This window comes from Pseudomonas sp. S2_A10, assembly GCF_054668465.1.
Window position 1 is genome coordinate 3,073,804 of sequence record NZ_CP162773.1, and the last position, 227,702, is coordinate 3,301,505.

General features: G+C 59.9%; 210 protein-coding genes, 2 tRNA genes and 4 pseudogenes (2 of these 216 only partly in view). 136 read left to right on the forward strand and 80 right to left on the reverse strand.

Annotated features, from left to right (window positions below; all coding sequences use genetic code 11):
• The 8 genes and pseudogenes from AB4N41_RS13765 to AB4N41_RS13800 all read right to left on the reverse strand — a co-directional run.
• On the reverse strand, positions 1-1,456 hold the 5' end (the start) of the coding sequence (locus AB4N41_RS13765; protein WP_252877494.1) for a membrane-targeted effector domain-containing toxin. 4,268 nt of this gene lie to the left of the window's left edge; only the first 1,456 of its 5,724 coding nucleotides appear in the window; the start codon lies at positions 1,454-1,456; the stop codon falls past the left edge of the window.
• Between the two features lie 129 nt (positions 1,457-1,585).
• A complete protein-coding gene (gene nagE, locus AB4N41_RS13770) occupies positions 1,586-3,301 on the reverse strand; it encodes an N-acetylglucosamine-specific PTS transporter subunit IIBC (protein WP_252877495.1) in 1,716 nt (571 codons plus the stop codon).
• A gap of 23 nt (positions 3,302-3,324) precedes the next feature.
• Positions 3,325-5,838: a phosphoenolpyruvate--protein phosphotransferase gene (ptsP, locus tag AB4N41_RS13775; RefSeq protein WP_252877496.1), complete on the reverse strand. Its 2,514-nt coding sequence runs from the start codon at positions 5,836-5,838 to the stop codon at positions 3,325-3,327.
• A gap of 152 nt (positions 5,839-5,990) precedes the next feature.
• The gene (locus tag AB4N41_RS13780) at positions 5,991-7,001 is read right to left on the reverse strand and encodes an SIS domain-containing protein (protein ID WP_071174481.1); all 1,011 of its coding nucleotides are present in this window, start codon (positions 6,999-7,001) and stop codon (positions 5,991-5,993) included.
• Positions 7,002-7,016: 15 nt separating this feature from the next.
• Positions 7,017-8,099: pseudogene (gene nagA / locus AB4N41_RS13785) on the reverse strand (N-acetylglucosamine-6-phosphate deacetylase); the annotation flags it as partial.
• A gap of 40 nt (positions 8,100-8,139) precedes the next feature.
• Positions 8,140-8,871, reverse strand: coding sequence for a GntR family transcriptional regulator (locus tag AB4N41_RS13790; RefSeq protein WP_056783114.1), 732 nt, complete (start codon positions 8,869-8,871; stop codon positions 8,140-8,142).
• 282 nt (positions 8,872-9,153) lie between these two features.
• Positions 9,154-9,669 (reverse strand): L,D-transpeptidase family protein, encoded by a 516-nt coding sequence (locus AB4N41_RS13795; protein WP_016771549.1) that lies wholly within the window; start codon positions 9,667-9,669, stop codon positions 9,154-9,156.
• A gap of 76 nt (positions 9,670-9,745) precedes the next feature.
• The gene (locus tag AB4N41_RS13800; RefSeq protein WP_016771548.1) at positions 9,746-10,297 is read right to left on the reverse strand and encodes an NUDIX hydrolase; all 552 of its coding nucleotides are present in this window, start codon (positions 10,295-10,297) and stop codon (positions 9,746-9,748) included.
• A 147-nt stretch (positions 10,298-10,444) separates the two neighbouring features.
• On the opposite strand from AB4N41_RS13800, the pseudogene AB4N41_RS13805 reads away from it, so the two are divergent.
• The 5 genes and pseudogenes from AB4N41_RS13805 to purT all read left to right on the forward strand — a co-directional run bounded on the left by AB4N41_RS13805 (position 10,445) and on the right by purT (position 13,722).
• A pseudogene (locus AB4N41_RS13805) lies at positions 10,445-11,043 on the forward strand (CoA pyrophosphatase).
• 38 nt (positions 11,044-11,081) lie between these two features.
• Positions 11,082-11,606: a gamma carbonic anhydrase family protein gene (locus tag AB4N41_RS13810; protein ID WP_016771546.1), complete on the forward strand. Its 525-nt coding sequence runs from the start codon at positions 11,082-11,084 to the stop codon at positions 11,604-11,606.
• Positions 11,603-11,818 (forward strand): DUF1289 domain-containing protein, encoded by a 216-nt coding sequence (locus tag AB4N41_RS13815; RefSeq protein ID WP_039759143.1) that lies wholly within the window; start codon positions 11,603-11,605, stop codon positions 11,816-11,818. Before AB4N41_RS13810 ends, AB4N41_RS13815 begins: the two co-directional genes overlap by 4 nt.
• A gap of 154 nt (positions 11,819-11,972) precedes the next feature.
• A complete protein-coding gene (locus AB4N41_RS13820; protein WP_016771544.1) occupies positions 11,973-12,440 on the forward strand; it encodes a VUT family protein in 468 nt (155 codons plus the stop codon).
• A 100-nt stretch (positions 12,441-12,540) separates the two neighbouring features.
• Positions 12,541-13,722, forward strand: coding sequence for a formate-dependent phosphoribosylglycinamide formyltransferase (gene purT / locus AB4N41_RS13825; protein ID WP_024011715.1), 1,182 nt, complete (start codon positions 12,541-12,543; stop codon positions 13,720-13,722).
• Positions 13,723-13,846: 124 nt separating this feature from the next.
• Here the strand turns inward: purT and AB4N41_RS13830 are convergent, their stop codons facing one another.
• The 3 genes from AB4N41_RS13830 to AB4N41_RS13840 all read right to left on the reverse strand — a co-directional run bounded on the left by AB4N41_RS13830 (position 13,847) and on the right by AB4N41_RS13840 (position 17,505).
• A complete protein-coding gene (locus AB4N41_RS13830) occupies positions 13,847-15,163 on the reverse strand; it encodes an MFS transporter (protein WP_041478199.1) in 1,317 nt (438 codons plus the stop codon).
• Between the two features lie 275 nt (positions 15,164-15,438).
• Positions 15,439-16,680 carry a CNNM domain-containing protein gene (locus tag AB4N41_RS13835; protein WP_150742858.1) on the reverse strand — a complete coding sequence of 414 codons (1,242 nt, stop codon included), beginning with the start codon at positions 16,678-16,680 and terminating at the stop codon, positions 15,439-15,441.
• Positions 16,681-16,692: 12 nt separating this feature from the next.
• Complete coding sequence (locus AB4N41_RS13840; protein ID WP_016771539.1) at positions 16,693-17,505, reverse strand: cytochrome C assembly family protein; 813 nt, start codon at positions 17,503-17,505, stop codon at positions 16,693-16,695.
• Positions 17,506-17,715: 210 nt separating this feature from the next.
• Between AB4N41_RS13840 and ffh the strand changes: the two genes are divergently transcribed.
• The 12 genes from ffh (at position 17,716) to AB4N41_RS13900 (ending at position 28,894) form a co-directional block, all read left to right on the forward strand.
• Positions 17,716-19,092, forward strand: coding sequence for a signal recognition particle protein (gene ffh, locus AB4N41_RS13845; RefSeq protein WP_007967791.1), 1,377 nt, complete (start codon positions 17,716-17,718; stop codon positions 19,090-19,092).
• A gap of 261 nt (positions 19,093-19,353) precedes the next feature.
• On the forward strand, positions 19,354-19,605 hold the full coding sequence (gene rpsP / locus AB4N41_RS13850) for a 30S ribosomal protein S16 (RefSeq protein WP_003185073.1): 252 nt from the start codon (positions 19,354-19,356) through the stop codon (positions 19,603-19,605).
• 5 nt (positions 19,606-19,610) lie between these two features.
• Positions 19,611-20,147, forward strand: coding sequence for a ribosome maturation factor RimM (rimM, locus tag AB4N41_RS13855; RefSeq protein WP_016771538.1), 537 nt, complete (start codon positions 19,611-19,613; stop codon positions 20,145-20,147).
• A gap of 43 nt (positions 20,148-20,190) precedes the next feature.
• Complete coding sequence (gene trmD, locus AB4N41_RS13860) at positions 20,191-20,901, forward strand: tRNA (guanosine(37)-N1)-methyltransferase TrmD (protein ID WP_231507574.1); 711 nt, start codon at positions 20,191-20,193, stop codon at positions 20,899-20,901.
• A 45-nt stretch (positions 20,902-20,946) separates the two neighbouring features.
• The gene (gene rplS, locus AB4N41_RS13865; protein WP_041478196.1) at positions 20,947-21,297 is read left to right on the forward strand and encodes a 50S ribosomal protein L19; all 351 of its coding nucleotides are present in this window, start codon (positions 20,947-20,949) and stop codon (positions 21,295-21,297) included.
• Between the two features lie 187 nt (positions 21,298-21,484).
• Positions 21,485-22,381 (forward strand): site-specific tyrosine recombinase XerD, encoded by an 897-nt coding sequence (gene xerD / locus AB4N41_RS13870; protein ID WP_016771535.1) that lies wholly within the window; start codon positions 21,485-21,487, stop codon positions 22,379-22,381.
• Between the two features lie 366 nt (positions 22,382-22,747).
• Positions 22,748-23,479 (forward strand): bifunctional protein-disulfide isomerase/oxidoreductase DsbC, encoded by a 732-nt coding sequence (gene dsbC / locus AB4N41_RS13875; protein WP_252877498.1) that lies wholly within the window; start codon positions 22,748-22,750, stop codon positions 23,477-23,479.
• Positions 23,480-23,610: 131 nt separating this feature from the next.
• Positions 23,611-24,915, forward strand: a complete 1,305-nt coding sequence (locus AB4N41_RS13880; RefSeq protein WP_024011722.1) for a homoserine dehydrogenase — start codon at positions 23,611-23,613, stop codon at positions 24,913-24,915.
• Between the two features lie 106 nt (positions 24,916-25,021).
• Positions 25,022-26,431 (forward strand): threonine synthase, encoded by a 1,410-nt coding sequence (thrC, locus tag AB4N41_RS13885; protein WP_024011723.1) that lies wholly within the window; start codon positions 25,022-25,024, stop codon positions 26,429-26,431.
• Between the two features lie 120 nt (positions 26,432-26,551).
• Positions 26,552-27,925, forward strand: a complete 1,374-nt coding sequence (locus AB4N41_RS13890; RefSeq protein ID WP_460137835.1) for a transporter substrate-binding domain-containing protein — start codon at positions 26,552-26,554, stop codon at positions 27,923-27,925.
• Positions 27,926-28,042: 117 nt separating this feature from the next.
• Complete coding sequence (locus AB4N41_RS13895) at positions 28,043-28,450, forward strand: response regulator (RefSeq protein ID WP_041478191.1); 408 nt, start codon at positions 28,043-28,045, stop codon at positions 28,448-28,450.
• Between the two features lie 162 nt (positions 28,451-28,612).
• The gene (locus AB4N41_RS13900) at positions 28,613-28,894 is read left to right on the forward strand and encodes a DUF3509 domain-containing protein (RefSeq protein WP_016771530.1); all 282 of its coding nucleotides are present in this window, start codon (positions 28,613-28,615) and stop codon (positions 28,892-28,894) included.
• 220 nt (positions 28,895-29,114) lie between these two features.
• On the opposite strand, the gene AB4N41_RS13905 is transcribed toward AB4N41_RS13900, so the two are convergent.
• Positions 29,115-30,314 (reverse strand): CaiB/BaiF CoA transferase family protein, encoded by a 1,200-nt coding sequence (locus tag AB4N41_RS13905; RefSeq protein ID WP_041478190.1) that lies wholly within the window; start codon positions 30,312-30,314, stop codon positions 29,115-29,117.
• A gap of 146 nt (positions 30,315-30,460) precedes the next feature.
• Between AB4N41_RS13905 and AB4N41_RS13910 the strand changes: the two genes are divergently transcribed.
• The 3 genes from AB4N41_RS13910 (at position 30,461) to AB4N41_RS13920 (ending at position 34,086) form a co-directional block, all read left to right on the forward strand.
• Positions 30,461-31,003, forward strand: a complete 543-nt coding sequence (locus AB4N41_RS13910) for a YaeQ family protein (protein WP_007908961.1) — start codon at positions 30,461-30,463, stop codon at positions 31,001-31,003.
• A gap of 54 nt (positions 31,004-31,057) precedes the next feature.
• Positions 31,058-32,767 carry a single-stranded-DNA-specific exonuclease RecJ gene (gene recJ / locus AB4N41_RS13915; RefSeq protein WP_016771527.1) on the forward strand — a complete coding sequence of 570 codons (1,710 nt, stop codon included), beginning with the start codon at positions 31,058-31,060 and terminating at the stop codon, positions 32,765-32,767.
• 212 nt (positions 32,768-32,979) lie between these two features.
• A complete protein-coding gene (locus tag AB4N41_RS13920; protein ID WP_252877500.1) occupies positions 32,980-34,086 on the forward strand; it encodes an NADH:flavin oxidoreductase/NADH oxidase in 1,107 nt (368 codons plus the stop codon).
• Between the two features lie 178 nt (positions 34,087-34,264).
• Here the strand turns inward: AB4N41_RS13920 and AB4N41_RS13925 are convergent, their stop codons facing one another.
• A complete protein-coding gene (locus AB4N41_RS13925; RefSeq protein WP_056783133.1) occupies positions 34,265-35,893 on the reverse strand; it encodes a glucan biosynthesis protein D in 1,629 nt (542 codons plus the stop codon).
• Between the two features lie 403 nt (positions 35,894-36,296).
• Between AB4N41_RS13925 and AB4N41_RS13930 the strand changes: the two genes are divergently transcribed.
• Together AB4N41_RS13930 and AB4N41_RS13935 are read left to right on the forward strand one after the other, a co-directional pair.
• Positions 36,297-36,482 (forward strand): hypothetical protein, encoded by a 186-nt coding sequence (locus tag AB4N41_RS13930; RefSeq protein ID WP_041478186.1) that lies wholly within the window; start codon positions 36,297-36,299, stop codon positions 36,480-36,482.
• A gap of 179 nt (positions 36,483-36,661) precedes the next feature.
• Positions 36,662-37,384 (forward strand): tellurite resistance TerB family protein, encoded by a 723-nt coding sequence (locus tag AB4N41_RS13935; RefSeq protein WP_095180453.1) that lies wholly within the window; start codon positions 36,662-36,664, stop codon positions 37,382-37,384.
• A gap of 124 nt (positions 37,385-37,508) precedes the next feature.
• On the opposite strand, the gene AB4N41_RS13940 is transcribed toward AB4N41_RS13935, so the two are convergent.
• The 10 genes and pseudogenes from AB4N41_RS13940 to AB4N41_RS13985 form a co-directional block, all read right to left on the reverse strand.
• Positions 37,509-37,853: a hypothetical protein gene (locus AB4N41_RS13940; protein ID WP_071174496.1), complete on the reverse strand. Its 345-nt coding sequence runs from the start codon at positions 37,851-37,853 to the stop codon at positions 37,509-37,511.
• A gap of 185 nt (positions 37,854-38,038) precedes the next feature.
• Positions 38,039-38,248: a barstar family protein gene (locus AB4N41_RS13945; RefSeq protein ID WP_241089686.1), complete on the reverse strand. Its 210-nt coding sequence runs from the start codon at positions 38,246-38,248 to the stop codon at positions 38,039-38,041.
• A gap of 178 nt (positions 38,249-38,426) precedes the next feature.
• Positions 38,427-39,611 carry a hypothetical protein gene (locus tag AB4N41_RS13950; RefSeq protein WP_460137837.1) on the reverse strand — a complete coding sequence of 395 codons (1,185 nt, stop codon included), beginning with the start codon at positions 39,609-39,611 and terminating at the stop codon, positions 38,427-38,429.
• 39 nt (positions 39,612-39,650) lie between these two features.
• Entirely contained in the window at positions 39,651-39,941 is a 291-nt protein-coding gene (locus tag AB4N41_RS13955) for a hypothetical protein (protein WP_041478181.1), read from the reverse strand.
• Positions 39,941-41,568 (reverse strand): annotated as a pseudogene (locus tag AB4N41_RS13960) (RHS repeat-associated core domain-containing protein); the annotation flags it as partial. The pseudogene AB4N41_RS13960 and the gene AB4N41_RS13955, both read right to left, overlap by 1 nt.
• 22 nt (positions 41,569-41,590) lie before the next feature.
• Positions 41,591-41,893 (reverse strand): hypothetical protein, encoded by a 303-nt coding sequence (locus AB4N41_RS13965; RefSeq protein ID WP_041478175.1) that lies wholly within the window; start codon positions 41,891-41,893, stop codon positions 41,591-41,593.
• Positions 41,894-41,896: 3 nt separating this feature from the next.
• On the reverse strand, positions 41,897-46,552 hold the full coding sequence (locus AB4N41_RS13970; protein WP_353956564.1) for an RHS repeat-associated core domain-containing protein: 4,656 nt from the start codon (positions 46,550-46,552) through the stop codon (positions 41,897-41,899).
• Positions 46,552-47,289, reverse strand: coding sequence for a DUF4123 domain-containing protein (locus AB4N41_RS13975; protein WP_252877502.1), 738 nt, complete (start codon positions 47,287-47,289; stop codon positions 46,552-46,554). The genes AB4N41_RS13970 and AB4N41_RS13975 overlap by 1 nt, the downstream gene beginning before the upstream one ends.
• The gene (locus tag AB4N41_RS13980) at positions 47,279-49,321 is read right to left on the reverse strand and encodes a type VI secretion system Vgr family protein (RefSeq protein WP_252877503.1); all 2,043 of its coding nucleotides are present in this window, start codon (positions 49,319-49,321) and stop codon (positions 47,279-47,281) included. Before AB4N41_RS13980 ends, AB4N41_RS13975 begins: the two co-directional genes overlap by 11 nt.
• 134 nt (positions 49,322-49,455) lie before the next feature.
• The gene (locus AB4N41_RS13985) at positions 49,456-49,971 is read right to left on the reverse strand and encodes an Hcp family type VI secretion system effector (protein ID WP_007949952.1); all 516 of its coding nucleotides are present in this window, start codon (positions 49,969-49,971) and stop codon (positions 49,456-49,458) included.
• 438 nt (positions 49,972-50,409) lie between these two features.
• On the opposite strand from AB4N41_RS13985, the gene AB4N41_RS13990 reads away from it, so the two are divergent.
• The 13 genes and pseudogenes from AB4N41_RS13990 to AB4N41_RS14050 all read left to right on the forward strand — a co-directional run bounded on the left by AB4N41_RS13990 (position 50,410) and on the right by AB4N41_RS14050 (position 65,502).
• Positions 50,410-52,032, forward strand: coding sequence for a methyl-accepting chemotaxis protein (locus AB4N41_RS13990; RefSeq protein ID WP_252877504.1), 1,623 nt, complete (start codon positions 50,410-50,412; stop codon positions 52,030-52,032).
• Positions 52,032-52,568, forward strand: a complete 537-nt coding sequence (locus AB4N41_RS13995; RefSeq protein WP_073476119.1) for a chemotaxis protein CheW — start codon at positions 52,032-52,034, stop codon at positions 52,566-52,568. Before AB4N41_RS13990 ends, AB4N41_RS13995 begins: the two co-directional genes overlap by 1 nt.
• A complete protein-coding gene (locus tag AB4N41_RS14000) occupies positions 52,565-53,839 on the forward strand; it encodes a CheR family methyltransferase (protein ID WP_252877505.1) in 1,275 nt (424 codons plus the stop codon). Before AB4N41_RS13995 ends, AB4N41_RS14000 begins: the two co-directional genes overlap by 4 nt.
• On the forward strand, positions 53,836-54,519 hold the full coding sequence (locus tag AB4N41_RS14005) for a chemotaxis protein CheW (protein ID WP_252877506.1): 684 nt from the start codon (positions 53,836-53,838) through the stop codon (positions 54,517-54,519). The genes AB4N41_RS14000 and AB4N41_RS14005 overlap by 4 nt, the downstream gene beginning before the upstream one ends.
• Positions 54,516-56,771 (forward strand): annotated as a pseudogene (locus AB4N41_RS14010) (response regulator); the annotation flags it as partial. The gene AB4N41_RS14005 and the pseudogene AB4N41_RS14010, both read left to right, overlap by 4 nt.
• Before the next feature lie 10 nt (positions 56,772-56,781).
• Positions 56,782-57,792 (forward strand): chemotaxis response regulator protein-glutamate methylesterase, encoded by a 1,011-nt coding sequence (cheB, locus tag AB4N41_RS14015; RefSeq protein ID WP_095180462.1) that lies wholly within the window; start codon positions 56,782-56,784, stop codon positions 57,790-57,792.
• Between the two features lie 48 nt (positions 57,793-57,840).
• Entirely contained in the window at positions 57,841-58,842 is a 1,002-nt protein-coding gene (locus AB4N41_RS14020) for a response regulator (RefSeq protein ID WP_041478162.1), read from the forward strand.
• 307 nt (positions 58,843-59,149) lie between these two features.
• Positions 59,150-60,245, forward strand: a protein-coding gene (gene prfB, locus AB4N41_RS14025; RefSeq protein WP_099758102.1) for a peptide chain release factor 2 whose coding sequence is annotated in 2 segments (ribosomal slippage) — positions 59,150-59,221 and positions 59,223-60,245 — 1,095 coding nt in all. Because the reading frame shifts where the segments join, the coding sequence is not laid out codon by codon here.
• A 79-nt stretch (positions 60,246-60,324) separates the two neighbouring features.
• The gene (lysS, locus tag AB4N41_RS14030) at positions 60,325-61,827 is read left to right on the forward strand and encodes a lysine--tRNA ligase (protein WP_024011743.1); all 1,503 of its coding nucleotides are present in this window, start codon (positions 60,325-60,327) and stop codon (positions 61,825-61,827) included.
• Positions 61,828-61,932: 105 nt separating this feature from the next.
• Positions 61,933-62,646, forward strand: a complete 714-nt coding sequence (locus AB4N41_RS14035) for a TetR/AcrR family transcriptional regulator (RefSeq protein WP_016771505.1) — start codon at positions 61,933-61,935, stop codon at positions 62,644-62,646.
• Between the two features lie 221 nt (positions 62,647-62,867).
• Positions 62,868-64,118, forward strand: a complete 1,251-nt coding sequence (locus AB4N41_RS14040) for a flavohemoglobin expression-modulating QEGLA motif protein (RefSeq protein WP_166554750.1) — start codon at positions 62,868-62,870, stop codon at positions 64,116-64,118.
• A 152-nt stretch (positions 64,119-64,270) separates the two neighbouring features.
• Entirely contained in the window at positions 64,271-65,176 is a 906-nt protein-coding gene (locus tag AB4N41_RS14045; protein WP_252868859.1) for an alpha/beta hydrolase, read from the forward strand.
• Positions 65,173-65,502, forward strand: a complete 330-nt coding sequence (locus AB4N41_RS14050) for a hypothetical protein (RefSeq protein WP_095180465.1) — start codon at positions 65,173-65,175, stop codon at positions 65,500-65,502. Before AB4N41_RS14045 ends, AB4N41_RS14050 begins: the two co-directional genes overlap by 4 nt.
• 239 nt (positions 65,503-65,741) lie before the next feature.
• On the opposite strand, the gene AB4N41_RS14055 is transcribed toward AB4N41_RS14050, so the two are convergent.
• The 4 genes from AB4N41_RS14055 to AB4N41_RS14070 form a co-directional block, all read right to left on the reverse strand.
• Positions 65,742-67,985, reverse strand: coding sequence for a metallopeptidase domain-containing protein (locus AB4N41_RS14055; protein WP_252877508.1), 2,244 nt, complete (start codon positions 67,983-67,985; stop codon positions 65,742-65,744).
• A 199-nt stretch (positions 67,986-68,184) separates the two neighbouring features.
• Positions 68,185-68,973: an OmpA family protein gene (locus AB4N41_RS14060; RefSeq protein WP_024011746.1), complete on the reverse strand. Its 789-nt coding sequence runs from the start codon at positions 68,971-68,973 to the stop codon at positions 68,185-68,187.
• A 55-nt stretch (positions 68,974-69,028) separates the two neighbouring features.
• The gene (locus tag AB4N41_RS14065) at positions 69,029-69,433 is read right to left on the reverse strand and encodes a DUF4398 domain-containing protein (RefSeq protein ID WP_024011747.1); all 405 of its coding nucleotides are present in this window, start codon (positions 69,431-69,433) and stop codon (positions 69,029-69,031) included.
• Positions 69,434-69,811: 378 nt separating this feature from the next.
• Positions 69,812-70,156, reverse strand: coding sequence for a hypothetical protein (locus AB4N41_RS14070; protein ID WP_016771500.1), 345 nt, complete (start codon positions 70,154-70,156; stop codon positions 69,812-69,814).
• A 213-nt stretch (positions 70,157-70,369) separates the two neighbouring features.
• On the opposite strand from AB4N41_RS14070, the gene ppc reads away from it, so the two are divergent.
• The 7 genes from ppc to AB4N41_RS14105 all read left to right on the forward strand — a co-directional run bounded on the left by ppc (position 70,370) and on the right by AB4N41_RS14105 (position 77,708).
• Positions 70,370-73,000 (forward strand): phosphoenolpyruvate carboxylase, encoded by a 2,631-nt coding sequence (ppc, locus tag AB4N41_RS14075; RefSeq protein ID WP_252877509.1) that lies wholly within the window; start codon positions 70,370-70,372, stop codon positions 72,998-73,000.
• Positions 73,001-73,300: 300 nt separating this feature from the next.
• Entirely contained in the window at positions 73,301-73,951 is a 651-nt protein-coding gene (adk, locus tag AB4N41_RS14080) for an adenylate kinase (protein ID WP_076566076.1), read from the forward strand.
• Between the two features lie 94 nt (positions 73,952-74,045).
• On the forward strand, positions 74,046-74,720 hold the full coding sequence (tsaB, locus tag AB4N41_RS14085; RefSeq protein ID WP_095180471.1) for a tRNA (adenosine(37)-N6)-threonylcarbamoyltransferase complex dimerization subunit type 1 TsaB: 675 nt from the start codon (positions 74,046-74,048) through the stop codon (positions 74,718-74,720).
• A 257-nt stretch (positions 74,721-74,977) separates the two neighbouring features.
• The gene (locus AB4N41_RS14090) at positions 74,978-75,286 is read left to right on the forward strand and encodes a hypothetical protein (protein ID WP_016771497.1); all 309 of its coding nucleotides are present in this window, start codon (positions 74,978-74,980) and stop codon (positions 75,284-75,286) included.
• Positions 75,286-76,146 (forward strand): DUF72 domain-containing protein, encoded by an 861-nt coding sequence (locus tag AB4N41_RS14095; RefSeq protein ID WP_236168075.1) that lies wholly within the window; start codon positions 75,286-75,288, stop codon positions 76,144-76,146. Before AB4N41_RS14090 ends, AB4N41_RS14095 begins: the two co-directional genes overlap by 1 nt.
• Before the next feature lie 30 nt (positions 76,147-76,176).
• Positions 76,177-77,013 carry an isocitrate lyase/PEP mutase family protein gene (locus AB4N41_RS14100; protein ID WP_252877511.1) on the forward strand — a complete coding sequence of 279 codons (837 nt, stop codon included), beginning with the start codon at positions 76,177-76,179 and terminating at the stop codon, positions 77,011-77,013.
• A 2-nt stretch (positions 77,014-77,015) separates the two neighbouring features.
• Positions 77,016-77,708: an extensin-like domain-containing protein gene (locus AB4N41_RS14105; protein WP_252877512.1), complete on the forward strand. Its 693-nt coding sequence runs from the start codon at positions 77,016-77,018 to the stop codon at positions 77,706-77,708.
• Between the two features lie 3 nt (positions 77,709-77,711).
• Here AB4N41_RS14105 and AB4N41_RS14110 read toward each other — a convergent pair whose 3' ends face one another.
• Complete coding sequence (locus tag AB4N41_RS14110) at positions 77,712-78,332, reverse strand: hypothetical protein (RefSeq protein ID WP_056783179.1); 621 nt, start codon at positions 78,330-78,332, stop codon at positions 77,712-77,714.
• Between the two features lie 92 nt (positions 78,333-78,424).
• On the opposite strand from AB4N41_RS14110, the gene AB4N41_RS14115 reads away from it, so the two are divergent.
• Positions 78,425-79,213 (forward strand): class I SAM-dependent methyltransferase, encoded by a 789-nt coding sequence (locus AB4N41_RS14115; RefSeq protein WP_406228373.1) that lies wholly within the window; start codon positions 78,425-78,427, stop codon positions 79,211-79,213.
• Positions 79,214-79,321: 108 nt separating this feature from the next.
• On the opposite strand, the gene AB4N41_RS14120 is transcribed toward AB4N41_RS14115, so the two are convergent.
• Positions 79,322-79,957 (reverse strand): TetR/AcrR family transcriptional regulator, encoded by a 636-nt coding sequence (locus tag AB4N41_RS14120; RefSeq protein ID WP_024011757.1) that lies wholly within the window; start codon positions 79,955-79,957, stop codon positions 79,322-79,324.
• Between the two features lie 94 nt (positions 79,958-80,051).
• Here AB4N41_RS14120 and AB4N41_RS14125 point away from each other — a divergent pair, with 94 nt between their 5' ends.
• The 3 genes from AB4N41_RS14125 to AB4N41_RS14135 all read left to right on the forward strand — a co-directional run bounded on the left by AB4N41_RS14125 (position 80,052) and on the right by AB4N41_RS14135 (position 86,165).
• Positions 80,052-81,152 (forward strand): efflux RND transporter periplasmic adaptor subunit, encoded by a 1,101-nt coding sequence (locus AB4N41_RS14125; RefSeq protein ID WP_252877513.1) that lies wholly within the window; start codon positions 80,052-80,054, stop codon positions 81,150-81,152.
• Positions 81,153-81,158: 6 nt separating this feature from the next.
• Positions 81,159-84,227: an efflux RND transporter permease subunit gene (locus AB4N41_RS14130; protein WP_041478146.1), complete on the forward strand. Its 3,069-nt coding sequence runs from the start codon at positions 81,159-81,161 to the stop codon at positions 84,225-84,227.
• A gap of 573 nt (positions 84,228-84,800) precedes the next feature.
• Positions 84,801-86,165 (forward strand): Fic family protein, encoded by a 1,365-nt coding sequence (locus tag AB4N41_RS14135; RefSeq protein ID WP_252877514.1) that lies wholly within the window; start codon positions 84,801-84,803, stop codon positions 86,163-86,165.
• Between the two features lie 22 nt (positions 86,166-86,187).
• Here the strand turns inward: AB4N41_RS14135 and AB4N41_RS14140 are convergent, their stop codons facing one another.
• The 3 genes from AB4N41_RS14140 to plsB form a co-directional block, all read right to left on the reverse strand.
• Complete coding sequence (locus AB4N41_RS14140; protein WP_460137839.1) at positions 86,188-86,877, reverse strand: DUF4197 domain-containing protein; 690 nt, start codon at positions 86,875-86,877, stop codon at positions 86,188-86,190.
• Positions 86,878-86,900: 23 nt separating this feature from the next.
• Positions 86,901-87,299: a YbaY family lipoprotein gene (locus AB4N41_RS14145; protein ID WP_252877515.1), complete on the reverse strand. Its 399-nt coding sequence runs from the start codon at positions 87,297-87,299 to the stop codon at positions 86,901-86,903.
• A 118-nt stretch (positions 87,300-87,417) separates the two neighbouring features.
• Entirely contained in the window at positions 87,418-89,919 is a 2,502-nt protein-coding gene (plsB, locus tag AB4N41_RS14150) for a glycerol-3-phosphate 1-O-acyltransferase PlsB (RefSeq protein ID WP_252877516.1), read from the reverse strand.
• Positions 89,920-90,155: 236 nt separating this feature from the next.
• Here plsB and AB4N41_RS14155 point away from each other — a divergent pair, with 236 nt between their 5' ends.
• Entirely contained in the window at positions 90,156-90,365 is a 210-nt protein-coding gene (locus AB4N41_RS14155) for a cold-shock protein (RefSeq protein ID WP_016771489.1), read from the forward strand.
• A 137-nt stretch (positions 90,366-90,502) separates the two neighbouring features.
• On the opposite strand, the gene AB4N41_RS14160 is transcribed toward AB4N41_RS14155, so the two are convergent.
• The 4 genes from AB4N41_RS14160 to AB4N41_RS14175 all read right to left on the reverse strand — a co-directional run bounded on the left by AB4N41_RS14160 (position 90,503) and on the right by AB4N41_RS14175 (position 95,750).
• On the reverse strand, positions 90,503-90,880 hold the full coding sequence (locus AB4N41_RS14160; protein WP_056783189.1) for a hypothetical protein: 378 nt from the start codon (positions 90,878-90,880) through the stop codon (positions 90,503-90,505).
• 75 nt (positions 90,881-90,955) lie between these two features.
• A complete protein-coding gene (locus AB4N41_RS14165) occupies positions 90,956-91,765 on the reverse strand; it encodes a putative RNA methyltransferase (protein ID WP_056783191.1) in 810 nt (269 codons plus the stop codon).
• Positions 91,765-92,916: a succinyl-diaminopimelate desuccinylase gene (dapE, locus tag AB4N41_RS14170; RefSeq protein ID WP_252877517.1), complete on the reverse strand. Its 1,152-nt coding sequence runs from the start codon at positions 92,914-92,916 to the stop codon at positions 91,765-91,767. The genes AB4N41_RS14165 and dapE overlap by 1 nt, the downstream gene beginning before the upstream one ends.
• 242 nt (positions 92,917-93,158) lie before the next feature.
• Positions 93,159-95,750, reverse strand: coding sequence for a glycosyltransferase (locus tag AB4N41_RS14175; RefSeq protein ID WP_110645889.1), 2,592 nt, complete (start codon positions 95,748-95,750; stop codon positions 93,159-93,161).
• A 214-nt stretch (positions 95,751-95,964) separates the two neighbouring features.
• On the opposite strand from AB4N41_RS14175, the gene tcdA reads away from it, so the two are divergent.
• On the forward strand, positions 95,965-96,783 hold the full coding sequence (gene tcdA, locus AB4N41_RS14180; RefSeq protein ID WP_252877518.1) for a tRNA cyclic N6-threonylcarbamoyladenosine(37) synthase TcdA: 819 nt from the start codon (positions 95,965-95,967) through the stop codon (positions 96,781-96,783).
• 88 nt (positions 96,784-96,871) lie between these two features.
• On the opposite strand, the gene AB4N41_RS14185 is transcribed toward tcdA, so the two are convergent.
• The 4 genes from AB4N41_RS14185 to AB4N41_RS14200 form a co-directional block, all read right to left on the reverse strand.
• A complete protein-coding gene (locus AB4N41_RS14185; RefSeq protein WP_252877519.1) occupies positions 96,872-97,276 on the reverse strand; it encodes a SufE family protein in 405 nt (134 codons plus the stop codon).
• Complete coding sequence (locus AB4N41_RS14190; protein WP_056783198.1) at positions 97,273-98,478, reverse strand: aminotransferase class V-fold PLP-dependent enzyme; 1,206 nt, start codon at positions 98,476-98,478, stop codon at positions 97,273-97,275. The genes AB4N41_RS14185 and AB4N41_RS14190 overlap by 4 nt, the downstream gene beginning before the upstream one ends.
• Positions 98,479-98,609: 131 nt before the next feature.
• The gene (dapD, locus tag AB4N41_RS14195) at positions 98,610-99,644 is read right to left on the reverse strand and encodes a 2,3,4,5-tetrahydropyridine-2,6-dicarboxylate N-succinyltransferase (protein WP_041478134.1); all 1,035 of its coding nucleotides are present in this window, start codon (positions 99,642-99,644) and stop codon (positions 98,610-98,612) included.
• A gap of 31 nt (positions 99,645-99,675) precedes the next feature.
• Entirely contained in the window at positions 99,676-99,984 is a 309-nt protein-coding gene (locus AB4N41_RS14200) for an arsenate reductase (RefSeq protein ID WP_050977860.1), read from the reverse strand.
• Between the two features lie 345 nt (positions 99,985-100,329).
• Between AB4N41_RS14200 and AB4N41_RS14205 the strand changes: the two genes are divergently transcribed.
• Positions 100,330-101,961: a Na+/H+ antiporter gene (locus tag AB4N41_RS14205; protein ID WP_252877520.1), complete on the forward strand. Its 1,632-nt coding sequence runs from the start codon at positions 100,330-100,332 to the stop codon at positions 101,959-101,961.
• Positions 101,962-102,006: 45 nt separating this feature from the next.
• Here AB4N41_RS14205 and dapC read toward each other — a convergent pair whose 3' ends face one another.
• The 3 genes from dapC to map all read right to left on the reverse strand — a co-directional run bounded on the left by dapC (position 102,007) and on the right by map (position 106,953).
• The gene (gene dapC, locus AB4N41_RS14210; protein ID WP_252877521.1) at positions 102,007-103,206 is read right to left on the reverse strand and encodes a succinyldiaminopimelate transaminase; all 1,200 of its coding nucleotides are present in this window, start codon (positions 103,204-103,206) and stop codon (positions 102,007-102,009) included.
• A gap of 221 nt (positions 103,207-103,427) precedes the next feature.
• Positions 103,428-106,130: a [protein-PII] uridylyltransferase gene (locus AB4N41_RS14215; protein WP_016771478.1), complete on the reverse strand. Its 2,703-nt coding sequence runs from the start codon at positions 106,128-106,130 to the stop codon at positions 103,428-103,430.
• Between the two features lie 40 nt (positions 106,131-106,170).
• Entirely contained in the window at positions 106,171-106,953 is a 783-nt protein-coding gene (gene map / locus AB4N41_RS14220) for a type I methionyl aminopeptidase (RefSeq protein ID WP_024011828.1), read from the reverse strand.
• A 373-nt stretch (positions 106,954-107,326) separates the two neighbouring features.
• Here map and rpsB point away from each other — a divergent pair, with 373 nt between their 5' ends.
• The 23 genes from rpsB to ispD all read left to right on the forward strand — a co-directional run bounded on the left by rpsB (position 107,327) and on the right by ispD (position 133,444).
• Entirely contained in the window at positions 107,327-108,064 is a 738-nt protein-coding gene (rpsB, locus tag AB4N41_RS14225; RefSeq protein ID WP_003222119.1) for a 30S ribosomal protein S2, read from the forward strand.
• A gap of 191 nt (positions 108,065-108,255) precedes the next feature.
• The gene (gene tsf, locus AB4N41_RS14230) at positions 108,256-109,119 is read left to right on the forward strand and encodes a translation elongation factor Ts (protein ID WP_095180487.1); all 864 of its coding nucleotides are present in this window, start codon (positions 108,256-108,258) and stop codon (positions 109,117-109,119) included.
• 209 nt (positions 109,120-109,328) lie between these two features.
• On the forward strand, positions 109,329-110,072 hold the full coding sequence (pyrH, locus tag AB4N41_RS14235) for a UMP kinase (protein WP_003222124.1): 744 nt from the start codon (positions 109,329-109,331) through the stop codon (positions 110,070-110,072).
• On the forward strand, positions 110,069-110,626 hold the full coding sequence (frr, locus tag AB4N41_RS14240; RefSeq protein ID WP_252877522.1) for a ribosome recycling factor: 558 nt from the start codon (positions 110,069-110,071) through the stop codon (positions 110,624-110,626). The genes pyrH and frr overlap by 4 nt, the downstream gene beginning before the upstream one ends.
• Positions 110,627-110,640: 14 nt before the next feature.
• On the forward strand, positions 110,641-111,396 hold the full coding sequence (gene uppS, locus AB4N41_RS14245; RefSeq protein ID WP_016771475.1) for a polyprenyl diphosphate synthase: 756 nt from the start codon (positions 110,641-110,643) through the stop codon (positions 111,394-111,396).
• Complete coding sequence (locus AB4N41_RS14250) at positions 111,396-112,202, forward strand: phosphatidate cytidylyltransferase (RefSeq protein WP_016771474.1); 807 nt, start codon at positions 111,396-111,398, stop codon at positions 112,200-112,202. The genes uppS and AB4N41_RS14250 overlap by 1 nt, the downstream gene beginning before the upstream one ends.
• Positions 112,199-113,389: a 1-deoxy-D-xylulose-5-phosphate reductoisomerase gene (gene ispC / locus AB4N41_RS14255; RefSeq protein ID WP_252877523.1), complete on the forward strand. Its 1,191-nt coding sequence runs from the start codon at positions 112,199-112,201 to the stop codon at positions 113,387-113,389. The genes AB4N41_RS14250 and ispC overlap by 4 nt, the downstream gene beginning before the upstream one ends.
• Positions 113,390-113,443: 54 nt before the next feature.
• Positions 113,444-114,796, forward strand: coding sequence for a sigma E protease regulator RseP (rseP, locus tag AB4N41_RS14260; protein ID WP_056783211.1), 1,353 nt, complete (start codon positions 113,444-113,446; stop codon positions 114,794-114,796).
• A 74-nt stretch (positions 114,797-114,870) separates the two neighbouring features.
• Positions 114,871-117,246, forward strand: coding sequence for an outer membrane protein assembly factor BamA (gene bamA / locus AB4N41_RS14265; protein WP_041478127.1), 2,376 nt, complete (start codon positions 114,871-114,873; stop codon positions 117,244-117,246).
• Positions 117,247-117,291: 45 nt separating this feature from the next.
• Positions 117,292-117,795 carry an OmpH/Skp family outer membrane protein gene (locus AB4N41_RS14270; RefSeq protein WP_003222140.1) on the forward strand — a complete coding sequence of 168 codons (504 nt, stop codon included), beginning with the start codon at positions 117,292-117,294 and terminating at the stop codon, positions 117,793-117,795.
• 3 nt (positions 117,796-117,798) lie between these two features.
• Positions 117,799-118,854: a UDP-3-O-(3-hydroxymyristoyl)glucosamine N-acyltransferase gene (lpxD, locus tag AB4N41_RS14275; RefSeq protein ID WP_056783213.1), complete on the forward strand. Its 1,056-nt coding sequence runs from the start codon at positions 117,799-117,801 to the stop codon at positions 118,852-118,854.
• A gap of 106 nt (positions 118,855-118,960) precedes the next feature.
• A complete protein-coding gene (gene fabZ / locus AB4N41_RS14280; RefSeq protein ID WP_016771469.1) occupies positions 118,961-119,401 on the forward strand; it encodes a 3-hydroxyacyl-ACP dehydratase FabZ in 441 nt (146 codons plus the stop codon).
• A complete protein-coding gene (gene lpxA / locus AB4N41_RS14285; RefSeq protein ID WP_016771468.1) occupies positions 119,398-120,174 on the forward strand; it encodes an acyl-ACP--UDP-N-acetylglucosamine O-acyltransferase in 777 nt (258 codons plus the stop codon). The genes fabZ and lpxA overlap by 4 nt, the downstream gene beginning before the upstream one ends.
• Positions 120,175-120,176: 2 nt before the next feature.
• Positions 120,177-121,307, forward strand: coding sequence for a lipid-A-disaccharide synthase (gene lpxB / locus AB4N41_RS14290; protein WP_435405987.1), 1,131 nt, complete (start codon positions 120,177-120,179; stop codon positions 121,305-121,307).
• Between the two features lie 11 nt (positions 121,308-121,318).
• Entirely contained in the window at positions 121,319-121,945 is a 627-nt protein-coding gene (gene rnhB / locus AB4N41_RS14295) for a ribonuclease HII (RefSeq protein WP_016771466.1), read from the forward strand.
• 76 nt (positions 121,946-122,021) lie between these two features.
• A complete protein-coding gene (gene dnaE / locus AB4N41_RS14300) occupies positions 122,022-125,543 on the forward strand; it encodes a DNA polymerase III subunit alpha (protein WP_056783220.1) in 3,522 nt (1,173 codons plus the stop codon).
• Between the two features lie 139 nt (positions 125,544-125,682).
• Positions 125,683-126,630 (forward strand): acetyl-CoA carboxylase carboxyltransferase subunit alpha, encoded by a 948-nt coding sequence (locus AB4N41_RS14305; RefSeq protein WP_016771465.1) that lies wholly within the window; start codon positions 125,683-125,685, stop codon positions 126,628-126,630.
• Positions 126,631-126,762: 132 nt separating this feature from the next.
• Complete coding sequence (gene tilS, locus AB4N41_RS14310; RefSeq protein ID WP_252877524.1) at positions 126,763-128,091, forward strand: tRNA lysidine(34) synthetase TilS; 1,329 nt, start codon at positions 126,763-126,765, stop codon at positions 128,089-128,091.
• A gap of 274 nt (positions 128,092-128,365) precedes the next feature.
• Complete coding sequence (locus AB4N41_RS14315) at positions 128,366-129,997, forward strand: CTP synthase (protein WP_076566135.1); 1,632 nt, start codon at positions 128,366-128,368, stop codon at positions 129,995-129,997.
• Between the two features lie 4 nt (positions 129,998-130,001).
• On the forward strand, positions 130,002-130,847 hold the full coding sequence (kdsA, locus tag AB4N41_RS14320; RefSeq protein WP_007954807.1) for a 3-deoxy-8-phosphooctulonate synthase: 846 nt from the start codon (positions 130,002-130,004) through the stop codon (positions 130,845-130,847).
• Between the two features lie 155 nt (positions 130,848-131,002).
• A complete protein-coding gene (eno, locus tag AB4N41_RS14325; protein WP_041478121.1) occupies positions 131,003-132,292 on the forward strand; it encodes a phosphopyruvate hydratase in 1,290 nt (429 codons plus the stop codon).
• Between the two features lie 169 nt (positions 132,293-132,461).
• Positions 132,462-132,740 (forward strand): cell division protein FtsB, encoded by a 279-nt coding sequence (ftsB, locus tag AB4N41_RS14330; protein WP_016771460.1) that lies wholly within the window; start codon positions 132,462-132,464, stop codon positions 132,738-132,740.
• The gene (ispD, locus tag AB4N41_RS14335; RefSeq protein ID WP_150636327.1) at positions 132,737-133,444 is read left to right on the forward strand and encodes a 2-C-methyl-D-erythritol 4-phosphate cytidylyltransferase; all 708 of its coding nucleotides are present in this window, start codon (positions 132,737-132,739) and stop codon (positions 133,442-133,444) included. The genes ftsB and ispD overlap by 4 nt, the downstream gene beginning before the upstream one ends.
• 132 nt (positions 133,445-133,576) lie before the next feature.
• Here ispD and AB4N41_RS14340 read toward each other — a convergent pair whose 3' ends face one another.
• Positions 133,577-134,473: a LysR family transcriptional regulator gene (locus AB4N41_RS14340; RefSeq protein ID WP_056783227.1), complete on the reverse strand. Its 897-nt coding sequence runs from the start codon at positions 134,471-134,473 to the stop codon at positions 133,577-133,579.
• Between the two features lie 116 nt (positions 134,474-134,589).
• On the opposite strand from AB4N41_RS14340, the gene AB4N41_RS14345 reads away from it, so the two are divergent.
• From AB4N41_RS14345 to rpoS, 8 genes are all read left to right on the forward strand, one after another.
• A complete protein-coding gene (locus AB4N41_RS14345; protein WP_007908835.1) occupies positions 134,590-135,702 on the forward strand; it encodes an S-(hydroxymethyl)glutathione dehydrogenase/class III alcohol dehydrogenase in 1,113 nt (370 codons plus the stop codon).
• Positions 135,703-135,790: 88 nt separating this feature from the next.
• Positions 135,791-136,636, forward strand: coding sequence for an S-formylglutathione hydrolase (gene fghA / locus AB4N41_RS14350; RefSeq protein ID WP_252877525.1), 846 nt, complete (start codon positions 135,791-135,793; stop codon positions 136,634-136,636).
• A gap of 43 nt (positions 136,637-136,679) precedes the next feature.
• Complete coding sequence (gene ispF, locus AB4N41_RS14355) at positions 136,680-137,153, forward strand: 2-C-methyl-D-erythritol 2,4-cyclodiphosphate synthase (RefSeq protein ID WP_016771456.1); 474 nt, start codon at positions 136,680-136,682, stop codon at positions 137,151-137,153.
• Positions 137,150-138,208: a tRNA pseudouridine(13) synthase TruD gene (truD, locus tag AB4N41_RS14360; RefSeq protein ID WP_252877526.1), complete on the forward strand. Its 1,059-nt coding sequence runs from the start codon at positions 137,150-137,152 to the stop codon at positions 138,206-138,208. Before ispF ends, truD begins: the two co-directional genes overlap by 4 nt.
• Positions 138,196-138,945 carry a 5'/3'-nucleotidase SurE gene (gene surE, locus AB4N41_RS14365; protein ID WP_024011837.1) on the forward strand — a complete coding sequence of 250 codons (750 nt, stop codon included), beginning with the start codon at positions 138,196-138,198 and terminating at the stop codon, positions 138,943-138,945. Before truD ends, surE begins: the two co-directional genes overlap by 13 nt.
• 38 nt (positions 138,946-138,983) lie before the next feature.
• A complete protein-coding gene (locus AB4N41_RS14370; RefSeq protein ID WP_160768345.1) occupies positions 138,984-139,619 on the forward strand; it encodes a protein-L-isoaspartate(D-aspartate) O-methyltransferase in 636 nt (211 codons plus the stop codon).
• 211 nt (positions 139,620-139,830) lie between these two features.
• Positions 139,831-140,700, forward strand: a complete 870-nt coding sequence (locus AB4N41_RS14375; RefSeq protein WP_041478115.1) for a peptidoglycan DD-metalloendopeptidase family protein — start codon at positions 139,831-139,833, stop codon at positions 140,698-140,700.
• Positions 140,701-140,806: 106 nt separating this feature from the next.
• Complete coding sequence (rpoS, locus tag AB4N41_RS14380; RefSeq protein WP_016771451.1) at positions 140,807-141,814, forward strand: RNA polymerase sigma factor RpoS; 1,008 nt, start codon at positions 140,807-140,809, stop codon at positions 141,812-141,814.
• A gap of 528 nt (positions 141,815-142,342) precedes the next feature.
• Here rpoS and fdxA read toward each other — a convergent pair.
• Both fdxA and mutS read right to left on the reverse strand, forming a co-directional pair.
• Positions 142,343-142,666, reverse strand: a complete 324-nt coding sequence (fdxA, locus tag AB4N41_RS14385; RefSeq protein ID WP_217879413.1) for a ferredoxin FdxA — start codon at positions 142,664-142,666, stop codon at positions 142,343-142,345.
• 163 nt (positions 142,667-142,829) lie between these two features.
• Positions 142,830-145,412 carry a DNA mismatch repair protein MutS gene (mutS, locus tag AB4N41_RS14390; RefSeq protein ID WP_460137840.1) on the reverse strand — a complete coding sequence of 861 codons (2,583 nt, stop codon included), beginning with the start codon at positions 145,410-145,412 and terminating at the stop codon, positions 142,830-142,832.
• Between the two features lie 202 nt (positions 145,413-145,614).
• Between mutS and AB4N41_RS14395 the strand changes: the two genes are divergently transcribed.
• The 40 genes from AB4N41_RS14395 (at position 145,615) to recX (ending at position 178,066) form a co-directional block, all read left to right on the forward strand.
• Complete coding sequence (locus tag AB4N41_RS14395; protein ID WP_056783238.1) at positions 145,615-146,358, forward strand: LexA family transcriptional regulator; 744 nt, start codon at positions 145,615-145,617, stop codon at positions 146,356-146,358.
• Positions 146,359-146,884: 526 nt separating this feature from the next.
• Positions 146,885-147,223 (forward strand): phage holin family protein, encoded by a 339-nt coding sequence (locus AB4N41_RS14400; RefSeq protein ID WP_056783240.1) that lies wholly within the window; start codon positions 146,885-146,887, stop codon positions 147,221-147,223.
• Positions 147,224-147,294: 71 nt separating this feature from the next.
• Complete coding sequence (locus AB4N41_RS14405) at positions 147,295-147,816, forward strand: hypothetical protein (protein WP_252877576.1); 522 nt, start codon at positions 147,295-147,297, stop codon at positions 147,814-147,816.
• A gap of 3 nt (positions 147,817-147,819) precedes the next feature.
• Positions 147,820-148,428, forward strand: a complete 609-nt coding sequence (locus AB4N41_RS14410; RefSeq protein ID WP_252877577.1) for a phage baseplate assembly protein V — start codon at positions 147,820-147,822, stop codon at positions 148,426-148,428.
• A 14-nt stretch (positions 148,429-148,442) separates the two neighbouring features.
• The gene (locus AB4N41_RS14415) at positions 148,443-148,775 is read left to right on the forward strand and encodes a phage baseplate protein (protein WP_236168058.1); all 333 of its coding nucleotides are present in this window, start codon (positions 148,443-148,445) and stop codon (positions 148,773-148,775) included.
• Positions 148,772-149,767, forward strand: a complete 996-nt coding sequence (locus AB4N41_RS14420; RefSeq protein WP_236168057.1) for a baseplate J/gp47 family protein — start codon at positions 148,772-148,774, stop codon at positions 149,765-149,767. Before AB4N41_RS14415 ends, AB4N41_RS14420 begins: the two co-directional genes overlap by 4 nt.
• Positions 149,764-150,399, forward strand: coding sequence for a phage tail protein I (locus tag AB4N41_RS14425; protein ID WP_460137841.1), 636 nt, complete (start codon positions 149,764-149,766; stop codon positions 150,397-150,399). The genes AB4N41_RS14420 and AB4N41_RS14425 overlap by 4 nt, the downstream gene beginning before the upstream one ends.
• Positions 150,400-153,147, forward strand: a complete 2,748-nt coding sequence (locus tag AB4N41_RS14430) for a phage tail-collar fiber domain-containing protein (RefSeq protein ID WP_252877578.1) — start codon at positions 150,400-150,402, stop codon at positions 153,145-153,147.
• A gap of 10 nt (positions 153,148-153,157) precedes the next feature.
• On the forward strand, positions 153,158-153,349 hold the full coding sequence (locus AB4N41_RS14435; protein ID WP_095180500.1) for a hypothetical protein: 192 nt from the start codon (positions 153,158-153,160) through the stop codon (positions 153,347-153,349).
• Positions 153,350-153,466: 117 nt separating this feature from the next.
• The gene (locus tag AB4N41_RS14440; protein ID WP_252877579.1) at positions 153,467-153,652 is read left to right on the forward strand and encodes a hypothetical protein; all 186 of its coding nucleotides are present in this window, start codon (positions 153,467-153,469) and stop codon (positions 153,650-153,652) included.
• 2 nt (positions 153,653-153,654) lie between these two features.
• Positions 153,655-154,821, forward strand: a complete 1,167-nt coding sequence (locus tag AB4N41_RS14445; protein ID WP_110645911.1) for a phage tail sheath protein — start codon at positions 153,655-153,657, stop codon at positions 154,819-154,821.
• Entirely contained in the window at positions 154,821-155,327 is a 507-nt protein-coding gene (locus AB4N41_RS14450) for a phage major tail tube protein (RefSeq protein WP_039762530.1), read from the forward strand. Before AB4N41_RS14445 ends, AB4N41_RS14450 begins: the two co-directional genes overlap by 1 nt.
• A 152-nt stretch (positions 155,328-155,479) precedes the next feature.
• Entirely contained in the window at positions 155,480-156,061 is a 582-nt protein-coding gene (locus AB4N41_RS14455) for a phage tail assembly protein (protein WP_217852603.1), read from the forward strand.
• Between the two features lie 128 nt (positions 156,062-156,189).
• Entirely contained in the window at positions 156,190-158,451 is a 2,262-nt protein-coding gene (locus tag AB4N41_RS14460; RefSeq protein ID WP_252877580.1) for a phage tail tape measure protein, read from the forward strand.
• Positions 158,451-158,834, forward strand: coding sequence for a phage tail protein (locus tag AB4N41_RS14465; protein WP_041478101.1), 384 nt, complete (start codon positions 158,451-158,453; stop codon positions 158,832-158,834). The genes AB4N41_RS14460 and AB4N41_RS14465 overlap by 1 nt, the downstream gene beginning before the upstream one ends.
• Positions 158,827-159,039 (forward strand): tail protein X, encoded by a 213-nt coding sequence (locus AB4N41_RS14470; protein WP_095180504.1) that lies wholly within the window; start codon positions 158,827-158,829, stop codon positions 159,037-159,039. The genes AB4N41_RS14465 and AB4N41_RS14470 overlap by 8 nt, the downstream gene beginning before the upstream one ends.
• Before the next feature lie 9 nt (positions 159,040-159,048).
• Entirely contained in the window at positions 159,049-160,071 is a 1,023-nt protein-coding gene (locus tag AB4N41_RS14475) for a phage late control D family protein (protein WP_252877581.1), read from the forward strand.
• A 157-nt stretch (positions 160,072-160,228) separates the two neighbouring features.
• Positions 160,229-160,813: a phage tail terminator protein gene (locus AB4N41_RS14480; RefSeq protein ID WP_252877582.1), complete on the forward strand. Its 585-nt coding sequence runs from the start codon at positions 160,229-160,231 to the stop codon at positions 160,811-160,813.
• Entirely contained in the window at positions 160,810-160,992 is a 183-nt protein-coding gene (locus tag AB4N41_RS14485; protein WP_024011856.1) for a DUF2635 domain-containing protein, read from the forward strand. Before AB4N41_RS14480 ends, AB4N41_RS14485 begins: the two co-directional genes overlap by 4 nt.
• Positions 160,992-162,488 carry a phage tail sheath subtilisin-like domain-containing protein gene (locus tag AB4N41_RS14490; RefSeq protein WP_071174557.1) on the forward strand — a complete coding sequence of 499 codons (1,497 nt, stop codon included), beginning with the start codon at positions 160,992-160,994 and terminating at the stop codon, positions 162,486-162,488. Before AB4N41_RS14485 ends, AB4N41_RS14490 begins: the two co-directional genes overlap by 1 nt.
• A gap of 67 nt (positions 162,489-162,555) precedes the next feature.
• Positions 162,556-162,903, forward strand: a complete 348-nt coding sequence (locus AB4N41_RS14495; RefSeq protein ID WP_007908779.1) for a phage tail tube protein — start codon at positions 162,556-162,558, stop codon at positions 162,901-162,903.
• Complete coding sequence (locus AB4N41_RS14500) at positions 162,900-163,196, forward strand: phage tail assembly protein (RefSeq protein ID WP_024011858.1); 297 nt, start codon at positions 162,900-162,902, stop codon at positions 163,194-163,196. The genes AB4N41_RS14495 and AB4N41_RS14500 overlap by 4 nt, the downstream gene beginning before the upstream one ends.
• A 130-nt stretch (positions 163,197-163,326) precedes the next feature.
• Entirely contained in the window at positions 163,327-165,216 is a 1,890-nt protein-coding gene (locus tag AB4N41_RS14505) for a phage tail tape measure protein (RefSeq protein ID WP_252877583.1), read from the forward strand.
• Positions 165,213-166,451, forward strand: coding sequence for a DNA circularization protein (locus tag AB4N41_RS14510; protein ID WP_095180509.1), 1,239 nt, complete (start codon positions 165,213-165,215; stop codon positions 166,449-166,451). The genes AB4N41_RS14505 and AB4N41_RS14510 overlap by 4 nt, the downstream gene beginning before the upstream one ends.
• A gap of 3 nt (positions 166,452-166,454) precedes the next feature.
• Complete coding sequence (locus tag AB4N41_RS14515; RefSeq protein WP_252877584.1) at positions 166,455-167,504, forward strand: phage baseplate assembly protein; 1,050 nt, start codon at positions 166,455-166,457, stop codon at positions 167,502-167,504.
• Positions 167,505-167,654: 150 nt separating this feature from the next.
• Positions 167,655-168,164, forward strand: coding sequence for a phage baseplate assembly protein V (locus AB4N41_RS14520; RefSeq protein WP_252877585.1), 510 nt, complete (start codon positions 167,655-167,657; stop codon positions 168,162-168,164).
• Entirely contained in the window at positions 168,164-168,562 is a 399-nt protein-coding gene (locus tag AB4N41_RS14525) for a phage GP46 family protein (RefSeq protein WP_041478092.1), read from the forward strand. Before AB4N41_RS14520 ends, AB4N41_RS14525 begins: the two co-directional genes overlap by 1 nt.
• Complete coding sequence (locus tag AB4N41_RS14530) at positions 168,552-169,598, forward strand: baseplate J/gp47 family protein (RefSeq protein WP_056783281.1); 1,047 nt, start codon at positions 168,552-168,554, stop codon at positions 169,596-169,598. Before AB4N41_RS14525 ends, AB4N41_RS14530 begins: the two co-directional genes overlap by 11 nt.
• Positions 169,586-170,185, forward strand: a complete 600-nt coding sequence (locus tag AB4N41_RS14535) for a YmfQ family protein (protein ID WP_252877586.1) — start codon at positions 169,586-169,588, stop codon at positions 170,183-170,185. Before AB4N41_RS14530 ends, AB4N41_RS14535 begins: the two co-directional genes overlap by 13 nt.
• A 13-nt stretch (positions 170,186-170,198) precedes the next feature.
• Positions 170,199-171,350: a phage tail protein gene (locus tag AB4N41_RS14540; RefSeq protein ID WP_252877587.1), complete on the forward strand. Its 1,152-nt coding sequence runs from the start codon at positions 170,199-170,201 to the stop codon at positions 171,348-171,350.
• A complete protein-coding gene (locus tag AB4N41_RS14545) occupies positions 171,347-171,862 on the forward strand; it encodes a phage tail protein (RefSeq protein WP_095180513.1) in 516 nt (171 codons plus the stop codon). The genes AB4N41_RS14540 and AB4N41_RS14545 overlap by 4 nt, the downstream gene beginning before the upstream one ends.
• Before the next feature lie 124 nt (positions 171,863-171,986).
• Entirely contained in the window at positions 171,987-172,880 is an 894-nt protein-coding gene (locus AB4N41_RS14550; protein ID WP_095180514.1) for a gp53-like domain-containing protein, read from the forward strand.
• The gene (locus AB4N41_RS14555) at positions 172,881-173,327 is read left to right on the forward strand and encodes a phage tail assembly chaperone (protein ID WP_095180515.1); all 447 of its coding nucleotides are present in this window, start codon (positions 172,881-172,883) and stop codon (positions 173,325-173,327) included. It begins immediately after the preceding gene.
• Positions 173,328-173,344: 17 nt separating this feature from the next.
• The gene (locus tag AB4N41_RS14560) at positions 173,345-174,547 is read left to right on the forward strand and encodes a carbohydrate-binding protein CenC (RefSeq protein ID WP_095180516.1); all 1,203 of its coding nucleotides are present in this window, start codon (positions 173,345-173,347) and stop codon (positions 174,545-174,547) included.
• 11 nt (positions 174,548-174,558) lie between these two features.
• Positions 174,559-174,777, forward strand: a complete 219-nt coding sequence (locus AB4N41_RS14565) for a hypothetical protein (RefSeq protein WP_252868889.1) — start codon at positions 174,559-174,561, stop codon at positions 174,775-174,777.
• A 36-nt stretch (positions 174,778-174,813) separates the two neighbouring features.
• Positions 174,814-175,380, forward strand: coding sequence for a glycoside hydrolase family 19 protein (locus AB4N41_RS14570; RefSeq protein ID WP_095180518.1), 567 nt, complete (start codon positions 174,814-174,816; stop codon positions 175,378-175,380).
• The gene (locus tag AB4N41_RS14575) at positions 175,359-175,877 is read left to right on the forward strand and encodes a lysis system i-spanin subunit Rz (protein ID WP_252877588.1); all 519 of its coding nucleotides are present in this window, start codon (positions 175,359-175,361) and stop codon (positions 175,875-175,877) included. The genes AB4N41_RS14570 and AB4N41_RS14575 overlap by 22 nt, the downstream gene beginning before the upstream one ends.
• Before the next feature lie 67 nt (positions 175,878-175,944).
• Positions 175,945-176,445 (forward strand): CinA family protein, encoded by a 501-nt coding sequence (locus AB4N41_RS14580; RefSeq protein ID WP_041478216.1) that lies wholly within the window; start codon positions 175,945-175,947, stop codon positions 176,443-176,445.
• An 83-nt stretch (positions 176,446-176,528) separates the two neighbouring features.
• Positions 176,529-177,587: a recombinase RecA gene (recA, locus tag AB4N41_RS14585; RefSeq protein ID WP_024011876.1), complete on the forward strand. Its 1,059-nt coding sequence runs from the start codon at positions 176,529-176,531 to the stop codon at positions 177,585-177,587.
• An 8-nt stretch (positions 177,588-177,595) separates the two neighbouring features.
• Positions 177,596-178,066 (forward strand): recombination regulator RecX, encoded by a 471-nt coding sequence (gene recX / locus AB4N41_RS14590; RefSeq protein ID WP_252877589.1) that lies wholly within the window; start codon positions 177,596-177,598, stop codon positions 178,064-178,066.
• A 59-nt stretch (positions 178,067-178,125) separates the two neighbouring features.
• On the opposite strand, the gene AB4N41_RS14595 is transcribed toward recX, so the two are convergent.
• The gene (locus tag AB4N41_RS14595; RefSeq protein ID WP_252877590.1) at positions 178,126-179,241 is read right to left on the reverse strand and encodes an LOG family protein; all 1,116 of its coding nucleotides are present in this window, start codon (positions 179,239-179,241) and stop codon (positions 178,126-178,128) included.
• A 341-nt stretch (positions 179,242-179,582) separates the two neighbouring features.
• Here AB4N41_RS14595 and AB4N41_RS14600 point away from each other — a divergent pair, with 341 nt between their 5' ends.
• A complete protein-coding gene (locus AB4N41_RS14600; RefSeq protein ID WP_016770569.1) occupies positions 179,583-179,780 on the forward strand; it encodes a hypothetical protein in 198 nt (65 codons plus the stop codon).
• On the opposite strand, the gene AB4N41_RS14605 is transcribed toward AB4N41_RS14600, so the two are convergent.
• A complete protein-coding gene (locus AB4N41_RS14605) occupies positions 179,781-180,206 on the reverse strand; it encodes a PA3611 family quorum-sensing-regulated virulence factor (protein WP_007908738.1) in 426 nt (141 codons plus the stop codon).
• Between the two features lie 189 nt (positions 180,207-180,395).
• On the opposite strand from AB4N41_RS14605, the gene AB4N41_RS14610 reads away from it, so the two are divergent.
• The 3 genes from AB4N41_RS14610 (at position 180,396) to AB4N41_RS14620 (ending at position 182,453) form a co-directional block, all read left to right on the forward strand.
• Positions 180,396-181,142: a tRNA-uridine aminocarboxypropyltransferase gene (locus AB4N41_RS14610; RefSeq protein WP_236168039.1), complete on the forward strand. Its 747-nt coding sequence runs from the start codon at positions 180,396-180,398 to the stop codon at positions 181,140-181,142.
• Between the two features lie 223 nt (positions 181,143-181,365).
• Entirely contained in the window at positions 181,366-182,016 is a 651-nt protein-coding gene (gene erdR, locus AB4N41_RS14615; protein ID WP_016771412.1) for a response regulator transcription factor ErdR, read from the forward strand.
• 74 nt (positions 182,017-182,090) lie between these two features.
• A complete protein-coding gene (locus AB4N41_RS14620; RefSeq protein ID WP_016771411.1) occupies positions 182,091-182,453 on the forward strand; it encodes a diacylglycerol kinase in 363 nt (120 codons plus the stop codon).
• On the opposite strand, the gene AB4N41_RS14625 is transcribed toward AB4N41_RS14620, so the two are convergent.
• Positions 182,450-183,376 carry a LysR family transcriptional regulator gene (locus tag AB4N41_RS14625; RefSeq protein WP_024011881.1) on the reverse strand — a complete coding sequence of 309 codons (927 nt, stop codon included), beginning with the start codon at positions 183,374-183,376 and terminating at the stop codon, positions 182,450-182,452. The two genes, AB4N41_RS14620 and AB4N41_RS14625, sit on opposite strands and share 4 nt — an antisense overlap.
• 132 nt (positions 183,377-183,508) lie before the next feature.
• Here AB4N41_RS14625 and fpr point away from each other — a divergent pair, with 132 nt between their 5' ends.
• Entirely contained in the window at positions 183,509-184,288 is a 780-nt protein-coding gene (fpr, locus tag AB4N41_RS14630) for a ferredoxin-NADP reductase (protein ID WP_007908723.1), read from the forward strand.
• A gap of 173 nt (positions 184,289-184,461) precedes the next feature.
• Here fpr and tsaA read toward each other — a convergent pair whose 3' ends face one another.
• From tsaA to rimO, 6 genes are all read right to left on the reverse strand, one after another.
• Positions 184,462-185,160, reverse strand: coding sequence for a tRNA (N6-threonylcarbamoyladenosine(37)-N6)-methyltransferase TrmO (tsaA, locus tag AB4N41_RS14635; protein ID WP_252877591.1), 699 nt, complete (start codon positions 185,158-185,160; stop codon positions 184,462-184,464).
• A gap of 167 nt (positions 185,161-185,327) precedes the next feature.
• Entirely contained in the window at positions 185,328-186,098 is a 771-nt protein-coding gene (locus AB4N41_RS14640; RefSeq protein WP_236168037.1) for an SDR family oxidoreductase, read from the reverse strand.
• A gap of 129 nt (positions 186,099-186,227) precedes the next feature.
• Positions 186,228-186,698, reverse strand: a complete 471-nt coding sequence (locus tag AB4N41_RS14645) for a YehS family protein (RefSeq protein WP_056783315.1) — start codon at positions 186,696-186,698, stop codon at positions 186,228-186,230.
• 70 nt (positions 186,699-186,768) lie between these two features.
• On the reverse strand, positions 186,769-187,479 hold the full coding sequence (locus tag AB4N41_RS14650) for an rRNA pseudouridine synthase (protein WP_056783317.1): 711 nt from the start codon (positions 187,477-187,479) through the stop codon (positions 186,769-186,771).
• A 189-nt stretch (positions 187,480-187,668) separates the two neighbouring features.
• A complete protein-coding gene (locus AB4N41_RS14655) occupies positions 187,669-188,142 on the reverse strand; it encodes an acetyltransferase (protein ID WP_252877592.1) in 474 nt (157 codons plus the stop codon).
• Between the two features lie 321 nt (positions 188,143-188,463).
• Entirely contained in the window at positions 188,464-189,801 is a 1,338-nt protein-coding gene (gene rimO / locus AB4N41_RS14660) for a 30S ribosomal protein S12 methylthiotransferase RimO (protein WP_041478077.1), read from the reverse strand.
• 349 nt (positions 189,802-190,150) lie between these two features.
• Here rimO and AB4N41_RS14665 point away from each other — a divergent pair, with 349 nt between their 5' ends.
• Positions 190,151-191,992, forward strand: a complete 1,842-nt coding sequence (locus AB4N41_RS14665) for a potassium transporter Kup (RefSeq protein WP_370695135.1) — start codon at positions 190,151-190,153, stop codon at positions 191,990-191,992.
• 198 nt (positions 191,993-192,190) lie between these two features.
• Here the strand turns inward: AB4N41_RS14665 and AB4N41_RS14670 are convergent, their stop codons facing one another.
• The 5 genes from AB4N41_RS14670 to AB4N41_RS14690 all read right to left on the reverse strand — a co-directional run bounded on the left by AB4N41_RS14670 (position 192,191) and on the right by AB4N41_RS14690 (position 197,807).
• Positions 192,191-192,505, reverse strand: a complete 315-nt coding sequence (locus AB4N41_RS14670) for a DUF3077 domain-containing protein (protein WP_252877593.1) — start codon at positions 192,503-192,505, stop codon at positions 192,191-192,193.
• Between the two features lie 717 nt (positions 192,506-193,222).
• The gene (locus tag AB4N41_RS14675) at positions 193,223-194,518 is read right to left on the reverse strand and encodes a virulence factor family protein (protein ID WP_252877594.1); all 1,296 of its coding nucleotides are present in this window, start codon (positions 194,516-194,518) and stop codon (positions 193,223-193,225) included.
• Positions 194,518-197,157 (reverse strand): bifunctional lysylphosphatidylglycerol flippase/synthetase MprF, encoded by a 2,640-nt coding sequence (mprF, locus tag AB4N41_RS14680; protein ID WP_252877595.1) that lies wholly within the window; start codon positions 197,155-197,157, stop codon positions 194,518-194,520. The genes AB4N41_RS14675 and mprF overlap by 1 nt, the downstream gene beginning before the upstream one ends.
• 279 nt (positions 197,158-197,436) lie before the next feature.
• Positions 197,437-197,513: transfer RNA gene (locus AB4N41_RS14685), tRNA-Met, on the reverse strand.
• Positions 197,514-197,730: 217 nt separating this feature from the next.
• Positions 197,731-197,807 (reverse strand) — tRNA-Met (locus AB4N41_RS14690).
• 279 nt (positions 197,808-198,086) lie between these two features.
• Between AB4N41_RS14690 and dinB the strand changes: the two genes are divergently transcribed.
• Positions 198,087-199,148, forward strand: coding sequence for a DNA polymerase IV (gene dinB / locus AB4N41_RS14695; RefSeq protein ID WP_252877596.1), 1,062 nt, complete (start codon positions 198,087-198,089; stop codon positions 199,146-199,148).
• A 126-nt stretch (positions 199,149-199,274) separates the two neighbouring features.
• Here the strand turns inward: dinB and AB4N41_RS14700 are convergent, their stop codons facing one another.
• The 4 genes from AB4N41_RS14700 to AB4N41_RS14715 all read right to left on the reverse strand — a co-directional run bounded on the left by AB4N41_RS14700 (position 199,275) and on the right by AB4N41_RS14715 (position 204,047).
• Positions 199,275-200,228 (reverse strand): hypothetical protein, encoded by a 954-nt coding sequence (locus AB4N41_RS14700; protein ID WP_041478072.1) that lies wholly within the window; start codon positions 200,226-200,228, stop codon positions 199,275-199,277.
• Positions 200,229-200,245: 17 nt separating this feature from the next.
• Entirely contained in the window at positions 200,246-201,961 is a 1,716-nt protein-coding gene (locus AB4N41_RS14705) for a proline--tRNA ligase (protein ID WP_041478071.1), read from the reverse strand.
• A 129-nt stretch (positions 201,962-202,090) separates the two neighbouring features.
• Positions 202,091-203,650, reverse strand: coding sequence for an AmpG family muropeptide MFS transporter (locus AB4N41_RS14710; protein ID WP_076566230.1), 1,560 nt, complete (start codon positions 203,648-203,650; stop codon positions 202,091-202,093).
• Between the two features lie 43 nt (positions 203,651-203,693).
• Positions 203,694-204,047, reverse strand: a complete 354-nt coding sequence (locus tag AB4N41_RS14715; RefSeq protein WP_083352143.1) for an MGMT family protein — start codon at positions 204,045-204,047, stop codon at positions 203,694-203,696.
• 165 nt (positions 204,048-204,212) lie between these two features.
• On the opposite strand from AB4N41_RS14715, the gene AB4N41_RS14720 reads away from it, so the two are divergent.
• Positions 204,213-205,220, forward strand: a complete 1,008-nt coding sequence (locus AB4N41_RS14720) for a DUF481 domain-containing protein (protein ID WP_024011896.1) — start codon at positions 204,213-204,215, stop codon at positions 205,218-205,220.
• 119 nt (positions 205,221-205,339) lie between these two features.
• Here AB4N41_RS14720 and AB4N41_RS14725 read toward each other — a convergent pair whose 3' ends face one another.
• Positions 205,340-205,549, reverse strand: a complete 210-nt coding sequence (locus tag AB4N41_RS14725; RefSeq protein WP_002554837.1) for a cold-shock protein — start codon at positions 205,547-205,549, stop codon at positions 205,340-205,342.
• A 355-nt stretch (positions 205,550-205,904) separates the two neighbouring features.
• On the opposite strand from AB4N41_RS14725, the gene dcd reads away from it, so the two are divergent.
• A complete protein-coding gene (gene dcd, locus AB4N41_RS14730) occupies positions 205,905-206,471 on the forward strand; it encodes a dCTP deaminase (RefSeq protein WP_007940589.1) in 567 nt (188 codons plus the stop codon).
• A 107-nt stretch (positions 206,472-206,578) separates the two neighbouring features.
• Entirely contained in the window at positions 206,579-206,788 is a 210-nt protein-coding gene (locus AB4N41_RS14735) for a hypothetical protein (protein WP_016771389.1), read from the forward strand.
• A gap of 44 nt (positions 206,789-206,832) precedes the next feature.
• On the opposite strand, the gene pdeM is transcribed toward AB4N41_RS14735, so the two are convergent.
• From pdeM to AB4N41_RS14785, 10 genes are all read right to left on the reverse strand, one after another.
• Entirely contained in the window at positions 206,833-207,486 is a 654-nt protein-coding gene (gene pdeM, locus AB4N41_RS14740; protein ID WP_370695115.1) for a ligase-associated DNA damage response endonuclease PdeM, read from the reverse strand.
• Entirely contained in the window at positions 207,483-209,972 is a 2,490-nt protein-coding gene (locus AB4N41_RS14745; protein ID WP_252877597.1) for a ligase-associated DNA damage response DEXH box helicase, read from the reverse strand. Before AB4N41_RS14745 ends, pdeM begins: the two co-directional genes overlap by 4 nt.
• 193 nt (positions 209,973-210,165) lie before the next feature.
• The gene (locus AB4N41_RS14750) at positions 210,166-210,930 is read right to left on the reverse strand and encodes an ABC transporter ATP-binding protein (RefSeq protein WP_041478066.1); all 765 of its coding nucleotides are present in this window, start codon (positions 210,928-210,930) and stop codon (positions 210,166-210,168) included.
• 12 nt (positions 210,931-210,942) lie between these two features.
• A complete protein-coding gene (locus AB4N41_RS14755; RefSeq protein ID WP_252877598.1) occupies positions 210,943-212,061 on the reverse strand; it encodes a succinylglutamate desuccinylase/aspartoacylase family protein in 1,119 nt (372 codons plus the stop codon).
• A 25-nt stretch (positions 212,062-212,086) separates the two neighbouring features.
• Positions 212,087-212,797, reverse strand: coding sequence for an ABC transporter permease (locus AB4N41_RS14760; RefSeq protein WP_039762607.1), 711 nt, complete (start codon positions 212,795-212,797; stop codon positions 212,087-212,089).
• Positions 212,794-213,522: an ABC transporter permease gene (locus tag AB4N41_RS14765; RefSeq protein ID WP_016771383.1), complete on the reverse strand. Its 729-nt coding sequence runs from the start codon at positions 213,520-213,522 to the stop codon at positions 212,794-212,796. The genes AB4N41_RS14760 and AB4N41_RS14765 overlap by 4 nt, the downstream gene beginning before the upstream one ends.
• Positions 213,523-213,578: 56 nt before the next feature.
• Positions 213,579-214,361, reverse strand: coding sequence for a transporter substrate-binding domain-containing protein (locus AB4N41_RS14770; protein WP_041478063.1), 783 nt, complete (start codon positions 214,359-214,361; stop codon positions 213,579-213,581).
• A gap of 370 nt (positions 214,362-214,731) precedes the next feature.
• Positions 214,732-216,420 carry an ATP-dependent DNA ligase gene (locus AB4N41_RS14775; RefSeq protein WP_252877599.1) on the reverse strand — a complete coding sequence of 563 codons (1,689 nt, stop codon included), beginning with the start codon at positions 216,418-216,420 and terminating at the stop codon, positions 214,732-214,734.
• Positions 216,417-217,451, reverse strand: a complete 1,035-nt coding sequence (locus AB4N41_RS14780) for a ligase-associated DNA damage response exonuclease (RefSeq protein WP_252877600.1) — start codon at positions 217,449-217,451, stop codon at positions 216,417-216,419. The genes AB4N41_RS14775 and AB4N41_RS14780 overlap by 4 nt, the downstream gene beginning before the upstream one ends.
• A gap of 746 nt (positions 217,452-218,197) precedes the next feature.
• Positions 218,198-220,648, reverse strand: a complete 2,451-nt coding sequence (locus AB4N41_RS14785) for a penicillin acylase family protein (protein WP_460137842.1) — start codon at positions 220,646-220,648, stop codon at positions 218,198-218,200.
• 201 nt (positions 220,649-220,849) lie between these two features.
• Here AB4N41_RS14785 and AB4N41_RS14790 point away from each other — a divergent pair, with 201 nt between their 5' ends.
• Positions 220,850-221,407 (forward strand): cysteine hydrolase family protein, encoded by a 558-nt coding sequence (locus AB4N41_RS14790; protein ID WP_252877602.1) that lies wholly within the window; start codon positions 220,850-220,852, stop codon positions 221,405-221,407.
• A 146-nt stretch (positions 221,408-221,553) separates the two neighbouring features.
• On the opposite strand, the gene AB4N41_RS14795 is transcribed toward AB4N41_RS14790, so the two are convergent.
• From AB4N41_RS14795 to AB4N41_RS14810, 4 genes are all read right to left on the reverse strand, one after another.
• Complete coding sequence (locus AB4N41_RS14795; protein WP_122662111.1) at positions 221,554-221,769, reverse strand: SEC-C metal-binding domain-containing protein; 216 nt, start codon at positions 221,767-221,769, stop codon at positions 221,554-221,556.
• Positions 221,770-221,774: 5 nt separating this feature from the next.
• Positions 221,775-222,260, reverse strand: a complete 486-nt coding sequence (locus tag AB4N41_RS14800) for an LEA/WHy family protein (RefSeq protein WP_095180539.1) — start codon at positions 222,258-222,260, stop codon at positions 221,775-221,777.
• A gap of 103 nt (positions 222,261-222,363) precedes the next feature.
• Positions 222,364-222,840 (reverse strand): YchJ family protein, encoded by a 477-nt coding sequence (locus AB4N41_RS14805; protein ID WP_095180540.1) that lies wholly within the window; start codon positions 222,838-222,840, stop codon positions 222,364-222,366.
• 4 nt (positions 222,841-222,844) lie between these two features.
• The gene (locus tag AB4N41_RS14810) at positions 222,845-223,342 is read right to left on the reverse strand and encodes a DUF6231 family protein (RefSeq protein ID WP_071174595.1); all 498 of its coding nucleotides are present in this window, start codon (positions 223,340-223,342) and stop codon (positions 222,845-222,847) included.
• A gap of 199 nt (positions 223,343-223,541) precedes the next feature.
• On the opposite strand from AB4N41_RS14810, the gene AB4N41_RS14815 reads away from it, so the two are divergent.
• From AB4N41_RS14815 to AB4N41_RS14830, 4 genes are all read left to right on the forward strand, one after another.
• Positions 223,542-224,237 carry an OmpA family protein gene (locus AB4N41_RS14815; RefSeq protein ID WP_024011908.1) on the forward strand — a complete coding sequence of 232 codons (696 nt, stop codon included), beginning with the start codon at positions 223,542-223,544 and terminating at the stop codon, positions 224,235-224,237.
• A gap of 90 nt (positions 224,238-224,327) precedes the next feature.
• Positions 224,328-225,050 carry an OmpA family protein gene (locus AB4N41_RS14820; RefSeq protein ID WP_150636395.1) on the forward strand — a complete coding sequence of 241 codons (723 nt, stop codon included), beginning with the start codon at positions 224,328-224,330 and terminating at the stop codon, positions 225,048-225,050.
• A gap of 160 nt (positions 225,051-225,210) precedes the next feature.
• Positions 225,211-225,492, forward strand: coding sequence for a DUF1145 domain-containing protein (locus AB4N41_RS14825; RefSeq protein ID WP_016771375.1), 282 nt, complete (start codon positions 225,211-225,213; stop codon positions 225,490-225,492).
• Positions 225,485-226,243, forward strand: a complete 759-nt coding sequence (locus tag AB4N41_RS14830; protein WP_073475903.1) for a collagen-like triple helix repeat-containing protein — start codon at positions 225,485-225,487, stop codon at positions 226,241-226,243. Before AB4N41_RS14825 ends, AB4N41_RS14830 begins: the two co-directional genes overlap by 8 nt.
• Before the next feature lie 126 nt (positions 226,244-226,369).
• Here the strand turns inward: AB4N41_RS14830 and AB4N41_RS14835 are convergent, their stop codons facing one another.
• A complete protein-coding gene (locus AB4N41_RS14835) occupies positions 226,370-226,834 on the reverse strand; it encodes a CopD family protein (RefSeq protein WP_016771373.1) in 465 nt (154 codons plus the stop codon).
• Positions 226,835-226,931: 97 nt separating this feature from the next.
• Here AB4N41_RS14835 and dinG point away from each other — a divergent pair, with 97 nt between their 5' ends.
• Positions 226,932-227,702 carry the 5' end (the start) of an ATP-dependent DNA helicase DinG gene (gene dinG, locus AB4N41_RS14840; protein WP_150636400.1) on the forward strand. The gene runs 1,374 nt beyond the window's last position, so only the first 771 of its 2,145 coding nucleotides appear in the window; its start codon is at positions 226,932-226,934; its stop codon lies off the right edge, out of view.

Below are 227,702 nucleotides of genomic sequence, written 5' to 3' on the forward strand. Positions count from 1 at the left end.
CGATCGCAGGTTTGATCGCGGATCTCGCCTGCATCTGCGTTTGCAAGCGTGCGAAGTCGACGCGCGGTTCCAGCTCCAGTGCCTGCTTGATCACCCAGGCGGGCGTCACGTCCGCGTACTCGTCGGATAACGGCAGGTCGTTGTAAGTCAGCCGGGTGTGGCTGAGAAACGCCGAGCCTGGTAACTCATCGCCGGTGTGCGGGCCGCGCAAGGTCAGCTCGAGCAAATTGCTCTTGTGCACATAAGCGCCGAATCCGGGGACCTGCCGATCCGTAATGATCTGCAGCTTGTCCGGTTCCAGGTCGTCGATTTGCAGATCATCACTCAGCCGTTCCAGCCATTGGTGGCGGGCCACGGCCATCAGGCTGACCGCCGGACCCATCAGGTCAAGCAGGTTTTGCCGAGCCTGATTGTAGTTGCCCAGGTGCAACGCCAGCTCGGCCCGCTTGGCGGCGTCGGCGCTGCGGTACCAGTCCGGGGCGCTGTTGCGCAAATGCCGCTCGAACAGGGTTTGTGCCTGTAGTGCCAGGCGCGGGGTGAGTTCCGGCAGCGCAGCGCCGATGGCGCGCTCCAGCTCGGCGATCAGTACAGCGGCATCCTGCTGCGGATTGGCGGCGAAACTCAATGCATGTTCGATATCCAGGGTGCGCTTTTCGATCAAGGCATCGTAGATGTGTTCGAACAGCGGTTTGCTGTCGATGGGCGCCAGCTGCAATGGCCAGATTCCCGCTGTACCGACATCGTGGTAGCGGCTGGGCAGCAGCTGCATCAATTCGCCACGGCTAATGCTGTGCTGCATGGTCTTGAGCAGATGGGCGTCGAGATCAGCCAGGGAATTGAACAACTCCAGGCCCCTGGCGGGTGTGAACAACACGACGAAGCCAGCGTTCTGGTCGGTCAACAGATCGCTGACTTTCGGGGTGTCTTTTTGCGTCACAAGAAAAGCCCCGGCCAGCTCGACAGTGGTTTGCTGATAAGTGAACTGCAACGCATACATGGCCGGACGCAACAGCGGGCCGAGTGCCAGTTTCTGTATCAGCTCGCCGGCCTGTGGGTGCAGCAGGCGATCGGTGACGGCCTGTTGCGCTTCGTACTCAAGCGCAGTGAAGCCGGCGTCGTATTTGAGGAAGGTTTTTGCCGCTTTGCCGTTGATCTCGTCACGCAGATCCATGTTGATCAGTTGCGTGTTGAGGCGCACCTTCAGCGTGGCGATCAGTTGCTTGCCTGCCTCGCTCTGCAGGTCGGTGGTTGCCAGCGCCTGATAGAGCGCGCGGCTGCGTTGCAGGTAGCCGTCGCGATAGGTTTTCAGCTGCTCTTCGAGGCGTTTGAGATGAGCCTGCTCGGTGCTCGGTTTGTGCTCGGGCAACAGCGGGGTTTCGGTGTTGAAGAGAAGACGACCGATCTGGTTGAGATCGTTTTTGAGCTCATCGGGTGTGGGTGCGTTGGGGGTGCTCATGGGCACGATTTCCATGCTGGGGATGAAGGGCCAGCATGGCGAGCAGGGCGTGGAGGAGGGTGGTATTCATGTATCGTGCGCGTGCCGTATTTTCGGCGCCCGCTCCAGCCCTCCCGCCACCCGCGCAGATCAAACCTGCGCGCGGATCTCCCCGCGACTCAGCAACGCCTCGATCGCGCCACTCAAACTCGCGGCCTTGTCCCCCACCAGCAAATGCCAGACGCCACCGTCCAACCGGCTGACACCCAGGCAGCCGAGCGCTTTGAGCTGCGCCTCGGACGGCGCCTTGGCATCGGCCAGTTGCAGGCGAATACGGGTCATGGCGATGCAATCGAGTTGCAGCACATTGTCGCGACCGCCCAGCGCATTCAGCCATTGCTGCGCCTCGTTGCGGGTAAGCGCGACAGTCGTCGGCTCATCGGCAACTACTACGGTTTCTGCCAAAGTTGTACGGCCCAGGGCAGGCATGGCCAAGCGAATCTCATCGGCAATGCTGTCAGCCAACGGCCCGACCACGACCTGCAAACTGCCGCCCTTGCCCGGGCGCACCACCGCCATTGCGCCCAGCGCTTTCAGATCGGCATCCGAGGCCTTGTTGCGGTCGACCATCTCCAGGCGCAGTCGGGTCGTGCAGGCGCCGACGGTGAGCAGATTCTCGGCGCCGCCCAAGGCTTTGATATACGCACTGGCGCGTTCGGTTTCCGAGAGCACGGCTTTTTCGGCGCTGGCGACGTCTTCGCGCCCCGGCGTCTTCAGGTTGAAACGACGGATACAGAAGTCGAAAACCAGGTAATAAATAACCGCGTAAGCCAGCCCGACCGGCATCACCAGCCAACCATTGGTCGACTTGCCCCAGCCGAGAATCATGTCGATGAAACCACCGGAAAAAGTGAAGCCCAGATGAATGTTCAGGGCGTTGGTGATCGCCATCGACAGCCCGGTCAGCAGCGCGTGCAGAAGGAACAGCAACGGCGCGAGAAACATGAAGGCGAATTCGATCGGCTCGGTCACACCGGTCAGAAACGAGGTCAGCGCCATCGACAGGAAGATCCCGCCCATCACCTTGCGCCGCTCCGGCAACGCGTTGCGATACATCGCCAGGCACGCGGCGGGCAGGCCGAAGATCATCATCGGGAACATGCCGGTCATGAACTGCCCACCCTTCGGATCGCCGGCGAAATAACGCGACAGATCGCCGGTCACCAATGCCCCAGTGGTCGGGTCGGTGAAGTTGCCGAAGACGAACCACGCCATGTTGTTGAGGATGTGGTGCAGGCCAGTGACGATAAGCAGGCGGTTGAACACGCCGAAGACGAAGGCGCCGATGCTGCCGCTTTCCATCATCAGCGCGCCGAACGCATTGATGCCCTGCTGGATCGGCGGCCAGATATAGCCGAACAGCACGCCCAGCGCCACCGCTGCAAAACCGGTGACAATCGGCACGAAACGCCGGCCACCGAAGAACGCCAGATACTCCGGCAGCTTGATGTCCTTGAAGCGGTTGTACAGCGCACCGGCCATCAGGCCGCTGACGATCCCGGCGAGCATGCCCATGTTGATGCTCGCATCGAGCACCTTGAGCGTGGAGATCATCACCAGATAACCGATCACCCCGGCCAGACCGGCGGTGCCGTTGTTGTCTTTGGCGAAACCGACGGCGATGCCGATGGCAAAGATCATCGCCAGGTTGGCGAAGATCACTTGCCCGGCATCGTGAATGATCGCGATGTTCAACAGGTCCGTATCGCCCAGGCGCAGCAGCAGGCCGGCAATCGGCAGGATCGCGATCGGCAGCATCAGCGCGCGGCCCAGGCGTTGCAGGCCTTCGATGAAGAGTTGGTACATGGCGTTTGTCCTTTTTGTTTTTGTTAGCGCAGAGGCCAATGTTGATGACAGGCGTGGCGAACGGCGGCGGCGCTGGACAGCTTGAGCAAGTCGCGGCTCAGGCGCTGACATTCGGCTTCATGCAGCTGACGCACGCGTTCCTTGATTTCACCGATCTGCACCGGGCTCACCGACAGTTCAGTGACGCCCAGGCCGATCAGCACCGGCGTGGCCAACGGGTCGGAGGCGAGGGCGCCGCAGACGCCGACCCAGCGCTTGTGTACCGCCGCACCCTCGCAGGTCATGGCGATCAGGCGCAGCAACGCCGGGTGCAGGGCATCGACCCGCGCCGCCAGCCCGGCGTGATCGCGGTCCATGGCCAGGGTGTATTGCGACAGATCGTTGGTGCCGATCGAGAGGAAGTCGGCGTGTTCGGCCAGTTGCTCGGCTTGCAGCGCGGCGGCGGGGACTTCGATCATCACGCCGATTTCCGGGCGCTCGGTAATCCCCAGCTCCAGACACAAGGCATCGACGCGCTGGCGGATGTGCAGCAGCTCGTCGACCTCGGTGACCATCGGCAACAGAATCCGGCAACGCGGCAACGGCTTGACCTGCAACAGCGCGCGCAGTTGCTGATCGAGAATTTCCGGGCGCGCCTGCGCCAGACGAATGCCGCGCAATCCGAGCACCGGGTTGGCCTCGGCGGGCAGTGGCAGGTAGTCGAGTTGCTTGTCGCCACCGACGTCGATGGTGCGGATGATCACCGACTTGTCGCCCATGGCATCGATCACCGCTTGATAGGCGCTGCGCTGTTCTTCGACGTCGGGTGCCGTCTGGCGATCGACGAAGAGAAACTCGGTGCGCAACAGGCCTACACCATCAGCACCGTTGGTAAATGCGTCTGCCGCTTCGCTGCTTGAGGCGACGTTGGCGACCACTTCGATGTGCACGCCATTGCGCGTTTCAGCGGGTAAATGGGCTTTGGCCTGTTGGCTTTCGCGACGCTGCCGGCGCTCGATCTGCGCCTGTTGAACTTCGCTCAGGCGCTCGGCGTTTGGCGTCAATTCGAGGCGCCCGTCGTCAGCGTCGAGCACCACGGCTTGATCTTGCGGCTGCTCAAGCAATTGCGCGCCCAAAGCGACGATGCACGGCAGACCTTTGCCGCGCGCCAGAATCGCTACGTGGGAAGTCGCGCCGCCCTCGGCCATGCACAACCCGGCGACGCCTTGCGCGCTGAGTTGCAGCAGATCCGACGGCGTCAGTTCATGGGCGGCAACGATGGCGCCGGCCGGAACCTGGTATCCCCAGGCCTCGCCAAGCAGAGCGCGCAGGACGCGTTGCTTGAGGTCGCGCAAATCGTTGGCACGTTCGGCCAGCAGCGGACTGCCGGTGCCTTGCAGCATGTCGCACTGCGTGTCGATCGACTGACTCCAGGCGTGCGTCGCTGCGGTGCCTTGCGCGATGAATTGCTGCGCGGCGTCGAGCAGGGCCGGGTCTTCAAGCAGCGCCATGTGTGCGGCGAAGATCGCTTCTTCGTCGGCGTTCCTGTGCTTTTTCGCTTGGGCGAGGGTGGCAGCGATTTCGCTGCGCACCGCGTTCAATGCCGCTTCAAGAATCGGCTGCTGTTGCACCGGATCGTGGTTGCCCGCATCCGCCGGCAAGGTGATCGCGTTCAAGCGAAACAGCGGCCCGGCGACCAGCCCCGGCGCCGCGCAGACACCGTGCAACACGCCAGCCTCGGCCGGGCGTTTCAGCGCGGCTGTGGTGGTCGGCGCTTGCGCGTGATGATCGTCCGGCAGCGCCGTGGCCAATGCGCTGAGCAGAGCTTGCAATGCGGCATCGGCGTCCGGTCCCTGACAACTGACCTGCACCTCATCCTGCTCACCAATCGCCAGCCCCATCAAACCGATCAGGCTGTTGCACGGCGCCGATTTACCGTTGAAGTGCAGCTGTGAATGGCTGCTGAAACCCTGGGCGGTCTGACGGATCAGCGCAGCGGGGCGCGCATGCAAGCCGCCGCGATGAGCGACCCGCACTTGGCCACGAACCTCAGGCCCGCCGCTTGTATCGGTATTCGCCGCCACCACATTGCGCGCGATGATGTGCAGCAGCGGCTCGCCGACTTTCACTGTTTTGAGGGTGATCGGCCGCACCTGAAAATCCGCGCTGTTGGTCAGGATCAACAGGCTGACCAGGCTTTTGCAGTGCTGGCCGACCTTGTCCAGGTCATAGCGCAGCAGCGGCTGACCGAGGCTGACGCGATCGCTTTCCTTGACCAGCATGGCGAAACCTTCACCGTTCAATTCAACGGTGTCGAGGCCCAGATGCAGGAGGATTTCCGCACCGTTGTCGGCGCGCACGGTCACCGCATGGCTGCTGCGCGCGACGTGGATGACCACGCCGGCGCAGGGCGAATACAGCGTGTCGTTGAGCGGGTCGATGGCGATGCCGTCGCCCATCGCGCCACTGGCGAACACCGCGTCCGGGACGTTGGCGAGCGTCAGCACCGGGCCGCTGAGCGGGGCGCTGAGGGTCAGCTCTTTATTGTTGTCGGGCATGGCTGGGTCTCATCAGTTGAATCTCGGTTCGATGTCCCCTGTAGGAGCTGCCGAAGGCTGCGATCTTTTGATCTTGTTTTTTCGCTACGTGAAAAAAACAAAAGATCGCAGCCTTCGGCAGCTCCTACAGGGAGTACATCCGTCAACGGCTATCAGTGCGTGCGGGTCACTTTGCTCAAATGGCGCGGCTGATCCGGGTCCATGCCCCGCGCTACGGCCAGGCCTGCGGCCATCACGTAAAAGCTCTGGATCGCCAGAATCGGGTCGAGGGCCGGGTGTTCGGCGCGTGTCAAGGTCAGGTCGCGTTCGTTCACGTCATCTGGCGCGGCGAGCAAGACCCGGGCGCCGCGTTGACGCATCTCTGCCGCGAGGCTCAGCAGGCCGGCCTGCTCGGCGCCGCGCGGGGCGAAAACCAGCAGCGGATAGTGTTCGTCGATCAGTGCCATCGGGCCGTGACGGACTTCGGCGCTGCTGAACGCTTCGGCCTGAATCGCCGAGGTTTCCTTGAACTTCAGCGCGGCTTCCTGAGCAATCGCGAAACCGGCGCCACGGCCGATCACCATCAGGCGCTCGCAATCGCGCAGCGCTTCGATGGCGACGCTCCAGTCCTGTTTTGCCGCTTCGCGCAGGCCTTCTGGCAGCGCATCGTGGGCTTGCAGCAATTCGCTGTCCTCTTTCCAGTGCGCGATCAAACGCGCGCTGGCGCTGAGGGTGGCGATAAAGCTTTTGGTCGCAGCGACGCTGCTTTCAGTCCCGGCAAGCAGCGGCAGGCTGAATTCACAAGCTGCCTCCAGGGGCGAATCGGCGGCATTGACCATCGACACACTTAGCGCGCCACGCTTGCGCAACAGGCGCAGGCTGTTGACCAGATCCGGGCTCTGCCCCGACTGCGAAAACGCAAAGGCGACCTGACCGCTGACTTTCAGCGGCGCCTGCTGCATGGTCACCACCGACATCGGCAACGAGGCCACCGGCACGCCCAGTTGCTGCATGGTCAGGTAGGCGAAGTAGCTCGCTGCGTGGTCGGAGCTGCCACGGGCGACGGTCATCGCCACTTGCGGCGGCTGCCGGCGCAGGCGCCCGGCGATCTCGATCATCGGCGCGTCGAGCTGTTGCAGTTGGGCTTGCACGGCCTCGAACGAGGACAGCGCCTCTTCAAGCATTTTGAAGTCAATGTCTTCTCCTTCGACCATGACGGCGGTCAGTGTGAGTGAACGATCAAGCCGCACGCAGTCGGCCCAGGCGCCGGGGGCAAGGCGCCCGCGTTCGGTGATGCCGAGGTAGTCGGCGGGAAATTGCGACAGACGCTGCGAGGCTTCGGCGATCGGCAAACCGATCTTGACCAGATTGCGCAGGGCCTGATCCATGGTCAGGGTGCTGCCGGCCAGCGTGCCGTCGGGCAGACGCACGCCGCCCAGGCATTTGGTCACGGTGTGGCTGCCGAGCTTGTATTCACCGTCGGGCATGCCGGCGGCGGCGGTCGAATCGGTGACGCAGTACAGGCACGGAATCGAGCGCAGGGCCACGCGGATGGCGCCGGGGTGCACGTGCAGCAGATCGGGAATCAGCTCGGCGTATTTGGCGTGCGCCAGTGCCGCGCCGACGATGCCCGGCTCGCGGTGATGCAGCGGGCTCATGGCGTTATAGAGATGGGTGAAACTGCTGGCACCGGCAGCCAGCGCGGCGACGCCTTCCTCGTAGCTGCCGAGGGTGTGGCCGATCTGCATGCGGATGCCACGGCTGCTCAGCTCGCGAATCAATGCATCGTGACCGGCGATTTCCGGGGCAATGGTGATGACGTGGATCGGCGCCAGCGCCAGATATTCTTCGACTTCTGCCATCAACGCGGTGTGGGCGAAGTTCGGTTGAGCGCCGAGTTTTCCCGGGTTGATGTACGGGCCTTCAAGGTGCACTCCGAGAACACGCGCGGCGCCTTTCGGACGCTGTTCACAGAATTGTCCTACCTCTTTCAGGACATTTGAGATCTCCGCGCTCGGCGCAGTCATGGTGGTGGCCAACAGCGAGGTGGTGCCGAAACGCACGTGGGTTTTGCTGATGGTTTCGAAGGCTTCGGCGCCTTCCATAATGTCTTTGCCACCGCCGCCGTGCACATGCAGGTCGATGAAACCCGGCAGCAGATAGGGCAGATCGTTAGCCGCCGGATCGCAAGGCACGCCTTCGATCGACACGATCTTGCCTTGTTCGTGAATCAGCCGGCCGCGAACCCAGCCGCTGGCGGTGAGGATGTTGTCTTCGGACATTTTCGTTCTCGCTTGGGGCCGCGCTCAGCGACGCGGCTCTTTATCTACGAAGCTCTGCAACAAAGTCGTAGTAGTCGTTGCGGCAATAGGTGTCGGTGACTTCGATCGGCGTGTTGTCTTCCAGATAGCCGACCCGGGTCATCAGCAGCATGGCGGTGCCGGGGGCGATGCCGACCAGTGCGGCGAATTCGTCCGAGGCGTTGATCGCCTGAATGTGCTGCAGGGCGCGGACGATCGGTTTGCCGATGCCGTCGAGGTATTCGTAAAGCGAATCGCCCACCGCTTGCGGCCTGGGCATGATCGACGCGGGCAGGGTGCTCATCTCGATCGCCATGACCGTGTCATCGGCTTTGCGCAGGCGCTTCATGCGCGCCACCTTGTCGTTCGGCGACAGACTGAGGCGGATCAGTTCTTCGTGGGTTGGCAGGGTGATCTCCCGCTCCAGCCATTTCGAACTCGGCACGAAACCTTTCAGGCGCAGCATTTCGCTGAAGCCGGAAAGACGCGACAGTGGTTGTTCCAGGCGTGGGGTGATGAACGTGCCCGAGCCTTGCAGGCGGCGGATCAGGCCTTGCTCGAGCAAGACCTCTAAAGCCTTGCGTGCGGTGACCCGGGAGATGCCGAGCTGGTCGCTGAGGTTGCGCTCGGACGGCATCGCCTGTTCGGCCTTCCACTGCCCGGCATGAATCGCCGCTTCCAGATTGCGCGCCAGTTGCAAGTACAGCGGCGTCGGCTGGGAATCGTCGGGACGTAGGGGCTGGAGGTCGTTCATGTAGGTCGTTTCCGTCGCGAGTATAGGATTGTTGTGGCTCGCTTGTGCGACGGAAGCTAATACCACTTGAATACCATGTCAACGCGATGAACTGGCATCTGACCCAATGGATTGGCGGTTTTCAGGGGGCAGTGTTTAAAGTGGTATTAGTGATGGCCTATAAAAAGCAAAAGATCGCAGCCTGCGACAGCTTCTACAGTTGAGAGTGGTATCACCCCTGTAGGCGCCGTCGCAGGCTGCGATCTTTTGAATTATTTTTTTGCGGGTGACCAGCGGTCGAGGTTACGGGCGAATCTCGATCATCGTGCCGTCCGGTACCAGATTCCACACTTCACGCATATCGACGTTGCGCATGGCGATACAGCCATCGGTCCAGTCGAGGGTATGGAACAACTGCTCCGGGTTGTCTGCCGAGTCCGGAGTGCCGTGGATCATGATCATGCCGCCAGGCTCGACGCCTTCACGACGCGCGCGGGCGGCATCGCTGATGTTCGGGTAGGAAATGTGCATCGACAGGTTGAATTTCTCGCTGGTCTTGCGCCAGTCGATCCAATAGAAACCTTCGGGTGTGCGTTTGTCACCCTCGATCAGTTTCGGGCCTTTCTTCGCGCCCTTGCCCAAGGAAATGCGATAGGTCTTCAGCGGCTTGCCGTCGGCAATCAACTGCAGTTGATGGGCTGATTTGAGTACCAGGACTTTTTCGATCAGTGGAGTGTTCGAGGGCGTCACGGTGGTCACGAATGACGCTTGCGAAACGCTGACGAACGACAGGCACAACAGGGCAAGCAACCAACGCATTGAAACGATTCCCCAAGAATGACGCAGACACATATTGATAGATGCAGGTGTGGTTATCGGCAGGGTGCCGCGAAGCTCAAGTGATCGCAGGTTGCACCAGTGGCGGAATCGACTCCGAACGCACCGGGTAAACCTCGCTGCGCCGATCAGCGAAGAAGCATTCTAAGGTGCGCCCGACCGTGCGGAAAGCCAGCTCGTCCCAGGGAATGTCGGCTTCTTCGAACAGCTGCACTTCAAGGCTTTCCGGCCCGGCCGCGTATTGCAGATCGGCCAGTTCGGCGCGGAAGAACACATGCACCTGGCTGATGTGCGGCACGTCGATCAGCGTGTAAATGCTCAGGTTGCGCACCCGGGCGCAGGCTTCTTCGGCGGTTTCACGGATGGCGGCCTGCTCGATGGTCTCGCCGTTTTCCATGAAGCCGGCAGGTAGCGTCCAGTAACCGAGACGCGGCTCGATGGCGCGGCGGCAGAGCAGCACTTTCGTCCCCCAGGTCGGTACGCACCCGGCGACGATATTGGGATTCTGGTAGTGAATGGTCTGACAGCTGTCGCAGACAAATCGCAGCCGCGAGTCGCCTTCGGGAATGCGCTGGGTGACCGGGTTACCGCAGTGGCTGCAAAATTTCATGCTCGGGTTCCTGAATGCTGCGCCTATCTTGGCGTGCAGCGGGGCCGGTCGGCAAGTTGTCGTTTCGCGACACGACGGGTTTCGGGGGCTTGGGCGCTCGCTTTGATTGGTGCATGATGCGGAGCAAGGCACCGATCGAGAACACTCATGCTGGACGAGCTACTGCATAGGGTAAGCAACCACACACCGCGCACGCTGGAGACCGACGCACGTTTCCCCGAAGCCGCCGTGCTGGTGCCGATCACCCGCAGTGACGAACCGGAACTGGTCCTGACCCTGCGTGCCAGCGGGCTTTCGACCCACGGCGGCGAGGTCGCCTTCCTGGTGGACGCCGCGACCCGGAAGACCCGGACCTGATCTTCACCGCGCTGCGCGAAGCCGAAGAAGAAATCGGCCTGCCGCCGGGTCTGGTCGAAGTCATCGGCCCGCTGAGTCCGCTGATTTCCCTGCACGGCATCAAGGTAACGCCGTATGTCGGGGTGATTCCCGACTTTGTCGAATACCAGCCCAACGATGCCGAGATCGCCGCCGTCTTCAGCGTACCGCTGGAATTCTTCCGCAAGGACCCGCGTGAGCATACCCATCGCATCGACTATCAGGGCCGCAGCTGGTACGTGCCGAGCTATCGCTTCGGCGAGTACAAGATCTGGGGCCTGACGGCGATCATGATCGTCGAGTTGATCAACCTGCTCTATGACGCCAAAATCAGCCTGCACCGACCGCCGAAAAGTTTTATCGATACCTGAGCCGTCGTTCGAACGGCCGTGAGCCCGAGGAAAACAAAATGAAATACCGCCTGGGCGACGCCCGTGTCGAAACCCATCCGCAGAGCTGGGTCGCGCCCAATGCCGTACTGGTGGGCAAGGTCCGCCTGGAAGAGGGCGCCAACGTCTGGTTCAACGCTGTGTTGCGCGGCGACAACGAACTGATCCTCATCGGCAAGAACAGCAATGTGCAGGACGGCACGGTGATGCACACCGACATGGGCTATCCACTGACCATCGGTACCGGCGTGACCATCGGCCACAACGCCATGCTCCACGGCTGCACGGTCGGCGATTACAGCCTGATCGGTATCAACGCGGTGATTCTCAACGGCGCGAAGATCGGCAAGAACTGCATCATCGGCGCCAATTCCCTGATCGGCGAAGGCAAGGAAATTCCCGACGGTTCGCTGGTGATGGGCTCGCCGGGCAAGGTCGTGCGTGAACTGACCGAGGCGCAAAAGAAGATGCTCGAAGCCAGCGCCGCGCACTATGTGCATAACTCGCAGCGTTACGCCCGCGATCTGGTCGAGCAGGAACAATGACGACTGTTGAACGACCAGTCGCCTCGCCGTGCGTGAATATCTGCGCGCTGGACGAAGATGACGTTTGTACCGGGTGCCAGCGCACGGTCGCGGAGATCACCCGCTGGGGCCGCATGAACAATGACGAGCGCCGCGTGGTGCTGGGGTTGTGTCATGAACGGGCGAAGGCGAGTGGATTGGTCTGGATGATTCCCGCGAAGTCAGGCGTCTGAACCACCGCTTTCGCGAGCAGGCTCGCTCCCACCTTGAAAATGCGTTCCACTGTGGGAGCGAGCCTGCTCGCGAAGACGTCGGGCCTGTGACCGCACCTATTGGCGCAATACCAGCGCTCAAGTAACCTGTGCGCCAAATCGACAGGCCGCCTCCATGATCTTCCTCATCGCCTACATCAGCAGCGTCGTGCTGATCAACTTCGCCTTTTCCACCGCACCGCACCTGGACATCATCTGGTCGGCCTGGGGCGGGCTGGTGTTCGTGCTGCGCGACATGGTGCAAACGCGCTTCGGTCATGGCGCGATCGTGGCGATGCTGGCGGCGCTGGTGCTTTCCTACATTACCTCCGACCCTTCCATCGCGCTCGCCAGCGCCACGGCGTTCGCGGTCTCCGAGTGCATCGACTGGCTGGTGTTCAGCATCACCAAGCGGCCATTGCGCGATCGTCTGTGGATCAGTTCGGCGCTGAGCATTCCGCTGGATACCTTCATCTTTTTCGGCATGATCGACGCCTTGACGCCGCCGGTGATCATCACCGCGCTGGCCTCGAAGTTCGCCGGCGTCACCGCCGTCTGGCTGATCATGGCCTGGCGTGATCGCAAACAGGCTGTCGCCAGCTGAAGCCAAACCCTCGGGTTCATGTAAAATGCCGCGCTTTCTCCCCATGGAAAGCACACCTGCGTGGCTTTCCTCGATGATCCGCTTCCTTTGAGGACCTGAGATGACCCGTATCGGAACTCCATTGTCGCCAACCGCGACCCGCGTATTGCTGTGTGGCTGTGGTGAGTTGGGCAAGGAAGTGGTAATCGAACTGCAGCGCCTGGGCGTTGAAGTGATTGCCGTCGACCGCTACGCCAACGCGCCGGCAATGCAAGTCGCCCATCGCAGCCACGTGATCAACATGCTCGACGGCGCCGCCCTGCGTGCAGTCATCGAAGCCGAGAAGCCGCACTTCATCGTGCCGGAAATCGAAGCCATCGCCACCGCCACGCTGGTCGAGCTGGAAGCCGAAGGCTTCACCGTGATTCCGACCGCGCGTGCGGCGCAACTGACCATGAACCGCGAAGGTATTCGTCGTCTGGCTGCCGAAGAGCTGGACCTGCCGACCTCGCCGTACCACTTTGCCGACACCTTCGAGGACTACAGCAAAGCCGTTCAGGACCTGGGTTTCCCCTGCGTGGTCAAGCCGGTAATGAGTTCCTCGGGCAAGGGTCAGAGCCTGCTGCGCAGCGCCGATGATGTGCAAAAAGCCTGGGATTACGCGCAAGAGGGCGGTCGCGCCGGCAAAGGTCGGGTGATCATCGAAGGCTTCATCGATTTCGATTACGAAATCACCCTGCTGACCGTGCGCCACATTGGCGGCACCACGTTCTGTGCACCGGTCGGTCACCGTCAGGAGAAGGGCGACTATCAGGAATCCTGGCAGCCGCAGGCCATGAGCCCGATTGCTCTGGCTGAATCCGAGCGCGTTGCCAAAGCTGTGACGGAAGCGCTGGGTGGCCGTGGTCTGTTCGGTGTCGAGCTGTTCATCAAAGGTGATCAGGTGTGGTTCAGCGAAGTTTCGCCACGTCCGCATGACACCGGGCTGGTGACGCTGATCTCTCAGGACCTGTCGCAGTTTGCCCTGCATGCCCGCGCCATTCTCGGCCTGCCGGTACCGCTGATCCGTCAGTTTGGCCCGTCGGCGTCGGCAGTGATTCTGGTGGAAGGCCAGTCGACCCAGACCGCATTCGCCAATCTGGGCGCTGCGTTGAGCGAGCCGGATACCGCGCTGCGTCTGTTCGGCAAGCCGGAAGTGAACGGTCAGCGCCGCATGGGCGTGGCGCTGGCGCGGGATGAGTCGATCGAGGCTGCTCGCGCCAAGGCGACCCGTGCGTCGCAGGCGGTTGTTGTCGAGCTGTAAACCGGGTCGCGGCATCCATTCGCGAGCAGGCTCGCTCCCACATGGGATTGGGTGAACAGAGAATCTGTGACCAATCCCAAAACCCTGTGGGAGCGAGCCTGCTCGCGAAGCTCTTGATCTTCTGTCAGGCAACCTGATTCAGATCGTTATTGCGCGTCTCCTTCAAACACAACACCGCAATCAGGCTCAACACCGCCGCCGCCGACACATACCCGCCGACATAGCTCAACCCGCCCATCGCCACCAGTTTCTGCGCAAAGAACGGCGCCGCCGAGGCCCCGACGATGCCGCCCAGGTTGTACGCCGCTGAAGCGCCGGTATAACGCACGTGGGTCGGAAACAGCTCAGGCAACAGCGCGCCCATCGGTGCGAATGTCACGCCCATCAAAAACAACTCGATGCACAGAAACAGCGCCACGCCCCAGGTCGAGCCCTGCGTCAGCAATGGCTCCATCAGGAACCCGGACAGAATCGCCAGCACGCCACCGATAATCAGCACCGGTTTGCGCCCGTAACGGTCGCTGGCCCAAGCGGATAATGGTGTCGCTGCAGCCATGAACAACACGGCAAAGCACAGCAGGCCGAGGAACGTTTCGCGGCTATAACCCAGCGTGGCCACGCCGTAGCTCAGGGAAAACACCGTCGAGATATAGAACAGCGCATAGCACACCACCATCGCCGCCGCACCGAGCAGGGTCGGCGCCCAGTATTGGCTGAACAACTCGACCAGCGGCACTTTCACTCGCTCCTGACGGGCGATCGCATTGGCGAACACTGGCGTTTCATGCAATTTGAGGCGCACATACAGGCCGACCATCACCAGCGCCGCGCTGAGCAGAAACGGAATACGCCAGCCCCAACTGCGGAACTGTTCGTCATCCAGGGTCATGGCCAAGGTCAGGAACAGGCCGTTGGCCGCAAGAAAACCAATCGATGGCCCGAGCTGCGGGAACATGCCGAACCACGCGCGTTTGCCCTTCGGCGCGTTCTCCGTAGCCAGTAGCGCCGCACCGCCCCATTCGCCGCCAAGGCCCAGGCCCTGACCGAAACGCAGCACGCACAGCAGAATCGGCGCCCAGGCACCAATGCTGTCGTAGCCCGGCAACACGCCAATCAAGGTGGTGCACACGCCCATCAATAGCAGCGAGGCGACCAGCGTCGACTTGCGCCCGATGCGGTCGCCGAAGTGGCCAAACAGTGCCGAACCCAGTGGTCGGGCGAGGAAGGCAATGCCGAAAGTGAGAAAAGCGGAAAGCATCTGCGCCGTGCCGGAGGTCTGCGGAAAGAACACCGGACCGATCACCAGCGCCGCAGCAGTGGCATAAACGTAGAAGTCGTAGAACTCGATGGCGGTGCCGATGAAGCTTGCCGTGGCCACGCGGGTGGCGGAATTGGTCGGCTGGGCAGGCGCGGTTTCGCTGTAAGCGGTATGGGTCGTCATGCGGTGATCCCTGACAGTCATGAGCTCCAGTGGAGCGAATTATTATGGTCGAACACCCAGGGATGTGGGGTAGGGCGCGAGCGCTGTTTCGAGTAGGAACAGTCGTCGGTTTGCAGCGGAAACAGTCAGGATCCGGGCAGTGCCGGGTAGGCACAGGGATCGACGGCGCTTGGGTAAGCGCCTCGATTATAGGAAGGGGGCTAACGATCAAACAAGCGCAAAAGATCGCAGGGTAGGAGCTGCCGAAGGCTGCGATCTTTTGATCTTTTGATCTTTTATCTGGCGGGCACCAAAGCAGGAGCAGAAGAGGTATGCCAGATCAACACCTTGCTCACCCGGTTCTCCTCGGTCTCGAGGATTTCCAGTCGATAACGCCCGATCTTCAGGCACACCGCGCTTTCCGGAATGGTTTCCAGCGCTTCGGTGACCAGACCGTTCAGGGTCTTCGGCCCGTCGCTCGGCAGATGCCAGCCCAGGCACTTGTTCAGGTCGCGGATCGACGCGGCGCCATCGATCACCATGCGACCGTCGGCCTGGGGATGAATGTGCGGGTTGTCGAGGCTGTGCTCGCTTTCGAATTCGCCGACGATCTCTTCGAGAATGTCTTCAAGGGTGACGATACCCAGCACTTCACCGTACTCGTCCACGACCATGCCGAGGCGGCGTTGCTGCTTGTGGAAGTTCAGCAGTTGCAATTGCAGCGGCGTGCTTTCCGGGACGAAGTAGGGCTCGTAGCTGGCGGCCAGCAGCGCCTCGCGGGTCAATCCGCCGTTGCTCAGCAAATGGCCGATCTGGCGAGTGTTGAGCACCGCTTCGACCTGATTGATGTCACTGTGAAACACCGGCAGACGCGTGCGCTTGTTCTCGCGCAGTTGCTCGATGATCTCTTCGATCGAATCGTCGAGGTTGATGCCGTCGACGTCACTGCGCGGCACCAGAATGTCGTTGACCGTGATGTTGTCCAGCGCATGAATGCCCGACACCGGGTGGGCGCGGACCGGATGTTCGGGATCATCATCGTGATCGGCCGGCAACTCGTCCTCGCTCTGTTGCACCACCTGAGCCTTGCGCGTGAACGGGCTCAGCAGCAAAGCGCTGACCCGGCTGAACAGCCACGCGAACGGGTAGACGATTTTCATCGGCACCGCCAGCAGGGCATTGCCGAACGCCAGCACGGCGTCGGGATAGCGCCTGGCCACGGTGCGCGGGAAATAATCGGCGAACACCAACAGGATGCCACCGGCGCCCAGGCAGGCCGCCCACGGGCCATTTTCTTCGCAGAGAAAAATCGCCAGCAGCGTCGCGAGGATCACCGCGAGGGCGCGGCACAGGGTGTTGCAGAGGATCAGGCTGTCGAGCGGGAAGCTCAGCTTCGCCAGCGGCTTGTCGCTGGCGCGCGAGGCGATCCGTTGCGCGAGCAAGTGCTGCTGCGCGATTTCGACGGCGGTAAACAGCCCTGACCATAAGATCAGCAGGACAAATACCGCGAGCATCGGCCCTATGGGCAAACCGTCCATTTATGCCGCCCGTCAGATGTGCAGTATGTATTCACGAACCAGTTTGCTGCCGAAGTACGCCAGCATCAGCAGGCAGAAACCGGCGAGGGTCCAGCGAATCGCCTTGTGGCCGCGCCAGCCCAGTCGGTTGCGACCCCACAGCAGCACGCTGAAGACGATCCATGCCAGACAGGCCAGCAGGGTCTTGTGCACCAGATGCTGGGCGAACAGATTCTCAACGAACAGCCAACCGGAAATCAGCGACAGCGACAGCAGCGTCCAGCCGGCCCAGAGAAAGCCGAACAGCAGGCTTTCCATGGTTTGCAGGGGCGGGAAGTTCTTGATCAGTCCGGACGGGTGCTTGTGCTTGAGCTGATGGTCCTGAACCAGCAGCAGCAACGCCTGGAACACGGCGATGGTGAACATGCCGTAGGCGAGGATCGACAATAGAATGTGCGCGAGAATGCCCGGCTCTTCGTCGATGATCTGCACTGTGCCGGTCGGCGCGAACTGCGCCAGCAATACCGTGATCGCACCGAGCGGGAACAGCAGCACCAGCAGGTTTTCCACCGGGATCCGCGAACAGGCCAGCAGAGTCAGGGCAATCACCGCAGCGGCAATCAGGCTGGACGCGCTGAAGAAGTCCAGACCGAGGCCGATCGGGGTCAGCAGGTGCGTTAGCAGGCTGGCGCCGTGGGCGAGCACGGCGAATACGCCGAGGCTGACCAGCAGGCGCTTGTTCGCCTTGGCGCCGGTGGCCAGGCGGGTACTTTGATAGACGGTCGCAGCGGCATAGAGCAGGGCGGCGGCGAGGGTGGTCAGCAAACTGGGTGACAAGGGGAGCATAAATCCTGTTAGGCGAGCCCGAAAGGCGCTGAGTTTGGCATAGAACCGGCACGGCACGAAAGACTCCGCAAGCTGACGGCGAGGTGTCCGCCGGCCGCAGTCTTCGCTATAATCCGCGACCTGCCCACGCCGCAGGCTCGCCGAGCACATGTTGATTCCGGTCTGGGCCGCCATTATCCCGGTTCGTACAGGGCCTGAAAGGATCGCGCAATGTTTGAAAACTTAACCGACCGTCTCTCGCAGACGCTGCGCCATGTCACCGGCAAGGCCAAGCTGACCGAGGACAATATCAAAGACACCCTGCGTGAAGTGCGCATGGCGTTGCTCGAAGCTGACGTCGCACTGCCGGTGGTCAAGGACTTCGTCAATTCGGTCAAGGAGCGCGCTGTCGGCACCGAGGTGTCGCGCAGCCTGACGCCGGGCCAGGCGTTCGTGAAGATCGTCCAGGCCGAACTCGAAAGCCTGATGGGCGCGGCCAACGAAGACCTCAACCTGAGTGCCGTTCCGCCAGCCGTGATTCTGATGGCCGGTCTGCAGGGCGCGGGTAAAACCACCACTGCCGGCAAGCTGGCGCGCTTCCTTAAAGAGCGCAAGAAGAAGTCGGTCATGGTCGTGTCTGCGGACATTTACCGTCCGGCCGCGATCAAGCAACTGGAAACCCTGGCCAACGACATTGGCGTGACATTCTTCCCGTCCGATCTGAGCCAGAAGCCGGTCGACATCGCCAATGCGGCTATTAAAGAAGCCAAACTGAAATTCATCGACGTGGTCATCGTCGACACCGCCGGTCGTCTGCACATCGACGAAGAGATGATGGGCGAGATCAAGGCGCTGCACGCCGCGATCAACCCGGTCGAAACCCTGTTCGTGGTCGACGCCATGACCGGTCAGGACGCCGCCAACACGGCCAAGGCCTTCGGCGATGCGCTGCCGCTGACCGGCGTAATCCTGACCAAAGTCGACGGCGACGCCCGTGGTGGTGCAGCGCTGTCGGTGCGCGCCATCACCGGCAAGCCGATCAAGTTCATCGGTATGGGCGAGAAGAGCGAAGCGCTCGATCCGTTCCATCCTGAGCGTATCGCCTCGCGCATCCTCGGCATGGGCGACGTGCTCAGCCTGATCGAACAAGCTGAAGCGACGCTGGACAAGGACAAGGCCGACAAACTGGCCAAGAAGCTGAAAAAGGGCAAGGGCTTCGACCTCGAAGACTTCCGCGATCAGCTGCAACAGATGAAGAACATGGGCGGCCTCGGCGGGCTCATGGACAAACTGCCGAGCATCGGCGGCGTCAACCTGTCGCAGATGGGCAATGCCCAGAACGCCGCAGAGAAGCAGTTCAAGCAGATGGAAGCCATCATCAATTCCATGACCCCGGCCGAGCGCCGCGACCCTGAGCTGATCAGCGGTTCGCGCAAGCGTCGGATCGCCATGGGTTCCGGCACGCAGGTGCAGGACATCGGCCGCTTGATCAAGCAACACAAGCAGATGCAGAAGATGATGAAGAAATTCACCGCCAAGGGCGGTATGGCGAAAATGATGCGCGGCATGGGCGGTATGTTGCCCGGCGGCGGCATGCCGAAAATGTGAGACAGGACACCAAGACTTCGCCGGTCGTCGCACCGGCGCAGACCCTGCAAGGACGCAGGATCAACAGCAAACCCGCACTCGGCGGGAGCTGACTGGCCGTTTTCATCGACGGCTCTCTATGCAAATCTGCACGGCATGCCATGGGCGCCGGAAAAAGTCATTTGCAAAAGTCCGGATATTCCTTAGAATATGCGGCCTTTCGGGCACCCATGCCCGCTGTGCATTTAGATTTGCAGCACCGACTACAGGAACGATGTTCACATGCTAACAATCCGTCTTGCCCTTGGCGGCTCCAAAAAGCGCCCGTTTTACCACCTGACCGTAACCGACTCGCGTAACCCGCGTGACGGCTCCCACAAAGAACAGGTTGGTTTCTTCAACCCTGTTGCCCGTGGTCAGGAAATCCGTCTGTCCGTGAACCAAGAGCGCGTTGCCTACTGGCTGAGCGTTGGTGCACAACCTTCTGAGCGCGTTGCTCAGTTGTTGAAGGAATCTGCCAAGGCTGCGGCCTGAGCAATATGAACGCGACGCCAGCCCCTGCCGATGATTTGATCGTTATTGGCAAAATTTATTCTGTTCATGGCGTTCGCGGCGAAGTGAAGGTTTATTCCTTTACTGATCCGACTGAAAACCTGTTGCAGTACAAAACCTGGACGCTCAAGCGCGAAGGCAATGTCAAACAGGTCGAGCTGGTCAGTGGACGCGGGAGCGACAAGTTCCTGGTCGCCAAGCTCAAGGGTCTCGATGATCGTGAAGAAGCTCGTCTTCTGGCCGGTTATGAGATCTGCGTGCCGCGCAACCTGTTCGCTGAATTGACCGAAGGCGAGTACTACTGGTACCAGCTGGAAGGTCTCAAGGTCATCGACACCCTCGGGCAACTGCTCGGGAAAATCGATCATCTTCTGGAAACCGGCGCCAATGATGTAATGGTCGTCAAGCCTTGCGCTGGCAGCCTGGATGATCGCGAACGCCTGTTGCCGTATACGGAGCAATGCGTGTTGGCCGTCGACCTGGAAGCGGGCGAGATGAAGGTGGATTGGGACGCGGACTTCTGACGTGGCTAACTTGCGCGTAGAAGTGATCAGTTTGTTTCCCGAGATGTTTTCCGCCATTGGCGATTACGGCATCACCAGTCGTGCGGTCAAACAGGGGCTCTTGCAGCTGACCTGTTGGAATCCGCGAGATTACACGACGGATCGGCATCACACTGTGGACGATCGCCCGTTTGGCGGTGGTCCGGGCATGGTGATGAAGATCAAGCCCCTGGAAGATGCGCTGGCTCAGGCCAAGGCAGCAGCCGGGGAGGCGGCGAAGGTGATTTACCTGTCCCCCCAAGGCCGTCAACTGACTCAGTCGGCGGTACGCGAGCTGGCACAATCGGATGCATTGATCCTGATTGCCGGCCGCTACGAAGGCATTGACGAGCGCTTTATTGAGGCTCATGTCGATGAAGAGTGGTCGATTGGCGACTATGTACTGTCTGGCGGCGAGCTGCCGGCCATGGTCCTGATCGATGCGGTTACACGACTGCTGCCTGGAGCTTTAGGGCATGCGGATTCCGCTGAGGAAGATTCCTTTACGGATGGTCTGCTGGATTGCCCGCACTACACCCGACCGGAGGTGTATGCGGATCAGCGTGTTCCCGACGTGTTGCTGAGTGGCAATCACGCGCATATCCGGCGTTGGCGTTTACAGCAGTCCCTTGGTCGGACCTATGAACGACGCGCCGATCTTCTGGAAAGCCGCTCGCTTTCTGGAGAAGAGAAGAAGCTGCTCGAGGAATACATCCGCGAGCGGGACGATAGTTAACAACGTATCGATGGTAGATCGAACGATTTACCTTAGGAGCACAGCATGACCAACAAAATCATCCTTGCACTCGAAGCAGAGCAGATGAGCAAAGAAATCCCTACCTTCGCCCCAGGCGACACTATTGTCGTTCAGGTGAAAGTGAAGGAAGGCGATCGTTCCCGTCTGCAAGCGTTCGAAGGCGTTGTAATCGCCAAGCGTAACCGCGGCGTGAACAGTGCGTTCACCGTTCGTAAAATCTCCAACGGTGTTGGCGTAGAACGTACTTTCCAGACCTACTCCCCGCAGATCGACAGCATGGCTGTTAAACGTCGCGGTGACGTACGTAAAGCCAAGCTGTACTACCTGCGCGACCTGTCGGGTAAAGCAGCCCGCATCAAGGAAAAACTGGCTTAAGCCCAGCTTCCGATGCAGAAAAAAGCAGCCTACGGGCTGCTTTTTTGTTGCCTGCGATTTACCGGATCAATCTGACACGCCTCATTCAATGAAGCTGCCTGTTTCTTGATCTGGCCGGCTATGAAAGACTAGCGCGCCTTTATTCTCTATTTGCACGCAGCTTGAAAAAGCCCTGCCCTGAGCACCCATGCCTGCCATCGACCATCCGCTGATTGATCAATTCCTCGACGCTTTATGGCTGGAGAAAGGCCTGTCCGACAACACCCGCGACGCCTATCGCAGCGACCTCGCGCTGTTCAACGGCTGGTTGCAGGAGAAAAATCTCGAGCTGATCAATGCCGGTCGCGAATTGATCCTCGATCACCTGGCGTGGCGGCTGGAGCAAAACTACAAGCCACGCTCCACCGCGAGATTTCTCTCCGGGGTGCGTGGCTTTTATCGCTATCTGCTGCGGGAAAAGCTGATCAGCGTCGACCCGACGTTGCGCGTCGACATGCCGCAACTGGGCCGGCCGTTGCCCAAATCGCTATCGGAAGCCGATGTCGAAGCGCTGCTCAAGGCACCGGACCTGAGTGACGCCATCGGCCAGCGTGACCGCGCGATGCTGGAAGTGCTGTATGCCTGTGGCCTGCGCGTGACCGAACTGATCAGCCTGACACTGGAGCAGGTCAACCTGCGCCAAGGCGTATTGCGGGTGATGGGCAAGGGCAGCAAGGAGCGTCTGGTGCCGATGGGCGAGGAGGCGATTGTCTGGGTCGAGCGCTATATGCGTGATGGTCGTGGCGAGTTGCTCGGTGGCCGCCCCAGCGATGTGCTGTTCCCCAGCCAGCGCGGCGAGCAGATGACCCGGCAGACGTTCTGGCATCGGATCAAGCATCAGGCCAAGGTCGCCGGGATCAGCAAATCGCTGTCGCCGCACACCTTGCGTCACGCGTTCGCTACGCACCTGCTCAACCATGGCGCGGACTTGCGCGTGGTGCAGATGCTGCTCGGGCACAGCGACCTCTCTACGACGCAGATCTATACCCATGTCGCCCGCGCCCGATTGCAGGATCTGCACGCCAAACACCACCCACGCGGCTGACACATCCCATAATGTTGAAATACTGACCTGTGGCGAGGGGATTTATCCCCGTTCGGCTGCGCAGCAGTCGCAAACCCGGCTGGCTCGATTTTGACTGAAAGATCGCGGTGGATGGTTTAGGGCTGCTTCGCAACCCGGCGGGGATAAATCCCCTCGCCACAATAATGTGTGTCAGCCACATGTGGTTGTGGGTCAACTGTACAAGCATGAAGATGTGTCAGTTGCACATGAGTGTGTGGCGACAGGCGCATTCGGCCCTCGCGGCCTTATGTGTTAGGCTTTGCCGGTTTGCACGATGGACGGTTATGACCCGGTGTTTCGCACGGGCGTTCTGATCGTTTCATTGGCCCGCCCTCAGGAGTACTCATGCGTCTGACCCAGATTTTCGCCGCCGCCGCTGTCGCGCTGGTGAGCACCTTTGCCGTCGCCGACGACGCGGCCGACAAAGCCATTCGTCAAAGCCTGGAAAAACTCGAACTCGAGGTTCCAGTCGAAAGCATCAGTGCCAGCCCGTTGCCTGGCATGTACGAAGTCAAACTCAAAGGCAGCCGCGTGCTGTACGCCAGTGCCGATGGCCAGTACATCGTGCAGGGCAACCTGTATCAGCTCGCGAATGGCAAACCGGTCAACCTGACCGAGAAGACCGAACGCCTGGGCATTTCCAAACTGATCAATGCCATCCCGGTGGCCGAAACCGTGGTCTACCCGGCCGTGGGCGAGACCAAATCGCACATCACCGTGTTCACCGACACCACCTGTCCGTACTGCCACAAACTGCATGCCGAAGTGCCCGAGCTGAACAATCGCGGCATCGAAGTGCGCTACGTGGCGTTCCCGCGCCAGGGCCTGAATTCGCCGGGTGACGAGCAGCTGCAAGCAGTGTGGTGCTCGAAAGACAAGAAAGCTGCCATGGACAAAATGGTCGATGGCAAGGAAATCAAAGCCGCCAAGTGCGATAACCCGGTTTCCAAACAGTTCGCGCTAGGTCAGTCGATCGGCGTGAACGGTACACCGGCCATCGTTTTGGCCGACGGGCAGGTCATTCCGGGCTACCAGCCGGCGCCACAAGTCGCCAAACTGGCGCTGGGCGCGAAGTAATTCGCATCGTCACGGGCAACCGTTGATGATCGTGGTCCGGCAGCTACAGCGCCGGGCCATCAACAGAGAGCCGCGAGCACGCGGTTGTTTTCCGGCCGACCCTGTGTCGGCCGTTTCATGGGGAGTTCACAGTGAATCCGGTCAAAGTAGGCATCTGTGGGTTAGGGACCGTCGGTGGCGGTACCTTCAACGTACTTCAGCGCAACGCCGAGGAAATTGCTCGTCGTGCCGGGCGTGGAATCGAAGTGGCGCAAATTGCCACGCGCACGCCAAAGCCTCAGTTCCAGACGACCGGTATTGCGATTACCAACGATGTCTTCGAAGTGGCCACGAACCCTGAGATCGACATCGTCATAGAGCTGATGGGCGGCTACACCGTTGCCCGCGAGCTGGTACTCAAGGCCATCGAGAATGGCAAGCATGTGGTCACCGCGAACAAGGCGCTGATAGCCGTTCACGGTAATGAGATTTTCGCCAAGGCACGCGAGAAAGGCGTGATCGTGGCATTCGAAGCGGCCGTGGCCGGTGGCATTCCGGTGATCAAGGCGATCCGCGAAGGCCTGTCCGCCAACCGCATCAACTGGGTTGCCGGGATCATCAACGGCACCGGCAACTTCATCCTCACCGAAATGCGCGAGAAGGGCCGTACGTTCGAAGACGTGCTCGCCGAAGCGCAAGCGCTGGGTTACGCCGAAGCCGATCCGACCTTCGACGTCGAAGGCATCGATGCCGCGCACAAGCTGACCATTCTGGCGTCTATCGCCTTCGGTATTCCGCTGCAATTCGACAAGGCGTACACCGAAGGCATCACCAAACTGACCACTGCCGACGTCAACTACGCCGAAGCGCTGGGCTATCGCATCAAGCACTTGGGTGTGGCGCGCAGCACTGACGCCGGCATCGAGTTGCGCGTGCACCCGACGCTGATTCCGGCCGATCGCCTGATCGCCAACGTCAACGGCGTGATGAACGCCGTCATGGTCAACGGTGACGCCGCCGGTTCGACTCTCTTCTATGGCGCCGGCGCTGGCATGGAGCCGACCGCTTCGTCGGTGATCGCCGACCTGGTCGACGTGGTTCGCGCGATGACTTCCGACCCGGAAAACCGTGTGCCGCACCTGGCCTTCCAGCCGGACTCGCTGTCGGCGCATCCGATCCTGCCGATCGAAGCCTGCGAAAGCGCTTACTACCTGCGAATCCACGCCAAGGACCACCCGGGCGTACTGGCTCAGGTGGCGAGCATCCTGTCGGAGCGCGGCATCAATATCGAATCGATCATGCAGAAGGAAGTCGAAGAGCATGACGGCCTGGTGCCGATGATCCTGCTGACCCACCGCGTGGTCGAGCAACGCATCAATGATGCGATCACCGCGCTGGAAGCACTGGCTGGCGTCGACGGCCCGGTTGTACGGATCCGTGTCGAACATTTGAACTAAAAGCAGCGGCAAGCTTCGAGCTGCAAGCGGCAAGAGAGAAGCAGTCTGGCTTTTACTTGCGCCTTGCAGCTTGCAGCTTGCAGCTCAAACCGAAGGTTTGAAAAAAATGCGATATATCAGTACTCGCGGCCAGGCCCCGGCCCTGAATTTCGAAGAGGTCCTGCTGGCCGGTCTGGCGACCGATGGCGGTCTGTACGTCCCGGAAAACCTGCCACGTTTCACTCAGGAAGAGATCGCTTCCTGGGCTGGCCTGCCGTATCACGAACTGGCCTTCCGGGTGATGCGCCCGTTTGTCACCGGCAGCATCCCGGATGCCGATTTCAAGAAGATCCTCGAAGAAACCTACGGCGTGTTCGCGCACAGCGCCGTGGCGCCATTGCGTCAGTTGAACGGTAATGAATGGGTGCTGGAGCTGTTCCATGGCCCGACCCTGGCGTTCAAGGACTTCGCCCTGCAACTGCTCGGTCGTCTGCTCGACTACGTGCTGGAAAAGCGCGGCGAGCGCGTGGTGATTGTCGGTGCCACCTCTGGAGACACCGGTTCTGCGGCCATCGAAGGCTGCAAGCACTGTGAAAACGTCGACATCTTCATCCTGCACCCGCATCAGCGTGTATCGGAAGTGCAGCGTCGGCAGATGACAACGATCTTCGGCGAGAACATCCACAACATCGCCATCGAAGGCAACTTCGATGACTGCCAGGAAATGGTCAAGAACAGCTTCGCCGACCAGAGCTTCCTCAAAGGCACGCGTCTGGTGGCGGTGAACTCGATCAACTGGGCGCGGATCATGGCCCAGATCGTTTACTACTTCCATGCGTCCCTGCAGTTGGGCGGTCCGGCGCGTTCGGTGTCGTTCTCGGTACCGACCGGCAACTTCGGCGACATCTTCGCCGGCTACCTGGCGCGCAACATGGGCCTGCCGATCAATCAGTTGATCGTGGCGACCAACCGCAACGACATCCTGCACCGCTTCATGAGCGGCAACCAGTACGTCAAGGAAACCCTGCACGCAACGCTGTCGCCGTCGATGGACATCATGGTGTCGTCGAACTTCGAGCGCCTGCTGTTCGACCTGCACGGGCGTAACGGTGCGGCGATTGCCGGCCTGATGGACTCGTTCAAAAAGGACGGCAGTTTCAGCGTCGAACAAGAACGCTGGACCGAAGCACGCAAGCTGTTCGATTCGCTGGCGGTGGACGATGCGCAGACCTGCGAAACCATCGCCGACGTCTACGAGCAAACCGGTGAAGTCCTCGACCCGCACACTGCCATCGGTGTGAAAGCTGCGCGCGAATGCCGTCGCAGTCTGGATATCCCGATGGTAATTCTGGGCACTGCCCATCCGGTCAAGTTTCCTGAGGCAGTGGAGAAAGCGGGTGTAGGAAAAGCGCTCGAACTACCTGCACATCTTTCTGATTTGTTTGAGCGAAACGAGCGTTGCACGGTTCTGCCAAACGACCTGAAAGCCGTGCAAGCCTTTGTCAGCCAGCATGGCAACCGCGGCAAGCCACTCTAAGCCAGTAAAAGCTGTCACATTTTGAAGCCCGTCTCCTGACGGGCTTTTTTGTTTCTGCTGCCACACTGCTCGGGTTTTCACCCACGAAGGACGGGTGAGTCGATCACGAAGGAAATGGCAATGCTGTTTTACAGAGGTTTGAAACCGGCACTGGGCTGGTTGTTTTTGTTGGCGGTGCTGGGATGGATGCACAGCGGCGTGGCAGCGCAGATGGCACTCGATCAGGCCAATGCGTCGGGCACTGTGCCGGTTGTCGAACTGGATGCGCACGAGCGGCAATGGATCCGTGACAACCCCAGAGTAACGGTGGCATCGGTGCAATATCCGCTGTACCTGTTTCAGGACGAACACGGCCAGTGGAGCGGTCTGAACAACGATGTGCTCAAGCGGGTCAGCGCAATGACCGGACTGCAATTCGAGCACCAGGAATCGTTCTCTACCGACCATATGCTCGATCGCCTGCAAAGCGGGGTCGCGGACATCAGTACGACGTTGGCCATGAGCGATGAACGCAAGGCCTTTCTCGATTTCAGTCATGCTTTCGGAGGTGCTGGCTGGGTGTTTGTCGGACATGCCAATGCCCCGAGGGTGGAGTCTTTCGAGCAACTGGCGAAGCGCGTTCTGGTGCTGCCCGCCCGTCATGCCCTGGAGGATGCGATTCGGCGCGATTATCCGTCGATTGAAATACGCTCGGTGAAAACCTACGCCGAAGCGCGGGCGCTGGTCGAGAGTGGGGAAGCCTACGCAACCATCGAAAACGAAATCGGCGCGCAGCTCTATCCGTTGGGCATGCTCAAGGTCGGTGCTCTGGTAGAGGGCAAGTGGGAAGCCGATCATCTGGCTGTACGAAAAGGCATGCCGCAACTACTGAGTATTCTTAACAAGGCGCTGGAAGCTTTCCCTGCTGCGGAGTTGCGGGCGATTCGTCTCAAGTGGCTGGCAGGCGTTTCGCCGCCGCCCGTGCCCTCCGTGTGGAAGCGCCTGGTCGAGTGGGCATGCTGGGCGATGGGGGGAATCGGCGTTTTCGGAATGCTGTCGCTGGTGTGGAACCGGCGCCTGGCGGCCGTGATCAAGCTGCGCTACGCTGCGGAAAAGGAGTTGGGCGATCAACTGGCCTTTCAGCATGCCCTGATCGATTCGATGCCGGATCCGGTGTTTGTCCGTGATCTGCACGGGCGTTTGATCATCTGCAATCGCAGTTACGAAGAGGCGCTGTCGGTGCGCCAGGACCAGATGCAGGGACGCTTGCTGATCGAAGTCGATGCGTTTCCGGAAACCACCGCGCGGATGCTCCACGACGAATTCATCGCCCAGTTGCAAACCCGCAAGTCGCGCTTCAGCAAACGCCAACTGCTGTTCAAGGGCGGGCCTCGCGAGGTTTATCAGTGGACCGTGCCGTTTTACAGCGGCGACGGCAAATTGCGCGGCTTGTTGGGCGGCTGGACCGACATCACCCAGCGTCGGACCGAGAGCGGGTGCCGCTGTCTGCAGTAAAGAAGGGAAATGTCCTGCAAGACGCGGCTACTTTTCTGATGGGAGGCTTAAGACGCCTGCCCTAGAGTGAACGACACCTGCGGTGAGAGTCCGCGATGATCGCTCCAGAGGTCGCCCATGCGCTCGCTTAAAGTCCTGATCCTTGAACCCAACCCGTTCCAGCTGATGGCATTGCATCAAATGCTCAATGCCATCGGCATCTACGACGTATTGACCGCGCCTTCGCTGGCGTCAGCCCTGTCTTCACTGGGGCATCGCGGTGCGGTCGATATCGCCATTTGCGATCCGCAGCTCAAAGGTGGCGATGGGTTGGCATTGATTCATCACCTGGCGGCGCACCATGAGGCGCGTGCCCTGATTCTGCTGGGCTCGGTCGCGCAGAGTTTGTTGAGTGACCTGGAGCCGGTGCTTCGTCAACAACGCCTGCGCCTGTTGGGGCGTCTGCAGACACCGGTTTCGGCGGTGTTGATGCGAGGTCTGCTGGACAGTTATCTGATCACTGCGCAGGCACTCATCGAGGCCTGATACCGGCGAATATTTTTCTGTCATCTTCGCCATGCATGCTCTGTCAGACACGGTCCTGCAAGGTCGGAACGTGACAGGCAGAACTTTCTTCTCGGGCCGGTGGTCATTTAATGTGAACACGCCCCAGGCACTGTGTTTTCGGACTATTGAGTGGAGATCGAGATGGAAAGTATCAGTCTATTGCTCGGTGAGGCTCTGAGCCCGTATCAGGTGACCCTGACCCCTCGCGGCAGCCATGGTGAATGTCTGGTGACGCTGAAGAACAGCAGCGGCGCCATTGTGGTGGAACGCGAATTCAATCAGGCCCAGTTGAGCGACAAGCGCTTGCTGACCGACGTGGTGGACGGCCTGCACCGTGACGTGATGATCGCCGAAGGGCGGCTGGAACCCTGCGTCATTGCGGCGTTGCGCAATGCAGCTCTGGACAAGCGTCCGGCCCTGTAAAGATGAAATATTTTTTGTGGGAACCTTCCTGCATACCTGTCAGTCAGACCCCATAACAGCAGGATCAAGCATTGTGCTCCGGTGCTTGTCGCTTGCTGCTACGGGTCTCGAAGCAGACCCCGTTTAACCCCGAGTTGTCTCCCCACTTCTCGGGGTTTCTTTTGCCCGGCGTTTGCCCTGTGCACAGCTTTTTGCTCGAAAACCAAACCTCCAGCGTTGCTCAAATGGCCCCGTCTTCGCGCAGCCGAGCGATTTGCGCCGCGTCGTAGCCCAGATCGCCAAGCACCTGCGCATTGTGTTCGCCAAGCTGCGGTCCGACCCATTCGGACGAGCCCGGCGTTTCCGACAGCTTCGGCACGATGCCGGGCATCTTGAAGTCCTTGCCGTCCGGCAGCTTGGCATGCAGGAACATCTCCCGCGCCAGGTATTGCGGATCGTTGAACATGTCCTCGGCGCTGAAGATCCGGCTGACCGGTACGTCGGCCTGATTGAGCAAGTCGAGAACGGTCTGCAGCGGTAAGGAATTGACCCAGCGATCAATCACGCCATACAACTCGTCCCGGCGACTGTCACGCCCGTCGTTACTGGCCAGCACCGGGTCGTTGGCAAGATCTGCGCGGCCAATCACGAGCATGAAGCGTTTGAAGATTGCATCACCATTGGCGCCGATTTGCACATGCTTGCCGTCGGCGCTGGTGTGGATCGAAGAGGGCGTGATGCCCGGCATGATGTTGCCGCTGCGCTCGCGGATGAAACCGAACACGTCGAACTCCGGCACCATGCTTTCCATCATCGCGAAGATAGCTTCATACAGCGCAACGTCGACCACTTGGCCCAGCCCGCCGTTGACCTCGCGATGACGCAGCGCCATCAACGCACCGATCACGCCCCACAGCGCGGCAATCGAATCACCGATGGAAATCCCGGTGCGCACCGGTGGCCGATCTTCGAAACCGGTGATGTACCGCAGGCCACCCATGGATTCGCCGACCGCACCGAAACCTGGCTGGTCCTTCATCGGCCCGGTCTGACCGAAACCGGAGAGGCGCACCATCACCAGTTTCGGGTTCAGTGCGTGCAGGGTTTCCCAGCTCAGACCGAGTTTTTCCAGGACGCCGGGGCGGAAATTCTCGATGAGGATGTCGGCTTCGCCCAGCAGTTGTTTCAGGATCGCCAAACCGTCGGGGTGTTTCAGATTGAGGGTCAGCGACTTCTTGTTGCGCGCCTGGACAAACCACCACAACGAGGTGCCTTCGTACAACTTGCGCCATTTGCGCAGGGGATCGCCGCCGTCCGGCGATTCGATCTTGATCACTTCGGCGCCGAATTCGCCGCAAATGCGCGAGGCAAACGGCCCGGCAATCAACGTACCCAATTCAATGACTTTCAGACCCGAGAGCGGTTTGCTGGTGAACGGCATGCGAAATCCTGTAGGACAAGGCTGAGCGGATACAGGGTTTTAACATAGCCGACTGTCAGACGCCGCAGCTTGATTGCCATCAATTCGATGATTGCCTGTGGCATCGGTTAGACTTGCCGACTTTCCTCGTATCAAGAAGCCCGTTCATGGCCCAGCCGTCCACTACCTACAAATTCGAACTGAACCTCACCGACCTCGACCGCAGCGTCTACGAAAGCGTCAAGCAGACTATCGCCCGTCATCCTTCGGAGACCGAAGAACGCATGACTGTGCGGCTGCTGGCCTACGCGCTCTGGTACAACGAGCAGCTGTCGTTCGGCCGTGGTCTGTCAGACGTGGATGAACCGGCCTTGTGGGAAAAGAGCCTGGACGACCGTGTCCTGCACTGGATCGAAGTCGGCCAGCCGGATGCCGATCGCCTGACCTGGTGCTCGCGCCGCACCGAACGCACCAGCCTGCTGGCCTACGGCAGCCTGCGTGTGTGGGAAACCAAGGTGATCCCGGCGATCAAGAACCTGAAAAACGTCAACATCGCCGCCGTCCCGCAAGAAGTGCTGGAGACCCTGGCCAAGGACATGCCGCGCGTCATCAAGTGGGACGTGATGATCAGCGAAGGCACGATCTTCGTCACCGACGATCGCGGTCAGCACGAAGTCCAGTTGCAATGGCTGCAAGGTGAGCGCGGCTGAGGTCGCGACACCGCTGATATTTCCCACGAATCAAAGAGAAGCCTCCGTCGCCCCATGCGTATCGAACCTCGTCAATTGCCTGCCACGCTGCCTTTCCTCGGTGATCTGCCGCCACTGCTGACCCGCCTGTACGCGGCGCGGGGCGTGCAGTCGGAGGCGGAGCTGGACAAGAGTCTGGCGCGCTTGATCCCGTTCCAGCAGCTCAAAGGCATCGATGCGGCGGTCGACCTGCTGGTGACGGCTCTGGAGCAGCGTCAGCGCATTCTCATTGTTGGCGACTTCGATGCGGACGGCGCCACCGCCAGCACTGTCGGTGTGCTCGGTCTGCGCCTGTTGGGCGCGGCGCATGTCGATTACCTGGTGCCGAATCGCTTCGAATACGGCTACGGCCTGACGCCGGAAATCGTCGAAGTCGCGCTGACCCGTGAACCGCAATTATTGATCACCGTCGACAATGGTATTTCCAGTGTCGAAGGCGTCGCGGCGGCCAAGCGCGCCGGACTGAAGGTGTTGATCACCGACCACCACTTGCCCGGCGATGAACTGCCGCAGGCTGATGCGCTGGTCAATCCGAATCAGCCGGGCTGCGAATTTCCGAGCAAAGCGCTGGCCGGCGTCGGGGTGATCTTTTACGTACTCATGGCGTTGCGCGCGCGTCTGCGCAGCCTCGGCTGGTACGAGAGCAAGCCACAACCGAACATCGGCGAACTGCTCGATCTGGTGGCGCTGGGCAGCGTCGCCGACGTGGTGCCGCTGGATGCCAACAACCGCATTCTTGTGCATCAAGGGCTGGAGCGGATTCGCGCCGGCCGGGCACGGCCGGGGATCAAGGCGATTCTCGAAGTCGCCAAGCGAGAGGCTGCGCGGATCACTTCCACCGACCTCGGTTTCATCGTCGGCCCGCGCCTGAACGCCGCCGGACGTCTGGACGACATGAGCCTGGGCATCGAATGCCTGCTTACGGCCGACGCCAATCTGGCGCGGGAAATGGCTGCGCAACTGGACGGCATGAACCAGGATCGCAAATCCATCGAGCAGGGCATGCAGCGTGAAGCGCTGGCGCAGCTCAAGGATCTGCCGGTCGAGTCGATGCCGTTTGGTCTGTGCCTGTTCGATCCGGAGTGGCATCAGGGCGTGATCGGCATCCTCGCCTCGCGCATGAAAGAGCGCTATTTCCGCCCGACCATTGCCTTCGCCGATGCCGGTGATGGTCTGCTCAAGGGCTCCGGTCGCTCGGTGCAGGGCTTCCATATTCGCGATGCGCTGAGTGTGGTCGCGGCGCAGCATCCGAACCTGATCGCCAAATATGGTGGCCACGCGATGGCCGCTGGTCTGACCTTGCCGCAGGAGAATTTTCCGCTGTTCGCCGAGGCTTTCGACGCTGAAGTGCGTAGGCAACTTCGCGAAGAAGACCTCACTGGGCGGATGCTTTCAGATGGCACGCTGGCCGTTGAAGAGTTTCATCTCGAACTGGCTCGCGCCTTGCGCCACGCCGGGCCGTGGGGGCAGCATTTTCCCGAGCCGCTGTTTCACGGTGTGTTTCAACTGGTCGAGCAGCGCGTGGTCGGCGAACGGCATTTGAAAGTGGTGCTGAAAAGCGAATGCGGTTCGGTGAAGCTCGATGGCATCGCGTTTGGCATTGATCGCGATGTGTGGCCGAACCCGACGATTCAATGGGTTGAACTGGCTTACAAGCTCGACGTTAACGAGTTTCGTGGCAACGAGACTGTGCAGCTGATGATTGCTCATATCGAACCGCGTTAAGCCTGCTCGCGAAAGCATCCTTTCACACACTGAATTACTCTGAACCCTCCGTCATTCCCGGTTGTCGACTAGGCTCTAAGCACTGCTTGATTGGCCTTGTGACGTCTTGTCGAATTTTTGCCCGCGGGGGCGGGTGCTGCACCCTTTTTCTGTCACTCGTCGACTTTTCAAACAGAACCCTGGAGCCTGCCCACTGATTCGAGAGGTGCCCCATGAGTCTGCTGCTTGAACCCTTTACTCTTCGCCAACTGACCCTGCCCAACCGCATCGCCGTGTCGCCGATGTGCCAGTACTCCAGCGTCGACGGCCTGGCCAACGACTGGCATCTGGTGCACTTGGGCAGCCGCGCGGTGGGCGGTGCCGGCCTGGTTTTCACCGAAGCCACGGCGGTCACTGCCGACGGGCGCATTACCGCCGAAGACCTCGGCCTGTGGAATGACGAACAGATCGCTCCGCTGCAACGCATCACCCGCTTCATCACCGCCCAGGGCGCGGTCGCCGGTATTCAACTGGCCCATGCCGGGCGCAAGGCCAGCACTCACCGGCCGTGGATCGGCAAGCATGGCAGCGTCAAACCCGAAGATGGCGGCTGGACCCCGGTCGGGCCATCGCCGATTGCTTTCGACCCGCAGCACACCCAACCGAAGCAGCTGGATGAAGGGCAGATCGCCGAAGTGATCCAGGCCTTTGTCGACGCGGCCAAACGCGCGCTGACGGCGGGTTTCAGCGTGGTCGAGGTGCATGCTGCGCATGGCTATCTGCTGCATCAGTTTCTCTCGCCGCTGAGCAATCAACGCCGCGATCAGTACGGTGGTTCGTTCGAGAATCGTATCCGTCTGGTGCTGCAAGTCACTGAAGCGGTGAGGGCGGTATGGCCGGAGGAGTTGCCGGTGTTTGTCCGCGTCTCGGCGACCGATTGGGTCGAAGATGGCTGGAATCCGGATGAGACCGTGGAGCTTGCGCGCCGCCTTCATATGCTGGGCGCCGATCTCATTGACGTGTCTTCAGGAGGGACTGCTGCAAACGCGGAAATCCCGGTTGGACCCGGATATCAGACGCGCTTCGCCGAGCGTGTACGCAAAGAGTCAGGCATCGCCACCGGTACTGTCGGAATGATTACCGAGCCGGCCCAGGCCGAGCACATTCTGCGTACCTGTCAGGCCGATATCATTTTCCTCGCCCGAGAGCTGCTGCGCGATCCGTACTGGCCGCTGCATGCCGACGATGATCTGGGCGGGCGCAAAGCAGTGTGGCCGGCGCAGTATCAGCGCGCGACCCATCGGGATCAGCCGATTCATGAATCGGATTTGCGCGATTGATTGAAGGCTGGAAAGCAAAAGCCCCGAGCCGGTGATGGTCGGGGCTTTTTCTATTCGGCACAAGTTTGCGTTGTCAGGCGGGCCTCTTCGCGAGCAGGCTCGCTCCCACAGTAGGAATGCGGACCCCTGTGGGAGCGAGCCTGCTCGCGAATGACGCCAGAACAGCCGCCTTATAACCTCAAGGGTATTTACGCTTGTCCGGGGTCGGCGGGAAATACTGGTACAGCCAGGTCTCGCTCAACGTGCGGTCATTGGTGCGAATGAACAGGCGCAGTTCCACTGGCTCGACACTGTCATTGGTCGGATACCAATCGAACAGAATCCGGTAGCCCTTGATGTCATCCAGCACCAGCACGCTGAAGTCCTGCACCTTGCCGTTGGAACAGGTAATCACTGGCTCGATTCCGGTGCCCTGTGGCAGGCGCTCGAGGCCGCCACCGGTGAAGTCCACGGCAAAGCGCCGCGCCCAGACCGGCGGGTAGTGCTCACCCGGCGCCCAGCCCTCGGTGAAGCCGCCCATGCCTGAACGCGTTGCGTGCACCCGTGCCAGTGGCGTGCCGACCGGTGGCAGGGCGCTCCAGTACAGCTTGTACCCGTAGTTCAGCGAATCACCGGCAGCCACGGGTTTCTTCGGCGTCCAGAAGGCGACGATGTTATCCAGCGTCTCGCCGGTCGTAGGAATTTCCAGCAGATCGATAGAGCCTTCGCCCCAGGCGGTCGTTGGTTCAACCCACAGGCTCGGGCGCTTGCTGTACCAGTCGACAGTGTCCTGATAGTTGGCGAATTCATGGTCGGTCTGCACCAGGCCGAAACCCTTCGGGTCCTTGTCGGCAAATGCATTGAATTGCAGCGTCGCCGGGTTGTTCAACGGCCGGCAGATCCACTCGCCATTGCCGCGCCACATTGCCAGGCGATCGGAGTCGTGAATCTGCGGATGAATGGTGTCGCACATGCGCCGTTCGTGGGTGCCGCAGCTGAACATGCTCGTCATTGGCGCCACGCCGAGTTGTTCGATGGTGGTACGAGCATTGATGTGCGCGTCGATTTCCATGACCACGCGCTCGGCCTGGCAATCGATGTCGAAGCGATAGGCGCCGGTCGCGCTCGGCGAGTCGAGCAGGGCGTAGACCACAAAACGCGTGGCGTTCTTGTCAGGCGTCTCGAACCAGAACTTGGTGAAGTCGGGAAACTCTTCGCGTTTCTTCGCGTAAGTGTCGATGGCCAGGCCGCGCGCGGAAAGGCCATATTGGCCAGTGGCATCGACCGCACGGAAATAGCTGGCGCCCAGAAACGACACCACGTCATGCCGATCCAGCTCCGGCGCCTTGAACAGTTTGAAGCCGGCAAAACCCAGGTCGCCCTTGAGCTGCTGGGTGTCGACCGAAGTGTTCTCGTAATTGAACAGCGCCGGACGGAAATGCACCTCGCGCGCCATGCGCGTCTTCGGATCAACGCTGTACATGCGCACCGGTTGACGGAAACCCATGCCGACGTGGAAGAACTGCACGTCCAGCTGACCTTTGTTTTCCTTCCACAAGGAATGCTCGCCGTCGTAGCGGATCGCGTTGAAATTTTGCGGAGTCATGGTCGCCAGGGTTGGCGGCAACACCTGTTTCGTATCCTGATAGGCACTGCCGGCGAGCTGCTTGGCCTGACGCTTCAACGCCTCGAAATCGAAGGCCTGGGCCTCGCCATCGGCGGCGCCGCCATTGGCTGCCCAAGCGCGGGCGGCCAACAGGCCCGACGCGGAAAGACCGGTATAGGCCGCAATGGCCATGGACGCTTTGAGCAAATTCCTGCGGTGCATAAATACAACCTGTCGTGTGCAATCCAGCGCCGTTCCTGGCACCTGTCGGATCGGAAATTACGGTTCGGTCATGCCTTCGGCCAAACGCAACGGACTATAAACAGATGCCCGCTAGCTTAATCGGTTCGATTGTCGGGCAAAAAGGCTTGTTTGCGTTGCGTCACCTGGCAATGAAACAAGACATGTCTGTAATTTTTCTGACAGGGCTCTCTGATTTAGAGGGCATATCTGCTTTTTTCGATTAATTACTCTAAAAACCGCTTTTCAACGCCGATTTAATTCCTATTCTATGGGCAAGACCGGATACAAGCCTTCGTGCCGGCGGGGCACACGACGCTGCTCGAAGAGGCAGGGCGATGTGAGGTTCAGCAGTTTCTTGACTCAATAGAGAAGGACATCGTCCATGGCAAAAATACAGAGCATCACCGAAATGTTGGGCATCTTCCCTTGCTTGGGCGGCGGGCGCAGAAGACGCCGCCTCAATTCCGAGGAATTGAAACTTGTGGAGCGTTATCGGGAGCTGTCAGAGAGCGACCGGATCGCCATGCGCTATTTGGTGGATGCGATGCGGAGTGTTTCGCGATTCTAAGGGGGAGGGGGAGAAGGGGGCAGGCCGAGAGGCCTGCCCCTTTTCAATTGCGTAACGCTCGAAACATGCCCTTCTGAGTGGCGAGCAACATCTCGAAGCACACTCACGGGGCGGGTTGGGGCACTTTCGAACTAGGCTGAGGGCCTTAGATCCGGATAACCCTTGTTTGGAGACGGAACATGAACACCCGTGGATTGCTCGATCAACTGCTCAAGTCCGGGCAGGAAATGCTGCAGAACAAGACTGGTGGCGCTTCCAACAAGTCGGCTGCCAGCGGACTGGGCGGTTTGCTCGGTGGCTCGTCTGGCTCCAGCGGCCTCGGCGGCCTGCTGTCCGGCGCGGGCGGCGGCGCATTGGCCGCGGGCGCGATGGGCCTGCTGCTCGGCAATAAAAAGGTCCGCAAGGTCGGCGGCAAAGTCGCCATCTACGGCGGCCTCGCCGCGCTGGGCGTACTGGCCTACAAGGCCTACGGCAACTACAACGCCCAAAAAGGCAGCGCACCACAACGCGAACCACAAACGCTCGACCGCCTGCCACCCGCGCAAGTCGAAGAACACAGTCAGGCGATCCTCAAAGCCCTGGTCGCCGCCGCCAAGGCCGACGGCCACATCGACGAGCGCGAGCGCGAACTGATCGAAGGCGAATTCACCAAACTCGACAACGACCAGGAACTGCAACACTGGCTCCACGCCGAACTCAACAAACCCCTCGACCCCACCGACGTCGCCCGCGCGGCGAGCACGCCGGAAATGGCGGCGGAGATGTACATCGCCAGTGTGATGCTGGTGGATGAGGAGAATTTTATGGAGAAGAGCTATCTGGATGAACTGGCACGGCAGTTGAAGCTGGAGCCGGGGTTGAAGGTGGAGTTGGAGAGGCAGGTGCGGTTGGCGGCAGATTGATTCTATGGGGTGAGAAATCGCAGTGTTGTGCTGCGATTTTTCCTGTGTCGCTTATTGAGGCGTCAATACAGATTTAGCTCGGAAAGCCGTTTTTAATCTTTTTGATTCGTGAACAATGATGTAATCAAGCCTCAATCATAAAATCTTCAATTCTTTCAATGAATTCGATTTTGCTTTTGGTTCTGAATTCACCTAGAAACTTTTCGGAGTTTTTGATTGGCTCACCTCTTCTATCGTATTCGATCGTTAGCATATCAATCACAAATTCTCCGTCGGGATCCCCTTCGGGCTCGACTCTCGTGTCAAAGCAATGGCCGGTACTCTGGCGGACTCCTCCGATCAGTACCGAACTAGAGAACCAGTTGCAAGTCTCCGGTGTCAGCTCCACCTCAAAGAGATTGTTGATTGTTATTGTCCAGCCGCTTGGTACTCTGATAGGTTGGAGCTTGTATTCGAGTTTTGATCTCATTGGGTCTCTTCAAATCTTTGCATTCGTGAATACTTTGCTCTGATCATTCAAACGATAATCGTGCTTACTGCAGCGTTGAACAAGTGCGCTGGCAAGTATCAATTTTTTTTACTTTAATTTGTATTCGAGTTTTTCATCTAAACCCAGGGATATGTCCTGATTTTTTGTTCGCTCAAATATAAATATTATTTTTTAAAAGTTTCGCCCATGCTTTGTTCAGATTCTTTCGAATTTTTCCATACTATTTCAATCGGACGCTCCACGTCCGTACTGAGCAAATCCCACAGAGAATTTAGGTTGTTTCCATAGTACTGAGCCCAAGAAAATGCAGAAGCTATCCGCTTGTGGAAATCCTGCTCGGAAGAAATGGATAGGCCGTCAAGTTCAATTATCATTCAGGTTATTTCCACTTTCCTATTGGGCTGACAGCGCCCATCCGCTCTGAGCAGCCTGCCTTAAGAAAAGGGGACAGATTTATATTCAGTTTGAAGAAAGAAATCTGTCCTCTTTTACTCAGTCCCTTTTGCTCAGAAGACAAAGCGACCACATGATCGCTCTGTCTTCAGAGATGAATTAGACCTCCTGCCGCCAAGCGGAAAACGTGATCACTGTGCCGGCTTCTTTTCTATTGGTGATTTCTACTTTATAGGTACCACCATTGATGCGGCCTTCAACGAGCGCTTTGCGCTCGTTGCCGCTGACTTCGGCGTCCTTTGCATGTTGCTGATAGAAGTCGATAACATCCGCGTATTCGGTAAAAGTCCTGAGAATGACCTCATATTCATGCTGAGGGCGTCCGGCTATTTTGTCCCAGTCACCGTCAATTGACGTGCCCTCCATACCCGGTGTCGTAAAGACACCGTGAGCGCCGGCGCCAATCAAGTGAGCTCGCTGCGGAAGCAACGGCAGCATCGCTTTTGGAAAATCAGAAGGTAATTGAGCCGCAGTCCAGGCTCCCTGTTTCGGCTGAGTCACGATGTACTCAACGTGGGCAATCTTCTGCGCAGCGGCTCGGCGTTCTGGATCGTCACTCTCCGCCCACAGCGCCATCATAGGAGGCAGTTGCTTACTCCAGGGGATCAAAGCATCGGCGTCAGACTTGCCGGCGCCTTCTGGCTGGAAAATAGTCAGCACGGTTTCCGGCGCATCGTTACAAGTCAATGGTTCCTCGCGAGACTTGACGGTGCAGTGGCCATTGACCAGTCCTACGGCGAGCAACTGCCCCTTGTCGTCCAGCAGCAATGCGGCGCGCTCGAACCCGTTGTTACCGTCGTCCATGGCAGTGATCATTTTTCTGCCGGGAGGGACACCATCAACAAAAGTCGACATTTCTGAGTCGAGCGCTTCAAGAACCTGCTGCACGATCATCGTATTGTCATTGGTGTAACTTCCGGTTTGGTAGCCAAAAAAATCAACGAGTGCAGAACGAACCGCCGGGTCTTGGTTGAGCTTGTGAGCCCGTTCTGGACTGGCTTCGTTTGTAAGCAACAAGACAGTTGTGCCGTCGGGACGTTGTTCGGATCGTAGTGACAGCGCGATTGCGCTTAGGGAGAAGGTAAGGGCTAGAAGCAAGGTGAGAGTGCGGCTTAAGTGTTTCAAGATAACAGTCCTTTGATTATTTAATCCGTGAGAGTGGTCGCAGAGATTTGATCTGGTGATTATGCGTTGAGCATAAGTTTTCTGTTTTTCATTATTCTTGAATGGGGGGTTTAAGTTGACAGTCGCCTTGAAGGTTTCAGTGACGTGTTTTTCACGCATATCAGGCGGCTCAGCAGATTTCTTCGTACAGCTAAGCATTCAAGGCTTCCAGAATTCAATTCCCTCCACATGACGCTCTATGTCATCCATGTCATCCTCGCCAAGAGTTGAGTCAAAGTTTTTGCTGATAATTGTTCTGATTTTTGCTAGTCGCTGAGTTACGTTTTCATTGTCAATGAACTCGGTTGTAGCTTTTCGATATTCTTCAACCGGTTTGTCGCTATAGTAACTTCCCATTTTATGTAGGGAAATCATGATGAATTCAATATTTGCGAGTGCTTCCAGAGCATCTTCGCCAGTCAGTATGATTTTCTTGTTTTTTTCTAACATTATTTTCTCCGAGTAAAAGTTGGGTTCTCTAATTTTAAGTTTCCTTTAATGGTCAGCTCCATAGTTCCATACCTAGGGTTTTTAACCCATTCGAGCTGCGAGTCAGGTACGTCTGTCTCAATGTAATCCCGGCCGCGGCCTCTGCCAATTTGGTATTTTTCTTCAGCATCAAGCTGGCTCAGCGGCTTCTTGTTGGCGGGTTCGACGTAAACACGATTGTTATCCTGAGCTTGGATTACACCATCGCTTTCGATACCAGTAGAGCCTTTTCTGTTGGTGTAGTGCCGGACACGAGTAGTACTTTCTCCGCGAGGGACGGGGGAAGGTGCCGCTGGTTCGCCTTCGTTGACCTTGGCTTTTTCGGAAGGGTTACCGATATCGCCCTTAGATTTAGCTTTCTTCTGTGGACATTCGCTACTCAACCCCAAAGGATCCACCCACCCAGTAGGGTTAGGCACGTACTGGTAGCTATTCAACCCGCCCGCAAGCTTGATCGGATCCGGCGTCAAGAACCGGCCAGTCCCCGGATTGTAGTAGCGGTGGCGGTTGTAATGTAAGCCTGTCTCGGCGTCGAAATACTGACCCTGAAAACGCAGCGGGTTATCGATTTCGTTGACGTCCAGCGCGGCGAGGTTGCCATAGGCGCGGTACTTCGCCGACCACATGATCTCGCCGCTGTAGTCGGTCAGTTCCTGCGGCGTGCCGAGGTGGTCGAGTTGGTAATAGAACGGGGCCGCTTTTAGCGGGCCTTCGCCGTCGAGCATTGCCAAGGGTCGGAAGCTGCCCGGTTCGTAGATATAGCTGCGGTAGCGGTTCTTGGCGCTTTCGGCGATGAGGCGTTCGCCTTGCCAGAGGAATTCAGTGGTGTGGCCGTCGACGGTTTTCTCGATGCGGCGGCCGAAGGCGTCGTATTTGTAAGATGCGGTGCTGCCTCCCGGCAGGCTGACGCCAATCAGGCGGTGTTGGCAGTCGTAGCGGTATTCGGTGATGAGCTTTTGGCCGGTGCCGCGACGCTCGCGGATCAGATTGCCGTAGGCGTCGTAATCGTAATGGCGGTCGCCTTGTATCAGCAGGCGATTGCCTTTGACGTTGGCGAGGTTGGCTGCGGGCAGGTCATTCTGGCCGAGGAGGTTGCCTGCCGGGTCATGGGCGAAGCTCTCTGGTATGGCGCCGCGTACGCTGATCAGGCGATCCAGTGGATCGTAGTGATAGCTGCGGTTGCCTTTGCGGCTGTCGTTAATGCCGGCGAGGTTGCCGTTGGCATCGTAGTTGTAGCGACGCTGGAACAGGTGCTTGTCCCGCTGGCTCACGCTGTGCGCTTGCAGGCGGCCCTGTTCATCGTATTGGTATTGGCTGAGTAACAGACCTTGCTGGCGCTGTTGTTCGCGACCGGCGTTGAACTGGTGGCTGGTCAGGCGTGAGCCATTGAGGTCGATGCTGCTCAGGCGTCCACCGGACAAATGACGGTAATCGAGCGTGCAGCCATCCGGCAGACGGCAGTGGCTAAGTTGGCCGACGCTGTCGTATTCGTAGCGCAAGGAGCCCCAGACTTGGTGTTCCTCGATGAGTTGGTCTGCAAGTCATATTTATAGGCGAAAGGCTAACGACCGTCGTCGACGCTGGCTAGTCAACGCGAGCTCGTCGATCCATTAAATTTTTACTTTATTCAATGTATGGTCTAACGCTTTTTCAAGATCGGCCCAGGTTTTGGCCGTTTCGGTGTATATAGGCGATGCCCAATTTTGATTTGCTATTAATGAGATTCTGAAGGCGCCGTGTTCACTGAATTCGGGATACCAACCAATGTCTATTGTTTGCTCGTGCGGGAGTAGCGCTTGCAAAAGATCCTCCCTTAATTCATCTGTAATGAGCGAAATATCCGATCCGACTAGGCTGGATATTTCGTCAAAAGTTATCTTGCCACCAAGTTTTTTTATGTTTTCAAGATTCATAAATCATTTCTTCTTTTTCGTTAGTTTTCTAAACGATTCTTCTGATATTGGATGTCCATGTATTGTGTTTGCACTTAACTCCACTCTCATGTACTGAGTTTCTTTTCCGTCATTGGCGCCTATGGTTTTTCCCATGTCAATTACTTTCCATGGTTTTCCGTTGTTAACATCTTGACCATTTGCAAACGCGTGCCGCTCTAACGCTTCAATGTCCGTGCCGGGTAGATATTTAGCTGCACCTCCATTAGCGGTCGATTTTACAACAGATGGCCAAGGAGCCTTAGGCGCCACATGTTTATTGCCATGATTTGTCCATTGAACGTCGGGAGGAGGCGGGGCTCCATCGCTTACCCTGGCTTTTCCTTCAGGTATTTCAGCGCTTTGCCCCGGAACGCATTTATCTCCGCCTGGACAAGTATTCAACCCTAGGGGATCCACCCACCCCGTAGGGTTAGGCACGTACTGGTAGCTATTCAACCCACCCGCAAGCTTGATCGGATCCGGGGTCAAAAACCGTCCAGTCCCAGGATTGTAATAGCGGTGGCGGTTGTAATGTAACCCTGTCTCGGCGTCGAAATACTGCCCTTGAAAACGCAGCGGATTATCGATCTCGCTGATGTCCAGCGCAGCGAGGTTGCCGTAGGCGCGGTATTTTGCCGACCACATGATTTCGCCGCTGTAGTCGGTGAGTTCCTGCGGTGTGCCGAGGTGGTCGAGTTGGTAATAGAACGGGGCCGCTTTTAGCGGGCCTTCGCCGTCGAGCATTGCCAATGGGCGGAAGCTGCCCGGTTCGTAGATGTAGCTGCGATAACGATTTTCTGCGCTTTCGGCGATCAATCGTTCGCCTTGCCAGAGGAATTCAGTGGTATGGCCGTCGACGGTTTTCTCGATGCGGCGGCCGAAGGCGTCGTATTTGTAAGATGCGGTGCTGCCTCCCGGCAGGCTGACGCCGATTAAGCGGTGTTGGCAATCGTAGCGGTATTCGGTGACGAGTTTTTGTCCGGTGCCGCGACTTTCACGGGTCAGGTTGCCATAGGCGTCGTAATCGTAGTGGCGGTCGCCTTGCATGAGCAGGCGATTGCCTTTGACGTTGGCGAGATTCGCAACGGGCAGGTCATTTTGTCCGAGGAGGTTGCCTGCCGGGTCATGGGCGAAGCTCTCTGGTATGGCGCCGCGCACGCTGATCAGGCGATCCAGCGGGTCGTAGTGATAGCTGCGGTTGCCTTTGCGGCTGTCGTCGATTCCGGCGAGGTTGCCGTTGGCGTCGTAGTTGTAGCGACGCTGGAACAGGTGCTTGTCCCGTTGGCTAACGCTGTGCGCTTGCAGACGGCCCTGTTCGTCGTATTGGTACTGGCTGAGCAGCAAGCCTTGTTGGCGCTGTTGTTCGCGGCCGGCACTGAACTGGTGGCTGGTCAGGCGCGAGCCGTTGAGGTCGATGCTGCTGAGTTGCCCGCCAGGCTGGTGGCGGTAATCGAGTTTGCTGCCATCGGGCAAGCGGCAGTGCTTGAGCTGGCCGACGCTGTCGTATTCGTAGCGCAGAGTGCCCCAGCCCTGGTGTTCTTCGATGAGTCGGTCTTGCAAATCGTATTTATAGGCGAGCGGCCAATGACCGTCATCGACATTGACAAGGCGACCGAGCGCATCGTAGCTGTAATGAATCTCGTCACCATCGGGCAGCGTCTTGACCAGCAAGCGGCCTGCGGCATCACGCTGGTATTCGGTCACCAGTTCACTACCGTCGTCACCGAACTCGGTTTTCTTCAGTAGTTGGCCGTTCAGGTCGTACTCGTAGGCAGTCCGACGACCATCGAAGCCTGTTTCCTGTTGGATCAGGCCGTTGGCGTAGTAATCGAGGTGGTAATGCTCGCCGCGCTCGTTTTCAATTTCAGTGAGCAGCAGGCGCGAGTTGTCGTAGCGATAGCGCAGTTGGCTGCCGTCGGGATTGATGCGGCGGCTGACGAGGTGCAGGTTGTCAGCGTATTCGTAGCGGGTGATACGGCCGAGCTCGTCGCGTTCGGCGGTGACTCGACCGTATGCGTTGTATGTAAATGCCCGTGTTGCTCCACCGGGCAAAGTAATTTGTGCCAGGCGATTCGCGGCATCCCATTTGAAGTGCGTGATGGCACCGTTTTCGTCCTGACGTGTGATCTGCCGGCCGAGTGCGTCGTAACGGTATTTGCGCTGACTACCATCGGGCAGGCGCTCTTCCAGAAGCTGGCCGAGACTATTCCAGCCCAACTGGTGCCGGCTGCCATCGGGCAGGCCGATTTCCTGCAGGCGGCCCCGACGGTCATAGCTGTAGTAGGTGGTGTTGCCTTCTGGATCTGTCTGTTGGGTGATATCGCCTTGATTGTTGCGCTGATATTTCCAGACTGCTTTACCGCGAACAACCTTACTTACGAACCCACGGCTGTACTCGTAGCCGGTTGGTTCGTCTTCTGGAGGTATGACTGCGACCAGGTGCCCTGATTCGCTGTATCGGTATTCGGTGATAGCTCCGAGCGGATTTTGCTCTGCGATCAGGCGTCCCTTTTCGTCATATGCCTTGAGATTTTCGGCTCCGTCCGGATCAATTTGAGCAACCAGTCGGGCTTGGTCGTCGTGGGTGTATATCTCTTCGCTACCGTCTGCGTTCGTGACAGTGACACTTCCCTTATCATCCCAAACGTAGCGAGTATCCATCTGCGAGAAGTTCGCCCAGTGATGAATACAGCGTGCAGATTTGCCCTCTCTTTCCCATTCCCAGTAGAAGCTGGCACCTCCGGCTAGACGGCGCTCGAGAATGACGTTTTGATCGTTATAGGCGTAACGCTCGGCTTCTCCAGCGGCGTTTTTCGCTTCAATCAAGCGGTGTTGCGAGTCGTAGGCATAACTGATTATCGTCTGGACAGTGGTCCATCCGTCTTCCAGATTGTCTGCTGGTGTGAACTGTTGATAGTCGACCGCCACAATATGCGTGCGATCGTAGCGCAACAGCAAGGCACGACCGGCACCATTGTCGATACGTTTGATCCGACTGTGAATATCGCGCGTGACATGAAGGCGGTTGTCGTATTTGTCACTGATGGCTATCAGTGTTGCGCCTTTGCGATCGTAGCGGAAGTGATAGAACTGAGCATGCTCACCAGCCTGAGTGAGAATAAGTTCTGATGGATCGTCCCCGATGAAGATGGCTGCTTCCGAGAGGCTATTGGTTATCGCCGGGCGTTGGATGCTTGGAAGTGGGAAGGTGATCACCCGGTTTTCATGATCGGTCCATACCACTTCATCGACGTTGATTTCTAACCGCTGTGCTAACGCGTGGCTCCAGCCAAAACCCAGCCCACAATCGATTTCCGCTGCGCTGGTTCTATAGAGACGAGTCCAGCTAAATGGTACAGCCCCTCCGAGCTCTCCATCGGTCAGCGTCAGTAGCTCTTCGCCAGTGACCATGGAGACCGGGCAGCCGTTAGTGCAAGTGTTCTTTGCGCAAGTTGCGCTTTTTTCATCTGGGGTCTTGGATTGTGCAGGGGCATCGTGCCGGGTTTTCGGGGTTTCGACGGTGGTCACACGCTTCCCATCAAAACGCAACTCGGAAATCCCGTTTCTGACCTTTGCCGTTATCCCTCGGGCCGCCACAGCGGTGTACTTGGCGACATACTCCATAAAACCGTTGATGATCTTGAACACCGACTTCACGAAGCCGATCACAGCCTTGATGACAAGCTCTCCGTACTTCTTCAGTCGGGCCGCAAGGTAGATGACGCCGGTACCTTCGGCCGCGATGGTCAATACCACGCCGATCACGATGTCGATCGCAATGCCTACGACAATGGCCGTGGTCATCTTCGCTACGTCGCCCGCCATCTTCATCGGCGGCAAGCCCGCGAGCCAGATCACCGCACTGCGCACCAGCAAAAACAAAGCCGCCTCGTCGCTGGCCAGCAACATGGCCTTTTTCATGATGTCCGGCGAGCTCTTGGCGACTTTGATCAGCTCGTCTGCGCCAGCGCCGAGATCCTTGGCGAATTTCTTCGGATCCTGGAGGATATCGAGCACAAGGCTGATGCCGTCCCACACACCCTTGATGGCCTCCCAGCCACCTTCAAGAATGCCGTTGCCGATGGCCATGGCTGTGCCGGAGGTCGAAAGATTCGACCATTGCGGTTTGAAGCCGGCCCATTCCTTGCGCAGGAAACCTTCAAGGTCCGCAGTCACGCCGCTGTAAGAACTGAAGAGGGCGTCGATCTGCGCCGGGGTCACTTCGTTATGGACGCGAATCGTGTAGAACTTGCCGGGCACACCGCCGGTCCATGCGGCTTTGCCTTGGGCGTCGAGTTTGACCTTGCTGACAGCACCACCGTCCACGGCCACGATTTCGACTTCGATATCGCCGACGGGAATGTCGTAAACCGATTCGAATTTGCTCTCGATCAGCAACGGACCCTTGAGCGGACATTGAGCCACGTTCGAGGTGAAGTTACCGTCGGTCATGCTCACCGTTTTACTGGTGTTGCCCGCCTTGATGATACGCTCCATGCCCAATAAGGACGGCATGTCCGCGGCACGGCTACCCTTGTCGAGAGCCTGTGCGTACCAGGTTTTTGTTTGTTCCTGATACAGCTTCAGACTGTCCTTGAAGGTGTTCAGTTGGTTGTCAACAAAGGCAACGCGATCCATCAGCCTTGCTCCAGAATCAGGTGGCTTATCAATGCTTCTTTAAGATTTTGCGGCGCATCCGGGCGGCGCACGAAGCGGGTGATTTTCAGCTTCAGATTGTTCTCGGGCCATGCGGTGTAGAGGTCCGGGCGGTCTTCTTCCAGCCATTGCATCAGGTTGCTGACCAGCGTCGCCGGATTGCCCTTGCTCAACCCCTCCAACAACCCCTTCGGCACCTCCCACCACGGCCAGTCCCTGACCTTCGGCACCACTCGCGTGCCCACTTCCAGCGCCTGCCCATTGATCAGATACCGCTCAAACACCGGCAGCACTTCTCCAGCCTTCTCCCCAAGCCCCCGCAGAATCGGATAAATATGCCGCCCATCCCAAAACCGGAAAAACACCTCGGTGCCATCCGGCATTTTCACCTGCGTCAGGCTGCGCAGGTGTTCGAACACTTCGTTCGGTTCTGAACGCGACACCGCCAGCCAGCCCCAGTCGAGGGCGTCGGTTTCGGCGATCCAGGGCAGGAAAGCGGAGTTGGCTTTGAGTTCGGTGAGGTAGGGCATCACCGGTTGCCAGGTGGAGTAGGGCGTGCCGCCCCAGATCGGGATGAGCTGGGCGGTGGGTTCGGTGAGGTACAGGGTTTTCAGGGCGTCTGCATCGCTGGCCGCGCTGATGATCAGGTACAACCGCTCGCCACTTTGCAGCGGTTGTTGCGCCAGCCAGTCCTTGGGGGTGATTCGTTCAGATGGCACAGGCACCTGCCTTGCATTTTTCGCATTCTTCACAGAACGGCGCGTTACGTTTTAGGGTGTTGATCTGCGCCGGGGTCAGGACCTGGCCGGCCTTGTCGGCGTCGGCCTGTTTGAGGATGCCGGGCATCAATGGCGCGGCGCCCGTACCAACGCCCGGGCTACCCCCGGAGTTCATGTTGATCACCGGCCCGCTCAGGGTCACGCCGCCAGCATCGATCTTGATGAAGCTGCCGCCACCCACCAAGGTCAGCTCCGCACCAGCCTCCATCACTACCTTCATGCCACTGCTAAGGTGGATTTCCTGGCCGGCGTCGATGAACTGGCCGGTGCCGATCTTGATGTGCTGATTCACGCCGACGGTGAGGTGGTCGTTGGCGCGGGTTTCGACTTTGCGGTCGGCGTAGACGGTGTGGTGTTCTTCGGCCTTGAATTCGCTGTAGCTGTTCTGTTCGACGGTGTCGTGGCGTTCGTTGCCGACGCGGATTTTCTGGTCGTGCTCGATGTTCTCGTCCCAGTCGCGCTGGGCGTGCAGATAGATCTGTTCCTGACCTTTCTTGTCTTCGATGCGCAGTTCGTTGTAGCCGCCACCACCCATGGAACTCAGGGTCTTGAAGGTGCTGCGGGTCTTGTTTGCCGGCAGTGGATAGGGGACGGTGTTTTCCTTGTGGTACAGGCAGCCGCTGATCAAGGGCTGATCGGGGTCGCCTTCAAGGAACGTGACGAGCACTTCCATGCCAATGCGCGGGATGGCGATGCCGCCGTACTGGGCGCCGGCCCAGGCGCTGGAGATGCGCAGCCAGCAACTGGTCTTGTCGTCGGCCTGGCCTTCGCGGTCCCAGTGGAATTGGACTTTGACCCGGCCGTATTCGTCGCAGTGGATTTCTTCACCTTTCGGGCCGGTGACCACCGCGCTCTGGCTGCCGAGGATGCGCGGTTTCGGGTGGCGTAGCGGCGGGCGATTGGGCACGTCCCACGGCGTGGCCTGGAAGCGGTTGCGGTAGCCCTGGTGGAAATCGTCTTTCAGCGCGGTGGTGTCGCTGGTCACCGACTCTTCGAGCACCTGCGGCTGCTTGCCTTCATGCAGCACTTCGGTGAGCAGCCAGAGGTCGTTCCACTTGGCTTTCGGGTGTTCGGTCAGGGCGAGGAAATGGCCGCTGACCAGCAGTGGCTGATCACTCTTGCCTTCGGCGAGCTGGAAGTCGCTGCGGTGGCGTTCGAGGGCGCGTTTGGCCAGATGCTTGCCGCGCTCGCGGTCGATGAAGCGGCCCGGGTAATCGTAGTCTTCGAGGTCGGGCAGGGCGTCGCCACGGTTTTCGCTTTCCAGGGTCAGACGCGGTTTTTCGAAGTCGTAGTCGCGACGGGTGGTGCGGCTGGTGCGGGTTTCCAGGCGCAGGTCGAAACGCTTGATCACCGGGTTGCTGGCGACCATGCCGGAGTCTTGCTGATAGGGCACCGGCTTGAGCTTCGGGAACACCGTCTGGTCGTCGCCGAACACCAACTTGTGCGCGTTGGCGCTGTGCTGGAAGTGGAAGTGAATGCCTTCTTCCTCGCACAGGCGCTGGATGAAGTGCAGATCCGACTCGTCGTATTGCACGCAGTAGATGCGCTCGGGATAGATCGAGCCGGTCTTGAATTCGTAGGCGTTGCCTTGGATGCCGTGCTCTTCCAGCACTTGGCCGATGATTTTCGGCACGCTGAGGTTCTGGAAGATGCGCTGGTTGATGCGGTGCGCGAGGTAAGCCAGTTGTGGGCGCAGCGTCACCGAATAACGGGTCAGACGCTTGCCGGAATCGCCTTGCGCGGCGCGGTAGATCTGGCCATGGATGCCGCTGCCGTCAGGCGACAGCTGCAGAAAGGCCGGTTTGTGCAGCAGGGTTTCGAGGTCCAGCGACGGCTGCTCACTGACCAGCTCCACCTCGAACACAAAAGGCTGGCTGATGGCTTCCCGGCCGGTGAGGGTAAACACCTGAAAGTCGGCGGAAAGCCCTTCGATGGTCAGGGCAAAGTGGGTTTCATTGGCCGGCGCGAACATCCCTTGTTCCTCGTGCTGTACAGCGGCGCTCGTCGACGGCCGCAAAAAAGCGGCTCAACGTACGCGAAATTTTGGAGGGGCGTAAACAACATCGACCAGCAGAGCTGGCCGATGCGTGTAACGGTCAGCCGTAATTAAACGACTGGAGCACGCCAGTCATCGGAACCCGAAGTACCGGATACTTCGTGGGTCCAGGTGATTTTGCGGTAGGTGAACTGCACTTCTTCCAGGTGGGTGAAGTGCGCGTTGCCTGGATCCTGGCAGTTGTGCATTTTGTTGTTGATGGCGACGATGATCGCGTCTTCCAGTTTGGTGGTGTAGTAGTGCTCTTGGGTGCCTTGGGCCGAAGTGCGGTACCACTGGATAACGATTTCGCTCATGCGCTCGCCGGAAGTCAGAGCTGCTTGCAGCAGTGGCGAAGCCTTGTCGTAGACCTTGGTGATCACAACTGGCTTGTGTACGCGCTGACCGGTTGGCTGACCGGATTGCGGGTCACGCGGGATGATCACGTCGTGGGTGAAAGCCTGAACCATAACCTGGTCTTCGTGGCCTTCCTGGTAGGTGTTGCCAACGGAGTCGGCGGTGAAAGCGCCGGCAGTGATCAGGCCTTGTTTTTCGCCGGTAACCGACATGTACGCTGGTGTTGCCATGGGGTGCTCTCCTTGCGGATAAAGTTAGGGTGCCCGGAGGCGAAATCGCCCGGTGGGTGGCTGAGAGTTATCAAGGAGCGTGCCAGGTTTTGCGCGGTGCCCGGATGGCCGGGGCGCCACGGTAGTCGGTGATCATTCGGGGCGATTTTCAGCGGGAAAGTCGGGAGAAAGTGCGCAAGAAGTTGCGCAGTACTGCGCAACTTCTTGCGCACTTGGCTGCAGGGCTTGCACTGCTTGGGCTGCAGAGGATTTACCCGCCAAAATATTACAACCTACTGCGCAACTTCTTGCGCAGTTGGGGATTTGCCGGGACCGCGATGTAGCCTTCGCGAGCAGGCTCGCTTCCTCAAGGACAGTACTGCCAGCGAAAGCGTCTTATAAATGAAACACCGCCCTCGGCTATACTCCCCGCATTTCGATCAGGCACGAGGATTCACTGTGAAGAACTGGACGTTGCGCCAACGCATTTTGGCGAGCTTTGCGGTGATTATCGCCATCATGCTGTTGATGGTGGTGCTGTCCTACTCGCGGTTGTTGAAGATCGAGGCCAGTGAAAACAGCGTGCGCGACGATGCCATCCCCGGCGTCTATTACAGCTCGATGATTCGTGGTGCATGGGTCGACAGTTATTTGCAGACGCAAGAGCTGCTCGGCCTCAAGGAAGGCCAGGGCGTTTCCAGCGAAGACGCAGCGGACTACAAGGCATTTGAGGCGCGTCTGCAAGAGCAGATGGCCAACTATCGCAAGACCATGGCCACGGATGAAGACCGTTCCGAATTCGCCCTGTTCGAGAAGTACCACGATACCTACATGCAGATTCAGGATGCCGTGCTGGACCTGCACAAGCGCAATCTGGAAGCCGATGCCATCAAGCTGTTCAACGAGAAACTGACCCCGGCGTGGTACACCGGTCGGATGAAACTCAACGACATCATTGGCGAGAACAAAGTCGTCGCTGATAACGCCATGGCCAACATCGACGACGCGGTGGCAACGGCCAAAGTCAGCATGGTCATTTCCCTGCTGGTCGCGGTGCTGGCCGCCGGCCTCTGTGGTCTGCTGCTGATGCGCGCGATCATGGCGCCGATGAACCGCATCGTGACCATCCTCGACATCATGCGCACCGGCGATCTGAGTTCGCGCCTGAACCTCGATCGCAAGGACGAATTCGGCGCGGTCGAAACCGGCTTCAACGACATGATGGCCGAGCTGACGTCGCTGGTGTCCCAGGCCCAGCGCTCCTCGGTGCAGGTGACCACCTCGGTGACCGAGATCGCCGCCACTTCCAAGCAGCAACAGGCCACCGCCACCGAAACCGCAGCGACCACCACCGAAATCGGCGCAACCTCCCGTGAGATCGCCGCGACTTCGCGGGATCTGGTGCGCACCATGACCGAAGTGTCGACCGCTGCCGATCAGGCCTCGGTGCTCGCCGGCTCCGGCCAGCAAGGCCTGGCGCGCATGGAAGACACCATGCACTCGGTCATGGGCGCGGCGGATCTGGTCAACGCCAAACTGGCGATCCTCAACGAGAAGGCCGGCAACATCAATCAGGTGGTGGTGACCATCGTCAAAGTGGCTGACCAGACCAACCTGCTGTCGCTCAACGCAGCGATCGAAGCCGAGAAGGCCGGCGAGTACGGTCGCGGTTTTGCCGTGGTCGCCACCGAAGTCCGGCGTCTGGCCGATCAGACCGCCGTGGCCACCTACGACATCGAACAGATGGTTCGCGAGATCCAGTCGGCGGTGTCGGCCGGGGTGATGGGCATGGACAAGTTTTCCGAAGAAGTGCGCCGCGGCATGTCGGAAGTGCAGCAGGTCGGCGAGCAGCTGTCGCAGATCATCCATCAGGTGCAGGCGCTGGCGCCGCGCGTGCTGATGGTCAACGAAGGCATGCAGGCCCAGGCCACTGGCGCCGAGCAGATCAACCATGCGCTGGTGCAGTTGGGCGATGCCAGCAGCCAGACCGTCGAATCGCTGCGTCAGGCCAGTTTCGCTATCGACGAACTGAGCCAGGTGGCCGTCGGCCTGCGCAGCGGCGTTTCGCGATTCAAAGTCTGATGAGCGAAATCATCGCCAAGCGTGGCGCCGCGCCAGTGGCGAAGCAGGCGCTGTTTCTGCTGTTTCGCATCGGCAGCGAACGCTATGCCCTGCGCGCCACGGAAGTGGCCGAAGTGCTGCCGCGCCTGCCGCTGAAGCCGATTGCCCGCGCACCGCACTGGGTGGCCGGGGTGTTCGCCTATCGCGGGGCGGTGGTGCCAGTGATCGACCTCAGTGCGCTGACTTTTGGCCAGCCCGCCGAGGCGCGCACCAGCACGCGGCTGGTGCTGGTCAATTATCAGCCGGATCAATCGCAATCAGCACAATGGCTCGGGCTGATTCTCGAGCAGGCCACCGACACGCTGCGCTGTCATCCGCAAGATTTCCAGCCTTACGGCCTCGACAACCGTGAGGCGCCGTACCTCGGCCCGGTGCGCGAAGATGCGCAGGGATTGCTGCAATGGGTGCGGGTCAATGACTTGCTCGATGACGCCGTGCGCAGCTTGCTGTTCCCCGATCCGCCGCGTGATCCGGCGCAGCTTGAGGCGCAGCCATGAGCAGTGAGCAGCGCTTTTTCGATTTCCTCAAGGAACGCATCGGCCTTGATGTCGCGTCGGTGGGCGCGGCGATCATCGAGCGTGCCGTGCGCCAGCGCACGACCCTGTCCCAGGCCGCCCACGCCGACGAATACTGGCAGCTGTTGCAAGGCTCGCGGGACGAGCAGCAGGCGCTGATCGAAGCGGTGATCGTTCCGGAAACGTGGTTTTTCCGTTATCCGGAATCTTTCGCGACGCTGGGCAAACTGGCGCGAGGTCGGCTTAAAGAACTCAATAATATGCGCGCGCTGCGAATTCTGAGCCTGCCGTGCTCGACCGGCGAAGAACCCTACTCGATTGCCATGGCCTTGCTTGATGCCGGATTGCAGCCGCATCAATTCAAGGTCGACGGCATGGACATCAGCCCGTTGTCGGTGGACAAGGCGCGCCGCGCTGTTTACGGCAAGAACTCGTTTCGCGGGCAGGATCTGCAGTTTCGCGATCGGCATTTCATGCCTGAGCAGGACGGCCACCGGGTCAACGAATACGTTCGCGAACAAGTGCGCTGGCAGGTCGGCAATGTGCTCGATCCGACGCTTTTGGCGACCGAGCCTGCCTTCGATTTCGTGTTCTGCCGCAACCTGCTGATCTACTTCGACCAGCCGACGCAAAAGCAGGTGTTCGAAGTGCTCAAGCGCCTGACCCACGTCGACGGCGTGCTGTTTATCGGCCCGGCGGAGGGCAGTCTGCTCGGGCGCTTGGGCATGCGCTCGATCGGCATCCTGCAGTCGTTCGCTTTCAGCCGCCATAGCGAGCCGCACCCCGAACCGCTGCCGACGCCCAAACCGGTCGCCGTGCCGGTCAGCCAACCACTGCGCAGCGCGCCGCCGCCAGCGCCAGTGCGCAATCGGCCGTTCGCTGCCGTGACGGCTTTGCCGGTGACGAAAAAAACTGCCGACCCGGACGCCGCAACACTGCTGGCGCAGATTGCTGCACTGGCCAACGAAGGCAAAAGCGCCGAGGCCCGCGCCGCGTGCGAACACTATCTGTGCAGCCATGAACCCGTGGCGCAGGTGTTCTATTGGCTGGGCCTGCTCAGCGATGTCGCCGGGTTGAGCCTCGAAGCCCAGGGGTATTACCGCAAAGCGTTGTACCTCGAACCGCAACACCCCGAAGCGCTGATGCACCTGGCCGTATTGCTGCAGGCTCAGGGCGATACGGCGGGTGCCCGACGATTGCAGGAGCGCGCCGCCCGCAGCGGGCGCACCGCCGACAGTGAGCGTAAACGATGAGCGCGTCCGACACCTTGAACGTTACCCACGAAGACGCCCGCGCCATCGACGATTGCTGGAACCGCATCGGCATTCATGGCGACAAGTCCTGCCCGTTGCTGGAAGAGCACATTCATTGCCGCAACTGCTCGGTGTATTCCGCCGCCGCCACACGCCTGCTCGACCGTTATTCGTTGCAGCAGAACCAGCGCGAAGCAGTGGTCAGCAAAGTCGAAACCGACGTCAAGACGCGCTCGCTGCTGATGTTCCGCCTCGGCGAGGAATGGCTCGGACTGGCCACGCGCACGCTTGTCGAAGTTGCGCCGTTGCAGGCGATACATTCGCTGCCGCACCAGCGCTCGCGGGCCTTGCTCGGCGTGGCCAATGTCCGTGGCGCACTGGTCGCGTGCCTGTCTCTGGTGGAACTGCTCGACCTCGGCGCCAGCGTTGCGCCGGTCAGCGGCGGGCGAATCATGCCGCGCATGCTGATCATCGCCGCGCACGGCGGGCCGGTGGTGGTGCCGGTAGACGAGGTCGACGGCATTCATGCCATCGACGAACGCATCCTCGATGCCGCGTCGCAGTCCGGTGCGCAGAACAGTGCCAAGTACACCCGTGGCGTTCTGCAATATCGCGGTCGCAGCCTGCGCTGGCTGGATGAAGAACAGCTGTTGTCCGCCGTGACCCGGAGCCTTACATGACCCCCGAGCAAATGCGCGACGCCTCTCTGCTCGAGCTGTTCAGTCTCGAAGCCGAAGCCCAGACCCAAGTGCTCAGCGCCGGGTTGTTGGCGCTGGAGCGCAATCCGACCCAGGCCGATCAGCTGGAGTCGTGCATGCGTGCGGCGCACTCGCTCAAAGGTGCGGCGCGCATTGTTGGCATCGACAGCGGCGTCAGCGTCGCCCACGTCATGGAGGATTGCCTGGTCAGTGCGCAGGAAGGCCGTTTGTTGCTGCGTCCCGAACACATCGACGCGTTGTTGCAGGGCACCGACCTGCTGATGCGCATCGCCACGCCGGCCAATGCGCCGCAACCCACGGACATTGAAGCCTACGTCGCGTTGATGGGGCGTCTGCTCGATCCTTCGGCGCCAGCCGCTGTGGTTGCCACGCCGCCAATGGCCGAGTTGCAGATCGAGCCCGCGCCAACGGCGACAGCGCCGATCATGGACGAGCCCGCCGAACCGACCCCGCGCAAAAACAAACGCACCACCGAAGGCGGCGAGCGCGTTTTGCGCGTCACTGCCGAACGCCTGAACAGCCTGCTCGATCTGTCGAGCAAATCGCTGGTGGAAACCCAGCGTCTCAAGCCGCATCTGGCGACCATGCAGCGTCTCAAGCGCATGCAGAACAATGGCCTGCGCGCACTGGAAAATCTCAATGTGCACCTGAAGGACCACGCACTGAGCCTGGAAGCGCTCGAGTCACTGGAAGATGCGCGGCGCTTGCTCGCCGAGTCGCAGCAATTGCTCAGCGAGAAAAACGCCGAACTCGACGAATTCGCCTGGCAGGCCAGCCAGCGTGCACAAGTGCTCTATGACACCGCGCTGGCCTGTCGCATGCGTCCGTTCGCCGACGTGTTGAGCGGGCAGGCGCGCATGGTTCGCGATCTCGGTCGCAGCCTCGGCAAGCAGGTGCGCCTGGAGATCGAAGGTGAGAAAACCCAGGTCGATCGCGACGTGCTGGAAAAGCTCGAAGCGCCGCTGACTCACTTGCTGCGCAACGCTGTCGATCACGGCATCGAATCCCCGGAACAACGCCTGCTCAAGGGCAAGCCGGAAGAGGGCCTGATTCGCCTGCGCGCCTCCCACCAAGCCGGTTTGCTGGTGTTGGAACTCAGCGATGACGGCGGTGGCGTCGATCTGGAGAAAGTCCGCCGCAGCATCGTCGAACGGCAGTTATCCCCAGCCGAAACCGCAGCGCAATTGAGCGAAGAAGAACTGCTGACCTTCCTGTTTCTGCCGGGCTTCAGCCTGCGCGACAAGGTCACCGAAGTGTCAGGACGCGGGGTCGGCCTCGACGCTGTTCAGCATATGGTCCGCCAATTGCGTGGGGCCGTGGTGCTGGAGCAGACGGCGGGCGAGGGCAGCCGTTTCCATCTGGAGGTGCCGTTGACGCTTTCGGTGGTGCGCAGCCTCGTGGTGGAAGTCGGCGAAGAGGCTTACGCATTCCCCTTGGCGCACATCGAACGCATGTGCGATCTGGCCCCCGAAGACATCGTGCAGGTCGAAGGACGCCAGCATTTCTGGCACGAAGGCCAGCATGTCGGGCTGGTTGCGGCCAGCCAGTTGCTCAATCGCCCGGCCAGTCAGAACGATGGCGCTACCCTGAAAGTCGTGGTGATCCGCGAGCGCGAGGCGATTTATGGGGTGGCTGTCGAGCGCTTCGTGGGTGAGCGCACGCTGGTGGTGTTGCCGCTGGACGAGCGTCTGGGCAAGGTTCAGGATATTTCCGCCGGGGCCTTGCTCGATGATGGTTCGGTGGTGCTGATCGTCGATGTCGAAGACATGCTGCGTTCGGTAGACAAGCTGCTCAACACCGGGCGTCTGGAGCGCATTGCCCGACACGGCAATCAAGCTGCCGAAGTGGCGCGCAAGCGGGTGCTGGTGGTCGACGATTCGCTGACCGTGCGCGAGCTGCAACGCAAACTGCTGCTCAATCGCGGCTATGACGTCGCGGTGGCGGTGGACGGCATGGATGGCTGGAATGCGCTGCGTTCGGAGAACTTCGATCTGCTGATCACCGACATCGACATGCCGCGCATGGACGGCATCGAGCTGGTCACGCTGCTGCGCCGCGACAACCGTTTGCAATCGTTGCCGGTGATGGTCGTGTCGTACAAGGATCGCGAAGAAGACCGCCGCCGTGGACTGGACGCCGGCGCCGACTATTATCTGGCCAAAGCCAGTTTTCATGACGACGCCCTGCTCGATGCAGTGGTCGAGCTCATCGGGGAGCGCGGGCATGAGGATCGCAATCGTCAACGACATGCCCCTGGCGGTGGAGGCCCTGCGCCGAGCGCTGGCGTTCGAGCCGGCGCATCAGGTGATCTGGGTCGCCAGCAACGGCGCCGAGGCGGTGCAACGCTGCGCCGAGTGCACGCCAGACCTGATTCTGATGGACCTGATCATGCCGATCATGGACGGTGTCGAAGCCACGCGGCGGATCATGGCCGAGACCCCATGCGCGATCGTCATCGTCACCGTCGACCGCCAGCAGAACGTGCACCGCGTGTTCGAGGCCATGGGCCACGGCGCGCTGGACGTGGTCGACACGCCGGCCATTGGCGCCGGCAATGCCCAGGAAGCGGCGGCGCCGTTGTTGCGCAAGATCCTCAACATCGGCTGGCTGATCGGCGACAAGGCGCCGCGCTCGCGCCCGGCGCCGAGTTCACCGCGCAGTTCGCCGTCACGTCAGCGGCTGGTGGCGATCGGTTCGTCTGCGGGTGGGCCGGCGGCGCTGGAAGTGTTGCTCAAAGGCCTGCCGAAGGATTTTTCCGCCGCGATCGTGCTGGTGCAGCATGTCGATCAGGTGTTCGCCGCCGGCATGGCCGAATGGCTGGCCAGTGCCAGCGGCCTCGATGTGCGTCTGGCCCGTGAAGGCGAGCCGCCGCAAAGTGGCGCGGTGCTGCTGGCCGGGACCAATCACCATATTCGCCTGTTGAAAAACGGCACGCTGGCCTACACCGCCGAACCGGTCAACGAGATCTATCGCCCCTCGATCGACGTGTTTTTCGAGAGCGTCGCCAGTTACTGGAACGGTGACGCGGTCGGGGTTTTATTGACCGGGATGGGGCGCGATGGCGCGCAAGGGCTTAAGCTCATGCGCCAGCAGGGTTATTTGACCATCGCCCAGGATCAGCACAGCAGTGCGGTGTACGGCATGCCCAAGGCTGCCGCGGCAATCGATGCCGCGGTGGAAATCCGCCCGCTGGAAAAGATAGCGCCACGATTGCTGGAGATTTTCCCCAAATGAACAGGTTGATCCGCAATCCAGGCCCCCGCAGTACTCAGGTGACCGCTCATGAATGATTTACAGATCGACGACATTAAAACCGACGAAAACGCCGCCATGGTGTTGTTGGTGGATGATCAGGCGATGATCGGCGAAGCGGTGCGCCGTGGGCTGTCGAATCAGGAAAACATCGACTTCCACTTCTGCTCCGACCCGCAGCAGGCCATCGCCCAGGCGGTGCGGATCAAGCCGACGGTGATCCTCCAGGACCTGGTGATGCCCGGCCTCGATGGCCTGAGCCTGGTGCGCGAATACCGCAATCATCCGGCGACCAAGGACATCCCGATCATCGTTCTCTCGACCAAGGAAGACCCGCTGATCAAGAGCGCGGCATTCTCCGCTGGCGCCAACGACTATCTGGTGAAACTGCCGGATACCATCGAACTGGTCGCGCGCATTCGTTATCACTCACGTTCCTACATGACATTGCTGCAACGCGACGCCGCGTACCGAGCGTTGCGGGTCAGCCAGCAGCAATTGCTCGACACCAATCTGGTGCTGCAACGGCTGATGAACTCCGATGGCCTGACCGGGCTGTCCAACCGCCGGCACTTCGACGAGTACCTGGAACTGGAGTGGCGCCGTTCGCTACGTGATCAGACGCAGCTGTCATTGCTGATGATCGACGTCGATTACTTCAAGTCGTACAACGACAGTTTTGGCCACGTTGAAGGCGACGAAGCCTTGCGCAAGGTCGCCACGGCGATCCGCGAGGCCAGTGCGCGACCGTCGGACCTGCCGGCGCGTTACGGCGGCGAGGAGTTTGTGCTGGTGCTGCCGAACACTTCGCCGGGCGGCGCGCGGCTGTTGGCCGAGAAACTGCGCCAGACCGTGGCGGCGCTGAAAATTCCGCATAACACGCCGGCCGAGGGCTCCAGTCTGACCATCAGCATTGGTCTGGCGACCATGGTGCCGCAGGCGGGCAGTGATTGCCGGCTGCTGATTTCGGCGGCGGATCGCGGCTTGTATCTGGCCAAGAACAATGGGCGCAATCAGGTCGGGATCGAGTAACGGCCGTTGCCCTCACCCCAGCCCTCTCCCGGAGGGAGAGGGGGCCGACCGAGGTGTCTCGGGCCAGACATCGACCTGAGAGATCGCAGCGATTATGGATCTTCAGGCTTGGCGATCACGGATTCGGTGAAGCCATTCTATTCTGCGTATGTTTCAAATATCCCCCGATCGGTCCCCTCTCCCTCCGGGAGAGGGTTAGGGTGAGGGCAGCAATCTCGGCCCATTCACCGCCAGACGGGCTGCCGCGACAGCCTGTTTACGTTATACTCGCCGGCTTTCAAAAGTTCGCCAACGAGTGCTGCCCGTCATGGAAATCAACCCGATCCTGAACACCATCAAGGACCTGTCCGAGCGCTCCGAAACTATTCGGGGGTATCTTTGACTACGATCAAAAGCATGAGCGTCTGACCGAGGTCAATCGCGAGCTTGAAGATCCGAGTGTCTGGAACAAACCTGAATACGCCCAGGAGCTGGGCCGCGAGCGTGCCGCGCTGGCGCAGATCGTCGACACGCTCGACGAACTGAACGGCGGTCTGGCCGATTGCCGCGACCTGCTGGACATGGCCGTCGAAGAGAACGACGAAGGCGCAGTGGGCGATGTCGTCGCCGAGCTGGCCCGTCTCGAGGAAAATCTGGCCAAGCTGGAATTCCGCCGCATGTTCAGCCATGAAATGGACCCGAACAACGCCTACCTGGACATCCAGGCCGGTTCCGGCGGTACCGAAGCGCAGGACTGGGCCAACATCCTGTTGCGCATGTACCTGCGCTGGGCTGACAAACGCGGTTTCGACGCAACCATCATGGAACTGTCCGCCGGTGAAGTCGCCGGGATCAAGGGCGCGACCGTGCACATCAAGGGCGAATACGCCTTTGGCTGGCTGCGTACCGAGATCGGCGTGCACCGTCTGGTGCGTAAGAGCCCGTTCGACTCCGGCAACCGTCGCCATACCTCGTTCTCCGCTGTTTTCGTCTCGCCAGAGATCGATGACAAGGTGGAAATCGAAATCAACCCGGCAGACCTGCGGATCGACACCTATCGTTCCTCCGGTGCCGGTGGTCAGCACGTAAACACCACCGACTCGGCCGTACGTATCACCCACGTACCGACCAACACCGTGGTCAGCTGCCAGAACGAGCGTTCCCAGCACGCCAACAAGGACACCGCGATGAAAATGCTGCGGGCCAAGTTGTACGAGCAGGAAATGCAGAAGCGCAATGCGGCCTCGCAGGCGCTGGAAGACACCAAGTCCGATATCGGCTGGGGTCACCAGATTCGCTCTTACGTGCTCGATGCCTCGCGGATCAAGGATCTGCGTACCAACATCGAACGCAGCGATTGCGACAAGGTGCTCGACGGCGACATCGACGAATACCTGGAAGCGAGCCTGAAATCCGGCCTGTAACACCCTCTGTGGGAGCGGGCTCGCCCGCGATCCCCAGCCGAAGGCTGGGGGCAACGAACCTGATGGAATACTTAAAGACATGAGCGACCTACAACTCGACCCGCAAGCCCTGCAACAGGAAGAAAACTCCCTGATCGCCCTGCGCAAGGAAAAGCTTGCTGCCGAGCGCGCCAAGGGCAATGCCTTCCCGAACGACTTCCGCCGCGACAACTACTGCGATGCCTTGCAGAAACAGTACGCGGACAAGACCAAGGAAGAGCTGGCAGAGGCTGCAATCCCGGTCAAGGTTGCCGGTCGCATCATGCTCAACCGTGGCTCGTTCATGGTGATCCAGGACATGACCGGGCGCATTCAGGTCTACGTCAACCGCAAGACGCTGTCCGAAGAAACCCTGGCCGCGGTGAAAACCTGGGACATGGGCGACATCATTGCCGCCGAAGGCACCCTGGCGCGTTCCGGCAAAGGCGACCTGTACGTTGAAATGACCAACGTGCGCCTGCTGACCAAGTCGCTGCGCCCGCTGCCGGACAAGCACCACGGCCTGACCGACACCGAACAGCGCTACCGCCAGCGCTACGTCGACCTGATCGTCAACGAAGACGTGCGCCAGACCTTCCGCGTGCGTTCGCAAGTGATCGCGCACATCCGCAGCTTCCTGATGAAGCGCGACTTCCTCGAAGTCGAAACGCCGATGCTGCAGACCATTCCCGGCGGCGCTGCGGCCAAGCCGTTCGAAACCCACCACAATGCGCTGGACATGGAAATGTTCCTGCGTATCGCACCAGAGCTGTATCTGAAGCGTCTGGTGGTTGGCGGTTTTGAAAAGGTCTTCGAGATCAACCGCAACTTCCGTAACGAAGGCGTTTCGACTCGTCACAACCCTGAATTCACCATGTTGGAGTTCTATCAGGCGTACGCCGATTACGAAGACAACATGGACCTCACCGAAGAACTGTTCCGCGAGCTGGCGCAGCTGGTGCTGGGCAGCACCGACGTGCCGTACGGCGACAAAGTGTTCCACTTCGGCGAGCCGTTCGTGCGTCTGTCGGTGTTCGACTCGATCCTCAAGTACAACCCTGAGCTGACTGCCGATGATCTGAACGACATCGACAAGGCTCGCGCCATCGCCAAGAAGGCCGGCGCCAAGGTGCTGGGCTTCGAAGGTCTGGGCAAATTGCAGGTGATGATTTTCGAAGAGCTGGTCGAGCACAAGTTGGAGCAGCCGCACTTCATCACTCAGTACCCGTTCGAAGTGTCGCCGCTGGCCCGTCGTAACGACGAGAACCCGAACGTCACCGACCGCTTCGAGCTGTTCATCGGTGGTCGTGAAATCGCCAACGCCTACTCCGAGTTGAACGACGCGGAAGACCAGGCCGAGCGCTTCATGGCGCAGGTGGCCGACAAGGACGCCGGCGACGACGAAGCCATGCACTACGACGCCGACTTCGTCCGTGCGCTGGAGTACGGCATGCCGCCAACCGCCGGTGAAGGTATCGGCATTGATCGTCTGGTGATGTTGCTGACCAACTCGCCGTCGATCCGCGATGTGATCCTGTTCCCGCACATGCGACCGCAAGCGTAAACGTTTCAGTTAAAAAGCCGCCTAAAACAGGCGGCTTTTTATTGCCTGTCTGGTACAAATGTATCAATTGGTTAATTTGGCATTAGTAGAGGAAGTGCTGTCGTGATGGGTGCATTAGCTCAAGAAGGTGCAGCGGGTATCGCCACTGCGGTCGCTGAAAGTGTTCAGTACCAGGGCCGCAAGGCCAGCCGACAGGGCAGTGAGCAGCGTCGCCAGGACATTCTCGACGCCGCGATGCGCATTGTCGTGCGCGACGGCGTGCGTGCCGTGCGCCATCGTGCGGTCGCGGCGGAGGCCGGCGTGCCGCTGTCGGCGACCACGTATTACTTCAAGGACATCGATGACCTGCTCACCGATACCTTCGCCCAATACGTTGAACGCAGCGCGGCGTACATGGCCAAGTTGTGGATCAATAATGAAGGGCTGCTGCGCGAAATGGTGGTCAGCGCCGACGGCAGCCCGGAGTCGCGCTCGCAATTGGCCGATGACATAGCGCGGTTGATGGCCGATTACGTGCATCGGCAACTGATCAACCGTCGCGAACATCTGATGGCCGAGCAGGCGTTCCGCCAGGAAGCGCTGCTCAATCCGCGTCTGGCCATTCTGGTGCGCTCCCATCAGCAGATTCTGTTGCAGGGCACCTGCCAGTTGTTCCAGGTACTGGGCTCGCGCGAACCACAGCAGGATGCCAAGGTGTTGACGGCGATTATCGGCCGGATGGAATATCAGGGCCTGCTCAACGACGCCGAGCCTCTGGCCGAAGAGGACATGCTCGGGATTCTGACGCGGTATATGCACCTGGTGCTGGCGTCGGTCTAGCATTTCACGCTACACCCTGCGGGAGCGAGCCGTTGATGATCGTTCCCTCGCTCCGCGTGGGAATGCATCCTGTGACGCTCTGCGTCACGCAGCAAAAAGGGACGCGGAGCGTCCCGGGCGACATTCCCACGCAGAGCGTGGGAACGATCAAGAGTCTGAGTTTCAGCACGTCACGTTTTCTACAGGAGTTTCGGGTGGACGATTACCAGCAGACGATACGCATGTTGTCCGATCGCATTGTGCTGGCGCAGACGCCGATCCGCGTGCTCGATGCGGTCAAGTGGGACGACAACGTGCGCAAGGGTTTTCTCAAGGCCAAAGGCAAGGAAATGCCGGCGGTGGATCGCGACTACTACCTCAACCGCCCGCTGTCGTTCGATTCGAGCCAGGTCAAACTGGAATTTCAGAACATCGAGCGCGACATCACCCGCCAGCTCGGCCAGTTCAACCCGGTCGGGCAGATCATGCGGCGCATGTGCAAGGAATACCGCATGGTGGTGCGCATGCTCGAAGCGCGTGGCACCGAGGACTTCGGACTGATCTCGCAGGAGCTGTACGGCGCGGCGTCCGATGCCTTCCACGCCGGTGACCCGACATTGGCCGACCTCGGCCTGATGATGTCCGACTACCTGAATAACATCGACGGGCGCGGCGATCTGAAGGACGAACCGAAGATCCTTACCGCCAAAGACGCGGTGCACCTGCTGCAAACCCGACTGAACAAGGTATTCGGTGAGGCCGAAGAAACCATTCGCGTGTTCGAGTCCGACGGCATCGTCGCCGACGCCGCGGCGGGCGCCGACTACATCAAGATCCGCACGGATGCGCTGTTCAACGACCGCGACGTGCGCGCACTGGAAGTCCACGAAGGTCTGGTGCACGTCGGCACTACGCTCAATGGCTTGAACCAGCCGATCTGCACGTTCCTGTCCAAAGGCCCGCCCTCGTCAACGGTGACCCAGGAAGGGCTGGCGATCCTGATGGAAATCATCACCTTCGCTTCTTACCCGAGTCGCCTGCGCAAACTGACCAACCGCACCCGTGCGATTCATATGGTCGAGGAGGGCGCCGACTTTTTGCAGATCTACGAATTCTTCCGCGAGCAAGGTTTCGAGATGGCCGAAAGCTACGGCAACGCCAGCCGGGTTTTCCGTGGCTCGACGCCGACCGGTCTGCCATTCACCAAAGACTTGTCCTATCTCAAGGGCTTCATCATGGTTTACAACTACATTCAGTTGGCCGTGCGCAAGGGCAAGCTCGAGCAGATTCCGCTGTTGTTCTGTGGCAAGACCACACTGGAAGACATGCGAACCTTGCGGCAACTGGTGGATGAAGGGCTGGTGGTGCCGCCGAAATATCTACCGGATCAGTTCCGTGACTTGAATGCGTTGTCGGCGTGGATGTGTTTCTCCAACTTCCTCAACCATTTGAGCCTGGACCGGATTGAGGCGGATTACTCCAATATCCTCTAGACCCAGCACCGAACCCCTTGTGGGAGCGAGCCTGCTCGCGAATGCGATTTCACCTTCAACATTGATGTCGGCTGATACACCGCTTTCGCGAGCAGGCTCGCTCCCACAGGTTTGATTTGTGTTCAGTTCTCTTCTTTGCGAGGTTTCACCGGATGAGAATCCTCGGCATCCTTTGCCTGCTCTTGACCCTCGGCGGTTGCAGTTCGCTGCTGTTCTACCCTGAACCGGGCCAGATCTTCACCCCGGACAAAGCCAAACTCGAATACCGCACTGTCACTCTGAACACCGCTGATGGCTTGAAGCTCAACGCCTGGTGGCTGCCAGCCAAACCTGGTGTTGAGGTCAAAGGCACGGTCCTGCATCTGCACGGCAACGGCGGCAATCTGCCGATGCATCTGGGCGGCAGCTGGTGGTTGCCGAAGAACGGCTATCAGGTGCTGCTGGTCGACTATCGCGGCTACGGTTTGTCCGAAGGCAAGCCGAGCCTGCCGGCGATCTATCAGGACATCGACGCCGCGTTCGCCTGGCTCGACAAAGCGCCCGAGGTCAAAGGCAAACCGCTGGTGCTGCTCGGGCAGAGCCTCGGCGGCGCGATGTCGGTGCATTGGCTGGCGCAGCACCCGGAACGGCAAAAACAACTCAAGGCCCTGGTGCTGGATGGTGTGCCGGCCAGTTATCGCAGTGTCGGCCAATTCGCCCTCAGCACTTCGTGGCTGACCTGGCCGTTGCAGGTGCCGCTGTCGTGGCTGGTGCCGGATGGCGACAGCGCGATCAACTCGATGGCGCAGCTGACCGGCGTGCCCAAGCTGATCTTCCACAGCATCGACGATCCGCTGGTGCCGATGGCCAACGGCATTCGCCTGTATCAAGCGGCGCCGCCGCCGCGCGTGTTGCAGCTGACCCGTGGCGGTCATGTGCAAACCTTCGGCGACCCGGTGTGGCGTCAGGTCATGCTGCGCTATCTCGACGATCCCGAGCACTTCGACGGCCTGCGCCGCCTCGGCGAAATCCCCAACTATCCGCCGCCCCCGAATTCCGAAGATGAGACCCCGCAATGAGTGAAGAACGTAATGCCATCCCGCTGATCATCACCGGTATCTGCAGCATCCTCGGCACCGTCGGGGCGCTGTGGTACTACGGCTACCTGCACTTTGCCAAGCCGGAGGATGCGTTGCTGCTCAGCGAGTTCACCATGCTCAAGACCGTGCCGGGCGAGGACTACAAAGTCTCGCTGACGCCTGCGCCGCAAGTGGCGCAGTGCATTGATGGCGTGCTGGTGTTGTTTGATACCGAGCAGAAAGGGTTGACCGGTGTGTTGATCAATGGCCAGAAAAAGGCTGTGCGCTGCATGGGGGAGGAGACGCCGCAGAAGCTGGAGCAGTGATTCTGCTGGATCACTTTCCCCCTCTCCCATTGGGAGAGGGGACTGACCGAGGTGTATTCCGCCATACATCGACCTGAGAGACCGTGTCGATTATGGATTCAATAAAGCACTTTCAGATCGATGTATCTCTAGAGCATCCCCCAATCGGCTCCCTCTCCCTCGGGGAAGGGTTGGGGTGAGGGGCTACAGTAGGAAACTTAACAAAGAGCCCCTCCATTTGAACGAAGGAGCTTTTACAGCTAAGGGCTGGCTGTCACCGTGATTTTTCGATTGGCACTCCACGGCGAGCGCTTACCGTCAATGCTTTGCCATGCAGTCATGGAAAACGGGCCGACGGGTAAGCTCCAGACACTTTGCACCGACCAGTTGCCGTAAGCATCGGCATCTGTTTCCGCCAGTATGTTGTAAGGGCCGTTAACCTTGGTGACCCGGATATGGGCACCCGGCAGCGCTTTTCCCGAGAGCAGCGGATTTTGGCCGCTTTCACTGCCCTCCACCGGTGTGTCGATAACAGGCGCTGCGGGTGCGTCAGTTACCGTGATTTTTCGATTGGCGCTCCAAGGTGAGCGATGGCCATCGATACTTTGCCATGCAGTCATGGAAAACGGGCCGACGGGTAAAGTCCAGACACTTTGCACCGACCAGTTGCCATAGGCATCGACGTCTGTTTCCGCCAGTACCTCGTAAGGGCCGTAGACCTTGGACACACGGATATGTGCGCCCGGAAGAGCTTTGCCGGAGAGCAGAGGGTTTTGACCACTGTCACTACCCTCTAGTGGGGTTTCTATGACTGGCGCGTCGAGCGTATCAATTACCTTGATTGTTCTATTGGCACTCCACGGCGAGCGCTTACCATCAATGCTTTGCCAGGCTGTCATGGAAAAAGGCCCTGAGGGTAATGTCCAGACACTTCGCACTGACCATTTGCCATAGGCATCAGCGTCTGTTTCCGCCAGTATTTCGTAAGGGCCGTAAACGCGGGTTACGCGAATATGGGCGCCAGGCAATGCTGTGCCTGAAAGCAAAGGGTTGTAACCGGAGTCAGCGTTTTCCACTGGCCTGGAGATAACCGGGGGAGGCACATCCACGATATCAACAACGTTGAATAAACGCTGCTCGGACGGCCCCGAGACTCTGTCGCCAAAGTACTGCCGAAGCACAAGCGCATTGGGGCCTGATGGCCTATCGGTAGGAGGGGTTATTGACCACCTGCCTTGTACATCCGCGATAGCTGTTGCGAAGAAAGTCTCCGGGGTTGCGGCTTCTGCTACCTTGATCGTTGCTCCCGGTCGCGCCGTTCCAGTGATCAAAGGTTTCAGCGTTGTTGTAGCGTTCTGCTCGGGTGTCATGACCAGCGGTGGCACGACTGTCGTTGTGCAATATGGGAGGCCTTGTCCATTTATTGCAATTGCGAGCGATGCACCAGCCTTATCCGTCGCACAGACTTTGATTTTGATTTTTGCCGTCGCGTCTTCCAGCGTCCGTCCTGGCTGCAGGGTAGGATCGTTCGTTGTGGCAGTTTCTGGCGAGGCATCCAATTGCACGTTGCGCACCGTCCCGTTCAGTGACGAGTACCTGATCCAGACGCCGGTCACGCGATTATCGGTGGGAGAAAATTCGTCGAATGGTGTGGGCTGGCGGTACTCAAGCGCTATCAACTGAGGTTCTGTGGGCCGATTGATCATGTAAAGTTGAGGCCCTTCCTTACCCAATACCCCCAGGCGGTACAGACCTGTCTTACTGATCACGGCGGCTTGCGAGTCATCTAGCCAGCCGGAAAACCACCGGTTGATTGCCGGATAGAGTGTTCCGCCACCCGATACCGAGTCTCCAGTATCACCATACCCGATCGGGCTGCACTCTTCAGGAGCCTGAACAACGTCGTTACTCACCGGACATTTGGTATAAGTGCCGCCATGTGGGTATCCCAGATTGTGGCCGAATTCGTGCTTCCATGTATGCGGTGAGCCCGGCATACCTTTAACCCAAATCCAGTTTCCCGGCACCGTAGCGATTGCGCCGCCGCCACAGGGGACCGCCACAAAGAGGAATGGAAAACCTGCGGGATCAATGTTTTGTGCACGGGCCGCTTTGCGTCCTGCGTCGAGACTGCCTGAAGCGGAGCATGTTGCAGGTTTTGGACCGAAATCTGCCTCGATCTGTGTGCCTTCCAGTTTCAGTTTATTGCCGGAGGCAGCGAGGATGTAGGAGCGCAATGAGTTCCAGTGCGTTGAGAAAGTTTGCTCAGCAATTTTTTCGGAGTCCAGGCCCGGTTCGCCTGACCAGTGCCCGACCACCAGCAATACCTTTTGAACGCCTGTGATCGGGCGTTTTATCGAGGGAGTCAGTAGTTCGGGATCGGTGCTGATGACCATGTCATCGGGATCATACAAAGGCTCTGGTGGGATTGCCGCGTTGCTCCAGCTCATCGCTGTATGGAGAAGTGTCGACAAAAATCCGACTGCGATGATTGATCGTTTCATCGGGGAATCCTTGTGAGGATCAGGCTGACAGGTAACAGCCTCTTCCATGTACCGATCCTCGTCCACTGTCATAGTTGACAGTGGACTTCGCTTTCGGAAGACGAAACGGTCATGGGAATTGAGTCAACCGACTTTCACACTTCCACAAAAAAAGCCCCGCCTGATCGCTCAGGGGGGCTTTTGCGTTACCGGGTGGAGCTTAGTTCGAGCTCACCGAAGAACGCGGTGCTACCGGCTGGTTGTCGTTGGAGATGGTCACTTCCACACGACGGTTCATCGCACGGCCCGAAACGCTGCCGTTATCCGCTACCGGGTATTCCTTGCCATAACCCTGAGCGACGATGCGCGAAGGGTCGACGCCCATCTTGATCAGGGCCATCTGCACGGAAGTCGCGCGACGCTCGGACAGCGACTGGTTGTAGCTCGCGGTGCCCGTGCTGTCGGTGTAACCCTCGACGATCACTTTGCGATCCGGGTTTTCCTGGAGGAATTGCGCCAGTTTGTTGATGTTCACCAGGCCGCTGGATTTCAGATCAGCCTTGTTGGTGGCGAACAGCACGTCACCGAAAGTCACCAGCGTACCGCGATCGGTCTGCTTGGCGTTGAGGCTGTCCTGCAGCTGTTTGATCTGCTGGTCACGGGCATCCAGACGAGCCTGGGCGCGTTGCGCGGCGGCGTTTTTCAGGTTGTTTTCAGCGGTGCGCAGAGCGATGGTCTGCTTGGCCACTTCCACGCGCTGGTTGGTCAGGTAAGCCAGTTGGTCAACCTTGGCTGCATCTTCTTTGTCCAGATAAGCCTTGTCGGCCTTGTCCAGGTAATCGCTGGCGTCTTTGGTTTCCAGTGCCGCGACTTTGCTCGCCTGTGGGTTGGCCTGCAGGCCGGCGTAGTTGGTGCGCGCCTGTTCCAGGTTCGGGTTAGGCGGTGTGGAGCAGGCTGCCAGTGCAACGCTTGCGGCCAGAAGAGCGGGAATCATCAGTTGCTTACGCATAATTTTTCGTCCTTTCTATCGGTAAGAGTTTCAGCTTTGCGGTCGGGATGCGCGCTTACTGCACAGTGCGCTGGCTTTCCTGACGCAGTTCCTGAACACCTTTCTGGGAATCCTTCACAGCCTGTTCGGCCTTGGCGGCCTGAGCCTTGCGTTCAGCGACGCGAGCGTCCCATTCAGCCTGTTCGGACAGGCGACGGGCTTCGTCATACTTCTTGTCGTGCATGGCGATTTCAGCTTGTTTCAGCTTGTCCTGAGCCTGCTTCATTTCCACCGCAGCGAATTCGGTACCGCCAGCGCTGACGGCGCTGTTGACGGCCGATTGGGTCACGGCGTACTGCTCGGTCGGTGGGTTACCGGCGCAACCGGCCAGTACGAAGCTGGTGCCGATGGCCAGAGCGGCCAGTTTCAGACCGCGCAGGTGGGAAAACGAGGTTTGGGTTTTCATGGTCTTCAACTCCATTAGGCATCTCCTGAAAATACAACTGAATCCATCCTGGCAGAGGAGGCGAAAGCATCGCTTGTAGACGCGAATTGAAACGCTCGTTCCAGGCGTGGTTACCTGTTCCGACCGGCGGCATTTTTGAAAAGTTCAGAAAAGATGGCCTATCGCCAAAAATTTAATTGACCGTTTGGACAAGGCTCTGGGGCGGGAACTTTGGGGCTTTGGAGCGGTACGCGCGGGTGTATTTTGTCTGTTGATAAACCAATTTGCGAACTGGAATACAGCCTATGTGGGAGCGAGCCTGCTCGCGAATGAGATGTGTCAGTCAGCGCAAATGCTGAATGAAAATCCGCATTCGCGAGCAGGCTCGCTCCCACGGTTTTGATGTGTGTCGAGTCAGTGCTTCTGCTTGTTCTCAGCCGAGGACAGATCATGCAAATGCCGTCGCGACAACGCCAGAAAACGCGGCGTCGGACCGACATCCTCATACAACGGATCACCTTCCTCATCCGTCGCCACCACTGTTGAACCCTTCACATACGGCAGGCTCGCTTCGAACTCCTCAAGCGCGGCGCCGATCAGCTCGCCGAGCAGTTCCTCGGGGTGACGCTTGGGGTACATTTCGGCAATCGCCGCCAGCCTTGCGGCGGCTTCGACGTCCAGATGAATCGTGTAGCCGGTGTCGGTCAGGCGACCTTTGGCGTTTTCTTCCCAATGCTGGGCGAGTTCACGAATTTTCATGATGACCTCATTTAGCGCCTGCTGATGGCAGGCCTGGGTGAGTGTCCGGCAGCGCCGGCGGCGGGCCGTCGTACGGCTTACTGTTGAGACTAGCTTTCGCCGGCAAGGTTTAAAGTCAATTCGTCGCCTGCTTGTAAGAAGCGGCGCAGAGCGGCACTCTCTGGCAAAGCATTCGTTTCTGCGCTGTCCCCGATTACCGCTGGAGAACTGCTGATGACCGATATTGATGCACGCTTGCGCGAAGATGTTCACCTGCTCGGAGAGCTGTTGGGCAACACCATTCGAGACCAGTACGGCGAGGCGTTCCTCGACAAGATCGAGCAGATTCGCAAAGGCGCCAAGGCCGACCGGCGCGGCTCGATGGACGCTGAACTGAGCGCCAGCCTCAATCAATTGAGTGAAGACGAATTGCTCCCGGTCGCGCGGGCCTTCAATCAGTTTCTCAACCTGGCGAACATTGCCGAGCAGTACCAGCTGATCCATCGCCGCGAGGAGTCGCAACCGGCGCCGTTCGAGTCGCGGGTGTTGCCGGAACTGCTCGCGCGCCTGCGCAGCGAAGGGCACAGCGCCGAATCTCTGGCCCGGCAACTGGCGCGGCTGGAAATCGAACTGGTGCTGACCGCGCACCCGACCGAAGTGGCGCGACGCACGTTGATCCAGAAGTACGACGCGATCGCCGCGCAACTGGCCGCTCAGGATCATCGCGACCTGACCAGCGCCGAGCGCGAGCAGATCCACAGCAAACTGCAACGGCTGATCGCCGAAGCCTGGCACACCGAAGAAATCCGCCGCACCCGCCCGACGCCGGTCGATGAAGCCAAGTGGGGCTTCGCGGTGATCGAGCATTCGTTGTGGCAGGCAATCCCCAACCATATGCGCAAGGCCGATCAGGCGCTGTTCGCCGCCACGGGCCTGCGCTTGCCGCTGGAAGCCGCGCCGATCCGCTTCGCTTCGTGGATGGGCGGCGACCGTGACGGCAACCCCAATGTCACCGCCGCTGTCACTCGCGAAGTCTTGCTGCTGGCGCGCTGGATGGCCGCTGATTTGTACCTGCGCGATGTCGATCATCTCGCTGCCGAACTGTCGATGCAGCAGGCCAGCGATGCGCTGAAGGCCAAGGCTGGCGACAGTGCCGAACCGTATCGCGCGGTGCTCAAACAATTGCGCGAACGTCTGCGTGCGACGCGCAATTGGGCGCACGCTGCATTGACCGCGCCGACCCTGGCCACCGCCGATGTGCTGCACGACAATCGCGACCTGCTCGAGCCTTTGCAGTTGTGTTTCAACTCGCTGCACGAATGCGGCATGGGCGTCATCGCCGACGGGCCGTTGCTCGATTGCCTGCGTCGGGCGGTGACGTTCGGCCTGTTCCTGGTGCGCCTCGATGTGCGTCAGGATTCGACGCGGCACAGCTCGGCGATGACAGAAATCACCGATTACCTCGGCCTCGGCCGCTATGAGGATTGGGACGAAGAACAGCGCATCAACTTCCTCACCGAAGAATTGAGCAACCGTCGCCCTTTGCTGCCCGCGCATTTCAAACCATCGGCCGACACCGCCGAAGTGCTCAACACCTGCAAGGAAATCGCCGCCGCACCCGCTGCGTCGCTGGGCTCCTACGTGATCTCCATGGCTGGCGCGGCTTCCGATGTGCTCGCGGTGCAACTGCTGCTCAAGGAATCCGGCGTACTGCGGCCGATGCGCGTGGTGCCGCTGTTCGAAACGCTCGCCGACCTCGACAACGCCGGGCCGGTGATGGAACGTCTGCTGCTGTTGCCGGGCTATCGCGCGCGTTTGCATGGCCCGCAGGAAGTGATGATCGGCTATTCCGACTCGGCCAAGGATGCCGGCACCACCGCTGCGGCATGGGCGCAATATCGCGCGCAGGAGCGCCTGGTGGAAATCTGCCGCGAACAGCAAGTCGAACTGCTGCTGTTCCACGGTCGCGGCGGCACCGTTGGCCGTGGCGGCGGTCCGGCGCACGCGGCGATTCTGTCGCAACCACCGGGTTCGGTGGCCGGGCGTTTCCGCACCACCGAGCAGGGAGAAATGATTCGTTTCAAATTCGGCCTGCCGGACATCGCCGAGCAAAACCTCAATCTGTATCTGGCCGCCGTGCTCGAAGCGACCTTGCTGCCACCGCCGCCGCCGACGCCTGAATGGCGCCATCTGATGGACGAATTGGCGGCGGACGGTGTCAGCGCTTACCGCCAGGTGGTGCGGGAAAATCCGCAATTCGTTGAGTACTTCCGTCAGTCGACGCCGGAGCAGGAGCTGGGACGTTTGCCTCTGGGCAGTCGCCCGGCCAAACGTCGCGCCGGCGGTATCGAAAGCCTGCGGGCGATCCCGTGGATTTTCGGTTGGACCCAAACCCGATTGATGTTGCCGGCCTGGCTGGGTTGGGAGACTGCGTTGAGCAAGGCGCTGGAGCGCGGCGAAGGTGAGTTGCTGGGGCAGATGCGCGAACAATGGCCGTTCTTCCGCACCCGCATCGATATGCTGGAAATGGTTCTGGCCAAGGCTGATGCGGATATTGCGCAGTCCTACGACGAGCGTCTGGTTGAAGCTGATCTGCTGCCGTTGGGCGCGCAGTTACGCGACCTATTGTCGCAGGCGTGCACCGTCGTGCTCGGTCTGACCGGGCAGTCGCAGCTGCTGGCGCACAGCCCGGACACCCTCGAATTCATCCGCTTGCGCAACACCTACCTCGACCCGCTGCATCTATTGCAGGCGGAACTGTTGGCGCGTTCGCGGCAGCAGGATGTCGAGCAGGGCAGCCCGGTGGAACAGGCGCTGCTGGTGTCTGTGGCGGGGATTGCCGCCGGATTGCGCAATACCGGCTAAGGTTGCTGATCACCTCAGGCGGCATTCGCGACAAGGGGCGGATGCCGCTTCTCCTGCTGTAGGAAAGTGCCGCGAGGCGACAGTTAATGTAGGGGTTGCGACTTGGGTTATCGCGTCGCGGGGTCACGGCGGGCGTCGGTTTCTCCGACTTTTGGCGTCTTGTGTGGGCGCAGCCTGCTGTGTATCTTGATCAGCCTTTGGCCGTTTGTGCGGCCACGACCCGTATTTTCAGGATCCGCCGGTTACGAGCGAATCCTTTGTTTTGTAAAGCTTTTATATAAAAAATTGAGGAGCACATCGATGCGCGTCATTCTGCTGGGAGCTCCCGGGGCCGGTAAAGGTACTCAGGCAAAGTTCATCACCGAGAAATTCGGCATTCCGCAAATCTCCACCGGCGACATGCTGCGTGCTGCGGTCAAGGCTGGCACTCCACTGGGCGTGCAAGCCAAGAGCATCATGGATGCCGGCGGCCTGGTGTCGGATGACCTGATCATCGCGCTGGTCAAGGACCGCATCGCTCAACCTGATTGCGCCAACGGTTTCCTGTTCGACGGCTTCCCGCGCACCATTCCGCAGGCTGAAGCGCTGGTCACTGCCGGCGTCGAGCTGGATGCCGTGGTCGAGATCGCTGTAGAAGACGAAGAAATCGTGCAGCGTATTGCCGGTCGCCGTGTTCACGAAGCCAGCGGCCGCGTTTACCACATCATCTACAATCCGCCGAAACTGGCTGGCAAGGACGACATCACCGGCGAAGAGCTGGTGCAGCGCAAGGACGATACTGAAGAAACCGTGCGTCATCGCCTGTCGGTCTACCACTCGCAGACCAAACCGCTGGTGGAGTTCTACCAGAACCTTTCCGCCAAGAACGGCGGCAAGCCAAAGTACAGCCACATCGAAGGCGTTGGTTCGGTTGATGCAATCACCACCAAGGTGCTGGCCGCGCTGAGCTGAAAAGTCTGAACCGCAGCATCAATCCACGGCCCGCTTGCGGGCCGTTGTTGTTTATACTGACGCACTTTTTCCCACCCCTGTTTTGGAAACATCGATGAGCACCTTGCTGGCCCTGGACACCGCGACTGAAGCTTGCTCCGTTGCCTTGCTGCATGACGGCAAGGTCACGAGCCATTACGAGGTGATCCCGCGCCTGCATGCGCAGAAGCTGCTGCCGATGATTCAGCAATTGCTCGCGGATGCCGGCACCACGCTGCAAGCGGTCGACGCGATTGCTTTCGGCCGTGGCCCGGGCGCGTTTACCGGTGTGCGCATTGCCATTGGTGTGGTGCAGGGTTTGGCCTTTGCTCTGGATCGTCCGGTGTTGCCGGTATCCAACCTTGCCGTGCTGGCCCAGCGTGCCTTTCGTGAGCATGGTGTAAGCCAGGTCGCGGCTGCGATCGATGCGCGGATGGATGAGGTGTATTGGGGCTGCTACCGCGAGACGGCGGGGGAGATGCGTCTGGTTGGCGCCGAAGCCGTGTTACCACCGGAAGTCGCCGCGTTGCCCGCTGATGCCAGTGGCGATTGGTTCGGTGCCGGTACCGGTTGGGGTTACGGCGAGCGCATCGCGGTCAATCTGAGCGGCTCCGACGCCGGCATGCTGCCCCACGCCGAAGACCTGCTGACCCTGGCGCGTTTCGCCTGGGAGCGCGGTGAGGCGATCCCGGCAGATGACGCGCAGCCGGTTTACTTGCGCGATAAAGTTGCCACCCCCAAAGCCCGCTGATACGACACTTTCTCCTGTGGGAGCGAGCCTGCTCGCGAAGGCTTCTGGTCAGTCAATGCATGTGTTGAATGTGCTGAACCCTTCGCGAGCAGGCTCGTTCCCACAGGTTCGCGGTCACATACAAATATCGCCAATCGTCAGTTTCTGCCCCCTCGCTTAAAACCTTTTGCGCTTTATGTGTTCTAGTTATCACTCGGCGGTTTGCTAAGTCGGTCAAGTGCCGCTAAATTGCCATCATTGATACCGAGCATGACATTATGCGTATAGACGGCGTTTCCACTCAGTCCTACCCCATCAAGCGCAAGCCGCGTAAAGGCAATGCGGCGCTGGATGAGTCCGTCGAGATCATCGACGGCGAGCTGGAATTCCCGAGCGAAGAGCAGTTGGCCGCCCGTGCTGCCCAAGCTACCGCGCAACGCCTGAGCAACCTGCCTGCCCGTCAGCAAGACATGATCTACCACCGCGCGATGAAGAAAAGCGTAGCCATGGCCCTGGCCAGCTACCTGAGCACCGCCGGTTTTGTCGATTGGGACGCAGACGTGCTGGGCCTCGATCTGTATATCTGATGGATCTGCCTTACTACCTCGGTTGCCCGTCCTGGAGCGAAAATGCCTGGCGCGAGTATCTGTATCCGGTAGACGCAAAAACCTCCGACTTTCTCGCTCTCTACTGCCAGGTGTTCAACGCCGTCGAAGGCAACACCACCTTCTACGCCAGCCCGTCGCCAGCCACTGTGCAACGCTGGGCCGAGATCATGCCGGCGCACTTTCGCTTCACTGCCAAATTCCCCGGCGACATCAGCCACAGCGGCGACTTGCGCGAGCAACTGACCGCTGCCGAAACCTTCCTGCAATTACTCAAGCCGTTAGGCGAACGTGTTTCGCCGCTGTGGCTGCAACTGTCGAAAAGCTTCACGCCGCAGCGTCTGCCGGAGCTCGCGGCGTTTATCGATGCACTGGATTGCCCGCTTGCGGTCGAGGTGCGCAATGAACAGTTCTTCGCCAAGGGCGAGAGCGAGCGTCTGCTCAATCGTCTGTTGCTGGATCGCGGTGTCGAGCGCATCTGTCTCGACCCGCGCGCGCTGTTCAGCTGCTTGTCGACCGAGTCCTCGGTGATCCACGCGCAGTCGAAAAAGCCGCGAGTGCCCACCCGTCCGGCGGCGTTCACGCAGTTTCCGCAGGTGCGCTTCATCGGCCATCCCGAGCTTGAGGCCAACGATGCGTTTCTCGTGCCGTGGGTGGCGAAGATTGCTGAATGGATCGAAGAGGGGCGCACGCCCTACGTCTTTCTGCATACCGCCGATAACCTGTTGGCAGCGAAACTGGCGCAGCGTTTTCACTCCCAACTGATGCAACGTTTGCCTGGCTTGCCCGCGCTGCCTGAGCTATACAGAGAACCCGCCGCCGAGCAGCTTGGCTTGCTCTGAGGCGGGTTTTTTCTGCCCGGGAGGCCGTCGATGAACGTCCAAGTCAGTCAACAGCAACGCCTCAAAGCCCAAGCCTTCAAAGCGCTGCATGATCGCCAGGCGATCTTCGTCATCCCTAATCCGTGGGATGCCGGCTCGGCGAAGATGCTCGCCAGTCTCGGTTATCAGGCCTTGGCCACCACCAGCGCTGGTTACGCGTTTTCCCAAGGCAAGCCTGATGGCGCGTTGAATCTCGACGAGACCCTGGCCAATGTCCGGGCGATTGTCGCAGCGACGGATCTGCCGGTGGCGGTGGATCTGGAAAACGGCTTTGCCGATGATCCGGTCGAGTCTGCGCAGAGTCTGTTGCGCGCCGCCGAAGCGGGCGCGGTGGGCGGGTCGATCGAGGACGCTTCGGGACGTCCGGACGCGCCGATCTATTGCTTCGAACACGCCGTTGCACGGATTGAAGCCGCTGTCGCGGCGGTGCGCACCCTGCCGTTTCCTTTCGTCCTCACCGCTCGCGCGGAAAATTACCTGCACGGCAACCCCGATCTTGACGACACCATTCGCCGCTTGCAGGCATTCGCCGAAGCGGGTGCCGACGTGCTCTATGCGCCGGGTTTGCGCAGCGCCGAAGAAGTGCGCGCAGTGGTGCAAGCGGTGGCGCCGAAACCGGTCAATGTGTTGATGTCTGGCGGTTTGAAACTGACCGTGCAACAGCTCGAGGAACTGGGCGTCCGGCGGATCAGCACCGGGTCGGCACTGGCGCTGGCGGCGTTCGGCGAGTTCTTCCGCGCGGCTGAGGAAATCCAGCAATCCGGCACCTTTGGCTTCACGTCACAGTCGATGCCGTATGCCAAGGCCAATCAATTCTTCAAGGACTGAGCATGGGACGTTGGCTGTTCTGGGGGGTGTTGCTCGCGATCGCTGGTGGCGCGGTGAGTGTCTGGCGTGGCTGGCTGGACGTGCCGCCGCAGTGGAATGCGTGGGCGCCATTGGACATAAAAGCCGCGCCCAACTGGCTCACCGGTTACAAACTCATGCGCCTGCGCAGTGATCCCGAGCTTTGCGCACAGGCATTGAGCAGCTCGGATCTGCGCGTCAGCCCCCAGGCCGACAGCCCCGGCGCCAAGTGTCCGCTGGTCGGTGCTCTGCGGGTGCAGGGAGGTGGAGTGGCGCTGAGCAGCAGTTTCATTGCCAGTTGCCCGCTGGCGGTGGCCTACGCGATGTTCGAACACCACACCCTGCAACCGGCCGCGCAATCGGCTTATGGCCAGAAGATCGCGCGTGTCGATCACCTCGGCAGCTTTGCCTGTCGCAATGTCTACAACCGTGAGAGCGGTGCCCTCAGTCGACATGCCAGTGCCGACGCGCTGGACATTGCCGGTTTCCGTCTGGCTGGCGGACGCACGATCAGCGTGCTCAGGGATTGGCCCAAGCAAAACCAGGACGCAGAGTTTCTCCGCCAGCTGCGTGACGGCGCCTGTGAGTCATTCAGTGTGGTGTTGAGTCCGGACTACAACGCCGCCCATCGCAATCACTTTCATGTCGATGTCGGGCGCTGGAGCGTGTGTCGCTGAGGATCAGGCGGCGAGGCGCAGGTTCTGCAGAACGATCGGGCGAGCCCAGCCATTATCGAAGTCCAGAGCTTTCTGCTGCTCGACGATTTCTTCCGGCGGGAACGGCGGGTAAGGCTTCTGCAGCAAGTCCAGATCGAACTCGGCAATCGGCAGGTACAGCGGACGTTTCTGCGGCGCAGGGCCTGGCTCCGGCACTGGCTGGCCATTGTTGATCACAATCGGGCGTACCCAGCTGCTGTCGAAATCCTGTTGCTCTTGCTGGGCTTTGAGCTCTTCCGGCGGGAACGGTGGGAACGGCTTGTCCAGCAGCTCCATTTCGAACTCGGCGATCGGCAGGAACAGCGGCTCCGGCGGGCGAACCTGGGTTTCGACCACGTCGCACTCACGCTGGCTGACGATGTGCGCGTGCAGCTCGCTGCCAACGGTCGGTTCTTCCGGGCTGTTCAGGTCAACCGGTGGAAACGTGCCACAGGCAGGCACCACTTCACTCGTCTGTTCGGCCAGGGCCTGGGCAAAGAAATCCTGCCACAGGTGACTGACGCCGCTCAGTGCTTGAGTGTTATGACGGCTGAAGTCGCCATGGGGCGAAACGTAGCCAATCGATGTGGGAAGAATGCCTGACATTTTTTTCGGTTGACGCTCAGCTCTGGCAAAATGCGCGTTGAATGGTTTATCGGCGGTTTTTGTCGATCCTTAACTTTTTTGAGCGTTTTTTCATGATCGAGTCACCCGCGGCCTGCCGCATCCATGTCCAGGCCCTCGCCCCGACGTTTCAAGCGCAAGCCGCACACTGGGCCGAACGTCTCGGCCTGCCGCTCGGCGAGGCCGAGGGTGAGGGTGAGTTCGCCTTGCAGGTCGGCGAGCAGGGTTTGCAGTTGCAGCAGCTTGGCCCGGATGCGCCTGGACCGGTGCGGGTCGACTTCGTCGAAGGCGGCGCGGCGCATCGTCGTTTGTATGGCGGCGGCAGCGGCCAGATGATTGCCAAGGCTGTCGGCATCGCCCAAGGCGTGCGCCCGCGCGTGCTGGATGCCACGGCGGGCTTGGGCAAGGATGCATTTGTGCTGGCCAGTCTCGGTTGTGAAATGAGCCTGATCGAGCGTCAGCCGCTGATCGGCGCACTGCTTGAGGACGGCTTGGCGCGGGCGGCGGAAGATTTCGACGTGGCGCCGATCGTGGCGCGGATGAAATTGCTTAAGGGCAACTCCATCGAAGTGATGCGCAGTTGGGAAGGGGAGGCGCCGCAGGTGATCTATCTCGACCCGATGTTCCCGCATCGCGAGAAAACCGCGCTGGTGAAAAAGGAAATGCGCCTGTTCCGCCCGCTGGTCGGTGATGATCCGGATGCACCGGCCCTGCTTGAAGCGGCGCTGGCCTTGGCCACGCATCGGGTGGTAGTCAAACGCCCGCGCAAGGCGCCGTGCATTGAAGGGACGAAACCGAGCCATGCGCTGGATGGCAAATCGAGCCGGTATGACATTTATCCGAAGAAAGCGCTGAAGCCCTGAGACCGCGTCGCCCCATTCGCGAGCAGGCTCGCTCCCACAGTAGGAAATGCATTCCAGTGTGGGAGCGAGCCTGCTCGCGAAGCGGTCTGCACAAGCACCGCAAAACTGTCAGGGTTTGTAAGCCCGCATAAACAACCCCACCACCTCCCGCACATGCCGCTCCGCTGCTTCTCCAGTCAGCGGCTCGCCGCAGCCATACAACAAACGAAAATTCCCCGCCCCTTTGATCAGGCAGAAGAAGTGCTCGGCGGCGTTGCGTGGCTGGTCGATGCTCAGCGCGCCGGTTGCATGGATTTTCGCCAGCAGACCTTCCATGCCGTTGACCACGCGCTCTGGGCCGGCCTCGAAGAAGATCAGCGACAGCTTCGGATCCTGACTGCCCAGCGCCATGATCAGGCGGTGCAGGTTCACTGATTCATCGCTGTTGATCAGTTGGTGAAAGCCCCGGGCAATGTTCAGCAATACATTTTCCACCGCGATGCCGTCCGGCAATTCGAAGAACAGCGGCGGCAATTGTTCCTCGCATTTCGCGACGACGGCAGCGGAGAACAGCGTCTCCTTGTCGTTGAAATGGCTGTAGACCGTCAGCTTCGACACGCCCGCCTCGCTGGCCACCGCGTCCATGCTGGTGTTGGCGTAGCCATGGCAGAGAAACAGGGTTTTCGCCGCATCCAGGATCGCCTGGCGCTTGGCCAGATCCTTGGGGCGGCCCGGGCCGTTTGGAGCTGAAAGATTGTTCGACATTCTTCGCTTTTAATACTGGACTGGTGAGTTTGCTATTAATACCATACCCGCCAGTATAAATATTCCAAGCCTCATTCGCGAAAGGTCCGTCACCATGTTCCGCCATGCGTTGTCCTTTGCCGTGCCAGTCAGTCTGGCGTTCCTGTTATCGGCGTGCGGTCAGGAAGAGGTGACCAAGGTCACCGTACGCCCGGCCATGGTGGTACAGCCCGAGCCTTCGGCGCAGGCGATGGAAAGCTATCCGGGCGAGGTTCGCGCCCGGTATGAGCCTGATCTGGCGTTCCGCATTGGCGGTAAAGTCAGCCGACGACTGGTCGACGAAGGCCAGCGCGTCAAAGCCGATCAGCCCTTGGCCGAACTTGATCCGCAGGATGTGCGCCTGCAACTGGAAGCCACCCGCGCGCAGGTCGCCGCCGCCGAGGCCAATCTGAACCTGGTCCGCGCCGAACGAGATCGCTATAAAACCCTGATGGATCGGCAGATGGTCAGCCGCTCGGCCTACGACAACGCCGAAAATCTATATCGCTCCGGCGAAGCCCGCCTTAAACAAATCAAAGCTGAATTCAACGTTTCGACCAACCAGGCCAGTTACGCGGTGCTGCGTGCGCCACAGGACGGTGTGGTGGCCAAGCGTTCGGTGGAAGTCGGTCAGGTGGTCGCTGCCGGGCAAACCGTGTTCACCCTCGCCACCGATGGTGAGCGCGAAGTGTTGATCAGCCTGCCGGAGCAAAGCTTCGGCCGCTTCAAGGTTGGTCAGCCGGTTACCGTGGAATTGTGGGCACAGCAAAGTCAACGCTTCGCTGGGCAGATCCGCGAGTTGTCGCCGTCCGCCGACCCGCGCTCACGCACTTTTGCCGCGCGTATCTCGTTCACCAGCGGCAAAGTGCCGGCTGAACTGGGGCAGAGCGCCCGGGTGTTTGTGCAATCGGCTGACAGTGTCTCGCTGTCGATACCGCTTTCCGCGCTGACCGCTGAAAACGGCGCGACCTACGTCTGGGTGGTCAACGGCAACAACACGTTGAAGAAAACCCCGGTGCGGGTCGGTCCGTTCGGCGAGAAAAGCGTGGCGGTGCTCGAAGGCTTGAATGCCAGCGACTGGGTAGTGGCTGCCGGCGTTCATGTGCTGCTCGACGGCCAGCAGGTGCGGCCGGTGGATCGCTCCAACCGTGTGGTCAATCTGGCGAACAAGGAGTAAGCCCCAATGCGCTTCAACCTCTCCGAATGGGCGTTGCGTAATCGCCAGATCGTGCTGTTCCTGATGCTTTTGCTCGCCGTTGTCGGCGCGTTGTCCTACACCAAACTCGGCCAGAGCGAAGACCCTCCGTTCACTTTCAAGGCGATGGTCATCCAGACCCGCTGGCCCGGTGCGACCGCGCAGGAAGTCTCGCGCCAGGTTACTGAACGGATCGAAAAGAAACTGATGGAAACCGGCGAGTACGAACGCATCATGTCGTTCTCCCGCCCCGGTGAATCCCAGGTGACCTTCATCGCCCGCGACTCGATGCACTCCAAGCAAATCCCCGATCTCTGGTATCAGTTGCGCAAGAAGGTCGGCGATATCCGCCAGACCTTGCCGCCGGGAATTCAAGGGCCGTTCTTCAACGATGAGTTCGGCACCACCTTCGGCAATATCTACGCATTGACCGGTGACGGTTTCGACTACGCCGTGCTCAAGGATTACGCCGACCGCATCCAGATTCAGCTGCAACGGGTCAAGGACGTCGGCAAGGTCGAACTGCTTGGGTTGCAGGACGAGAAAATCTGGGTCGAGCTGTCCAACGTCAAACTCGCCACCCTCGGCTTGCCGCTGGCGGCGGTGCAGCAGGCACTGGAGGAACAGAATGCGGTGTCCACTGCGGGGTTCTTCGAAACCGGCAGCGAGCGCTTGCAGCTACGCGTCTCGGGGAATTTTCAGACAGTCGATGAGATAAAGAACTTTCCGATCCGCGTCGCCGATCGTACGTTCCGTATCTCCGATATCGCCGATGTGCGTCGCGGTTTCAGCGACCCACCGGCGCCGCGCATGCGTTTCATGGGCGACGATGCGATCGGTCTGGCCGTGGCTATGAAGGATGGCGGCGACATTCTGGTGCTGGGCAAGGCGCTGGAGGGCGAGTTCTCGCGGATCCAGAAAAACCTCCCGGCCGGCATGCAGTTGCGCAAGGTGTCCGATCAGCCGGCAGCGGTAAAAACCGGCGTCGGCGAGTTCGTCCAGGTGTTGGTCGAAGCGCTGGCGATCGTCTTGCTGGTGAGCTTCTTCTCCCTCGGCGTGCGCACTGGCATGGTCGTAGCGCTGACCATTCCGCTGGTGCTGGCGATGACCTTCGCCTGCATGTATTACCTCGGCATCGGCCTGCACAAGATTTCCCTCGGTGCGCTGGTGCTGGCGCTGGGTCTGCTGGTGGACGATGCGATCATTGCCGTGGAAATGATGGCGATCAAAATGGAGCAGGGTTTTGACCGCATTCGCGCGGCGAGTTATGCCTGGACCAGCACTGCATTCCCGATGCTTACCGGCACGTTGATCACCGCCGCCGGTTTCCTGCCGATTGCCACTGCGCAGTCCGGAACCGGCGAATATACCCGCTCGATTTTCCAGGTGGTGACCATTGCCTTGCTCGCCTCATGGGTGGCGGCGGTCATGTTCGTGCCGTATCTGGGGGAAAAACTCCTGCCGGATCTGGCGAAAATTCATGCGGCGAAACACGGCACAGGCGATGGTCAGCCGGACCCCTATGCGACGCCGTTTTATCAGCGCGTCCGGCGTCTGGTGGAGTGGTGCGTGGCGCATCGCAAGACGGTGATCGTGCTGACCGTGGGCCTGTTCATTGCCTCGGTGATGCTGTTCCGATTCGTCCCGCAGCAGTTCTTCCCGGCTTCGAACCGGCTGGAGTTGATGGTCGATCTGAAACTGGCCGAAGGCGTTTCTCTGGCCAATACCACCAGCGAAGTCAAACGCCTCGAAGCGCTGCTCAAGGAGCACGCCGGCATCGACAATTACGTGGCCTACGTCGGCACCGGCTCGCCGCGTTTCTACCTGCCGCTGGATCAGCAACTGCCGGCGGCGAGTTTTGCCCAGTTCGTGGTGCTGGCAAAAACCATCGAAGAGCGTGAAGCGCTGCGCAGCTGGTTGATCGAAACCCTCAACGAACAGTTCCCGGCCCTGCGTTCGCGGGTCACCCGTTTGGAAAACGGCCCGCCGGTTGGCTATCCGGTGCAGTTCCGCGTTACCGGTGAACACATCGAAGAAGTCCGTGCGTTGGCGCGCAAAGTGGCGGCAAAGGTTCGCGAGAATCCGCATGTGGTCAACGTGCATCTGGACTGGGAGGAGCCGAGCAAAGTTGTCTACCTGAACATCGACCAGGATCGCGCCCGCGCCCTCGGTGTGAGCACCGCCAATCTGGCGAAATTCCTGCAGAGTTCGCTGGTCGGCTCGACCGTCAGCCAGTACCGCGAAGACAACGAATTGATCGAGATTCTACTGCGCGGCACCGTGCACGAACGCACTGAATTGTCATTGTTGCCGAGCCTGGCGGTGCCGACGGATAACGGTCGCAGTGTGGCGTTGTCGCAGATTGCCACGCTGGAATACGGCTTCGAGGAAGGCATCATCTGGCACCGCAATCGGCTGCCGAACGTGACGGTGCGCGCCGACATTTACGGCAAGGAGCAACCGGCGACGCTGGTCAAGCAGATCATGCCGACGCTGGACCCGATTCGCGCCGAATTACCCGATGGTTATCTGCTGGATGTCGGCGGCACGGTGGAGGATTCCGAGCGCGGGCAGAAGTCGGTGAATGCCGGGGTGCCGATGTTCATTGTCGTGGTGCTGACCTTGCTGATGGTGCAGTTGCGCAGTTTCTCGCGCACGGCGATGGTGTTTCTGACGGCGCCGTTGGGCTTGATCGGGGTGACCCTGTTTCTGATGGTGTTCCGGCAGCCGTTCGGGTTTGTGGCGATGCTCGGGACCATCGCATTGTCCGGGATGATCATGCGCAATTCGGTGATTCTGGTCGATCAGATCGAGCAGGATATTGCTTCGGGGCTTAAGCCTTGGCAGGCGATTATCGAGGCGACGGTGCGGCGCTTCAGGCCGATTGTGTTGACGGCGCTGGCGGCGGTGCTGGCGATGATTCCGCTGTCGCGCAGTGTGTTTTTCGGGCCGATGGCGGTGGCGATCATGGGCGGGCTGATTGTGGCTACGGCGCTGACGCTGTTGTTTTTGCCGGCGTTGTATGCGGCCTGGTTTCGGGTGCGTAAGGAGGCTTGAGGTTTTTGTGTCGTGGCGGCCTTCGGGCCGACCATGACTTTGGGGTATTGGGTGTATATCCGTTGCTGTGGGTGTTGCGGCTGGCGGTTTCGCCCTTACGGCGAGGCACTTTTTCCAGACGCCGAAAAAGTACCCAAAAAGGCTTGCTCCTGCGTTCGGCCCTCGCAGGCTCGGGTTCCTTCGCTGCGGGATCGATTCGGGCGCAGCGGCTACGGTTTGCTTCGCTGCACCTCCTTCCGCTGTGTCTGGCTGCGCCAGACGGTCGCTGCGCTCCCACGCCCGGATCAATCCCTCCACTCAGCCTTCCGACGTCGCCGGTGGATCAAGATCAAGATCAAGAGCACTCGAGCTTGCGCTCATTGTTGAGTGGGGCGGCTTCGCCGCAGGTAGCTGCGCTGCTTGCTTTTCTGTGGGAGCGAGCCTGCTCGCGAAGGCGGTCTGACAGCCAATTCATTTCGAATCGCCAATTCACGCTGCCTTCCTACAGCTTTTTCAGAGTCCTCCGATCTTGAGGCGCTGGCCGTCCAATGCTGTACTCCGGGTTCTGCTTTTCCGAGTCCTTGAGTCTGTCTGATGAAGAAACCACCGACATTAGCCGGCAGAACGGATCCTGTTTTCGACCTGTTGGCCCGCTCGCCCCACAAGCAACGACTTGCGGATTATCTGGCGCTGCTCAAGCCGCTCGATGATCAGGGGCGCTACTTGCCATTCGAGGCGTTGCGCTATCGCTGGGCGGCAGGGTTGGACGCGAACCTTTGTTGGGCGTTGGTGAAGAAGGCGCGGGCGGCCCAGTACATTCATTTGTTGCCGTTGGGCGAGCCGGTGCAGTGGGGAAAATACGTGCCAACGCCGTTGGCGCAGAAAACCTTGGCTGTGGTGGATCGTTACGCCAGTACGGCCGCGCTGGATTACATGACCAGTCAGATCGGCGAGCGGGCGCATTTCTCCTGTCTGCTCAATGACCTGATCGAAGACGAAGCCATCGCCAGTAGCCAGTTGGAGGGCGCGGCGACTACCACGCGCGTAGCCAAGGACATGCTCAAGCATCAGCGCCAGCCGCGGACGCCAGATGAGCGCATGGTCATGGGTAATTATCGAATGATGAATTTCGCTTGGGAAAAGCGTTATGAACCTCTGAGCATTGAGCTGATTGCAGAGATCCATCGAGTGGGTGTGGTGGGGATCGATGACGGGCAGTATTCCCCCGGATTGTTCCGGACCAATGATGAGGTGGTTGTTCAGGATGGTTCAGGCAACACCGTGCACCGACCACCTCCTGCTGCAGGATTGGTTGCGCGGTTGGCGAGGCTGTCCGCCTGGATCAACCGGCCCGCTGCCTCGATTCTGGACAAAAATTATCTGCATCCACTGACCAAGGCCGTGACGCTGCATTTCGCCATGGGTTATGAACATCCATTTCGCGACGGTAACGGACGGGTCGCGAGAGCCTTGTTTTACTGGTTCATGTTCAAACATGAGTTCGCGGCGTTTCGCTACATTGCGATCAGTCTGCTGCTGCGCAATGCACCGGTGAAATACGGACGCTCCTACCTGCACACCGAGGCGGATGAGCTGGATCTGACTTATTTCATCGAGTTTCAATGCGCGGTTGTTTTGCGAGCCGTGGTCGGTTTTACAACTGTGTACCGCAAGAGTCTGGCAGACACTCAGGACTTTCAGCGCTGGCTGACGAGCTCTGGCGTAATTGCTCAACTGACGGAACGGCAGCGCGCGGTTTATCAGGTGGCTAAAAGCGGGGAGGCGAAGGAGTTTACGGCGAGCAATGTCGCGGAAAATTTTTCCTGCTCGGGTAGCGAGGCGGCGTCGATTCTGGAAGAGCTGGACCAATTGCAGCTTTTTGAGAGAAGGAAGATGGGGCGGGAGTGGGTGTTTTTTTACGTAGTTCTTTACGTGGAGGCAAGCATGGGAGCGAATTGAATCGCCCCCATGTTGTAACGACTTAAAGCGTACCAAACACTTTCTTCGCCAGACTCGTCGCCGCAGCGGCCGGGTTCTGGCGGATGGTTTCTTCCTGTTTGCCGATCATCTCGAACAGGCCATTCAGCGCTTGCTCGGTGACGTAGTTCTCGACATTGGCGCTCTTCGCGTCCACCACGCCAAACGCAGCGGCCTGGCCTGCGAAGGAGTTGTACTTCTGCGCGACGCCGACCTTGTCGGTAGCTTGCTTGACGATGGGCAGGAATTTCGCGCGGATCTGTTCGCGGCTGGATTTGTTCAGGTATTGGGTGGCCGAATCATTGCCGCCGCTGAGGATGCCTTTGGCGTCGGCCACGCTCATTTTCTTCACCGCGTCGACGAGGATTGGCTGGGCCTGGGTCACGGCGGATTCGGCGGCTTTGTTCATCGCGTTTTCCAGTTCTTCGACCTGGGCCCCCATGCCGAAGGCTTTCATCTTGCTCGCGGCTTTGCCGAGTTTGCCCGGCAGTTCGATTTTCACTTCGGGGTTATTGCTGAAGCCGCCCGGGGTGCCGAGTTGTTTCACGGCGATCTGGGCGCCTTGGGTCAGGGCGTCCTTGAGGCCGCCGATGGCGTCTTGCTGGGACAGGTCGCTGAGCGACAGGGCCAGGGCGTTGGCGGAGATCAGCAAGCCGGCGCAGGCGGCGGCGAAGCGAAGGGTAGGGCGGCGCATGGCGTCTTCCTTTGGCGAGTGGATTAACGAACGGCGTCGACGCGGATTTTCAGCGGCTGCGGGTCGTTGCCGTCGAGTTGCACGGCATGGTTTTCGGTGGTGATGAACATCAGCTCGCCGTTGACTTCAATGCGCGCGCTGATCGAATAACGATGGCCGGATTTGACCTGCGCCGGATCGTAGCTCAAATGAAACGGCAGCGGCACCTGGCCTTTGATCGGGCCGTTCTGTTCGGCGAGGACGATGGCGGGTGCATCGGCCAGCGACACATCTTGCAGGCTCACGCTCAGAGTCGCGCTAGGGGGCAGGGCGATGCGTTGCAGGTAGAAGACTTCGCCGTCGAGGCTGGCCTTGCCGGCGGGTGTGGTTGATTGGCAGGCGCTCAGCAGGGTGGCGGCGGCGAGGGTCAACAGTTTTTTCATGGGTGAATCTCCTTTCAATGTGGGAGCGAGCCTGCTCGCGAAAGCGCTGGATCAGTCAAACTAAATGGCGACTGACATTCCGTCTTCGCGACAGGCTCACTCCCACAGGGGTAAGGCTTCAAGCCTCAGGCTGTGGCGTGATCTGATCCGCCGCATCTTCACTGCGGTGCAGCGCGACCTGGCGGATCGACAGGCGAATCTCCGCCGGCAATACGCGTTTGGCCGCGCCTTCGGCCAGCTCGCCGAGCAGTTCGTGGTAGCTGAGCTTGCCGGCTTCGTCGCGGCGCAGGACGTCGAGGTCGAGCAGGGTCTGGATGAAGTGGCGGAACAGGCTCTTGTCGAAGAACTCCGGCGCATTGAGGCCATGGAGGATCGACAGGCGCTGGGCCATCACTGTGCAGAGGTCTTCCAGCTCTTCGGCGCTGATGCTGTTCTGGCCGCTGTTGAGCAGCAAAGATACGGTCATGTAGAACCGCTGCAGGGTCTGCGCGATGCTTTTCGACAGCAGCGTCAGCAGCACGAAATGCCGCGAACTCGGTGCCGGGCGCAGGTAAACGTCTTTCTCGAAACGCAGCAGGCCCTGCTCGACGAACGCTTCCAGCCACTGATCGATCACCGCGTCGAGTTCGTCCAGGCTCCAGCGGATGAACAATTCCGATTGCAGGTACGGATACAGCGCGCGGGTGTAGCGCAGGATCTGCTCGCGGCTCATGCGCGAGGTGCTCTGGAAGAAACTCGCGAGCAACGAGGGCAGGGCGAAGATGTGCAGGACGTTGTTGCGGTAGTAAGTCATCAGGACCGCGTTCTGCTCGTCCAGATACAGAATCTTGCCCAGCGCATCGTTCTGCTCGGCGAGCAGATCCATGTCTTTCACATGCTCGATCAGCGCACGGCCGTCGCCTTCCGGCAAGGTGGTGTGCGGCGAATAAGGGACTTTGCGCAGCAGCGCGAGATACAAGTCAAGCACCCGCGCCATGGCTCGATCATCCAGGGCCAGACGCGTGGTCGACAGCAGGGCCAGCGCTACCAGATTCACTGGATTGATCGCCGCCGCTTCGTTGAGGTGCCGGGCGACTTTCTCGCCGAGGCGGTTGGTGGTTTCGTTGAGCCACGCCGGTTTGAATTGCGGGCCGAGTTCCTGCTGGCGCCAGTCCGGTTGCTCGGCGTCAAGGAATTCCGCCAGTTTGATCGGCTCGCCGAAGTTGACCGCGACCTGACCGAAGCGCTGCTTGAGCGCGCCGATCACTTTGAAAATATCGAAGATCGACTCTTTCTTTTTGCTCGCGCCGCGCAGCTCACCGAGGTAGGTGCGGCCTTCGAGCACGCGCTCGTATCCGATGTACACCGGCACGAACACGATCGGCATCCGCGACGAACGCAGGAAACTGCGCAGGGTGATCGCGAGCATGCCGGTTTTCGGTTGCAGCATGCGCCCGGTGCGCGAGCGCCCGCCCTCGACGAAATACTCCACCGGGAAACCTTTGGTGAACAGCGTGTGCAGGTATTCGTTGAACACCGAGGTGTACAGCGGATTGCCCTTGAAGGTGCGGCGCATGAAGAACGCACCGCCGCGACGCAGCAGGCTGCCGATCACCGGCATGTTCAGGTTGATCCCGGCGGCGATGTGCGGCGGGGTCAGACCGTTGCGGAACAGCAGATAGGAAAGCAGCAGGTAGTCGATGTGGCTGCGGTGGCACGGCACGTAGATCACTTCGTGACCCTGCGCGACGTTCTGCACACCTTCGATGTGATTGACCTTGATGCCGTCGTAGATCTTGTTCCAGAACCAGCTCAGCACCACTTCGAGAAAACGGATCGCGGTGTAGGTGTAGTCCGAAGCAATCTCGTTGCCATAGCGCAGGGCCTGAGCCTTGGCCTTTTCCGGCGAGATTTTTTCGCGCTCGGCTTCGTCGAGGATCGCCTGTTTGACCAGCGGCTGATTGAGCAGGCCTTTGACCAGATTGCGCCGGTGGGAAATGTCCGGGCCGATCACCGCGGCTTTCAAGTTGCGGAAGTGCACGCGCAGGATGCGCTGGGCCATGCGCACGGTGCGCTCATGACCCTTGTTGTGATCGATCAGTTCGCGCAGGTGGATCGGCGCGGAAAACTGCACGCGGGTTTTACGCCCGAGGACGATGATGCTCAGCAGCCGGCGCAGGCGTCCGGTGACTGCCCAGCTGTCGGCGAACAACAGTTTCCACGGACTGTTTTCGCTGTCCGGGGACTGGCCCCAGAACACGCTGACCGGAATGATCTGCGCGTCTTCGGCAGCATTCTGTGTCAGCGCGCTGACCAGGCGGGTGAGAGTCGGCGGCGCACCGCGTTTGTCCTGGCGGCCGAGCCAGTCCGGGTCCGGTGTCAGATAAAAAAACGCCGCAGGTTCGATCAGCGTACCGACCGACACCGCCAGCACCGGGCGTGGCAGACCGGCCTTGGTGCACTCGGTGTCAACCACCGCCAGATCGGTCAGCGAAGGGTTTTGCAGGACGTAGAACACCGGACGACTGCGGTCGAGGTTAAGAGTGAACGACGACTGATTGATGGTCTCGGAGCGAACCCAGAGATACAACAGGCGGCGCAGGGTGCCAAACACAAGACGGCGGAACGGGGAACGGGTCATACGGCTTCTGCGTGAGTGGATAAAACCGAGCAGGCGCTCGGGGCGGACAGTTTGCCGTATTAGGCGAAAATCGGCAAAAAAGCGCCGAAGTAATCTCCTGTTGAGAGTTTCCGCACCTGTCATATACTCGGCGCTCTGTTGCCGGTGCCCTGTCATGGACGTCGGACGCAGGCTGACGTTCCTCTAAGGCTTTCCTGCGAAAAGCCCGTTCAATAATAAAAAAGGAGTATGAACAGATGGCAACACGCGAAACCGGCAACGTGAAGTGGTTCAACGACGCCAAAGGCTACGGCTTTATCCAGCGCGACGACGGCGTGGACGTGTTCGTGCACTACCGCGCGATACGCGGCGAAGGGCACCGCTCGCTGACCGAAGGTCAACAGGTCGAGTATGCGGTGATCACCGGCGAGAAGGGGTTGCAGGCTGAGGATGTTGTAGGCCTGTAACACAAACCTCCAGAACGCCAAAACCACTGTGGGAGCGAGCCTGCTCGCGAATGCGGTGTATCAGTCACCATTCATATCGACTGACACTGCGCATTCACGAGCAGGCTCGCTCCCACATGGGCTCTACGTTGACCTGATTACACGGTCTTCCAGGTGATCTCTTCTTCTCCGTCTTCGCTGATGCGAATCCAGCGATCGGCGGTTTCTTCACCTTCTTCTTCGACCCACGTCCCCGGTGCGCAACGCACTTCGACGTTCAGCGCGGCAAAGGCTGCGCGGGCGCAGGCGATGTCGTCGTCCCAAGGGGTCTGGTCGCTTTCCAGGAACAGGCTGTTCCACTTGCCCACGGCTTTCGGCAGCCAGGTCACCGGCACGTTGCCGGCCTTGCACTTGTACGTCTGGCCTTTCTGCACCCAGTCGCTGCACGGGCCAAGCGCTTGGCCGAGCCAGGCGGCGATGGCCTTGTGGTCGACGTCGGCGTCTTTCAGGTAAATCTCGATGTCCGGTTGGCGCATGGATGTCCTCACTGCGGGTCTGAAAAATCCATTCGCGGATTTAGCCGGCCCCGGGCCTGTGCCCGAGACCAAAAGTTATTGAAGAACGAAATAATCGTAGCGCATCGACACAGTGGTCTCGAACGGCTCGGCCTGTTCGATCACCGCCGCACGACGCTCGGCACTGGCACGCCAGCCGTGAGGCGTCATCGCCAACAGGTTGGCGCGGTCCTCGGGCTTGTCCAGGGTCAGCTTGAATTCCAGGGTTTCGCTGTGCGCCAGCGCCATGCCTTCCGGCACCAGGGCCAGGTGCTTGTCGTCGGTGTACTCGCGCACTTCGTCGTACAGGCGTTCGCGCAACTCCATCAGATGGCCACGTGTCGGGCCGACTTTCATCAGCCCACCGCCGACGCTGAGCAGACGCTTGGCTTCCTCCCAATCCAACGGACTGAAGACGCTGGCGAGAAACTGGCAACTGCCTGAAGCCAATGGCACGCGGGCCATGCTGGCAATCAACCAGGTAATTGCCGGGTTGCGCTTGCAGGCGCGTTTGACGGCTTCACGGGAAATGTCCAGTGCATAGCCATCCGCATTGGGCAACGCTTCGGCGATTTGCGCGGTGTAGTAACCCTCGCCACAACCGATATCGACCCAGCGCTCCGGCGCATAACTCGCCGCCAATTCAGCCAGACGCTTTGCCACTGGCGCGTAATGCCCGGCGTTGAGGAAATCACGCCGTGCCTCGACCATCGCTTGATTGTCGCCCGGGTCGCGGCTGTTCTTGTGCTGCACCGGCAACAGGTTCAGATAACCCTGGCGCGCACGGTCGAACCGATGCCCAGCGGGGCAGACCACGCCGTTGTCCACCGCATTGAGCGGCTCACTGCAGATCGGGCACGCGAGCATCAGGCGAGCAACTTGATCAGGGTCTGGTAATAGATTTCCGTCAGCACATCGAGATCCGCCGCCAGCACGCGCTCGTTGACCTGATGGATAGTCGCGTTGACCGGGCCCAGTTCAACCACTTGCGTGCCCATGGTCGCGATGAAACGGCCATCGGAGGTGCCGCCGCTGGTCGACGCCTTGGTCTCGCGACCGGTGATGTCCTTGATGCTCGACGATACCGCATCGAGCAGCGCGCCCGGTTCGGTGAGGAACGGCAGGCCGGACAGCGCCCAGTCGATGTGCCAGTCCAGACCATGCTTGTCGAGAATATCGGCCACACGCTTCTGCAGGCCTTCTACGGTCGATTCGGTGGAGAAACGGAAGTTGAACACCGCCACCAGATCACCCGGGATCACGTTGGTCGCGCCGGTGCCGGAATTGACGTTGGAAATCTGGAAACTGGTCGGCGGGAAGAAGTCGTTACCGTGGTCCCAGTGCTCGGCGGCCAGCTCTGCCAGCGCCGGAGCGGCGAGGTGGATCGGGTTCTTCGCCAGATGCGGGTAGGCCACGTGGCCCTGCACGCCTTTGACCGTCAGCTTGGCGCCGAGGGAACCGCGACGGCCGTTTTTCACCACATCGCCGACCAGCGTAGTGCTCGACGGCTCGCCAACGATGCACCAGTCCAGACGCTCGTTGCGCGCGACCAGACGTTCGACCACAGCCTTGGTGCCGTGATGCGCCGGGCCTTCTTCATCGCTGGTGATCAGGAAAGCGACCTTGCCTTTATGGTTCGGATAGTCGGCTACGAAACGTTCAGCGGCGACGGTCATCGATGCCAGGCTGCCTTTCATGTCTGCCGCGCCACGGCCGCAGAGCATGCCATGTTCGTCGATCACGGCATTGAACGGATCGATCTGCCATGCGGTAACCGGACCGGTCGGCACCACGTCGGTGTGACCGGCGAAGCACAGCACCGGGCCGTCGTTGTTGCCGTGAGTGGCCCAGAAGTTATCCACATCTTCGATGCGCATCGGCTCCAGGGCGAAACCGGCATTGCCCAGGCGCTGCATCATCTGCTTCTGGCAGTCGGCATCGACCGGGGTCACGGAAGGACGGCGGATCAGGTCGATGGCCAGTTGAAGGGTCGGCGATAGGTCGGCGTGGGCCGTCATGGAAAACTCCGGGATCATGGGGTGTGAGCTTGGGCTTCTAATGTGGGAGCGAGCCTGCTCGCGAAAGCGGTCTACCAGGCACCTTAAAGGTTGAATGTTACAACGCCTTCGCGAGCAGGCTCGCTCCCACAAGGGACAGGGGTGGTCAGTCAGACCGGTTATCACGCCAAGCCCCGCAAAATGGCGGTTATCTTAAAGCAAAACGGCGACCATTGGCCGCCGTTTAGTGCTGCGTTGCGGATTTAGACGACCGGTGCCGGCTCAGCCTTGGCCGCAGGTTTGGGCAGCGACGACAGGAACGCCATGATCAGCGCCGCCAGATACGGCAGCGACTGCACCAGCAACATGGTTACCCAGAAGCGCATGTCATTGCTCGGAATGCCCTGCACCAGGAAAATCCCCAGCGCCGCACCCCACAGCAACAGCATGATGAACAGCTCCTCGCGAGCCTCGCTGATCGCCACCCAGAAACCGTGGTTGTCAGCGTTTTTCGGCGTGCGGAAAAACGGAATGCTGCTGGTGAAGAAACCGTACAGCACCGCCTTGGCGATGGTGTGCGACAACGCCAGTCCGGCCAGCGCCGCGCAGAACGCATCCTTCAGATTCACGCCGACGGCGCGACGGTAGAGGAAGATGATCTTGCCGACCTTGAACACGAACAGCGCCAGCGGCGGGATCGCGAAAATCAGCAACGGTGGATCGACCCGTTGCGGCACGATGATCATCGCCGCCGACCACAACAGCGCGCCAACGGTGAAGAAGATGTTCATGCCATCGGCAACCCACGGCAGCCAACCGGCGAGGAAGTGATAGCGCTGACCACGGGTCAGTTCGGTGTCCTTGCCGCGCAGCAGGCTGCGGGTGTGGCGCTTGATGATCTGGATCGCGCCATAGGCCCAGCGGAAACGCTGTTTCTTGAAGTCGATGAAGGTATCCGGCATCAGGCCCTTGCCGTAGCTGTCGTGGTAATACGCCGCCGACAGGCCTTTCTCGAACACGCGCAAACCGAGTTCGGCGTCTTCACAGATGCACCAGTCAGCCCAGCCCAATTCTTCCAGCACCGAGCGGCGGGTCATGGTCATGGTGCCGTGCTGAATGATCGCGTCACGGTCGTTGCGGGTGACCATGCCGATATGGAAGAAGCCTTTGTATTCGGCGTAGCAGAGCTTCTTGAAGGTGCTTTCGTTCTGGTCGCGATAATCCTGCGGCGACTGCACCACGGCGATTTTCGGGTCGGCGAAGTGCGGCACCATGTGCTTGAGCCAGTTCGGGTGCACGCAGTAATCGGAGTCGATCACGGCAATGACTTCGGCATCCTTGGCGGTGTGCGGAATCAGGTAATTCAGCGCGCCGCCCTTGAAACCGGCCAGCGGCGAAACGTGGAAGAACTTGAAGCGCGGGCCGAGGGTTGCGCAGTAGTCACGCACCGGTTCCCACACCGCCGGATCCTTGGTGTTGTTGTCGATGATCAGGACTTCGAAATCCGGATAATCGAGCGCGGCCAAGGCATCGAGGGTCTGTTTGACCATCTCTGGCGGCTCGTTGTAGCAGGGCACGTGGATCGACACTTTCGGCCGGTAGTCGGAATCGCCCAGCACCGGCAGGAATTCCCGACGGCGCTTGTGAATCCACACCGCTTCGGCCAGTTCATGGGCCTCGGTGAGCAAGACGATGAATACCCCGAGCGCACCGAGCGCGAGGAGGAATCCGACCGTGAGGCTGAACCACGTGCTGTATTGCTGGCTGTAGTCGTAACCGATGTACACCAGCACCGAGCCGCAGAGGAACGCGATAAACGTCAGGAACGTACGACCGCGCTGGCGCAGGGCCGAGCCGTCGATCATCAGCAGGGTCAGCGACAGCAGCGCCAGCACCACCGAGCCGATGGCCAGCACGCGCCATTGTGGAATCGCCACCACCGGGCCTTCGAAATTGAATTTCTGCTGACGCGCGGCGTTGAACACGCCCCAGTAGGCGCCGACCGAACCTTCGTCGCTGGCCTTCCACGGTTGGTCAAACGCTTCGATCACGAAGTAGTTGAAGCCTTGGCGATTGAGCTTGTTGACCAGCGTGCGCAGATAAATTGCCTGATCGGCCGGCGAGGCATCGGCGCCACCGCGCATGCGACCGTTGCTCGGCCAGCCGACCTCGGACAGCAGCAGCGGTTTTTTCGGAAAGAGTTTTTTCAGATCGCGGGCGCGGTCGAAGACGAACTGGCCGGCCTTGTCCACCGGAATGAATTCCCAGTAGGGCAGGACGTGAGCGGCGATCAAATCCACGTGCTTGGCCAGTTGCGGGTATTTCTCCCAGATGTGCCATTGCTCGGAAGTGGTCACCGGTACTTTTACCGCAGCGCGCACCCGATCCAGCAGAACGATCAAGGCCTCAGGGGTGATTTCTTCACGAAACAGCGCCTCGTTGCCGACTACCACGCGTACGACGCTGCGCGAGGTGTTGGCCAGTTCGATGGCTTTGGTAATTTCCCGTTCGTTGCGTTCCTGGTCCGGGCTGATCCAGATGCCGAGGGTGACACGCAGGCCGAATTCCTCCGCCAGTTTCGGGATGTCTCCCAGCGAACCGTCGACCGAATAGATACGAATGTTGTCGGTCAGCTTGCTCATGATTTCCAGATCACGGCGCATTTCATCGTCAGACGGATACTGATCCTTCTGTGGGAATTGGCCTTGCTGGAATGGCGAATACGAGAAGCCGGAGATTTGCTGCGGCCAGTTCGGCGCCGTGACCGGGCGATTGACCAGCGCCCAGAAACCGGTGAACAAGGCAGCGATGGCCAGCACCACCACCAGGTTGAGTCCAAATTTACGCGATGACATAGCTGTTTCGGGTTCCAAAGGCTGTGGAACGAAGGATCGGTCGGATAGGCGCCCGAGGGGCGCGCATCCTACACCGGCGGTTAACCAGTCGTACAACTGACGGGAAAATGCCTGACATTGGGCAGCCGTCTCTGACTTAAGTTCTTACACTTGTCGCTTGCAGCTTAAAACTTGTCGCTGCGTAGCCCTATAATGCGCGCCGGTTTTTGGGGTAATGGTCATGAGTACAGAAGATCCGCGGTTTGCAGGCATCGCCCGTTTGTATGGCATCGAGGGCCTGGAGCGCTTGCGCGCCGCCCATGTGGCGATCGTCGGCGTCGGTGGCGTCGGTTCCTGGGCGGCGGAAGCGATGGCCCGTTGCGGGGTGGGCGAGATTTCGTTGTTCGACCTCGACGACGTCTGCGTCAGTAATGCCAACCGTCAGTTGCACGCCTTGGACAGCACTGTCGGCCAACCCAAGGTCGAGGTGATGGCCGAGCGCCTGCGCGGGATCAACCCCGATTGCACGGTGCACGCCGTGGCCGATTTCGTCACCCGCGACACCATGGCCGAATACATCACGCCGAACATCGACTGCGTGATCGACTGCATCGATGCGGTGAACGCCAAAGCGGCGCTGATCGCCTGGTGCAAACGCCGCAAGATCCAGATCATCACCACCGGCGGCGCGGGCGGGCAGATCGACCCGACGCTGATTCAGGTTTGCGACTTGAACCGCACCTTCAACGATCCGCTGGCCTCGAAAGTCCGTTCGACGTTGCGCCGGGACTACGGCTTCTCCCGCACCGTGACCCGTCACTACAGCGTGCCGTGTGTGTTTTCCACCGAACAGCTGCGCTACCCGAAACCGGATGGCAGCATTTGTCTGCAGAAGAGTTTTGTCGGCGACGGCGTGAAGCTCGACTGCGCCGGCGGGTTTGGCGCGGTGATGATGGTTACCGCGACATTTGGCATGGTCGCGGCGACCAAGGCTGTGGACAAGATTGTCGCTGGTGTTCGGCGCCCGGCGGACCGGGTCAAGCCTCAAGCCTGAAGGTATTAATGAGGGCCTCTTCGCGAGCAGGCTCGCTCCCACAGGAAATGCATTTCCACTGTGGGAGCGAGCCTGCTCGCGAAGGCGATTAGCGCGCCAACTCATTCATCCGCTGGAGCACCGCATTCAAGCCATTACTGCGCGAAGGCGACAACTGCCGCGACAGTCCCAGCTGATTGAACCACTCCGGCAGATCCACCTGCTGCAACTCCACCGCCGACAAGCCATTGACCCGCAACAGCAGCAACGCCACCAACCCGCGAATCATCCGCGCATCGCTGCTCGCCTTGAACTGCCAGTGCCCGTCGCGCAAATCCCCGACCAGCCACACCTGACTTTCACAGCCGTGCACCCGATTGGCCTCGCACTTTTGCGCGTCATCCAGCGCCGGCAGACGATCACCAAACTGCATCAGCAGTCGCGCGCGCTGTTCCCAGCCCGCCGCATTGTGAAACGTCTGCAGGGCTTCGGCCGCTTCCACCGGCAGGCTCATCGCAACAACTCCAGCGCCTGATCCAGCGCCTCGAAAAAGCGCTCCAGATCTTCCGAGTCGTTATACAGCGCCAGCGACACGCGAATCGCGCCAGCCAGTTCGAAGCTTTTCATCAGCGGCATGGCGCAGTGATGCCCCGCGCGTACGGCAATGCCTTGTTCGGTGAGCAGATGCGCCAGATCAGCGTTGTGCACGCCTTCGACGACAAAACTGGCCAGCGCCAATTGCGGCTTGCCGAGCAAGCGAATGCCATTGCGGGCGGCGAGGCCGCGCAACAGATAGTCGTGCAGCGCCGCTTCATGGGCAGATACGGCGTCCTGATCCAAACCGGCCAAGTAGTCGAGGGTCGCTCCGAGGCCGATGACACTGGCGATTGGCGGTGTGCCAGCCTCGAACCCCAACGGCGCCGGGCGAAAGCGCGAATCCTGATAGTTGGCGTCCAGCACCATCTCGCCGCCGAACTGCCATGGCTGCAATTGCTCCAGCGCAGCGTTGCGTCCGAACAGCACGCCCAGTCCCTCAGGGCCGTAGAGTTTGTGGCTGGAAAACACATAGAAGTCGCAACCCAGCGCCTGCACATCATGCCGGCCGTGCACCACGCCTTGCGCGCCATCGACTACCGTCAGCGCGTTCTGCGCCTTGGCCATGCCGAGCAAAGCGGTCAGCGGTTGCCAGGCACCAAGGACGTTGGACAGCTGACTGACTGCCAGCAAACGCGTGCGCGGGCCGATCAGATGCACGGCAGCGGCGAGGTCGATCAGGCCGTCGGCATCCAGCGGCAGGATCACCAGTTTCAGGTTGCGGCGTTGCGCCAGTTGCTGCCACGGCAACAGGTTGGCGTGATGCTCCAGAGCGCTGATGACAATCTCATCGCCCGGCTCGAACAAATGTTCAAGACCGTAAGCCAGCAGATTCAAGGCACTGGTGGCGCCGTGCGTGAAAATTATCTGCCCGCTGTCACCGGCATTCAGCCACTGGCCAACCTTGCGCCGGCTGTCTTCGAACGCTTGTGTCGCGTGAGCACCCGGAAGGTGTTGCGCACGATGCACATTGGCCGCGCCGTTGGCGTAGTAATGCGTCAGTGCGTCGAGCAGGGCCTGGGGTTTTTGCGTGGTGGCGGCGTTGTCCAGATAGGTCTGGTCTTGCCGTTGCAGCGCGGCGATGGCCGGGAAATCGGCGCGCCACGGGGAGGGGATCATCATGGGTTCAGCCCTGTGAAATTGGGCGGGGTGTACGCCAAACCTTGTGGGAGCGAGCCTGCTCGCGACAGCGTCCTTGAGGACGCCAGAAGCTTCGCGAGCAGGCTCGCTCCCACAGGAGGTCGATGTGCTGCTTAGTTGTGAGCGTGCAGCGCTTCGTTCAGTTCGATCGCCGATTTGTGGGTCTTGCATTCCACAGCACCGGTTTCCGAATTACGACGGAACAGCAGATCAGTCTGACCAGCCAGCTCGCGCGCCTTCACAACCTTGACCAGATTGTTGTTTTCGTCGAGCAGCGCAACCTTGGTGCCAGCGGTCACGTACAGGCCCGACTCCACAGTGTTGCGGTCGCCCAACGGAATACCGATACCGGCGTTGGCGCCGATCAGGCAGCCTTCACCGACCTTGATCACGATGTTGCCGCCGCCCGACAGGGTACCCATGGTCGAGCAACCGCCGCCCAGGTCCGAACCCTTGCCGACGAATACGCCAGCGGAAACGCGGCCTTCGATCATGCCCGGGCCTTCGGTGCCGGCGTTGAAGTTGATGAAACCTTCGTGCATGACGGTGGTGCCTTCGCCGACGTAGGCGCCCAGACGCAGACGTGCGGCATCAGCGATACGCACGCCGGCCGGTACCACGTAGTCGGTCATCTTCGGGAACTTGTCCACGGAGAACACTTCCAGCAGTTCGCCGCGCAGACGCGCTTCGAGTTGCATTTCCGCCAGTTCGCTCAGGTCGATCGCGCCCTGGCTGGTCCACGCCACGTTCGGCAGCAGCGGGAAGATACCGGCGAGGCTGACGCCGTGCGGCTTGACCAGACGGTGCGAGAGCAGATGCAGCTTGAGGTAGGCCTCAGGCGTGGAGGTCAGTTGCGCGTCTTCGGCCAGCAGCGTGGCAACCAACGGCTTGTGGCTTTCAGCCAGGCGAGTCAGCAGCTTGCCTTGCACAGCGTCGATGCCTTTCACGGCTTCAGCCAGTTGCGCGGCCTGGGCGGTGGTGAAGGTGATGGCCTGGTTGCCTTCGGTGTAACCGAGGATCGGCGCGACCGCTGCGACCAGTTCGGCCGAAGGATTGAGCAGTGGTTGTGCGTAGAACACTTCCAGCCATGCGCCTTGACGGTTCTGGGTGCCGACACCAAAGGCGATGCTGAACAGGGAATTGGACATGTGAATACCTCTACAAAGAGTGACGGGCTGCTTACTTCAGAGCGGCCGCGTAGATATCTGGCTTGAAGCCAATCAGGGTTCGGTCACCGAGATCGAGCACCGGGCGCTTGATCATCGAGGGTTGCGCGAGCATCAGTTCGATGGCTTTCGCTTGGTCGAGATCGGCTTTGCGTTCGTCGTCGAGTTTGCGAAAGGTCGTGCCGGCGCGGTTCAGCACGGTTTGCCAGCCGTGCTCGTCGCACCATTGGGTCAGGTGCTCACGGTCAATGCCGGCAGTCTTGTAATCGTGAAAGTCATAACTGACAGCGTGTTCATCGAGCCAGGTGCGCGCCTTTTTCATGGTGTCGCACGCCTTGATGCCGAAAAGGTGCAACGTTTTACTTGAAACGGCCAAGGAATCGCCCCCTTTACAGGTGCTGGAAAAAAATGGTGACGGATTATGCCATGACCGGACGGTTTCGTCGGCCACGGTTGTCGTAACGCTGTAAAACCTGTGGGAGCGAGCCTGCTCGCGAAGAGGCCACATCAATCAATATCTCTGTGTGCTGAACGACCGCTTTCGCGAGCAGGCTCGCTCCCACAAGGGTGTCGCTTGCGGTCGTGCGACATAGGTGCAACGGTCAGCCACAGCCTAAGGCGCTAATATGGCAGTTCAACGCTGTCGATCGCCTGAGATTTCCGTTTTATGCAAACTGCTTACACCGTCCTGATCCTGCTGATGCTGGTCAGCGTCTCGCGCTTGGTCGGGCGGGTTATCCCGCTGCCATTGCCGCTGGTGCAAATCGCCGCCGGTGCCTTGCTCGCCTGGCCGACGCTTGGCCTGCACGTCGCCCTCGACCCGGAATTGTTCCTCTTTCTGTTCCTGCCGCCGCTGCTGTTTTCCGATGGCTGGCGCATGCCCAAACGCGCCTTTTGGCAATTGCGTGGACCGATCCTGACCCTGGCCGTCGGCCTTGTTCTGTTCACCGTGGTCGGTGCCGGTTATTTCATTCATTGGCTGTTGCCAACTATTCCGCTGCCAGTGGCCTTCGCCCTTGCCGCGGTTTTGTCACCGACGGACGCCGTGGCGGTTTCAGCGATTTCGCAGAACCGTCTCCCCACGCCGCTGATGCACATCCTTCAGGGCGAGGCGCTGATGAATGACGCCTCAGGCCTGGTGACCTTCAAATTCGCCCTCGCTGCAGCGGTCACGGGAATGTTCTCGTTGACCAATGCCAGTCTGACCTTCGTCGCGGTGGCGCTCGGTGGCCTGGCTGTGGGTGTAGCGTTGAGCTGGCTGGTCGGGCGCCTGCGCGCGTGGATGATCGCCCGTGGCTGGGACGATCCGGCCACTCATGTGGTGTTCATGTTGCTGCTGCCGTTCGCCGCTTACGTACTGGCTGAACGTCTGGGCGCTTCGGGCATTCTTTCGGCGGTGGCGGCGGGGATGATGCAAAGCTGGCTCGACCTGCTGCCGCGCCAGACCAGCACGCGATTGCTTAATCGCAGCGTCTGGGCGCTGCTCGAATTTGCGTTCAATGGCTTGATCTTCCTGCTGCTTGGCCTGCAATTGCCAGACATCATCAAGGCCGTGGTCAGCCATGAGCCGACGCTGTGGCCGACGTTGTTCTATCGCTGCCTCGATGTATTGGCGATTTTCGTGGCGCTGGTGCTGCTGCGGTTCATCTGGGTGCAAAGCATCTGGCGCTTGTCGGTGTTGCTGCGCCGACTGCGCGGCAAGGGCGAGCTGACCCAAGTGCCGACGGCGCGTTCCTGCTGGTTGCTGACGGTGGGCGGTGTGCGCGGGGCGGTGACGCTGGCAGGCGTGATGTCGGTGCCGATGCTGATCGGCGCCGAGGCTTTTCCTGAGCGCGACTTGCTGATCTTCATTGCTGCCGGGGTGATTCTGCTGTCGCTGATCTCGGCCTGTATCGCGCTGCCCTTGCTGCTGCGCGGCATCGACAAAAGTCCCGACGACAAGCGTCGTCAGGAAGTGCGCGACGCCTGGCGCAAGACGGCCGAAGCGGCGATTCACTCGCTGGAAAGCGAAGAAGTCGTCCCACAGGATGCCGCTCAAGCAGCGCTGGCGGCGGAGCTCAAGGCGCGGATCATGTCCGAATATCGCCATCAACTTGATGTGTTCAATGATTCTGCCGAGGCTCAGGCGCTGGCATTCCAGATGGATCTGCTTGAGCGTCGCCTGCGTTTGAAAGCGCTGCGCGCGCAACGTCTGGAACTCTACAGCCTCAGTCGTCAGCACCAGATCGGTGATGACGTGTTGCGAGAAGTGCTCGGCGAACTGGACTTGAGCGAGGCCAATCTGGGCCAGGTCAAATAACCGCTTGAGCGCTTGCAGCAGGGGACTGCCGCAAGCGCTCCGTGATCACTTCTGGCGGGTGATGAAGTCACGAATCCGTTCGGCGGCTTCGACGCATTCTGCCAGCGGTGCAACCAGTGCCATACGCACACGGCCGGCGCCAGGATTGACGCCATCGACATCACGAGACAGATACGAGCCCGGCACCACGGTCACGTGCTCCTGCTCGAACAGATCGCGGCAGAACGCCGCATCATCGCCCTGCACATTCGGCCACAGATAGAAGCTGCCGTCCGGACGCTGTACGTCCAGCACCGGGCAGAGGATGTTCAGCACCGCATCGAACTTCTCCCGGTACAGCGCACGGTTGGCGCGCACATGCACTTCGTCATTCCACGCGGCAACGCTGGCCAGTTGAGTCTGTACCGGCATCGCGCAGCCGTGGTAAGTGCGATAGAGCAGGAAGCCCTTGAGGATGTCGGCATCGCCGGCAACAAAGCCTGAGCGCAGGCCTGGCAGGTTGGAGCGCTTGGACAGGCTGTGAAAGACCACGCAGCGCTTGAAGTCATTGCGGCCCAGTTCGACGCAAGCACTCAGCAGGCCCGGCGGCGGGGTTTGCTCGTCGAAGTACAGTTCGCTGTAGCACTCGTCGGCGGCAATCACGAAGTCGTACTGATCGGCGAGGGCGATCAACTTCTTCAAGGTCTCAACCGGAATCAGCGCGCCGGTCGGGTTGCCCGGTGAGCACAGGAACAGGATCTGGCAGCGCTGCCAGATCTCCGGCGCTACTGCGTCGAAGTCCGGGTTGAAGCCGTTTTCATCCAGGCACGGCAGGTAATGCGGCTTGGCCCCGGCGAGAAACGCCGCGCCTTCGTAGATCTGATAGAACGGGTTCGGGCTGACCACCAGCGCATCGTCGCCACGATTGACCACGGTCTGGGTGAAGGCGAACAGCGCTTCACGGGTGCCGTTGACCGGCAGCACGTTGCGCGCCGGATCGATCCAGCCGTTCGGCACGCCAAAACGACGCTCGCACCAACCGGCGATGGCTTCGCGCAGGGCCGGAATGCCGAGGGTGGTCGGGTACACCGCCATCTGATCCAGATTGTTCGCCAGCGCTTCGGCGACAAAGCTCGGCGAACGGTGTTTCGGCTCGCCGATCGACAGGGCGATCGGGCGTTTGTCCGGGTTCGGGGTCACGGTGCCAAGCAGGGCGCGGAGCTTTTCGAACGGGTACGGCTGGAGCTGGTTCAGAGCGTTGTTCATTGGGGCCTCTTTTAAATGCTCAAGAGCTTTCTGTGGCGAGGGGATTTATCCCCGTTGGGCTGCGCAGCGGCCCCAAAACCATCACTGCGGTTCAACTGAATGTCCGCATACACAGGTTTTACGACTGCTTCGCAGCCGAACGGGGATAAATCCCCTCGCCACAGGGGATTGTATGTACCGGAGGAAAGCATGGGCTGCATTCACAGGGATAAACGGGTGATTCAGATACTGATCCGCGAAAGTTTGATATCCGGTTCCTGATTGACGCTCAGTTGTTCGACGATCGCATCTTGCAGACGGCTGCACAGCAGCGGATCGGACAGCGGCTGGTTGTGCGCGTCGGTGATGAAGAACACGTCTTCCACGCGCTCGCCCAGGGTCGCAATCTTGGCGTTCTGCAGCGACAGGTCGAACTCGAGGAAAATCCCCCCGACCCGCGCGAGCAGGCCCGGCCGGTCAGGCGCCGTCAGTTCCAGCACGGTCACCGGACGCTGGGCGTCGTTGTGAATGGTGACCTGCGGCGCAAAGGCGAAATGCTTGAGCTGACGCGGCACCCGGCGCTGGATGATCGTCGGGTAGTCATCCGGGTTGCGCAGCGCTTCGGTCAGGCCTTCGCGGATCTGCTTGATCCGCGCCGGGTTGTCGCCGATCGATTCGCCTTCGTTGTCGAGCACGATGTAGGTGTCGAGGGTGAACTGGCTGCTTGAGGTGATGACCCGGGCGTCGTGAATGTTCAGGTTGAGCTGGTCCATCGCCGCCACGGTCACGGCGAAGAAGTCGTGCTGGTCCGGTGCATAAATGAAGATCTGCGTGCCGCCCTCGAACTCGCGCTGGGTGGTTTCCTTGATCAGCACCAGCGGCCCGCCATCCACCGGTTGCTGCAGGATCGCATCGCTGTGCCAGGCGACGTCGCCGGCGGTGTGGCGCAGGAAATAGTCATCGCCCAATTGCGCCCACAGCTGCTCGACGTCGTCCGGGTCGGTGCCGCCGCGCACCAGAATGTCCAGCGCGGCGCTCTGCGTCTGGCGGATCTGCTCTTCGCGATCCACCGGGTTTTCCAGGCCCCGGCGCAGGGCTCGTTTGGTCTCGGTGTAGAGCTGGCGCAACAGGCTGGCGCGCCATGAATTCCACAGCGTCGGATTGGTCGCGTTGATGTCGGCCACGGTCAGCACATAGAGATAGTCGAGGCGTGTTTCGTCGCCGACCGCCTGGGCGAAATCGTGGATCACCTGCGGGTCGGACAGATCCTTGCGCTGCGCAGTGGTGGACATCACCAGGTGGTTCTGCACCAGCCAGACGATCAGGCGGCTGTCCCACACCGGCAACTGATGGCGCTGGCAGAACGCCTCGGCATCGACCGCGCCAATCTCCGAGTGATCGCCATGCCGGCCCTTGCCAATGTCGTGGTACAGGCCGGCCATGTAGATCAGCTCAGGTTTGGGCAGCTTGGCCATGAGCTTGGCGGCCAGCGGAAATTTCTCCGAGACCTGGGTGTACTGCAGTTTGCGCAGGTGCTTGATCAGATTCAGCGTGTGCGCATCGACCGTATAGATGTGGAACAGGTCGTGCTGCATCTGCCCGACGATAAAGCCGAACTCTGGCAGATAACGGCCGAGAATGCCGTAACGGTTCATTCGCCGCAGATTGCGATGGATGCCGATCTTGCACTTGAACAGCTCGATGAACAGGCTGGTGTTGCGGATATCGTTACGGAAGTTGTCATCGATCAGATGACGATGTTCGCGCAGCAGACGAATGGTGTCGGCGCGCACGCCTTTGATTTCCGGCTGCTGGGCCATCAGCACGAAAATTTCCAGCATGGCGAACGGCGTGCGGCGGAACACATTGTCATTGCGCGCCTCGATGTAACCGTCATGCAACTGGAAGCGCGAGTTGATCGGTTGCGGCGGCGCTTCGTCTTCCGGGGCGAGGATGACTTCCTCGAAGTGCTGGATGATCAGATCGCTCAGTTGGGCGATGCTCATCACGGTGCGGAAGTACTGCTGCATGAAGTTTTCGACCGCCTGTTTGGCGTCGTCTCCTTCAAAGCCGAGCAGGCCGGCAATGGTGCGTTGATGATCGAACAGCAAGCGGTCTTCGGAGCGGCCGGCGAGCATGTGCAAGGCATAGCGCACTTTCCACAGAAATTCCTGGGACGAGGCGAGCAGGGCGTTTTCGCTTTCGACCAGAAAGCCTTCTCCGGCGAGGGCGCGCAGGTTCAGGGTGCCGTACTGACGGCGGGCCACCCAGAGGATCGTCTGAATGTCACGCAGACCGCCGGGCGAGCCTTTGACGTTGGGTTCGAGGTTGTATTCGGTGTCGTTGTATTTGTGATGACGAGCCTTCTGCTCGGCTCGCTTGGCCAGGAAGAACTCCTTGGCCGGCCACATGTGCGCGGTGCTGGTGACGTCGAGCATGCGCTGGCGCAGACGCTCGGGGCCGCAGATAGTCCGGCTTTCCATCAGGTTGGTGACCACCGTCAGGTCGGCGCGGGCCTCTTCGGCACACTCATCGACCGAGCGCACGCTCTGGCCGACTTCCAGACCGATGTCCCACAACAGCGTCAGAAAACGCTCGATGGAGTCGCGGAAAACTTCGTGGTCAGCGCTGTCGAGCAGGATCAGCAGATCAATGTCGGAATAGGGATGCAGCTCGCCGCGACCGTAGCCGCCTACCGCCACCAGGGCGATGTCGGCGTCTTCGCTCCAGTTGAACTGCTCCCAGGCCTTTTGCAGGATGTTGTCGACAAACCAGGCGCGGTCTTCGATCAGCCGGCGGATGTCGCGGCCATTGCGAAAACGCGTGTCAAGGACCTCGCGAGCCTGGCGGATCGCCTTCTTGAACGCCGCGATGGGACTCGCTTTGAGGGCCAGTTCAGCCTGGAACTGGCCGCGGTCGAAGAGTTCGGGATCCACCTGCGGCATCGATTGGCTTTCCTTCTATAGGCTGGGAGCGTTCTGGGTGTCAGGCCGAGATGCGCGGGATGGTGTCATCGCTGCGCAAAGTGAAAATCTCGTAGCCGGTGTCGGTGACCAGCAGGGTGTGTTCCCACTGTGCCGAGAGCTTGCGGTCCTTGGTGATCGCAGTCCAGCCGTCGCCCAGTACCTTGGTGTCGGCCTTGCCCTGGTTGATCATCGGCTCGATGGTGAAGGTCATGCCGGCCTTCAGTTCCATGCCAGTGCCGGCGCGACCGTAGTGCAGGATCTGCGGTTCTTCGTGGAAGACCTTGCCGATGCCGTGGCCGCAGAACTCGCGCACCACTGAGAAACCGTTCTTTTCCGCGTGCTTCTGGATCACTTCACCGATGTCGCCGAGGCGGCAGCCGGGTTTGACGATCTCGATGGCCTTGTACATGCATTCCTGGGTGACCTGCGACAGGCGCTCGGCCCAGACCGGTACTTCGCCGACGTGGAACATACGGCTGGTGTCGCCGTGGTAGCCGTCCTTGATCACTGTGACGTCGATGTTCAGGGTGTCGCCGTTTTTGAGCGGCTTGTCATTCGGAATGCCGTGACAGACCACATGGTTGATCGAGGTGCAGATCGACTTCGGGTAGCCCTTGTAGTTGAGCGGGGCAGGGATGGCCTGCTGCACATTGACGATGTAGTCATGGCAGATCTGGTTGAGCTGATCAGTGGTCACGCCCGGTTTGACATGTTCGGCAATCATTTCCAGCACATCGGCGGCCAGTTTGCCGGCGACACGCATGCCAGCGATGTCCTCGGGGGTTTTGAGGTTGACGGTCATACAGGCTCTCTCTGCGCTCGGCGGCGCTTACGGATACGAATTGGGTGGCAAGCGTACATTTTGCGACCCTGAAAAACGCGATTCTACCAGACGGGAGGCGCAAATCCGCGCCTGCATGTCTGGCTTGTGTCTATACAATGGAGCCCATCGAGCCGATTCCAAGGGGGCTGCGCCCATGTCACTGGTGCGAATACAGATTCCGGGTTCCGTTTCTGCGCACCCTGTGGTATAAAATGCGCCGCTTTCCGGGGATGCCCCGAAAAGCTTAAATCCACACACGTGTCGACACGATGACCTGGGTGCCTTGGGCTTTATGCCTCTGGTTGGTCATTGGGATACGTGGAGGCCAAACCCGACTTATCAAGGAACTATCATGTCCCAAGTCAACATGCGCGATATGCTGAAGGCCGGTGTGCACTTCGGTCACCAAACCCGTTACTGGAATCCGAAAATGGGTAAGTACATTTTCGGCGCGCGTAACAAGATTCACATCATCAACCTTGAAAAAACCCTGCCAATGTTCAACGAAGCTCTGACTTTCGTAGAGCGTCTGGCCCAGGGCAAAAACAAGATTCTGTTCGTCGGCACCAAGCGTTCCGCTGGCAAGATCGTTGCTGAAGAAGCAGCACGTTGCGGTTCGCCGTACGTCGATCACCGCTGGTTGGGCGGCATGCTGACCAACTTCAAGACCATTCGTGCTTCCATCAAGCGTCTGCGTGACCTTGAAGTTCAAGCCGAAGACGGTACTTTCGCCAAGCTGACCAAGAAAGAAGCGCTGATGCGCTCCCGTGATCTTGAGAAGCTGGATCGTTCGCTGGGCGGCATCAAGGACATGGGCGGTCTGCCAGACGCACTGTTCGTGATCGACGTTGACCACGAGCGCATCGCGATCACCGAAGCCAACAAGCTGGGCATCCCGGTCATCGGTGTTGTCGATACCAACAGCAGCCCGGAAGGCGTTGACTACATCATCCCAGGCAACGATGACGCCATCCGCGCTATCCAGCTGTACATGGGTTCGATGGCTGACGCAGTTATCCGCGGTCGCAACAACGTTGCTGGCGGTACTGTTGAATTCGCAGCTGAAGAAACTCAGGCTGCAGCTGAGTAATCGACGCCCCTGGCGTTGACTCAGTAAGCAAAAAGGGGGCTTGGCCCCCTTTTTGCCACCTCGAAAACCATTTGTCGGCGCCCACGTCTGTATTTGTCATGTGCGGCAGCCAACATGGGTGGTTCGGGAAGAATTGAACGCCCGTTCGATCGGGTGGAATGGTTGAAAACCTATCCAAGAGGAATTTGAAAATGGCAGCAATTACTGCAGCGTTGGTCAAAGAACTGCGCGAGCGTACCGGCGAAGGCATGATGGATTGCAAGAAAGCCCTGGAAAAGGCTGACGGCGACATCGAAAAAGCCATTGATGACATGCGTGCTTCGGGCGCCATCAAGGCTGCGAAAAAAGCTGGCAACGTTGCCGCTGAAGGCGCAATCGCCATCAAATCGAATGACAAGGCAGCCGTGCTGCTGGAAGTCAACTCGCAGACCGACTTCCTGGCCCTGCAAGACGATTTCAAGAACTTCGTTGCTGCCAGCGTAGAAAAAGCTTTCGACGAAAAACTGACCGACGCAGCTCCGCTGATCGCCGCTCAGGAAACGGCTCGTGAAGCGCTGGTTGCCAAAGTCGGCGAGAACGTCAACATCCGTCGTCTGGTACGCGTAGAAGGTGACGTTGTCGGCACCTACCTGCACGGTAACAAGATCGGTGTTGCTGTTGTCCTGAAAGGCGGTGACGTCGAGCTGGCCAAAGACATCGCTATGCACGTTGCTGCAAGCAACCCTGAGTTCCTGCTGCCTTCGCAAGTCTCCGACGAAGCGATCGAGCGTGAGAAAGCTGTGTTCCTGCAGCTGAACGAAGAAAAGATCAAAGGCAAGCCAGAAAACATTGTTGAGAACATGGTCAAAGGCCGTATCAGCAAGTTCCTGGCAGAAGCGAGCCTGGTCGAGCAGGCGTTCGTCAAGAACCCTGAAGTCAAGGTTGGCGAGCTGGCCAAGAAAGCCGGCGCTGAAATCGTTTCCTTCACTTACTTCAAAGTAGGCGAAGGCATCGAGAAGCCGGTCGACAACTTCGCTGAAGAAGTTGCTGCCCAGCTGGCTGCCGCCAAGCAATAAGACGGTTTTTCAACTGTCGCCCGAAAGAGGCTGCCCGCTAACGCGCGCAGCCTCTTTTCAGATGGGGTACCAATTTTTTATTTGGTTTCCACCCGGAACTGACTTACAAAGCCATGTTCCGATGGCGCTGCAGCAGCGCCAAGCTAGAGTGAACGCCAGCTGTAAACAGCTCGCAAAGAATTTTAAATACGCCGCAGGAGAGATTCGCAATGGCTCAGCAGGGCAGTGGTTATCAGGCTCGCTATAAACGCATTCTACTCAAGCTTAGCGGCGAGGCCCTGATGGGCTCGGAAGAGTTCGGGATCGATCCGAAGGTGCTGGATCGCATGGCGCTGGAAGTCGGCCAACTGGTCGGCATCGGCGTGCAGGTCGGTCTGGTCATCGGCGGTGGCAACCTGTTCCGTGGCGAAGCCCTGAGCAAAGCCGGTATGGATCGGGTCACGGGCGACCACATGGGCATGCTGGCCACTGTGATGAACGCCTTGGCCATGCGCGATGCGCTGGAACGTGCCAATATCTCGGCCATCGTCATGTCGGCCATTTCCATGGTCGGTGTGACCGATCATTACGATCGCCGCAAAGCCATGCGCCACCTGAACTCCAAAGACGTCGTGATCTTCGCGGCCGGTACCGGCAATCCGTTCTTCACCACGGATTCGGCAGCCTGCCTGCGTGCAATCGAAATCGACGCCGACGTTGTGCTCAAGGCCACCAAGGTTGATGGCGTGTACACCGCAGACCCGTTCAAAGACCCGCATGCCGAGAAGTTCGATCATCTGACTTATGATGAAGTACTGGATCGCAAGCTGGGCGTAATGGATCTGACTGCCATCTGCCTGTGCCGCGATCACAAGATGCCGCTGCGCGTATTCAACATGAACAAGCCCGGCGCCCTGCTGAACATCGTGCACGGCGGCGCTGAAGGGACTTTGATCGAGGAAGGCCAACAATGATCAACGAAATCAAGAAAGACGCCCAAGCGCGTATGCAGAAATCCCTGGAATCTCTGAACCACGCGTTCGGCCAGATTCGTACCGGCAAGGCTCACCCGAGCATTCTGGGTAGCGTCATGGTGCCTTACTACGGCACTGACACTCCGCTGAGCGGCGTTGCCAACGTCACCGTAAAGGACTCGCGCACCCTGCAGGTCGTGGCCTTCGAGCGCAACATGCTCGCTGCCGTCGACAAGGCAATCCAGAGCGCTGGCCTGAACCTCAATCCGACCAATCTGGGCGAATTGTTGCTGATCTCCATGCCTGCCCTGACTGAAGAAACCCGCAAGGGCTTCACCAAGCAGGCGCGCAGTGCCGCTGAAGACGCGCGTGTTGCCGTGCGCAACATCCGTCGTGATGCCTTGGGTGAGCTGAAGAAATTGGTCAAGGACAAGGAAATCAGCGAAGACGAAGAGCGTCGTGCTGCTGCCGATATTCAGAAAATCACCGACAAGGCTGAAGCTGATATCGACGCGGCTACCAAGCAAAAAGAAGCGGATCTGATGGCCGTATAAGGTTCGAGCTTTAAATGGACAAGACCAAGCAGACTGCGCCGTCCGCGGTGCCGCGCCATGTCGCGATCATCATGGATGGCAATAATCGCTGGGCGAAAAAACGCTTTATGCCGGGTGTCGCCGGGCATAAAGCGGGCGTGGATGCTGTGCGGGCGGTGATCGAGGTGTGCGCTGAGGCCAAGGTCGAAGTCCTGACCCTGTTCGCCTTCTCCAGTGAAAACTGGCAGCGCCCGGCCGATGAAGTCAGTGCCTTGATGGATCTATTCTTCAAGGCTCTGCGTCGTGAGGCCAAGCGTCTCAACGACAACAACATCAGCCTGCGCATCATTGGCGATCGCTCGCGCTTCCACCCTGAGCTTCAGGCGGCGATGCGCGAGGCCGAGGCCATGACGGTCGGTGCCAACCGCTTTGTCCTGCAGATCGCCGCCAACTATGGCGGTCAGTGGGATATCGCTCAGGCCGCGCAGCGTCTGGCGCGTGAAGTCCAGGCCGGGCACTTGCGCCCGGAGGACATTACCCCGGATCTGCTGCAGACCTGTCTGGCCACCGGCGATCTGCCGTTGCCTGACCTGTGCATCCGCACCGGTGGCGAGCATCGCATCAGCAACTTCCTGCTGTGGCAGCTGGCCTACGCCGAGCTGTACTTCTCCGACCTGTTCTGGCCGGACTTCAAACACGACGCCATGCGCACCGCGCTGGCCGATTTCGCTTCACGCCAGCGTCGCTTCGGTAAAACGAGCGAACAGGTCGAAGCTGGAGCCCGGGTTTAATGCTTAAACAACGAATCATCACTGCACTGATCCTGCTGCCGATCGCCTTGTGCGGGTTTTTCCTGCTCAAAGGTGCCGGCTTCGCGCTGTTCATCGGTCTGGTAGTCAGTCTCGGTGCGTGGGAATGGGCGCGTCTGGCCGGCTTCACCGCACAGTCGTTCCGCGTCGGCTTTGCCGCCGTGGTCGCCTTGATGCTGTTCGTCATGTACGTGCTGCCCGGGCTTGCGCCTTGGGTGCTCGGTGCATCGGTAATCTGGTGGGCGATTGCGACTTATCTGGTGCTGACGTATCCACGCTCCAGCGCGCACTGGTCCACAGCGGCAACCAAGCTGCTGATCGGCCTGCTTATCCTGCTGCCTGCGTGGCAGGGTCTGGTGCAGATCAAGCAGTACCCGCTGGGTAACTGGTTGATCATGGCGGTGATGGTGTTGGTCTGGGGCGCGGACATCGGCGCTTACTTTTCCGGGCGCAAGTTCGGCAAGCGCAAGCTCGCGCCGCAGGTCAGCCCGGGCAAGAGCTGGGAAGGCGTTTACGGTGGTCTGGCACTGAGTCTGGTGATTACCGCGATTGTCGGGCTGGTGCGCGACTGGACCGTGGCCGAGCTGCTCAAAGGCCTGATCGGCGCTGCAGTGATCGTCTTCATTTCCGTTGTCGGCGATCTCACCGAGAGCATGTTCAAGCGCCAATCCGGCATCAAGGACAGCAGTAATCTGCTGCCCGGGCATGGTGGCGTGCTGGATCGCATCGACAGCCTGACCGCAGCCATTCCGGTGTTCGCCGTATTGCTCTGGATGGCCGCACCGTGAGTCGTCCCCAGCAGATTACGGTGTTGGGTGCGACCGGTTCGATCGGTCTGAGCACCCTGGATGTGATTGCGCGTCATCCTGAGCGTTATCAGGTTTTTGCATTGAGTGGTTTCACACGCCTCAGTGAGTTGTTCGCCTTGTGCGTGCGTCATGTGCCGCAGTTTGCCGTGGTGCCTGAAGTGGCCGCAGCGCGCGGGTTGCAGGACGATTTGCGTGCAGCCGGTTTGCCGACTCGCGTCCTGGTAGGCGAGGAGGGCCTGTGTCAGGTTGCCTCCGCGCCCGAAGTCGATGCAGTAATGGCGGCCATCGTCGGTGCGGCCGGGCTGCGTCCGACACTGGCGGCGGTCGAGGCGGGCAAGAAGATTCTGCTGGCCAATAAAGAAGCGCTGGTGATGTCCGGCGCTCTGTTCATGCAGGCCGTGCGCAAAAGCGGTTCGGTACTGCTGCCGATCGACAGCGAACACAATGCGATTTTTCAATGCATGCCAGCGGATTTCGCCCGCGGCTTGAGCTCGGTGGGTGTGCGGCGGATTTTGCTGACAGCCTCTGGCGGGCCTTTCCGGCAGACACCGATGTCCGAGCTGGCGAATGTTTCGCCTGAGCAGGCGTGTGCACATCCGAACTGGTCCATGGGGCGCAAGATCTCCGTGGATTCAGCGAGCATGATGAACAAGGGCCTGGAACTGATCGAAGCCTGCTGGTTGTTCGACGCCAAGCCGGCTCAGGTCGAAGTAGTGATCCATCCGCAGAGCGTGATCCATTCTCTGGTGGATTACGTCGATGGCTCGGTGCTGGCGCAATTGGGCAACCCCGACATGCGCACCCCGATCGCCAATGCCCTGGCCTGGCCGGAGCGTATCGATTCCGGCGTAGCGCCACTTGATCTGTTCGCCATTGCACGACTGGATTTCGAAGCGCCCGATGAAAGCCGTTTCCCCTGCCTGCGTTTGGCCCGTCAGGCGGCCGAAGCTGGCGACAGCGCGCCGGCGATGCTTAACGCGGCCAATGAAGTGGCGGTTGCAGCGTTTCTCGACGGACGGGTTCGCTACCTGGAAATCGCGAGTATCATCGAGGAAGTCTTGAATCTGGAGCCGGTGGTGGCGCTGAACGATCTGGATGCCGTATTTACGGCGGACGCAAAAGCGCGATTGCTGGCCGAGCAATGGTTGAGTCGGCACGGCCGATAGTTTTTGCAACACAACGGCGACACGCGACACTGAACAGGATTGCGGAGAAAGTAGATGAGCGCGCTCTATATGATTGCCGGCACCCTGATCGCCCTGGGTGTGCTGGTCACCTTCCACGAATTCGGCCATTTCTGGGTCGCGCGTCGCTGTGGCGTCAAGGTTCTGCGTTTTTCCGTGGGCTTTGGCATGCCGTTGCTGCGCTGGCATGACAAGCAAGGCACCGAGTTCGTGGTCGCCGCGATTCCGCTGGGCGGCTACGTCAAGATGCTCGACGAGCGCGAAGGCGAAGTGCCGGTCGATCAACTCGATCAGTCGTTCAATCGCAAATCGGTACGTCAGCGTATCGCCATTGTTGCTGCCGGCCCGATTGCCAACTTCCTGCTGGCGCTGGTGTTTTTCTGGGTGCTGGCGATGCTCGGCAGCGAGCAGGTGCGTCCGGTCATCGGCGCAGTCGAGTCCGGCAGCATTGCCGCCAAGGCAGGTCTGAACGCGGGTCAGGAGATCGTCTCGATCGATGGCGAGCCAACGTCCGGTTGGGCTGCGGTCAATCTGCAACTGGTGCGTCGTCTCGGTGAAAGCGGTGCCATTCAATTGCTGGTGCGCGAGCAGGGTTCGACTGCCGAGTCGCCCCGCACGCTGGCACTGGATAACTGGCTCAAAGGTGCCGACGAGCCGGATCCGATCCGCTCGCTGGGCATTCGTCCTTGGCGTCCGGCCTTGCCGCCGGTGCTTGCCGAGCTGGACCCGAAAGGTCCGGCCCAGGCCGCCGGGCTGAAAACCGGCGATCGCTTGCTGGCTCTTGATGGTCAGCCGCTGAGTGACTGGCAGCAGGTGGTTGATACCGTTCGTACGCGTCCTGATACCAAAATCATGCTGCGCATCGAGCGCGACAATGCTCAAATCGACGTCCCTGTGACCTTGGCGGCGCGCGGTGAAAGCAAATCGCCAAGCGGTTATCTGGGCGCGGGCGTCAAAGCCATCGACTGGCCGCCAGAAATGATCCGCGAGGTCAGTTATGGCCCGCTGGCCGCGATTGGCGAGGGTGCCCGTCGCACTTGGACCATGAGCATTCTGACGCTGGATTCACTGAAGAAAATGCTGTTCGGCGAGCTCTCGGTAAAAAACTTGAGTGGACCGATAACCATTGCTAAAGTGGCGGGCGCTTCTGCCCAGTCGGGCGTCGCTGATTTCCTGAATTTCCTTGCTTATCTGAGTATTAGCCTGGGCGTTCTGAATTTGCTGCCCATTCCTGTACTGGATGGGGGGCATTTGTTGTTTTATCTGATCGAGTGGGTGCGTGGTCGCCCCTTGTCGGATCGGGTGCAAGGTTGGGGGATACAGATCGGTATCAGTTTGGTGGTCGGGGTGATGTTGCTTGCTCTGGTCAACGATCTGGGTCGACTGTAACGCTTCGCTGAATTGCGAATCTGCCGCATTTTGCGGCAGTTTGTTTATTGCCAGTTGGAATAAGAAAGGACTTCATGAAACGTCTGCTGCTAACTGCGGTTCTCACCGTATTGATGATCGCCGAAGTTCACGCCGAGTCCTTCACTATCTCTGATATTCGCGTCAATGGCCTCCAGCGGGTCTCCGCGGGTAGCGTCTTTGGTGCCTTGCCGTTGAACGTCGGCGAGCAGGCGGATGATCGTCGCCTGGTGGAATCCACTCGTGCGTTGTTCAAAACCGGTTTCTTTCAAGATATCCAGCTGGGCCGCGAAGGCAACGTTCTGGTCATCACCGTGGTCGAGCGTCCATCGGTCGCCAGTATCGAAATCGAAGGCAACAAGGCGATTTCCACTGAAGACCTGATGAAAGGCCTCAAGCAATCCGGTCTGGCCGAAGGCGAAATCTTCCAGCGCGCCACCCTCGAGGGTGTGCGTAACGAACTGCAACGTCAGTACGTCGCCCAGGGTCGCTACTCGGCAACCGTCGACACCGAAGTGGTTTCGCAGCCGCGTAACCGCGTGGGTCTGAAGGTGAAGATCAACGAAGGTACCGTTGCCGCCATTCAGCACATCAACGTGGTAGGCAACACGGTTTTCCCTGAGGAAGACCTGACCGACCTGTTCGAACTGAAAACCACCAACTGGCTGTCGTTCTTCAAGAACGATGACAAATATGCCCGCGAAAAACTTTCCGGTGACCTGGAGCGTCTGCGTTCCTACTATCTGGACCGCGGCTATATCAACATGGACATCGCTTCGACCCAGGTATCGATTACCCCGGACAAGAAGCACGTCTACATTACTGTCAACGTCACCGAAGGCGAGAAGTACACCGTTCGTGACGTCAAGCTCAGCGGTGACCTGAAAGTCCCTGAAGACCAGATCAAGTCGCTGTTGCTCGTGCAGAAGGGCCAGGTGTTCTCGCGCAAGCTGATGACCACCACCTCCGAGCTGATCACCCGTCGTCTGGGTAACGAGGGCTACACCTTCGCCAACGTCAACGGCGTGCCTCAGCCGCATGATGATGACCACACTGTGGACATCCTCTTCGCTGTCGATCCGGGCAAGCGTGCCTACGTAAACCGCATCAATTTCCGTGGCAACACCAAGTCCGAGGACGAAGTGCTGCGTCGTGAAATGCGTCAGATGGAAGGTGGCTGGGCTTCGACCTACCTGATCGACCAGTCCAAGACCCGTCTTGAGCGTCTGGGCTTCTTCAAGGAAGTCAACGTTGAAACCCCGGCCGTGCCAGGTGTCGACGACCAGGTTGATGTGAACTACGCCGTTGAAGAACAGGCTTCCGGTTCGATCACCGCCAGCGTCGGTTTCGCCCAGAGCGCCGGTCTGATCCTCGGTGGCTCGATCACCCAGAACAACTTCCTCGGTACCGGTAACCGCGTCAGCATCGGCCTGACCCGCAGCGAATACCAGAGCCGCTACAACTTCGGCTACGTTGACCCCTACTGGACCGCTGATGGCGTGAGCCTGGGTTACAACGCGTTCTATCGCACCACCGACTACGATGAACTCGATGCCGATATTTCCAGCTATGCGGTAGACAGCCTCGGTGCGGGCGTGAACGTCGGCTACCCGATCAGTGAGACTTCGCGTCTGACGTTCGGTCTGTCTGCCCAGCAGGACAAGATCAACACCGGTCGCTATACCGTTGACGAGATTTTCGATTTCGTCGAGAAGGAAGGCGACAACTACCTGAACTTCAAGGCCTCGGCCGGTTGGTCCGAGTCGACTCTGAACAAAGGCGTGTTGCCGACCCGTGGTCGTTCCCAGAGCCTGACCCTGGAAACCACCATTCCTGGCAGCGACCTGTCGTTCTTCAAACTTGACTACCGTGGTCAGCTGTTCCAGCCGATCACCGAAAACTACACACTGCGCCTGCACTCCGAACTCGGTTATGGCGATGGTTACGGTTCGACCGATGGTCTGCCGTTCTATGAAAACTACTATGCCGGTGGTTTCAACTCGGTTCGTGGCTTCAAGGACAGCACCCTCGGCCCGCGTAGTACGCCGAGCCGTGGTAACAACCCTGGCACTATCGCTGACCCGGACCAGGATCCGTTGCCGTTCGGTGGTAACGTCCTTATCCAGGGCGGTGTAGAAGTTCTGTTCCCGCTGCCATTCGTCAAGGATCAGCGTTCCCTGCGTACTTCGGTCTTCTGGGATGTCGGTAACGTGTTTGACTCGCAGTGCAAGGACACTACGAACGCGAATGGTTCGTCGTCCAACACCAAGTGCAACGACATCAGCCTGAGCAACATGGCCAGTTCCGTAGGTGTCGGCGTGACCTGGGTCACCGCACTGGGTCCGTTGAGCTTCGCCCTGGCGATGCCGATCAAGAAACCGGATGACGCTGAAACTCAAGTGTTCCAATTCTCCCTCGGCCAGACGTTCTAAGCGTCTGACCCAAGATAACGACAATGGATTTTGTAGGAGTGCATCGTGCGTAAGTTGACTCAATTGGTTCTCCTGGCCTCCGTACTGGTGGCAGGCCCGGCGTTCGCCGACATGAAAATTGCCGTGCTGAACTATCAGATGGCTCTGCTGGAATCCGACGCGGCGAAGAAGTACGCGGTGGATGCAGAGAAGAAGTTCGGTCCGCAACTGACCAAGCTGAAAACCCTGGAAAGCAGCGCCAAAGGCATTCAGGACCGTCTGATGGCCGGTGGCGACAAAATGCAGCAGGGCGAGCGTGAGCGTCTGGAGCTGGAATTCAAGCAAAAGGCTCGTGACTTCCAGTTCCAGTCCAAGGAACTGAATGAAGCCAAAGCCGTTGCCGACCGTGAAATGCTCAAGCAACTGAAGCCGAAACTGGACAGTGCCGTGGAAGAAGTCATCAAGAAAGGTGGTTTTGACCTGGTGTTCGAGCGTGGCGCAGTCATCGATGTCAAACCTCAGTACGACATCACGCGCCAGGTTATCGAGCGCATGAATCAGCTGAAGTAACCCATGACCGTGACTATCAGGCTCGGCCAGTTGGCCGAGCACCTCGGCGCCACCCTGCGTGGCGACCCCGAGACGCAAATTACTGGGCTAGCCACTTTGCAAGAGGCTGGCCCAGCTCAGTTGAGCTTTCTGGCAAATCCCCAATACCGCAAATACCTGGCCGGTTCTCAGGCAGCTGCACTGCTGCTCAAGGAAGCCGACGCCGAAGGTTTCGCCGGTAATGCCTTGGTGGTGCCTGATCCTTACCTGGCCTATGCACGCATCTCGCATCTGTTCGATCCAAAGCCAAAAGCGGCTGGCGGGATTCATCCGACAGCGGTGATCGCGGCGGACGCAGTGGTTGATCCAAGTGCCAGCATCGGTCCGTTCGTGGTGATCGAAGCCGGTGCACGCATCGCTGCTCAGGTCACGCTGGGCGCGCATTGCGTAGTCGGCGCCCGCAGCGAAATCGGTGAAGGCGGCTGGCTGGCTCCGCGCGTCACGCTCTATCACGATGTGCGCATCGGCAAGCGTGTGGTTATTCAGTCCGGCGCAGTGATCGGCGGTGAGGGCTTCGGCTTCGCCAACGAAAAAGGTGTCTGGCAGAAAATCGCCCAGATCGGTGGCGTGACCATCGGCGACGATGTCGAGATTGGCGTGAACACCGCCATCGACCGCGGCGCTCTGGCCGATACGGTGATTGGCAACGGTGTGAAGCTCGACAACCAGATTCAGATCGCGCACAACGTCCAGGTCGGTGATCACACCGCCATGGCTGCATGCGTTGGCATTTCCGGCAGCACCAAGATCGGCAAGCACTGCATGCTCGCCGGCGGTGTTGGTCTGGTCGGCCACATTGATATTTGCGACAACGTTTTCCTGACCGGGATGACCATGGTGACTCACTCGATTACCGAGCCGGGCGCCTATTCTTCCGGCACAGCCATGCAACCGGCGGCCGAATGGCGCAAAAGCGCGGCCCGAATCCGTCAGCTCGATGACATCGCGCGACGGTTGAAACAGCTGGAAAAGCGCGTTGGGGAAGTGACCCCTGACGGTAATGCTTCATCTGATGGCTGATACCATTTCCATATCAAGTGTGCACAGCCTCTGGACTGCCTCCTTGATTTGCTAGAGGAGTGCGCGTCAGTCGCGCTCCCAATCTTTACATAGGCTTTCCCCTGAAATGATGGACATCAACGAGATTCGCGAATACCTGCCTCACCGTTACCCGTTCCTGCTGGTGGACCGGGTGGTGGAACTGGACACTGAAGGCAAGCGAATTCGCGCCTACAAGAATGTCAGCATCAATGAACCGTTCTTCAATGGTCACTTCCCTGCGCATCCAATCATGCCGGGCGTGCTGATCATCGAAGCGATGGCTCAGGCTGCCGGGATCCTCGGTTTCAAGATGCTCGACGTCAAACCGGCCGACGGCACCCTGTATTACTTCGTCGGTTCCGACAAGCTGCGCTTCCGCCAGCCAGTCAAGCCGGGCGATCAGTTGATCCTTGAAGCGACTTTCATCAGCTGCAAGCGCAAGATCTGGAAGTTCGAATGCCAGGCTTCGGTGGACGGCAAGCCGGTCTGCTCGGCAGAAATCATCTGCGCGGAACAGAAAGTATGAGTTTGATTGACCCTCGCGCAATCATCGATCCGTCCGCCGTTCTGGCTGACGGCGTCGAGGTCGGCCCGTGGTCGATCATCGGCGCAGGTGTGGAAATCGGCGAGGGTACCGTGATCGGGCCGCATGTGATCCTCAAGGGGCCGACCCGCATTGGTAAACACAATCGCATCTACCAGTTTTCTTCGGTAGGCGAAGACACCCCGGATCTGAAGTACAAAGGCGAGGAAACCCGCCTGGTGATCGGCGACCACAACGTTATTCGTGAAGGCGTGACCATTCACCGTGGCACCGTGCAGGACCGTTCGGAAACCACCTTGGGTGATCACAACCTGATCATGGCCTATGCCCACATCGGCCATGACAGCGTCATCGGCAATCACTGCATTCTGGTCAACAACACTGCGTTGGCCGGGCATGTGCACGTTGACGACTGGGCGATCCTCTCCGGTTTCACCCTGGTGCATCAGTACTGCCACATCGGCGCCCACAGCTTTTCCGGCATGGGCACAGCGATCGGCAAGGACGTTCCGGCGTTCGTCACCGTATTCGGCAACCCCGCCGAAGCGCGCAGCATGAACTTCGAAGGCATGCGCCGTCGCGGTTTCAGCGAAGACGCGATTCATGCGCTGCGCCGCGCCTACAAGACTGTCTACCGCCAAGGCCTGACGGTCGAGCAGGCGCTGGCAGAGCTGGCCGAGCCGTCTGCGCAGTTCCCTGAAGTCGCCGTGTTCCGCGATTCGATCCAGGCGTCGACTCGCGGCATCACCCGCTGATCATGGCCAGTCTGCGTATCGCGCTGGTGGCGGGTGAGGCTTCCGGTGACATTCTCGGCGCCGGCCTCATGCGCGCGCTCAAGGCACAGCACCCGGCAGTCGAGTTCATCGGCGTCGGCGGTCCGCTGATGCAGGCCGAAGGCCTGACCTCGTACTTTCCCATGGAGCGCTTGTCGGTCATGGGGCTGGTGGAGGTCCTCGGTCGGCTGCGTGAGTTACTCAAACGCCGCAAAGAGCTGATTGCCACACTGATCGCCGCCAAGCCGGACGTGTTCATCGGCATCGATGCGCCGGATTTCAACCTCAATATCGAACTCAAGCTGCGTCAGGCCGGGATCAAGACCGTGCATTACGTCAGCCCGTCGGTCTGGGCGTGGCGGCAGAAGCGGGTGCTGAAGATCCGCGAAGGTTGCGATCTGATGCTGACCCTGTTGCCGTTCGAGGCGAAATTCTACGAAGAGAAAGGCGTGCCGGTGCGTTTCGTCGGTCACACCTTGGCCGATACCATTCCGCTGCAAGCCGACCGCGCCGCTGCACGCACCGAACTGGGATTGGCCGACGGCCCGCTGGTAGCGCTGATGCCGGGCAGCCGTGGCGGGGAAGTCAGTCGCCTCGGTGCGCTGTTCCTCGACACCGCCGAACGTCTGCGCGCCATGCGTCCGGGCGTGCGCTTTGTCATGCCTTGTGCAAACCCGGACCGCCGGGTGCAACTCGAGGCCTTGCTTGCTGGCCGGGATTTGCCGGTAACTTTGCTCGACGGTAAATCTCATCTGGCGCTCGCCGCGTGCAACGCCGTGTTGATCGCCTCCGGCACTGCTACCCTTGAAGCGCTGCTGTACAAGCGGCCGATGGTGGTGGCGTATCGGTTGGCGCCGCTGACATTCTGGATTCTCAAACGCATGGTCAAAAGCCCATACGTGTCGCTGCCCAACTTGCTCGCTCAGCGCTTGCTGGTGCCGGAGTTGTTGCAGGATGATGCGACTGTCGAGGCGTTGGCGCAGACGCTGTTGCCCTTGATCGATGGCGGTGATGAACAGACCCGCGGTTTCGACGAGATCCACCGCACGCTGCGGCGCGATGCTTCCAATCAGGCGGCGCAAGCCGTCCTTGACCTGATCGGCAAAACACAATGAGCAAGACAAGCATGCAAATGGGTCTGGATTTCACTCTGGTAGCCGAAGTCGAAGAACTGGTCGCTGGTGTTGATGAAGTCGGTCGTGGTCCGTTGTGCGGTGCGGTGGTGACGGCGGCAGTGATTCTCGATCCGAACCGGCCGATCCTCGGCCTCGACGATTCGAAAAAACTCACCGAAGCCAAGCGCGAAAAGCTCTATGACGAGATCTGCGAAAAGGCGCTGAGCTGGTGCATCGCTCGCGCCGAAGTCGAAGAAATCGACGATCTGAATATCCTCCACGCGACCATGCTGGCCATGCAGCGCGCGGTTGCTGGTCTGCACATTCAGCCGAAACTGGCGATGATCGACGGTAACCGCTGCCCGCATCTGCCGATGCGTGCCGAGGCGGTGATTCAGGGCGACGGCAAGGTGCCGGCGATCGCGGCGGCGTCCATTCTGGCCAAGGTCAGTCGTGACCGCGAAATGGCTGCGTTCGAATTGATCTACCCGGGCTACGGCATCGGCGGCCATAAAGGCTACCCGACGCCCGTTCATCTGGAAGCACTGGCGCGGCTCGGCCCGACGCCGATTCACCGCCGCTCGTTCGCCCCGGTACGCCTGGCTTACGAGGCGCGGGAAAGCCTGACGCAGGTTTAGGCGCAAGGCTGATGTTTTATTCGAGGCCCGGTACAATCCGGGCCTCGTTGTCTCTATGTAACTGGACAGGATCACTATGCCGGCTTCATTCGTTCATCTACGCCTGCACACTGAATACTCCCTGGTCGACGGGCTGGTGCGGATCAAGCCGCTGGTCAAGGCGCTGACCGCCATGAACATGCCGGCGGTCGCGGTCACCGACCAGAACAACATGTGTTCCCTGGTCAAGTTCTATAAAAACGCCATGGGCGCCGGCATCAAGCCGATCTGCGGCGCCGACCTGTGGCTGGCGAACAAGGACCCGGATGCACCGCTGAGCCGCCTCAGCCTGCTGGTGATGAACGCTCAGGGTTATCGCAATCTCACCGAACTGATCTCGCGTGGCTTCATCGAAGGCCAGCGCAACGGCATGGTCATCGTCGAGCGCGAATGGGTGGCCGAGGCCAACGAAGGTTTGATCATGCTGTCCGCCGCCAAAGAAGGCGAGATCGGCATGGCCATGATCGGTGGCAACCCGGCGGAAGCCGAAGCGCTGGCGCGCGAGTGGATGGCGGTGTTCCCGGATCGCTTCTATCTGGAAATCCAGCGCACCAACCGCCCCAACGATGAAGAACAGCTGCATGGCGCCGTGGCCCTGGCCGACAAGCTCGGTGCGCCGCTGGTGGCGACCAACGATGTGCGCTTCATCAAGCAGGAAGACTTCGCCGCCCACGAAACCCGCGTGTGCATCGGTGAGGGCCGCGCCCTCGATGACCCGCGTCGTTCGAAGAATTACAGCGATCAGCAGTACCTGAAAAGCGCCGAGGAAATGCTCGAGCTGTTCAGCGATATTCCCGACGCGATCGAAAACACCGTCGAGATCGCCAAGCGCTGCAACATCGAAGTGAAGCTGGGCACACACTTCCTGCCCAACTTCCCGATCCCCGATGGCATGACCATCGACGAATATTTCCGCAAGGTCTCCTTCGAAGGTCTCGAAGAACGCTTGGCTGTGCTGCTGCCCAAAGACACTACCGAAGACTACGAAGCCAAGCGTCAGGTCTACGTCGACCGCTTGAATTTCGAGCTGGATATCATCATCCAGATGGGCTTCCCCGGTTACTTCCTGATCGTGATGGACTTTATCCAGTGGGCCAAGAACAACGGCGTGCCGGTAGGTCCGGGCCGTGGGTCGGGTGCCGGTTCGCTGGTGGCTTACGTACAGAAGATCACCGACCTCGACCCGCTGGAATATGACCTGCTGTTCGAACGTTTCCTCAACCCGGAACGGGTTTCCATGCCCGACTTCGACGTCGACTTCTGCATGGACGGTCGTGACCGGGTGATCGATTACGTGGCCGAAAAGTACGGCCGCAACGCGGTGAGCCAGATCATCACCTTCGGTTCCATGGCCGCCAAGGCTGTGGTCCGTGACGTGGCGCGGGTGCAGGGCAAGTCCTATGGCCTGGCGGATCGTCTGTCGAAGATGATTCCGTTCGAAGTCGGCATGACCCTGGAAAAAGCCTACGAACAGGAAGAAATCCTGCGCGACTTCATCAAGGTCGATGAAGAAGCAGCGGAAATCTGGGAGATGGCGCGCAAGCTTGAGGGCGTGGTGCGTAACGTCGGCAAGCACGCCGGTGGTGTGGTGATCGCACCGACCAAACTCACCGACTTCTCGCCGATCTATTGCGACGAGGCCGGTGACGGTCTGGTGACCCAGTTCGACAAGGACGACGTTGAGGCCGCCGGTCTGGTGAAGTTCGACTTCCTCGGCCTGCGTACCCTGACGATCATCGACTGGGCGCTGAAAACCATCAACCGCGACCGCGCCAAGGTCAACGAGCCGCCGCTGGATATCGCCTTTATCCCGCTCGACGACAAGCCGACCTATCAGTTGCTGCAAAAAGCCGAAACCACGGCGGTGTTCCAGCTTGAATCCCGGGGCATGAAAGAGCTGATCAAAAAGCTCAAGCCCGACTGCCTGGAAGACTTGATCGCACTCGTTGCACTGTTCCGTCCCGGTCCGCTGCAATCGGGCATGGTGGACGACTTCATCAACCGTAAGCACGGTCGCGCCGAACTGGCCTATCCGCACTCGGACTACCAGTACGACGGGCTCAAGCCGGTACTGGCGCCGACTTACGGCATCATCCTGTATCAGGAACAGGTGATGCAGATTGCCCAGGTCATGGCCGGTTACACCCTCGGCGGTGCGGACATGCTGCGTCGGGCGATGGGTAAGAAAAAGCCCGAAGAAATGGCCAAGCAGCGCGGCGGCTTCATCGAGGGCTGCGCGACCAACGGGATCGACGCGGATCTTGCCGGTAACATTTTCGACCTGGTGGAAAAATTCGCCGGTTACGGCTTCAACAAGTCCCACTCCGCCGCTTACGGCCTGGTGTCGTACCAGACCGCTTGGCTGAAAGCTCACTACCCGGCGCCGTTCATGGCCGCGGTACTTTCGGCGGATATGCACAACACCGACAAGGTCGTGACCTTGATCGAGGAAGTGCGGACGATGAAGCTGCGCCTCGACGCGCCGGACGTGAACACTTCGGAGTTCAAGTTCACGGTGAACGACGACGGCCGCATCGTTTACGGCCTCGGCGCGATCAAAGGCGTCGGTGAAGGCCCGGTGGAAGCGATCACCGAAGCGCGACAGGCCGGTCCGTTCAAGGATCTGTTCGATTTCTGCGCGCGGGTCGACCTCAAGCGCATCAACAAGCGCACCCTCGATGGACTGATCCGCAGCGGTGCGCTGGATCGCCTCGGCCCGTATTTCCACGACGAACAAAAGGCCTATCAGGCCAACATCGACCGTAACCGCGCGGTATTGCTGGCGGCGATGGAAGAGGCGATCAAGGCGGCCGAGCAGACCGCGCGAACCCACGACAGTGGCCACGCCGACCTGTTTGGCGGCTTGTTCGTCGAAGAAGACGCCGACGTTTACGCGTCTCATCGCAAAGCCAAGGAACTGACCCTCAAGGAACGCCTCAAGGGTGAAAAAGACACCCTGGGCCTGTACCTGACCGGTCACCCGATCGACGAATACGAAGGCGAAATCCGCCGCTTCGCCCGTCAGCGCATCATCGACCTGAAACCGGCGCGCGATACGCAGACGGTGGCGGGGATGATCATTGCCCTGCGGGTGATGAAGAACAAGAAGGGCGACAAGATGGGCTTCATCACCCTCGACGACCGCTCCGGACGGATCGAAGCGTCGCTGTTTGCCGATGCGTTCCATTCGGCGCAGTCGCTGCTGCAGACCGACGCGATGGTGGTGGTCGAAGGCGAGGTCAGCAATGACGACTTCTCCGGCGGCCTGCGCCTGCGGGTCAAGCGCGTGATGAGCATGGAAGATGCGCGCACCAATCTGGCCGAGAGCCTGCGCCTGAAGCTGCACACCCAGGATCTGAAAGGCGATCAGCTACGCTGGTTGGGCGAACTGCTCAAGCGTCATCGCGGCGCGTGCCCGGTGACCATGGAGTACACCAGCCCGGATGCGAAGACCTTGCTGCAGTTCGGCGAGACCTGGCGGATCGACCCGGCGGATGCCTTGATTCAAGCCCTGCGTGACCAGTTCGGGCGAGACAACGTCTTCCTCCAATACCGTTGACCGGCAAGTGCCATCATGGCGCTTGCCCGCAACCTGAATTTTTAATCTCGACCTCAGCGCGCCTCTCCCTTAAGGTAGGGCGCGAATAGACAACCGGCCGGCCCAAGCTCACTTGGGACACGACCCAAGACGGACGCCTATGAACCCGAATTTTCTAGATTTCGAACAGCCGATCGCCGACCTGCAAGCCAAGATCGAAGAGTTGCGCTTGGTCGGTAATGACAATTCGCTGAATATCGGCGATGAGATCTCCCGCCTGCAGGACAAGAGCAAGACGCTGACCGAAGACATCTTCGGCAAGCTGACCAGCTGGCAGATCGCACGCCTGGCGCGTCACCCGAAACGCCCTTACACCCTCGATTACATCGAGCACATCTTCACCGAGTTCGACGAGCTGCACGGCGACCGTCACTTCTCCGACGACGCTGCCATCGTTGGCGGTATCGCCCGTCTGGAAGACCAGCCGGTGATGATCATCGGCCACCAGAAGGGCCGTGAAGTGCGTGAGAAAGTTCGCCGCAACTTCGGTATGCCGCGTCCGGAAGGCTACCGCAAGGCCTGCCGTCTGATGGAGATGGCCGAGCGCTTCAAGATGCCGATCCTGACCTTCATCGATACCCCGGGCGCTTATCCTGGCATCGACGCTGAAGAGCGCAACCAGAGCGAAGCGATTGCCTGGAACCTGCGTGTGATGGCGCGTCTGAAGACTCCGATCATCGCCACTGTAATTGGTGAAGGTGGTTCCGGCGGCGCACTGGCCATCGGCGTCTGCGATCAATTGAACATGCTGCAATATTCGACCTACGCGGTGATCTCGCCGGAAGGTTGCGCATCGATCCTGTGGAAGACCGCCGAGAAAGCACCGGATGCCGCTGAAGCAATGGGCATCACCGCTGAGCGTTTGAAAGGCCTGGGTATCGTCGACAAAGTGATCAGCGAGCCACTGGGCGGCGCCCATCGTGACCCGGCTGCTGCCGCCGCTTCGATCCGCGCCGAACTGAGCTCGCAACTGGCAATGCTCAAGCAGTTCGATAACGAAGCGCTGCTCAAGCGCCGTTACGATCGCCTGATGAGCTACGGTCTCTAAGTCAGACGCGCATTATCCCTGTGGGAGCGAGCCTGCTCGCGAAACCGGTATGACAGTCGACGAAATTGTTGAATGTTAAATCGCTTTCGCGAGCAGGCTCGCTCCCACAGAGGGTTAGGCAAAGGTGCAGATATGGGCCAGTCCCCGATTGATTTGCCATCCCGTCTTCTGCTGAATCTTGAGCCTTGGCGCCACGCCGCTCACTGGCGCATCGCCTTCTCCGGTGGCCTCGATTCCACCGTCCTCCTGCATCTGCTCGCCACTCTGGCGAACACCGAATCCCTCCCTGCGCTCAGCGCCATTCATATCCACCACGGCCTTCAGGCTGCGGCCGATGCATGGCCGCAACATTGCCAGGCCGTTTGTAATGCGCTGGGCGTGCCGTTGCAAGTGAAGCGGGTGACCGTAAAGGGCGGGGCGAGCCTGGAGCGGGCGGCGCGGGATGCGCGTTATGCCGCGTTCAGTTCGCTGACGCAGACCAATGACGTGTTGCTGACTGGCCAGCACCGCGATGACCAAGCGGAAACGCTGCTTTTTCGGCTGTTGCGCGGTGCCGGTGTACGCGGGCTCGGGGCGATGCCGCAGCGGCGCCCAGTGGGGCAGGGCACGCTGGTTCGACCGTTGCTGGATGTCAGCCGTGCTGAGCTGGAAGGTTATGCACAGGCGCATCAGTTGCGCTGGATCGAAGACCCGTCGAACCAGGACCGGCAGTTTTCGCGCAACTATCTGCGCCATCAAGTCATGCCGGTCCTCACCGAACGCTGGCCGCAAGCGCAGGCCAGCATGGCGCGCACGGCTGCGCATCTGCGTGAGGCGCAGGGCTTGCTCGATGAGCTGGCGCAGATCGATCTCGCACAAGCCGAAACGGTCCATGAATTCGCTTGGCTGGGTGTGCCATCCCTGGAGCTGACATCATTGAGGGCATTGTCTGACGCGCGCCAGCGAAATGCCCTCAGCCACTGGCTCGAACCATTGACCCGGCTGCCAGATGCTGACCATTGGTCGGGTTGGACAACACTGTGCAATGCCGGCGCCGACGCTTCTCCGATCTGGCGTCTGGCCGACGGAGAGCTGCACCGCAGCGGCCGTCGCGTCTGGTGGCTGAGCGGCAATTGGTTGGGCGCGCCAGTGATCGGCGCCGACTGGCAGACCCCGACTTCAGCGCTACGCTTGCCGGATAACGGACGCGTAATGCTCCACGGGCAAGCTCCATCCGGGCCTTTGCGTATTGCCTATCGGCAAGGCGGTGAGGTCATGCAACTGGCCGAGCGCGGCAGTCGTGATCTCAAGCGTCTGCTCAACGAGCGCGCGGTCCCGGCCTTCGTGCGTGGCAGATTGCCGCTGCTGTTTCGTGGCGAAGAATTGCTCGCCGTGGCGAACCTGCCGGGTCTTGCTGGTCAGATGGACGAAGGCTGGACATTGCACTGGCAGCCAACAGACGAAGATCAAGGTTTGAGCTGAAAGGAGCATTCCGGTAGACTACGCTCCCTTCTTGATACAACTTCTGTGGATTCGCCTGAATTGCAGGAGTTGCCGATTACCAAGCAGTCTTTGCTGGGCGATTCCAAAAAATGTGTAGCGAGCAACGTACCGGTGTTTCATCTGCCGGTCTGTCACAACGCGGCGGTTTTTTCGAAAGGTGCACTGTGATTAATGCAGGTGATCGGGGGCTTCGGCCTTCCTTCGCTTTCCCCGGCGGCTCGTTCCGCTTTAACGCAGACTTCTAGGGTTTTTCATGACGCGCTACATATTCGTCACGGGCGGTGTTGTTTCTTCATTGGGGAAAGGCATTGCCTCGGCTTCATTGGCGGCTATCCTGGAGGCGCGGGGGCTTAAGGTCACCATGCTGAAGCTGGATCCGTACATCAACGTCGATCCAGGCACCATGAGTCCGTTCCAGCACGGTGAAGTGTTCGTCACCCACGACGGCGCCGAGACCGATCTGGATCTGGGGCACTACGAGCGGTTCATCCGCACGACCATGACCCAGAACAACAACTTCACCACCGGCCGTGTCTACGAGCACGTGCTGCGCAAAGAGCGCCGTGGCGACTACCTGGGTGCAACCATCCAGGTGATCCCGCACATCACCGACGAAATCAAACGTCGCATCATCAAAGGTGCCGGTGACGCTGACGTGGCGATGGTTGAAATCGGTGGCACCGTCGGTGACATCGAGTCGCAACCATTCCTCGAAGCCATCCGCCAGTTGCGTTTCGAAGTCGGCGCCAAGCGCGCGATGCTGATGCACCTGACGCTGGTGCCGTACATCGCCACCGCTGGCGAAACCAAGACCAAACCGACCCAGCACTCCGTCAAGGAACTGCGCTCGATCGGTCTGCAGCCAGACGTGCTGGTGTGCCGCTCCGATCACCCGATCGATGTGTCCTCGCGTCGCAAGATCGCGCAATTCACCAACGTTGAAGAGCGTGCGGTAATCGCGCTGGAAGACGCCGATACCATCTACAAGATCCCGGGCATCCTGCACTCGCAGGGCCTGGACGATTTCGTCGTCGAGCGGTTCGGTCTGCAGTGCGGCAGCGCCGATCTGTCCGAGTGGGACGCAGTGGTCGATGCCAAGCTGAACCCGGAACACGAAGTGACCATCGCCATGGTCGGCAAGTACATGGAACTGCTCGACGCGTACAAGTCGCTGATCGAAGCGATGAGTCATGCTGGCATCAGCAACCGCACCAAGGTCAACCTGCGCTACATCGATTCCGAAGACATCGAGAACCAGGGCACTGCGCTGCTCGAAGGTGTTGATGCGATTCTGGTGCCGGGCGGCTTCGGTCTGCGTGGCGTTGAAGGCAAGATCACCGCTGTTCAGTACGCTCGCGAAAACAAGGTTCCGTACCTCGGCATCTGCCTCGGCATGCAAGTGGCGGTCATCGAATTCGCCCGTAACGTACTGGGCTGGAAAGACGCCAACTCCACCGAGTTCGATCGTGCCAGCGGCCATCCGGTTGTCGGTCTGATCACCGAGTGGGAAGACGCCACCGGTGCTGTCGAAGTGCGTACCGAAGCGTCCGATCTGGGCGGCACCATGCGCCTCGGCGCTCAGGAATGCCTGCTCGAGCCGGGCTCCAAAGTGCACGATTGCTACGGCAAGGATGTGATCGTCGAGCGTCACCGTCATCGTTACGAAGTGAACAACAACCTGCTGCCGCAGATCATCGAAGCCGGCCTGAAGATTTCCGGTCGCTCCGCCGATGCTGCGCTGGTCGAAGTGGTTGAAGCGCCGGATCATCCATGGTTCGTCGCCTGCCAGTTCCACCCTGAGTTCACCTCGACCCCACGCGACGGCCATCCGCTGTTCAGCGGTTTCGTCAAAGCCGCGTTGGCTCAACACCAGAAGAAGGCGTAACCCGATGGCACAGAAGATCATCCGCGTCGGCGACATCGAGATTGCCAACGACAAACCCATGGTGCTGTTCGGCGGCATGAACGTGCTGGAAAGCCGTGACATGGCCATGCAGGTTTGCGAAGAGTACGTGAAGGTCACCGAAAAACTCGGTATCCCTTACGTGTTCAAGGCCAGCTTCGACAAGGCCAACCGTTCTTCTGTGACTTCGTATCGCGGTCCTGGCCTGGAAGAGGGCATGCGCATCTTCCAGGACATCAAGCAAGCCTTCGGCGTGCCGATCATCACCGACGTCCACGAGCCGGATCAGGCTGCGGTCGTCGCTGAGGTCTGCGACATCATTCAGCTGCCGGCCTTCCTGTCGCGCCAGACCGATCTGGTTGTCGCGATGGCCAAGACCAATGCCGTGATCAACATCAAAAAAGCCCAGTTCCTCGCGCCTCAGGAAATGAAACACATCCTGAACAAGTGCGTGGAAGCGGGTAACGATCAGTTGATCCTCTGCGAGCGTGGTTCGAGCTTCGGCTACAACAATCTCGTGGTCGACATGCTCGGCTTCGGCATCATGAAGCAGTTCGAATACCCGGTGTTCTTCGACGTGACCCACTCGTTGCAAATGCCTGGCGGTCGTTCCGACTCCGCCGGCGGTCGCCGCGCGCAGGTCACCGATCTGGCCAAGGCCGGCATGAGCCAGTCGCTGGCGGGTCTGTTCCTCGAAGCGCATCCGGATCCGGACAACGCCAAATGCGACGGCCCTTGCGCCTTGCGTCTGGACAAACTGGAGCCATTCCTGGCCCAGCTCAAGGCTCTGGACGAACTGGTGAAGAGTTTTCCGACGGTAGAAACCGCGTAACGCTCGATTCTCCGGTAAAGTACCGCACGATTTGTCGCTCATGCCCTCGGGCGTGAGCGTTGTCGTCTGCAAGTCTGCCCGCTGTACTTCGCTTGCCGACGATAAAGATTTCCTCTAGCTGCGTCGTTTTCGTCAACTTTGGAGTGTTTACAACAATGGCAAAAATCGTCGACATCAAAGGTCGTGAAGTTCTCGACTCCCGTGGCAATCCCACCGTGGAAGCGGACGTGCTTCTCGACAACGGCATCATCGGCAGCGCCTGCGCGCCGTCCGGTGCATCCACTGGCTCGCGTGAAGCGCTCGAGCTGCGTGATGGCGACAAGAGCCGTTACCTGGGCAAGGGCGTGCTCAAGGCGGTAGCCAACATCAACGGTCCGATCCGCGATCTGCTGCTGGGCACCGACCCGAGCGACCAGAAAGCCCTCGACCAAGCGATGATCAAGCTCGACGGTACCGAAAACAAAGCGACCCTGGGCGCCAACGCCATCCTCGCCGTGTCCCTGGCTGCGGCCAAGGCTGCTGCGCAGGATCAGGATCTGCCGCTGTACGCACACATCGCCAACCTCAACGGCACCCCGGGTGTGTACTCGATGCCGGTGCCGATGATGAACATCATCAACGGTGGCGAGCACGCCGATAACAACGTCGACATCCAGGAATTCATGGTGCAGCCAGTCGGCGCCAAGTCTTTCTCGGAAGGTCTGCGCATGGGTACCGAGATTTTCCATCACTTGAAAGCTGTGCTGAAGGCTCGTGGTCTGAGCACTGCCGTTGGCGACGAAGGCGGTTTCGCGCCGAATCTGGCGTCCAACGAAGATGCGCTGAAAGTGATCTCCGAAGCCGTGGCCAATGCCGGTTACAAGCTGGGCACCGACGTGACCCTGGCGCTGGACTGCGCGGCCAGCGAATTCTACGAAGACGGCAAGTACAACCTGTCCGGCGAAGGCCAGGTGTTCACCGCCGAAGGTTTCGCTGACTACCTCAAAGGTCTGACTGAACGTTACCCGATCATCTCGATCGAAGACGGTCTGGACGAGTCCGACTGGGCTGGCTGGAAGATCCTCACCGACAAGATCGGCGAGAAGACCCAGCTGGTGGGCGACGACCTGTTCGTGACCAACACCAAGATCCTGAAAGAAGGCATCGATAAAAAGATCGCCAACTCGATCCTGATCAAGTTCAACCAGATCGGCACCCTGACCGAAACCCTGGAAGCCATCCAGATGGCCAAGGCTGCCGGCTACACCGCCGTGATCTCGCACCGCTCCGGCGAAACCGAAGATTCGACCATTGCCGACCTGGCTGTGGGCACCTCGGCTGGCCAGATCAAGACCGGTTCGCTGTGCCGCTCCGACCGCGTTTCCAAGTACAACCAACTGCTGCGTATCGAAGAGCAGTTGAACGGCAAGGCCAAGTACAACGGCCGTGCCGAGTTCCGCGGTTAAGCGCAACCTGATCAAAGGACACCGGATTGTGTCGGAAAAGTCGTGACAGCGATGGATTTGCCACTAATCTGATGCCTTAAGCACAAGCCTGGATTTTTCCAGGCTTCGTGCTATCAGATGCTGCAACATTATGCGTGGCTGTCTTTTTTCACTGGATACCTGATATTCGATGCGCAGTCCTTACTGGTTGTTTCTTGTTTTGCTCTTGCTGCTGGCCGGTCTGCAGTACCGCCTGTGGGTGGGCAATGGCAGTCTGGCGCAGGTCGCCGAGCTGAAACAGCAGATCGCCGAACAACATGCCGAGAACGAAGGCCTGTTGGAGCGCAACCGGGTGATGGACGCGGAAGTCAGCGAATTGAAAAAAGGCATGGAGACCGTTGAAGAGCGGGCTCGTCACGAACTGGGCATGGTCAAGGACGGCGAAACCCTTTACCAGTTGGCCCAATGATCGATTCCCTGCCGGCCTTCTGGGCCGTGATTCCTGCCGCGGGCGTCGGTGCCCGAATGGCCGCGGACCGTCCCAAGCAATATCTGCAACTGGGCGGGCGCACAATTCTCGAACACAGCCTCGGCTGTTTCCTCGATCACCCGAGCCTTAAGGGCCTGGTGGTCAGTCTTGCTGTTGACGATCCCTATTGGCCGAATCTGGCTTGCGTCAGCGATCCACGCATTCAGCGGGTCGGCGGCGGGGCGGAGCGTTCTGCTTCGGTGCTCAATGCCTTGCTGCATCTGCATGCGCAAGGTGCCGACGATGACGATTGGGTGCTGGTGCACGATGCGGCCCGGCCAAATCTGAGTCGCGATGATCTCGACAAGTTGCTTGCCGAACTCGCGGATGACCCGGTCGGTGGTCTGTTGGCGGTGCCCGCTCGCGACACGCTCAAACGCATTGATAAAAACGGTCGTGTGGTTGAAACGGTGGACCGCAGTGTGATCTGGCAGGCGTATACGCCGCAGATGTTTCGCCTCGGCGCGTTGCATCGAGCGTTGGCCGATAGCCTGGTTGCGGATGCCGTGATCACCGATGAAGCTTCTGCGATGGAATGGGCCGGTCTGGCACCGCGTCTGATCGAAGGGCGGGCGGATAACCTCAAGGTGACCCGGCCGGAAGATCTGGAGTGGTTGCGCCAGCGTTGGGCGAATCGCCGCTGAGATTTGGGGTCGCTGTGGCATTGCCTTCGCGAGCAGGCTCGCTCCCACAGAGGGAATGCATTCAGCTGTCGAACTCGGTCAATTGTGGGAGCGAGCCTGCTCGCGAAAACGGTCGCACAGGCAACCAATAACTCAAAGTTTGTACTCCGGCCTTTCAGCCAGTCCCACCTTCAAATAATCCACCAACTTGCGCACCTTCGGCGACAGATGCCGCTGCTGCGGATACAACGCCCACACCGCCGTATTCGGCGGCTGATGCGCCTCCAGCAAGGAAATCAGCGCGCCACTGTGCAGATGCTCGAGCACGTAATAGTCCGGCAACTGACACAACCCGACGCCCTGAAGCGCCGCATCCAGCACCGCTTGCCCACTATTGCAACGCCAGTTGCCTTGCACCCGCTGGGAAAATTCCCTGCCGTTCTGTTCCAGTTGCCATATATCCGAACTGCCGATCAGGCAATTGTGTCGACTCAACTCCGACAAACTGTGTGGGCGTCCGTACCGTTCCAGGTAGGACGGCGATGCGCACAGGTACATTCTCCGTGGTGCCAGACGTGTCGCGACCAAGCGCGAATCCTGTAACCGACCCAGACGGATCGCCAGGTCCAGCCCTTCATGCACCAGATCCAGTTGGCGATTGCTCAGCTCTATATCGATGCGCAACTGCGGGTACAGCCCCATGAAGCGAGTCACCAGCGGCACGATAAAACGTTCGCCGTAGGCCACCGCGCAGGTCATGCGCAGCATGCCTTTCGGTTCGCTGGTCAGATCACCTACCGCGCGCAAGGCTTCTTCGCGACCGTCCTGCAGGCGCTGGCAATGCTGCAGAAAAGTCTGCCCGGCTTCGGTCAACGTAACTCGCCGGGTGCTGCGGTAGAGCAGTCGCGTCTGCAGACGCTCTTCGAGCCGTACGATTTGTCGACTGATGTGTGAGGAAGAAACCCCAAGACGCTCGGCAGCGGCGGTGAATTGATTGCATTCGGCGACGGCAACGAACTCATCGATGCCTTCCCAGCGGTTTTCCGACACTTGGATTATCCCTGTATGGCAATAATGTTTTGCTTTGGTCCGGATTATTCCTCAGGACGCGCTGAACTACACTGTCTGTCTGCTTTTTTATTTATTGGGTTCACTGGAGAGTCAGCATGATCAAGTCGCGCGCCGCCGTTGCCTTCGAGGCCAAGAAGCCGCTGGAAATCGTAGAAGTCGATGTCGCCATGCCCAAGGCCGGTGAAGTATTGCTGCGCGTCGTCGCTTCCGGGGTTTGCCACACCGATGCCTACACCTTGTCCGGCGCAGACCCGGAAGGCATCTTCCCGTCGATCCTCGGCCATGAAGGTGGCGCCATCGTTGAAGCGATCGGCGAAGGCGTGACTTCGGTCGCCGTCGGCGATCACGTCATTCCGCTGTACACCCCGGAATGCGGCCAGTGCAAATTCTGCAAGTCGGGCAAGACCAACCTCTGCCAGGCGATTCGCGCCACCCAAGGCAAGGGCCTGATGCCGGATGGCACTTCGCGCTTTTCCTACAAGGGCGAAACGATTTTCCACTACATGGGCACTTCGACGTTTTCGGAGTACACCGTACTGCCGGAAATTTCCGTAGCGAAGATCTCCAAAGACGCGCCGCTGGAAAAGGTCTGCCTGCTCGGTTGCGGCGTCACCACCGGTATCGGCGCCGTGCTCAACACCGCCAAGGTCAAGCCGGGTGACACCGTGGCCATCTTCGGTCTCGGCGGTATCGGCTTGTCGGCCGTGATCGGCGCGGTGAAAGCCAAGGCTGCGCGGATCATCGCCATCGACATCAATCCAGCCAAGTTCGAAATCGCCAAACAACTCGGTGCCACCGATTGCGTGAATCCGAAAGACTTTGATCGTCCGATCCAGGAAGTAATCGTCGACATGACCGATGGCGGCGTCGACTTCTCCTTCGAGTGCATCGGCAATGTGCAACTGATGCGCGCCGCGCTTGAGTGCTGCCACAAAGGCTGGGGCGAGTCGGTCATCATCGGTGTCGCCGGTGCCGGCCAGGAAATCGCTACCCGTCCGTTCCAGTTGGTCACCGGTCGCGTCTGGCGCGGTTCGGCGTTCGGCGGCGTGCGTGGCCGTACTGAATTGCCAAGCTACGTCGACATGGCCCAGAGCGGCGAAATCCCGCTGGATACCTTCATCACCCACACCATGGGCCTGGAAGATATCAACAAGGCGTTCGACCTGATGCACGAAGGCAAGAGCATCCGCACAGTCATTCATTTCTAAGGAGCAGCGGCAAGCTACAAGCCACAAGCTGCAAGCAGGCGCAATTCCCTCTTGCAGCTTGAAGCTCGCATCTTGCGGCTGAAGTGCTATGAATCTGGAAAACATTTCCTGTCAGAAGAGTTTTGGTGGCTGGCACAAGCGTTATCGCCATCGCTCCGAAGTGCTTGATTGCGACATGGTCTTTGCCGTGTACCTGCCGCCACAAGCGGAGCAGGGCGGCAAGCTGCCGGTGTTGTACTGGTTGTCAGGCCTGACCTGCACCGATGAGAACTTCATGCAGAAGGCCGGTGCGATGCGCATGGCTGCCGAGCTCGGGTTGATCATCGTCGCCCCGGATACCAGTCCGCGTGGCGCGGATGTCCCGGATGATGCCGACAAAGCTTGGGATTTCGGTCTCGGCGCCGGGTTTTATCTGAACGCCACGCAGGAACCGTGGGCGCGGCACTATCAGATGCATGACTATGTCGTGCAGGAATTGCCTGCTCTGGTCGAAGCGCATTTCCCCGCTTCCGACAAACGCAGTATCAGCGGTCACTCCATGGGCGGCCACGGCGCATTGGTCTGCGCGCTGCGCAATCCCGGGCGTTTTCAGTCAGTGTCGGCGTTCTCGCCGATTACCCATCCAATCGATTGCCCGTGGGGTCAGAAGGCCTTTTCCAACTATTTGGGCGAAGACCGTTCGAAGTGGAAGGAGTGGGACGCCTGTGTGCTGATCGCGGAGGCGACGGAGAAGTTGCCGTTGCTGGTCGATCAAGGTGATCGTGACGATTTCCTCGCCACGCAATTGAAACCCGAGGCCCTGCAACACGCCGCAAAACAAGCGGGGCATCCGCTGGAGCTGCGCCTGCAACCGGGCTACGACCACAGCTATTTCTTCATCTCAAGCTTCATTGACGACCACTTGCAGCATCACGCACGCGCTCTGCGCGATTAATGCAGGTAGAATCACGCCCTGACAAAAATCGGGGCGTTTTTTTATGCGTATTGGCCACGGCTACGATGTGCACCGTTTCGCTGAAGGCGATTTCATTACTCTGGGCGGCGTGCAGATTGCACACAGCTTCGGGCTGCTCGCTCATTCCGACGGTGACGTCCTGCTGCACGCCTTGAGCGATGCCTTGCTCGGCGCGGCGGCGCTGGGTGATATCGGTAAACACTTCCCGGACACCGATCCGCAATTCAAGGGCGCCGACAGCCGTGTGCTGTTGCGTCATGTGGTCAGTCTGATCCACGCCAAGGGCTGGAAAGTCGGCAACGTCGACAACACCATCGTTGCCCAGGCGCCAAAAATGGCGCCGCATATCGAATCGATGCGCGCGCTGATCGCGGCGGATCTTCAAGTTGAGTTGGATCAAGTGAACGTCAAAGCTACCACCACCGAAAAGCTTGGCTTTGTCGGTCGCGAAGAAGGCATCGCCGTGCACTCCGTTGCCTTGTTGCTGCGCGCATGAATGAACTGCAATTACTCGGCCCACGGGCCTATGGCGAACCCCTCGGCACAGCGGTACTGAAAGCCATCGCCGAAGATTTCCAGGTCGATGAAGTGCTGGATATCCCCTTCAGCGGTGACGGCGAACACCTGTGGATCTGGGTGGAAAAGCGCGGCCTCAATACCGAAGAAGCGGCGCGGCGTATCGCCAAGGCAGCCGGCGTACCGTTGCGTACCGTCAGCTATGCCGGGCTGAAGGACCGTCAGGCCCTGACCAGACAGTGGTTCAGCGTGCAGTTGCCGGGCAAGGCCGATCCGGATCTGTCGGCCGCGGAAAACGACACGCTGAAGATCCTCAAGACCACGCGCCACAAGCGCAAGCTGCAACGCGGTGCGCATTCGGCCAACGGCTTCACCCTGCGCCTGACGCAATTCAATGGCGACAAAGACGCGATTGAACAACGCCTGCAACTGATCGCCAGACAAGGCATCCCCAACTATTTCGGCGCCCAGCGCTTCGGCCATGACGGCGGCAACGTTGTCGATGCGCGGGCGTGGGCGGCGCGCAAGGCTTTGCCGGAACAGCGCAATGTGCGTTCGCGTTTGCTGTCGACGGCGCGTAGCTTTCTGTTCAACCAGATGCTGGCGGCGCGCGTCGCCGATGGCACCTGGAACACCGCACTGGTGGGCGATCTGTTGGCCTTTACTGACAGCCGCAGCTTTTTCCCGGCCGGCGAAGCCGAATGCAGCGACCCGCGTCTGGCGATTCTCGACCTGCACCCGACCGGTCCGCAGTGGGGCGAAGGTGACTCGCCCACCGCTGGCGCAGTCCATGAACTGGAGCAGGCGATCGCCGCCCGCGAAGCGGATCTGCGCGACTGGTTGATCCACGCCGGCATGAGCCATGAACGTCGCATCCTGCGGCTGCCCATTGGCGGGTTGACGTGGCATTATCCCCAACCTGACATTCTGCAACTGGAATTCGTCCTCCCGGCCGGATGCTTTGCCACCGTATTGGTGCGCGAGCTCGTTGATCTGGTGCCGGTGGGGCAGACGGACAGCCCATGCGTATTCTGATTTCTAACGACGATGGGGTAACCGCGCCCGGTCTCGCCGCGCTTTATGCTGCGCTGGCGGATTACACCGAATGCGTGGTTATCGCCCCGGAGCAGGACAAAAGCGGCGCCAGCAGTTCGCTGACGCTCGACCGTCCGCTGCACCCGCAATACCTGGCCAACGGCTTTATCAGCCTCAACGGCACACCGACCGATTGCATTCACCTGGGCCTTAACGGCTTGCTTGAGCGCGAAGCGGACATGGTGGTATCCGGCATTAATCTGGGCGCCAATCTTGGTGACGACGTGCTGTATTCCGGAACCGTGGCGGCAGCGCTGGAAGGACGATTTCTCGAGCGCCCATCTTTTGCCTTCTCACTGGTTTCGCGTCAGGTGGACAATCTGCCGACTGCGGCCTACTTTGCGCGCAAACTGGTCGAGGCCCACGCCGGGCTGGATCTGCCACCGCGCACGGTGCTCAACGTGAACATCCCCAATCTGCCCATCGATCACATCCGTGGCATTCAGTTGACCCGCCTCGGCCATCGCGCCCGCGCGGCGGCGCCGATGAAAGTGGTCGATCCGCGCGGCAAGGCCGGTTACTGGATCGCCGCTGCCGGCGACGCTGAAGACGGCGGCCCGGGCACCGATTTTCATGCCGTGATGCAGGGTTATGTGTCCATCACGCCGTTGCAGCTCGATCGCACCTTCAATGATGCCTTCAGAAGTCTCGATGGCTGGCTGGGAGGGCTGAGCTGATGCGTGAACATGACGACCGTCTGCGCAGCGGCATAGGCATGACCTCCCAACGTACGCGCGAGCGACTGATCCAGCGGCTGTATGAAGAAGGCGTATCGAACGCCAAAGTCCTGGAAGTGATCCGCCGCACGCCGCGTCATCTGTTTGTCGACGAGGCGCTGGCGCACCGCGCTTACGAAGACACCGCGCTGCCGATCGGCAACAACCAGACCATCTCCCAGCCTTATATGGTGGCGCGCATGAGCGAGCTGCTGCTGGAGGCCGGCCCGCTGGATAAAGTGTTGGAGATCGGCACCGGTTCCGGCTACCAGACGGCGGTGTTGTCGCAACTGGTTGAACGGGTGTTTTCCGTCGAGCGCATCAAGGTGTTGCAGGATCGCGCCAAGGAGCGTCTGGTCGAGCTGAACCTGCGCAACGTGGTATTTCGCTGGGGCGATGGCTGGGAAGGCTGGCCGGCGCTGGCGCCCTACAACGGCATCATCGTCACCGCCGTTGCCACCGATGTACCGCAAGCTTTGCTCGATCAACTGGCCCCCGGTGGGCGCATGGTGATTCCGGTCGGCTCCGGTGAAGTGCAACAACTGATGCTGATCGTGCGCGAAGAACATGGCTTTTCCCGACACGTTTTGGGCGCTGTGCGTTTCGTGCCTTTGCTCAATGGGCCACTGGCCTGAGCAATTGCGAGCAGGCGCTGAATTCCTTTCAACGGCGCCGGTCTTACACCGGCAGCCAGAGTTTAAACGCAGCGTACTTGCCCCTGGCAAACGTGTGCGTCCAGTGATTTCGCTTCATTAAAGGTAAAGCCGTTTCGGCCCGTTATACTTGCGACACTTCATGCCGCAGTGCGGCATTCAGAATTTTCAGCCACCACAAAGGGAGCGGCGGGTGAGTCTCACAGTCATTGCGCAGCGTATGGGTAACACGAGCTTTCAGCGCCTGGTGACTGGCCTTGTCTTGAGCACCTTGCTGGTCGGTTGCTCCAGCACCAAATCGAGCAACGTGCGCGTTGTTGATCGCAACAATGCGGTGGCGCAACGTCCTACCGTTACCACCGGGCAATATGTAGTCCGTCCCGGCGATACCTTGTTTTCGATCGCCTTTCGTTACGGCTGGGACTACAAAACCCTCGCCGCCCGGAACAATATTCCTACGCCGTATACGATCCATCCGGGTCAGACAATTCGCTTCGACGGGCGCAGCGGTTCAACGCCGACAGCGGTGGTGAGCAACTCCAGTTCTTCACCTTCTTCGTCGAGTAAAACCACGGTAATCCGGCGCCAGGCGAATGGCACCACAACCACTACAACCACCGGTTCCAAAGGGGTTGTACCGTCCGTCGCGAGCAAACCTGCACCCGCTCCACTGCCTCCGGCAGGCCCGGCCCCGACCGGCTGGGGATGGCCATCTAATGGCGTTCTGATTGGAAAATTCTCTTCAAACGGTAGTTTGAATAAAGGAATTGATATCGCCGGAGATTTGGGACAGCCTGTTTTAGCTGCGTCTGATGGGACGGTCGTATACGCCGGGAGTGGCTTAAGGGGCTACGGCGAATTGGTCATCATCAAACACAGCGAAACCTACGTCAGTGCTTACGGACATAACCGCAGGCTGTTGGTTCGGGAGGGGCAGCAGGTCAAGGTCGGACAGACAATTGCCGAAATGGGGTCAACGGGTACAGACCGGGTGAAACTGCATTTTGAGATTCGCCGCCAAGGTAAACCTGTGGATCCGCTGCAGTTCCTGCCAAGACGTTGATTTGAAGGCCAGCCTGTTCCGTCGCGTAGAGGGGACAGGCTCCAGCGTTGCCAAGGATAAAGGCGTCGCTTGAGCTTGGGGTCGAACTCACCAAAGGACTATAACAATGGCTCTCAGTAAAGAAGTGCCGGAGTTTGACATCGACGATGAGGTTCTCCTTATGGAGACCGGCATCGATTCGGATTCGATGTTGAATGATGAAGGGGCTGCTCCACCTTCCGTTCGTTCCAAATCCAGACACTCCGCCACACTCAAACAACATAAATACATCGACTACACTCGGGCACTTGATGCCACGCAGCTGTATCTCAACGAAATCGGCTTTTCCCCTCTGCTCTCCCCGGAAGAAGAAGTTCATTTTGCGCGCTTGTCGCAAAGTGGCGATCCTGCCGGGCGCAAGCGCATGATCGAAAGTAACCTGCGGCTGGTCGTCAAGATCGCCCGGCGTTACGTCAATCGGGGGCTGTCGCTGCTGGATCTGATCGAAGAGGGCAACCTCGGCCTGATCCGCGCGGTGGAAAAGTTCGATCCGGAGCGCGGCTTCCGCTTCTCGACCTACGCAACCTGGTGGATCCGTCAGACCATCGAGCGCGCGATCATGAATCAGACCCGGACCATCCGGCTGCCGATTCACGTGGTCAAGGAGCTCAACGTGTACCTGCGGGCCGCGCGGGAGCTGACGCAAAAACTCGACCACGAACCTTCACCCGAAGAAATCGCCAACCTGCTGGAAAAACCGGTGGGGGAGGTCAAGCGCATGCTCGGCCTCAACGAAAGGGTTTCTTCGGTCGACGTCTCGCTGGGTCCGGATTCGGATAAAACCCTGCTGGACACACTCACTGACGATCGTCCGACCGATCCGTGCGAACTGTTGCAGGACGATGATCTGTCGCAGAGCATCGATCAATGGCTGTCGGAGCTGACCGACAAGCAGCGCGAGGTGGTGATTCGCCGCTTCGGCCTGCGTGGTCACGAAAGCAGCACGCTGGAAGATGTCGGCCTGGAGATCGGCCTGACCCGCGAGCGGGTACGGCAGATTCAGGTGGAAGGGCTCAAGCGCCTTCGCGAAATCCTTGAAAAGAACGGCCTGTCGAGCGAGTCGCTGTTTCAATAAGCGCCTGATCGTCCGCCCGCAAAAAGCCCCGGCTGATTCGATCAGTCGGGGCTTTTTTGTTTTTCGCGTGCAGCAAATCGGGCTTTCGGCAGCCACCAGACAAGCGGTCGTCAATTTCTGAATTTGTAGTCTCGCACTGTAAGCCTTTGCTTACTGTGTCGTAAGTGTTCGTTATTTTTACACTTCGGTAGATGGCGATCGCGCTCACTTCCAGTGAGCAACCTTTTGATTCTGTTGATTATTTCGTAAATGTTATGTCCTTGTGACAGAGCGCGCGTACGCCGAGGGCCAATTGCTCGTCTCCAGAAACTCTCTAATATCTCAACTGTGTCGACGGACAGACACGCCCTTCACGGAAGAGGGGAACGGACATCGCAGGAGGCGATTCATCAGGACGATGAAAAGGAATACAGGGAATAGGGAAAAAATGTGGGCGGGTCATACCGCCCCTTTTTTCGTCTGCAGAAAAGCAGAATCTGCAAAAGCAAAAAGGCCCGCAAGGGGCCTTTCAGTCGAGCGCGGGGTAGATCAGCGTTCGAGGTGTTCGATCTTGTTCGGCTTGCCATCCCAATCAGCAGAATCTGGAAGCGGATCCTTGCGCTCGGTGATGTTCGGCCAGATATCCGCCAGCTCGGCATTGAGCTCGATGAAGTTTTCCATGCCGCTTGGGATCTCGTCTTCCGAGAAGATCGCCACAGCCGGGCATTCTGGTTCACACAGCGCGCAGTCGATGCACTCGTCCGGGTGAATCACCAGGAAGTTCGGGCCTTCGTAAAAGCAGTCCACCGGACAGACTTCTACGCAGTCGGTGTACTTGCACTTGATGCAGTTGTCGGTGACGACGAAGGTCATTTCTAATTTTCTCCTCAGGCGGCGGCAGCGTTGCCCCTTCACGGTTGGGGTCGCCAGGTTCGGGAGCGATACCTGCTGACCAGGCTATGAGCCAGCAGCATCCCGAACCGCGCGAGATTCTAACAGCTTGAAGCGAATTGCGTTATATCCGCTTCTTCAGTGCTTATATCCGGTTCTTCAGTGCATAGAGCATTTCCAGCGCTCGACGTGGCGTCATGTCGTCCAGATCCACTTTCGCCAATTCGTCCAGCACCGGATGTGGCAGTGAGGCGAACATGTCGCTTTGCTGCGGTGTCGACGGCTTGCCCTTGGCCGCCGGTTTCGGCGCCTCGTGGGGCAGGGCAGTGTCTTCCAGGCGACTCAGATGCTCGCGCGCGCGCAAGATCACTTCGCTCGGCACACCCGCCAGTTGCGCGACTGCCAAGCCATAGCTCTGGCTGGCAGGCCCAGGCAGAACATGGTGCAGGAACACGATCCGTTCGTTGTGCTCGGTCGCGTTGAGGTGGACGTTGGCCACCAACGGCTCGGCTTCCGGCAACACCGTCAGTTCGAAGTAGTGCGTAGCGAACAGCGTATAGGCACGCAGATGGGCCAAGCGCTCGGCCGCCGCCCATGCCAGCGACAGACCGTCAAAGGTGCTGGTACCGCGCCCGACTTCGTCCATCAGGACCAGACTGCGCTCGGTGGCGTTATGCAGGATGTTGGCGGTTTCGCTCATCTCGACCATGAAGGTCGAACGACCGCCGGCCAGATCATCGCTGGAACCGATGCGGGTAAAGATCCGGTCGACCAGCGACAACTCGCAACTGGCGGCCGGCACGAAACTGCCAATATGCGCTAGCAACACGATCAACGCGGTTTGCCGCATGTAAGTGGATTTACCGCCCATGTTCGGACCGGTGATGACCAGCATGCGCGTATTGTCATCCAGGCTCAGATCGTTGGCCACGAACGGCGTGGTCAGCACTTGCTCGACCACAGGGTGACGACCCTGGGTGATGCGCATGCACGGCTCGCTGACGAAACGCGGGCAATTGAGGTCGAGATTCAGCGCACGCTCGGCAAGGTTGCTCAGCACATCCAGTTCGGCCAATGCGCCGGCGGTGTCCTGCAGCGGTGGCAGCTGGCTGATCAAGTCTTCGAGCAGCGCCTCGTAAAGCATTTTTTCCCGGGCCAGCGCGCGGCTCTTGGCGGAAAGTGCCTTGTCTTCGAATTCTTTCAGCTCAGGTGTGATGAAGCGCTCGGCGCCTTTAAGCGTCTGCCGGCGGATATAGTCAGCCGGCGCCGATTCGGCCTGCTTGCTCGGCAGTTCGATGAAGTAGCCGTGGATACGGTTGTAGCCGACTTTGAGGTTGGCCAGACCAGTACGGGCTTTCTCCCGGGCTTCGAGATCAATGAGGAACTGGCCGGCGTTTTCGCTCAGTGATTGCAGTTCATCGAGTTCGCTGTCGTAACCGGTTTTCAGCACGCCGCCGTCGCGGATCACCGCAGGCGGGTTGTCGATAATGGCTTTTGCCAGCAGCGCCGCCAGTTCCGGATAGGTGCGCGTGGTGGCTGCCAGATGCTGCAGGTGCGGCGCTTCCAGATCGGTCATCGCCACTTGCAGTTCGGGCAGTGCGCCGAGAGCATCACGCAGACGCGCAAGGTCACGCGGCCGCGCATTGCGCAGACCGATACGCGCCAGAATCCGTTCGATATCGCCGATTTCCTTGAGCTGGGGTTGCAGCTTTTCGAAGCGGTAGCCGTCGAGCAGGCAGCGGATCGAGGTCTGACGCGCCAGCAACACGGTGAGATCGCGCAACGGCCGGTTCAGCCAACGAGTCAGCAAGCGGCTGCCCATGGCGGTCTGGCAGCGATCGACCACCGATTGCAGCGTGTTGTCGCGGCCACCGGCCAGATTGGTGTCGAGTTCCAGATTGCGCCGGCTGGCGCCGTCGAGCACCACGGTGTCATCGAGACGTTCGTGACGCAGGCTACGCAAATGGGGCAGGGCAGTGCGCTGGGTTTCCTTGGCGTAGGCCAACAGGCAGCCGGCAGCGCCAATGGCCAGGGTCAGGTTTTCGCAGCCAAAGCCTTTCAGGTCTTGAGTGGAAAATTGCTGACAGAGACTTTTCAGCGCCGAGTCACGCTCGAAATCCCACGGCGCGCGACGGCGTACGCCACGGCGTTTTTCCGCCGGCAAGTCTTTCGGCCAGTCATCAGGAATCAGCAATTCCACCGGGTTGACCCGCTCCAGTTCCGCCAGCAGGTTTTCCCAGCCTTTGATCTCGAGCACGGTGAAGTTGCCGCTGGTGATGTCCAGCACCGCCAGACCGAATAGACGCTCGTCGCCCAACACCGCTGCGATCAGGTTATCGCGGCGTTCGTCCAGCAGCGCCTCGTCACTGACTGTCCCCGGCGTGATGATCCGTACGACCTGGCGCTCCACCGGGCCTTTGCTGGTGGCCGGGTCGCCGACCTGCTCGCAAATCACCACCGACTCGCCGAGCTTGACCAGTTTCGCCAGGTAACCTTCCGCCGCATGGTAAGGAATCCCACACATCGGAATCGCCTGGCCCGCCGACTGCCCGCGCGCGGTCAGGGTGATGTCCAGCAATTTGGCGGCTTTCTTCGCATCTTCGTAGAAGATTTCGTAGAAATCGCCCATGCGATAGAACATCAGCTGGTCCGGGTGCTGATTCTTCAGGCGCCAGTATTGCTGCATCATCGGAGTGTGGGAGGACAGGTCGGAGACGGCTTTATTCATCGGATTGTCGGGCAACTCGTTAAAAGATGTAGGGCAAAGCGCGGGCAGTGGCCGGGCTTTTCCGCGATGGGCGCAAGGTTACCATGGCCAGTCTGCCCGACGCAGGCGCTGCGGTCGGGTGAGCATTTATTGGCAGGGAAAAGTTGATCTATGCACGATTTATGCAAATCAGCATTTGTCTTCACGAAAAACTTCAAGCACTATGCGCGTTATGCAAAAACGCAACGTTTCCTCCGTCTTAAGAGCACTGCTCGACCAGCACGGGATCTCCCCCACGGAGCTCCACCGTCGCACCGGCGTGCCTCAATCAACGCTCTCGCGGATTCTCAGCGGGAAGATTGTCGATCCTTCGGATAAACACATCTCGAAGATCGCTGAATATTTCAACGTCAGCACCGATCAGTTGCGCGGGCGCGCGGATGTCGCGCCAACGGCGGCCGGCACGCGCGCTGACGTGCATGCGGAACTCAAGGATATAAGCCTGTGGGACGACGACACCCCTGTCGATGACGACGAGGTGTCGGTGCCCTTTCTACGTGAGGTTGAATTGGCTGCTGGATCAGGAAGATTCGTCATCGAAGAGAGCGAGCGCTCAAGCCTGCGCTTCGGCAAGCGCAGCCTGCGCCACAATGGTGTGCAGTTCGACCAGGCCAAGTGTGTGACAGTACGCGGCAACAGCATGTTGCCGGTTCTGCGCGATGGCGCCACCGTCGGCGTCAATGCCGGCAAGTGCGGCATCGGCGACATCATTGATGGCGACCTGTATGCGATCAATCACAATGGCCAGCTGCGCGTGAAGCAACTCTATCGTTTGCCCACCGGTATCCGTCTGCGCAGCTTCAATCGCGACGAGCATCCGGACGAGGACTACAGCTTCCAGGAAATCCAGGAAGAGCAGATCGTTATCCTTGGTCACGTCTTCTGGTGGGGCATGTACGCCCGCTAGCCCCTTTCGATTCAACTGAAACCTGCCCCTCGGCAGGTTTTTTTACGCCTGCAGAAATCTCCCCACCCCTTGGCCCGCTTGGGTTTCATGCATATGCGCAAATTTAATGCATAAATAAATGCATTTACGCATTGACTGTATATGCATCCATGCATATTCTTGCCACCAAGCCGCTCGACAAAGCGGCTGGCAAGACAAGCTCTTTAGTTCCACAAGAACAGGCAGCGATGAACCGGCCTCAACGGTTCAGAGGGTTGGCAACTGACCCGGGTGTGCAGCGTAAAGCACCAGAAGCAGTTATCCGGCGGGCAGGGACCGCGGTCGGAAAAACAATCTGAATGGACTCGTACCGCGCCAGTAGCGCCGAAAAGTCAGCTTCCTTCTCGAACACAGGATTTGAAGGAAGGCGAAGGAGCGCATTACTGAAAAGCCCGGTGTGCAAGCGCCGGGCTTTTTGGAATGCCTGCCTCAAGAGAAACCGTTTGAATCCAACCCATCACTCATCAATCACCCACGGAGGCGTGACATGACAAACGAGCAACAAGCGTTGGCGGACATGCCGATCTGGCTGGTCATCCTCCTCGCTGTCGTCGGCGGGGTGTCCGGCGAAATGTGGCGCGCCGACAAGGAGGGCGCCCGCGGCTGGTCACTTGTGCGGCGTCTGGCTCTGCGTTCCGGCGCCTGCATGATCTGCGGCGTGTCAGCGATCATGCTGCTGTATGCCGCCGGCATGTCGATCTGGGCCGCTGGCGCTTTTGGCTGCCTGACGGCGATGGCCGGCGCTGATGTCGCTATAGGTCTTTACGAACGCTGGGCGGCCAAGCGTATCGGCGTCTGCGAAGTGCCGCCGCGCGACCACCCTTAACCCTGAATATTTTTCCCTGCCGCCATGTTGGCGGCAGGGCTGCGCGTGGACGATTGAAAAGGAGGTCATGTATGCCCACACCGATCCAGCAGCCGTCGCAACTGTTTACAGCCATCGCGACGTCACTGCGCAACACCGCCGGCCTCAACCTCACCGTCGGCAACCATGATGATTTCACTGCACCGGGCGATCAGGCCTGGGTGCTGATCGACTTCGACCGCAATGGACCCGGGGTGCGCGCCGCTGACGGGCGAATTGCTCATGTCATGACGGTCTCTCTGCAAGTCATCCCGGCCCTTGCCGCCAGTGCATTTGCAGCGTGCGATCTGATTGCCGTGCTGAAAAACCTGATGACTGACAACCGCTGGGGATTGCCCGGCGATCAATGCGATCTGCCCCTGAATATCGATGGCTTGCCATCGTTGCTTATCAGTGCTGATCAACAATACAAAGCCTGGACCCTGACCTTCGAGCAGACGCTCTACCTCGGCTCGACCCTGCTCGACGATCCGCTGGGCATGCCGAAATTCGCTCGCACCTGGGAAGTCAGCAACATCGACGACCCGGACCAGTACACCGCGCTGGAGGGCTGACCGATGTTCGATGCATTACTGCGTATGCAGCTTGGCCCGATCATTGAGCGTCTGGCGGAAATGGAAGCGGAAATCGAAGACTTGCACCGCCGCGCCGAGAGTTTCTGTCGCATTGGCATCTGCCAGTCAGTTGATGCGGCGAGCAATACCTGCCAAGTCAGCCATGGTGGATTGCTCACCCCAGCGATCAAGTTCTTCAACCCCAGCGCTGGTGCGCAAAGTGAATCGCGCATCCCCACGGCGGGCGAGCAGTGCCTGCTGTTCAACTATGGCAGCGGCGAAAGCGGCGCGCAGAGTGTCGCGTTGTTCGGCTTGAACAGTGACCGTTTCCCCCCGGCCTCGACTGTGCCGACGCTGACCCGTCGGGTACATCAGGACGGCAGCGAAAGCAGTTACGACGACGCCAGCCACGCCTTGCACTGGCTCAACGGACCAACGCAATTCCACGGGTCTCGCGAGTCGCTCGAACTGAGCATCGGCCCTGCACGTCTGGCCATGACGCCACAACTGATCACCCTGCAACTGGGCGCCGTCGGCCTGAGTATCGACGCCTCGGGCGTGCACTTCAGCGGCCCCTTGGTCGATCACCAGGGCCGCGTCATCAGCCCCTGATTCAAGAGCCTCCCATGATCGGAATCGATAGAGACAGCGGGGCCACGGTCGACGACTGGCTGCAATTCGTGCAGCGCGTGACCCGAGCCCTGACCACACCGCTGGGCACTCGGCAAAAACGGCCCTTGTACGGATCGCTGATCCCCTCGCTGTTGGGACAGAACCTCGGTGACGACATTCTGCTTCTGGCACAGAGCCACGCCGCGCAAGCGTTCTATAACCCGCAAAACGGTATCGATGATTTTCAGCCGCAAGTGATTGTTGCCAGTCGCCACGGCGACGGCCTGCTGCTGCGTTTTGCCGGCACCTGGAAAAACCGCCAACAAACCTTCGAGGTGGTGACATGAGCATGCTGATCCCCGGCCAGAATCAACTGGCCGAACCCGCGCTGATCACGGTTGAAGCGTTCGAAGATTTACTCAACGAGTTCAAAGCCTTCGTCGTCGAATACGTGGGTGCTCGCTCGCCGGCCAGCGCCGTGAAACTCAAGGCGAGTCTGGAAAACGAAAGCGAATTGCTGACCCTCGCGCTGGAAGCGTTCTGCGTGCGTCTGCAAACCCATGAGCGCAAATACAACGCACGCATCAAACAGATGCTGGCGTGGTGGGCGACCGGCAGCAATCTCGATGCGCGGCTGGCGGACATGGGCCTGGAACGGCAGTTGCTCGATCCAGGCGACCCGGCAGCGTTCCCTCCGGTACCGGCGATTTATGAAAGTGATGACGACGCTCGGCTGCGTTATTACCTGGCACCTCATGCACCGGCGGCAGGTTCGCGGATGCAGTATCGCCGCGAGGTGTTCACCCTCGGCGAGCGGCCAACAGTTCAGGTCGAATCCACCGACGCCGGTGTAGTGAATGTGACCTACACCTTCAATCCGGACGGCCTCGCCGCGCAGGTCAAGGATGGCAACGGGCGCCGCACTGCGCCGGGCGAAGTGCAAGTCACCGTGCTTTCTCGAGACGGCGATGGTACGCCTTCCGAAGCATTGCTCGACGGCGTCCGTCAGCACTTTGCTCGTCCCGACGTGCGCCCGGAAACCGACCTTGTCACCGTCAAAGCGGCCGAGATCCAGCGCTACAAAATCCGCGTCGTCGCCAAGATCAATTCCGGTCCCGATTCGGGCCTGACCAAGGTCGCCGCGCAAGCGCAATTGCAGGCCTACGCCGACAGTTGCCATCGCCTCGAAGGTCGGGTTGATCCGAGCTGGATCGACTACACGTTGCACAGCGCCGGCGCCGTGCAACTGCAGATTCTCGAACCGCTGGCGCCCATCGTCACCACCGCTTTTCAGGCGCCTTATTGCACCGCGGTCGAAGTCGAGGTGCTGACGCTATGAGTGAAAAAACTCAGCGCCCGACCTTACTGCCAGCCAACAGCTCGGCACTTGAGCGCGGACTGGATCTGGGCTTCGGCGCGTTGCTTGATCGCATCGCACCGCCATTCCCGGAACTGATGAACCCCAGCGAAACGCCGGTGGCCTTCCTGCCGTATCTGGCTGCCGATCGCGGCGTCGCCGAATGGAGCACCGATGCGCCGGTGTCGGAGAAGCGCGTAACCGTCGAACTGGCCTGGCCCACCGCGCGCCAGGCCGGCACACGCAAGGCGCTGGAAAACGCCGCCAAGGGTTTGCAACTGCGCCCGGAAATCCGCGCCTGGTACGAACAGACACCGCCCGGCGCGCCGTACAGCTTTTCCGTGCGTGCCTTCAGCGACCAACCCTACAGCGAAGAAATCGATGCACGTCTCGACCGCCGTCTGGCCGATGCGAAAAGCGAGAGGGACGTTCTCTCCGTGTCGGTGGGTTTGAGCGCATTCGGCAGTCACGTCATTGGTGCTGCGACGTTTTGCGGCGAACTGACCACGGTTTATCCGGTGTTCATCGAAGGGCTCGAAACCTCTGGCGAGGCGTTCATGGCTGCCGGCATGTACACCGTCGAAACATCCACTATTTATCCTCAGGGGGCCTGAATGGCTGACTATTACACCCTGCTCACCAACGCAGGGATTGCCTACGAAACGGCGTGCAAGGCCGCCGGTACGCCGATCAAGCTGACGCAGATTTCCGTCGGCGACGGCAACGGCGCGGTCTACAACCCGGCCGCCACCGCGACCGCTCTGAAACGCGAAGTCTGGCGCGGACCGCTCAACGCACTGTTCCAGGACGAGAAGAACCCGAGCTGGCTGCTCGCCGAAGTGACCATCCCGCCGGACGTCGGCGGTTGGTATGTGCGCGAAGCAGGGCTGTGGACTGACACCGGGATTCTTTACGCCATCGTCAAATACCCGGAGTCGTTCAAACCGGTGCTGGCGACGTCGGGCTCGGGTAAAGAGTTTTACATTCGCTCGATTTTCGAGACCAGTAATGCGTCGCTGGTGACCTTGTTGATTGATGACACGGTGGTTAAAGCGACGCGTGCCTGGGTCATGAGTTATCTCGCCGAAGAACTCGGCAAACTTGATGGCAAGCAGTCGGTGCGCGTTGCGGCGACTGGCAATGTCGTACTTAACAGCGCACAGCAGATTGATGGTGTTGCCGTAATTGCCGGCGATCGTGTGCTGCTGCCGAGCCAGACGCTGGCCAAGGACAACGGCCTGTGGATTGTTGCCAATGGCGACTGGGTGCGGGCCACCGATGCCAACACCAGCGCCAAGGTCACCCCGGGTCTGACGGTCATGGTGGAGGAGGGCACGGCGAACGGTGATTCGCTGTGGCATCTGAGCACCAATGCGCCGATCACCCTCGGCACGACTGCGCTGACGTTCAAGATGCTCGCGGGGCGAACCGGGATTGCTGCTGGGACTTATAAAAGTCTAACCGTTGACGAATATGGTCGCGCGACTGCGGGTGCAAACCCGGAGACGCTGGCCGGATTTGGTATCAAGGATTCGTACACCAAAGCTGAAGTTGAAGCGCTGATTGCCAAGGCTTCGGCGTTGCCGGTGGGATCGATTGTGGCATTCCCGGTTGATGCGCCACCGCCGGGTTTTCTGGAGCTGGATAACAGCGTCAAGAGCAGCGCGACGTATCCGGACCTGAGCGCTTATCTGGGCGGCAAGTTCAACAAGGGGGATGAGGGGGTTGGGAACTTCCGTTTGCCAGAGGCGCGCGGGGAGTTTTTGCGGGGTTGGGATCATGGGCGGGGTGTGGATGCTAGCCGGGGAGTCGGCAGTGCGCAGCTCGACTCGCTCCAGAACATCACGGGACAGTATGCCGCGAATAATGGGGTTCAACTGGCAGCTGTGGGCCAGGTCGGCGGCGCTTTTGGCTCGGCGGCGACCGGTGGGACGCAAATCCCCGGAGGCGGAGCCGCTACCGGCGTCATCAATATGCTCTTCGATGCTTCGAGAGTTGCGCGCACCTCAACAGAAACCCGTCCTCGCAACATTGCCGTCATGTGGTGCATCAAAGCGTGGAATGCCCCGGTCAATCAGGGAGCCATCGATGTAGCCGCGCTGGCGAAGGAGGTCGAACGGCTGAAATCCGCCGTTCCGGTGGGTGCTGTTCTGGCATTCCCGACGGGTATCGTCGCTCCCGGTTATCTGGAACTGGATGGCAGTGCGCAGAGCATCGCGACCTATCCTGATCTAGCCGCTTTTCTCGGCACAACTTACAACAAGGGTGACGAGGGCGCGGGCAATTTCCGCTTGCCGGAATCTCGCGGCGAGTTTCTGCGTGGCTGGGATCATGGGCGGGGCGTGGATGCTGATCGAACCGTTGGCAGTTGGCAGAACCACCAGTTCCAGTCCCACTTGCATGCTCTCCGGCATACAGTCACTACGGCGGCAGGAGCCGGTTCCGGCCTGGCCGTTGTAATCAGCGGTGCAGGAACTGGCGCCAACTCGGATATCCCGATAACGGGAAACGTAGGCGCTGAAACGCGCCCGCGCAACCTGGCTGTGATGTGGTGCATCAAGGCCTGGAACGCGCCGATCAATCAGGGAAACATTGATATAGGTGCATTGTTGCTGGAGACGCAAAGGCTTCGGCTAAACGGTCCACTAGCTGGAGCCAGCAGAAATGCGGCCCTGATCGTTAATACTGCCTCCCTTACCGCAACGTTTACGGCGGATGAGGTCATCGTCGAAGATTTTGCTGGGTCATATCGACTCAACAACTTCAACAAACTAGTCAACCTGTCAGTTGTGGGCGTTGGAGGAATGGATGCTGGGGTGGCTCCGTCAAACGGTTATGTCGGTCTCTACGCTATTTACAATCCGGCTTCAGGGGTAAGTGCGTTAATGGCAGTCAATGCCGTTAATTCCGTTTTGCCGAATGTTTATAGCGGGATAAATATCCCAGCCGGTTTTACTGCGTCGGCGCTAGTGTCTATTTTGCCGACGCAATCCGCAGGGCTCTTCGCTGCCTGCCAGCAAGACGGTCGGCATGTCGATGTGAGTGGCATTTCGGTACTGAACACGACTGTTTTATCAGGCCCTACAACCCAGGTAGTGCCGGCCCTTCCCAAAAATGCGCGAATGATTGGCGGCTCATCGACCGTAACATCCACAACTGCCGGATCTATTTCATTGAGTCTCTTTGCTTCGGATGCTTCGGTAGGTCAGAAAACAAACAACGGTACTGTGCCAGCCGGAGGGCAACAAACAGTGCCTTTCGAACGCTTGCACATGAAAACTCCTCAAACGATCCGCTGGGCAACCTCAACTCTTCAAGGTTCGCCCACGTTTATCGTTTCCGCCACATCATATGATTTTTAAGAGGTGATCAATGTTTGTCCAATTTGAAGATGACAGCATGAGAAAGATCGTCGCGGTATTTGGATGTGCGCAAGATCCTGGTTTATATCCAAATCAAGCAGAAATCGAGTGGGAGGATCCTCGTTTCATGGCTTACCACGACGCGCAGATCTCACTGGGTCAGGAGGTGCTGAGAGGGATGCGTGCTCCTGCCCAAACCTGAGTTAGAGGAAAGCGCTGAAATAATAATCGCGCTCAATTGCATTTTCTCACTAACACCAAAACACCCGCCAAAGCCCCTCCCTCCCGAGGGGCTTTCCCGTTTATGGAGAAACGAAAAATGGCAACCCGCCAAACCTACACCGTGCTCGTCCCATTCCCCACCGGCGGTGGGCATTGGTCGAGCGTTGGTCAAGAACTCGATCTGCTCGATGTCGAGGCCAGTGCCTTGCACTTTGCCGGTCGACTTGAGCCGAAAACCTCTATCACCCAGGCCAAAAAGGCCGCTGCCAAGAAGGCTGACTGAACATGGCTGAGGTTCTGAACTTCGAGCACAACGGCATTACCGTCAATGCCACTGAATCCCCCGAGGCCATGGGTGGCCTGGGTGACAACGTCATCGGTCTGGTCGGCACCGCGCCGAAAGCCGATCCGCTGATTCCGCGAAACGCGCCGTTTCGCATCAACAGCTTCACCACCCATGCGCTGCTCGATCCGACTGGGTCGGAAGAGGGCACGCTGTATCACGCGGTTTACCAGATCCTCAAAGTGGTCAAGGTGCCGGTATACGTGGTCATCGTCGAGGCAGGCGCAACTCCGGCCGACACGGTCAACAATGTGATCGGCGGTGTCGAGCCGGCGACTGGTCGCAAGCTGGGTCTGGCGGCGCTGGGCAGTGTCCCGGAAGACCTGACCATCATCGGCGCGCCGGGCTTTACCGGCAGCAAAGCGGTGGCCGGTGAGTTCGCCGCGTTCGGCAAGCGCATCAAGGCCCGTGTGGTGCTGGACGGCAAGGATGTGTCGGTGGCCGATCAGGTGCTGTACAGCCAGGAACTCGGCGGCGCCGAACTCGGTTTCGACCGTTGCCTGGTGGTGCACAACATGCCCGCCGTGTATTCGAAAGCGGCGAAGAAAAACGTCTTCCTGTCGCCGTCCAGTCTGGCGATTGCCGCGCTGGCCAAGGTCAAGCAATGGGAGAGCCCGGGCAACCAGGTGACCTTCGCCGAAGACGTTTCGCGGGTCGTCGAGTACAACATCCTCGATACGTCCACCGAAGGCGATCTGCTCAACCGTTACGGCGTCAGCTACTACGCCCGCACCGTGCTTGGCGGCTTCTCGCTGCTGGGTAACCGCTCGATCACCGGCAAGTTCATCAGCTACGTCGGCCTCGAAGATGCGATCAGCCGCAAGCTGGTCAAGGCCGGCCAGAAAGCCATGGCCAAGAACCTCACCAAATCCTTCATGGATCAGGAGGTCAAGCGCATCAACGACTGGCTGCAGACCCTGGTTGCCGATGAAACCATTCCCGGCGGCAGCGTGTATCTGCACCCGGAACTCAACAGCGTCGAGAAGTACAAGAACGGCACCTGGTACGTGGTCATCGACTACGGCCGCTACGCGCCGAACGAACACATGGTTTATCAACTCAACGCCCGCGATGAAATCATCGAGCAGTTCCTGGAGGACGTTCTCTAATGTTTACCAACCGCGTAAGACAGGCCATCGCGGCCACCCTGCAAGGCCTGCCGTTGTCGGCGACCGTTGAGGAATTCACCCCGCCGAAAATCGAATTCGACATGGAAGAGATGCGCGGCGGACGCTTCATCGTCGAAGAAATGGCCAAGGGCGGCAAAGCGCTCGGCGCCAAGCTGACCCTTCAAGGCCTCGGCGCCGAGGTGCTGCTGGCGCTGGGCGTGAAGCTCGGCGACGACATCCTGCTGAACGTGCGTGAAGCTGGTCAGGATCAGGACGGCAATACCTGGTTCACCTACCACACCGTCGGCGGCCAGTTGAAATCCCTTGAGGAAACCGCAGTGAAAATGGGCGAGAAGCCCAAGACCAATCTGGAACTGTCCTGCCGCACCTACAACCGCCTTGAAAACGGCGTGCCGGTGATCGACATCGACGTGCGCACGCAGAAGTTCGTGCTCAACGGCGTCGACATCCTCGGTGATGCACGGCGTGCGGTGTTGATGCCGTAAACACCGGTTTACCGGTAAATCACAAAACCTTGTGGGAGCGAGCCTGCTCGCGAAAGCGGTCGTCCAGTTACATCAATGACGAATGTGCCAAAGCCTTTGCGAGCAGGCTCGCTCCCACAGTGGAACCAAACGAATCTCCAAGGAATTCATACATGCCGTGGATGCCACCCCAACACGAACTGCTGTCGCCGATCACCGGCGACGATGGCTCGCAGATCGAATCGATCCAGCTCAAACCGCTGTTCTACGCCGCACAGAAAGATGCGCTGGAACGCGCCGGCGATGACGAAGACGATCAGTTCTTCGAGCTGGCGCTGCTCGCCACCGGCCTGTCGGTGAAAGAGCTCGATCAACTCAAACGTCCGGACTACGTGAGCATCGCCCAGTACGTCCATGAGATGTCGACCCGGCCGAGTGCGTACTTTCTCGACCAGCTCGAGGACGCTGAGAAAGCCGGCGATCCCGATCAGGTGCAATTGCTGCAACCGCTCGCCGTGACCGGTCGCACCGTGACTTCGCTGAGCCTGGAAATGCCCGTGCTGCGCGCCACCAAAGTGATGAAGAAACTGAAAACGGCCAAGGAACGCGCCGAATTCATCACCGCCCACTGCACCGGCCTGATGATCCCCGATCTGGCCCACCTGACCGTCCCGGACTGGACGCAATTGCAGGTGCGCATCGACGATTTTTTAAACCAGCCGGCGGCCTACTTTCGGAACGCGACATCGAAGTAATCCTCGATATCGTCCCGCTCATTTACCCGGTAAGTGAAGCGGAGATTCTGGAATGGGACGCCGAAAAGGCGTTGCGCCGCTACGACATAGCGATCACTCGCCTTGGCGTGAAACAGGAGTAGAGCGGCATGGCAGAGAGCAAATATGCGCTCACGTACGCCGGTGAGAGCGGCAATGCAACGGACGGGTTTTCGTTGCCCGACAACCTCGGCAAACCGCTGCAGGATTTGAATGTGACGCTAGCGTTGGCAAGCGTGGATATTCGTTTGCTGACCCAGGAACAGATCAAGCTGCGGGAGTTACTGATCAGCCAGCAGTCGTTGTTCAAGGTTGGCGCCGCCGCCCCCGCCACGAGCGAACCAAAGTCAAAACTCAGCGCCGGGATCGAGCAGCGTCCGCCGCCGAAGCTGATGCAGCCGGCGATGGCCAACGAGACTGCGCTGGTTGAACTCGATCGGTTGCTCAAGATGAGCAACGACCAGCTGCAAACGCATTCACAAAGCACTCTGGAACTCGCCAGCGAGAAACAGGTGGCGGCCAGTGGTGCAACCAACGCTGACCTGTTGCAAGTTCAAGTCGCCGGAGCACGATCCGGCATTGCCGATGGAGCCAGGGGTGACCAACGGGCGAACGAACTGAAGTGGTTCTCTCGTGATGCCGCGATCAACGCAGCGGCGTTCAGGATGGACGTCAAAACGGCTGGCGAGATGTTGGCGGCCTGGCGTTCATCGCTGAAGCTGGATCGCTATCAGAGCCAGGATCTGGCCGATGCAACGAGCTATCTCGGCAACAGTGGCCTGGATGCCAAGGCCGCCGACATCGGTTCGGTCGTGCAACGTTCCGGCGAGGCTGCAATTACTGCCGGTATGACTCCGGAACAAGCGGCCGCGTTTGCGGCGGCACTACTCAACAGTGGCGCAGACAAGGAGGGCGCCAGCGCCGCGTTGAAGGGTATTACTTCGCTGCTGGCGAAGGGCGCAGATGCATCGACGGAGCAACGTACGGCTCTGAGCCAGTTAGGGTTGAATCCCGAGTCGTTGGCAGGAGAGATGCGCAAGGATGCTCCCGCTGCCATCACCTCGGTGCTTGCTGCACTCAATAAACAACCGCTGCAAGAACGGGCAACACTGACGAAGACGCTGTTTGGCGAAAACGACGTCAGAGTTCTTGAGCTGCTGAAGAAACCAGAGGATGTAAAAAACGCATTCTCTCAAGTGGCCGACAAGCGCCAATACGCGACATCGGAACTTGGCGCCGATTCGGGGGCCGCCGCGAAATCCGCCGAGGTATTTGGCAATACGTCGCAAGGGCGTTGGAATGCGCTCGATGCGAGTCTGACCCGGATGACCACCGCATTCGGCACGGCATTGGCGCCGTTGGCCGATGGTGCCGCAGTGGTGCTCACCGCGCTGGCCAATGGCGTGAGTACTGCGGCGGAGGCTTTCCCGGCGCTTGCTGCAGGATTGGTTCTGCTTGGTGCCGCTGCTCTTCCTTTTGTTGGAGGGGCGCTGAAAACCGGCGTTGCGTCAGTCCTCGACACCGTTTCCGCGAAGCTGTTACGTCTGGCGACGACGCGATTGCCCCCCGATATTGCTGATGCCATCGTCGGTGACGATGTCTCTGATGGCGGGCGGAAAAACAAACGAGCGGGTCGTCGACCGGGTCGACGCTCGCCGGCCAGAACATCGGCGCGCACGACAGTTCCACGCGCCAGTGGGAGCACTCGTTTGGGGGGGCTCACGGCCAAGGTCGCGCCTCTGTTTGATGACATCAAAACGGGCTTCAAACTGTTCACCGATGGCCTGGGCAACAGCGAGATGGCATCGCGACTCAGAGGGCCTGTTGCCAAGCTTATGCCCTTGGTCGAAAGCGCTGGCGCCAAGGTCATGCCAAAAATCGCCCAAGCGCTGCCGGCGGTAAAACTGGGAGCGCCGCTGGCCATTGCGCACGCGGCCTATACCGGAGTGAAAGGTTGGCGCGAAGGCGATGACCAAGCGGTCAAAGGTGCCGCCGGCGAGCTGGCTGGTACCGCCATCGGTGCCACGATCGGCACTTTCATCGCGCCCGGTATCGGCACTTTCATCGGCGGGACGCTGGGCGGAATACTCGGTTCCTACGTTGGAGAACAACTGGGCAAACCTGCCGAGGACAAACTTGCGCCTCCCGCTCAAGTGGCCAAGGATCTGAGTAACGCTCAGACGCAAAACCAGCAAATCACTTACGCGCCGTCGATTCAGATCAGCGGCAGCGAAATCGCCAGCTCGGAAAAAGTCGGCGCGGTGATCTCTCAAGTGATGCAAAACCATTTCAGTACTCAGTTCATGTCGACAATGAGTACCAACCCCCTCGCCACCCGCCGCGACGCGGCCCTGACCGATGGAGTCGCCTGATGAAACAGCAAATGGCATTGGGCAGTTTCATCTTCGGCCTGTCGCGCAACTTTGCGTACCACCAGTTGCTGCGCAAGTCTGACGGCGGCTGGACCGAGATACAGATCCTCACCAGCAAACCCAAGTCCAGCCAGACCGGACAGAAACCGGAAACCCTGACCATTACCGGCAAGTCGATGTACGCCGTAGCCATGGATCGGCTCGATGAATTGCGAGCTTTGCAGGCGCTGCGTATCCCGCTGCCGTTGATCGACGGGATTGGTCGAAACTGGGGCCTGTGGCGGATCAGCAGCGTTCAGGAAACCCAGACCCAGATCATCGATGACGGTACGGCGATGGTAGTCGATTGGGTCATCGAACTAGCGGAGTTCAACAATGCGTAAAGCACGAAGCGTGGCCGGTGATTCGGTGAATCTGCTGCTCTACCGCGAAACCGGGCGCAGTGATGACGCTGCCGAAGAAGCGCTGTGGAAGCTCAACCCGACCCTGGCCGAACACGGGCCGATTCTGCCCGCCGGCGTCTGGATCGTGCTACCGGAACTGGATGTGAAACCCGCCGTGGTCAAAGCAGCGACGGCGTGGGATTAAGGAGGTTGAATGGCACTGGGATTTACGCCGGCAGTGAATATCTACGGGGCCAACGCGGCCCTGCTCAATCAGCGCCTGATCAGTTGGGAGCACATCGACGCCGCCGGTTTCGAGTCCGATCAACTGACGTTGACTATCGATCTGGAGGGGCTTGAGGGGTTGCCGAATCTGGGCGGCAAGATTGGCCTGCAAGTCGGTTATCGAGAAACCGCAATGGTCGATAAAGGCCTGTTCAAAGTGACGCGTCTGACGCCGACACTGTTTCCGTTTCGCCTCACCCTGGTGGCCACTGCGGCGCCATTCAGCAAGGATGATGAAACCGGCTTCAAGCAGCGCCGCACCGCCAGTCATGGGCCAACGACGCTGGGTGGTTTATTTCGCAAGCTGGTGGAGCTGCACGGATTTTCGCCACGGGTCGCGCCGGAGATTTCGTTGATACGCATCGAGCACATCGACCAGTCCAACGAGACCGACATGGGGTTTGTCACGCGTCTGGCGAAAAAATACAACGTCGTCGCCAAGCCTTACGGCGATGTCTATGTGCTTGCGCGGCCCGGGCAGACCAAGTCGTTGTCGGGGCAGATTCTGCCGGACGTGACGCTGTCGGTTACCCACAACAATCGCCCCGGCGATCACGCATTCATCAGCGCCACGCTGGAAGAATCGGCCCGCGAGCAGGTCAAGGGCTGCAAGACCTGTTTCTGGGATGCGGCGGCCGGGGTGTTGCGTTGGATCGAGACTGGCGTAGCGCCGTTCAAGACGGTGCGCCAGAAGCAGCCCAGCGAAGCGGATGCCATCGCAGTTGGCGAGGGCGAAGTACGCAAGATGTTGCGGCAGAAATACAAAGTGAAAATCACTTGCCCGGGGGAACCACGGCTCGCGGCCGAAGGGCTGGTATTGCTCGATGAGAGCTGGCCGGACTTCATGCGCGGACGCTGGTCGATCGACAAGGTCACCGCCAGCGGCAGTCGCGAGAACAGCTATCGCTGCCTGATTGATGCGTCGTGCCTGGACCCGAAGGCGGAACAGTAATCCTGAACCGAGTGCTTATTCCTGTGGGAGCGAGCCTGCTCGCGAAAGGGACGTCAGCTTCAGCATCGATGTGACTGATCGACCGCATTCGCGAGCAGGCTCGCTCCCACAGGGACTGCGGCGTTCACTGTAATTTCTCTTACTTCGGAACACCCCCATGAAGATCACCCCGATCCTCACGCAACTGCGTGGGCAATGCCCTGGGCTTGCCAATCACATTTCGGTGGGTGTCGATCTGGCGTTGCTGCAAGGCAACCCGGATCTGCCAACACCTTCGGCCCACGTGCTGGCAATCGCCGATCTGGCCAGCAACAGCAACACACAAAACCTCACCACCCAACCAATCCGCGACCGCTTTGAAATCGTCCTGGCCCTTGACGCTACCGACGCGACAAAAGCGCTGGATGGGTTGCACGACCTGCGCGCCGAACTGTGGCGTGCGCTGGTGGGGTTCAAACCCGATTCCGACTACAGCGCCATCGTCTACGACGGCGGCGAGATGGTCTCGATCAACAGCAGCCGCGCCTTCTATCGGCTGCGTTTTTATGCCGAGTTCCAGCTCGGCCGCAATCTGCCAAGTCAGCCTGCGGAGAGTTGGCACGAGCGCGAACTGGACGCTTTGTCGTCTTTTACCGGGATGACGGTGCGGGTCGATGCGATCGATCCGGCCGACCCCAATCTGCAACGCCCGGGTCCGGATGGCCGGGTGGAAATGACTTTCTCTGGAGACGTAACCCCATGAGCAACCGCATCACCGTAGTGCCGGCCGCTGGCCGTGTCGTACCTGACCCGGAGGCCGGCGACTTGCTGCCGGCCGCAGGCCGTGAAGTGCTGGACAGCGCCTGGTGGCGCCGGCGTCTGGCCGACGGCGATATCACACTCAAAACCGCAAAAGCGGCTAAACCACAGGGAGCCAAATAATGGCGATCGGATTCAGCAACATCCCGGCGGACATTCGTGTGCCGCTGTTCTATGCCGAAATGGACAACTCGGCCGCCAACAGCGCGACCTCGGCCATGCGCCGTTTGATCGTCGCCCAGGTCAACGACAATATTGCCCCGACTGAAGTCGGCAAACTGGTGCTGGTTTCCAGCGTGGCGCTGGCGAAAAGCATCGGCGGCCAGGGCTCGATGCTCGCTTCGATGTACGAGACCTTCCGCAAGGCTGACCCGATAGGCGAGATCTGGTGCCTGCCGCTGCACAACACCGAAGGCGCCATCGCCAAGGGTGTGTTGACCCTGACCGGTACCGCGACCCAGGCAGGCATGCTCAATCTATATGTCGGCGGCGTGCGCGTGCAGGCCACCGTGGTCAACGGCGCCACCGCCGCTCAAGCGGCCACGGCACTGGCGCAGAAAATCAACGCCACTGCCGACCTGCCGGTCAGCGCGGCGGCTGCCGAAGGCGTGGTCACCCTGACCGCCAAATGGACCGGCGACAGCGGCAACGACATCAGCCTGCAATTCAATCGCCTGGGCAAGAGCAACGGCGAAGAAACTCCGGCCGGTCTGACCAGCGCAATCACCGCCATGACCGGCGGCGCCGGTGTGCCGGATCAGATCGCCGCTGTCGCGGCACTGGGCGATGAGCCGTTCGAATTCATCGCGCTGCCGTGGTCCGATCTGGCCACCCTCAACACCTGGCAAGCGGTGATGGATGACAGCACCGGGCGCTGGTCGTGGGCCAAGCAATTGTTCGGTCACGTCTACAGCGCCAAACGCGGCACGGTCGGTACGCTGGTCGCTGCCGGCCAGGCGCGCAACGATCAGCACATGACCATCCAGGCGCTGGAGCCGGGCGTACCGCAACCGTTCTGGGTACAAGCGGCGGCACTGGCTGCGCGCACGGCGGTGTTCATCTCCGCCGATGCCAGCCGTCCGACGCAAAGCGGCAGCCTGCCGGGTGTTGACCCGGCGCCGGCCAGCGAGCGCTTCACCCTGACCGAGCGTCAGTCGCTGCTCAACTACGGCATCGCTACTGCGTACTACGAAGGCGGTTACGTGCGCATCCAGCGTTCGATCACCACCTACCAGAAGAACGCCTACGGCCAGGCCGACAACTCCTATCTGGACAGCGAAACCATGCACCAGTCGGCGTTCATCGTGCGTCGTCTGCAAAGCGTGATCACCAGCAAATACGGACGCCACAAACTGGCCTCCGACGGTACCCGTTTCGGCGCCGGTCAGCCGATCGTCACGCCTGCGACCATTCGCGGCGAGCTGATTGCGCAGTACGCCAAGCTAGAGCTGGAAGGCCATGTGGAGAACGCCGAGCTGTTCGCCGAACACCTGATCGTCGAGCGCGACGTGCAGGACCCGAGCCGCGTGAACGTGCTGTTCCCGCCGGATTACATCAACGGTCTGCGCGTGTTCGCACTGCTCAACCAGTTCCGTCTGCAGTACGACGACGCGGCCTGATCCGCGCAGTCGGCGCTAAGCATTCAGCCCACCTCGCGTGGGCTTTTTATTTGAAGGGAGAAACACCATGGGTCAACTGATTGCAGGCACCTGCTACGTCAAGGTCGACGGCGCACAACTGACCATCAATGGCGGCTGCGAAGCCCCGCTGATGGCCGTCAAACGTGAAACCGTCGTGCCCGGTTTCTACAAGGAAACCGACATCGCACCGTCGTTCAAAGTGACCGCGCTGCACACCGCCGACTTCCCGCTGAAGAAGCTGATCGAAGGCACTGATATCACCGTCACCTGCGAATTCAGCAACGGCAAAGTCTACGTGCTGGCCGGCGCCTATCTGGTCGAGGAGCCAGTTTCCAAGGGCGACGACGCCACCATCGAACTGAAATTCGAAGGCATCAAGGGGACCTGGCAATGAGCGCCGCCGTGAAGCTTCAAGTAGCAATCGAAGCCCACGGCGAGCCACTGACCGAACTCGTTCTGCGTCGTCCGACGGTGCAGGAAGTGCGAGCGATCAAGGCGCTGCCGTACAAGATCGACAAGAGCGAAGAAGTCAGCCTCGACATGGACGTGGCGGCCAAATACATCGCCGTGTGCGCGGGCATTCCGCCGTCGTCGGTCAACCAGCTTGATCTGGCTGACCTCAATGCGCTGAGCTGGGCCGTTGCGAGTTTTTTCATGAGTGCGGCGTCGGCGCCATCACCGACCTGATCGCCGTCGCCTATGACCTGGCCTGGTTCTGGAAGGTTGACCCCGAACAGATGATGGCCAGGCCACTGGATGTGCTCCGCGAATCGCTGGAGCACGCGCAACGGATCAATGCGATGCAGCAGGTGCAGTGATGGCAGACGAAGAGAAGAAAACCCCGAAACCGGTGCTGATCACCGGCATCGATGAACTCTCGCCCAAACTGGGCGCCCTGCGCATGAAGGTTGAGAGTTTTAAAAACAATCTCGAGCAGACCGGCCTCGGCAAGCTGGACATCAGTGGTCTGTTCAACGGCGGCAGCGTGATCACGCCGTTTGTAGACGGCATCAAATCGGCCGCAGCGTTCCAGGGCAAATTGAGCGAAGTCAGCGACACGGCGAAAACCGTAGATCTGCCCGCCGCGCCGACAGCAGCGACGCAGAACATGAACGTGTTCAGTGCGTCGATGCAGAAGGTTTCGGCGGCGGTGGACGCCGCGCTGGTGCCGGCGGTGGGGGCCTTGGTGGTCGGGCTGGAACCGATGCTGACGCAGGTCGGCAGCCTGCTCGCCGACAACCCGAAACTGGTTGAAGGCCTGGCGGCGGGGGCAATTGCCTTCTCCGCTATGCAAACCGCGGTCACCGGTATGACGCAGGTGATGGACGTCATGAACATGGTGCTCAAGACCAACCCGATCATGCTGATCGCCATGGGCATTGCCGTGGCGGCCGGTTTGATCGTGGCCAACTGGACGCCGATCAGCGCGTTCTTCACCGGGATGTGGGAGGGCGTGAAAAACATCGGGGCGAGTGCGATGGCGACGTTGCGCTCGGTACTCGACTGGCGACCGCTGGCGGCACTGGCTGCGCTGTGGGAACCGGTCACGGGATTTTTCTCCGGAGTCTGGGACAAGGTGATGGCCGTGACGGCGCCAGTGATCGACTTCTTCAAGTCGGTTTTCTCGTGGTCGCCTGCGGGGATGATCATTGAAAACTGGGGGCCGCTGACCGGCCTGTTCTCGGCGATCTGGGAATTGCTCAAGGCCTTGAGTGTGCCGGTGATGGCATTTCTCAGAAACCTGTTCGATTTCTCGCCGATGCAGATGCTTACCGATGCGTGGGGTGGTGTCGTGAGGTTCTTCGAACCGATGTTCAGCGGCCTGCGAGAAGTCGCGCTACCGGCTAAAGAATTCCTCGTGTCGCTGTTCGACTTCTCGCCAATGCAGATGATCACCAGCGCCTGGGGAGGCGTTATTGCGTATTTCCAGCCGATATTGACGACGCTGCAATCGGCTGTGCAAAGCACCCGGGATACTTTGCGGGCACTGTTCGATTTTTTCCCGATGCAAATGCTCACCAGCGCCTGGGGTGGGATTGTCGGGTTCTTCGAACCGATCTGGATGGCGCTGCAAACTTCTGTGCAGCGGGTCAGAGGCTTTTTCACCAGCCTGTTCGAGTGGTCGCCGCTGGAGCAGATTGCTCAGTATTGGCAGCCGATCGGTGAGGTCTTTTCGGCGATCTGGGGCGTCGTGTTGGCGCTTTCCGCGCCGGTCGTGGATTTTCTGCACAGTCTGTTCGAATGGAAACCTCTGGATCAGATCATCGAGAGTTGGGGGCCGATCACTGAGTGGTTCGGCGAGTTGTGGCAAAAGCTGCAAACCGTCATTGCGCCGATCAAGGAGTTGTTCGAGGGTGGCTTCGCCGGACTGATCGCCAAGGTCACCGGCAAGGTCGAAACGCTGACCCAAGCGCAACGCGAGACCAATGCCGAAGGCAAAGGCGAACTGGCACCGGCGTTCTTCGCTGCCAGTCCGGCGCCTGCTGGCAACGGCGCACTGCAAAGCGGTTCGTTGCCACAAACCTCCAGCGCGCTGATCCAGCAAAGTGCCGCCAACAACCGTACGCAACTCGAAGGCGGCCTGACCGTGCGCTTCGAAAATGCGCCGGCCGGCCTGCGCACCGAACAACCGCAAACCAATCAACCGGGCCTGGCCGTGTCTTCACGCATCGGCTATCGCTCGCTGTCGATGGGAGGTTCCCAATGAACTGGCGTGACCGTTTATTGCCGGCATCCTTTCGCGGTGTCGGTTTCTGGATCGACCAGGCGAAAACCCCGGTCGGGCGCAAAGGACAGTTGCATGAGTACCCGCAACGCGACCTGCCGTTTTTCGAGGACCTCGGCCAGCAGGCCAAGACTCACGATCTGACCGCGTTCATCATCGGCCCCGATTGCCTTGAGCAGCGCGACAAGCTGCTCAAGGCGCTGGAGCAGGGGCGTGGCGAGCTGGTGCATCCGTGGCTTGGACGCCTGCAAGTCAAGGTCGGCGAATGCGACATGACCCACACCCGCCAGGACGGTGGGCTGGTGACGTTCGCATTGAAGTTCTATCCCGACCAACCCCTGCCGTTTCCGACAGCCACGGTCAGCACGCAGAAAGTGCTCCTGGCCAAGGCCGACGGTCTGCTGGGTTCAGCGGTGGCGCGTTTCGAACAGGCGATGACTTTGATCAAGGCTGCGCGGATCGGCATCACCAACCTGCGCAACAGCCTTACCGGCGTCTATGACGTGATCAAGGAGCAATTGAAACCTTTGATCGAGCAGTACCGCCAGATCACTGAACTGGTCAAAGCCGTGAAAGAGCTGCCCAAGGAAGTGGCGGCGGAATTCAACGGTTTGCTCGGCGATATCCAGGAACTGAAAGCGTTCGCCAAGGAAGGCTACCGTGGCGTGATCGCCGACGTGTCGCAGCAACTCGAAGCGATTCGCAAGGCTGATGCGCCGAAGATCACCACCGGCAAGGACACCAATGCCGCAGCGCAGGCGATGGCCGATCTGGTGCAGGACACGCTGATCGTCAAAGTGGCGCAGTGGGTCGCATCGATGCCAGTGGCCACCCGAGCGCTGCAACTGCCGTCGACGCCCACCGTTGCTCAGCAGGCCCATCAGCAAGTCACCCGCCCGGAAGTCCCGGCCACGGATGATTTGCAGGCGCTGCAAAAGGATTTGGTGGAGGCGCTGCAAGGGGCGAAAAACAAGGCCGATCCTGATCACTATCAAGCTATCAGTGACGTGCAGGATGCCTTGGTTGCGCACCTCAAGGCCGTGGCATCCTCGGGCGTGCGACTGGTCAGCAAATCCTTTCAGGAAAGCCTTCCAGCACTGGTCATAGCGTACAAACAGTTTGGCGACGCCACGCGAGTCACCGAAGTCGTGCAGCGCAACGGCGTGACCAATCCGTTGTACCTCCCGCAAAGCGATGTGAAAGTCTCCAGGGAGTGAACCATGGACGAGTTGGATAACCACGTCACACTGACGGTTAACGGCATGGAATACGGCGGCTGGAAAAGCGTCGAAATCACCGCCGATCTCGAGCGTCAGTTCCGCACCTTCAAGCTCGACATTACCTGGCAATGGCCGGGGCAGGCGGTGAGCAAACCGATTAAACCCGGCGACCCCTGCGAGGTGAAAATCGGCAAGGATCTGGTGCTCACCGGTTACGTGTTCAAGGCACCGATCCGCTATGACGGGCGGCAGATCAGCCTGACCATCGAAGGCAGTTCGAAAACCCAGGATCTGGTCGATTGCGCCGCCCGTAACCTGCCCAGCCAATGGCAGCAACAACCCTTGCTGACTATCGTCCGCGATCTGGCGAGCGAATATGGACTGTGGGTCGTCAATGAAATCAGCGACACCACACGCCTGACCAAACACACCATCGTGCCGGGTGAAACGGCATTCCAGTCGATCGACCGATTGCTGTCGCTGCTGCGGGTGTTTTCCACCGACAACGAGCTGGGCCAGTTGGTGTTGGCCAAACCCGGCAGCGGCGGCCGCGCCAGCGATGCGCTGGAGCTGGGCAAGAATATCTTGTCGGCCAGTGCGCCAATGGATTTCAGCCAGGTGTTCTCCGAGTATCGGGTGATCGGCCAGCAGAAAGGCTCGGATGCGAAAAGCGGCGCGGCGGTCAGCGAAGTCGAGTCGACGGCGGCCGACCTGAGTTTCAAACGGCGGCGCACCACGGTGATCAACGAAGGCACGCAACTGACCTTTGAGTTGGCGCAGCAGCGTGCCCAATGGGAAAGCGCGACTCGCATGGGCCGTGCGCAGACCACCACCTATCAGGTGCAGGGCTGGCGGCAGAGCAATGGCGATTTGTGGCGCCATAACACGCTAGTGAAGGTCAAGGATCCGGTGCTCGATTTCGATGGTGACATGCTGATTTCCAAGGTCACTTATTCGTTGTCGGCGCAAGGTTCGGTGACCACGCTGCAAGTTGCCCCGCCGCATACCTTTGATCCTGATCCGACGCCCCCGAAGCAATCCCAGGCCTGACGCAGATCCTGCTGGCGACAATGGCCCCTGTGGGAGCGGGCTTGCCCGCGATAGCGGTCGTGACAACAAATACATTTTTTCCCTGACACACCGCCATCGCGGGCAAGCCCGCTCCCACAGGGTTTGTGTCGACAAAGTCTAAGGAAACCCATGAGCCTACTGACACGCCTGCTGGCGCGCGGCACTGTCGTGCTCGCCAATTCGGCAACCAAGCTGCAATCGCTGCAAATGCGCCTCACCGCCGGTGAAGTCAACGACGACCTCGAACACTTCGAACCCTACGGTTTCACCAGCCATCCGTTGGCTGGCGCTGAAGGGGTCGTCACCTTCATCGGCGGCGACCGTTCCCACGCCATCGCCCTGGTCATCGCCGACCGTCGCTATCGCCTGCAAGCGCTCGCTGCCGGTGAAGTGGCGATCTACACCGACGAGGGCGACAGGATTCACTTCAAGCGCGGGCGGATCATCGACATCGAAACCGCCACGCTGAACATCCGCGCCAGCAGCGCGGTGAACTTCGATACGCCGGTGATCAACCAGACCGGCAAGATCGTTTCCACCGGTGATCAACTGGCTGGCGGCATCAGCCAGATCAAACACGTGCATGTTGGCGTGCAGGCCGGTAACGGTCAGACCGGCGCGCCGGCAGGAGGCCAGTGATGTTCATCAGCCAGAACCTCCACGCCGCGCTGACCCGCGCCGTGCTCATCAGTCTGTTCACCTGGCGTCGCGCCGCTGATGACGACGCCCTCGATGACGAAGAACGCTTCGGCTGGTGGGGCGACAGTTTTCCCACGGTTGCCGACGATCGCATCGGCTCGCGGCTGTGGCTGCTGCGCCGGGTCAAGCTGACCCGGCAGACGCAAATGGACGCCGAGTTCTATGCCCGCGAAGCCCTGCAATGGCTGCTCGACGACGGCCACTGCAGCGCCATCGACATCATCAGCGAACGCCTCGACGCCCAGCGCCTGAACCTGCGCACGATCCTCACGCTGGCTGACGGCGAACGTCTGGACATCAACCCCGATAACAGTTGGCAGGTGATCTATGCCGTTTGAAACCCCTTCGCTGCCGGTGCTGATCAAGCGCACCCAAAGCGACCTGGCCGGCGATTCGCTGCGCCAGTCCGATGCGCAAGTGCTCGCCCGCACCCTCGGCGGCGCCGCTTATGGTCTGTACGGTTATCTCGACTGGATCGCCGAGCAGATCCTGCCGGACAAGGCTGACGAGTCAACCCTGGAACGCATCGCCGCGCTGCGCCTGAATCAGCCGCGCAAAGCCGCGCAAGTGGCTACCGGCAGCGTCAGTTTTACCGCCACTCCCGGCGCCGTGCTCGACGTCGACACTCTGCTGCAAGCGAACGATGGCCGCACCTACAAAGTCACCACGGCGCGCACCACGGTCAATGGCAGCAACAGCACCACGATTGCGGCGCTGGAGGCCGGCAGTCTGGGCAACGCTGATGCGGGTTTGACGCTGACCCAGGTGCAGCCGATTGCCGGGATTGTCGGCAACAGCTTCGTGGTGCTGGCGCCGGGCCTCAGCGGCGGCGTGGCGCGGGAAAGCCTCGAATCGCTGCGCTCGCGGGTCATCCGTTCCTACCGCGTGATTCCCCATGGTGGCGCGGCCAGCGACTACGAAACCTGGGCGCTGGAAGTGCCGGGTGTGACGCGGGCGTGGTGCCGGGGCGGCCTGCTCGGGCCGGGCACGGTGACGGTGTTCATCATGCGTGATGAAGACCCGCAACCGGTGCCGAACGATGAGCAGTTGGCGGAGGTTCAGGAGTACATCGAACCGCTGCGTCCGGTGACCGCGGAAGTGCACGTGCAGCGACCGGTTCAAGTGCCGGTGGTGTATCGCTTCAAGAGCGTCAATCCGGACACTACCGCCGTGCGCGCCGCCGTTGAAGCGCAGTTGCGCGATCTGCACAACCGCGAGGCTGACCTCGGCGTGCCGTTGCTGATCAGCCATATCCGCGAAGCGATCAGCAGCGCCGGCGGCGAATACGATCACACGCTCACTGCTCCAGCCGCTGACGTGCCGGCCGGGCAGAGCGAACTGCTCACCTTCGGAGGCTGCGTATGGGGGGCATAAGAACCGCCGCGCAATACCAGGCGCAGTTGCGCGCCTTGCTGCCCAGTGGCCCGGCATGGGATCCGGAGCGGGTGCCCGAGCTTGAGGAAGTGCTGCAAGGCGTCGCCGTCGAACTGGCCCGTCTGGATGCGCGCGCCGCCGACCTGCTCAACGAAATGGACCCGGCCGGCGTCAGCGAACTGGTGCCGGACTGGGAGCGGGTGATGAACCTGCCCGACCCGTGCCTGGGCGCCACGCCGTTGTTCGACGACCGCCGCCTCGCCGTCCGCCGCCGCTTGCTCGCGGTCGGCAGCCAGGCGGTCGGTTACTACCTCGACATCGCCAAAAGCCAGGGTTACCCCAACGCCAGCATCACCGAACACGAAGCCCCACGCATGGGCCGCGCTCGCTTCGGCTCGGCGCATTGGGGCACTTGGGAAGCGCAGTTCATGTGGACGCTCAACACCGGCGGCCGCCTGCTGCTCGGCCGCCGTTACGGCGCGAGCTACTGGGGCGAGCGCTTCGGCGTCAACCCGGGCTCGGCGCTGGAATGCCTGATCCACCGCAGCGCGCCGGCGCATACCAAGGTGCGCATCAATTATGACTAGGGAGGGATGAGGGATGGATTATCCGAAGAGTGTGCCCAGCGCCGGGTTGGTGAATGGGAAGTTTGTTGATGAGAACCCGTTGATGGGGACGCCGGGGTCGTTGATTCCGGCGGATTGGGGGAACGGGGTTACGCAGGAAATTCTTAACGTGATCAAGGCGGCGGACCTGACGCCTGACGAGAAGAAATACGATCAGTTGTTGCAGGCGATTCAGAGCGTTTCGGCCAAGGGCTGGAATTTGGATTCGGCGTTGCCGATTGGCGCCTTGCCAACCGCCACCGTCGCTACGGCGGACGGGCGATTGCCAATCACACCGACCGCGTTTGCTACCAGTGGCGGGCGGTTATCTATTCTGCCCGGCGTACTGATCAGCCTGGGCCAAGAAGTGCTGGCAGGTCAGTTGGGTCGTCCGCGCACGTTTACGACACAAGCCTGGAGCAGTGCCGATCTTTTGCCCAACTCTGGTTACTTTCTGCGTGCGCAAGTGGTTGCGGGCCTGCTGACCTTCTACATGCAGCGCGGCACGATTTATGACGCTACACCGGAGGGTTTGAAGGGCACGATCAATGGAACGGCGGGAGGCGGTTTCCAGTCGACGACGCTGGATCTTTGTCTGGCATGGGTGGTGACGGCTGGTCCCGGCTCGGTACCAATTGTCCGGCCGATTTATAACCGCAGTCGCTTGTCGTGGACGCAAACAATCAGCGGTAATGGCGTGGTGTACCTGCCACTTGACCCGCATGCTCGTGCCGCTCGTCTGGTGGTGGGCAACGCGACGCCGCATCCGACACAAGTCACAGCTGTGAATTTCGCTACACCCGGATGGCTGGGCGCCAACTACTGTTTTCTCAACCCGAAGGTTGCCACGTCGAGCAACTGGGACGGCTGGGCCAATGCGGGTGAGACGGTGCGGGTTATTACCAACAACGAGGTGAATGACACAACCGTTTCGACATTGACCGCCAGCTTCGACCACAGCATTTTGCGTTCCCTGTGGCAGACCTATCAAGCCGAACACGCCTTCGGTGCTGATAACGGAACAAGTGACGAATTGCTGTTGAGCATGGGTATCAAAAATATCCTTCCAAGCGACTACTCCAACGGTATTGCGATCAACTTTACAGCAGCGGTGAATATCAATCTTTCCTGGGAGTTGATCCGATGATCATCATTCAAGAAATGCATCAGTTCGAGGACGGTTTGCGTGCTGCACAGCCTTCTCCTGCCCATGAGTGGGTCGCTGAAGCATGGCAGCTCAATACGGGCAGGGTCGCCGAACTGGAACTGCTGGAAGCCGAACGCCTCTGCGGCATGATCGACGCCGCTGCTGATAACGTCCGCTCGGTGCTGGCCGGCGACCCGCTCAAAGCCATGGAATACGCCCAGGCCGCCGCCGACGCGCAGGCTTATCAGGACGCCGGTTACCCAAAAAAAGAAGTGCCGCTGTCGGTCGCCGCGTGGGTTGTCAAAGGCCGCAGCGCCAAACAGGCCGCCGAGCAGATTCTGAGTAAGGCGGAGCAGTTGACTGACCATTTGCTCACTCTGCGCACTTTGCGCCTGAAGGCCAAGGCGCAGATTCGCGCACAGGCGGGCAAGGGCAAGGTCGATTTGGCGCGTGGCGCCGCAGACGATGCGTTGATCGGGATTCGTGCCCTGATCAACGGTATATCCAGCTAGGCAACAAGGTCCACTTCTACGTCACCGACGCCACGCGATATGGGCTTGTTTAGTTTGTACATCATTTGGCCTGTGGCGCCCCGCGCGACCGCAAGGATCGAAGTCATCGTTAAGGAAAAAGACAATGGATTATCCAATCAGTGTGCCAAGCGCAGGCTTGGTCAATGGCATGTTTGTTGATGAGGACGCGCTCGCGGGCACACCCGGCTCGTTGATTCCCGCGAGATGGGGCAACGGCGTGACGCAGGAAATTCTCGGCGTTGTGCGGGCTGCTGGAATGACACCGACCGAGACTTCAAATACACAAATGCTCGACGCGCTACGTAGCTCGCAGCTCTTCAAAACCCCGGCGCAATTCGATTTCAGCCGTTCAGTGGCTACGGCCGAGTTCGTGCAGCGTGCACTGGGCAATCACGCAGGGTCTCGTGACATCGCAGCCACGGCGCAACTTTCTCTTGCGGATGTGGGATGGGCGATCGGCCTGGGCGGAAACTCGGCCTATACCGTGTCTTTGCCAGACATCAAGTCAGTTCCCAATGGCGCAACGTTCACGCTGCATTGCCGTAGCAACGCCCCGGTCACTATTGCCTGTACAGGCATTGCGAAAATAAGCCCGCAAGGAGCTGAACTGACCTCGATTGTCATGAACAGTGGTGAGAGCGCCACCGTCGTCAGGGAAAACGGAGTCTGGGCAGTCCACGGCACCGCGAGTCTCAAATATGCCGCACTGTTTTCAGGGTTGACGGCTAACCCCGGGTATCAGAAGCACGCCAGTGGAAACATAGATCAATGGGGGACCGGCATTACGGATGCCAACGGTGAAATGTGGGTCAATTTCCCGGTTTCCTTCCCGAATGGTTTTTTCTCATGTGTCGCCAACCATGCCGGTGGCGAAGCGGCCATCGTGATTGTTGTCGGAGGCACCGCCACCAAGCAAGGCGTTCGCTTGAAAGTGCGCAACGCGGTCAACCAGCCTGGCGCTGGCTGGACCGTGTTTTATTTTGCCAAGGGTTATTGAATGAATACTACCAACGTGCTTTTCAGCGCCGGTACGCGAGGCGTGTATGTACCGGGTATCAATTCGTCGGACATTCCTGACGATGTCATCGAAATTCCCCAAGCCTATTGGATCTCGCTGCTGCAGCAACTGTCGGTCACCGCGAAAGTTATTGGCGTGCATGCTGAAAGCGGTTATCCGGTCCTGGTCGATCCACCGCCTCCTTCGGCAGAGGCGGCCGCAGGCTTCGAGCGCACCTGGCGCAACGCCCAGCTTGCCGCCACTGACGGCCTGGTCGCACGCGACCGTGATGAACTGGAGGACGGCGGCGGCACAACATTGACCACTGAACAATATGCCGAACTGCAAACTTATCGACGGGCGTTGCGCGAGTGGCCGCAAGGCTCATTCTTCCCGTCCAGCGCGCATAGGCCGGTGGCACCGAGCTGGCTGCCTGCTGCGCTTTAAATCATTAGGGACGTGATATGGATTATCCGAAAAGCATTCCGGGCTCAGGTCTGGAAAACGGCAGGTTTGTCGACGAAGACCCGATTGCAGGGACGCCGGGGTCACTGATCCCGGCGAGTTGGGGGAACAGTGTTACCGAGGAAATACTCAATGCAATCACGGCTGCTGGCCTGACACCTGATGAAAATCAGACCCATCAATTGGCTCAAGCCATTCGAGAGTTGTCCAGACCTGATCCGCTGCAAGCGTTTCCGGTGCAGGTCTATCGCAAGAATCTGTTGATCAATGGCGATTTCAGAATCTGGCAGCGTGGTGCGAGCAATCAGGCGCCAAATGTCGGCGGGTACGTGGCTGATCGTTTCCGTTGTGACTGGAACGGAAACGCCGGAGTGAGCATCACGCGGCAAAATTTTGCGCTCGGGCAAGGCGAGGTCTCTGATGAACCGGCCTGTTTCCTGCGCTGGCAGCAAACGTCCGCAGGGGCGGGAGCTACCGTTCACAAAATCTCCCAGAATATAGAGTCGGTCAGAACGCTCGCCGGAAAAACGGCAACGCTGACGTTTTGGGCTCGATCCGATGCCGTGCGGCCTTTGCAAATAACGATTGCGCAGCAATTCGGAGTAGGTGGATCGGCAGCCGTTGGGAAACTGATTGATACGTTTCAACTGAACACAGTGTGGACGCGCTACACCGCAACGTTTCAGGTGCCCGCCATTGCGGGGAAAATGCAAGGCAGCGGCGACTGTCTGACATTGGCGTTCGATCTGCCTCTCAACGTTCTGCAAACGGTCGATCTGACACAGATCCAATTGGAGGAGGGGCCTGTGTCCACTCCCTTTGAGCTTCGTCCCTTAGCGCAGGAGCTGGCGTTATGTCAGCGCTATTACGAAAAGTCATTTGCTTCCGGGTTGCCGGTCAAAGCCAATAATGGCACCAATACGTGTATCTCGACGTTTACTCAGGTCCCGGCAGGAAATATCGGCCAATACGGGATGACGATCGGCTTTCTGGTTCAGAAAAGGGTTCAACCGACTGTCACTGCCTATAGCCCGGCAGACAGCAGTAATCAGGTCTGGAATCAAACGATCAGCAAAGCTTGCACCGGCACGCTACTTCAAGGCGTAACGGATCGTAGTATTTCTTTTGCCACTGTCACGCCAGTCGGCAGCGCACCGGGGCAGACTTTACAACTGGAATGGACAGCGGACGCTGAAATCTAGGAGCGACACTCATGGCTTATCAACTAAGCGCTTGCGGCGTGTTGCGCCTGGCTGACTGTGCATTTATTCCACAGGACTCCAACAATCGCGACTGGCTAGAGTTCCAGCAGTGGCAGCTCTCGGGCGGGCAGGTGCTACCGGCGGATGGGGTACTCGCTGAAACTGGTGCAACCGGCACCCTGAAAACTCTGGCAAATAAATGGCTGGCAAGCATCAACCGCCAGCCGTGATTCAATCGGGACAACATCCAGGGAGGATCAAGCATCATGCAATTAACTGAAAAACACCTTATCGACATCATGCCCAACGCCCGCTCCCAAGCGGGCGTTTTTGTTTCGCCACTCAACACCGCGATGGCCAGGCATCGCATCGATACGCCAAAACGTATCGCGGCTTTTCTGGCACAGGTCGGTCACGAGTCGGGCCAATTGCGTTACGTGCGCGAACTGGGCAACAACCAGTACCTGAGCAAATACGACACCGGCACCCTGGCGCTGCGTCTGGGCAATACGCCCGAGGCGGATGGCGACGGGCAAAAGTATCGCGGGCGTGGACTGATTCAGATCACCGGCCGGGCAAATTATCGTCAGTGCAGTCTCGGCTTGTTTGGCGATGAGCGTCTGTTGGCATTGCCCGAATTGCTCGAGCAACCGCAATGGGCGGCCGAATCGGCGGCGTGGTTCTGGGCGCAGAAGGGCCTGAATGAACTGGCCGACGCGGACCAGTTCAACACCATCACCCGGCGGATCAACGGCGGGTTGAACGGCTTGCAGGATCGTCTGGAAATCTGGGCGCGGGCGAGGGCGGTGCTATGTCCAGCTCCTGGCGCGTGATGGGTCTGTTGCTGCTGGTGACCGGGGCGTTTGCAGCGGCATGGCAGTTTCAGGACTGGCGCTACGGGCGGCAATTGGCCGAGCAGGCGCGGTTAAACGCCGAAACCCTCAATCAACTGACGCAGACCGCCGCCACCGCGCAACAGGCCGAGCAGGATAGACGCCTGGCACTGGAGCAGCGGCTCGCGGCCAGTGAGCAAACCCATTATCGAGCGCTGAGCGATGCCCAACGTGATCAGGATCGCTTGCGCGATCGCCTTGCTACTGCCGATGTGCGGCTGTCAGTCCTTCTCGATGCCGGCGACGTTGCCCACGGCTGTGCGGTGCCAGCCGCCGCCGGCACCGGCGGCGTGGATCCTGCAACCGTACGCGCCCGACTTGACCCGGCGCATGCTCAACGAATTATCGCCATCACCGACACCGGCGACCGTGGATTGATTGCGTTGCAGGCCTGTCAGGCCTATGTCAGAGCGCTGGCGCCCGAACATCTTGAATGATCTTGTGTATTGAAAGCATGGCCGGCTCGTGTACGGTGAAGGCATTCCACACGATTCGGAGCTCGCCGTGAAAGAGACCACTCAACTGGCCGCAGAACTGGGCCGACGTCTGCAAGTGCTCAATGCTCATGTCACTACCGCCGAGTCCTGTACCGGTGGCGGTATCGCCGAAGCGATTACGCGGATTCCGGGCAGTTCGGCCTGGTTTGAAGCGGGTTATGTGACGTACTCCAATCGGCAGAAAACCCGGCAGCTGGATGTGCCAGGCGATTTGTTCGAGACGGTAGGGGCGGTCAGTCGTGAAGTGGTCGAGGCCATGGTGCGCGGTGCGCAGCATCACAGCCTGGCGCATTTTGCCGTGGCGGTCAGCGGTGTCGCCGGTCCCGACGGTGGCACGCCGAACAAACCGGTGGGCACAGTGTGGCTGGCCTGGGGTGTGGGCGATGAGGTTTACACTGAAGTTCAGCACTTCCCCGGCGGTCGTGATGAAGTCCGCCGACAAACGGTGAAGGCCGCGCTAGAGGGGCTTGTGCGACTAGCGGCACGAGAAATCGAAAATCAGGGGTAGGCGATCTTCGAACGCTGTGGAATAATACTGGCTACTTATACAGGTGTTGGCCGTCAGGCCTTATTGATTACGTGAGGACTTTAATGGACGACAACAAGAAGAAAGCCTTGGCTGCGGCCCTGGGTCAGATCGAACGTCAATTCGGCAAGGGTGCCGTAATGCGTATGGGCGATCAGGACCGTCAGGCGATCCCGGCCATCTCTACTGGCTCTCTGGGTCTGGACATCGCACTCGGCATCGGCGGTCTGCCAAAAGGCCGTATTGTTGAAATCTACGGTCCTGAATCCTCCGGTAAAACCACGCTGACGTTGTCCGTGATCGCCCAGGCGCAAAAAGCCGGCGCGACCTGCGCATTCGTCGACGCCGAGCACGCGCTCGATCCAGAGTACGCCGGCAAGCTGGGCGTCAACGTTGACGACCTGCTGGTTTCCCAGCCGGACACCGGCGAACAGGCCCTGGAAATCACCGACATGCTGGTGCGCTCCAACGCCGTTGACGTGATCATCGTCGACTCCGTGGCCGCACTGGTGCCGAAGGCTGAAATCGAAGGTGAAATGGGCGACATGCACGTCGGCCTGCAAGCACGTCTGATGTCTCAGGCGCTGCGTAAAATCACCGGTAACATCAAGAACGCCAACTGCCTGGTCATTTTCATCAACCAGATCCGTATGAAAATCGGCGTGATGTTCGGCAGCCCGGAAACCACCACCGGTGGTAACGCGCTGAAGTTCTACGCCTCGGTTCGTCTCGACATCCGCCGTACCGGCGCGGTGAAGGAAGGCGACGAAGTGGTCGGCAGCGAAACCCGCGTCAAGGTTGTGAAGAACAAGGTGGCTTCGCCGTTCCGTCAGGCCGAGTTCCAGATTCTTTACGGCAAAGGCATCTACCTCAACGGCGAGATGATCGACCTGGGTGTGCTGCACGGTTTTGTCGAGAAGTCCGGCGCCTGGTACGCCTACGAAGGCACCAAGATCGGTCAGGGCAAGGCCAACTCGGCCAAGTTCCTGGCGGACAACCCGGAAATCGCCGCGAAGCTCGAGAAGCAGCTGCGTGACAAGCTGCTGTCGCCAGCGGTGATCGCGGATTCCAAGGCCTCGGCGGTCAAAGAGACCGAAGACGACCTGGCCGACGCTGATCTCTGATATCAGCGATGACCACCGCCGTACTGGATACCCTCGTCGCGGTGCGGCGAACCGCCATGGACCTGCTCGCACGTCGCGAGCATGGTCGAGTCGAGTTGACGCGTAAGCTGCGTCAGCGCGGCGCCGAGGCGGAGCTGATCGAAACAGCCCTCGACCGTTTGACGGAAGAGGGTCTGCTTTCCGAAGCCCGTTACCTTGAAAGCTTTGTCTCCTACCGAGCCCGTTCCGGCTATGGCCCTCTGCGAATTCGCGAGGAGCTCAGCCAGCGGGGTTTGCAACGTACCGATATCGAAATCGCCCTGCGCGAAAGTGGTATCAATTGGCAGGCGCAGCTTCAGGATACGTGGCAACGTAAGTTCTCCGGACATTTACCGATTGATGCGAAAGAACGGGCCAGGCAAGGCCGGTTTCTGGCGTATCGGGGGTTCTCGATGGAGATGATCAACCGCTTGTTCAGCGGTCGAGGGATAGACGATTAGACCGATTCAACAAAAAAGGCCCGCTATTTTTTAGAAAATAGCGGGCCTTTTTTTTGCCTTCAAATTACGTTGAAAGGCTCGCGTGAGCGTTGTGCAATGGGCGGTTTTGAATCGGCCCAGTTTTCCGGCAGATTGATAAAGTCCACCAACTCCCTCAGACGACCATGGGTACGGCCATTGAAGGCAAAGGCCAGCCGTGCCAGATGGCTGAACTGCGCATCGTCGTGTTCTTCGCCGCTGTAGGCATGTTGGTGGAACTGGTCGCTCAGGCACAGATCAGCAAACTCCTCCTGCATCCGCGCCAGTGCCTGGTCGCTGAGCTTGTGGTTCATGCGAATCACAAATTGCCGCTTGAGCCAGCGGCTGGAGTGGAAGTTGCTGTAGAACTGATTGATCTCTTCCACCGCTTCTTCAACGCTGTAGACCAGTCGCATCAGCTTCATATCGGTCGGCAGGATGTAGCGGTTTTCTTCCAGCTGATTGCGGATGAAGTCCAGCGCACCTTGCCAGAAGGTACCCCCCGGAACATCCAGCAACACCACCGGCACCAATGGGCTTTTGCCGGTCTGAATCAGTGTCAGCACCTCCAGCGCTTCATCAAGGGTGCCAAACCCGCCTGGGCACAGCACCAGCGCATCGGCCTCTTTGACGAAGAACAGTTTTCGGGTGAAGAAAAAGTGGAATGGCAACAGATTATCGGTGCCGTCGACGGTGGGGTTGGCGTGTTGTTCGAAGGGCAGGGTGATGTTGAAACCCAAACTGTGGTCACGTCCGGCTCCTTCGTGGGCGGCGGCCATGATGCCGCCGCCGGCGCCGGTGATGACCATCATCTCTGCGCGTGTCAGTGCTGCGCCGAGTTCGCGGGCCATTGCATACAGCGGATGCTCCACTGGCGTACGTGCCGAGCCGAACACGGTAACTTTGCGCCGCCCCTTGAATTGCTCGAGTACACGAAATGCTTGCTCCAGTTCACGCAGGGCTTGCAGGGTGATCTTGGCGTTCCAGCGGTTGTGGTCTTCCTGAGCCATGCGCAGCACGGTCAGGATCATGTCACGGTAGATGGGGATGTTCGGGCTGTTGGTGGAAATATGACTGAGTTGGGCTTCGACCTGGCTGACAAGGTCGCCGCTTTCCTGAAAATGACGGCTCAAGAGGTCATTCGGTTGATAAGGCATTCAACGTCTCCTTCTGTACAGAGCGGGTAGCCCGGACAACCAGCGTCCGGGTCGCACTGCAAAAACACACAGGGCCGGCAGTTCCATTTCTGCCGTTAACGAATGATCGGGAATACTCTCAATCTAGACCCTCGCACGCATTCGCGCTGACTTGAACAGTGCGCTGTAACGTTTTGTCTGGCAACCGCTTACTGATTTGCGCCAAAGCCCCGCCGCTCGTCTGAACGTATCGCAAAGGGCCATCACTCTGATTTACTCAAATACAGACGTCGCAAGACAACCTTGCGCTTGCGCAAGGCAAAGCAATTCAAGGATTCGTGGGTGGCAAGGAGGCGGGATGCATGGTCAGAGTGGTTCTGGAGATCGATACGCAGCTGTATCGAATGTTGCAGGAGTCGGCCGAGACGCATCAATTGAGTCTCGAAGAAGAGTGCTGCCGACGATTGGCCGGCGGCGAGCGTCGCTCGCGCTATCTGCAGGCGCTAGTGGCGGAATTGCGCGCCGAGGATGAGCAGCGGCGCGCCAAGGCTTCGCGCTGATTACTTCTTCTTCGCTGGCGCGGCTTTCGGGCAATCGGATTCCTGGTAACTGGCCGAGCCGATCGCTTTGTTGGTTTTCACTTCGGTGAAGTCGTAACGCATGATCGCGCCCTTGGCCATCAGCTTGCGGTACGACGGGTTGTTGCACACCGACGCGCCCAACTGGAAATACACAGCCTTGGGATCGGCGCGCATCTTGTCGGCGTGGCTCTTTTGCACGCTCAGATGGTTGATCAGCTGCGTGCCTTCGACGGTGTAGCCTTGATCAAGAATGTCTTCATTGATCGCCCGTGGCGTGCCGACGCTGCTTTGGGCGGCGACGTTGCGCAGCTCTCGGTTCAGATTCTGCTCACTCAGGGACGCAGCCTGAGCGGTAAAGGACGACGCCAGCAGAATGGCAGCGGTGGGAACGATAAGGCGCAGCATGAAACTCTCCTGATTCGGTGACTGGTGGTTCGACCCGTCACGGGGCGGTGCGTTCAGTGGCGGCGAATTATAGGGGAGCCGGTCTGGACGGTACAGGCTTGTGGCCGACGCTCTGGTAAACTGCCGGCCTTTATTGCCCTGCCGAGTGTTTTTCGTGTCGAGTTTCCCTGTCAGCCGGTGTTGCCTGCGATGAACCATGCCCCCAACGCCGTGGCCCGCCTGCGCGATCAGCGCGAAGACGAAGGTATCAAGCCGATTCAGGCGCGCGGCTTTCGCTCCGAGCGTTGCCGCGATTGCCGAGTGATCATCAGTCATTGCCTGTGCGCGTGGCGGCCAAGCGTCGACACCCGTTCCGGCGTGTGCCTGATCATGACCGGCAAGGAAGTGTTCAAGCCAAGCAACACCGGTTGGCTGATTGCCGATGTGGTGCGCGACAACCATGCGTTCATCTGGTCACGCACCGAGCCCGACCCGCAGATGCTTGCACTGCTCAACGATCCGCAATGGCAGCCGTACCTGGTGTTTCCGGGCGAGTATGTCGAACCGTCGCGGGTGACCAACACGGTGGCAGTCGATAGCAGCAAGCGCCCGCTGTTCATTCTGCTCGATGCGACCTGGACGGAGGCGCGCAAGATTTTTCGCAAGAGTCCGTATTTCGACCGCTTGCCAATCCTCAGCCTGCTGCCCGACAAACTCTCGCGCTATCGCTTGCGCCGTTCGACCCGCAGCGAGCACCTGTGCACCGCCGAAGTCGCTGCGTTGTGCCTGGAGCTGGCCGGTGACAGCGATGCCGCCTCGGCGCTGGATGCTTATTTCGATGTGTTCAGCCAGCATTACCTCGGTGCCAAGCAGCAACTGGACATGAATGAATCGACGCCCGCCCATGCCGAGCTGCTGCCCTATATACGAAAGCCGCAGCCGGCGTTGGCCCGATAGTGGCCCATACTGTCGACAGCGCTGGCCATCTTGCTTGACCACCCCGGCTGCGCTGGGCATGCTTGGCGCCGATTAGGGTGCGGCCAAGGTTTGAGACGCCGTGTTTGCTGTTGATTGGCGTCGAACGTGCCCCTGTGGATATCGCTTCCAAGCGTTGTCTCGAGTTGCTTTGGCCAGACCGGAATCTACCGCGTCTGCCATCAAAAACAGGATCATTTGAAAAATGGCCACATACGACATCCTGATTGCCGATGATCACCCACTGTTTCGCAGCGCCCTGCACCAAGCGGTGACGCTGGGCCTTGGCCCGGACGTGCGGCTGGTGGAGGTGGCGAGCATTGCCGAACTGGAAGCCCGCCTGACCGAAAAGGCTGACTGGGATCTGGTTCTGCTGGACCTGAACATGCCCGGCGCCTACGGTTTTTCCGGGCTGGTGCTGCTGCGCGGGCAGTATCCGCAGATTCCGGTGGTGATGGTCTCTGCCCAGGAAGAAGCCTCGGTGATGGTCAAATCCCGCGAGTTCGGCGCCAGTGGTTTCATTCCCAAGTCCAGCGATCTGAGCGTAATTCAGGAAGCGGTGCGCAAGGTGCTCGATGGCGACGTGTTCTGGCCGCCGCAAGCGTTCGAAGCAGTCAGCGTGTCGGATGAGGCGAAAGCTGCCAGTGATGGCCTCGCCAGCCTGACGCCGCAACAGTTCCGCGTGCTGACCATGGTCTGCGAAGGTCTGCTCAACAAGCAGATTGCCTATGAGCTGAGCGTGTCGGAAGCGACCATTAAGGCCCACGTCACGGCGATCTTTCGCAAATTGAACGTGCGCACTCGCACGCAAGCGGCTTTACTGCTGCAACAACTTGAGTCAATTCCGAGCCAGTGATGGCTGGCGGTTTCACGCTTTTTTGACTTTCGTTGATCTAGCTTCCCCACACCTTTTTGGCTGGTTTCTTTCTTATGTCACCTTTCAAGGGCCAGACCGGCCTGAAACGCATCCTCAACGCGTCCGGCTATTCGCTCGATGGCCTGCGCGCCGCCTTCACTGGCGAAGCGGCATTCCGCCAACTGGTGCTGCTCAACGTGGTGCTGATTCCGCTGACATTCTTCCTCAATGTCAGCCGGGTCGAGCAGGCGGTGTTGATCGCGGTTTGCTTGCTGGCGCTGATTGTCGAGCTGCTCAATTCGGCGGTGGAAGCGGCCATTGACCGCATCTCGCTGGAATTGCATCCGCTGTCGAAGAACGCCAAGGACATGGGCAGCGCCGCGCAGTTCGTGGCGCTGAGCATGATCGGGCTGGTGTGGGCGGTGATTCTGCTTTAAGCGATAGTCGGCAAGACGATCTCGTCGCTGCGCTGCACCCCGGCGGTGAATGCTCGGCACAGCTCGAGAAACTCGCGCATCGCTGAAGTCTGGTACTTCTGTTTGTGCCAGATGAAATAGAACTGCCGCGCCAGGTCCAGATCCGGCGTCTCCACCGGCACCAGACTGCCGCGCCGGAAGGCATCGCGCAGCGCCAGCCGCGAAATGCAGCCAATCCCCAAGCCAGATTCCACTGCACGTTTGATCGCTTCGGTGTGTTCCAGCTCGAGACGAATATTCAGCGCGCTGCGATGGTGACGCATAGCTTGGTCGAAGGTCAGCCGCGTGCCGGAACCCTGTTCACGCAGAATCCATGCCTCATGGGTCAGCTCTTCCATTGTCGCACTGCCGCGTTTGGCCAACGGATGCTGCGGCGCGCAAAACACCACCAGCTCATCCTCGACCCAACTCTGCACTTCGATGTCCGGGTGGCTGCAATCGCCTTCGATTAGACCCAGATCAATTTCGTAGTGGGCGACCTGCTGCACGATATTGGCAGTGTTCTGCACGTGCAGCTTGACCTGACTTTCGGGGTGGCGCTGCATGAAACTGCCGATCAGCAGGGTGGCCAGATAGTTGCCAATGGTCAGCGTCGCCCCCACTGATAACGAGCCGAAACCGGATTTGCCATTAAGCAGGTCTTCGATTTCCTTGGCCTGGTCGAGCAGGGCCACCGCTTGCGGCAACAGTTGTTTGCCGAGGGCGTTGAGGCTCAGGCGTTTGCCGGCGCGGTCGAACAGCTGGCAACTGGACTGGCGCTCAAGCTCGGTGATCGAAGTGCTCGCCGCCGATTGCGAGAGGTTGAGCAGACCCGCAGCACGGGATACGCTTTCCTGCTGGGCGACGGCGACGAAGACTTGCAGTTGACGGAGAGTAAATCGCATATCGATATAACCGATAACCCTTATCTTAATAATCCAGTTAACAGATATTGTCGTCGCTATTAGAATGCGATGCAATTGCGCACGTTGAGCCTCATTGAGCCGCGCAGACCAATCTCCAGGAGTCAAACGTACATGAGCAACATGAACCACGAGCGTGTCCTCAGTGTTCATCACTGGAACGACACTCTGTTCAGCTTCAAGTGCACCCGCGATCCGGGCCTGCGCTTCGAGAACGGTCAGTTCGTGATGATCGGCCTGCAACAGCCCAATGGCCGCCCGCTTATGCGCGCTTACTCGATCGCCAGCCCGAACTGGGAAGAGCATCTCGAGTTCTTCAGCATCAAAGTGCAGGACGGTCCGCTGACCTCCCAGCTGCAGCACTTGAAGGAAGGCGACGAGATCATCATCTCGAAGAAGCCTACCGGTACGCTGGTTCTCGATGACCTGAACCCGGGCAAGCACCTGTACCTGCTGAGCACCGGCACCGGTCTGGCGCCGTTCATGAGCGTCATTCAGGACCCGGAAACCTACGAGCGCTTTGAGAAAGTGATCCTGGTTCACGGTGTGCGTTACGTCAATGAAGTCGCCTACCGCGAATTTATCACCGAGCATTTGCCGCAGAACGAGTTCTTCGGCGAGGCGCTGCGTGACAAGCTGATCTACTACCCGACCGTGACCCGCGAGCCGTTCGAGAATCAGGGCCGCCTGACCGACCTGATGCGCAGCGGCAAGCTGTTCAGCGATATCGGCCTGCCACCCATCAACCCGCAGGACGACCGCGCAATGATCTGCGGCAGCCCAAGCATGCTCGACGAGACCAGCGAAGTGCTCGACAGCTTCGGCCTGAAAATCTCGGCGCGGATGCGCGAGCCGGGTGATTACCTGATCGAGCGTGCGTTCGTCGAAAAATAACCTGCGATACCTGTGGGAGCGAGCCCGCTCGCGAAAGCAGTCTGTCATTAAGATTGATGTTGACTGACACGACGCCTTCGCGAGCAGGCTCGCTCCCACAGTTGGTTTTTGGGTGTGACAGTAAAAGCCCGCGTTGCCTGAGAAGGCAGCGCGGGCTTTTTCGTTTGCGGGTTTTATGCCTTGGCCGGGATGACTTCCAGCACGCGGATCTGTTCGGGCGTCGGGTAATGCCAGCGCACGTCCAGATCCCAGAACTGCGCACCATATTCACGTTCCGGCGCCGGTGTCTGATACGCCGGACGCGGATCCTGCGCCAGGCACTGCTCGATCAACTCAACCAATGGCTCTTCAAGCCGCTGAGCGTGGGTGTGCGCTTGTTTCAAGGCTGACTCCACCCACTGGACGTCGATCAACTGCGGCGCCGCGCTGGCGATGTCATTGGTTGCCCCAGGGATGATGTCGGCATACGGCACATACGGTTTGATATCCAGCACCGGCGTGCCGTCGAGCAGATCGATCCCGGAGATAAACAGCCGATTACCTTCGACCCTGTCCAGCTTCACCACCGACTGGCCAATGCCGTTCGGCCGGTGCGTGGCGCGGGTGGCGAACACGCCCATCGACTTGTTGCCGCCCAGGCGTGGCGGGCGCACTTTCAGTCGCGGTTTGTCTTCCAGGGCTTGGTGGAACAGAAACAACAGCCACACATGGCTGACCTGCTCCAGCCCCTGCACGGCGTCACCCTGGTCGAACGGCGCGACCAGTTCCAGCACGCCACGGGCGGCCGGGGCCAGTTGTGGCTGGCGGGGGATGGCGAACTTCTCCTTGAAGCAGGAGCGCACGAAGCCGATGGGGGAGACGCTGTAAGTCATGGTTTGCATTCGAAGCGGGGCAGGGGGGGCATGATAACCCGGCCCGCTTCAAGTCTGGTGGTGACAGGGCTGGCCTCTTCGCGAGCAGGCTCGCTCCCACAATGGAGTTGCGTTGTGTACGAAATCCCTGTGGGAGCGAGCCTGCTCGCGAATGCCGCACCGCCGACCTACAGACTGAACCCACCATCAAGAGGAATGATGTTCCCGGTCATATAAGCCCCCGCCGTACTCGCCAGGCTGATCGCCAGCGCCGCCATCTCTTCCTCACGCCCCCAGCGCTTCATCGGAATCAGCGCGGTGTCCTCAGCCAACGCCTGCTCATCATTACCAATATGCTGGGTCATCTTGCTCGGAAAGCGACCCGGCGCAATCACGTTGACGTTGATGTGCTGGCTCACCAGTTCCCGGGCGAGAATGCGCGACAACTGATGCAGGGCGGCCTTGCTCGGCCCATAGGCATACGCCTGCTCGCCAAACGAAGAAATCCCCGCCACCGAACCGATATTGATGATCCGCGCCGGATTCGCCGCCGAACCAGCCTTGCGCAGTAATGGCAGAAACTGCTGGATGCAACTGAACACCGACGTCACGTTGAGCTGCATGACCTTTTCCCAGCCCTTGACCGGATAGCTCTCCAGCGGCGCGCCCCACGTGGTGCCGGCATTGTTCACCAGAATGTCCAGATGAGTGATCTGCTCACCCAGGCGCGCGGCCAGTTCCTGCACGCCTTCTTCAGTGGCCAGATTCGCCGCCACGCCGTGGCAAGTGCCGAAGGCACTGAGTTCTTGCGCCGTTTGATGACAGGCTTCGGCGTCGCGGGAGCAGACGAACACTCGGGCGCCAGCCTCGACAAAGGCCTTGGCGATCATTTTGCCGATACCACGGGTGCCGCCGGTCACCAGAGCGGTGCGGCCTTGCAGGGAAAAGTACGGGTGCATGGCGAATCCTGAGGGCTAGGGGTCAATACACCCTAGTCGCCAGCCGCAAAAAACGGAGCCACTATTTTCGAAGGGAATGAACGGTCATGCGCTGCGGTGGCGACCATCAGTCGCCACCGCAGAAGGGCATCAGGCCGGGCGAACGCGCAGGGTCAGACCCTTGAGGAAGTTACGCAGCAACTGATCGCCACACGGCCGATAGTTGGTGTGGCCGACCTTGCGGAACAGCGCGCTCAGTTCAGGCTTGGATACCGGAAACTCGGCGGCCTTGAGGATCGCGTGCATGTCGTCTTCTTTCAGTTCGAAGGCCACACGCAGTTTTTTCAGGATGATGTTGTTGGTCACCGGCACTTCGATCGGCTGCGGCGGACGGCTTTCGTCCTTGCCGCGTTTGAAGATCACCAGGCCGTCGAGGAAGTGCGCGATGACTTCGTCCGGGCAGCGTACGAAGCCTTCTTCGTCTTCTTCTTTCTTGTCGAGCCAGGTGATGACATCGGCGAGCGTGACGTCCATGCCGCCCAGTTTGATGATCTCGACAACTTTCTTGTCGCTGATGTCGAGCATGTAGCGCACGCTGCGCAGTACGTCGTTATGAACCATGTCGGTATTCCTGATGCGTTGTGGGCAGCGCTCGCGGGCGCTGCCGGAATGTGTGGCGGCAGTGGAAGTTCTAGAACTTCTCTTTGCCGGACAGGTAGCGCCATTGGCCAACCGGGACCTTGCCGATCGACACGCCGCCGATGCGGATGCGGCGGATGCCGATGACCTTCAGGCCGACCGCTTCGCAGAACTGCGCGATGATTCCCGGCTGCGGGTTTTTCATGGCGAAGCGCAGGCGGTTTTCGTTCTGCCAGCTGGCCTTGACCGGCGGCAGCTCCTTGCCCTTGTGCGTCAGGCCATGTTGCAGGCGGTTGAGGCCGTGGGCAGCCATCTCACCTTCGACTTCGACGATGTATTCCTGCTCGATCTTCGCCGCGTCGGCGGTGAGTTTGCGCAGGATTTTCCAGTCCTGGGTGAACACCAGCAGGCCGCTGGCCTTGGGCTGCAGGTCGGCGCTGGCGGTCAGGCGCAGGAAATGCCCGCGCAACGGACGCTTGCCGTAGCGATGCTCTTCGCTGAGGGTTTCGGCGCTGAGCGATTGCATGGCGCTGTCGACATCCATGCCGGCGGGCGCGTTAAGCAGGATGGTCACCGGCTCCGGCGCGGTGGCCTTGGCGTCCTTGTCGAGCTCGACCTTTTGCTCGCCGACCTTGAATTGCGGCTCATCGATGACTTCGCCGTCCACGGTGACCCAGCCGCCCTCGATGAACAGCTCGGCCTCCCGGCGGGAGCAACCGACCAGTTCGATGAGGCGTTTGGAGAGGCGAATCGGGTCAGTCATGACGGGGCCGTAACAAAAAAGGGGTGGGCATTGTACCTGTGTGGAAGCGGTTAAGCCCGGTTCCATTTGCAGGGTGTTGGTATTCCCTATGGGAGCTGGCTTGCCTGCGATGGTATCAACTCGGTATTTCTCGTACACCGCGGCGTCTGCATCGCTGGCAAGCCAGCTCCCACAGGGTTCCAGGTTGTGTCAGGCATGGTTCGCGCGCTGCTGGGACTGCCGCAAGCGCATATGCAGCAACGGATACGGCTGGCCCATGCCGTCGACCTCGGAGCGGCCGATCACCTCGAAGCCCTGTTTCTCGTAAAAACCCAAGGCTTGCGGATTTTGTTCGTTGACGTCGAGTTCATCGGCGTTGAGCCGTTCGATCGCATAGCGCAGCAACTGCTTGCCCAGTCCCTGACCACGATGGTCGGGATCGATGAACAGCATTTCAATCTTGCCCGCCGCGACACCGGCAAACCCGGTGATGCGCTGCTGGCGGTCCTTGGTGCAGATCAGCATTACCGCGTCGAGATAGCGGGTGAGCACCAGATTGCGCAGCAGCTCGATATAGCTGTCCGGCAGAAAATCATGTGTCGCGCGAACCGAGGCCTCCCAGACCCGGGTCAGTTCCTGGTAATCGCTGAGTTTCGGTGTGTGGATGACCGAATGCTGACGCATGTGCGTGTGCCTCTTGTGCGGTTCAAGGGAGTCCGTCCCCCGCTAAACGATAGCCGCAAAAAAGCCCCGTATCTCGGAAAAGAGCGGGGCTTTTTGGATTTGTTGCGGTGTCTGGCTGGCTATTTCTGTCGCCAGCAAGATCTCTCCCCCTCACCCCAACCCTCTCCCCCAGAGGGGGCGAGGGGGAAGGGAGCTGAACTTCGTGCTTTTCAAACCTGAGTTCGACCGGATAGCTCAGGTCGATGTACCTAGAAAGAACAACACGGTCAGCTCCCTCTCCCTCTGGGAGAGGGCTGGGGTGAGGGGCTTTTGATCTTCAGATCAGATCTGCTCAGCCCACAGATCATATTCGTCAGCGTCAGTCACCTTGCACCAGACCTTGTCGCCCGGCTTCAGGTTGCTGCCGTTATCAATAAACACGTTGCCATCGATTTCCGGGGCGTCGAAGAAGCAACGGCCGACCGCGCCTTGCTCGTCCACCTCATCCACCAGCACTTCAATCTCACGACCAATGCGCATCTGCAGACGTGCCGAGCTGATCGCCTGCTGGTGCGCCATGAAGCGTTCCCAACGGTCTTGCTTGACGTCGTCCGGGACCACTTCCAGATCCAGATCGTTGGCCGGTGCGCCATCCACCGGCGAGTACTGGAAGCAGCCGACGCGGTCGAGCTGGGCTTCGGTCAGCCAGTTGAGCAGGTACTGGAAGTCTTCTTCGGTTTCGCCCGGGAAGCCGACGATGAAGGTCGAACGGATGATCAGGTCCGGGCAGATTTCGCGCCAGTTCTTGATGCGCGCCAGGGTCTTGTCTTCGAACGCCGGACGTTTCATCGACTTCAGTACTTTCGGGCTGGCGTGCTGGAACGGGATATCCAGGTACGGCAGGATCTTGCCGGCGGCCATCAGCGGGATCAGCTCGTCGACGTGCGGGTACGGATAAACGTAGTGCAGGCGGACCCAGACGCCCAGCGTGCTCAGCGCTTCGCACAGTTCGGTCATGCGGGTTTTCACCGGCGCGCCGTTCCAGAAACCGGTGCGGTATTTCACGTCGACGCCGTAGGCGCTGGTGTCTTGCGAGATCACCAGCAGCTCTTTGACTCCGGATTTGACCAGGCGCTGCGCCTCGTCGAGCACATCACCAACCGGACGGCTGACCAGTTTGCCGCGCATCGACGGGATGATGCAGAACGAGCAGCTGTGGTTGCAGCCTTCGGAAATCTTCAGGTACGCGTAGTGGCGCGGGGTCAGTTTGATGCCTTGCGGCGGCACCAGGTCGATCAGCGGGTTGTGATCCTGACGCGGCGGCACCACTTCGTGCACGGCGTTGACCACTTGCTCGTACTGCTGCGGACCGGTCACGGCCAGCACGCTCGGGTGCACGTTGCGGATGTTGCCTTCTTCCACGCCCATGCAGCCGGTAACGATGACCTTGCCGTTTTCCTTGATCGCTTCGCCGATCACTTCCAGCGACTCAGCCTTGGCCGAATCGATGAAACCGCAGGTGTTGACCACCACGACGTCGGCGTCCTGATAGGTGGACACCACGTCATAGCCTTCCATGCGCAGCTGGGTCAGGATGCGCTCGGAGTCGACCAGTGCTTTCGGGCAACCCAGAGATACAAAGCCAACCTTTGGATTGGCCGGCGCAGGAGTGGTGGACATGTCTAACCTCGGTGTTTTGTGACGTCGCTTGCTTGGTGCGCAAGCCGACGGATGGGCGCTTAGGGCGCGCCTCTGATCAAAAAGTGCGCAATTCTAGCGGCGGGCAACGCACTTGACCAGCTTTATACGGGGAAATACGACGAGTGCTGCGCTATGCTTCGCGCCGTTGAGCTTTACCGATTTCTTGCAGTCAATCATTGGTCTGTAACAACAGGTAAAACAGCGCATGCTGCAACTCAAAGCATAGTGCTTCCTTCAAAGAAGCCGGTATCGAGATCAGGAGTGTTGGATGGGTCAGGCAAGTAGTCATGCGGCGGGCGCCGAGGGTTCGGCAAGCAGACCGCTGAGCATGCTGGTCGCGGCGGTCGGGGTGGTTTATGGCGACATCGGTACGAGCCCGTTGTACACCCTCAAGGAAGTGTTTTCCGGCGGTTACGGCGTGCCGGTCAATCACGACGGCGTGCTGGGCATTCTGTCGTTGATCTTCTGGTCGCTGATCTGGGTGGTCTCGATCAAGTACATGATGTTCGTCCTGCGCGCCGACAACCAGGGCGAGGGCGGCATCATGGCGCTGACCGCACTGGCACGGCGCGCAGCGGCGGGGCGCAAGCGCCTGCGCACGCTGTTGGTGGTGTGCGGGCTGATCGGCGCGGCGCTGTTCTATGGCGACAGCATGATCACCCCGGCCATTTCGGTGCTGTCGGCGATCGAAGGCCTTGGCCTGGCGTTTGACGGCATTGATCACTGGGTGGTGCCGCTGTCGCTGGTGGTGCTGGTCGCCTTGTTTCTGATCCAGCGCCACGGTACCGCGCGGATCGGCATTCTGTTCGGGCCGATTATGGTCACCTGGTTCCTCGTCCTCGGCGCCCTCGGTGTGTACGGCATCAGCCACACCCCGGAAGTGCTGCACGCGCTGAACCCGATGTGGGCGGTGAATTTTTTCGTCGTGCACCCGGGCATGGGCGTCGCAATTCTCGGCGCCGTGGTGCTGGCGCTGACCGGCGCGGAAGCGCTATACGCTGACATGGGCCACTTCGGTCGCAAGCCGATCGCCCGCGCCTGGTTTCTGCTGGTGCTGCCGGCGCTGGTGCTGAATTACTTTGGCCAGGGCGCGTTGCTGCTGGAAAACCCGGAAGCCGCGCGCAACCCGTTCTATCTGCTGGCGCCGAGCTGGGCGCTGATTCCGCTGGTCGGCCTGTCGACCCTGGCCACGGTGATCGCTTCGCAAGCCGTGATTTCCGGTGCGTTCTCCCTGACCCGTCAGGCGATCCAGCTCGGTTACATCCCGCGCATGTACATCCAGCACACCTCCAGCGACGAACAAGGCCAGATCTACATCGGCGCGGTGAACTGGGCGCTGATGGTCGGCGTGGTGCTGTTGGTGCTGGGCTTCGAATCCTCCGGTGCACTGGCCTCGGCCTACGGCGTCGCAGTGACCGGCACTATGCTGATGACCACCATTCTGGTGTCGGCGGTCATGCTGCTGCTGTGGAAATGGCCACCGATCCTTGCGGTGCCGGTGTTGATCGGCTTCCTGTTGGTGGATGGTCTGTATTTCGCTGCCAACGTACCGAAGATCGTCCAGGGCGGCGCTTTCCCGGTGATCGCCGGTATCGCGCTGTTCGTGCTGATGACCACCTGGAAGCGCGGCAAACAGCTGCTGGTCGAACGCCTCGACGAAGGCGCGCTGCCGCTGCCGATCTTCATCAGCAGCATCCGCGTGCAACCGCCGCATCGGGTGCAAGGCACCGCGGTGTTCCTCACCGCACGCTCCGACGCCGTACCGCACGCGTTGTTGCACAATCTGCTGCATAACCAGGTGTTGCATGAGCAAGTGGTGTTGCTGACGGTGGTCTACGAAGACATCCCGCGCGTACCGCCATCGCGGCGCTTCGAGGTCGAAGCGCACGGCGAAGGCTTCTTCCGGGTGATCCTGCACTTCGGTTTCACCGACGAGCCAGACGTGCCGCAAGCGCTGAAGCTGTGTCATCTGGATGATCTGGACTTCAGCCCGATGCGCACGACCTACTTCCTCAGCCGTGAGACGGTGATTGCCTCGAAACTGGAAGGTATGGCCCGTTGGCGTGAGGCGCTGTTTGCGTTCATGTTGAAGAATGCCAATGGCAATTTGCGGTTCTTTAATCTGCCGCTGAACCGAGTGATTGAGTTGGGGACGCAGGTGGAGATGTAAGCCTGGCCTCAACTGAAAAGCCCCTGTCAGCCTTGTGGTTGGCGGGGGCTTTTTTGTGCCTGTGCCCAATCCCTCAAACCACCGCTGATTCCCTGTGGGAGCGAGCCTGCTCGCGAAGGCGTAGTGTCAGTCGAAGCATGTGGTGGCTGAACCACCGCATTCGCGAGCAGGCTCGCTCCCACAGGGTATTGGGTTGAATCAAGAGGTGCGTTCAGACAGATCAGCTTCAGATTCAGTCTTCGTCCGCGCAGGTCGTGGGATCAGCGCTTGGATCACGTCATCAACCAAGGCTTTGCCCATCACCGTCAGGTAATGCGCAGCCCAGGCATGGCGGTCGGTGTCTCTGATGAAGGCGGCGTCTTCTGCGAAGGATTTGGCAAGGGACAGCAGGTCGGAGGATTGGGACAAGGCATTGATGATCGGGACGCCGGAGCGGACATTGAAGAACGCTTGATCCGAGTTGTAGAGGAAAGGGGTGAAGCCGATGGTTTTAAGATCAGATGGATTGCTCATTGTCAGTTCCCTTGATTTCGAGAGCTGCCGCATCCGATACCAAGCGAATGGGTGGCAGCTGTGCGCAGGTTGGTAAACCGGGGAACCAAGGAAACCGGCACGCTCGAAAGCGTCCCACACACAGCTGCCATAACACAGGGGCTCGGACGGGATTTCGCCTGAGTCGTGTCGGGTGCGCTGTTGCGCCTTATTCCACCGGGTTACCAAGCCCGATCGCTGAATGGGTCAGCGACGTCCTGAGAGTATCCCGTCGAAAAACAGCGCAATAGAGCGGCAAAGCGCCCCAACAAGAGTTTCGGAGTTTGCCTACAAGGTCTGTGGGCGTCATCTGATATTGCGAGACCGGAAGTAAACGAAACTAAACGTTGCTGGCGATTTTGTGGGTATTTGTTCGGTAGATGAATGAGTGTGGAGTTGACGATTCGATAATGCCAATTAAGCAGGTGTCCACGTTTTATGGAATGTGGACATTTGGTGATTTTAGTTTCCTGAAGAGTCAAGAAATTTACGAGCCTTGCCACAAAACCGCTGAATCCAGCGCAATTCCCCTGTGGGAGCGAGCCTGCTCGCGAAGGCGTAGTGTCAGTCGCCGAATCTGTAAACTGACCCACCGCTTTCGCGAGCAGGCTCGCTCTCACAGGGATTTTGGTGGCTGTTGGGATGTAAAAGCCCCCGCAACCGTGAAGTTGCGGGGGCTTTTTGTGGATGCGCTTCAGATCACTCTTCGGCGACCGAGTCCTTGCTCTGGCGCTTCTGAATCAAGTCCACCAAACGCTTGGCCAGCGCTGGATAGTTCTCATCGAAGTGATGCCCGCCGGGCAGTTTCACCGCTTCGCCGACAGCAGTCTTGTCGGTGCAGCCACTTTCATCCGTCTCTTCTTCGCCATAGATGCACACAACCTTGGCCGCTGGCAGCTTGGCCATTTCCGGGCCGGTCGCGGCTTCTTTGCCGGCGTTGCCCAGCCAGCCTTCGACTTCGATTTCGAAGCTGCCGGTGCGGGCGAAGGCGAGCAGGATGATCGCGTCGACGCGTTGCTGTTCGTTCTCTGGCAGGCGGTTGTAGATCGCCGGCAGGACGTCAGCGCCGAACGAATAGCCGGTGAGGATGAAGCGCTTGGTGCCCCATTTCTGCCGGTAGTGCTGCATCAGTTCGGTGAGGTCGAGTGCGCTTTGCTCCGGGCTCTTGTGCTGCCAGTAGTAGCGCAGGGTGTCGATGCCGACGACCGGGTAGCCGATCTTGGCCATTTCGCCCGCCACGTCACGGTCGAGGTCGCGCCAGCCGCCATCGCCGGAGAGGAACAGGGTCACGGTGTCGTTGGCCTGACCGGCCGGCACTTCCACGACCGGGATCGCCAGGCCGCCGTTGGCCTTGTCGCCGCCGACGAGGATTTTGCGCAGTTCGTTGTTCAGCACTTGCGGCAGATTGATGTCGTAGTCGCTGATGCTGGTTTCGGCGTTCGGCTGATCGCGCACGAAGCCCGCGCTGGCGTCGTCCGGGTTGTCGTTCCACGCCACCAGCCAGTGGCCGTGGGCGGCGGATTTCGGCAGCAGGTGAGTGCAGCCGGGTTTTTCCAGGGCCAGATCGACGGAGACGGCCTGGGCCTTGTCGTCTTTCTGTTCCGCCAGCCAGCGCCACGCCAGCACAGCGCCTGGGCCGATGCCGCTGACCAGAGTGGCCGGGCCATTCAGTTCGCGCAGGCCCGATTGCAGGGCGCGGCTTTGCAGCAGGCAGTCCTTGGGCAGAATCACCTGAACGATCTGCGCCGAAGCGCTGCGGCTGAGGGTGGTCAGTTGTTTCTCGGAAAGCTTCTGTTCGTCGGTGACGGCCACCAGCACCTGAGCCTTCGGCTTGTTGCCGGGGATCACGCGGGTCATGACCGTGCCATCGGCGGGTTTGAGCTGTTCGACGGTCGGTTCCGGTGCCGGGCGTTTGAGGTACCAGTAACCGCCGCCGGCAATCACGGCCAGCACCAGCAGGGCGGCCAGGATGTACTTCAGGGAGCGTTGAATCATCAGCGTTTCACCAATCCAGTCAAGCCGCCCGCGATCAGGGCAGCAGTATCGGCCAGCGCCACGAGCGGATCGAGTCCGGCGGGCACGGCCATATAACGGGGTTCCCAGTCGGGCTGGAACTTGTCTTTGAAGCGGCGCAAGCCTTGGAAGTTGTACAGCTGCTCACCACGGCGGAAAACCATCGAACCCAGGCGCTGGGTCAGCGGTGCGCCGCGCCGGGGTTGCAGCCCCGACAACGGCACCATGCCCAGGCTGAAGCGCGCGTATCCGTGACTCTTATAGTGTTGAATCAGGCCGACCATCATGAATTCCATGGTCAGCTTCGGCGCTTCCGGGTGCGCGCGCATCAGGTCGAGACTGGCCAGGTCGTGGCTGTAGGTCTCGAGCAGATTGGCGAATGCTACCGGGCGGCCTTCGAAGCGAATCACCGCAATGCGGAAATGCTTTAGGTAATCGTCGCTGAAACGGCCGAGGGAGAAGCCTTTCTCGCGCACGTTCTTGCCGGTCAGCCAGGCATCGGAAATCACTTTCAGCTCGTCCATCGGCGCCTGGCCCGGCTCATGGATTTCCAGCGACAGACCATCGCGAGTGCCACGGTTCCAGGTGTAGCGCAGATCCTTCATCTCCTTGCCCTTGGCTTCCAGGTCGAAGCGTTGCAGATCGACCCTGGCTTCTTCGCCGAGCTTGATCGCTGTCAGGCCGATGTCCATGTAGTACGGCAGATTCTCCGCGCGCACCTGATAGAACACGGGGCGGGTGTGATGGATGTCGCAGAGATCGCGGAACTGCCAGATCATTTCCGCGCGTTGCTGGCTCGGCCCGATCGGGTCGTACAGCGCCACCAGACTGCGGCCACGGCGGGCGTACATCAGGAACGCCTCATCGTTGGGGTGAAACAGCAACGCCTTGTCACCGGTCAGCGCGAGGCCGCCGTCGGGTTGCGACGAGGCCATGAGGATTTTCGCCGCGCGATCCAGTTCCTCCGGCGTCGGCAAATGAATCACCGGGCGCGCCGTGCGCAGCAGCCAGGTCAGCGAGATGATCACCAGCAACACCGCCGCGCCGAGCAGCGAGCGCAGACCGCGCGGCGCGTCAGCATCGAGGGTGAACTGCCACCACAGTTGATGGCTGTAGGGTACGTCCTGATAGGCGAACAGCAGCAACCAGGCCGAAGCGCCCAGCACGCAGAGACTGGCGACCAGATACAGCGGCGAAAACGGCAGTTCGGTCAAACGGCTCGGACGGTAGAAGGAGCGGCGGAACACGCCGAGCAGCGCGGCCGTCAACGTCATCAGCGTGGCTTCTTCCCAGTCGAAGCCTTTGAGCAGTGAGAGCAGGGCGCCGACCAGCAGCAGGATGGTGGTCAGCATCCACGCCGCCGACAGGCGTCGGCGCAGACCTTGTGCGAGCAACAGACAGAGGACGCCGATCAGGCTGGCGCCGAAGTGCGAGGCGTCGACCAGACGATGCGGGATCAGAAAACCGATGTGCTCCAGGCGGGTATCGATTTCCGGGGTCGCGCCGGAAAACAGCAGCACCACGCCAGACAGGAACACCAGCACCGCCAGAACCGGCGCGGCCAGACCGGACGCCGCGCGCATGGTCTGGGATTGAAACAGGCGCTGGCCTTCGTTGATCAGCAGCAATACGCAAGCGACCAGCAGCGGCAGCACCACGTAGATCAGGCGATACAGCAGCAGTGCAGCGGCCAGCGGCGCGGCGCCAAGCTTGTCGGCAAACGCGGCGAGCAGAATCGCTTCGAACACACCGACGCCGCCAGGTACATGACTGAGCACACCGGCGGCCAGGGCCAGCAGATACACCAGCAGGAACGGCGCAAACGGCGGCGCTTCCGGCAGCAACAAGTAGAGAACGGTGGCGGCAGCCGCGACATCGAGGGCGGTGATCACCAGTTGCAGAAAGGTCAGACGACGACCCGGCAGGCGCAGGGTGCGCCGCCCGGCACGGACCAGCAGATTGTCGGGGTAGGGTTGTTCCGGCAGGCGACGACGATAGATGCCGATCGCCAGCACCGTACCAAGGATCAATATGGCAGCGGCAACCGAGCCCAGCAAGATTTCGGACAGCCCCAGCGCTTGCGAGGCGGCGGGCAGGTTGCTCAGGGTGGCCAGCGCTGCCAGTGGCGGCAAGGCGCAGCCCAGCGAGAGGCTGGCAAATAGCGTCATGTGCGCAACTTCCGACGCACCGACGCCCAGTCGCGCATATAAACGATAACGAACCGAGCCGCCGGACAGCAGCGACAGGCCGATCGCATTGCCAATCGCAAATGCGGTGAAGCCGCCGAGCGCGAGCGTGCGCGGCGGCAGTTTCACGCCAGCGTAGCGGCTGGCCGACCATTCATAGCCGAGCAGAATGATGAAACCGACCACGGTCGCACCGATGGCGCCGAGCAGGGCCGGTTTCGGCACATCGAGAATCGAGTCATGCAACGCATAGAGATCGAGCTCGGCGAGCAGATGGCGGCAGGCAATCAGGGCAATGGCAAACAGCAGCAACGTGACGGCCAGACCGATCGGCTGACGGTATTTGCTTAATCGATCCAGCCAGCGCAAACGCTCGGGTTTGATCGGTTGTTCTGCTGTAACGGTGTCTTGTGGATCAGACGAGTTGGCGCGCATCAATCACCTCTTGGATTGTGCGCGACAGGATGGAGGTATCCAGCCAAGTTACCAATCCCTGTAGAAAAAAATAATCACAAAATACTACGCCTCTCGTCGGGCATCGGCGAGGGCAGTTCCTGGATTGCAGAAACCCTGTCTGCGACTCAAGCATAGTCGCAAGTCAGTGGTTCTGATGATCCCCAGCGGTTCACTGCACAGTGACAGATCATTGTTGCGAAAGGACTTTTTCAACAGATACAAAAAAGGCCACTCTTTCGAGTAGCCTTTTTTGATGTTTGGTTGCGGGAGCCGGATTTGAACCGACGACCTTCGGGTTATGAGCCCGACGAGCTACCAGACTGCTCCATCCCGCGTCTGTGTGGCGGCATTCTACAGGCGAACGACGAGGTGTCAACCGCTAATCCTGGAATGGGCCAAATAACTGCGAAATCGCGGCGAACGGTCGCAGGTAATGCGTAAGTTTCGGAAATGCAACAAATTGCCGTTTCGCTGGCGATTGAGCAGGGCGCGCGTTTGCAAAACAGACGCGCACAAAAAAGGCCACTCTTTCGAGTAGCCTTTTCTGATGTTTGGTTGCGGGAGCCGGATTTGAACCGACGACCTTCGGGTTATGAGCCCGACGAGCTACCAGACTGCTCCATCCCGCGTCTGTGTGGCGGCATTCTACAGAGGTTCGCGAGCGTGTCAACCGTAGATCCGGATAAATCTGTTGAGGTTCAAGCGCTTAGCGTATTTTCGCGGCGGGAGGCCGGCGCGCAGGGCAAGTGGCGCAAGGCTTTCAGCTCTATTGCGCGCGGATCTTTGATTGAAAAAATAAATTCATCGGAAATCTCCTACGGTCGGAAAAGAACATTCAACCACTGGTGCTATATACAGGTACCAATGAGATACTGCCGCTCCGGCTTGCCACGTTGTCTTTTTCCGACATGACCCAGCGAAAAATCATCCACGTCGACTGTGACTGTTTCTATGCCGCCATCGAGATGCGCGATGACCCGCGTCTGGCCGGCAAGCCACTGGCGGTGGGTGGTTCAGCGGATCGACGCGGGGTGATCGCCACCTGCAACTATGAAGCGCGCGCCTATGGTGTGCGCTCGGCCATGGCTTCCGGGCATGCATTAAAGCTGTGTCCGGACCTGACCATCGTCAAGCCGCGCATGGACGCTTATCGGGAAGCGTCGAAGGAAATTCATACGATCTTCGCCGACTACACCGACCTGATCGAGCCGCTGTCGCTGGACGAGGCCTATCTGGATGTGTCCGACAGCGCGCATTTCGGCGGCAGCGCCACGCGCATCGCCCAAGACATTCGCCGCCGGGTCTCCAACCAATTGCACATCACCGTTTCCGCAGGCGTTGCGCCAAACAAATTTCTGGCGAAGATCGCCAGCGACTGGAAAAAACCCAACGGTTTGTTCGTGATCACCCCGGATCAGGTCGAGGAGTTCGTCAGTGGTCTGCCGGTGAGCAAGCTGCACGGCGTCGGCAAGGTCACCGCCGACAAGCTCGGCAAGCTCGGCATCGTTGACTGCCAGCATCTGCGCGAGTGGGGCAGGCTGGCGCTGGTGCGCGAATTCGGCAGTTTCGGCGAGCGCTTGTGGAATCTGGCGCGTGGGATCGATGACCGTCTGGTGCACAACGACAGCCGCCGTCAGTCGATCAGCGTGGAAAACACCTACGACGTTGATCTGCCGGACTTGCGCAGCTGCCTGGACAAATTGCCCGAGCTGCTCGATACCCTGAAAACCCGCATGGCGCGGATCGACAGCAGTTATCGACCGGGCAAGCCGTTCGTCAAAGTCAAATTTCATGATTTCACCCAGACCACGCTGGAGCAGGCTGGGGCAGGGCGGGACCTGGGCAGTTATCAGTTGATGCTGACGCAGGCGTTCAATCGCGGCGGCAAGCCGGTGCGGCTGTTGGGGGTGGGAGTGAGGCTGGAGGATTTGCGCGGCGGGTTTGAGCAGATGGAGTTGTTTGAGCGGTAGATTTGCGGCGTATTCAGATAATCATCGCGGGCAAGCCCGCTCCCACACTGATCGATGGTGAAACACATATTGTGTGAACACCCATAAACCCTGTGGGAGCGGGCTTGCCCGCGATGCCTTTAGCTTTTAATTCGGTCCCGGATCTGCAACCAGGCGCCCTGCATCCTTGGCCAGAGACTTGAGAAACTCAGTCTGCAACTCAGGATCATTGCGCGTCAGTTCGATCAGGCTCTGTTCCAGCTCACTGGCTTCTTCTTCCAGACCCAGCTCCGACAGGCGTTTGACCCGGTGCACCCACTGGCTCACCTCGTCATCTTCCAGATCGTCATAAATCAGCCCGTGCGCCTCAATCAACTTGCCGCGCAGGTGGCCGCTGAGCATCAGGGTCGAGTCGGAATGCACATCGTCCTTGGCGTCTTCGACACTGATCTGCAAGCGGCCGACATGGTTGAGGTCATGTTCGGCGAAAGGGCTATCGAGCAGATTCAAGCGCAGCACACCGTTGCGATCAGTGGTCATGTCGAATGTCTGCTTGCCGGCCTTGACCTGCACCGGTCGTTCGCTCCACGGCAGGCTCGAATACTCCGTGCGCTTGTCGCGCTGGACTTCATCGATGCCCGCGAGGTTTTGCTGCGCGCGACCATTGGACTGCACGTTCATGAACGGGTTGAGCCCGGCGAAACCGTAGCTCAGCCAATCCCGGGTGACGCTATCCGGCAGGTTACCGAGGGCAAACACGTTGACCACGTTGGCACCGACACCACCGACCACGGCCACCGCGCCCAGCGGAATCTCGTAGACTTCGCGCCAGGGTTGGTAAGGCGTGTAGCGGTCGTAACGACGGGTGACCTCGAACTCGGTGACTTCGAAAGTCTTCTGCTCGTTGATCTTCACGCGTCGCTGCGGCAGCTCGAGCACCTTGGGCTCGCCGACATCGATCTGCAGGCTGTGATCGAGCAACTTTCGCTCGACCCGCTCTTCGTGCTCGCTGCGTTGCGACATGTGATTGGCGCAGCCGCTGACCAGCAGGGCGCCGCACAGGGCGGCGCCACCGAGGCCTAAGGTGTTTCGCTTGAACATGACGTCTCTATCTGGTTTCAGCGGCGGATACGGGCCTGAAGGAAGGACACAACATCGGCCACCGGCAGTGCTTGCGCCTCTGCTTCGGAACGACTCTTGTATTCCAGGTTGCCTTCGGCGAGGCCGCGGTCGCTGACCACGATCCGGTGTGGAATGCCGATCAGCTCCATGTCCGCGAACTTGATGCCCGGGCTGGTTTTCTTGTCGCGATCGTCCAGCAGCACTTCGAAGCCGGCCGCCGTCAGTTCGGCATAGAGCTTGTCGGTGGCTTCGCGCACCTGTTCGGTTTCATAGCGCAGCGGTACCAGCGCGATCTGGAATGGCGCCAGGGTGTCGCTCCAGATAATGCCGTTGGCGTCGTTGTTCTGCTCGATGGCAGCGGCGACCACGCGGGAAACGCCAATGCCGTAGCAGCCCATTTCCAGGGTCACTGGCTTGCCGTTTTCACCCAGCACTTCGCACTTCATCGCCTTGCTGTACTTGTTGCCCAGCTGGAAGATGTGGCCGACTTCGATGCCGCGCTTGATTTCCAGCGTGCCTTTGCCGTCCGGGCTTGGGTCGCCGGCGACGACGTTGCGCAGGTCGGCAACGGTCGGAACCGGCAGATCACGCTCCCAGTTCACGCCGAAGTAGTGCTTGTCATCGATGTTCGCGCCAATGCCGAAGTCGCTCATCATCGCGACCGAGCGGTCGATGATGATCGGCAGCGGCAGGTTCAGCGGGCCGAGCGAGCCGGCGCCGGCGCCAATCGCGTCACGCAGTTCGGCATCGGAGGCCATCACCAGCGGGCTGGCCACGCCAGGCTGGTTGGCAGCCTTGATCTCGTTCAGTTCGTGGTCGCCACGAATCACCAGCGCGATCAGCTTGCCTTCTTCTTCGGCGTGCACGATCAGGGTCTTGATGGTCTTTTCAATCGGCAGATTGAATTTTTCCACCAGGGCGGCGATGGTTTTCGTGTCCGGCGTGTCGACCAGACGCAGTTCTTCGGTTGGCGCAGGGCGCGAGGTTTCCCGTGGCACCGCTTCGGCTTTTTCGATGTTCGCCGCGTAGTCGGAGCCGTTGCTGAAGACGATATCGTCTTCGCCGGACTCGGCCAGCACGTGGAATTCGTGGGAACCGGCACCACCGATCGAACCGTTGTCGGCTTCTACCGGGCGGAATTTCAGGCCCAGACGCGTGAAGATGTTGCAGTAGGCTTCATGCATGCGGTCGTAGGTGACCTGCAGCGACGCCTGATCAGCGTGGAAGGAGTAGGCGTCCTTCATAATGAATTCGCGGCCGCGCATCAAACCGAAGCGTGGGCGGATTTCGTCACGGAATTTAGTCTGGATCTGATACAGGTTGATTGGCAGCTGTTTGTAGCTGCTCAACTCGTTGCGCATCAGATCGGTGATCACTTCTTCGTGGGTCGGGCCCGCGCAGAAATCACGACCATGGCGGTCTTTGATGCGCAGCAGCTCAGGGCCGTATTCTTCCCAGCGCCCCGATTCCTGCCACAGCTCGGCCGGTTGGGTGCTCGGCATCAACACTTCCAGAGAACCGGCAGCGTTCATCTCTTCGCGAACGATGGCTTCTACCTTGCGCATGACTCGCAGGCCCATCGGCAGCCAGGTGTACAGGCCCGAGGCAAGCTTGCGGATCATGCCGGCGCGCAGCATCAGCTGGTGGCTGATCACGACCGCGTCGGAAGGCGTTTCTTTCTGTGTGGCGAGCAAAAATTGACTGGTGCGCATGGTTGGCCGTTGTCGGTTGCTATGACTGGAAATGACGGAGCAGTGTACCGGCGAGTTTTGCTGACGTACAGAAGTGTGGCCGGCGGAAGGCGCCAGCGGCGGGATTACTCCCGCCATTGGCGAAGCGTCCTACGATTCTTCGGTGACGGGCGTCGGTGCAGGCTCGGGCGTCGGTGTTTGTCCTTCGCGGCGGCGCTCCTGGAACCAGTGCAGCGCGATCAGTAGCAGCGTCGGTACGCCGAGCAGGGCGGTAATGAGGAAGAAGCTGTGATAACCGAACTTCTCGACCAGCACGCCGGAATAGCCGCCCATCAGGCGCGGCAGCAGCAACATGATCGAGCTGAGCAGGGCATATTGCGTAGCGGAAAACTTCAGGTTGGTCAGGCTCGACAGGTAGGCAACGAACGCCGATGTCGCCAGGCCCGAGCTGAAGTTGTCGAGGGAAATGGTCACCACCAGCATCTGCAGGTTCGGGCCCATGTCCGCGAGCATGACGAACAGCAGGTTGGTCGCCGCCGAAGACACACCACCGATAAACAGGATCGGCAGAATGCCGAAACGCACGATCAACAGGCCGCCCATGCCGGCGCCGACGAGGGTCATGATCAGGCCGAAAATCTTGCTGACACTGGCGATCTGATCCTTGGTGAAACCCTGGTCGATGTAGAACACGTTGGCCATCACGCCCATTACCGTGTCGGACATCCGGTAAGTGGCGATCAGGCCCAGCAGCAACAGCGCCTGCCAGCGATAACGCAGGATGAAGTCATTGATCGGCGTCAGTACCGGAGCCAGTCCGCGCCGGCCCATGGCCGACAGACACAAACCGGTGAGCAATATGTAGAGGATGGCGCGCAGAAAGGCGCGGTCTTCAAGCAGCAGGTCCAGCGGGCTCATGTCACCGAACAGCACGCCGGCGAAATCGGTGTTGTACAGCTGGGTGAACATTGCCGGTACGGAAACCAGCAAAACGATCAGCACGAACACCGACATCAATTGATGCATGAACGTGTAGCGCCCGGCCTGCAACTGCGTGCGCAGCGGTACGGGTGGTTCACGCATGAACAGCGTGGTCAGCAGCGCAGGCACCATCAATGCGCCGAACAGCACATAGGTGCCGGTCCAAGCTGCGTGCTTATAGTTGAAGCCGGTGGAGCCGAAACCTTCGGCGAAGAACAGCGCACCGGCGGTGGCGAGCAGGGCGGCAACGCGGTAACCGGACATGTAGCTGGCGGCGAGGGCGGCCTGGCGGCTGTCATCGGCGATTTCCAGGCGATAGGCGTCGACCGCGATATCTTGCGTGGCGGAGGCGAAGGCAACCACGACAGCAATGGCGATCAGCCAGGACAAATGCTTCTGCGGATCACAGAAACCCATGCCGATCAGCCCGAGAATCACCAGTGCCTGGGAGAGCACCAGCCAGGAACGGCGGCGGCCGAGTTTGCCCAGCAAGGGCAGGCGCCATTGATCGAGCAGCGGCGACCAGACCCATTTGAACGCGTACGCCAGGCCGATCAGGCTGGCATAGCCAATGGTTTCACGGGCCACGCCTGCTTCACGCAGCCATACGGAGAGCGTCGAGAACACCAGCATGTACGGCAGGCCGGCGGCAAAACCGAGCAACAACAGCACGAGCGTCGAAGGACTGGCATAGGCGGCGAGCGCGGCGCGCCAGGTTTTACGGGGCATGGGCTGAAGTCTGCCTCAAAATTGCGAAAACAAAGCGCGCACTCTAACCGCTGTGCTCTACCGGACGCCAGCCATGGCGCCGAATATCCACACGATTGTTCTGGATGGTGATGCCTTCCATGCGCAATCGCGCACGTTGTTCATCACCGGAGGGGCTGCCGACCGGCAGGCTGATGCGCCCGCCGGCGCCGAGCACGCGGTGCCAAGGCAGCCTGGTGTCGCCGGGCAACTGGCTCAAAGTCCGCCCGACCCAGCGCGCGGCGCGGCCCAGCCCCGCAAGTTCGGCCAACTGGCCATAACTGACGACTTTGCCTTCGGGCACTTGCGCGAGCGTCGAGTAGAGTGCCGTGCGTCGGATTTGCGCATCGTTTTCGACGCTGTCGAGCGGGTCTTTCACGTACGCGGCTCCTGAGCATTGGCGTGATGATGGCGACAAGGGTAATCGCTCGTGGCGCGGTTGAGAAATGAACTCAATTGAAATAGTCCGGTCAGTCCTTGTCATGGGCAAAATCCTACGGATAATGCCGACCCTTTTCGCCAACTCTGAGCCCCCGATCTGCTTATGTTCCCCAGAACCCTGTTGTGCCTTGCTGTTTTCAGCGCGTCCACGCCCCTGCTTGCCGACACCGTCTGGTTGAAAAACGGCGACAAGCTGAGTGGCACTATCACGGTATTCGATGGCGGCAAGCTGCTGATCCAGACCAAATACGCCGGCGCAGTGGCGATTGACTGGAAAGAGGTCAAGACCCTCGACAGCGATCAGCATCTGTTGGTGAAGCAGGACGCCTATGCCGGCGAAGTGTCGAAGTCGCTCACCGCGGCCGACGATGGCAAGGTCACCCTGGCCAACGGCGAGGCGCCGAAGACGGTCGAGCTGGCGAGCATTCAGCAGATTCTCAAGCCCAAGCCGATCGTCACCGACCTGGTATGGAAGGGTAACGTCGATCTGGCGCTGGACTATCAGCGCGCCGAAAAGGACACCGACGATTACGACGTCGCCTTCAAGACTTCGGCTCGCCATGGTCGCTGGCGCCATACCGGCGAGGGCGAGTACAACCGCGAAGTCCAGGATGCGGAAACCACCACCAACAACTGGCGCGCCGAATACTCCCTCGACCGCTTCCTTACCGATCAGTGGTTCTGGCAAGGGCGCATCAACTACAAGCGTGATCACATCGAAGAGCTGGCGCGTCAGCGTGTGGTCGGTACCGGTCCGGGTTACCAGTTCTGGGACGATGAACTGGGTGCGTTCTCGCTGGGCTCGTTGCTCAACCGCACCGACTATGAATACCGCGATGGCAGCAAGGACAACTTCTACTCCGTCGCGATGAAGTGGGACTACAACCGCTACCTGATCGGCAAGAAGGTCGAGTTCTTCACCAATGGCGAAGTCGGCAAGCCGCTGTCGGGTGTTGCCGATTACGCACTGGATGCCGAGCTGGGCCTGCGCTACAAGGTCACCGACTGGGCCTCGCTCAACCTCAAGGCCGAGCGCGACATCATCAGTGGCACCAACGATGCGGATCTGAACAAGACCCGTTATACCGCAGGGTTTGGCGTCGCCTGGTAAGGGCAGAAACAAAAAAATCGCGGCCTCAAGGGTCGCGATTTTTTTTGCCAGCGCAAAACAGGCGCCCACAAAAAAGCCCCGCTTTTAAGGGCGGGGCTCTTTTCTAAAGAAGCTACAAGTTAGATAACTTGTACTTCTTCAGCTTGCATGCCTTTCTGACCGCGGGTAGCGATGAAAGAAACCTGTTGGCCTTCTTTCAGGCTTTTGAAGCCGTCGGATTGGATAGCTTTGAAGTGAACGAACAGGTCGTCACCGGATTGTGGAGTGATGAAGCCGAAGCCTTTTTCATCGTTGAACCACTTAACGGTACCGGTTTGGCGATTAGACATGGTGTAACTCCTTGAACAAAGATAACTGCGACTCAGGAAGAACCCTGGCCGAGACTGAGTGCAAAGAGCAGGAAAAATTCTTGTAGATGGTTGGATCGAAATTCAACATATCGTGTAGAGATTCTCAGTGACACAAGCAACACAGTGACGCCACCTTAACCCTTTTTCCGGAACGTGCCAATGTTTCTTGCAAAGGATTCTGTGTTTTAGGGATCGGCGGTGCGACGGTTCGTCGCCACATCGCGTAAATACGGGGTGTTCGCCGAGAATTGCGTTGCGCACTTTGAACGAGACGACGCGCCCGGTAAGATGCCGGACAGAATTTTTCCACCTCGCTATTCAGGACAAACCCGCCATGAGCATCAAATCGGACAAGTGGATTCGCCGCATGGCGCAGGAACACGGCATGATCGAACCGTTCGTCGAGCGCCAGATGCGCGGCAGCGACGACAGCCGGGTGATTTCCTACGGCGTGTCGAGCTACGGCTACGACGTGCGTTGCACCAACCACTTCAAGGTGTTCACCAACATCAACTCGGCCATTGTTGACCCGAAGAACTTCGACGCCGGCAGCTTCGTCGACATCCACAGCGACGTCTGCATCATTCCGCCGAACTCCTTCGCCCTGGCCAGCACCGTCGAATACTTCCGCATTCCGCGCAACGTGCTGACCATCTGCCTGGGTAAAAGCACCTACGCGCGCTGCGGCATCATCGTCAACGTCACTCCGCTCGAGCCTGAGTGGGAAGGTCATGTGACCCTGGAATTCTCCAATACCACCAACCTGCCGGCGAAAATCTACGCCAACGAAGGTGTGGCGCAGATGCTCTTCCTCGAATCCGATGAAGAATGTGAAGTTTCCTACAAGGATCGTGGCGGCAAGTACCAGGGCCAGCGTGGCGTGACCTTGCCGCGTACCTGATCGACCATCCGACGGATGTCGGGAATTCTTTGGCGGGCAGACACTCTATGGGGTGTACTGCCCGTTTTTGTTACACACAGATTCGGGCCTTCACTGAGGAGTGCCCTATGAAGATCGACCCGCGAATCAGCGCTGAACTGGCAAGGCTTGAGCCCAATCAGATAGGCGTTCTGGCCTGGTCGTTACTGGCGAATCCGTCTTTGAGCCTGTCCGGCGGCGTGCCCGGCCAGCCCGATCCCGATACTCCCAACGAACAACCGACCGAACCAGGCGAACCGACGCTGCCGGACGAGCCGCCTCCGGCGCCTGTGGCCTGATCCACTGTCATGAATATGGCCCGTCAGTCTGATCGATTTGCGATCTAGCTGACGGGCCATATTTCGTTGTCGCCGATCACGAAGACTCTGCAGCTGTCGTCGCGCTCGACCTGATAGCCGCCGGTGAACGCACCGAATGCCGGCATCAGGCTGATGCGCTCACCGAGTCTGAAACAGGCCAGGCGCAGGCTCTGCCGACCTTTGCCGTGCAATCGATAAACCGGATGCACGTGGCCCGCGAGCACGTGCCGTTCCGGATGCGGATCGGGCTCATGCTGCAGGGCGAATGGCCCTAGTAACAGCGGCTCTGGTACCACGCGAATATTCAGCGAGGCTGGTGGGTCGCCTGCGCGTTTGTCGTGGTTGCCGCGAATCAGCGTCATCGGCAGGTCAGCGTGCCGCGTGCGCCACTCTGCCAGCGCATTCAGTGTGGTCGGGAGATGGGAACCAGGCCCATGCAGAAAATCCCCGAGGAAGATCAACTGGCGACACGGCAACCGCGTCAGCAACGCGTCGATTACCTCGATGTTGCTCGCCGTCGTGCCATGCGGCACCGGCTGGCCGAGGCTGCGATAGGCCGCCGCCTTACCGAAATGCACATCGGCGATCAGCAATGCTTCCTGCGCTGGCCAGTACAGCGCTTTCTCCGGCAGCAGCCACAACTCCTCACCGGCCAAACGCACCGGGTACGCACTCACGACGATTTCCCGTTATCAGCGGTTTTTTCCAGGTCACCAACCATTCTTCTGATCCTGTCAGCCAGTTTTTCCGAACTCATGCTCTCGCGCATCCGCTCCACCAGCAGCGGAAAGCCCAACGGTGTAGGACGTTTAACCTGATGCACGTCCATTTTCATCTGATTGATGCGCTCCAGTGTCTGTTCCAGACGGCGAATATCCAGCTCTTCGCGTAGGACTTCTTCCCCAGCCTGGGCTAGCAGCAGGTTGTCGGCGTCATATTGTTTGAACACTTGGAAAAACAAGCCACTCGACGCCTGCACCTGGCGGGTGCTTTTTGGTGCGCCCGGATACCCGGCGAACACCAGCCCGGCGATCCGCGCGATTTCGCGGAAGCGGCGCAACGCCAGTTCACCGGCATTGAGGCTGGCGAGCACGTCCAGCAACAGGTCATCGGCATTGAACAGGTGCGCGTCCAGATGCGTGGCCCAATCCACCGGCGTGGCGCTGAGCAGTTCCAGGCCGTAATCATTCACGGCAATCGAGAAGGTCACCGGCTGGCGCTGACTGACGCGCCACGCCAACAGGCTCGCCAGTCCCAGATGCACTTGTCGCCCGGCGAACGGATAGAGAAAAAGATGCCAGCCTTCGCGGGATTTCAGCACTTCGGCCAGCAGATTTTCCGTGGTGGGCAAGCCGGACCAGCGTATCTGCGTCTCCAGCAGCGGCCGCAACGCGTGCATTTCCGGGCCGTTGAATTGACCTTGAGCAGCGGCGCTGAAGCGCGTGACCACCGCTTCGGCCAGTTCGTTGGATAACGGCATGCGTCCGCCATTCCAGCGCGGCACGGCAGCCTTTTTCGCGGTGCTGCGTTTGACGTAGGCGGTCATGTTTTCCACCCGCACCAGTTCCAGCAGGCGCCCGGCGAAGAGGAAACCATCGCCCGGTTTCAGCCGGGCGATAAAGCCTTCCTCGACGCTGCCCAGCTGTTTGCCGCCGCCGCCCTTGCTCCAGAATTTCAGGTTGATGCTCGCGTCGCTGACGATGGTGCCGATGCTCATGCGATGGCGCCGCGCCAGACGCGCATCCGGCACACGCCAGACGCCGTGTTCGTCCGGCTCGACCCGGCGGTAATCCGGATACGCTGTAAGAGACATCCCGCCATGGCGTACGAACGCCAGCGCCCAGGCCCAGTCTGCCGCTGTCAGGTCGCGATAGGCCCAGGCGCCTCGGACTTCTTCGTACAAGTCTCCAGGAATAAAGCCACCGCCAAGGGCCATGCTGACCAAATGCTGGACCAGCACATCCAGCGGCTTGAGCGGTGACAGGCGCGGCTCGATGCGCCGTTGCTCGACGGCATCGCGTGCGGCGACCGCTTCGATCAGTTCAAGGCTGTGGGTCGGCACCAGCGTCACCCGCGAGGTGCGCCCCGGCGCGTGGCCGGAGCGCCCGGCACGTTGCATCAAACGTGCGACGCCTTTCGCCGAGCCGATTTGCAATACGCGCTCGACCGGGAGGAAATCCACACCCAAGTCCAGGCTCGAGGTGCACACCACTGCTTTCAACTGGCCATTCTTCAACGCCTGCTCGACCCAATCGCGGGTATCGCGGGACAGTGAGCTGTGGTGCAGCGCGATCAACCCGGCCCAGTCCGGCCGCGCTTCCAGCAGCGCCTGATACCAGATCTCCGATTGCGCGCGGGTGTTGGTGAACACCAGGCTGCTGGCGCAGGCGTCAAGTTCGGCCACCACCTGCGGCAGCATCTTCAGACCGATGTGGCCGGCCCAGGGAAAACGCTCGATGGCCGGAGGCAGCAGGGTGTCGACTTGCAGGGTTTTTTCGCTTTTGCCCTGAACACTGACGCCGCCGCCCTGTGGGATCAGCACTTGCTCGGCGTGGGATTGATTACCGAGGGTGGCGGACACGCCCCAAACGATCAGTTCCGGCTGCCAATGACGCAGGCGGGCGAGAGCCAGTTGCAGTTGCACGCCGCGTTTGTTGCCGAGCAACTCGTGCCATTCATCGACGACGATCATGCGCAGGCTCGACAGCGCCGTGCGCGCATCGGCGCGGGCTAGTAGCAGAGTGAGGCTTTCCGGGGTGGTGATCAGCGTGGTCGGCAGACGTCGGCCCTGGCGGGCGCGTTCGCTGCTGCTGGTATCGCCGGTGCGCAGGCCGATGGACCACGGAATCTGTAAGTCATCCACCGGAATCTGCAACGCGCGGGCGGTATCGGCGGCGAGGGCGCGCATCGGCGTGATCCACAGCACCGTCAGCGGTTCGGCCGGCGGTTTGCGTTTGCGCGGTGTAGCCACGGGCGGTTGCAGGCGGGCGAAGCGGTTGAGCGCAGCAAACCATACCGCATAAGTTTTGCCGGCGCCGGTGCTGGCGTGGAGCAACCCGGATTCGCCGTTTTTCACCGCCGCCCACACCTGTTTTTGAAAGGCGAACGGCTTCCAGTCGCGGGCGCTGAACCAGGTTTTTGCAAAGTCGGGGGATTTCGCCATGCCGGCTGCGTGCGCTCTGGAGGTGTTGTTTCAGAGACAGCGAAGCGGGGGGACAAGTTTAACTTTGTCGGTCGGTGGATTCCCCCGTGGGAGCGAGCCTGCTCGCGAATGCGATGTCACCTTCAACATTGATGTTGACTGATAAACCGCTTTCGCGAGCAGGCTCGCTCCCACAAAGGGTTGAGTGCCAACCTTATTTAAGATTGCCGCTCAGGAATTGCTTCAGGCGTTCGCTTTTCGGGTTGCCCAGCACGTCTTCCGGCGCGCCTTCTTCTTCCACCAGACCCTGATGCAGAAACAGCACCTGATTCGACACCTTGCGCGCAAAACTCATTTCGTGGGTGACCATGATCATCGTCCGGCCTTCCTCGGCCAGGCCCTGAATCACTTTCAGCACTTCGCCGACCAGTTCCGGGTCGAGTGCCGAGGTCGGTTCGTCGAACAGCATCACTTCCGGCTCCATCGCCAGTGCCCGGGCGATCGCCACGCGCTGTTGCTGGCCGCCGGACAGAAACGCCGGGTATTGATCGGCGACCCGCGCCGGCAAGCCGACTTTGTCCAGATAACGTCGGGCGCGATCCTCGGCTTCCTGTTTGCTGCAGCCCAGCACCCGGCGCGGGGCCATGGTGATGTTTTCCAGCACGGTCATGTGGCTCCACAGGTTGAAATGCTGGAACACCATCGCCAGCCGCGTGCGCAGGCGTTGCAGTTCATCGGCGTCGGCGACGTGCATGCCGTGCCGGTCGGTGACCATGCGGATCGCCTGGCCATCGAGGCTCATGGCGCCGTCATTCGGTTGCTCGAGGAAATTGATGCAGCGCAAAAAGGTGCTTTTGCCCGAGCCGCTGGCGCCGATCAGGCTGATCACGTCGCCGGTTTTGGCCTTGAGCGAAACGCCTTTGAGCACCTGATGATCGCCATAGCTTTTGTGCAGGCCTTCAACGGTCAGTTTGTACATGGACGAGCATCCTCAAGGCGAAAGTAGGTAGCCGCTGCGATAGGCCTGGGCGCCCGCGACGTGGGCGATGACCATGCCGGCAGTGGCCATGCGCCGCAGCGAGCGCGCATACAGCAGGCCGGCGGCGGTGCAATGAATGGGGGTGACCTTGTCGTGGATCGGGTCGATGATTTCGGCGATCTGCTGGCCGGCTTCCAGGTATTGGCCGGGCGTGGCGCAGTACACCAGCAGGCCGCCGACTGGTGTGGTCACCGGTTCGACCCCGGCCAGCGGCGTGGCCGGGTACGGCAGTGGCGGTTGCGGCTTGGTCTCGCCGACGATGGCATCGAACTGGATCAGATAGTCGATCAGCGCCTGACAATCGCGGCTGGCCAGCGGGTGATTGACGTCGCCCTGGCCGCGCAATTCGACGGTCACCGAGAAGCTGCCCAGCGGAATCTCGAACTGCTCACCGAAGCGCTCGCGCAGTTGCCACCAGAGCAGGGTGAAGCACTCGTCGAACGATTGCCCGCCGGAATCGGTAGCGAGCAGGCTGGCCTGCGCTTCCATGTAGCGCGCCAAGGGCTCGACCTGTGGCCACGCCTCGGGCGTGGTGTACAGGTGCACCACCGATTCGAAGTCGCAGTGCAAGTCCAGCACCATGTCGGCATCGCAGGCCAGGCGTTGCAGGGTCAGACGCTGGGATTGCAGTTGTGTGGTCGGCTTCTGACGGTCGAGGGCGTTGCGCAGGCTGGCGCGGATCAGTTCGAGGTTGTGCTGCGCGTCGTCGTTGAGTTGGCCTTCGATGGCGTTGCCGATTTCTTCGCTGAGGTCGACGAACCAGCGATTGAAGTTCTGCCCGCTCTCCAGGTCGTAACGGCCCAGCGGCACGTCCATCAGCACTTGTTCGAGGCCGACCGGGTTGGCCACCGGCACCAGGACGATTTCGCTGCGCAGGCGGCCGGCAGCTTCCAGCTCGGCCAGACGCTGTTTCAGGTGCCAGGCGACCAGCATGCCCGGCAGTTCGTCAGCGTGCAGCGACGCCTGGATGTAAACCTTGCCTTTGGCCTGCGGTGGGCCGAAGTGGAAGCTGTGAATCTGCCGTGCGGTCCCCGGCAGCGGGGCCAGCAAGTCATGGATCTGGTGGCGCATTGTTATCTCTTTTTTCAAACCGGTGCTAGTGAGTCGGCCCGAGGAAGGCCAGCCAGCGGCGTTCGGCGAGGCGGAACAGACCGACCAGCGCAAAAGTAATGGTCAGGTAGATCAGCGCGGCGATGCCGAATGACTGGAAGGTCAGGAAGGTCGCCGAGTTGGCATCCCGCGCGACTTTCAGGATATCGGGAATGGTCGCGGTGAACGCCACGGTGGTCGAGTGCAGCATCAGGATCACTTCGTTGCTGTAGTAAGGCAACGAACGGCGCAGTGCCGACGGCATGATCACGTAGGCGTACAACTTCCAGCCGGTCAGGCCATAAGCCTTGGCCGCTTCGACTTCGCCGTGGTTCATGCTGCGAATCGCCCCGGCGAAAATCTCCGTGGTGTACGCGCAGGTGTTGAGGGCAAAGGCGAGGATCGTGCAGTTCATCGCATCGCGAAAAAAACTGTCGAGGATCGGCTGTTCGCGCACGGCGGCGAGGCTGTAGATGCCGGTGTAGCAGATCAGCAACTGGATATACAGCGGGGTGCCACGGAACAGGTAGGTGTAGAACTGCACCGGCCAGCGAATGTAGAAGTGCGGCGAAACCCGCGCGATCGACAGCGGAATCGAGACGATGAAGCCGATGCAGATCGAGGCGGTCAGCAGCCACATCGTCATCGCCAGCCCGGTGATGTTCTGGCCGTCGGTATAAAGGAAGGCTTTCCAGTATTCCTGCAGGAGTTCGATCATCGTACGGCCTCCCGGGCACCGGCGGCGTAGCGGCGTTCGAGCCAGCGCAGGATGAAGTTCGAAGCACTGGTGATCAGCAAATAGATCAAGGCGGCAAGGACCAGAAAGTAGAACAGTTGATAGGTGCTTTTACCGGCGTCCTGGGCAGCCTTGACCAGATCGGCGAGGCCAATGATCGACACCAGCGCGGTGGCCTTGAGCATGACCATCCAGTTGTTGCCGATGCCCGGCAAAGCGAAGCGCATCATTTGCGGAAACACCACGAAGCGAAAACGCTGGCCACGTTTGAGGCCATACGCGGTGGCGGCTTCGACCTGACCACGCGGCACCGCGAGGATGGCGCCACGGAAGGTCTCGGTGAAATACGCGCCATAAATGAAGCCCAGCGTCAGCACGCCGGCGCTGAACGGGTCGATTTCAATATATTCCCATTCCATATAGTCGGTCAGCGACGTCAGCCAGGTTTGCAGGCTGTAGAAGATCAACAGCATCAGCACGAGATCCGGCACGCCGCGAATCAGCGTGGTGTAGAGCTGCGCGGGCAGGCGCACCAGTTTGACTTTCGACAGTTTGGCACTGGCGCCGAGCAGGCCGAGCAACACGGCCACCAGCAGCGACATCGCCGATAATTTGATGGTCATCCAGGTGCCTTGCAGCAGCAACGGGCCGAAGCCCTGCAGACTGAACGAGGCCAGCCCCAGATTTTGCAGGAGGGTTTCAAACATAAATCAGCAACCTGAGCGGATGGAAAAGGCGCCCATCGAGGATGGGCGCCGGGGCATTATTTGCCGCTGTACAGATTCAGGTCACCAAAGTGTTTCTTTTGAATCTCGGCGTATTTGCCGTCGTCGTGTAACGCTTTGATACCTTTATCCAAAAGTGCTTTCAGCTCAGTGTTACCTTTCTTGATACCGACAGCGGTTTTGGCTGGCAGCAATTCGCTGTCGACCGGCTGGCTGATTTCATAATCAGCGCCTTTTGGCGACTTCAGAAAGCCCAGTTCGGCTTGCAGCATGTCCTGGATACCGGCGTCGAGACGACCGGAGGTCAGGTCGGAATACACCTGATCCTGGTTCTGATAGGCCTGGGTTTTCACGCCAGCCTTGTCCAGCACGGCTTTGGCGTAGGCTTCCTGAATGGTGCCTTGCTCGTAACCGACGGTTTTGCCCTTGAGTGAAGTGACGTCGGCGGTGATGCCGGAGCCTTTCTTGAACACGTAAGCGGTCGGGCCGGAAAACAGTTCGCTGGAGAAGTCGATGACCTTCTCGCGAGCCGGGGTCACGGTCATCGACGAGATCACACCGTCGAACTTGTTGGCCTTGAGGCCCGGAATCATGCCGTCGAAATCGCTTTCGACCCATTTGCACTTGACCTTCAGTTCGGCGCAGATCGCGTTGCCCAGATCGATATCGAACCCGACCAGGCTGCCATCGGCCGCTTTCGACTCGAACGGTGCGTACGAAGGGTCAACGCCAAAGCGCAGCTCTTTGTATTCCTTGGCCAGCGCGGAGCCGGCGGCCATGCACAACGCCAGTGCAGAAAGGGTCAGCAATGCTTTTTTCATTATTCAATCCCTAAGAACCAATATGAGCGCTTGTGGCGCAGAATTATTGTTACTGCAACGCTTACGACCTATAGAAAGTAGCAATTTCCGAACCAGAGTGCCGAACAGGTGTTTTAAAAGGTTGAGCGCAGAGAGGCAAGGGTAGTTGAATGCACGGAAACGGGCATTGCTGTTTGCATGCACTGTTTCGGTTCAAACGCGTAGCTCAGAGCAGGGAAAAACTGTGGCAAGGGATTTGTCCCCGATCGGCTGCGCAGCAGTCGCAAAAACCTGAGTGCACGATTTCAGGTGGGAATTGCTGGGGGCCGCTGCGCAGCCCAGCGGGGATAAATCCCCTCGCCACAGGGTTCTGCGATGTGTCGAGAATGAATCAGGCCAATAAGTCTTGCAGGGTAGCGAGGCTGTCCGCTTCTTCGACGGTCTTGTCCTTGCGCCAGCGCAGCATGCGCGGGAAACGCACGGCGATGCCGCTCTTGTGCCGGCGCGACAGGGCGATGCCTTCGAAGCCCAGTTCGAACACCAGGCTCGGTTTCACGCTGCTGACCGGGCCGAATTTCTCCACGGTGGTCTTGCGCACGATGCTGTCGACCTGACGCATCTCTTCATCGGTCAGCCCCGAATACGCCTTGGCGAACGGCACCAGCGAGCGTTGACTGGATTCCGGCGGGCCGTCCCACACCGCGAAGGTGTAATCGCTGTACAGACTGGCGCGACGACCGTGTCCGCGCTGGGCATAAATCAGTACCGCGTCGACGCTGAACGGGTCGACCTTCCACTTCCACCACACGCCCATGTCCTTGGTCCGGCCGACGCCATAAAGCGATTCGCGCGCCTTGAGCATCATGCCTTCGACGCCGAGTTTGCGTGACGCTTCGCGCTGGCGGCCGAGGTCGAGCCAGTCTTCGCCGGTCAATACGGGGGAGGGCAGCAGTACCGGGCTGTTGCAGCGCGCGATGACTTCCTCGAGTTGCGCCCGTCGCTTGACCTGCGGCTGGTTGCGCCAGTCTTCGCCCTGCCATTCCAGCAGGTCGTAGGCCAGCACCACCACTGGCACTTCTTCGAGAATCTTCTTGTCGAGCGTCTTGCGACCGATGCGTTGCTGCAGCAGGGCGAACGGTTGCACGGCCGGCGGCTCATCGGATTGCGGATCGAAGGCATCTTCAGTAGTCGGATGGGTGCTCTTCCACACGACGATTTCGCCGTCGATCACCGTGCCGTCAGGCAAGCCATGCACCAGCACATCGAATTCAGGGAAGCGCTCGGTCACCAATTCCTCGCCGCGCGACCACACCCACAGCTTGCCGTCGCGCTTGACCACTTGCGCGCGGATACCGTCCCACTTCCATTCCACCTGCCAGTCGCTGGCGGGGCCGAGCAGGGCTTCGAATTCCTCGACCGGTTGCGCCAAGGCGTGGGCAAGAAAGAACGGGTAGGGCTGGCCGCCGCGCTGGGCATGTTCGTCTGCGGATTCCGGGGCGATGAGTTTCAGGTAACTCGCGGCGTTGGGCCGGTTCGACAGGTCCGTGTAACCAACCAGGCGCTGGGCCACGCGTTTGCTGTCCAGTCCCGCCATCGAGGCGAGGGCGCGGGTGACCAGCAGCTTCGACACGCCAACGCGGAAGCTGCCGGTGATCAACTTGATGCACAGCATCAGGCTCGGCCGGTCCAGTTGCGCCCACAACATCGGCAGTTGGCGCGCCAGATATTCCGGGGTTTCACCGCGCAGTGGCAGCAGCTTGTCTTCGATCCATTCGGCTAGACCGGCCTCGGAGCTGTGGGAATTTTCCGGCAGCACCAGAGAAATGGTCTCGGCCAGATCGCCGACGGCCTGATAGCTTTCTTCGAACAGCCACGGCTCCAACCCTGAAACTTCTACCGCCAGCTCACGGAGGATGCGCACCGGGACCAGTTGACGAGGCCGACCACCGGAGAGGAAATACACCGCCCATGCGGCATCTTCCGGCGCGGCCTGCGCGAAGTACACCTGCATCGCCGCCAGCTTGGCGTTGCTCGACGTGGTGGCGTCGAGTTCGGCATATAACTCGGCGAACGCTTTCATGGGGACGTCTCGGCAACGGTGGGTTCGGTGGCGATGTTGTCGTCTTCGTCATCGCCGTATTCAGTGGTGAAGCCTTGTGCATCAAGACCCTGTTCGCGCAGATGACGTACGAGCACGCCGATCGAGCCATGAGTGACCATCACCCGCTCCGCGCCGGTCTGGTTGATCGCCCAGAGCAGGCCGGGCCAGTCGGCGTGATCGGAGAGGACGAAACCGCGATCGACGCCGCGCCGCCGCCGGGTCCCGCGCAAGCGCATCCAGCCGCTGGCGAAGGCATCGCTGAAGTCGCCAAAACGGCGCATCCACGTGCTGCCGCCCGCCGACGGCGGAGCAATGACCAAAGCCTGGCGCATGATCGGATCGCTTTTTTTCACGTCGCCCGCATAGATCGTCGGCGGCAGGTACACACCGGCATCGCGGTACACACGGTTCAACGGTTCAACCGCGCCGTGGCTGAGGATCGGCCCGAGGGTTTCGTCGATGCCGTGGAGGATGCGTTGGGCCTTGCCGAAGGAATAGCAGAACAGCACGCTGGCCTTGCCGGCGGCGATATTGGCCGCCCACCACTGATTGATCTCGGCGAAGATCTGCGCCTGCGGCTGCCAGCGGTAGATAGGCAGGCCGAAGGTCGATTCGGTGATGAAGGTGTGGCAGCGCACCGGTTCGAATGGGGCGCACGTGCCATCCGGCTCGACCTTGTAATCCCCCGACGCGACCCAGACTTCGCCGCCGTATTCCAGGCGCACCTGCGCCGAACCGAGGACATGCCCGGCGGGGTGAAAGCTCAGGATCACGCCGTGGTGGGTCAAGCGCTGGCCGTAGTCGAGTGTTTGCAACTGGATGTCCTGACCCAGACGCGCGCGCAGAATCCCGGCGCTGGCGCTGCTCGACAGGTAGTGCTGATTACCGGTGCGCGCGTGATCGCCATGGGCATGGGTGATCACCGAACGCTCGACCGGCCGCCACGGATCGATATAGAAATCTCCGGCGGGGCAGTAGAGACCTTCAGGTCGGGCAATAACAAGATCCATGTCGTGACCGGAATGGGGGGCTTGTTAGCTATGAGGCGGGCGTGAGGCTGGAAGTTCGATCGGCTTTGAAGCGCTACCCTCACCCCAGCCCTCTCCCAGAGGGAGAGGGGGCCGACCGAGGTGTCTGGTGAGGTACATCGACCTGGGGGACCGAGTTGAATATGGATCCGGCACAGCCTTGAGCCTGATCCAACGTTGGATTCACCTCGCTTTGTAGAGGGGCCGACCGAGGTGTCTGGTGAGGTACATCGACCTGGGGGACCGAGTTGAATATGGATCCGGCACAGCCTTGAGCCTGATCCAACGTTGGATTCACCTCGCTTTGTAGAGGGGCCGACCGAGGTGTCTGGTGAGGTACATCGACCTGGGGGACCGAGTTGAATATGGATCCGGCACAGCCTTGAGCCTGATCCAACGTTGGATTCACCTCGCTTTGTAGAGGGGCCGACCGAGGTGTCTGGTGAGGTACATCGACCTGGGGGACCGAGTTGAATATGGATCCGGCACAGCCTTGAGCCTGATCCAACGTTGGATTCACCTCGCTTTGTAGAGGGGCCGACCGAGGTGTCTGGTGAGGTACATCGACCTGGGGGGCCGAGTTGAATATGGATCGGGCACAGCCTTGAGCCTGATCCGATGTTGGATTCACCATCTCTCTTTCAGGTCGGCGCAAGACCCAAGCATCCCCCAATCAGTCCCCTCTCCCTCCGGGAGAGGGCTAGGGTGAGGGGCTGTTGATCTTTGCTCTATTTCCCGGGGGTGAGGGTCAAGCGGGTCTTGCCATACACCCGATCAAAGTTCTGCGGCTGCATCGGCAAGCCGATGTACTGACCTTTCAGCCATGCATCGATCCCGTTCAGGTAGTTCGGACTCAGTGGATTGCCCGACTGCCCCGTACCGTTCTGCGCCATCAGTGGCTCGCTCTGGCCGAAGTCGACGATAAAACGCATCGACGGCGCGCGCGTGGTGACGAAGTCCTGGCCCCAGGCAAACGCCGAGCTGTTCAGCGTGGTGTGATCGCCACCGGCTGCCAGCGGCCCGCGCACGGTCTGGCCGTTGCTGTTCTTCCACGCATAGCTGTGCAGTTTGCCCCACTGCCAGGCGCGATGATCGCCGCCCAACTGGCTGTCGCCCGCTGTAATCGCTGCAGCGAGACTGCGGGCGAGAATCACCGCTTTGTCTTCCTTCTGCGGCGTGCGCAGGTCATCCCAGAACGGACTGTCCTCACGCCCCAAGAGATGATCGGCCTGCGCCGCGTAGGACAGATCGCCATTGGCGACAAAGGCCTTCCACGCCTGGCTCGACTCAGGACCCAGTTCATCGAGGAAGATCTGCTTCATGCTTTCCTGCAGAAACAGTTCATAAATCGCTGCATCAGCTGAGGTCGGGCTGAGCTTACCGTCGAACGCCATCAAGCGCGTGAAGGCTTCACGGGCTTTGCTGCGCTCAGCGTCCGGCAGGGCGTCGATCGCCTGTTTCAGCGGTTGCTTCATCCCCGGTGCTTCGAAGACTTTTTTCAGCTTGGCGGCGAACGTGGTGGTCTGGTCGTACTGCATGGCGATCACGCTGCGGCTGTCGTGCTTGCCGCTGCCGGCCATTTCCGCCAGGCGCTCGCCGCGCTCCGGTGCCGCCCAGGATTTCGACAACTGCATGCCGTAGCCGTCGGGAATTACACGCTGGTTGGCGGTGCCGAGCCAGCCTTGTGCCGGGTCCTGATCGTAGGGGTGCAGCATCGGGTCGGCGTAACCGTCCCAGTCGTAGCGACCGTCCCAACCCGGCGAGGGCAGCAGGCCTTCACCTTCGCGACGGTTGGGGAAGCGCCCGGTGACTTGCCAGCCGATATTGCTTGCATCGGCAAAGACCAGATTCAGGGTAATGGCGCGGATTTCGCGGCTGGCGTCCGAGGCGCGCTCGACGTTCTGCGCGCGGGTCAGATCGAAGAAGGCATCCAGGGTTTTGTCGTCGGTGAAGCTTGGCGTCTGCAAGGCGAGGCCGAAACCGTTGCCTTGCGCCGCTGCCTGGGCACTGTTGAGCAGCGCGCCGTGGCGGGTTTCGTACACGGCTTCGCGAATCGGCCGCTGGCCTTTGACGAAATAGGTTTCGTTGCGCACGCCCAACGGCTGCCATTTGCCGTTGACTTCATAAGTGAGGCTGCTGCCCTGACGGCGGATTTTCTCGAGGAACAGGTCCTGATTGTCGCCGAGCACGCTGGTCATGCTCCACGCCACTTTGCCGTTGAAGCCGCCGAGCACCATCGGCAGACCGGCAACCGTGACGCCGGCGGCCTGATATTTCGGCGCGCGGATCTGCACGAAACTCCACAGAGACGGTGCGGCCAGCGGCCCGTGCGCATCGCTGGCCAGCAGGCTCTTGCCGCTGCGGCTGCGTTGCGGGGCGATCGCCCAATTGTTCGCAGTCGGTGTGGCGAGCAGGTTCAGCGACGACAGTTGCTGGCTGGCGTTGCTCAATTCCGTCAGCCCCGGAATCTGCCCGTTGAGCTTGAGGCCTTGCAGTTTGTCGGCTTCAGCCACTGGCAGGTTTTCATCAGGCGCCGACGGGCTCAGCCAGGCGAGTTTGTCAGTGGTCACGGTTTGCGCGAGCACCAGTGACTGGATTTCCTCCGGCAGGTTGGCCGACTGGCTGAAATTCAGCAGGGCGAAAATCAGCGCCGAATCTTCCGGTTTCCAGTATTCGGGCTTGTAACCGCTGGCGGCGAGGTCGCCCGGCAACTTGTCGGCGTAGCGGAACAGGTAGGCGTTGACGCCCCGTGCATAGACTTCGAAGAAGCGCTTGAGCCGTGGCGACGAGGCCTTGTACAGCTCGCCGGCGCTCTTCTTCAGATTGACCGCGCGCATGTAGCGGTCGGCATCGAGCATCGACGCGCCGGACATTTCCGCCAGCCGGCCCTGGGCCAACAGGCGCAGGGTGACCATCTGGTTGATGCGGTCGCTGGCGTGGACGTAGCCGAGGCTGAACAGCGCGTCATGGAAGCTGTTGCTCTCGATCAACGGCATGCCCATCGCATTGCGCCGCACCGACACGTTCTGCGCCAGGCCCTTGAGCGGTTGTACGCCGGAGGTCGGCGGCAGGCTGTCCTGGGCGTTCCAGGTCTGGCAACCGGACAGGCCGAGAACACCGGCCACTGCTGCGGCAACGCCGAACCGGGGAAGAAAATGTGTAAGGGCTGGCGAGGCCATGGCGAAGCTCCTGCGGGGGTATAAGGCTGGGGGCGCAATAAAGCCGCTACGTTAGTGAGGGCGCGAGGGCCGCGCAAGCGGGGCGAGCGGTTATTTGTGCTGTTGTCGGCTGATCGGTCAAAGCTGTGACAGTTGCTTGTGGGAAAGCGCTGATGTTGAACTGCGGAATGAGTCCCGAGACCTGTCAGGAGAAAGATCGCTATGGAGCTTCAAAGCAACGCTGCGCTGATCATCATCGACCAGCAGAAAGGCATTCTGCATCCGCGTCTGGGGCGGCGGAATAATCCTCAGGCCGAAGAGCGAATGCTTGAGTTATTGGCGCTGTGGCGCCTGCGCGGGCGCCCGGTGATTCACGTGCAGCATTTGTCGCGCTCACCTGATTCGGTGTTCTGGCCGGAGCAGGACGGAGTGGAGTTTCAAGAGCGTTTTGTCCCTCAGGGCGGGGAATGGCTGATCCAGAAACAGGTGCCGGACGCGTTTTGTGCCAGTGGGTTGGAGGCGCAGTTGCGTGAGGCTGGAATCGGGCAACTGATCATCGTTGGTGTGGCGACCAATAACTCTGTTGAGTCGACGGCGCGCACTGCGGGCAATCTGGGTTTCGACACATGGGTGGCAGAGGATGCATGTTTTACCTTCGACAAGGCCGATTATTTCGGCACACCGCGTACCGCTGAAGAGGTGCACGGGATGTCGCTGGGCAATCTGCATGGGGAGTATGCGACGGTGGTCGGCTCTTCACAGATTCTGGCGGCGGGCTGAAATTTTGTAGCGTATGTGCCGCCGCCTTCGCGAGCAGGCTCGCTCCCACATTCGAGCGCATTTCGTCAGAAGGAATGCAATTCACTGTGGGAGCGAGCCTGCTCGCGAAGCGGTGTGTCAGGCGAAGAAGATCTTCGCCCGTGACATCAAGCGCCGTGGCACTTCTTGAATTTCTTGCCGTTGCCGCATGGGCAAGGGTCGTTGCGGCCGACGTCTTTCAGGGCGTTGCGCACCGGTTCCTGGTGGGCGTGGCCGCAGTTCGGGCCGTGGACATGGCCATGGTCGTGATCATGATGGTGGTCATGATCGTGGTCATGATCGTGGTTGCAGTCAGGGCCATGGACATGGGGTTGCTGGGTCATCGAGGTCACTCCGGAGTTAGATCGGCGGGGATTATCACGCCATTGCGCTCAAGGTGCACGTAGTGGGCGATGAATAAACCGGTTTCCATTTCCCCCTGCAATCGATAGGGAATCTGCTGGTTCGGATTTTTCAGCAGTTTCACCACCTGTTTGACCTTCGGCCACAGGTTGGTGCGGATCGGCACTTTGAAGTAAGCGCTGCGCTTGGGTCCCACGGTAAACCAGTGCTCATGCTCGCCCTCGGTGAGCAGCATGTCCGCCAGGTGAATCCGGTATTCGAGGCCGCGCACGGTCAGATCGCTGTCGTTGGGATTGTCGACGCGAAAGTGCAGGATGAATTTTTGCTCGAGCAGTTTGGCCCGCACCACCTCGACTTTCACCAGATGCACGGCGGGCTCGACGCTTTCGTCGCTGAACCACGAGGCACAGCCGCCGAGGTTTACGATCAGCATCAACAGCAGAAAATGTAGTGTGCGCCGACGACCGAGCATGAAATTGACTCCCTTTGTGCCCAGTCTAGACCTTAAAAGATTTCAGCCTTCGGCTAATCCCGTGTAGGAGCTGCCGAAGGCTGCGATCTTTTGATCTTGGCTTTCAAGCGCCGAAATAACCCGAACAACACTTCTTGAACTTCTGCCCGCTGCCGCAAGGGCAGCCGTCATTGCGCCCCAGCTTCAGCTGCACCGTGGGATCGATGAAGTACCAGCGCCCGGCGTTTTGTACAAAGGATGAGCGCTCGCGATGGCTGTGCTCGCCCTGGCTGTCATGCCAGCGTGCGGTGAAGGTCACAAAAGCGTGTTCCGGCTGGCCGCCGAACACTTCCGAGCTTTCCACCTCAAGACCAAGCCAGGTGCTTTGCGCACTCCAGTCGCTGATCGATTGTCGGTTCAGCCCCGCCTGCTGCGCGGGCAGGGTGGTCGCCACCAGATAGTCGATCAGCCCCAGCACATAAGCGCTGTACCGCGAACGCATCAAGGCTTCGGCACACGGCGCCGGGTGGCCGTCATGATAAGGGCCGCAGCAGGCATCCAGCAGATTGCCGCTGCCGCAAGGGCAAATGGCTGTACTCATTGCATTACCACCAGTATTTCCCGAAGTTTTCCGGATTGGCCCAGAAGCGTGAATTGAGCCAGTCGGGGACTTGTTTGTAGTCAAGCAGATCGTAGGTGAACAGGGTCAGCACCTGCGCGTCGCGCTGAAAACGCTCGCTGGCCTGCAGGGCCAGCGAATAGAAATCGGTTTCCTGCCAGCCACTGGCGGCCAGATCCGCCAGCACCGCGATGCGACTGGCGTTGAGATTGCGGATGCCGCCCAACAGGTTCAGGCCATCGCGTTTGGGCAAATGTTCCAGGCAATCGACTACCAGCGCCAGATCGAAGCGTTGCGCAGCCAATTCGGCGGGCAACGCGCCGGGCGCGGCATGAGCGACCACGGTGTCTGGATGCGCGTCCTTGAAAGCGCTCAAGGCGGGAAATTCGCTGGCGCCGATCAGCAGCAGTCGGGCCGGCGCGTAGCGATCCAGCAAAGCGGCCAACGCCTGTTGCGGCGTGCGCGAAGAAATGGCGGCGTTCATCGAAGCTCCTCAGTCAGACCGCCAAGACTAGCCTGCCAGACCGCGTCGGCAAAGCGCCCGGTGGCGGCGGTTTTCGCCCAAAGAGGCAAACCCCTGTGAACACGGTCGCAAACAGCGGTGGCCTATTGCTGGCGGAGATTAAAACTCCGGTCTTTACTCCCTGAATCGGTTTTAAGCCGATCCCTCAGGAGAAAACTAGATGAGCATAGTTCGGACAGCATTACCCTTGGTTCTGCTAACCAGTGTGTTGACTGGTTGCGCAGGTTTGCAGAAAACCGACTGGCCGACCTGTGCGGCGGTCGGTGGTGTGGTCGGCGCCGGTCTCGGTGCGACGGAAAGCGCATCGTGGGCTGGCTACGGTGCGCTGCTGGTCGGCGGTACGGCAGCGGCCTATTGCTGGGTTCATGGTGATGGCGATGAAGACGGCGATGGCGTGCCGGACAGTCGCGACAAGTGCCCGGGTACGCCTAAAGGCGTGCAGGTCGATGCTGACGGTTGCCCGCCACCAACGCCTGCGCCAGTGGTCGAAGAAGCGGTTGTGGTCAAGGAAGAAACCATCGTCATTCGTGATGTGCATTTCGAGTTCGACAAAGCCACGCTGACCGGCCCTGACAAGCAAGTGCTGGACAAGGTCGCCGATCGCCTGAAACAGGAATCCTCTACCGCGCAACTGACCGTGACCGGTCACACCGACAGTGTCGGCAGCGATGCCTACAACAAGAAACTGTCGGATCGTCGTGCGCACTCGGTGGTGGAATACCTGATCCAGCAGGGTGTACCGCGTGCCAGCTTCGTTTCGGTGTCGGGCCTTGGTGAAAGCCAGCCTGTGGCTGACAACAAGTCGGCTGATGGTCGTGCACAGAACCGTCGCACCGAAATCAAAATCGTCCGCTAGCCCCTCTCGCATCCGCGGCTTGTGCAGTCGCGGATGCGGGTCTTTACTCCTGTGTAACCGGTATGGGCCGGTACACAGGAGCGTTCACAAATGCGTCTTTTCTCAAGGTCCGTCTTGCCGGTGCTGCTGCTTGGCAGCTTGCTCACCGGTTGTGCCACTCACAGCGATGGCACCGCCCCCCTCAATCAACGTACGTGGCCGATCTGCAGCCTGCTTGGCGGTCTGGTCGGCGGCGGTCTTGGCGCCATTGAAAGCGCCGGCTGGGCCGGCGGCGGCGCGGCATTGGGTATCGTCACCGGCGGGCTGATCTGTTACGCCCAGGATGGCGACGAAGACAGCGACGGCGTCTTCGACCGCCGCGACCGCTGCCCGGACACTCCGGAAAACACCGAAGTCGATCACCGTGGCTGCCCGCTGCCGCAATATCCGGTGGCAGTCAAACCGGTCGAACCGGCGCCGCAATCTGAAGTGATCACCTTGAGCGATGCCGGCAACGTGCTGTTCGATTTCGACAAGTCCGATCTGACCCCGGCGGCCAAAGCCCAGCTCGACACCTTGATGGACAAGCTGCGCAATGCCGATGTGGTCAGCATCAAGGTCATCGGGCACACCGACAGTAAAGGCTCCGACGCCTATAACCAGGCTTTGTCCGAGCGGCGCGCGAGCAGTGTCGCGGCGTATCTGTTGAGTCAGGGACTGGCGCCGAACAAGCTCACCAGCGAGGGCCGAGGCGAGAGTGAGCCGGTCGCCGATAACGCCAGCGATGAAGGCCGCGCGGAAAATAGACGGGTCGAGCTGCACATCAATCGTTAGCAACCGTCTGTAGTACGCAGGCTAGAGCTGCCGGGTCGAGATCGTCGCCCCGGCAGCCATTTCATCCGCGTTTGCACAAATTTCATTTTTCCCTCTGGCTTATCCCCCGCAGAAGCCGGTACTGTGCGTGCAAAGAATAATTCGCAACACGGGGGAGCGTATGAAGGTGTTCTGGGGGCTGGGGCGTTTGCTGACCCTGCTGTTCTGCTGCGTGGTACTGGCCAATCAACTGGTGCCGTTTGTTCATCCGCTGCATCTGCTGGTCAATCTGGCCGGCGCTCTGTTGTTGCTGATTCATCTACTCGAAGTGCTGCTGTGCAATCGCAGCCTCAAGGGTCGTCCGCACCCTTGGCGTGATCGTGGCCGCATCCTGTTGTTCGGCGTTTTCCACCTGCAAACCATCCCGGCCCCGGCCGCTCCGGAGGCTTCTTCCCATGCGTAAACTCTGCCTGCTCGCTGCATTCATCAGTCCACTGGCCTGCGCCCAGGTGGTCAACGTGCAAAGCAATTCTTTGATGCGCTTGCCCAACACCACCAGCACGCTGCAACTGGAGAAACTGGAAGTCGCCGATTACGGCACCTTGCTGATCCCGTCCAACGTGACTGAATTGAACATTGATGAACTGCGTCTGGGCCACGAAGCACGTATTGCTATCGTTCCGGCTGAACAGGCGCTGGAAGTGAAGGTCAAGCGCGCTGAATTGAGCGAGGGCAGCCAGATCACCGCGCGCGGCGCCCCCGGCACTTATGAAAAAGCGGCCCGGGCCGGGCGCAATCTGAACCTGCAATTTCAGGCCCTGAGCGCGCCTCAACTGACGGTCGATGCCCGTGGCGGCAGGGGCGCGCCGGGTTTCGTCGGCCTCGACGGCGGCAACGGTGAAGATCCGGGCTGCACCTATGGATCAGCCGGCCACGGCGCCGATGGCAGTGACGGCAGCGATGGCCAGCCAGGCGCGCCGGGTGCGCTGGTGCGACTCGCCGTACCACGGGATTTCCCGGCCGAGCTGATCAAGGTCAACGTGGCTGGCGGTGCCGGCGGCCCGGCGGGTGTTGGCGGCAAGGCGGGCAAGGGTGGCAAGTCCAAGGGCTGCCTGGTCTATCGCGCTGATGGCGGCAAGAACGGTAAGGCCGGTGCGGATGGCCAGCCGGGGCCGGTGGGAGCGGCGGGTTCGGTTACCGTGCAACGGCTCTAAAACTGCGACCCACTCTCTGATCAATAAAGTGCTTTGGTGAGTGAAGATCTTTGGTGAGTGAAATTATGTGGCGAGGGGATAAATCCCCTCGCCACAACTGTGTTCACAGCAGAACAAGAGTGCGATTCAGAGCATCGGTCTCGCCGCAGCTACCGCCACCAGCACCAACCCGACCAGCAGATTAAGCCCCACCACCCGGCGAATCCGCCCCAGCACCGCCGCACCCGCCGGCCAATCCTTCGCCTCAACCGCCTTGCGCAATTCTGGCAGCATCAACCCCTGAATGCGGATGAACAGTGCCGTCATCACCACATACAAACCGATCATCACCTGCACGTACTTCGGCGCGGTTTCAAATCCGACCTGCTGCAGATGCAACATGCCCACGCCGCTGATCGGCAACAGGATCACCGCGACCCAAACCCAACGGAAAAAACCTTGAAACACTTCCACCCACAGGGTCAGGCGAGCGGGGCCGTCCAGAGCCTTCACAGCCGCAGGGCGCAAGACCATCCAGGCGAAAAACATACCGCCGACCCACACCAGAGCGGCGAGGACATGCAGGGGGTAAACGAGGCTAAAAGGTGTCATTGGGTCACTCCGTTCTGCGCGGGATCGATTAGCGGGGTATGATAGCCGCCGAATCAAACCACTGAAAATTTATCCAGCGTTTTGCGCCCGACACTCAATGATCAGCACTGAACTCAAAACCACGATCCAGGGCGCCTATTCGCGTTTTCTAGAGGCCAAGAGCCTCAAGCCGCGTTACGGCCAGCGCCTGATGATCGCTGAAATCGCCAAAGTCCTCGGAGATATCGACACCGACGACGAGGGCCGGCGCAGTGGCGACCCCGCGATTGTCGCGGTGGAAGCCGGCACCGGTACCGGCAAGACCGTGGCCTACAGCCTGGCGGCGATCCCTACGGCGAAACTGGCCGGCAAGCGTCTGGTCATTGCCACCGCGACCGTCGCCCTGCAAGAGCAGATTGTCTACAAGGATTTGCCCGACCTGATGCGCAACAGCGGGCTGAATTTCAGTTTTGCCCTGGCCAAGGGCCGTGGCCGCTACATGTGCCTGTCCAAGCTCGACATGCTGTTGCAGGAAGGCCACGCACAAACCGCCACCGCGCAGTTGTTCGAAGAAGAAGGCTTCAAGATCGAAGTCGACGAGGCCAGTCAGAAGCTGTTCACCAGCATGATCGAAAAGCTCGCCGGCAATAAATGGGACGGCGACCGCGACAGCTGGCCGAACGCGCTGGAAGACGCCGACTGGGCGCGCCTGACCACCGATCACAGCCAGTGCACCAACCGTCATTGCCCGAACTTCGGCCAGTGCGCTTTCTACAAGGCTCGCGAAGGCATGGGCAAGGTTGACGTGATCGTCACCAACCACGACATGGTCCTGGCTGACCTGGCACTGGGCGGCGGCGCCGTGTTGCCGGATCCGCGCGACACCATT

Excerpts from the sequence above, each read along its gene's own strand:
- AB4N41_RS14785 (WP_460137842.1), bottom strand. The coding sequence starts at position 220,648 with ATGGCCTCGCCAGCCCTTACACATTTTCTTCCCCGGTTCGGCGTTGCC.
- AB4N41_RS14710 (WP_076566230.1), bottom strand. The coding sequence starts at position 203,650 with ATGCCCCGTAAAACCTGGCGCGCCGCGCTCGCCGCCTATGCCAGTCCT.
- AB4N41_RS13945 (WP_241089686.1), bottom strand. The coding sequence starts at position 38,248 with ATGATAATTGAACTTGACGGCCTATCCATTTCTTCCGAGCAGGATTTC.
- AB4N41_RS14655 (WP_252877592.1), bottom strand. The coding sequence starts at position 188,142 with ATGCGTCAGCATTCGGTCATCCACACACCGAAACTCAGCGATTACCAG.
- pyrH (WP_003222124.1), top strand. The coding sequence starts at position 109,329 with ATGGCTCAGCAGGGCAGTGGTTATCAGGCTCGCTATAAACGCATTCTA.
- AB4N41_RS14625 (WP_024011881.1), bottom strand. The coding sequence starts at position 183,376 with ATGCGATTTACTCTCCGTCAACTGCAAGTCTTCGTCGCCGTCGCCCAG.
- AB4N41_RS13950 (WP_460137837.1), bottom strand. The coding sequence starts at position 39,611 with ATGCGTGAAAAACACGTCACTGAAACCTTCAAGGCGACTGTCAACTTA.
- AB4N41_RS14475 (WP_252877581.1), top strand. The coding sequence starts at position 159,049 with ATGGCACTGGGATTTACGCCGGCAGTGAATATCTACGGGGCCAACGCG.
- tcdA (WP_252877518.1), top strand. The coding sequence starts at position 95,965 with ATGGTCATGAGTACAGAAGATCCGCGGTTTGCAGGCATCGCCCGTTTG.
- AB4N41_RS14750 (WP_041478066.1), bottom strand. The coding sequence starts at position 210,930 with ATGTACAAACTGACCGTTGAAGGCCTGCACAAAAGCTATGGCGATCAT.
- ispF (WP_016771456.1), top strand. The coding sequence starts at position 136,680 with ATGCGTATTGGCCACGGCTACGATGTGCACCGTTTCGCTGAAGGCGAT.
- AB4N41_RS14700 (WP_041478072.1), bottom strand. The coding sequence starts at position 200,228 with ATGTTCAAGCGAAACACCTTAGGCCTCGGTGGCGCCGCCCTGTGCGGC.
- AB4N41_RS13780 (WP_071174481.1), bottom strand. The coding sequence starts at position 7,001 with ATGCTTGAAGAGGCGCTGTCCTCGTTCGAGGCCGTGCAAGCCCAACTG.
- AB4N41_RS14430 (WP_252877578.1), top strand. The coding sequence starts at position 150,400 with ATGGCTGACTATTACACCCTGCTCACCAACGCAGGGATTGCCTACGAA.
- AB4N41_RS14500 (WP_024011858.1), top strand. The coding sequence starts at position 162,900 with ATGAGCGCCGCCGTGAAGCTTCAAGTAGCAATCGAAGCCCACGGCGAG.
- AB4N41_RS13965 (WP_041478175.1), bottom strand. The coding sequence starts at position 41,893 with ATGAATCTTGAAAACATAAAAAAACTTGGTGGCAAGATAACTTTTGAC.
- AB4N41_RS14550 (WP_095180514.1), top strand. The coding sequence starts at position 171,987 with ATGGATTATCCAATCAGTGTGCCAAGCGCAGGCTTGGTCAATGGCATG.
- AB4N41_RS14670 (WP_252877593.1), bottom strand. The coding sequence starts at position 192,505 with ATGAGCAATCCATCTGATCTTAAAACCATCGGCTTCACCCCTTTCCTC.
- AB4N41_RS13970 (WP_353956564.1), bottom strand. The coding sequence starts at position 46,552 with ATGGATCGCGTTGCCTTTGTTGACAACCAACTGAACACCTTCAAGGAC.
- AB4N41_RS14790 (WP_252877602.1), top strand. The coding sequence starts at position 220,850 with ATGGAGCTTCAAAGCAACGCTGCGCTGATCATCATCGACCAGCAGAAA.
- AB4N41_RS14055 (WP_252877508.1), bottom strand. The coding sequence starts at position 67,985 with ATGAAACGATCAATCATCGCAGTCGGATTTTTGTCGACACTTCTCCAT.
- AB4N41_RS14305 (WP_016771465.1), top strand. The coding sequence starts at position 125,683 with ATGAACCCGAATTTTCTAGATTTCGAACAGCCGATCGCCGACCTGCAA.
- AB4N41_RS14175 (WP_110645889.1), bottom strand. The coding sequence starts at position 95,750 with ATGTCATCGCGTAAATTTGGACTCAACCTGGTGGTGGTGCTGGCCATC.
- dcd (WP_007940589.1), top strand. The coding sequence starts at position 205,905 with ATGAGCATCAAATCGGACAAGTGGATTCGCCGCATGGCGCAGGAACAC.
- recX (WP_252877589.1), top strand. The coding sequence starts at position 177,596 with ATGACCACCGCCGTACTGGATACCCTCGTCGCGGTGCGGCGAACCGCC.
- rseP (WP_056783211.1), top strand. The coding sequence starts at position 113,444 with ATGAGCGCGCTCTATATGATTGCCGGCACCCTGATCGCCCTGGGTGTG.
- AB4N41_RS14535 (WP_252877586.1), top strand. The coding sequence starts at position 169,586 with ATGGGGGGCATAAGAACCGCCGCGCAATACCAGGCGCAGTTGCGCGCC.
- rpoS (WP_016771451.1), top strand. The coding sequence starts at position 140,807 with ATGGCTCTCAGTAAAGAAGTGCCGGAGTTTGACATCGACGATGAGGTT.
- AB4N41_RS14420 (WP_236168057.1), top strand. The coding sequence starts at position 148,772 with ATGAGCATGCTGATCCCCGGCCAGAATCAACTGGCCGAACCCGCGCTG.
- kdsA (WP_007954807.1), top strand. The coding sequence starts at position 130,002 with ATGGCACAGAAGATCATCCGCGTCGGCGACATCGAGATTGCCAACGAC.
- AB4N41_RS14480 (WP_252877582.1), top strand. The coding sequence starts at position 160,229 with ATGAAGATCACCCCGATCCTCACGCAACTGCGTGGGCAATGCCCTGGG.
- AB4N41_RS14415 (WP_236168058.1), top strand. The coding sequence starts at position 148,443 with ATGATCGGAATCGATAGAGACAGCGGGGCCACGGTCGACGACTGGCTG.
- AB4N41_RS14830 (WP_073475903.1), top strand. The coding sequence starts at position 225,485 with ATGCGTAAACTCTGCCTGCTCGCTGCATTCATCAGTCCACTGGCCTGC.
- AB4N41_RS13830 (WP_041478199.1), bottom strand. The coding sequence starts at position 15,163 with ATGACGACCCATACCGCTTACAGCGAAACCGCGCCTGCCCAGCCGACC.
- AB4N41_RS14820 (WP_150636395.1), top strand. The coding sequence starts at position 224,328 with ATGCGTCTTTTCTCAAGGTCCGTCTTGCCGGTGCTGCTGCTTGGCAGC.
- AB4N41_RS13980 (WP_252877503.1), bottom strand. The coding sequence starts at position 49,321 with ATGTTCGCGCCGGCCAATGAAACCCACTTTGCCCTGACCATCGAAGGG.
- frr (WP_252877522.1), top strand. The coding sequence starts at position 110,069 with ATGATCAACGAAATCAAGAAAGACGCCCAAGCGCGTATGCAGAAATCC.
- AB4N41_RS13920 (WP_252877500.1), top strand. The coding sequence starts at position 32,980 with ATGAGTCTGCTGCTTGAACCCTTTACTCTTCGCCAACTGACCCTGCCC.
- rnhB (WP_016771466.1), top strand. The coding sequence starts at position 121,319 with ATGCAAATGGGTCTGGATTTCACTCTGGTAGCCGAAGTCGAAGAACTG.
- AB4N41_RS14435 (WP_095180500.1), top strand. The coding sequence starts at position 153,158 with ATGTTTGTCCAATTTGAAGATGACAGCATGAGAAAGATCGTCGCGGTA.
- mprF (WP_252877595.1), bottom strand. The coding sequence starts at position 197,157 with ATGCGCGCCAACTCGTCTGATCCACAAGACACCGTTACAGCAGAACAA.
- AB4N41_RS13940 (WP_071174496.1), bottom strand. The coding sequence starts at position 37,853 with ATGAGATCAAAACTCGAATACAAGCTCCAACCTATCAGAGTACCAAGC.
- AB4N41_RS14515 (WP_252877584.1), top strand. The coding sequence starts at position 166,455 with ATGGACGAGTTGGATAACCACGTCACACTGACGGTTAACGGCATGGAA.
- AB4N41_RS14705 (WP_041478071.1), bottom strand. The coding sequence starts at position 201,961 with ATGCGCACCAGTCAATTTTTGCTCGCCACACAGAAAGAAACGCCTTCC.
- AB4N41_RS13810 (WP_016771546.1), top strand. The coding sequence starts at position 11,082 with ATGAAATACCGCCTGGGCGACGCCCGTGTCGAAACCCATCCGCAGAGC.
- rpsB (WP_003222119.1), top strand. The coding sequence starts at position 107,327 with ATGTCCCAAGTCAACATGCGCGATATGCTGAAGGCCGGTGTGCACTTC.
- AB4N41_RS14815 (WP_024011908.1), top strand. The coding sequence starts at position 223,542 with ATGAGCATAGTTCGGACAGCATTACCCTTGGTTCTGCTAACCAGTGTG.
- thrC (WP_024011723.1), top strand. The coding sequence starts at position 25,022 with ATGCGATATATCAGTACTCGCGGCCAGGCCCCGGCCCTGAATTTCGAA.
- AB4N41_RS14545 (WP_095180513.1), top strand. The coding sequence starts at position 171,347 with ATGATCATCATTCAAGAAATGCATCAGTTCGAGGACGGTTTGCGTGCT.
- AB4N41_RS13790 (WP_056783114.1), bottom strand. The coding sequence starts at position 8,871 with ATGAACGACCTCCAGCCCCTACGTCCCGACGATTCCCAGCCGACGCCG.
- mutS (WP_460137840.1), bottom strand. The coding sequence starts at position 145,412 with ATGAATAAAGCCGTCTCCGACCTGTCCTCCCACACTCCGATGATGCAG.
- AB4N41_RS14520 (WP_252877585.1), top strand. The coding sequence starts at position 167,655 with ATGAGCCTACTGACACGCCTGCTGGCGCGCGGCACTGTCGTGCTCGCC.
- AB4N41_RS14370 (WP_160768345.1), top strand. The coding sequence starts at position 138,984 with ATGACCTCCCAACGTACGCGCGAGCGACTGATCCAGCGGCTGTATGAA.
- AB4N41_RS14100 (WP_252877511.1), top strand. The coding sequence starts at position 76,177 with ATGAACGTCCAAGTCAGTCAACAGCAACGCCTCAAAGCCCAAGCCTTC.
- tsaB (WP_095180471.1), top strand. The coding sequence starts at position 74,046 with ATGAGCACCTTGCTGGCCCTGGACACCGCGACTGAAGCTTGCTCCGTT.
- trmD (WP_231507574.1), top strand. The coding sequence starts at position 20,191 with ATGTTTTCCGCCATTGGCGATTACGGCATCACCAGTCGTGCGGTCAAA.
- AB4N41_RS14485 (WP_024011856.1), top strand. The coding sequence starts at position 160,810 with ATGAGCAACCGCATCACCGTAGTGCCGGCCGCTGGCCGTGTCGTACCT.
- AB4N41_RS14405 (WP_252877576.1), top strand. The coding sequence starts at position 147,295 with ATGCCCACACCGATCCAGCAGCCGTCGCAACTGTTTACAGCCATCGCG.
- AB4N41_RS14125 (WP_252877513.1), top strand. The coding sequence starts at position 80,052 with ATGTTCCGCCATGCGTTGTCCTTTGCCGTGCCAGTCAGTCTGGCGTTC.
- AB4N41_RS14400 (WP_056783240.1), top strand. The coding sequence starts at position 146,885 with ATGACAAACGAGCAACAAGCGTTGGCGGACATGCCGATCTGGCTGGTC.
- AB4N41_RS14735 (WP_016771389.1), top strand. The coding sequence starts at position 206,579 with ATGAAGATCGACCCGCGAATCAGCGCTGAACTGGCAAGGCTTGAGCCC.
- AB4N41_RS14800 (WP_095180539.1), bottom strand. The coding sequence starts at position 222,260 with ATGCTCGGTCGTCGGCGCACACTACATTTTCTGCTGTTGATGCTGATC.
- AB4N41_RS13840 (WP_016771539.1), bottom strand. The coding sequence starts at position 17,505 with ATGCTCCCCTTGTCACCCAGTTTGCTGACCACCCTCGCCGCCGCCCTG.
- AB4N41_RS14640 (WP_236168037.1), bottom strand. The coding sequence starts at position 186,098 with ATGCACCCGTACTTTTCCCTGCAAGGCCGCACCGCTCTGGTGACCGGC.
- AB4N41_RS14560 (WP_095180516.1), top strand. The coding sequence starts at position 173,345 with ATGGATTATCCGAAAAGCATTCCGGGCTCAGGTCTGGAAAACGGCAGG.
- AB4N41_RS14570 (WP_095180518.1), top strand. The coding sequence starts at position 174,814 with ATGCAATTAACTGAAAAACACCTTATCGACATCATGCCCAACGCCCGC.
- AB4N41_RS13815 (WP_039759143.1), top strand. The coding sequence starts at position 11,603 with ATGACGACTGTTGAACGACCAGTCGCCTCGCCGTGCGTGAATATCTGC.
- dapD (WP_041478134.1), bottom strand. The coding sequence starts at position 99,644 with ATGTCCAATTCCCTGTTCAGCATCGCCTTTGGTGTCGGCACCCAGAAC.
- AB4N41_RS13905 (WP_041478190.1), bottom strand. The coding sequence starts at position 30,314 with ATGCCGTTCACCAGCAAACCGCTCTCGGGTCTGAAAGTCATTGAATTG.
- AB4N41_RS14675 (WP_252877594.1), bottom strand. The coding sequence starts at position 194,518 with ATGATTCAACGCTCCCTGAAGTACATCCTGGCCGCCCTGCTGGTGCTG.
- AB4N41_RS14005 (WP_252877506.1), top strand. The coding sequence starts at position 53,836 with ATGAGCGCGTCCGACACCTTGAACGTTACCCACGAAGACGCCCGCGCC.
- AB4N41_RS14530 (WP_056783281.1), top strand. The coding sequence starts at position 168,552 with ATGCCGTTTGAAACCCCTTCGCTGCCGGTGCTGATCAAGCGCACCCAA.
- AB4N41_RS14155 (WP_016771489.1), top strand. The coding sequence starts at position 90,156 with ATGGCAACACGCGAAACCGGCAACGTGAAGTGGTTCAACGACGCCAAA.
- AB4N41_RS14770 (WP_041478063.1), bottom strand. The coding sequence starts at position 214,361 with ATGAAAAAAGCATTGCTGACCCTTTCTGCACTGGCGTTGTGCATGGCC.
- AB4N41_RS14775 (WP_252877599.1), bottom strand. The coding sequence starts at position 216,420 with ATGAAAGCGTTCGCCGAGTTATATGCCGAACTCGACGCCACCACGTCG.
- surE (WP_024011837.1), top strand. The coding sequence starts at position 138,196 with ATGCGTATTCTGATTTCTAACGACGATGGGGTAACCGCGCCCGGTCTC.
- AB4N41_RS14145 (WP_252877515.1), bottom strand. The coding sequence starts at position 87,299 with ATGAAAAAACTGTTGACCCTCGCCGCCGCCACCCTGCTGAGCGCCTGC.
- dapC (WP_252877521.1), bottom strand. The coding sequence starts at position 103,206 with ATGAACAACGCTCTGAACCAGCTCCAGCCGTACCCGTTCGAAAAGCTC.
- AB4N41_RS14605 (WP_007908738.1), bottom strand. The coding sequence starts at position 180,206 with ATGCTGCGCCTTATCGTTCCCACCGCTGCCATTCTGCTGGCGTCGTCC.
- plsB (WP_252877516.1), bottom strand. The coding sequence starts at position 89,919 with ATGACCCGTTCCCCGTTCCGCCGTCTTGTGTTTGGCACCCTGCGCCGC.
- eno (WP_041478121.1), top strand. The coding sequence starts at position 131,003 with ATGGCAAAAATCGTCGACATCAAAGGTCGTGAAGTTCTCGACTCCCGT.
- AB4N41_RS14765 (WP_016771383.1), bottom strand. The coding sequence starts at position 213,522 with ATGTTTGAAACCCTCCTGCAAAATCTGGGGCTGGCCTCGTTCAGTCTG.
- lpxD (WP_056783213.1), top strand. The coding sequence starts at position 117,799 with ATGACCGTGACTATCAGGCTCGGCCAGTTGGCCGAGCACCTCGGCGCC.
- AB4N41_RS14445 (WP_110645911.1), top strand. The coding sequence starts at position 153,655 with ATGGCTGAGGTTCTGAACTTCGAGCACAACGGCATTACCGTCAATGCC.
- AB4N41_RS14810 (WP_071174595.1), bottom strand. The coding sequence starts at position 223,342 with ATGAACGCCGCCATTTCTTCGCGCACGCCGCAACAGGCGTTGGCCGCT.
- AB4N41_RS13895 (WP_041478191.1), top strand. The coding sequence starts at position 28,043 with ATGCGCTCGCTTAAAGTCCTGATCCTTGAACCCAACCCGTTCCAGCTG.
- AB4N41_RS13955 (WP_041478181.1), bottom strand. The coding sequence starts at position 39,941 with ATGTTAGAAAAAAACAAGAAAATCATACTGACTGGCGAAGATGCTCTG.
- AB4N41_RS14160 (WP_056783189.1), bottom strand. The coding sequence starts at position 90,880 with ATGCGCCAACCGGACATCGAGATTTACCTGAAAGACGCCGACGTCGAC.
- AB4N41_RS14825 (WP_016771375.1), top strand. The coding sequence starts at position 225,211 with ATGAAGGTGTTCTGGGGGCTGGGGCGTTTGCTGACCCTGCTGTTCTGC.
- AB4N41_RS14805 (WP_095180540.1), bottom strand. The coding sequence starts at position 222,840 with ATGAGTACAGCCATTTGCCCTTGCGGCAGCGGCAATCTGCTGGATGCC.
- AB4N41_RS13800 (WP_016771548.1), bottom strand. The coding sequence starts at position 10,297 with ATGAAATTTTGCAGCCACTGCGGTAACCCGGTCACCCAGCGCATTCCC.
- rpsP (WP_003185073.1), top strand. The coding sequence starts at position 19,354 with ATGCTAACAATCCGTCTTGCCCTTGGCGGCTCCAAAAAGCGCCCGTTT.
- dinB (WP_252877596.1), top strand. The coding sequence starts at position 198,087 with ATGACCCAGCGAAAAATCATCCACGTCGACTGTGACTGTTTCTATGCC.
- AB4N41_RS14410 (WP_252877577.1), top strand. The coding sequence starts at position 147,820 with ATGTTCGATGCATTACTGCGTATGCAGCTTGGCCCGATCATTGAGCGT.
- AB4N41_RS14465 (WP_041478101.1), top strand. The coding sequence starts at position 158,451 with ATGAAACAGCAAATGGCATTGGGCAGTTTCATCTTCGGCCTGTCGCGC.
- AB4N41_RS14835 (WP_016771373.1), bottom strand. The coding sequence starts at position 226,834 with ATGACACCTTTTAGCCTCGTTTACCCCCTGCATGTCCTCGCCGCTCTG.
- AB4N41_RS13795 (WP_016771549.1), bottom strand. The coding sequence starts at position 9,669 with ATGCGTTGGTTGCTTGCCCTGTTGTGCCTGTCGTTCGTCAGCGTTTCG.
- tilS (WP_252877524.1), top strand. The coding sequence starts at position 126,763 with ATGGGCCAGTCCCCGATTGATTTGCCATCCCGTCTTCTGCTGAATCTT.
- fghA (WP_252877525.1), top strand. The coding sequence starts at position 135,791 with ATGAATCTGGAAAACATTTCCTGTCAGAAGAGTTTTGGTGGCTGGCAC.
- adk (WP_076566076.1), top strand. The coding sequence starts at position 73,301 with ATGCGCGTCATTCTGCTGGGAGCTCCCGGGGCCGGTAAAGGTACTCAG.
- recA (WP_024011876.1), top strand. The coding sequence starts at position 176,529 with ATGGACGACAACAAGAAGAAAGCCTTGGCTGCGGCCCTGGGTCAGATC.
- AB4N41_RS14115 (WP_406228373.1), top strand. The coding sequence starts at position 78,425 with ATGATCGAGTCACCCGCGGCCTGCCGCATCCATGTCCAGGCCCTCGCC.
- ftsB (WP_016771460.1), top strand. The coding sequence starts at position 132,462 with ATGCGCAGTCCTTACTGGTTGTTTCTTGTTTTGCTCTTGCTGCTGGCC.
- AB4N41_RS14000 (WP_252877505.1), top strand. The coding sequence starts at position 52,565 with ATGAGCAGTGAGCAGCGCTTTTTCGATTTCCTCAAGGAACGCATCGGC.
- AB4N41_RS14315 (WP_076566135.1), top strand. The coding sequence starts at position 128,366 with ATGACGCGCTACATATTCGTCACGGGCGGTGTTGTTTCTTCATTGGGG.
- AB4N41_RS13925 (WP_056783133.1), bottom strand. The coding sequence starts at position 35,893 with ATGCACCGCAGGAATTTGCTCAAAGCGTCCATGGCCATTGCGGCCTAT.
- AB4N41_RS14040 (WP_166554750.1), top strand. The coding sequence starts at position 62,868 with ATGTTGTCCGATCGCATTGTGCTGGCGCAGACGCCGATCCGCGTGCTC.
- AB4N41_RS13985 (WP_007949952.1), bottom strand. The coding sequence starts at position 49,971 with ATGGCAACACCAGCGTACATGTCGGTTACCGGCGAAAAACAAGGCCTG.
- AB4N41_RS14780 (WP_252877600.1), bottom strand. The coding sequence starts at position 217,451 with ATGGATCTTGTTATTGCCCGACCTGAAGGTCTCTACTGCCCCGCCGGA.
- rimO (WP_041478077.1), bottom strand. The coding sequence starts at position 189,801 with ATGTCCACCACTCCTGCGCCGGCCAATCCAAAGGTTGGCTTTGTATCT.
- AB4N41_RS14795 (WP_122662111.1), bottom strand. The coding sequence starts at position 221,769 with ATGACCCAGCAACCCCATGTCCATGGCCCTGACTGCAACCACGATCAT.
- AB4N41_RS14470 (WP_095180504.1), top strand. The coding sequence starts at position 158,827 with ATGCGTAAAGCACGAAGCGTGGCCGGTGATTCGGTGAATCTGCTGCTC.
- AB4N41_RS14725 (WP_002554837.1), bottom strand. The coding sequence starts at position 205,549 with ATGTCTAATCGCCAAACCGGTACCGTTAAGTGGTTCAACGATGAAAAA.
- AB4N41_RS13890 (WP_460137835.1), top strand. The coding sequence starts at position 26,552 with ATGCTGTTTTACAGAGGTTTGAAACCGGCACTGGGCTGGTTGTTTTTG.
- AB4N41_RS13995 (WP_073476119.1), top strand. The coding sequence starts at position 52,032 with ATGAGCGAAATCATCGCCAAGCGTGGCGCCGCGCCAGTGGCGAAGCAG.
- AB4N41_RS14200 (WP_050977860.1), bottom strand. The coding sequence starts at position 99,984 with ATGAAAAAGGCGCGCACCTGGCTCGATGAACACGCTGTCAGTTATGAC.
- AB4N41_RS13935 (WP_095180453.1), top strand. The coding sequence starts at position 36,662 with ATGAACACCCGTGGATTGCTCGATCAACTGCTCAAGTCCGGGCAGGAA.
- AB4N41_RS14610 (WP_236168039.1), top strand. The coding sequence starts at position 180,396 with ATGAACCATGCCCCCAACGCCGTGGCCCGCCTGCGCGATCAGCGCGAA.
- AB4N41_RS13910 (WP_007908961.1), top strand. The coding sequence starts at position 30,461 with ATGGCCCAGCCGTCCACTACCTACAAATTCGAACTGAACCTCACCGAC.
- AB4N41_RS14050 (WP_095180465.1), top strand. The coding sequence starts at position 65,173 with ATGAGTGAAGAACGTAATGCCATCCCGCTGATCATCACCGGTATCTGC.
- AB4N41_RS13930 (WP_041478186.1), top strand. The coding sequence starts at position 36,297 with ATGGCAAAAATACAGAGCATCACCGAAATGTTGGGCATCTTCCCTTGC.
- AB4N41_RS14455 (WP_217852603.1), top strand. The coding sequence starts at position 155,480 with ATGCCGTGGATGCCACCCCAACACGAACTGCTGTCGCCGATCACCGGC.
- fdxA (WP_217879413.1), bottom strand. The coding sequence starts at position 142,666 with ATGACCTTCGTCGTCACCGACAACTGCATCAAGTGCAAGTACACCGAC.
- dnaE (WP_056783220.1), top strand. The coding sequence starts at position 122,022 with ATGCCGGCTTCATTCGTTCATCTACGCCTGCACACTGAATACTCCCTG.
- AB4N41_RS14575 (WP_252877588.1), top strand. The coding sequence starts at position 175,359 with ATGTCCAGCTCCTGGCGCGTGATGGGTCTGTTGCTGCTGGTGACCGGG.
- AB4N41_RS14130 (WP_041478146.1), top strand. The coding sequence starts at position 81,159 with ATGCGCTTCAACCTCTCCGAATGGGCGTTGCGTAATCGCCAGATCGTG.
- AB4N41_RS14110 (WP_056783179.1), bottom strand. The coding sequence starts at position 78,332 with ATGTCAGGCATTCTTCCCACATCGATTGGCTACGTTTCGCCCCATGGC.
- tsaA (WP_252877591.1), bottom strand. The coding sequence starts at position 185,160 with ATGACTTACAGCGTCTCCCCCATCGGCTTCGTGCGCTCCTGCTTCAAG.
- dapE (WP_252877517.1), bottom strand. The coding sequence starts at position 92,916 with ATGACGGCCCACGCCGACCTATCGCCGACCCTTCAACTGGCCATCGAC.
- AB4N41_RS14525 (WP_041478092.1), top strand. The coding sequence starts at position 168,164 with ATGTTCATCAGCCAGAACCTCCACGCCGCGCTGACCCGCGCCGTGCTC.
- AB4N41_RS14460 (WP_252877580.1), top strand. The coding sequence starts at position 156,190 with ATGGCAGAGAGCAAATATGCGCTCACGTACGCCGGTGAGAGCGGCAAT.
- dsbC (WP_252877498.1), top strand. The coding sequence starts at position 22,748 with ATGCGTCTGACCCAGATTTTCGCCGCCGCCGCTGTCGCGCTGGTGAGC.
- AB4N41_RS14745 (WP_252877597.1), bottom strand. The coding sequence starts at position 209,972 with ATGGCGAAATCCCCCGACTTTGCAAAAACCTGGTTCAGCGCCCGCGAC.
- AB4N41_RS14760 (WP_039762607.1), bottom strand. The coding sequence starts at position 212,797 with ATGATCGAACTCCTGCAGGAATACTGGAAAGCCTTCCTTTATACCGAC.
- lpxB (WP_435405987.1), top strand. The coding sequence starts at position 120,177 with ATGGCCAGTCTGCGTATCGCGCTGGTGGCGGGTGAGGCTTCCGGTGAC.
- AB4N41_RS14720 (WP_024011896.1), top strand. The coding sequence starts at position 204,213 with ATGTTCCCCAGAACCCTGTTGTGCCTTGCTGTTTTCAGCGCGTCCACG.
- AB4N41_RS14095 (WP_236168075.1), top strand. The coding sequence starts at position 75,286 with ATGGATCTGCCTTACTACCTCGGTTGCCCGTCCTGGAGCGAAAATGCC.
- AB4N41_RS14440 (WP_252877579.1), top strand. The coding sequence starts at position 153,467 with ATGGCAACCCGCCAAACCTACACCGTGCTCGTCCCATTCCCCACCGGC.
- AB4N41_RS14665 (WP_370695135.1), top strand. The coding sequence starts at position 190,151 with ATGCTGGTCGCGGCGGTCGGGGTGGTTTATGGCGACATCGGTACGAGC.
- ptsP (WP_252877496.1), bottom strand. The coding sequence starts at position 5,838 with ATGCCCGACAACAATAAAGAGCTGACCCTCAGCGCCCCGCTCAGCGGC.
- AB4N41_RS14755 (WP_252877598.1), bottom strand. The coding sequence starts at position 212,061 with ATGCGCCACCAGATCCATGACTTGCTGGCCCCGCTGCCGGGGACCGCA.
- AB4N41_RS14035 (WP_016771505.1), top strand. The coding sequence starts at position 61,933 with ATGGGTGCATTAGCTCAAGAAGGTGCAGCGGGTATCGCCACTGCGGTC.
- tsf (WP_095180487.1), top strand. The coding sequence starts at position 108,256 with ATGGCAGCAATTACTGCAGCGTTGGTCAAAGAACTGCGCGAGCGTACC.
- AB4N41_RS14140 (WP_460137839.1), bottom strand. The coding sequence starts at position 86,877 with ATGCGCCGCCCTACCCTTCGCTTCGCCGCCGCCTGCGCCGGCTTGCTG.
- AB4N41_RS14565 (WP_252868889.1), top strand. The coding sequence starts at position 174,559 with ATGGCTTATCAACTAAGCGCTTGCGGCGTGTTGCGCCTGGCTGACTGT.
- AB4N41_RS14555 (WP_095180515.1), top strand. The coding sequence starts at position 172,881 with ATGAATACTACCAACGTGCTTTTCAGCGCCGGTACGCGAGGCGTGTAT.
- AB4N41_RS14450 (WP_039762530.1), top strand. The coding sequence starts at position 154,821 with ATGTTTACCAACCGCGTAAGACAGGCCATCGCGGCCACCCTGCAAGGC.
- AB4N41_RS14185 (WP_252877519.1), bottom strand. The coding sequence starts at position 97,276 with ATGAGCCTGCCGGTGGAAGCGGCCGAAGCCCTGCAGACGTTTCACAAT.
- AB4N41_RS14395 (WP_056783238.1), top strand. The coding sequence starts at position 145,615 with ATGCGCGTTATGCAAAAACGCAACGTTTCCTCCGTCTTAAGAGCACTG.
- xerD (WP_016771535.1), top strand. The coding sequence starts at position 21,485 with ATGCCTGCCATCGACCATCCGCTGATTGATCAATTCCTCGACGCTTTA.
- lpxA (WP_016771468.1), top strand. The coding sequence starts at position 119,398 with ATGAGTTTGATTGACCCTCGCGCAATCATCGATCCGTCCGCCGTTCTG.
- AB4N41_RS14250 (WP_016771474.1), top strand. The coding sequence starts at position 111,396 with ATGCTTAAACAACGAATCATCACTGCACTGATCCTGCTGCCGATCGCC.
- AB4N41_RS14510 (WP_095180509.1), top strand. The coding sequence starts at position 165,213 with ATGAACTGGCGTGACCGTTTATTGCCGGCATCCTTTCGCGGTGTCGGT.
- AB4N41_RS14540 (WP_252877587.1), top strand. The coding sequence starts at position 170,199 with ATGGATTATCCGAAGAGTGTGCCCAGCGCCGGGTTGGTGAATGGGAAG.
- AB4N41_RS14105 (WP_252877512.1), top strand. The coding sequence starts at position 77,016 with ATGGGACGTTGGCTGTTCTGGGGGGTGTTGCTCGCGATCGCTGGTGGC.
- ispD (WP_150636327.1), top strand. The coding sequence starts at position 132,737 with ATGATCGATTCCCTGCCGGCCTTCTGGGCCGTGATTCCTGCCGCGGGC.
- AB4N41_RS14045 (WP_252868859.1), top strand. The coding sequence starts at position 64,271 with ATGAGAATCCTCGGCATCCTTTGCCTGCTCTTGACCCTCGGCGGTTGC.
- rplS (WP_041478196.1), top strand. The coding sequence starts at position 20,947 with ATGACCAACAAAATCATCCTTGCACTCGAAGCAGAGCAGATGAGCAAA.
- AB4N41_RS14065 (WP_024011747.1), bottom strand. The coding sequence starts at position 69,433 with ATGGAGTTGAAGACCATGAAAACCCAAACCTCGTTTTCCCACCTGCGC.
- AB4N41_RS14070 (WP_016771500.1), bottom strand. The coding sequence starts at position 70,156 with ATGAAAATTCGTGAACTCGCCCAGCATTGGGAAGAAAACGCCAAAGGT.
- recJ (WP_016771527.1), top strand. The coding sequence starts at position 31,058 with ATGCGTATCGAACCTCGTCAATTGCCTGCCACGCTGCCTTTCCTCGGT.
- lysS (WP_024011743.1), top strand. The coding sequence starts at position 60,325 with ATGAGCGACCTACAACTCGACCCGCAAGCCCTGCAACAGGAAGAAAAC.
- fabZ (WP_016771469.1), top strand. The coding sequence starts at position 118,961 with ATGATGGACATCAACGAGATTCGCGAATACCTGCCTCACCGTTACCCG.
- AB4N41_RS14620 (WP_016771411.1), top strand. The coding sequence starts at position 182,091 with ATGTCACCTTTCAAGGGCCAGACCGGCCTGAAACGCATCCTCAACGCG.
- AB4N41_RS14345 (WP_007908835.1), top strand. The coding sequence starts at position 134,590 with ATGATCAAGTCGCGCGCCGCCGTTGCCTTCGAGGCCAAGAAGCCGCTG.
- erdR (WP_016771412.1), top strand. The coding sequence starts at position 181,366 with ATGGCCACATACGACATCCTGATTGCCGATGATCACCCACTGTTTCGC.
- AB4N41_RS14505 (WP_252877583.1), top strand. The coding sequence starts at position 163,327 with ATGGCAGACGAAGAGAAGAAAACCCCGAAACCGGTGCTGATCACCGGC.
- cheB (WP_095180462.1), top strand. The coding sequence starts at position 56,782 with ATGAGGATCGCAATCGTCAACGACATGCCCCTGGCGGTGGAGGCCCTG.
- AB4N41_RS14165 (WP_056783191.1), bottom strand. The coding sequence starts at position 91,765 with ATGCTCGCGTGCCCGATCTGCAGTGAGCCGCTCAATGCGGTGGACAAC.
- AB4N41_RS14205 (WP_252877520.1), top strand. The coding sequence starts at position 100,330 with ATGCAAACTGCTTACACCGTCCTGATCCTGCTGATGCTGGTCAGCGTC.
- AB4N41_RS14650 (WP_056783317.1), bottom strand. The coding sequence starts at position 187,479 with ATGACTGACCCGATTCGCCTCTCCAAACGCCTCATCGAACTGGTCGGT.
- AB4N41_RS13835 (WP_150742858.1), bottom strand. The coding sequence starts at position 16,680 with ATGGACGGTTTGCCCATAGGGCCGATGCTCGCGGTATTTGTCCTGCTG.
- ppc (WP_252877509.1), top strand. The coding sequence starts at position 70,370 with ATGACCGATATTGATGCACGCTTGCGCGAAGATGTTCACCTGCTCGGA.
- AB4N41_RS14190 (WP_056783198.1), bottom strand. The coding sequence starts at position 98,478 with ATGATGATCCCCTCCCCGTGGCGCGCCGATTTCCCGGCCATCGCCGCG.
- AB4N41_RS14135 (WP_252877514.1), top strand. The coding sequence starts at position 84,801 with ATGAAGAAACCACCGACATTAGCCGGCAGAACGGATCCTGTTTTCGAC.
- AB4N41_RS14060 (WP_024011746.1), bottom strand. The coding sequence starts at position 68,973 with ATGCGTAAGCAACTGATGATTCCCGCTCTTCTGGCCGCAAGCGTTGCA.
- AB4N41_RS14645 (WP_056783315.1), bottom strand. The coding sequence starts at position 186,698 with ATGGTTCATAACGACGTACTGCGCAGCGTGCGCTACATGCTCGACATC.
- AB4N41_RS14495 (WP_007908779.1), top strand. The coding sequence starts at position 162,556 with ATGGGTCAACTGATTGCAGGCACCTGCTACGTCAAGGTCGACGGCGCA.
- AB4N41_RS14425 (WP_460137841.1), top strand. The coding sequence starts at position 149,764 with ATGAGTGAAAAAACTCAGCGCCCGACCTTACTGCCAGCCAACAGCTCG.
- rimM (WP_016771538.1), top strand. The coding sequence starts at position 19,611 with ATGAACGCGACGCCAGCCCCTGCCGATGATTTGATCGTTATTGGCAAA.
- uppS (WP_016771475.1), top strand. The coding sequence starts at position 110,641 with ATGGACAAGACCAAGCAGACTGCGCCGTCCGCGGTGCCGCGCCATGTC.
- purT (WP_024011715.1), top strand. The coding sequence starts at position 12,541 with ATGACCCGTATCGGAACTCCATTGTCGCCAACCGCGACCCGCGTATTG.
- AB4N41_RS13900 (WP_016771530.1), top strand. The coding sequence starts at position 28,613 with ATGGAAAGTATCAGTCTATTGCTCGGTGAGGCTCTGAGCCCGTATCAG.
- AB4N41_RS14020 (WP_041478162.1), top strand. The coding sequence starts at position 57,841 with ATGAATGATTTACAGATCGACGACATTAAAACCGACGAAAACGCCGCC.
- map (WP_024011828.1), bottom strand. The coding sequence starts at position 106,953 with ATGACCGTCAACCTCAAAACCCCCGAGGACATCGCTGGCATGCGTGTC.
- AB4N41_RS14600 (WP_016770569.1), top strand. The coding sequence starts at position 179,583 with ATGGTCAGAGTGGTTCTGGAGATCGATACGCAGCTGTATCGAATGTTG.
- AB4N41_RS14090 (WP_016771497.1), top strand. The coding sequence starts at position 74,978 with ATGCGTATAGACGGCGTTTCCACTCAGTCCTACCCCATCAAGCGCAAG.
- bamA (WP_041478127.1), top strand. The coding sequence starts at position 114,871 with ATGAAACGTCTGCTGCTAACTGCGGTTCTCACCGTATTGATGATCGCC.
- AB4N41_RS13820 (WP_016771544.1), top strand. The coding sequence starts at position 11,973 with ATGATCTTCCTCATCGCCTACATCAGCAGCGTCGTGCTGATCAACTTC.
- nagE (WP_252877495.1), bottom strand. The coding sequence starts at position 3,301 with ATGTACCAACTCTTCATCGAAGGCCTGCAACGCCTGGGCCGCGCGCTG.
- fpr (WP_007908723.1), top strand. The coding sequence starts at position 183,509 with ATGAGCAACATGAACCACGAGCGTGTCCTCAGTGTTCATCACTGGAAC.
- AB4N41_RS14490 (WP_071174557.1), top strand. The coding sequence starts at position 160,992 with ATGGCGATCGGATTCAGCAACATCCCGGCGGACATTCGTGTGCCGCTG.
- ffh (WP_007967791.1), top strand. The coding sequence starts at position 17,716 with ATGTTTGAAAACTTAACCGACCGTCTCTCGCAGACGCTGCGCCATGTC.
- AB4N41_RS14215 (WP_016771478.1), bottom strand. The coding sequence starts at position 106,130 with ATGCCGCAGGTGGATCCCGAACTCTTCGACCGCGGCCAGTTCCAGGCT.
- AB4N41_RS14120 (WP_024011757.1), bottom strand. The coding sequence starts at position 79,957 with ATGTCGAACAATCTTTCAGCTCCAAACGGCCCGGGCCGCCCCAAGGAT.
- AB4N41_RS14595 (WP_252877590.1), bottom strand. The coding sequence starts at position 179,241 with ATGCCTTATCAACCGAATGACCTCTTGAGCCGTCATTTTCAGGAAAGC.
- truD (WP_252877526.1), top strand. The coding sequence starts at position 137,150 with ATGAATGAACTGCAATTACTCGGCCCACGGGCCTATGGCGAACCCCTC.